Below are 230,686 nucleotides of genomic sequence, written 5' to 3'. Positions count from 1 at the left end.
GCGTGAGCTATTCTGCTGCCTCCCTGAGTTGGGATTACTAAGCTTTCACCGCTTCGACTGTCGATTAACGTCAATTCAATCTGCACCCGATTGTTCTGCATCGCGGTAGCGATAACATCAGCAATAGCATTAACGTTAAAGCCCCCCACTGAGTCAGTATAAAAAGGTGATTCAGCTGTAGGGATGCTGCCTATATTATTATCTGGTACAAGAGAAGATGAGGGGCTAAGGGAATAGGGATCTTCAGCACCGAATTCAGTTATGCGATTGTTGCTCCAGGTGTTCTGCGTTTGTGTTTGAGTTTCAACTTCAACCCCGGATCCCAGATTAAAAAGATCGGTTAATGGAGTGGACTCAATTTTAATTGGCCGACGTCCGGAAATATCACCCGCACTTTCAGTCTGATAATTTATTTTCTCTGCATCATTGGGCTTAATATGATCCTGATATTTCTTACGAAATCCATCAGTCATAAGACCGCTATTAAGCATGGTTATTTCATACCAATTAAGTTGTTTTTTAAAATCTGTATTATTATATGCCCATCGCATTTTCGCCGAATCATTACCACTGATTACCCCTAAAGTACGCATTATGGCAAAATTATCTGGACCATAAGTCAGCGTGTCAGTTAAACCACCAATGCCATCAGCCACTGAGCCATCAGAGACAAGAATTTCGTATCCGATGTTAGATAGCTTATCTTTCAGACCATCCCAAGCAGCACTTAACTCATCGGTGTTCTGGTCTAACTCTGTCAATTGTATATTAAGCTCAGGATCAATAGTTAGGCCAAATAGAGTAGATTTAGCCAGCAAATCTTTTAGTTGCGCCCCCTCTCGCAGCAACTCAATAGTATTACCGTCTATTTTCAGAGCATTCGTCAGTTTACTTTGTACTTGGGGTGCCATTTGTGGAAAATCCTCGGCAATTTTAGCTATTGTTGCTGTAGCATCCACCGTGCCATTTTCATTACTGATAATGTCAAACCCATACTCATGTAGCTGCGCCAGCCCCTGAACATTATGGCCCCATAGCATATTATTCAAATTGCTGTAGAGCTGCTCAGTTGATTTTATCGCAACCATTTGTTCAACACCTCGAATACGCATAGCGCCACTTATTTGACTAAATTGATCAATAGGTGCATTAACGTTCCTCGCCGCTGTATTTATTTTACGGGCCTCATCAGCACCATTATTAAGCCATTCCACTCCCGCAGTTCCAACAGCAATAATTGTGTTTCCACCACCAGCTAATTTATAGTTACTGAATATTTGAGGTGGTATTTTAGATAATGGAGAAACCGTATTCATATTGTATTTATTAGCCATTTTTGCCAGCCTTAATTTTATTAATCCGCCCGGCCTGCTGGCACCACCACATTAAGCTACTGTAGGTCAGGGACCAGGCATCGCCCGGCCCCCAGCTATAATAGTAAGTGACGTCAGCGATTATTTCGCGCCATCGCCCCCTGTTGGGGAGTAGGCTAAAAAACCCATCATATAAACCTCACAGGCTTTATAGTCGGTAAAAGCCATTTTCTTGATAGCCTCACGCGGCACCCCTGAGACCAAGGCTATCAGCAATCCCATACCGCTGAGCGAACCTGACTTGGTTTGCTCATCGTAGAATTGCTGTACTTGCAACAGTGTCGGTTCACTAAGCTCGACCACCTCGTAGGTGGTCTTGGTTGAGTCGTGTTGAATGGCTTTCACCAGTGAAATAGTTTTACTGCGCTCCAGTACAGTCATATCAATTCTCCGTCACCGAACCGCCTTCCCAGCTCACATCAACCGTGCCTTCAGTGCTGTCAACCACCAACGTGCTCACCGACCACATGCCGCTACCAATAATGGTTTTGCCGTTCGCCAATTCGCAGACAATATTGACATTGGTCTGGTCGTTAAAATCACTGATAGAGACCCCGCCGCTGTCACGGATAGTGCAGGAAATGGACGGTGCCACCACGGTTTCTTTATAGCCATGTACCCCATCCATGCCCATGACAGTTTCACGTTTTACCTTTGAAGGGCTGTATTTGAACTGACCGGCCACCATAATAGTAATGCCATCAACGGTGACATAAGCCGTACCTGCCAGGCGGTTTGAAGTATCGCTCATAATTTATTTCCTATTTTGTTAGTGCATTAAATGGCTAAGGGTTAAACAGCCGCTTGCAGACGGAATTGATTGAGAACCGCAAAGATACGCAACTGATTAATCAGCACGCCGGTCCACAACACATCAACACGATTTGGATTACTGGCATTTTTCTCAACTATCAGGCCACGGGCGAAACCTTTGGCATCCTGAACATAGCCATTAAATTCCAGGGTCTGATACTGAGCAATCAACTCGGCACGGATGGTATTTGGCGTGATGATGGCCGAGCCTGGTGCAAAACGGGTACCATCGGCAGCCAACTTCATGCGAGCAAACTTCGAGGTCACCTGAGTTCGTAGGTAGCGCGTGACAAACATCAATAAGAACAAGGTCTCAATTTGCAAATAACTATCATCCGCAGCACCGTATTTGTTGGTCTGATAAGTCGTAATGATATTTTCGATTTGAACTGTCCCGTCGTCCGCCACCGTCACGGTTGAAATACCGCTATGCAGCAAGTTATTCCGCTCAGTCAGGGTAAAACGGCTAGAAAGGGGCGCTGCCAATACACCACTTACTGCCAACGTTTGCAGTGGGCGGCCGGGATCATTACGCAAGCTTTGTGCAATAGCACCAACATACGCGGCTGACCAGAGGTAAGCCGGTGTCGGCGAGTTATGGATCCCGAGCAATGAGGCATGTTGGTCATTACGCAGTTCACCGGCCGCAGTCAGTTGACCATAGGTGCCGGAGTGAGCGGCAAAGCTGTGACCATACAGTTGCTGACTATAGCTCCAGCGCCCGGTGCTATCAGAAAGGAATGCCTTGATGGCATCCAATGACGCGGTATCCGTGTAAGGGTTGATAATGAAATCGAAGGTACGATCTTGTAAGTTTGCCAGGCCACTTGCCAGTTCAGGCGCGCCTGCACCGCCTGCCATCGGGGTGATCGACAACACCAGACTCTCCGGAGTGGTCTCTCCACCGGCACTCCCCAAATAATTCAAACGCAGATCGATATTGTTGCCATGTGCTCCTTTGTTTTTGGCTGTTAGCACCACAACAGCGCCTTCCGATACGCCATCACCAGTATGGGCAACCGTTACCGGTAATTCAGGTTTACTCTCGATTGCCGCTGCCAGCGCCAGAGCGATGGTATTGGCATCATCAGTCGGCACTACCGTGGTTTGTACACGAATACCGGCGATATACAGTGAGATAACACCGGTTGCTGATGCCGGGGTCGTCACGGTAATTTTACCGATGGCAGCAACCATAGCTTCAGAGTCGCGCAATGGTAGAAGATAGATTTCGCCAGCGCTGTCATTGGCCAGATATGCTGCCATTTGCCCATGTAGCATTGAACCTGCACCACACAAACCGGCAACGGTGGCGACAGATGAAACCAGCAGCGGCACATTGACGGGCAAAGTGCTTTCCGCCAGGGTTTGCCCGATAATCAAAGTCCGTTGAGGGGTGCTCGCTGTGTTAGCTTGGGAATTATCAAACTCGGCAAAGAACAGTGGCGTACGCAGATTACTCGGGATATTAGTGAAAGGAATTGTCATAATTTTTTACTCTCCGTTGTTAACACTTAAAATGCAGGTTTCGCTGTTTTTACCGTAACCTGCACCACATCACCGTCTTGAATACGACGGTGCCAAAATGGGTTATCAGGAACCTCTGCGCCAGATTCAGGCAAAAAGGTGCCCTTGACCGGGTCACGCACTGCGCGGCCAGTCATCGGTTTTACAAACATAGGGTTACTCCGAAAGGGTGATGGCGATCAGCGGGTCTGTGGTGCCATCAGGCATATCAATCGCAATGTCGATACCTGTCAGTGGCGTGGTTTCTACTGGGAAGAAGTCTTCCGGCCCTTGGTAATACTCAAGATCGAGTTCTATTTTCACTTCAGCAAAATGTTGCTCGCTGCTGGTATCGATACCCATCGTGGTACGCACTTTGGCAAATTGATGAATCTGGCGAGTCAGTTCATAACTGTTAATCACTGCCCGTTGAATCTGTTCACACAAACGCTCAAGTGCCGATGCCGCTTCCGTGACTCGATTTACTGCCTCACTTAGTTGGATATGTCCGCTAATGCGTAAGGTGGTCATGGTATTAAACTGCGGTACATTGCGGCCAATAGACTCTTTTACTTCAAGTGGTGTCTGTAACAAAATGGCTGGATAAGTGGTTACCGGCCATGCATCAGTTGAATAGATACGACCTTCCGCATCTGTTTTGCCCAATAATGCGGCAGCGGCCAGTTGCCTGATTAGTGCAGCATTCATAGGCTCACCTGATAAAAAATGAGATATCTGACATTACTACCGGTCATAGTTATTCTCCTGGTAAATGGTTGCCCCGTTCGGGGATAAGCTTGTCGTCTCACGGCGGTAGTGGATTATCGATTTGGTTATTACGCCAACGAATGACCTCATCAAGCCGTCCTTTACAGAGGCGTAACTCTCGCTTGAGTGCCAACGCATATAAACTACTGTCACCCCATGTGGAACCAACAAATTCCGGGATTTCACACTGGGTCATCGCCGACTCAGGTGGCAGTAATAAGGGGGATTTCACCACCTGAAGGGCCGGCTTATTCACGCAAGATACTAATGCCAGGCTCAGGCATACGGCTGACAGCGCAGTTGTCAGTTGCGGTTGCCGCCACAAAACGCTTGAGACGATCCTCAGTTTCATGTCGCAATACCCTTTCATTTTCCAACTGCCGTGCGACGGCAGCCCGATTAGCCGCATCGTTTAACTGATAGGCAGCGATGGTGTTATCCAATGTTTGATTAACAACTCGTTCAGCCTGTAACTCCGCATGCTCCTGCACCTGTTTGGCACTCAAGCGATAGGTATTGGCCATCAGCCCCATGAGTAATATCGCGAGCAACACCGTGGTGATGGCACGCCTATTCATTTGCCCTCCCTGGCTTTCGCTTTTATTGCCGTCAGGTTCGGTGTCAGACAAAGTTCATGTTCAATCTCACGCCGATTAACCAAACCCTGCCAGCGCTTGCCACCCGCCATAATCCAGCGCCGCAACTCCCCGCATGCGCCGGTTATATTTCCGCTATTGAGTTTCTTTAATAAGGTTGAGTGGATAAATGCGGTTTTACCGACGTTATAGGTAAATGAATAGAGCGCTGCGCGGGTGTAATCTCCCACAGGTACCTGTATCGCATCATCGACCGACTTTTTCACCACCAGTAAATCCTGCTGTAATAGCGCATCACACTGTTGATCGCTATACAGTTTTCCCTGGATAATGTCGTTACCAGTGTGACCATCACACAGCGTCATGACGCCCACTACGTCGTTGTAGGCGATGTATTTACGTCCTTCAAAACCATCGTGCCCACCCAGCAATGTTCCGGCAATGGCTACTGCTCCACCGGCTGCGGCACCCAAAACTTTCTTACGCAGTGAAGGCGTCATGTCAGCTCTCCATTTTGTGTAGCGCGTCATTACATACCGCAATTGCGGCTGGAATATCGGCCACTGTTTTATTACGCAAAAAATCCCGTAGAATTTCTGTTCGTCTCTGCTCTTCTTTAATTATTGCGTCCTTTTCCCGTAAATTAACGTAATAAGTTTTGATGGTAAATATTACGCTAATAATAGTACCCAGAATAAAGATGTAATCCTGTAAACTCAGCGCTGAAAATAGAGCAAGCGATCCTGCCCACCAATACGGCAGTGGATTTTGTTCACTCATTTAATACCTCCCAAGCCGATACACTTGCGCGTATGACTAACAGAAAGAGGAAAGCCCCAACCATGCGGGGCTTTCCTCTTTCTTAATCAGTATGTAACGAACCAGTGATATCAGACTAATATACTTTTTGCGGACCGCGTTAGTGTTTTTTTATAAAAAATAGATTTATTTTTAATTAAATACACATCAACTAAAAAACAAAAAACCTCACCAAAGCGAGATTTTAAATTATGATAATTGCGTAACAAACTAACCAGTAATGTCAGACTAATACACTTTTTGCGGACCGCGTGAGTGTTTCTTCATAAATATGTAAATTCTCTATTAAAGGGTCCATAGTTAATTTCACATTCAACATTGCCAGGCAGCCATCAACAAAGCCTTCCGCCATTTGCATATTAATTCGCACCAGTTTTTCATCTCTTTTCTGCTGACGAGCAATTGCTCGCTTGGATTGATTAAGCACATAGTGACGGATGATCAATTCATATTCATCTGGCCGGTATTGTTTTAATCGAGCAACGCAACCATCGACAACCAGACCGTCATCATCACAACAGGAGGCTTTACTCTTAGACGTATCAGGCAATAACCCCTTAAAGCCCGCAGCGATAGATGAATAATCCAGCCCGGAGCTATATCTTGCCCATACTCCCCAGCGCGCCAGGACTAATTGAATATCTCTCATGTTTTGGTTCTGCTTACTGTGGCTTCCGGTTTGTGTACCGTTTATTGAACTCATAAATAATTACTCCACAAAAGGCAGGGCACCGTGATGACACCTCAGCCTATCGATTGCTCAACAACGGAAACCACCGTAAGTCTGGCCGCCGTCTTCTTGTGATAAACAGGAACAACCCATGCTACATATCTGGATAGCAGTGATGCGTGCCAGAACGATCTCATACGTTTCCCTGATATATTTTGATTGATTATTACCGCAAGTGATTTTATAGTCAACACCGCAGATGATTGGATATTATTGCTAACGGTAATAAAATTGACTGATGAAAAAGAAGCCATTGACGCCAGAACAGTTAGACGACGCTAAGCGGCTGAAAGAGCTGTTTAATGCCAAGAAAAAAGTACTGGGTATATCCCAAGAGTCTGTCGCGCACGAATTAGGGGTTGGGCAAAGTGCCGTAAACCAATTCCTTAACGGCATAAATCCGCTCAATGTGACCAACGCCGCTGCTTTTGCCAAAATACTCAATGAACCAATCAGCAGCTTTAGCCCTTCTCTGGCGAAAGAATTGGCGAAAATGGCCGAAAGTTTATCGATCTCGGCGCGTAATGGGCTAAATGATAAACCGGCCGGATCAGTTGCTAACAGCTATCCGTTAATCAGTTGGATAAGTGCAGGTAACTGGTATGAGGCAATAGAGCCTTATACGCTGCGTGATATTGAAATCTGGCCTGAATCGACCAAAAATGCCCATGACAACGCTTTTTGGCTCAGCGTTAAAGGAGACTCCATGACATCGCCTTCAGGGATCAGTTTTCCTGAAGGAATGATTATTCTGGTTGACCCGGAAAAAGAGCCGCTACCCGGTAATTTTGTTATTGCCAAACTGACTGATGATAACGAAGCAACATTTAAGAAACTCATTGTTGATGCTGGTGTTAAGTATTTGAAACCATTGAATCCCTCCTATCGATTAATCGAACTCAATGGCAACTGTAAGATACTGGGTGTGGTGGTTGATGCTCGCTGGCTGGAAATAAACTAGCCCCCATCTAGATAAACACCGGTGCTCAGTTGTAGTTGGAAAAATAAATCACTTGTATAAACAATCAGATAAGCACCCACACATAAAATAACCGCCAGTGATTCCCACAATTAATCACCTGCGGTTATTTTATTGACGTTAAAAAATCAGTAATAGTCGTTTTCTCGCCTCAATCCGTGTAAAACAGCGTTGTCTGCCACTCGCCAGTGCTGTATATTAATACAGTATTTACTCATTCAGGAAAAAGCCATGCGTGTTGAATTGATTTATGACAAACGGAATGTCGCCGGCCTACCCAACGCCGCTGAAATGATTAAGGCAGAGTTAACCAAGCGGGTGCATCGGGTGTTTCCTGATGCTGAAGTTAAGGTTAAACCAATGCAAGCCAATGGCATCAATACTGATGCTAATAAACAAGAAAAATCAGTACTGAACCGGTTGGTTGAAGAAATGTTTGATGAAGCCGACGAATGGCTGGTTAATGAGTTTTGAAAACCATTTAGCCGGGTAATCAGGCCCGGCTCATATTAATGCATTATAGTGCGCCATTATTAAGTAATATTTTTAATACGTTTAATTTTCTTTTAATCTTTATTTTAAAAAATTAATCTCCCGTCAATGTTAACTTTTACCTTCTATTTTTAAAGGGATTAAAGGTTAATGATGGAAAAGAATAGATGGGTAAAGAGAAGTGTTGCTGTATTACCGCTGATTATCACCTGCCATACAGCAGTAGCCAGCTATCACTCAGATATAAACGATGGTCTGACGATTAGCTCCTCATTGGGGTTATTGAATGCAGAATCACAAGAGTTTGTTTATCAGCGCCAATATAATGGTCACAAACTAAGCCAGATAGATTGGAAAGCGGAAAACACGCCTATTGTAAAAATGGATATATCATGGGATCTGTTATCACGGTTAACATTAACCGCGCGCGGATGGTCCACATTATCATCCGGGAAGGGGGTCATGGATGATTATGATTGGAAGACGTTAGGGCAATCTAAGTGGACTGATTGGTCTCATCACGAAAAAACCAATTTAAATTATGCGAATGAAATCGATCTTAATGCAAAGTTTTGGCTTTTAAAGCAAGACAATTACCGTATTGGTATGATGGCCGGTTATCAGCGCAATAATAATAGCTGGACATCTTATGGTGGAAACTATAATTACAATAAAGGCAATAACCTATTTACAGGTTCCGATAGTGTTACCGGCATTGGTTATAAGCAAAAGTTTAAAATGCCCTATCTTGGCTTAGCCGGGAGCTATCATTATCAAAAATTTGAGTTTAATACCTTGCTGAAATACAGCAGTTGGGTAAATGCCTATGGTGATGATGAACACTATTTACGTCAACTTTCATTTAAAGACAGCAGCAAAGGCTCTCGCTATTACGCAGTAGTGGTTGATGCGGGCTACTACGTCACCGATAACACTAAATTATTTGTTGAAGCGTCCTGGAACAGGCATGCCGAAGGAAAAGGAGATACACAAATCATCGACACTGGTGCAGGTGTTTCTGCAAATGTAGCTAATAGCGCCGGCATTGCTCAACAACATCAAACTATCGCTATAGGTTTGCAGTATAAATTTTAATCTAACCACCCTCTTATTACTGCCATCCCTCAGCATCAATGCAGCCTGAAAACCGCTGCTTTAGCTGCATTGATGCTAATTTTAGCCTTTTGATGTCACTATTTTTTTCAACTTTATTTGAATTTTTACCTTCAAATGAAGCAGAAAGGAATAATCAAGCTTATGTTTTTATTGAATATAGATGTCAATAAAATCCACCTACTTTGTCACCGTTACATAAAGAAGTATTAACAATGGCGTATTAATTACAGTTTGTTACTGTGACACAGCTCAAGTTTATCTCTGCCAAGCCGTTACTTGAATCATGCCTTCCCTCTTATTTAGGACGCTCTATGCTTGATTCCATTCGTTCACGTATCTTGGCTGCCTGTATCATCATCGTGGCAGGCTCTCTGGCCATTAACACCTATTTTAACTACTCGGTTGCCAGTAAATATAACAATAGTGCCATAGATAATACCCTGACCGCCGTTACCGCCAGTCATGGTGTCGGGATCGCCGATTGGGTTGCCTCCAAAACACAAATGATTGTGTCACTAAAAGACAGCGCACTGACGGCAGACCCGACAGCGGCACTGCGACAAGTTGCAGCCGCAGGTAACTTCATCAACGTGTATATCGGCTACGCGAACAAAACCGCGATTTTTTCTAATCCCGATGGTATTCCAGCCGGCTACGACCCCACTGGGCGGCCATGGTATCTACAAGCGGTAAAAGCGGGCAAACCCGTGGTCACCCCACCCTATGTTGATGCTGGAACCAATCAGTTAGTGGTAACGTTCGCATTGCCGATTATTCAGGACGGCAGCGTTAAAGGGGTATTGGCTGCTGATGTCACCATGGACAGCGTGATTGCAAACGTGAAATCCATACACCCGACTGAAGATAGTTTTGGTATGTTAATCGATGCCGATGGCACCATTATCGCTCATCAAGATGCGAAACTAGCCCTTAAGCCACTGAGCGATATTGCGCCGACGCTGGACCTTAAAACACTGTTAACAGCAACTGAGCCTGTCGCTGCCAATATTGGCGATAACAGTAAATTGCTGCTGGCCCAAGCAGTACCAGGGACTCAATGGTTTACCGTTGTCGCCCTGGACAAAGCTCAAGCTACCACCGGCATGCGGTCGTTACTGACCACATCACTGGTGACGCTGGTGATTATTATTTTAATCGCTGTTGTCATTATTAGCCTCATTACCAAACGTGCTCTGGCACCGCTGACCCATGTGCATAAAGCCATGGATGCTATCAGCTCCGGCTCAGAAGACTTAACTCAGCGACTGCCGGTAGAAGGCCGTGATGAAGTGGCAAAAATAGCCCTTTCGTTCAACAATTTTGCCGACAAACTGAGTGTAGTAATGGCGCAAATCCGTGATACCAGCGAATCAGTACGGATTGCAGCCAATGAGATAGCGGCAGGTAATCAGGATCTGTCGGGCCGCACAGAGTCTGCCGCCGCCAGTTTGCAGCAAACCTCGGCGGCGTTGGAACAAATCTCGGCAACCGTGGCCCACTCCGCCAGCGCAGCGCGCCAGGCCAATACTGCGGTACTTTCGGCGGCTAACGATGCTTCACGTGGTGGCGACGTGATAGCTAAAGTCATCACCACAATCGAATCGATTGAAGCGGCATCTGGCAAGATCGGCGATATCACCAGTGTGATCGACGGTATCGCTTTCCAAACCAATATTCTGGCACTTAACGCGGCGGTAGAAGCGGCACGCGCGGGTGAGCAAGGACGCGGTTTTGCTGTGGTCGCAGGGGAAGTTCGTACATTGGCGCAGCGCAGTGCACAGGCAGCGAAAGAGATCAAAACGCTGATCGAATCGACAGTCAGCAGTGTGGCATCTGGCTCCGGCCAGGTACGTCAAGCCAGTAATACCATGACCGAAATCGTCAGCAGCGTGTCGGATGTCACCACCATTATGTCTGAAATAACCAACGCAGCCGATGAACAAATGCGCGGCATCCACGAAATAAATAGTGCGGTCGCGCAATTGGATACCATGGTGCAGCAAAATGCCGCATTGGTGCAGGAATCCACCGCAGCATCTGCGGCGTTACAAGCTCAGGCTGCTGATTTAACCAGTGCCGTGAATCAATTTAGGATCTAGTTCAGCATCGGTATAAATAGAGAAAATACCGATTGGTTTCAGTGGGTTGAAAACTACCCACTGAACCCCCTACCCCAGCAATATTCGTGCACCAATTTTAATCGGTGCAAAATTGTCGTGTTTCATACCCGCTTCAGTTAGTGCCTGCTTGAGTTGTTGTGGTGGTTCATCCAGTGGTTCGTCAGCCAGTTCAAACACCCCCCAATGAATCGGTACTGTCATCGGCTGCTGTAATTGTTTAAATAACTGCACCGACTGCTGTGGATCCATATGTTGGGCCTGCATAAACCACCGCGGGGCATAAGCACCAATGGGCAAGGCGGCATAATTGAATGGCCCTAACCTTTCGCCAATGGTTAATAGTTGCTGGCAATAACCTGTATCACCGGTAAAGTAAAAGTTAATATCATCACGCTTGACCACCCAACCAGACCACAAACTTTGGTTACGATCCCAGGGGGTACGCATGCTCCAATGCCGTGCCGGTACACAATGAAACTCAAATTCAGCTGCGAGGTGTTTATCCCACCAATCCAGTTCATGAACATGGCGAGCACCCTGCTGTAGTAACCAACTTTTTAACCCTAACGGTGCCAGAAAAATCAGCTTAGGAAAGCGGCGCAATAATTGGCTAATCGTTGTCACATCCAAATGGTCGTAATGGTTGTGAGAAATCACTACCACATCTATATGGGGTAACTCTTTTACGCTGGCAGGTACCGGTGTTCTCCGTGCTGGCCCGTAAAAATTGAGCGGCGAGGCACGGCCGGAGAGTACCGGATCAAACAAAACCGTTTTCCCACTGACCCGCAATAACAGTGACGCATGGCCTAGCCACCACAACGCATCCTGCTGCCCGCTAAAATCTGCCGCTTGCCACCAATCAGTGACAAACTGCGCATATCCTTGCTGCGGCGGTTTTGGTAGCGACTGGCGTTTTCGCTCTTCACGCCAACGCTTCAAATCTTGTGGATGATGAACAACCGGCTCCAGATTCTGAAATCCAAACTCAGTGTGGTGTGGCTTACTGGCATCATAATAGGGGTTTTTCTTTGCCATTCTACGTCCTTCACTGTCAGCCGCGATTGCAACCAACATTTATTCATGGGCTATGCCCGCAATAATTCGCCCTTTCACAAAAGTGATATTTTCACACTGTAAGCAATAGCGCTAATTCTAGTAATGGTCTTTCATTCTGCTGGTTAAAATCTTGCCACACGTGTCACGGTCATTATTGTCACAAAATGGCATTATCGATTATTCGCATTATCATGGATATTCTGTTTTTTGCTGAATATCCACCCTAGCTACTAATTTGATTCATATCAATTTTTACTGTAATAGGCGCCTTTTCTGGCCGAAAAACCCTTTTTCGTGATCGAACACTCATTTTTATAAACGCCATACCTTTATAAAGAAAACGATTATCCATTATTAATGAAACATTGTTTTAATTTTAGGTGGCAGTAAAAATGAGTAAACAGATTTCAACAAGGCATACGCTGGCGTACGGGAGTGCCAACTTACTGGGAAGTGGGGCACTGGCAATCAGCGGAGCCTGGCTGATGTATTTCTACACCACCTTTTGCGGGCTATCAGTCGTAGAGGCTGCGACTATTTTCTCAATCGCCAGTATTCTTGATGCGATTAGTAATCCAGTAATGGGTTATATCACCGATAACTTCTATAACACCAGACTGGGCCGCATCTTTGGTCGTCGTCGCTTCTTTATCTTACTGGGTATCCCGCTGGTACTTGTCTATCCAATGTTATGGATGAGCGGTTTTGGCTTTTGGTATTACCTACTGACCTACGCGCTGTTTGAACTGATTTATACCTCCATCATGGTGCCATATGAAACATTGGCGACCGAGATGACCACCGATTTTGCCAAACGCTCCAAATTAACTGGTTCTAAAGCCATTTTCGGTAAAGTAGCAAACTTTTTGGCCGCTTTTATTCCCGGTCAGTTTATTGCCATTTACGGTAAAGATTCTGCAACCCCCTTCCTTTATACCGGTATCGCTTACGGTCTGATTATGTGCTGCGCGATGATCTGGCTTTATAGCTCATCATGGGAACGCCCAGCGAGCGAAGTGGTCCGTGAAACCACCAGCAGTTTCGGCCAGGCGCTGAAAAAGCTGTGTGTTGATATGGCGTCTACTTTCCATCTGCGCATTTTCCGCAAGCATCTGGGTATGTATCTGTTCGGCTTTGGCGCGGAGTGGTTATTCGCATCGGCATTTACCTACTTTATTATTTTTGGTTTAGGTCAAGATGCCGCACTGGTTTCTCAGCTCAATAGTTTCAGTTCAATAATGCAGTTGATTTCCACCGCCGTCTTTATCGGTATCTGCGTCAAAATGGGCTTTGCTCGCCCGTTCCGCATCGCTCTGCAAGTGGTTATTGTCAGTGTGATTGCCTATGCTGCGCTCTATTTTACTGGCTGGTCGCAAACAACAACTGTCATTGTACTGTTCTGTATTACCGCAGTTTTCGGTTTAAGCACTGGGGGGATTTATTATATTCCGTGGACGGTTTATACCTTCCTGGCGGATGTGGACGAAGTATTGACCGGCCGTCGCCGTGAAGGGATCTACGCCGGAGCCATGACCTTTGCAGGTAAAATGGTACGTTCGATTATTGTTTTCGCCATGGGCTGGACATTAAGTCGCTTTGGTTTTGTCTCCGGGCAATCGAGCCAACCGGAAGTTGCCGTGCAAGCCATCGTAGGGGTATTTGCCATCGGCGTTATCGCTCTGGCACTGGTGGCTATCTATTACACCACGCAAATGAAACTGGACCGTAATAATCACAAAATCCTGCTAGAAGAGATTGAGCGGATTAAAGGTGGCGGTGCCATGGCAGATATTCCGGCCCATGCCAGAGCGGTTGCTGAAGAACTAACCGGTTGGAAATATGAACAGTGCTGGGGCAACAACCACCTTGGCATGAAAGAATCATCCAATGTGGCTCCAAAGCCTGTGACTGAAAGCTAATTGATTTTCGGTTTTAACCACAAAACGCATCGGCCAACACCGGTGCGTTTTTTATTACGTAGAATAACCTTATGATTCTGCTCAACTAACCGCAGGATTTCATTCGTTTAACGATATCCCGCTAGTGAGCAACTCGCGATCCTAAATCACGATCCTGAGTTTCGCCGTGGATCAGATGTGTCAATTCTTCAACACACTGAATCAGCCCATGTTCGATGCGGTAAAAAGCGATAACTTTCATCAAGACCCTTTGCCCGCTCTTTTTGACCACATCAACCAGATGCACACTGGCAATCTGATCACCATCCGCCATCACTTTTTCCAGCGTGATGGTTCCACTAGCAAGTGTGCTTTTCAACACCTGCACATGGCGAATAAACGCCTCATAATCTAATTGATTACCATCAGCTTGCTGTTGATAATCGGTCGAAAAAAATGCAGCAACATCCTGGGTGCTATAGCTCGAGTCAACCAAAGCAGTAAATACCTGTTGGAGAAATTGTTTTGCCTGTTGCGAATTCATCATGGTGACTCCCGTTATCCAGCGCCAATGCTGAGAATGCCAGACTAGCAATATCCTTGTGGCCTTGATAACGTATCTGAGTCATTCAATACGGTTTTTACGCCATGCAATCTCATTTAATTGATCCTTCACAACTGATGCTGACAACGATGCCAGTATTGACCGTGGTACAGCGTCACGACAAGCTAGCGCGAATGACGCAGCCGCATCGCCACAGTGCGGGCCAATTATTAGCGGCAATAAATGGCTTGCTAACTATCGTCATACCCGAGGGTCAATGGGTGGTACCGGCAACACATGTGGTCTGGCTTCCCCCTCATCAACAGCACGGTTTCCGCTCGCACGGCCCTTTTCACGGCTGGAGTGTATATTTGCGCGAAGATGTCTGTGCGTCTTTACCGCTACAGCCGCGAACGATGCAATTAAGTGGCTTATTACGAGAAACCGTAAATCGCGCAGCGCAATGGCCCCGAGGGGAATTACTTGAGAACCAGCAGCGGATTATGGCGGTGATGCTAGACGAAATTGCATCATTACCTGCCGAACCATTTGAATTACCAATGCCACAAGATCCACGGCTGATAAAGGTCGCGCATGAGTTACTGAGTGACCTAGCTAACAAACAGAGAATGGATCAATGGGCACACTGGGCTGGAATGTCACCCCGAACACTGAGCCGTCGTTTCATCGCAGAGACAGGCTATAGTTTTAGCCACTGGCGGCAACGCGCACGTTTCATGCGCGCGCTGGAAATGCTGGCAGAGAAAATACCCGTGACCCATGTCGCGTTGGATGTCGGCTACGAAAACCTCAGCGCTTTTATTGATCAATTTCAGTGCGTTTTTGGCGTGACCCCCGGCAAGTACTTCCCGGTAATGTAAATTTTTCGTCTGTCTGAAAATTTCAGCATGTTTTATGCCAATATCCGATTACTATAAGCACACGACCACTTACTTTGTTTTTGAACATGGATAAAAGATTGTTGAAACATTTCACTGCCCCGCTACTGGCCGCTGCTCTATTCACTATTCCATTGCACAGCGATGCCAAGACAGAGCTTTTGACCTCACAAGTTGTTGATCAATATGCCGAACATATTTTCTATAACAGTGGTGCCATGGGAATGGCTCTGGTGGTTATTGATAACAATCAAGTGGTAAACCGTAGTTTTGGGGAAACCAAACCCGGTAACAACCTGCGTCCACGGCCAGACTCACTGATTCGCATTGCATCAATTACCAAGCTAATGACCAGTGAAGTGATGGTAAAACTGGCCGATGACGGCACGGTAAAATTGACCGATCCCCTGCGAAAATACGCACCTAAGGGAGCACGAGTCCCTGCTTATAACGCAAAACAGCCGATTACCTTGCTGAATCTAGCCAGCCACACCAGTGGCCTGCCGCGCGAGCAACCCGGTGGCCCACAAAAAAGGCCGGTGTTTACCTGGCCGACTAAAGATAACCGCTGGCAATGGATGAAGCAGGCCACGGTCACCGTGCCGCCTGGGGTTAAAGCCGCCTACTCCAATTTGGCCTACGACTTGCTGGCCGATGCGCTGTCACGGGCATCAGGCAAGCCTTATAGCAGTTTGCTGCGTGACAAAATCACCGCTCCGTTGGGGATGAAAAACACCACCCTGACCCCAACGGCAGAACAATGTAACCGTCTGATGGTCGGAGTAGGCAGTAGTCGTTGTGAAAACACCCTTGCGGCGGCGGGAAGTGGTGGGATTTACTCAACACCGGAAGATATGCAGCGTTGGATGCAGCAATTCTTAGCTTCTGATAACAGCGCGCGCAAAAGCTCAGCCAAACGTGAACAGGCGCTCTATTTCCAACGTCGTGATTTGGTGTCATTAAAAGGTATGGATGTTGCCGGTCAGGCAGACGCACTGGGGTTAGGCTGGGTCTACATGGCGCCTAATGCCGAACTACCAGGAATTATGCAAAAAACCGGTGGTGGCGGTGGATTTATTACCTATATGGCGATGATTCCAGAAAAGAACATTGGGGTTTTCGTCGTAGTGACCCGTACCCAACTGACTAAATTTACTAATATGAGTGATGGCGTTAATCGATTAGTCGCTCAATTGGCGAAGAATAGTTAGCATCGGCTCAATTGCGGTGAACATAGGCCCGTTTTAGTTCCCAGCACTTTTTGATATACCGACCGAATAATAGCTCGGTGAGTATTGCTTCGGTATCAGATTGTTAGGCGACATATGCGGGCATTCGATGTCAGTTTGCCGCAAACCGCCCCAGCACAGCACAACCCGCGGTGCTGGTAGGTATCGGCAATGGGCAAACATACCTGCGCATAGATGTAGCCCGTAGCATCAATTATGCTGCCGCTCAATGATGCTAACTCTCGGGCCGTGAGGAAGATAAGGCGCACAGTTGCGCCATAAAGGACCTGCCGTTCTGTGGCGGGGCCGCGTTAAAGAAATCACAAACAGTGGCCCCTACATCAGACAGCGTTGTGCGGTAACCAATCTCCCCTCCGGCAATACCGGGTCGCCACACCAGTAAGGGCACATTCTCGCGAGTGTGATTACTATGCCCAATTGTCGGGTCATTACCGTGATCCGCCATCACCACCAGGCAATCATCCTGCTGCATTCGCCCCATCAAGATCGCCAGATTCTGATCCACTACCTGCAACCTTTCGGCGTAGCGCGCCACATCCTGTGCATGACCCGCCAGATCGGTTTCCTGAATGTTAGTGCAGATAAATCCATCTCCTGGTTTTTGCAATTCCGCCAAGGTGATATCCATGATGGTCTGGGTATCGACCAGATTTTGATAGTTGGTACCGTGCGGATTGAGTGCGATATCGGCCACTTTGCCCACCAGCACCGTTGGAATACCAATATCATAGAGCTGCTGTGGAACTTGAACGCTGGCATCTACGCCATAGCCCAGATGTACGACCTGAAATCCTTGTTGATAAACCCCTGAGCGTGGTGCATTAATCCCGATATAACGACCCTGTTTCTCCTCTGCGGCAGCGAGTAGCTGCTCATTGCTCGCTAGCAAGCCACCAAAAGCAATCACCCGCCCAACCTTCACACAGCTACGCACTGTCTCACCAATGGCACGGACATCAGCAAACGAAATCGCACTCAGGTTAGCGCTGATGTTAAACACCTGTCCGAGATCCGCTTCCAGGTTATCACCGACCGCCGCGGCCTGATTTACCAACAGATACTGCAACCGGCTTCCCTGACGTTCGACATGCCAACCCGCCGCGACCAGTTTTTGCTCGACCTTATCGATCACCTCGGAAAACGGCATACGCAGCGGTGACTGTGGGCGGGTACCCAGTATTTCCTGATGCCCCATAAAGGTGTCACCGCCTTCGTGTTGCAGCGCTGCCCTGCCGTACACCGCCGTTAGCGAAGGTTTCATCACGTTCGGCGCGAACCCCAGAGCGTTGATGAGCCCCAATTGTTCAAGTGTCGCTAGACTCAATTGCGGAAAACGCTCCAGAATATGCCCACAGGTATTCGCACCGAGGTCCTGCGGCCTGACCTGAGGCACATCGGCCATGCTTCCCACACCAAAGCTGTCTATGACTACCACCACGAATTTACTCACCTTGCCCCCTGAATAACATTGCCGAGTCTGTCATACAGCGCTTCGAGTACTGGGTGACCAGACACAATAGCGAAAACTAGTGCCACATCGCTACCCGTGACAAAAATCTGAGTACGGAAACTGACTTACCTACACCGAATGACTTAGGTGCAAGGCCGGGAGACATAGCTTGCCGCTAGACTCCATCAGATTAAAAGCCTAATAATCATTTTTTTGAATATTTAATATGAAGGCAAAACTCACTGGCATTAACCTTTATGCGCCATCCACAAGCTGAACAGATTAGCTAATAAATACCCCTCTTCATTCGGGTGCAGGGCCAAATTAAACCGTGACAGCAGCGCCAAATGGATCTGTAAAATTTGTGGAAACGCGTCAGAGGCTCTGATTTCAGCCAACAATTCATCATCAAGTGGTCCAACTTCCTCACCACGGCGACTGCGCATTAATGCATTTGCCATATGCGTGAGCGCCATTTCCCCCTGCTCCGTGCGCACCGGCAGTGCCCATACCGTTTCCAACTGTGCGACAACCTTTTTCATGCCATCGCAGATGTCCTTATCAATAACCCCTGCCTGATATAGCACGTTTAGCCGATTCTCCATACCGCCAACTCCCTGATAGCTTTTAGTCATTGGGTTGCTGCTCGGCGTTCAACGCCCATGCTGTGATCAGCCAACAATAATTGAATATAGATAACAAGCAGAGAACAGACAAAAAGAGAATGGGATCACAAAAAGAAATAACCCAGGAGGGGGGACAGCAGAAAATCAGCAGTGGCAGCAGTACAAAGGCAAAAACCCGCTATCTTATTCAGATAACGGGTTTTTAATTGGTGCCGGCACCAAGAGTCGAACTCGGGACCTACTGATTACAAGTCAGTTGCTCTACCAACTGAGCTATGCCGGCGAAATTTTTTGGAACGTTACTACGTTTCCTTGGCGCGCAATATAGTATAACTCAGAACAAACAATCAAGCGTTATCAACAAATTATTTGTATCCCGCTTCATAAAACAACAGATTGATGAATAAATAAGCGTAGCAGTTATCATAATCGGATTCCCATCACCAATCGATACCTTTCTGCGCCTTAATTCCATGATCAAATGCATGCTTCACTGGTCGTAACTCACTAACGGTATCTGCCAGTGCGATAATTTCCCGATGGCAGGCTCGCCCGGTGATGACCACACTTTGATGTACAGGCCGATTTTTTAACGCCGCCAACACCGCATCCAAGCTCAAATAACCGTAAGTGAGCATATAAGTGAGCTCATCTAAAACCACAAGCTGGTAACCAGGGTCAGATAACATCCGCGCGCCCTGCTGCCACACTAGTCTGGCCGCTTGGATATCCGCCGCTTTATCTTGGGTATCCCAAGTAAAACCGGTTGCCATGATATGAAATTCGACCCCGTTACGCTCCAGTAAGTTACGTTCACCACACTCCCAGTCCCCCTTGATAAATTGAAGCACACCTACCCGCATATCATGGCCAACGGCTCTGGCTGCAGTTCCAAATGCGGCGGTACTTTTCCCTTTGCCATTACCGGTAAATACAATAATGATCCCGCCGTTTTTTGTCGCGGCAGCAACCCGCTCCTCAACCTGTTGTTTAAGATGTTGCTGCCGCTGCTGATAACGCTCTTCGTACATCGTGGTTTCCTCAACACAACGTTATTTCTGACAACCGGCACAGGCCTTGATTTGAATTTGATCAAAGAATGAATTGCCTTTGTCATCAACGAGTATGAACGCCGGAAAGTTCCTGACTTCCATCTTCCACACAGCTTCCATTCCCAGCTCGGGATACTCAAGGCATTCCAGACTTTCGATATACTCCTGCGCCAGAATGGCCGCAGAACCGCCGATACTGCCCAAATAGAAACCACCGTGCTTATGGCATGATTCGGTGACTTGCTGGCTACGATTGCCTTTTGCCAACATGATTAAGCTGCCCCCCTGGGATTGGAACAGATCGACATAAGGATCCATGCGCCCTCCAGTCGTTGGCCCCATCGAGCCGGATACCAATTCATCCGGTTTTTTTGCAGGTCCAGCATAATAGACGGGATGATCTTTCATGTATTGAGGTAATGGCTGGTTCTGTTCCAAACGCTGTTGCAGCTTGGCATGCACAATATCGCGGGCAACAATTAACGGGCCATTGAGTGATACGCGGGTGGATACCGGGTAAAGTGAAAGCTGTTGACGAATTTCATCCATCGGGCGGTTAAGATCAATGTTAATTACCGTCCCTTCGTTATTAATCCGCAAATCTTCAGGAATATATCGCTCAGGGTGGCGCTCTAATTTCTCCAACCATATGCCCTCTTTATTAATTTTGGCTTTAATGTTCCGATCAGAAGAACATGAAATTGCCATCCCTATCGGGCAAGAGCCACCATGACGCGGCAAACGAATAACCCGAACATCATGTGCAAAATATTTGCCACCAAACTGAGCACCCAAGCCAAATTCACGTGAAGCTTGTAACAGATCCTCTTCCAGAGCCTTATCACGGAAAGCCTGACCGAACGCATTACCCTCGCCAGGTAAGTTATCGTAATATTTTGTCGAGGCGAGTTTAGCGGTCTTCAAGGTTAATTCTGCGGAGGTACCTCCTATAACAAAAGCAATATGATAAGGAGGACAAGCAGCCGTTCCCAGGCTCTTCATTTTCTCAATTAAAAAGGCTTTGAGTTTTGCCGGTTCCAACACCGCTTTTGTTTCCTGATAAAGCGCTGCTTTATTGGCGGAGCCGCCGCCCTTATTCACAAACAAGAACGAATATTGCATACCCGAGGTAGCAAAAATATCAATTTGCCCAGGAAGATTGGTACCGGTATTCACTTCGTTATACATATCTAACGCCGCATTTTGTGAGTAGCGCAGATTATCTTGGCGAAAGGTGTTATAGATGCCGCGTGATAATGCTTCGGCATCATCAGTATCAGTCCAAACCCGTTGGCCTTTTTTCGCTACAATGGTGGATGTGCCCGTATCCTGGCAGTTCGGCAAAATACCTTTGGCTGAAATCTCCGAATTTCTCAATAATTGCAATGCGACATATTTGTCATTTTCGCTCGCTTGCGGATCATGCAAAATGGCAGAAACTTGCTGCTGATGTGCTGGGCGCAGGAAGAATGAGGCATCATGGAACGCTTGCTGGGAGACTAATGTCAGCGCTTCAGGTTCAACTTTTAATACTTCGTTGCCATCAACCTCGATAGTGGAAACATACTTATCCGTTAACAAGTAATATTCTGTGCGGTCCTCAGACAGAGGGAAGAGATCTTGGTAAAAAAAATCATTTTTATACATTATTTTCACTCGATTAGCTGAATGGGAAATAGTAAGAAAATATCGCTGACCCTTTGTATTTAAAAAATCAAAGAATAAAAAAACCTCAGTAAGTCGCTGGTATCATCGTGCTATTATTAATAGAGTAAAATAAAAAGCAATTGTTCTATCTGCAACACATAATGCGTATTGGTGAATAACTCCAGAACAATTTCCACAGCCGAAAAAGAAAGAAAAACCAAGGTAATAACCCATTAAAAATAGGCACAAACCAGAAATGGCTGCGCTATGGTAATATGCCATAAAAATACGACAACTCAATTATCATCGTAAATTTAGAACACGACATTAATTTAATCCTACGTTCAAAACATATATTTTATTTTAAAAAATAAAATATAATTCTTTATCTGTCGCTTTGAAAAATTAATTAACCCATGCTCTTTTTAGCTCTTCCTCTTTAGATTTATCATGGAGCCAGCGACTTAATTTTTGCAAGCTTCTCAACCCTCTTTTACCTTCTTTGTAGGTCAGTACAAAGTGGTTTCCGGTGCTCATGGGTAAATCACATGGAATGACCATATCACCATTTTCCAAATCCTTGTGAATAGCAAATCGGGGCAATAACGCCATGCCAAGATTGGAGCGCACAGCAGAAATCAGCATCGATAAAAGATCAAAACGTGGCCCCATTCGTACTTTAGGGCTATTAACGCCTGATAATGTAAACCAGTCATGCCACGAATCTAAACGAGTTGTTTGATGAAGCAACGTAAGTTCATCCATCAACTGCTCTGCAAGCATCACTTTTTTCTCATCCTGCCACAACATCCGGCTGCAGACAGGCACTAGCTCTTCTTCAAACAAGTGCTCATTTTCAGCCCACGGGCTACAGAAATCCTCACGCATAATTGCCGCATCGTATTTCAAATTCAGAAAATCAGCAGGCGTAGTCAGCGCCACTAAATTAAGGACAATCTCAGGATGCTTCTCATGAAAGTCACTGAGATTTGGAATGAGCCAATGTGTGCTAAATGTTGGTGTAACCGCCAGCTGGCTTTGTTGAATAATTCGGATTTAGATAAAAGCGCCTCTCGTCACTGACTTCCTCAGGCAATCCGCACACTTTCTGGCATCCCTGCACGCGTCATTTTGTTTAAGGCACGGATCATGGCCATAGTTTCTCCAACCTGCGCATCGTAATCCCTCAACGTAAGATGCCCACCAAACAGCTGTTTTACGCGGTACATCGCCGTTTCGGCCACTGAACGCCGGTTATAAGCCGTGTGCCATTTCCAGTACGCATTGCTCCCAGTAAGCCGTTGCCTCGCCACCGCCTGATTTCTGTCGGCATACTCCACCGGCCAGTAGCCGGCGCGCGTTCGCGGCGGGATAAGCGCCTTAATTTTCTTGCGCCGCAACTCGTCGTGGCACCGCTTTGTGTCATAAGCCCCGTCGGCACAGGCAGCCCTGATTTTCCTGTGCGTCTGACGGATAAGCCCCGGGAATGCCTCTGCATCAGTCACGTTGTTTAGGGACAGGTCAGCGCAGATAATCTCATGCGTATCAGCATCCACCGCCAGGTGCAGTTTCCGCCAGACGCGGCGCTTTTCCTGGCCGTGTTTTTTCACCTTCCACTCACCCTCACCGAAGACTTTTAAGCCGGTGGAATCGATAACCAGATGGGCAATTTCACCGCGTGTTGGGTTTTTGAAAGGGATGCTGACGGATTTAGCCCGCCTGCTGACGCAGGAATAATCCGGGCAACGGAGCGGGAGCTTCATTAGGGTAAAGATGGAGTCAATGAATCCCTGCGCAGCGCGAAGTGTGAGGCGAAAAACGCGTTTGAGCATCAGAACGGTTGAAATGGCCAGCTCAGAATAACGTTGCGGACGACCGCGTAAAGACGTGTTGGGCTCGTCATACCAGGCCTGAATGGCCGACTCATCAAGCCAGAATGTCAGTGAGCCCCGATTGACAAGCGCCTTGTTGTAGGTGGCCCAGTTGGTGATTTTGAACTTTTGTTTTGCCACGTGATATCGCTGCAGGATCAGGAGTGTGGTGATCTGATCCTAACTACGGCCAAAAGTTCGATTTATTCAACAACGCCATGCACAACTTCAACGTCATCAATCTCGGAGTGATGGTGAGTCAGGATGAATATATTGATGCTGCCATTGAAACCGGTGCTCACGCCATTGTCATCTCCTCTATCTATGGGCACGGTGAAGTGGATTGTATTGGTATGCGTGAGAACTGCATTGAACGCGGAATTGGCGAAATCTTGCTGTATGTCGGCGGAAATTTGGTTATTGGTAAACATGCATTCTCAGAAATTGAGTCAAAATTCAAAGAGATGGGATTCAACCGCGTCTTCGCACCCGACACTGATTTGGAATTAGTCTGTTCTTTAATGAAAGGCGATATTGAACATGCCATGCAACCAGAAGCAGCGGCTGGGGGCGTGCAATGATCACCGTTTCTATCGATATCGGCTCCACCTGGACAAAAGGGGCAGTGTTCGAGGTGGGAGATGATGACCATATTGATGTGAAGAATTATGCATTATCTCCTACTACGCCACACCATTTGGCTGAAGGATTTTTTTCGGTATTGAATAAGATCCTGAATGTTGCCGATGCACGCCCTTTATTAGCGTCAGGGCAGGTCAATATTGATTACTCCTCATCGGCCAAAGGCGGATTAGCGGTTGCTGCTATTGGGCTGGTGCCCAATATTACCCTCGAATCCGCCAAGGTCACCGCGCATTCTGCGGGGGCTAAAGTGTCACAACACTTCGCCTATAACCTGAATAAATCAGATGTACGGGCTTTAGAAGCATCACCGCCGGATATCCTGTTATTTACCGGTGGTACTGACGGCGGTGACTACGCTCATGGCCTGTCTAACGCGAAACTATTGGCTCAATCTAAATTGAAGTGCTCCATTATTTATGCCGGAAATCGCGACTTGCAAGATGACGTATTGGAGATCCTCGGTGATAAAGATTTAACCATCGTTAATAACGTGCTGCCCAATCTCGACAGCCCTAATCCATTTGATGCGCGTAAGGCTATTTGCAACATTTTCCTCAAAAAGATTATTAGAGGGAAAGGTTTAGACGTCATCGTTGATCAAACGGGTGAAGACCCACTGCCTACGCCCTATTCAGTCTTCGAACTGGTACAACAAATTCGCCAATACGTGCCCGATTGGGAAACGTTCATGTTGATAGATATGGGGGGTGCTACTACCGATGTTTATTCCTCCTATAACAGTCATATGTTGCCCGATACCGTGATACACGGGATCCCAGAACCGCTGATTAAACGAACCGTAGAAGGTGACCTGGGGATGCGCGTTTCAGCGATGAATGCTGGCGAAACGGGTATGCCGATGATTGCTCATTACTTCTCACATCAACAAAACCAAATTGATGCTTTTTATCGATATTTAACCCATATCACTGCGCATCCGGGCTATTTACCCCGTAGCGATGAAGAGATTGTCTTCGACCAACTGTTGGCTGGGATTTGTGTCGGATATGCCACTGAACGTCATGCGGGCAAAAAAACACAGGTTTGTACCTGCGCAGGCAACATTGACCTACAGGTCGGTCGCGACTTAAGCCTGGTTAAAAAGGTGATTGGCACTGGCGGATGGCTCTCCCGGGCAGAATCATTCGATATTCATAACTGGCTGAAATATCGCAATTTAGATGATGAGGGCAAGCAAGTACTGCTCCCCAGCAAGTTTGAGTATTACAGAGATACACAAGGTTTACTTCCCCTGTTGGCTAATGTCGCCCGTCGCTTTCCTAAAGCTGCCGCCCAAACTGGCGTTCGAATTTTGAACAAGTAAAAACTGGAGTCATGATGGAACTTCGCAACAAAAAGATTTCTTTAGATCACTTTATGTCAGAACGTTTTCACGTCTTACAAACGTGGCACACCGGCAAAGACGTTGAGAAATTTGAAGATGGCGTTAAGTATCAGCAAACAATTCCTGAGTCGAAAAATTTTGCCCGGGCATTATTTGAAGCAGACTGCCAAGGCATTACGTTGAGCCAACCTCGTGCTGGGGTCGCATTAATCGAAGAACATATCGCACTGCTGACAGCGTTGCAAAAAGATTGCGACCTCCTACCCACCACGATTGATGCCTATACCCGCCTTAATCGTTACGAAGATGCAGCCATCGGCATCCAAAAATCTATCGAAGCAGGGACATCAAAACTCAATGGTTTACCGGTCGTCAACCACGGTGTAACAGCTTGTCGCAGCATTACTGAAAGTTTGTCTAAACCGTTGCAGATCCGTCACGGAACACCTGATGCACGGCTGCTGGCCGAGATAGCAATGGCCAGTGGGTTTACCAGCTACGAAGGCGGCGGGATCTCCTACAACATTCCTTATGCAAAACGCGTAACGCTGGAGAAATCCATTCGTGACTGGCAGTACTGCGATCGCTTGATTGGGGTATATGAAGAGCATGGTATTCGTATTAACCGCGAGCCATTTGGCCCATTGACCGGCACCTTAATCCCGCCGTTTGTGTCCCATGCGGTCGCGATTATTGAAGGTTTACTCGCGCTGGAACAAGGTGTCCGGTCTATCACCGTGGGCTACGGCCAGGTGGGTAATATTGTGCAAGATATCGCGGCTATCCAATCATTACGCGAGCTGGCTCATGAATATTTCCACGCTAATGGCTACGACAATTACGAGTTGAGTACCGTGTTCCATCAATGGATGGGGGGATTCCCAGAAGATGAGTCCCGTGCATTCGCGGTTATCTCTTGGGGGGCCGCAGTAGCGGGGATGGCCGGTGCTACCAAGGTGATTACCAAAAGCCCACATGAGGCCTACGGGATCCCAACTGCCGAGGCAAATGGTCAAGGATTAAGAGCCTCGAACCAAATGCTGAACATGGTTCGTGACCAAAAATTCCCACCTTGTCTGGAGGTCGATCGCGAGGTTGATCTGATTAAACGTGAAGTTCGCGCCGTTATGAACAAAGTGCTGGAACTGGGTCAGGGCGATATTGCGATAGGTACCGTACGTGCCTTTGAAGCGGGAGTCCTTGATGTGCCATTTGCCCCCGCCACCTGTAACTCCGGCAAAATGATGCCTATCCGCGATAACCACGGCGCCATCCGCGTCTTCGATCCGGGTTCAGTACCCCTGCCTGAAGATGTACTAGCACTCCACCATGATTTTGTTGCTGAACGCGCTAAAGAAGAAGGCCGTGTACCTTCATTCCAAATGATTATTGATGACATTAACGCTGTATCCCACAGTAAATTAATAGGAAGACCATAATGAAAATCAAACACGCTCTGTTCACCGCAGGTTACTCATCTTTCTACTTCGATGACCAACAAGCAATCAAAAATGGCGCGAAATTGGATGGGTTTATCTATCAAGGCAAGCCGGTGACTGAGGGATTCACGTCAATTCGGCAGGCAGGTGAATGCGTCAACATCCAATTAATTTTAGAAAATGGGGCCGTGGCAGTGGGTGACTGTGCCGCAGTGCAATACTCAGGCGCTGGTGGTCGTGATCCTTTGTTTATCGCAGCAAATTTTGTTCCTTTCTTAGAAAAACATATCAAACCCCTACTGGAAGGGCGCGATGTCAGTGAGTTTCGTCTGAATGCCCGTTTCTTTGACGACGTGACCATTGATGGCAAACAGCTACATACCGCCATTCGTTACGGCCTTTCTCAGGCATTGCTGGATGCCACTGCGTTAGCTACCGGGCGTTTAAAAGCCGAGGTAGTGTGTGACGAATGGCATCTGCCGCTGGTTGCCAAACCTATTCCGCTGTTTGGTCAAAGTGGCGATGACCGTTATATCGCTGTGGATAAAATGATCGTTAAAGGCGTCGATGTTCTGCCACATGGTCTTATCAACAACGTTGATGAAAAACTGGGCCGCAATGGCGAAAAACTGCGTGACTATGTGAGTTGGTTAGCCAAACGCGTGGCTGAACTGCGCGTTGATCCTAACTACAAACCGAATCTGCATATTGATGTTTACGGCACCATTGGCCTGATTTTTGATATGGACCCAATGCGGTGCGCTGAATATATCGCCAGTCTGCAAGAACAAGCCGGCGATCTGGATCTGTATATCGAAGGGCCGGTTGATGCGGGCAATAAACCAGACCAAATCCGCCTGTTAACTGAGATTACCCGCAATCTGGCAAAACTCGGTTCGAAAGTCAAAATTGTGGCCGATGAATGGTGTAACACCTATCAAGACATCATCGATTTTACTGATGCGGGTAGTTGTCACATGGTGCAGATCAAAACCCCTGATTTGGGCAGTATTCACAACATCGTGGACGCGGTTCTTTACTGCAATAAAAAAGGGATGGAAGCGTACCAGGGGGGGACTTGTAACGAAACCGATATCAGCGCTCGCACCTGTGTGCATGTCGCTATCGCCTCCCGTCCGATGCGGATGCTAATCAAACCGGGGATGGGTTTTGATGAAGGGATGAACATTGTGTTCAACGAGATGTCTCGCACCATCGCGCAACTTAATGCAAAGGCTAACTGATATGTCTAAGACCTTTAAAATTCTCTCACCAACGGCCATCTTGGGGTACGGATTCCCGGAAGAGAGCTTTATGAAAGCGATGGAGGAGTCACCTGATTTAATCGCCGTAGATGCTGGATCCTCTGACCCCAGCCCTCACTATTTGGGTGCCGGTAAACCTTTTACCGACCGCGCTGGAGTAAAACGCGATCTGCGCTATATGATAACCGCAGGGGTGAAAAATGGTATTCCTGTGGTTATCGGTACTGCGGGTGGTTCAGGTGCTGCACCGCACCTGGAGTGGTGTCGCCAGATAATTTTAGAGATTGCCAAAGAGGAATCGCTCAACTTTACGCTGGCTGTTATCCCTGCCGACGTCAGTAAAGAAGTGGTGCACGCCGCCCTTGATGCCGGCAAGATTCAGTCGCTGGATTTTGTCCCTGAACTGACTCATGAAGCCATTGATGCCACAACCTATATCGTTGCTCAAATGGGGATCGAGCCTTTTCAGGAAGCATTGCAAGCGGGCGCACAAGTGGTGTTAGGTGGCCGTGCTTATGATCCCGCCTGCTTTGCGGCGTTACCGATTATGAGGGGATTCGATGAAGGTCTGGCGTTGCATTGTGGCAAGATTTTGGAATGTGCTGCTATTGCAGCAACACCGGGATCAGGCTCCGACTGCGCAATGGGTATTCTGGACGAAACTGGCTTTACCTTAAAAACCTTCAACGAGAAACGTCAATTTACCGAAACCTCGGCCGCGGCACATACCTTGTATGAAAAATCTGACCCATATTTCTTACCCGGCCCCGGCGGCGTGTTGAACCTGAAAGCCTGTCGCTTTGAAAATGTCGGCAACGGCCAGGTTCGTGTCAGCGGGTCAGTACATGAAAACACGCCATACACCGTGAAGTTGGAAGGCGCACGTCCGGTGGGCTATCGTACCCTGAGTATTGCCGGCACCCGTGATTCCATTATGATTGCCGGTATTGATAATATTTTGGTCGAAGTACGCAACAGTGTCGAAAAAAACCTCAAAATCGATCCTGATGCGGTGAAGCTCAATTTTCATCTGTACGGCAAGAACGGTGTCATGGGCAAAATGGAGCCAGAGCCGGATACCACTTCTTATGAATTGGGTATTTTGCTGGATGTTGTCGCCCCGACTCAAGCCATGGCTGATAGCATATGTTCACTCGCCCGCTCTACTCTGCTTCATTATGGTTATGCCGGGCGAATAGCTACTGCGGGTAATTTGGCCTTCCCATTCTCTCCGTCAGATATTCGAGCGGGACTGGTTTATGAATTCTCCATTTATCATTTGATGGAATACACACCAGAAGTTGCATTTAAATTCCGCCTGGAAAATGTAACAACCGAAGGAGTGGTAGCATGAAAAAATCAATTTTAGATTTGGCACACGTTGTCAGATCGAAAAATGCCGGTCCTTATGAATTAGTGCTGGACATTTTATTTAAGGATAAAGAGATATATTCAAGCATTAAAGCATCAGGGCAATTTAAAAAAGAACTGATTGCGCAACTCTATAAAATTGACCCCAAATTTGTACACCGCATTGTTTGGTTCGATCCCGCCAATGCTGTCAAGGTAGTCATGCCGCGCAGCCTGGTATCGGGTGCAGTAGGCGATACTGACGTCTATGGTGCTCAGCAACATGCACCATTATTGAAACTCGAGTTTAGCATTTAGTATTTCATTAACTGTAGCAATAGAAAAAACACTCTAATAATCCGGTGCACTGCGCTGCGTCATTCGCTTCGTCCTGCACCGTGATTAATATAGAGGCAAATACAACATCAGCACTGTTATTAATTAAGTTTAGAGCAACGATACCACCCTACTTATAAATGGAATCCTTATGAAATCAAAAAATTTGACCACAATGATCATATTGGGTCTGATAATAGGTATTATTGTCGGATTTTTAATTAATTCCTTTAGCAGCCCTGAGTTCGCTAAATCATACTCATCTGAAATATCTATTTTCACCGATATTTTCCTGCGATTGATCAAAATGATCATTGCTCCATTAATCATCTCAACATTAGTGGTTGGGATTGCCAAAATGGGGGATGCCAAAACCTTAGGACGCGTTTTCTCAAAAACGCTGTTCTTGTTCATTTGCGCCGCATTCATTTCCATTCTGCTCGGGTTGGTGATTGTTAACCTGTTAAGACCCGGTGATGGGATTAACTTCGTGGCGGAAACTGCCAGCGCTGTTGACGGTATCGCACCAGTACCATTCTCGGCTAAGGTGTTTATCTCACACGCTATCCCAACCAGTATTGTGGATGCGATGGCACGCAATGAAATCCTGCAAATTGTTGTGTTCTCTATATTTATGGGAATTAGCCTGTCCGCCATCGGTGAAAAAGCTACCCCTATCGTTTCGGTATTAGATTCGTTGGCACACCTGATGCTAAAACTCACAGGTTACGTCATGTTGTTTGCCCCTCTGACCGTATTCGCTGCCATTTCAGCCATGATTTCTGAGCGTGGCTTAAGTGTATTAGTCAGTGCCGGTATCTTTATGGGCGAGTTCTATCTCACCCTCGGCCTGCTGTGGCTTATTTTGATTGGTTGTTCGATACTTCTGATTGGCCGCTGCACGCTGCGCTTAATTAAAGGCATCAGCGAACCCGCGCTGTTAGCTTTTACCACCTCAAGTTCTGAAGCGGCCTTCCCTGGTACGTTAGAGAAATTAGAAGAGTTTGGCGTATCCAACAAAATTGCCAGTTTTGTGTTGCCGATTGGTTATTCCTTTAACCTTGTAGGCTCCATGGCATATTGTTCGTTCGCGGTCATATTTATTGCTCAGGCATGTAATATCCATTTGAGCATGGGTGAGCAAGTCACCATGTTATTGATTCTAATGCTGACTTCTAAGGGCATGGCGGGGGTTCCACGTGCTTCATTAGTGGTTATTGCCGCAACGTTGAGCCAGTTCAATATCCCGGAAGCAGGGTTGATTCTACTGATGGGTGTTGATCCCTTCCTCGATATGGGCCGTTCTGCCACTAATGTGATGAGTAACGCAGTTGGTGCAGCATTGGTTGGGCGTTGGGAAGGTGAACACTATGGTGAAGGCTGCCGTGGCGTGGCAAAAGCGCGCACGGAAACTATCATGGTTAAAGAGATGGCGGTGATTCAAGAGACATTTACTCTCGAGGCGCAGGCCAAGTAATAGCCGTTCTCTGTTTGTTCCCGCTGAAAAAGCAAAAAACCCAAGCTTGCAATAAGCTTGGGCTTTAAATTTGGCGGAAGGATAGAGATTCGAACTCTAGGACCTGTTACAGTCGACGGTTTTCAAGACCGTTGCCTTAAACCACTCGGCCATCCTTCCAATGGGCAGCATTATCATCTATAGCGCGATGATATGTCTAGTGTTTCATTTAGAAAAAATTGAAATTCGATTCGTTTGGTTAAACTTCACACCAAAATTGGTCAAAAAAAGTCTGTGCGGCTAAAAATGGCGCGCCTTTTGATAAACCATCGGCTGTTTTCAATGCACGTAAGAGCTGCCTTCGGCGGATAAACATCCTGTCCTAACAATACCAGCCTGATGACCGACACAAAAAAACGCGGCCAGATTGACCGCGTTCTGCCTCAGAACTTATCCTGTAATCAGAATTAGAACTGGTAAACCACACCAACAGCTACGATATCATCAGTGTTGATACCGGCGTTTTTGGTAAAGGTATTTTCATCCAACAGGTTGATTTTGTAATCAACGTAGGTGGACATATTTTTGTTGAAGGCATAAGTTGCGCCGACATCAACGTATTTCAACAGATCCTGGTCACCATAACCGTTGCCAAGGTCTTTACCTTTGGATTGCAGGTAAGCCACGGATGGGCGCAGGCCGAAATCAAATTGATATTGAGCCACTAACTCAATGTTTTGCGCTTTGTTAGCATAACCTGCATCGGCATTGTTATTGCCGAAATCACCGAAGCGGGTCAGGTTATAAGTCTGAGTATAGTTAGCCGCCAGATAGACATTGTTGGCATCGTATTTCAAACCACCGGTGTATGCATCTGCACGGTCACCGTGACCAAATTTCAGGTTATTTTGATCAGTAGTACGCAGAGAACTGGCCATCGCCGCAGACGCACTCACACCCCAGCCCAAATCGTAAGATACGGACATACCGTAACCATCACCATTCTGCCCTTGTACATCACGGCCATTATTGGTTTCAGTACCGTTACCATTTTTGCCCTGATATTGCAGCGCAAAGTTCAGGCCGTCCACCAGACCAAAGAAGTTGGTGTTACGGTAAGTCGCCATGCCGTTACCACGTTGAGACAGGAAGTTATCCGCACCATATGTATCGCCACCAAACTCTGGCAGCACGTCAGTCCATGAAGTTACGTCGTACAGCACACCATAGTTACGGCCGTAATCCAGAGAACCGTAATCCGCAAATTTCAGACCCGCAAAGCCAACACGCGTGAAGTTGCCTTGATCCTGACTTTCAGCTTTATTCAGGTTTGCCTGATATTCCCACTCGCCATAACCGGTCAGTTGGTCATTAATTTGTGTTTCGCCTTTTAGGCCGAAACGCATGTAGGACTGATCGCCATCATTGCTTTTATTGTCAGAGAAATAATGCAGACCATCAATTTTACCGAACAAGTCCAGTTTGTTGCCGTCTTTGTTGTAAATTTCAGCTGCACCTGCACTACCTGCGACTAATAAAGCCGGAACCAGCAGAGAAAGAACTCGAAGTTTCATCGTTATTATCCTCTATTATTAGATTTGATTATGCCACTGCTCTTTCGAGCAATTACTCCCAATGGGGTTTCTCTATTGTGGGAATAAGATTAGGATTAATCTATACAGAAAATGCTACTAAGTGACGGATAATGTTTCATATACCCAGCAAAGTATTTCAAAATGTAAATACTGGCGAACTTTAACAAATATTAAAAACACTAAAAATATAGCACTTATAATCAAGAACAAATATAATTCACATATAAAACAACATGTTGAAAAAATACATCAGCAGCACAAATTGATAAGTAAAATACAATAATCGAGGGCTATAATACATCCGCTATCATCATTATTTTTACTTTTATTCACATTGTGGCTTATGTGGCCAGATAATTAGTTAGTGTTACGGCCGGTCTTTGACCGGCTTTTTTATTGCCAATAATATATAGTTAAGTATATTCATAGTGAGCACGTATTAACAAGATGAAATAGTAGCCGAATAATATAGTTTCATGGTTTTATTTAAGCACAAATAGCTTAAAAATATCTAATCAGTGATTATAATGCCCTATGGATGACCGTTCAATTATTCATCAACGATGAATAATTGAACGGTTCACTCTCTACTAGAAATAATCCTCGGCTAATCATTTTTGATTTTAAGCCACAATCTTATTGAGTGATACGGTTATCCTGCGGTGTATTTAGGATGATAAAAACCACATTTTAGCCTAATGAGTAGCTAAAGAGAGGCCAGCTATGCCATGCATATATAGGGCTTAGAGTCATGGGGTGCCCGCAAGCAACCGTATATAAAAAGCAACTATTCTACTAATCCAGACAAATCCCTTCGACCCGCATTTCTCTTTGTGATAGAAACATCTGTCAATATCACTTGTTCGTTTCAATCGCAGATCTGATACCTCATGACCACCAAAGTACTCCAACAAACATTGCAGCCAGGTGTTGCACAGCAAGTCTCGACCCGACTGGCATTCTTTATTGCAGGATTGGGTATGGCCGCTTGGGCCCCTCTGGTGCCTTTTGCCAAAGCGCGTATCGGTCTTAACGATGCGTCGTTGGGCTTACTGCTATTGTGTATTGGTATCGGTTCGATGCTGGCAATGCCCCTGACCGGGGTACTAACGGCAAAATGGGGTTGCCGCCCAGTGATTTTACTGGCAGGGGCAGTGCTGTGCCTCGATCTTCCCTTGTTAGTCCTGATGAATACCCCGGTGACGATGGCTCTCGCTCTGCTCGTATTCGGTGCTGCTATGGGCATAATAGATGTCGCCATGAATATTCAGGCGGTTATTGTTGAAAAAGCCAGTGGCCGGGCCATGATGTCCGGTTTCCACGGTCTGTTTAGTGTCGGAGGGATTGCCGGTGCTGGTGGCGTGAGTGCTTTATTATGGTTGGGGCTAAGCCCATTGGCGGCGATTATCGCTACCGTGGTGCTAATGATTGTTCTCCTGCTCACTGCCAATAAGAATTTGCTACGAGGTAGCGGAGAAGCCCATGACGGCCCACTGTTTGTTTTGCCGCGTGGTTGGGTGATGTTTATTGGCTTCCTGTGCTTTGTTATGTTTCTGGCCGAAGGCTCGATGCTTGACTGGAGTGCGGTTTTCCTGACTACACTGCGCGGTATGGACCCCTCACAAGCGGGAATGGGATATGCGGTATTTGCCATCGCCATGACACTCGGGCGTTTGAATGGCGATCGGATTGTCAACGGATTGGGCCGATACAAGGTATTATTAGGTGGCAGTCTGTGTGCTGCGCTTGGGATTATCATTGCGATAAGCGTTGATAGCTCAATTGCCGCTCTTTTGGGCTTTATGCTCGTAGGGCTTGGGGCATCCAATGTCGTGCCTATCTTATTTACCGCCGCCGGTAACCAAACCGTGATGCCAGCCAATTTGGCGGTAGCATCGATTACCACCATCGGATACGCCGGGATTTTAGCCGGGCCTGCGGCAATTGGGTTTGTCGCACAATTAAGCAATTTATCGGTGGCTTTTGGCTGTGTGGCGTTACTATTACTGACCGTCACTGCCAGCGCCAGAGCCGTCACGCGCTAATCAAGGAATATGCATTATCGTTATGCAAAATAACTCGTTATCTACCAGTTCTGCGAATATCACTCGCTGTTTCTGGCTGTTTATCGTCCTGCTGCTCGTCACGATGGGCCTGTATAGCTACAACTATACCAATGCCTATCTGGCAGAAAAAAAATACGCGCTAACGACTATCGCCGCAGGCCTGCAACAACGTATCGATGATTACCGCTATCATACCTATCAGATATACGATTTAGCCAATAACCCCAATATGTCTGAGAAAAGTATCCTCTCCGCACAAGAGGTCCGGCTACGCCCTGATATTTACTATATCGAAAAGCCGCGCAGAAAAACTGACTCGGTCATTTTTGGCAATCACGAGCCAGCAACACTGCCGATGATCTTGCAGATATCTGACTATCTTGATAGCCATTGGGGGTCACAAAATGATACTTACTCGATGTATTATCTTAACGGCCAAGATAATAGTCTGACACTCATCACCACCCAGGCATTAAAAGAAGTCACTTCGCGTTTTAAAGAAAGTTACCTGACCGTTGCTGCTGAATCTCGGCGCGCGGAAATGTTGCAACAGGCCAATACCTTAGATGAACGTGAGAGTTTCTCACCGTTACGTAAATTTCGCTTTCAGAACGCCTACTATTTTACGCTGAGAACCACATTTAACCATCCTGGGCATTTGGCTACCGTTATCGCTTTTGACTTACCAATTAATGACTTAATACCTTCCAACATGGCGCGTTCTAACTTTTTGCTGCAACAAGATAAGACTCCCATTAATGAAGGTATGGCGCCCGAGGACATTGTAGCAACCAGCGTGGCATTGAATGGTTCCTGGCTAGAATTTTCAGCCCCTCTGGCGAATGCCGCGCTGAAAATTGTCTATCGTGTCCCGGTCGGGGGGTTAGCCATTGATTTGCTGAGAAACAACTTTTGGCTCCTTTTGTCCAATATATTGTTGCTAGTACTGGCTGTTTTAGGCATCTATTTTGTGCGCCGCCAATATGTGCGCCCAAGTGCAGATATGGTCGAACAGTTAGAAACACAGAAATCACTGAGTCAGGAGATTATTACCAGCCTGCCACAAGGGTTATTGGTCTATAACTTCAGCAACAGCACTGTAGTCGCCAGTAACCAGATTGCCGATAACCTGATGCCCCATCTAAATCTGCAAAAAATTGCTCATATGGCAGAACAGCACCACGGGGTGATTCAGGGCACGGTAAATAATGAAGTTTATGAGATTCGGATGTTCCGCAGCCAGATTTCACCAGAAACCTATCTGTTCCTGCTTCATGATCAGGATAAAGAGGTACTGGTAAATAAAAAGCTGCAACAAGCAAGGCGTGAATACGACAAAAACCTGCAAGCCCGCAAATTGATGTTGCACAACTTGGGGATTGAGCTGAATCAACCTATCAACAACCTCAATCAGATAGCCCATGAGCTCCAGAACACCACCGACTTACAGCAACAACAGAATCTGAAAGCCAAATTGGTAGCGCAAACTGACACTATCGCCGAGTTGATAGATAACATTACCCTCCTGACGCGGCTGGAGACTCAGGACTGGCAGCCTGAACAGGGAGCCTTCTCTCTATCAGCATTAATCGATGCGCTACTGCTGGAGGTACTGCCTGCGATAAATCAGAAAGGTTTAACGCTGTTTAATCACTATCATGTCAATATCGATCAGGATTACATCGGCGATGAAAAAATCTTACGTAAAATACTGTCGCTGCTACTGCATTATTCTGTTATCACCACAGCTTATGGGAAAATCACGCTCAATGTTGGCCACGAACCCGGGCATCCAGAACAACTGATTATCCAGATAACCGATACTGGTGTCGGTATTTCTGATGAAGAGATCAGTAATCTTAATTATCCTTTTCTCAGTCAAACATTGGTTGACCGATACAACCATGGCTCGGGGTTAACATTCTTTTTATGTAACCAATTATGTAAGAAATTAAACGGCCAACTTGAGATTCGCAGTAAAGTAGATATAGGTACTCGCTATACTATCCGTGTAACCATGGCTATCCAAAATGAACAAGTAGAGGAGCAAGAAAAATTATTGGACGGAGTTACGGCGCTATTAGATATAACTTCAGAAGAAGTACGTTCAATTATCACCACGTTATTGAATTCATTCGGCGCCAATTGCATTGTCGCGGATGATCGTTTGCCAGGGCGGGATTACGATGTAACCTTAACGGATAACCCACAACAGTATGATAACTTTACCTTATTGCTAGTCTCAGACGAGGTGGGTTTACAGCAGTTGCAGGATAATTATATTCGGGTAAATTATAATTTGGGCAGCGCTGTCATTGATGCAATATTATTATTAATCGAGCAACGAATCTTATCAGATGAGTCTCCTGAAGAGTCTGAATCCATTGCTGCTGATGATATAAATACCTATGAGCAACAACTAAAGTCCAGTGACTATTATTCCTTATTTGTTGAGACAGTACCGGTAGATCTGAAGAAACTGTATACTGAAGTTCAGCAACGTGATTTCATATCGCTTTCGCAGACCGCACATCGATTGAAAGGCGTATTTGCTATGTTGAACCTGATACTTGGCAAACAGCTATGTGAAACATTAGAACAGCATATCGCAGATGGCGATCGGTTGAAGATCGAAAATAGCATCAGTCAAATTGATTCTTTCGTCACCAGACTGTTGCAGCAAGGTAACCCATAACCATGAACAACCTTAATGTAATTATTGCTGATGACCATCCAATTGTGTTGTTTGGCATCCGAAAGTCGCTTGAGCAAATTGAATGGGTAAACGTTGTCGGGGAGTTTGAAGACTCTACAGCGCTTATTAACAGTTTGTCTAAACTTGATGCCAATGTGCTAATTACCGACCTCTCCATGCCTGGGGATAAGTACGGTGATGGCATCACTCTGATAAAATATATAAAAAGGCATTACCCAGATTTAGCCATAATTGTTCTGACCATGAATAATAATCCCGCTATTCTTAGTTCAGTTTTGGACTTGGATATTGATGGGATAGTATTAAAGCAAGGCGCACCAGCCGACTTGCCTAAGGCATTGGCCGCACTACAAAAAGGGAAGAAATTCACCCCAGAGAGCGTGGCTAAACTGCTAGAGAAAATCAGTGCTAATGGTTACGGTGATAAACGTTTATCACCGAAAGAGAGTGAAGTTTTACGGTTATTTGCTGAAGGTTTCTTAGTGACTGAAATCGCCAGAAAACTCAATCGCAGCATTAAAACCATCAGTAGCCAGAAGAAATCGGCCATGATGAAGCTGGGCGTAGATAATGATATCGCGCTGTTAAACTATCTTTCATCTGTAACCATTAGTCAGGTTGATAAAGAACAATAATCTTTATCTACCGATATAATCTCAAGCCCGGTGTTGCTCAGCAAAATTTGCTCAGTGACCTCGGGCTTATTTTTATCCATTTTTCCATTCATGCTATTAATGCATTAACTCTCGTTATAACAACCAAACGACCTAAACAGCTAACCCCTGCGGCTTCAAGACCAAGGCATAAGCCAAAGTAATTGGAGTTGCAGGTAGGCAGCAAACGAATAAATCCCGAGGAGCTTACTCACGTAAGTGATTCGGGTGAATGAGTGCAGCTAACACCCCTGCGGCTTCAAGACCAAGATATAAGCCAAAGTAATTGGAGTTGCAGGTAGGCAGCAAACGAATAAATCCCGAGGAGCTTACTCACGTAAGTGATTCGGGTGAATGAGTGCAGCTAACACCCCTGCGGCTTCAAGTACGAAGGCTTTAACGTGAACGGCGGACTTTGTCACTATAGTAAACCAACATCTGGCGCAATGTATCCAGTGTCACTGGCTTGGACAAACAGTTATCCATCCCTGCTTCAATACAGCGTTGTTTGCCTTCAGCTAATGCATTGGCGGTTACACCAATGATCGGGAAATGATGGTTTAACTGCCGCAGGCGCTGAGTCAGACGATAACCATCCATATTTGGCATGTTCACGTCAGTCAGTACAATATCGACATTATTGGCACTCAATACTGCCAGAGCATCCAACCCATCATTCGCGGTAATCACTTGGTAGCCCAGAGTGGTGAGCTGATCGGCTAACAAGCGGCGATTAATGGGATGATCGTCCACAACCAGAATTTGCAAGTCTGCATTCTCATCCTGATTTGCTTTCGGTGCTGGCAACTGTAATGGCGCGCACTCAACCAATTGTTGTTCCAGCAATATCTGGTCCAATAGCGGGATAATCTCGAGTAGGGTCGATGTGCTCAGTAACCAATAGCCTGGACGTGTCTCTTGTGGCAGACCAATGTGCTCAATGGAGATTTGAATCCACGTCGATAGAGGTGCGTTTATTTGCGGTAAGTAATCACAAATCAGCACTTGATCCTGCAAGGTCTGTTCATTACTGTAACGCCGGATCGTGGCTCCAAAATGACGCAATAAATCAAGTAAATAGCTTTCCAACCGCGCATTGCGGATATCCAACCACAAGGTTTTCCCTTGCCAACGGTCGCTTTGCGGTAACACGGCATTTTTAGCCCGATTGCCATTTTCGGCAAAATATAATGGAATGCGGATAGCAAAAATACTGCCCATTCCTAGCTCTGAAACCACTTCAACATCGCCATCCATCAGGTTGACCAACTTCTCACAGATAGCCAGGCCTAGCCCCGTCCCTTGAAAATGGCGCTGCACTCCAGTTCCAACCTGGAAGAATGGATCAAATAACTGGTTAATCTCACGTGAATTAATCCCCACGCCGGTATCTCGCACTCGGAATTCCAGATAATCACCGCGCACCCGTACTTGCAAGATAATACAGCCAGTATCTGTAAATTTTATAGCATTATTCAACAGGTTAGAAATCACCTGTTGCAAACGGACAGGATCGCCGAGCATCTGTCGTGGCACATCAGGCTCAATAAAGCAGTAGAGACCTAAGCGTTTTTTGACCACCAGCGGTAAATAGTTAGCCGTAATATGGGTTATCACCTCCACGGTAGAGAACTCACTCGGCTCAATTTTCAGTTGTTCAGATTCTATTTTAGAAAAATCGAGGATGTCGCTGATAATTTTGAGTAATAAGCCTGACGAATTATTCATCGCCGTCACCAGTCGCTCAACACCGTGAGGTAACTCTTTGGTTTGCAACAAATCGAGGTTACCGATAATCCCATATAGCGGCGTGCGCAACTCATGGCTGACCGTGGCTAAAAACATCGATTTTGATTGGCTGGCCTGCTCCGCCGCCGCCGCCATCTCTTGCAGTGACTCTTCCATTTTGACCCGCGAGCTGACGTCAACCAGCACACAGATAGCCACATCTTCATTACGATAACGGGAGTGAACAAAGCTAATTTGTAGATTATTGTTATTGCTGGTCATGACATCGACAAAGTTCGCCTGCTGCTCACAAATAATGCGTGTAATACGTTCGCGATCCTCATTCGTCAGCAAATTAATATAATTATGTGCCAATTCATTGCTGAGGATATTGGTCCCGTCACTAATGCGCAGAATAGAAATGCCCACAGGAGCCGAAGCGACAATTTTGCGGTTGAACTGTTCATGTTCCTCCAGCCTCAAAGCGTTATCTTCTGCTGGATGGAACATTTTTCGCTCAAATAGCCACGCCAGAGTAAAGATCACAACACCAGAAAGCGCATTCAGAAGAAATGCATTAAAAATTAATAATTTGAATGTATCTATTATCGTTCTAACCGGCAAGGAATAAGCGATGCTGAGGGTTGATGGCAGTAAATTCTTTTTTAGAATAAGCGAGTTGTAGTCATCAACGTAGCCAAAATAAGACGGAGAATCAGGGTAATCGTCTAACATCGAAGCATACCGTTCCCCTGTTGCTAACCGTAATACCGGCTCATTATCCTGATCAAGTAATGTCACGCCGACAGGCAATGTCCCGGAAGAGATAAAATCCTCCAGGCGGATAGTTTGCTCAGTACCCACCATTGCCTCTAGCTTGTTGCCCACATAGAGGGGGGTCAGGACATATAAGGTACCAATTTCAGGCCGCACACCCGGTACTATCCAATACAACGTGCTGTCTTTATCCTGATTTTTTGCATCTCGATATTTTAAAATATTTTCATTCAATGACTTAAGCAGACTCTCCTGCTCCATCGGGGTATTGCGAATATCGAAATCCACCATGCACAGCGTGTCGCTGCCAATAAAGAATATCCGGTTAAGGTCATAAGCTGCGGCAAAGTTCTCTTTCCAGTACAGAATCAGGTTACTAAGAGAACTTAATGAAGAGTGGCGCGACGAATTAAGTGCAGCACAATCCGCACCGGTATTAAGCGGATGATATTGTGGTGTCGTTTTGTTTTTGATAAAAGCGCCAGCAGCGATATCACTGCTCGCCGAATCCTGATTTAATCTGTTTTCCGCCATATATTTGATATCGCGGATGATATCGGCAGAGTGCCTGATGTAGCTCTGAGCCTGCTCAAAGTTAGTATTATATTCCTGACGGATGTCAGATTTTTTCTCGTTGAGAATGTTCAGGATATAAAAAGTGGTCAACAGTGCACCAAGTGACCATAACATAATGGCCAATACCCGAAACAAGTAACGGGATATTTTCAGTGTCGTGCGAAATGAAGAGAGATATTTCAATCTGATTCCAGGGTGGAAAGTAGGGCCAGACAGGCTGCATGAGCAACAGAATACACTACCAATAGCCCATAAAAAAGCCAGCTCGTAAGCTGGCTCTTGTTTTCAACAACGCATTATACGTTGTCGTCCTCATCTTCAGCATCGCCTTCTTCTGCTTCATCAGCAGCATCTTCATCTTCTGGTGTATTCAGTGCAGCATCGTCTTCGCCGCCCTCTTCACCTTCTAATGATTCGCCATCAAGGATTTCATCATCCTCTTCTGGCTCAGCAACACGTTGCAGACCAACGACATGCTCATCTTCTGCGGTACGGATCAGCGTCACACCTTGGGTATTACGCCCCACGACACTCACCTCAGATACGCGAGTACGTACCAGAGTACCCGCATCGGTGATCATCATGATCTGGTCAGTCGGAGCCACCTGAACAGCCCCCACAACCTTACCATTACGCTCACTGACTTTAATGGAGATAACACCCTGAGTCGCACGGGACTTGGTTGGGTACTCTTCCACTGCGGTACGCTTACCATAACCGTTTTCAGTCACAGTCAAGATTTCGCCATCACCACGTGGGATAATCAGAGAAATAACCCGATCATCACCATTGAGGTTGATACCACGTACACCGGTCGCAGTACGGCCCATCGAACGGACCTGTGACTCAGGGAAGCGAACCACTTTACCCAATGCAGAGAACAGCATGACTTCATTGCTGCCATCGGTCAGATCCACACCAATCAGCTCATCGCCTTCATTCAGATTGACGGCAATAATACCGGCGCTGCGTGGACGACTGAACTCGGTCAAAGCGGTTTTCTTCACGGTGCCGCTGGCGGTCGCCATAAAGATGTGACGGCCTTCTTCATATTCCCGCACTGGCAGAATGGCGGTAATACGCTCATTTGGCTCAAGCGGCAATAAGTTGACGATCGGACGACCACGTGCACCACGGCTGGCTTCCGGCAACTGATAGACCTTCATCCAATAGAGACGGCCACGGCTGGAGAAGCACAAAATAGTATCATGGGTATTGGCAACCAACAGACGATCAATGAAGTCTTCTTCTTTGATACGGGCAGCCGACTTACCTTTACCACCACGGCGCTGAGCTTCGTAATCCGTCAGCGGTTGATATTTGACGTAGCCCTGATGGGACAGCGTCACAACCACATCTTCCTGATTAATCAGATCTTCGATGTTGATGTCGGAAGTATTAGCCGTTATCTCAGTACGACGTGCGTCGTTATATTGGTCTTTGATAGCAACCAATTCTTCACGGATAACCTCCATCAGGCGATCCGGGTTTTCCAGAATAAAGATCAACTCACCAATTAAGGTCAACAGCTCTTTATACTCATCCAGCAGTTTTTCATGCTCCAGACCCGTCAGTTTCTGCAAACGCAGATCCAAGATTGCCTGAGCTTGTTGCTCGGTGAGGAAATATCTGCCGTCACGGATACCGTATTCAGCTTCCAGCCACTCAGGGCGGGCAGCGTCATCACCGGCACGTTCCAACATTGACGCCACGTTGCCTAATTCCCATGAATTGGCAATCAAGCCCGCTTTGGCTTCAGCAGGAGTGGCGGCACGGCGGATCAATTCGATAATCGGATCGATGTTAGCCAGTGCAATTGCCAATGCTTCAAGGATGTGTGCGCGGTCACGTGCTTTACGCAGTTCAAAAATGGTACGACGGGTCACCACTTCACGACGGTGGCGCACAAATGCAACCAGAATGTCTTTCAGGTTAAGCAATTTAGGCTGCCCTTGAGACAGAGCCACCATATTGATACCGAAAGTCACCTGAAGTTGCGTCAGTGAATAGAGGTTATTTAGAACCACTTCCCCGACGGCGTCACGTTTAATCTCAATCACGATACGCATGCCGTCTTTATCAGACTCATCACGTAACGCGCTGATGCCTTCTACGCGTTTCTCTTTGACCAGCTCAGCGATTTTCTCAATCAACCGTGCTTTGTTCACCTGATACGGGATCTCGTGAACAATAATGGTTTCACGGCCGGTTTTCGCGTCAGCTTCAACTTCAGCACGGGCACGGATATAGACCTTGCCACGGCCAGTACGATAAGCCTCTTCAATACCACGGCGACCATTAATAATGGCGGCTGTTGGGAAATCTGGACCTGGAATGAACTCCATCAACCCTTCAATGGTGATGTTTTCATCTTCGATCAGAGCCAGACAGCCATCAATAACCTCAGACAGGTTATGTGGCGGAATATTGGTTGCCATCCCTACGGCAATACCTGACGAACCGTTAACCAACAGGTTAGGGATTCGGGTTGGCATCACTGCGGGGATCTGTTCCGTACCATCATAGTTAGGCACGAAGTCAACGGTATCTTTTTCTAAATCCGCTAACAATTCGTGAGCAATTTTAGACATACGGATTTCGGTATAACGCATCGCCGCAGCAGAATCGCCATCGACGGAACCGAAGTTGCCCTGCCCATCCACCAGCATATAGCGCAGTGAGAACGGCTGGGCCATACGCACAATTGTGTCGTAGACCGCGCTGTCACCATGCGGGTGATATTTACCGATAACGTCCCCGACTACACGGGCCGATTTTTTGTATGGTTTATTCCAGTCATTACCCAGTACATTCATCGCATACAGTACGCGACGGTGCACCGGTTTCAGTCCATCCCGGACATCTGGTAAAGCACGTCCGACAATAACGGACATCGCATAATCCAGATAGGAGCTTTTCAGCTCTTCCTCGATGTTGACCGGTGTTATTTCTCTGGCAAGGTCGCTCATTGAGCCGCTATCCCTCTACTAATTACCGGATTTAAAGGTACGAAACTATATCACAAAACCCAGATTTTGGCGAAACTACGTGATGTTTGTCGAAACGACTTTATGTCGGGCTTATCCGCCTAACTTAACGGTATTATTCTGCGTCAATTGGAAGGGAACATGTATAATCTGCGCAAAGAAACAGAACAGTGAGAACTCTCCATGCGTGTAGATAACACAGCTAGCCATCAGAATGTCGACGAGCAAGAAATCGCTAAATTTGAGGCAGTTGCCTCTCGCTGGTGGGATTTAGAAGGTGAATTCAAACCTCTTCATCGCATTAACCCGCTGCGTCTTGATTACATTTTACAGCGCTCTGGCGGTATTTTTGATAAGAAAGTGCTGGATGTCGGCTGCGGTGGTGGAATTTTGGCCGAAAGCATGGCTCGGGAAGGAGCACACGTCACAGGTCTGGACATGGGCTATGAGCCGTTGCAAGTGGCTCGTCTACATGCGCTGGAAACCGGTACCAAACTGGATTATGTACAAGAAACAGTTGAAAGCCACGCGCAAGCACACCCACAACACTACGATGTGGTGACCTGCATGGAGATGCTCGAACACGTGCCAGATCCCGCCTCGGTTATCCGCGCCTGCGCTCAATTGGTCAAACCCGGTGGCCACGTATTCTTTTCAACTATTAACCGCAATACCAAATCCTGGCTGATGGCCGTGGTCGGTGCAGAATATATATTGAAAATGGTTCCGAAAGGCACCCATGATTCGAAAAAATTTATTCGCCCATCAGAACTTATCGGTTGGGTTGATCAAACCCTGTTGCGTGAGCGCCACATTATCGGGCTACATTACAATCCGATAACAGATCGTTTTAAGCTTGGCGGTAATGTTGATGTGAATTATATGGTGCATACTCAACGAGATAGCGAATAAATTCATCGCGTGGGGAGTATAAAAATCAAACAATACCCAATAGATTTCGCGTTGTAGCAATGCGGAAACCGAACAAATTCCCAGGAGCTTATTCCACTAAGTGACTGGGGTGAGTGAGGATAGCCAACACCGCTACGGCGCGAAAGATGAAGGGAATTTTTCTAATGTTTAATAAACCGGCAAACGATCCACTTTTTAAGGTTTTCAGTAAAATCTTATCCCCCAAAGCGACAGTAGGTAAGATCCAGTGATGGCGCAGTCTGAGAGCGTTTCGTAACAATTCACCCCCAAGTTATCCACACAATTAAGCGATCTTGTTCACTTGCCAAAAGCCGCAATACTCACTATCTTGTTATCTATCCACTACCCACCCCCTACATATAGTGTTTACATACTGAACAATACACTACAGCCTCAATGATTTTCGTAATCATAGAGAGTGTAAATTTGTGCTGTTTGTGCATGAAGAACGGGGATAAAAGGTCAAGAACACATGAACCAAAGCCTACTTGTTACTAAACGCGATGGCAGCAAAGAACGCATCAATCTGGATAAAATCCACCGGGTCATCGACTGGGCCGCAGAAGGTTTACATAACGTCTCGGTCTCTCAAGTAGAATTGCGTTCACACATTCAGTTTTATGATGGCATTAAGACTGCCGATATCCATGAAACTATCATCAAAGCAGCGGCCGATCTTATCTCGCGCGATGCGCCTGACTATCAGTATCTGGCTGCGCGTCTGGCTATTTTCCATCTGCGCAAAAAAGCCTATGGCCAGTTTGAACCGCCAAAACTCGTCGATCATGTCGCGAAAATGGTGGAAATGGGTAAATACGACAAGCATCTGCTGGAAGATTATACCGCAGAAGAATTCGAACAGATGGACACTTTCATCGACCATTGGCGCGATATGAACTTCTCCTACGCTGCGGTTAAGCAGTTGGAGGGTAAATATCTGGTGCAGAACCGCGTCAGCGGTGAGATCTATGAAAGTGCCCAATTCCTGTACATTCTGGTTTCCGCCTGCCTGTTCTCTAACTACCCGCGCGAAACTCGTCTCGATTACGTGAAACGCTTCTATGATGCGGTTTCAACCTTTAAGATTTCGCTGCCGACACCGATTATGTCAGGGGTGCGTACCCCAACTCGTCAGTTCAGTTCTTGTGTGTTAATCGAGTGTGGTGACAGCCTGGATTCTATCAATGCCACCTCCAGTGCCATTGTTAAATATGTGTCACAGCGTGCCGGTATCGGTATCAATGCGGGTCGTATCCGTGCGTTAGGTAGCCCAATCCGTGGTGGTGAAGCTTTCCATACCGGTTGTATCCCGTTCTATAAACACTTCCAGACTGCGGTGAAATCCTGTTCACAGGGTGGCGTGCGTGGAGGTGCTGCCACGTTGTTCTACCCAATGTGGCATCTGGAAGTTGAAAGCCTACTGGTGTTGAAGAACAACCGTGGTGTTGAAGGCAACCGCGTGCGCCATATGGATTACGGCGTCCAAATCAACAAACTGATGTATCAACGCCTGCTAAAAGGTGAAGATATCACCCTGTTTAGCCCATCGGATGTACCGGGGCTATATGACGCGTTCTTCGCTGATCAGGATGAGTTTGAACGCCTTTATACCCAATACGAACAAGACAGCAGCATCCGTAAGCAACGGGTAAAAGCGGTTGAGTTATTCTCTCTGATGATGCAAGAGCGTGCTTCGACTGGCCGTATCTATATTCAGAACGTTGACCACTGCAACACCCACAGCCCGTTTGACCCGAAAATTGCCCCCGTGCGGCAGTCAAACCTGTGTCTGGAAATTGCATTACCAACCAAACCACTCAATGACATCAATGACGAGAATGGCGAAATTGCGCTCTGCACCCTGTCTGCCTTCAACTTAGGTGCCATTGATAGCCTTGACGATTTAGAAGAGTTGGCGGTACTGGCTGTACGTGCGCTGGATGCCTTGCTCGATTACCAAGATTACCCTATTGCCGCCGCGCAGCGTGGCGCGATGGGCCGTCGCACCTTAGGTATTGGGGTGATTAACTTTGCTTATTACTTGGCGAAGAATGGCGTGCGTTATTCCGATGGCAGCGCTAATAACCTGACTCACCGCACCTTCGAAGCGATTCAGTACTACTTGCTGAAAGCCTCTAACGCGTTGGCTCGTGAGCAAGGTGCCTGCCAGTGGTTCAATGAAACCACCTATTCGCAAGGTATTTTGCCGATCGATACCTATAAGAAAGATTTGGATGCCATCAGCAACGAGCCACTGCACTACGATTGGGAAACGCTGCGTAACGATATTAAGACTCACGGCCTGCGTAACTCCACACTGTCTGCGCTGATGCCATCTGAAACGTCTTCGCAGATCTCGAATGCCACTAATGGTATCGAGCCACCGCGTGGTTACGTCAGTATCAAAGCCTCGAAAGATGGCATTTTACGCCAGGTTGTGCCTGAATATGAGCGTTTGAAAGATGCTTACGAACTGCTGTGGGATATGCCAAATAATGATGGTTACCTGCAACTGGTCGGCTTAATGCAGAAATTCGTCGATCAGGCGATTTCAGCTAACACCAATTATGACCCAACCCGCTTCCCATCAGGCAAAGTGCCGATGAAGCAATTGCTGAAAGATTTGCTGACCACCTACAAATTTGGTGTGAAGACCCTTTACTATCAAAACACCCGCGACGGTGCTGATGATGTGCAGGAAGATATTCAAAGTCAGCCGGGTGATGATGACTGTGAAGGCGGCGCATGTAAGATCTGATTTATAGTTCTGGCCCTACGCGATAATCGCAAATACGGTTATCGCCGGGCCATTCTTCATTTGCCCTTGCATTGTTGTCCCCTGAGGAAATCATGGCCTATACCACTTTTTCGCAAAATAAAAATAACCAGTTGCTTGAACCGATGTTCTTTGGTCAATCCGTTAACGTGGCGCGTTTCGACCAGCAAAAACACGCTATTTTCGAAAAACTGATTGAGAAGCAATTGTCATTTTTCTGGCGTCCAGAAGAGATAGATGTCTCCCGTGATCGTATCGATTACAACGCACTGCCAGATCATGAAAAACACATTTTTATCAGCAACCTGAAATACCAGACCTTGCTGGACTCAATTCAGGGCCGCAGCCCTAACGTTGCCTTACTGCCGCTTATCTCAATTCCAGAACTGGAAACCTGGGTGGAAACCTGGTCATTCTCAGAAACCATCCACTCACGCTCGTACACCCATATCATCCGTAATATCGTGAATGATCCGTCGATAGTTTTCGATGATATCGTGACCAACGAAGAGATCCTCAAACGCGCAAAAGATATCTCAGCCTATTATGATGATTTGATCGAAATGACCAGCTACTACCACCTGCTGGGGGAAGGCACCCATCAAGTTAATGGTAAAACTGTCGTCGTCAATTTGCATGAGCTGAAAAAACAGCTTTATCTGTGTCTGATGAGCGTCAATGCGCTAGAAGCCATCCGTTTTTATGTCAGTTTCGCCTGCTCCTTTGCTTTTGCGGAGCGCGAATTGATGGAAGGCAATGCCAAAATCATCAAAATGATTGCCCGCGATGAAGCCCTGCATTTAACCGGTACCCAGCATATTCTTAATTTGATGCGTTCTGGCGAAGATGACCCGGAAATGGCCGAAATTGCCGTAGAGTGCCAACAGCAGTGTTATGACCTGTTCGTTCTGGCCGCCCAACAAGAGAAAGAGTGGGCTGAATACCTGTTCCGTGACGGTTCCATGATTGGTCTGAACAAAGAGATTCTGTGTCAGTACGTGGAATACATCACCAATATCCGCATGCAGGCGGTGGGGCTGGGTGTGCCGTTTGCTACTCGAACCAACCCTATTCCGTGGATCAACTCCTGGTTAGTGTCTGATAACGTGCAGGTGGCACCGCAGGAAGTTGAAGTCAGCTCTTATCTGGTCGGTCAAATTGATTCAGAAGTCAGTGCTGACGACCTGAGCGATTTCGAGCTGTAATCCATGAAATCCATGAAATCCATTATCAAGTTGAGCACCACCGGTGTTCAACTTAACCGGCCCGCGAACAGCCGTAACTTGCTAGAAACGCTTGAATATCATCAGGTACCCATCGAATACCAATGCCGCTCTGGCTATTGTGGCTCCTGCCGCCTGCGCTTGCTGAAAGGCGAAGTCTGCTATTCGCAGCAACCTTTAGCTTTTATTCAGGCCGGCGAGATCCTGCCCTGTTGTTGTCAGCCAAAGGGCGATATTGAAATCGAGCTTTAAGCAGATAGATAAATCAGCCAATCGGATTTCACCTATAATCAGCCTGTTGAATAGATGATATTTTTGCATCTGGAATTAAAATCATAGGGACAAAAGATGAAAAGACTGTCAATCGCCATAACCAGCCTGTTAATGGCCGCCTCTGCCAGCACTATTGCCGCTACTGAGCCACCACTTAATCAACAACAGCCGTTAGAGAAGATTGCGCCTTATCCTCAAGCTGAAAAAGGCATGAGCCGCCAGGTCATTTTCCTCGAGCCACAAGAAGACGAAAGCCGCTTCAAAGTTGAATTGCTGATCGGTAAAACCATTGAAGTTGACTGCAACCGCCATATGCTCGGTGGCAATCTGGAAACCAGAACCTTGTCTGGCTGGGGCTTTGACTATTTGGTGATGGATAAAATCTCCGAACCGGCCTCAACCATGATGGCTTGCCCGGATAACACCCGCCGCCCACAATTTATCGCCGCCAATCTGGGGGACGCCGCTATGCAGCGCTATAACAGTCGCCTACCGATCGTGGTTTATGTACCAAAAGGAGTTGATGTGAAATACCGCATTTGGGAAGCAGGCAAAGATGTAAGAAACGCGCAGGTAAAATAAACGGTTCTGTCGCATTAAGACATCGTCAGGTAACATGCTGTTTTTTTTAAGATGTTGCCTAACCATGTCTCTGATCCGAAACGCCTTTAAACGCCGGCATTATCCCGTTGATATCATCGTACAATGTGTTCGCTGGTATCTGGCTTATACCCTGAGCCTGCGCAATTTGGAAGAGATGATGGCTGAACGCGGTATTGCCGTTGACCATTCCACGTTACATCGTTGGGTTATCCGCTTGGTGCCCTTGCTGGATAAGGCGTTTCGTCGGCATAAACGTACCGTAGGTCGGCGGTGGCGAATGGACGAGACCTACATCAAAGTCAAAGGTCAGTGGAAATATCTGTACCGGGCGGTCGATACTGCAGGCCAGACCATCGACTTCCTGCTCACCGCCAAACGGGACGCTGGGGCGGCACTGCGTTTTTTCCGCAAGGCTATTCGCCAACACGGCGAACCTGAGGTGGTCACCATTGATAAAAGTGGTGCCAATACAGCGGCTCTGGCTACACTCAATGCCAGCAAACCGGCGGAAGAAAGCATTACCGTCAGGCAGAATAAGTACCTGAATAACCTTGTGGAGCAGGATCACCGAAATATCAAACGGCGGATACGATCGATGCTGGGCTTCAAATCATTTAGACGTGCGCAGACGATATTGGCGGGCATTGAGTTAGTGCACATGATACGCAAAGAACAGCTTCAACATCCAACTGGCGACAGATTGTCACCGGCGGAAAAATTTTATCTGTTGGCCACCTAAATAACCGACAACGCAACTTTTGCCAACTTCATATCACTAATGCGAGAGAGCCTTCTTGATAACGTATATCGGAGCAAGGCACTTTATTTTTTAAAGTATTTAGTATATGCAACTTTCAGGAAACACCATTAATGAGATAAAATATGTCTTCTTCATACAATATAGCAGGAAATAATTTATGATATTTTGGGTACGTATTTGTCTGGTAACATTAGTGTCAGCAGCATTTGGCTTCACATTTCATGTCTTATATGGAAGAGGATGGGTTTTAGACTACATGGATGCTGCAACTAAAGCAGGTAGGATGGATGGTCTTTTGCAGGAACCTTATCCTGTTTATATTGTAGTTATAGCTGCTTTAACTGCTTTAATCCCGACTCTGGGTAAAGTGTTTATTTGGTTATTTATTCGAGAGAAGCTACCTGGAAAAAATCTTCTAATCAAAGGAATGTGGTTTACTGTAATAATGATGATTGCTGACAGCGATTTGCTGCGTCAGTCTATAATGAATCTCCTTATAGGGATGCCTATAGATGTATGGTTTGTATACAGCGCTGAGCAGTGGATTATAGTACCAACTATGTGTTTTCTAATTGTTGCGCTATCTCCTAAGAATGAGGAAGGCTAACATGCTGTTTTTTATGATGTTACAACCCTATCAGTTAATAAATTCAATTCAAAAATGTTTCTGAATGGAGCAGGATTTTGGGGTAGGTCAAGCGTGAAGATCCGCCAGTTTGGGATAATTGGGGTAAAGCCAAGGGCAGCAGGAAGGGGAGATAATCCATGAGAAAATATTCCCTATCGTACGCTTCCGTACCATTGGACCTCAAACCCAGACTACTACAAAATATTCTTAACCATATCCAGCAGTAAAGAACTCCCCCCCATCTCAGTAAATCTATCTACACCGTGTGTACGCATATAGATAACCGATTGCCTCCACATGACAGGTTTATTAATATGCTCAGAGAGGTTTTTTATTACAGAGGATACGGTATACGGACAGGCCGTCCTATTGGAGATAACTGATATCGTGGGCGATGAAAATGAAAAGTCTTGTATATATTCCCCGAATTTTATAGCTGCGGAATTTAACATCGTACTATGAAAAGCACCACTCACTCTCAGTACAACATATTTAATTGCATAGTTATCGTAAAATATCTCTTCTGCCTGTTTAATACTCTCAATCGGCCCTGATATCACCATTTGTAAATCGGAGTTAATATTAGCTATCGAAATATCAAAAAGATTATTCTCCTCAAGGATTTGAGCCACTTCTTCAGCATTCAGACCAAGAACAGCAGCCATACCTCCCCCCTGACTTTCAGACATCAGCAAGGCTCTTTTTTTTACCAGACGCAATCCTGTTTCAAAGTCGAATACACCGGCGGCATGTAATGCATTAAATTCGCCAAGAGAATGACCCGCTAGAAATAATGGTAACGCCCCAGACTCATCAATATATCGACGATAATACAAAGCATTAACTGTATATAAAGCTGGCTGAACGTAAAGGGTGTTGCTAAACCGATCCGCAGGATAATCCAGAAAAAAATCACGAATACTAAACTCAGCAATTTCTTCAGCATCTGCCACTAATTTGGGGTAGATATCAAATATCGGAGCCCCCATGTCTGGACGCTGCGCCCCCTGCCCCGGAAATAAAATTGCATGATGTGATGCCATGTATCGCCCTCTTTACTGTGGTGGTGCTATAAAAATAGGTAATCTTTCCTATTTTAGTTCGGAAAATGGCCCCTCCGTAGGCCATAGTTCATAGATGTCTAAGCCTCTGAACTGCTCGTTACAAACATATCAATCAGGCCGTTTATAGATTTAATATTTTTTAACTCAGTACGTGGGATTTTTATTTTTAACTCTCTCATAGCACCTGAGACAACGGAAACTATGTCTAAGCTGCTTGCGCCATAGTCTGCCATTGATTTTTGCAAATCAATGTCATCTTCCTTGATACCATCGACAGAATTAATAATGTGTTTTTTCACAATATTAGCAATATATTCTCTATCCATAACATCCTCTCTTATTTATTAATAAAAATTTATTCTTCTCTGTTCCAAACAAGCTCAAACAACCATGACTCCCCATTGAGAAATATACCATCCGTGGATTTAAGAATTAACTTATCATACTCAAAAATAAAGTATCGGCGAAATTCAGTGCCAATTTGATTGGGAATTTTGCTATTTTCAATAAAATGCGTGACGATGTTTTTATCGTGATTCACATCGTAATGGCCACAATATGTTTCAAATTTAGGAAAATCTGCCACGATCTGTTCTGACGGGATAGCACGAATATCCTCCGTGCTAAATTGAGTTCTTTTACCTGATGCAATAAACACCATCATATATTGTTCGGTATAGGTCAACATACCAAACGGTTCACTACCTATAGGATAAATATGTATACCTCCACTGTTACCAACACAGGACTCAAGTTTCCATCGGCCAAGAAATGAGTTACCTTTGGAAATAGACATGATTAATACCTTTTAGGTTAAAGTAACGTGAATAATACCGAGCGATATATGAGTTAACTCGGAGTAATATTCGTGATAGAGGAGATTCTCCCTCATTATTTCTCGACAAAATGAGTTTCAATCATTTCGATCCACTTGGTAAAGTTGTCAGTAAACATCCTGCCATTATCAACGGTGATGACCTGACCACGCACGGCATCCATTAATCCGCTGCAAAGAGCTACACTTACATTGCCAACAGCCTCAGGTTTGACAATGAAATCTGGATCAAATTTTCGAATAAATGTTTGTGCTTTTTTACCAAAAACCAATTCAAAGGCTTCTGTATCTACCACACCAGGTGAAATGCAGTTAATAATGATATTTTCCCGTGCACCAATGTATTTAGTTAATGTTTCCAATACCGCTTTCGATGCCGCAACATAATCATAGCCTGTTATATGGCAACTACGATGTCCTTCGGAAGTAATTGCAACTACATAACCAGGATATTGAAAAAAATATTGCTTAATGCAATCTATATAAGTGACAAGTGGCCAGGCGTTGTGTTCAATACTATCAAGCAGCCCCCTAAATTTATAAGTATCTTTAAATTGGGGAGCAAACGCAGCATTGAGAATAAGAATATCGATTCTTTTGTTTTCTTGAGCAATGGTTTCAATTAGCCGTATGGTTGTGTCTTCATCACTGATATCCGCCTGAAGGAAGATTGGACGATTGATATATTGAGAAAAATAGTTTTCAACTTCATCTAAATTGTCTCCCCAAAAATAAGTGCCATATACTTTTGCTCCCGCCTTAACAAAGCTTTCAACAGTAGCCCGCCCGATACCTTTCGTACCGCCAGTTACCAATACGGTCATTTCACTAAAGTTATTCAGCATATCTAACCCGTGTAATTGTCTTGTATTTGCTGTTCAATATTGCTTTGATTAAATGCAATATGGTGCATAAACGCCTCTATGGTGCTTGTTTCCTCTAGTGTTTTTCGTCTGTCGATAGACATGTATTTTTTTAATAACTCCAAGCTATGGCGTGGTTTTTCAGCAATGGCTGTAGCCAATTCAATGGCTTTTTCCATGACCGTGGCGCGAGGCAAAATATAATTGAAACAACATTTTCCTTTCAGCTCACAGCCTCTAAGATAGTTACCGGTGACCATCATTTCAAAACCGGTATAGTAACCAAATGCCGCCTTACTCATGGCGGTTGATCCCATCCCTGGGGTGAAACCCATGTTCATAAATGACATGCCATAGCGGCTCTCTTCCGCCGCGACTAAAATATCCGCATATAAACCTAAGACTAATCCCCCACCTGTAGCACTGCCTTCCATCGCAGCAATAACTGGGATCGGTATATTCAGAAAGTTCTTGAGGTGATTGGCATACTCATGCTCAATATTAGTTTTGTAGTGTGTGATTAGGCTTTGTAAAAACGCCTCGGTTCCACCGGTACAAAATATATCAGGCAATCCGACTAAAATAAGTACTTTAATGGTTTTGTCTTTCTTTATCGTGTCGATAATACCATGCAACTGTAAACAGAATTCATCATCAATGGCATTATTGTTGACTGGATCGTTAATATGCATAAAAACGATGCCTTCATCAATTTTTCTTAAATAGAGTTTTTTCATATTTGTCATCCGCATATTCATCATTAAACAACTTGATATTTTCTAAATACTGACATATTTTTTCTATGGTCTGAGAGTCATTTAATTTTTTCACCAGAAGATGTCCACCTAAATCCAGCCTTTCGTCGAAAGAATGATGTTCCGTCAACAGTAACTTACTTTCTTTTATAGCGGATGTTGGAACGCGAGATAGCTTCTTACTCATAACTTGAATATCTTGGTCTAAGTTTTCCAGTATATTTACCTGATCGATTAAACCCCATTTTAGGGCTTGTTTTGCCGAAATAACACTTGAACTCCATACGAAGTATTTAAGATGATGAGGCCTAATACGTTCAAGTAAGCAAGACATGGCTATTGTTGGTGTAATTCCAAATGTGACTTCTGGCAAACTAAAAGAAGCAGTATCGCTCGATAGAATAAAATCGACGACTGACAGTAAGGCAATTCCCCCCGCGATAACATTTCCTTCAACCTTAGCTAATACTGGCTTATGGCTACTCCTTACCATTTTTAGGATAGTGCAGAACTGTGACACAAAGTTGGCGTCATAATCGGTAGAAATATACGTAAGATCCATACCCATACTAAAGTAGGTAGGCCCGCCCGTAAGCACAATAACGTTATAGCGCTCGTTATTTAGCGCAGAGATAAAGCGGCTTTCGAAGTCGGCTAATGAATTGGGATTAAATTTGATAGGTACAGTGACATATTCATGCATAGCGATAACTCCGTAAGTGGTTATCAATACGCTCAAGAATAAGGAGCCCACTCCCGCTGTAATGTTGTGTATACCAGTCCTGTAAGTTGTCCCTGTCTAAGCTATAGTCTTTACCTTGCATTTGTGCACTACGCGCATTTTCCAGTTGCTCGTATGCCGCTATATCCAATATTTTCCGCTGGGCAAGCAATATGTTCAATGCCGTACCTTGCTGTTGCGCAATCTCTAACGCTTGATCCCCGACCTGCATACTGAAATACTCAGCACAGGACCCTGAACCATAAGAGTAGACCCCAATTCGATCACCTGGTTGAAGCTCTGGTGCTTTTACAATCAGTGAAAATAGGGAAAGAAAAATACTGCCACAATAGGTTGCCCCTATTTCTTGCGAATAATATAGAGAAGGCATAACTTTTTGTTTAAATAAAGTAGCTAATGCCTCTTTTCCAAAGAGCCCTTGGAGTTCTAATAATATTTTATGTGCTTCTTTACTAATTCCAGGGAAAGGGACGTGGTATAAATTATAATTGAAGTAGGCACTCTCTCGAGCATCAGGTGTCTGTTTACAATATTCCTCGAAAGCATTTTCGAGTCCATCCATATAAGAGAAAAGACTGGCTTCTACATCGAAAGCGACCTCTTTCCAAGGAAGAGGACGAATAACATCCGTCACTTCATGAGTATGAATACCCGATTTCCCCGTTTCAATGACCGCAAAAAGAGGATTATTTGAGATAAGCAAGGCAATAGCCCCAGCGCCAAGGCTATACTCCATCTTTCCGTGGCAAATCATGTTATTACTGATATCCACATTGATCAATAGCACTTTCTTACCGTGATTAAGACCGGATGATATCCATGACTCAGCCATTTTTAATGCCGCCGCTCCGGCATGGCAGGCAGATTTCAGTTCAAAAACACGGCAAGTCGCAGGCAGTCTCAAATAGCGGTGCGCCCAAGTACTTATAGCCTTTTCCTGGTCTAAGCCTGACTCTGTTGCAATAATAAATAAACCAATATCCGAACGGTCCTGATCGTTGAGCATATCTTTGGCACTATTGACTGCAAGGGTGACCGCATCTTCCCACTGTGGTACTAAACTGCGCTTTATAACCATTAAAGATTCTTGAATGTATTTGTTGTCTCCACCACGTGCTTGTGCCAATTCAGATAACTTCAGCGCCAAGCTACTTGGGTAGATACGGATTTTTTCAATACCAATATTATTCATTAAGGTATCCCGAAGTTAATAAACCCAGTCAATGCCACCGGTCACACTGAAAACCGCGCCGTTTACATAACTACTTTCTTTAGCTACAAGAAATAAAATGACCTCAGCTACTTCACTGGGGGAACCTAGCCTTCCCACTGGCGCATGTTGAGCAAAAAAATTCTTAATACCCTTAATGTCATTTCCAATAATTTCGGTATCAATTAAGCCTGGGACAACAACATTGGCCGTAATACCGAAACGTCCATATTCCTTCGCCGTTGTTTTAGTTAACCCGACCAAACCGGCTTTTGATGCAGCATAAGCCGCTTGTCCTGATGACCCATCTTTAGCGAGGGAAGATAGAGTGACAATGCGCCCATATTTATTGGCAAGAAATAAAGGCAAGAAATAACGAATGAGATAGAACGAGCCACTTAAATTGGTATTAAGTACTAAAGCCCAATCTTCATCAGTCATCGAAACCAAATTGCCAGGTAAATCTATCCCGGCATTGCAAATAACCGCATCAAAATTGCTAAAATCGGCGAGAAGGCAGTCACCTACTGACTCTACTGCGCCGCTGTCGGTAACATCGAGTTCATAAGCGCGACATAATTGTTGTGGGAACTGTGCGGCGGCGATATCAAGAAGTTGTTGTGCGCCATCCCTATTATTATAGTAACTAAAACCAACATTCCAGCCTTTGCCTAAAGCCGCAATGACCACACTCCGTCCAATGCCACTGGCACCACCGCTGATAAAAAGGTTCATGCTAACCATGGTATCGACCAAATAAGCTAGCGCTGTTAATCCCACCCATACCAAAAGAATTGTTTAGAAAAATATTAACTTCTTTTTTTACATTCCCAAAGGCACAAACATTTAATTCGACCTCGGGATCAAGGGTTTCGATATTATGTGATTGGTGGAATTCACCCTGCCTCATTTGCCAAATGGCTATCGCGGCTTCCACGCCACCAGATGACCACATCGTGTGCCCCAGCAAGGATTTTGGGGCATTGATAATCAGTTTTTCCGCATGCGTACCAAACACTTTTTTAATTGATTTTAATTCTACAATATCCCCTAATTTAGTAGAGGTGGCATGCGCACTGACATAATCAACTTGCTCTGGGGAGATATTGCATTTCTTTAGGACATCTTGAATAACCCGAACTTGCCCTTCATGAGAGGGATCGCCTAAATGGTTGGCATCAGAGTTAACATTGGCACCAAGAAGCTCAGCATAAATTCTAGCTCCCCGATTTTTGGCATGGTCTATTTGCTCAAGTATTAAGACTGCACCGCCTTCAGACGGCAGGAAGCCACTGCGATTTATGTCATAGGGACGACTGGCTTTGGTGGGAGTATCTTGATACTGGCTATAACAGATAGCGTCTAAAATCGTCAGCGAATGTAACATCATCGGGTGGAAAGAGGCCATTGGGCAAACAACGGCCATTACCTGTTTTTTTTCTACTGTAATTGCATTGATTGCCGCCTGAATAGCAATGTTCCCCGTAGCACAGGTGCCACCAACCAGATAGGCTAATCCTTTGGTATTTAATACCTGGGCCACAGAAGATGAATGGTCCGTATCAAGCGAATTTAACCCGGAAAAAGCATCAATAAATTCGGGTTCATCAGAGAAAATCTTTTGCTGATCAAGTAAATATTTATCAGAAAGGTTATGGCCCCCACAAATGACTCCGCAATCAAAAGGGTCAATAATTTGTTCAAATAACCCAGCGTCTAACCAGGCATCCATTGCCATCAATACTGAAAGTTGGACACCTGTGTTAGTTTGTTTAAAGACCTTCTCCGCACGGGCAAGCACGCTTTCTGGGATATGGTTTCTAAACGAGTGCAACTTGCTTTTAATATCATACTCAGGTAGCTGGCCGCCAATCTTTGAATAGATGTTGCTGGTATCAAAATTGCGCCAGTAACCAATGGCTGATTTTCCAGATAATAAATTATTGCCCACGAGATCTAATGTGTCACCAATGGGAGTATTAATGGCAATGCCTGTAACAACGATACGATCAGTAGACATAAAATTCTCCTTTTCCAATGGTTACGATCTGATCGTTAACCGTGATTTGAACAATGGCAGTGGCTATAAATGAGTCGTACTCTGTAATGCAGCAGCGAATAGTCATTAATTCACCGGGGTGTACTGCAGACAAATGAAAGACATCATAGACTCGAGTTCCCACCGCGTTAATAATATTATCCTCTACTGGCGGTATAGCCGTTTCATTTAACAGAAAATACATCAAAATAAGCGCGGTTTGAAACATGCTCTCTTGTTGCAATACACCTGGATATATAGGGTCATTGGGGAAATGACCATCAAATACTGGGTCTTTTTCGTCTACTCTTCTTATTACTTGTATTAATCTGAGCTCCAGATTGATCAGTTCCACATTGTCTACCATAAGAAATGGCTCACGATGCGGTATCGTTTTTTTAATGATATCTTGTCCAAATGATGAATTCAATTCATTAGTAACATCGTTATTAAATAAAAATTTCGTTTTTAAATTATTTAATTCAGTATTTTTCATGTTTAAACATGGCCCATAAAAAGTGTTTGCCATCTGAACTTTACTTATATTTATCACGGAATTACTAGCCATTAATTTATGAGACATACTCCGCACGTCAGATTTTAAATTTCTATAATATACACACCATAAACTTCAACTTAAATTGAATGTATCTTTAATTAAAAAGATAAAATATATCATCTAAAATTAATTATTAAATATAGCTTTTTTTTACATTCCCGTGATTAATCTGATAGATGATTTTTAATTCTCCACCTCGGGTGTACCATTCTCATTAAGGTCGACTAAATGTATCACCTACATGCCTGCCATCAATGACCGTTTCGCCAAGTGAACTAAAATATGCTCTCCAAAATAAGACCGCTTCTTCAGCATCTTCTTCGGAGGAAACGTTCTCTATTTCAAACACTTCGGAAATCTGAGGGTTCTGACTAACTTGCCAATCATGTAATATCTGATCTGGGCAAAGTTCTATCTGCTGCAATAAATACATTTCATGTGTTGGGATCGACTCGCACACATAATCAATGAACAGGCTATAATCGCGTGTCCCACATACGCCATAAATGTGATAACAACCAGTACTTACCATCATATCGGCTCCTTTCTATTTAGTCACATCATAGTCATCTGTAATTCATATCCTACTTAAGAGATTATCGATAACTGATTTAATAGAAAGTATATACAGTGTATTCAAGAATGCTAGTTGCATCCATAGATGCTGTAAAAGAGTAATTTTCTATTTAAATAAAACACAATTAATTGAAATAATTAGTTTTTTAAGTTGTTTATTTGTTTTTTAAATAAGAATTATTGATGTTTTTTTTGGGAGAAAACTCAATTTCCCCACTAACTACAATTTATTATATCGATTAACACTACAATTATGGGATTTAACACTGAGATATATTTTTTATCATAAGAAATATTTCATATTAATATAACGGGCTGTGAAAATCATTTTCCCTAGTCTAGGGTATAGTAACAGTAAATTTCGGTGAGTATGTAGGGTGTGAATATTTTCAACTGCCATGCTTGTTTTAATTTTTGTTTTTAAATAAAAATTAACTGAAGTTGCCATAAGTCGTATTTTTAAGGCAATGGCATGTATCGAGTTACACTCTATAAAAATAGGTATTACATGAAAAAAACAATATTGATAACGGGGGCGCTTTCTGGGATTGGGAATGCGGCGACTAAGCTATTCTCTGAAATGGGCTATAATGTCGTGTTTTCAGGTCGCCGACCCGAAGAAGGAGAAGTGATATTAAATGCCCTCAAACTCATTAATAAAGACGTACTTTATGTTAATGCTGATATGAATAGTGAATCAGATATAAAGCACCTTATCGAGGTGACTCTGGAGCGATTCGACTCGTTGGATGTAGCTGTAAATTGTGCAGGCACGGTAGGTGAAACTGCAGAGATCCAAGCCGTAACCCAAGATAACTTTCATTTGGTATTCAATACCAACGTATTAGGTACTCTGCTGGCAATGAAATATCAAATTCCTGTGATGGTGGAAAGACGAAAAGGTAGCATCATCAATATATCTTCAATTGCTGGTATCGTTGGCCTCCCTAACACTGGGATTTATGTTGCAAGTAAACACGCAATTGAGGGATTGACCAAAACAGCAGCTCTGGAAGTTGCAACTACTGGAGTTAGGGTTAATTCGATTTCCCCAGGGCCCGTAGAAGGAAAAATGTTTGATCGTTTTTTAGGCCATAGTGAAAACAATAAAAAGACATTTATAGAAATGATGCCAAACAAGCGTTTTACCACTCAGGAAGAGGTTGCACATACTATTTTTTTTCTTGCAGAAGATAACGTGACAGCTATTACTGGACAAACGATTACGATAGATGGTGGATACACAGCACAATAAGAAGAAAAGGCTTTTGTTGCAATAAGTGAAAATCAGGAGTGCGGGGGCTTCTGTCGCATTAAGGTGCAGAAAGGTAACATGCTGTTTTTTTTAATGTTGCCTATTGCCATTCAGTCAAATTATCTGCCAATCCAATAAACCATGGAGGCTTTAATGACGACAACCCTTGATATTCTCAATAGTGCTAAAGACCTGGATCCTGCTGAGTATCGCGCGTTTTTTCTTCAAAGCAAGGCGCCCCTATTTTACGATCTGCGATTTCTTATCGCGGCTGAGCAATCACCGTTGTTAAACGTCAGTAAAATTTTCTATTTGCTTGCGCGAGACGAGGGGAGGCTGATTGCGCTGGTCCCGATTTATCTTCAAGAATTTCGGTCCGTTGATCCGTTAGGGTTATTGGTTTCCTCCACTAAGCTCTCGGTAGAATCTGAAGAGCGCGGACTGTTTAGTCATATTATACATTGTACGGATACCACGATACCGACGTTAAGTCACGACCCAAGTCTTTACGCACGAATATTCGATGCTATTACGGCTATCGCACAGGCTGAGCAGGCACGTTATTTCTGTTTTCTCAATGTACAGGATGGTGTGCTCTTGCGTGAGGCTCAACGTAATGGGCTAAATATAAACTACATGGCGGATAAATTTTCAATCGAACTGGATGCTTTTCCGGATTTTGACAGTTTTGTGCAGCCTTTGCCCAACTATGGGCATTACGAAATGATACGCCAGCTTCGTATCTTCAACCACAGCGATGCCAAAGTTCGAATACTTGCTCCTCCCTTTGATAATGAAATTGAGAAACTGGCCCGGTTGTATCATTTGACCACCAAACGGCTGGGGACACCCTATTATTGGCCAGAATCACAATTGGCTGTTTTTTGCCATTTTTGCGGCGATTTGGTTCGCCTTATCGTCGTAGAACAGAACGGGCAAATTGTCAGCGGCTTTATCTGCTTCGAGGAAGACGGCGCTCTCCATGTCTGGTCGGCCGGCATGGATTTTGAGAGTTCCGATTTCAGCCCTTACACCTTGGGTGTGTCTGCCGTGTATCGCTATGCATTCGAAAGAGGAATTAATCTTATCGAGTGCGGCCGCTTGAATTCCCACATCAAGACTCACTTGGAGTTCAAACCGAAACGACTCTATTCCATCGTCAGCCAGGATCTGGGAATATCCGCCGCTACGCAGACTTCTCGGTCTCTACTGAAGCTGGCATCGCAACTGGATGGCGAGGTTCGTCTTGCTTCGCATCCCGCCTTTGATGAGTGGTATCTCACCAGCGTCTGGAATGGTCGAGGCCCAACACGTAGACCTGCTGGAATAGTACGCGCTGCGACTGAGGCCGATGTGATTCGCGCGGTTGTATTTGCCAAGGAGCGAAGCATGGAAGTGAGCGTGCGTGGAAGTGGGCACAATTACTCCGGTTGTTTTCTTCGCGTTGATACGCTGATGTTGGACATTTCCGGCTTGAAGGGACTTGATATCGATAGCCGGCGCAAACGCGCCATCGTTGAACCTGGGGTCAGTAGTGGTCAATTGAGTCATGCACTGGCGGCTAAAGGTTTGGCTTTTCCGACAGGGCATGTAAAAGAAGTGGGTATCAGCGGATTCCTGTTGGGGGGAGGGCTCGGGATCAACTGTAGCCAATGGGGAGGAATGAGCGTATTCAACGTACAAGCCTTGGACATTGTCACCGCAGACGGTCGTTTACGACATGTTTCCGAAACCCAGGAGCCAGACTTGTTCTGGGCCGCTCGTGGCGCTGGACCCTGTTCGTTTTTTGTTGTGACCCGTTTTTATCTCAGTTGCTACTCATTGCCTCGGGTAATAACCAACAGCTCATATACGCTACCTTTCACGCATTTGCACGATTTATTGGCGAGACTTGAAGACGCATCTCCCCCTACAAATCTTCAGGTGATGATGTCTGTCAGCCCCCCGACATCGGGTGGCACACCAACAGTGCTGTTAAATATTTTGGCGTTTACCGATAGCCCGCAAGAGGCGCAAGCGCTACGCGAATCTTTTGAAACCAGCCTAGAGCTGCCACTTACAGCCTTGGCCATCAATCAGCCCTCAAACTTCGAGGCCATTTACGAGCAGTTCAACAGCATGGTGGTATCAAAAAGGTTTTATGCCGACAATATCCTTACAGATAACACGCAAGAATTGGTTTCCATCCTATCCCGGTATTTATCAGACGCGCCGTCCCGGAGTACCCTTACAACGATTCTCTGGCGGGGTGTGACCACCTATCCGCAAGCAGCATTTTCGGCACACGGCAAGTTCTTTGTATCGACCTACGCCCAGTGGGATGATGCAAAAGATGACAGTGTCAATCAATATTGGTTAAAACGGATGTATGACGAGCTTCAGGAGATTGCTCGTAGCAGTTATATCAACGAGTACGATCTTGAGACAAGGGCGGGCGAGACCAGCATGTGCTTCGCCGCAGAGAACTGGGAGAAACTGCAAAGACTCCGGCTTGAATACGATCCTGACGGCGTATTTGTTGAGGTGCAACAGTTGGAGGAGCATGGCGATCAGCCAGGAGCGAACAACTAAATGGAATGTCAGCGCCTTGGTCCACCGCTGGGTTATCCGCCTGGTGCCATTACTGGATAAGGCGTTTCGCCGACATAAACGCTAAGGAGGTCGTCTGTGGAGCATGGATGAAACCTATATCAAAATCAAATGGCAGTGGAAATATCTATACCGGGCGGTGGATACTTCAGGCCAGACCATCTACTTCCTGCTGACCACCAAACGTAATGCTGCAGCTGCATTACGTTTCTTTAGCAAGGCCATTAGACACCGCGATGAACCTGAAACAGTGACCATCGATAAAAGTGGCGCCAACACGGCAGCGCTGACAAACTAAAAGAAGAAACCATTACTGTTAGGCAGAACAAGTATCTGAATAACCTCGTTGAACAAGATCAACGGAATATCAAACGCCGTATACGACCCATGCAGGGATTCAAATCGTTTCGGCGGGCACAGACGATATTGGGAGGTATTGAGTTAGTTCACATGATACGTAAAGGGCAACTTCAGCATCCTACCGGAGAGGGATTATCACCGGCAGAACAATTTTATCTGTTGGCCGCCTAAATAACCGACAACGCAACTTTTGCCAACTTCATATCACTAATGCGACAGAGCCGTTTTGTTGGGTATTAAGATAGCCGTGCGCCATATCATAACGAATATGCTTAATATCCGTTTCAGTGACGGGCTTATTATGACGACCCCCCACACTTTCCATATTGTGAATAGCCATGGCACCAGCGATAGAATCCCCCCTGGCTACACCATTGGCTAATATGGCATAGCGATCGCCTTTGCTGGCTAAAAAATCATACATCGGGCCGGGGTCTTTACTCTCCTTATTTGCTTCTAATAATTGCCGGGCGCAGGCCAGATCGGCGGCATTAAGTTGTAACTTACCTGCATTGCTATTTTGCTGTAGCATAATTATCTTCCTTAACGTTTAATATGCGATAAAAGAAATTGTTGAGTACTGCTAACAATGGCTCTCCATTGCGGTAATTTCTCTACTGTAAAAATGACTTCAACCAGTGAGCCTATTTCTGGCATCACAAAACGGGCCTCACAGATATAATATCTTTTCTCTAACGGCAGCCACTGACAGTCAAATACCACCGGCACTTGCCCGTTAACTTCTGCCCAGTAATAACCATTAATCGTCTTATCAAACCAATAAGGGCTATTCCTATCCTGTGGTTCTGCCCGGAATAATTTTCTGGTGGCTTTAACAAAAAACAGCCCTAATTCATTAATATAAACAACCGGATCAAAGGTTTTATTCTCGTATTTTCTAAGTCTAAGATAGGCATCGCGCATAAAAGCAACATCAGTATCAGATCGTCTATACGGCTCGACGCTGATTGCTAATCCCTCAAACCTCAGCCCCTGTTTATACCATTTCGATTTATCCCCCGGTTGCATATCCGGCCAACTGGCGATCATGGGTAAAGAGGTAAAATTGGCATCGCAGCCTTTTTTATTTTTAGTAAAGCCAGGCGTCCAGGAACTTTTCCCTTCATATTCTGCCCAGTAGATAATATATTCTTTAGGCACTTCCATTACATGACCATTAAATTTACCACAAACAAAACCGGGGCGGTTTTCGGCAAAACTGAGTGGTGAAATTAGCAGAAAAGCCATTATCAATAATGTGACAAAATATCTCAATCGTGTTTTATCACATAACAAACTACTCATATTTATCTTAGGGAACATAATTATCTTCCTTAACGTTTAATATGCGATAAAAGAAATTGTTGAGTACTGCTAACAATGGCTCTCCATTGCGGTAATTTCTCTACTGTAAAAATGACTTCAACCAGTGAGCCTATTTCTGGCATCACAAAACGGGCCTCACAGATATAATATCTTTTCTCTAACGGCAGCCACTGACAGTCAAATACCACCGGCACTTGCCCGTTAACTTCTGCCCAGTAATAACCATTAACATCCTCATCAAACCAATAAGGGCTATTCCTATCCTGTGGTTCTGCCCGGAATAACTTTCTGGTGGCTTTAACGAAAAACAGCCCTAATTTATCGATATAAACAACCGAATCAAAGGTTCTATCATTCTGTTTTCTTAGAAAAAAGTCACGCTTATAGGTGATATCGGTATCGGATCGTTTAAATGGCTCGACGCTGATTACTAATCCCTCATACTCCAGCCCCTGTTTATACCATTTCGATTTATCCCCCGGCTGCATATCCGGCCAACTGGCGATCATGGGTAAAGAGGTAAAATTGGCATCACAGCCTTTTTTATTTTTAGTAAAGCCAGGCGTCCAGGAACTTTTCCCTTCATATTCCGCCCAGTAGATAATATATTCTTTAGGCACTTCCATTACATGAACATTAAATTTACCACAAACAAAACTGGGGCGATTTTCGGCAAAACTGAGTGGTGACATTAGCAGAAAAGCCATTATCAATAATATGATAAAATATCTCACCAGTGTTTTATCACATAACAAACTACTTATATTTATCTTAGGAAACATAATTACCTTCCTTAACGTTTAATATGCGATAAAAGAAATCCCCTAGTAGATGTGGATATTTCCTTACATTGCGGTAGTTTATTTTTATGAAAAGGAACATTAACCGACGATTGTATCTTTGGTAAAACAAACACAAGCCAGCAGTCAGGATAACATCTCATTTTTGGCATGTGATGGCATGTGATGGCATTTGATAATAATTGGCACTTAACATAACTAAAATATAAATAATTACGAATCATAATAAAACCGCCCGATTCAAGTAATTCAAAAAAATCGATATAAGTCAGCACCTACGCAGTTAAATAGATAAAGTGAAAATAACGCAAGTGTAAAAATAAAACAAGAGATAAAAATAAAACAACAGAGCAGCAATAAATATAAAACCAGGGTAATAAATAATATGAATATAATAAAAAAGGCGCAATTTAAATACGCGCCTTTATATTATAATCGAGAGTTATTGATTAACTACAAAATCTTAACCACATCCAGCCAGCCATGCTGACCGCACACCGGGCGACCATTCAACCAACGGCGCACCATATCCAGCGCCAGCATCGCACTGCTTTCCTGGCGAATACGCAGACCATGACGGCTGGCCTGATAACGTACTGTTTGAGCAAATGTTCCTTCAGGGGTATACAGAGCCACGCTCAGGTGATCATTTTGCATAGCGCCGACCGCCAGCACCACTTGCGCACCACACAACATAGATAACGATTGTGCACGGCAGGCAATCTCGTCTAATGTCTCCTGACAATGCGCCGGTAGCAATTCACCGCCCGCCAATGGCACACCAGCACTCTGCAACTGCCAGTTCATCAACCCGCCGGTAAATTGTTCGCTCACCGCCAGTAGCAAGCCGCGTTGGTTCAATTGCTCAGCTAACAATGCCGGCAACCCTCGCGTACCTTCAAATAGGGTGCTGTCTCCCGCCACTTCCCTCACCTGCTGCCATACCTGTTCCATCGCCTGATGTTGCGAGGCAAGACCGGTCAGCTTCAATTCAATAATCGGCGCAGATGAACGGTAGCCTAACACCGCCCCCTCAGGGAGTCGCAGTGGGTCCAGTTCCTGTGCCAAATCACTTTCCGAGCGGCCAAAAGTGGTCATACGTAAGCATAATGGGGGTTCGGCCACATCAAAATGTTGGCGTAAACGTGGCATGATTTGCTGTTCAACCATTACTTTAAACTCTGATGGCACGCCGGGTGTGAAGAACATCAGGCACTTATTTAGCCGTAACGCGAAACCGCACGCCGTACCTACTGGGTTATCCAGCATTTCAGCATTAGCCGGAATATGTGCCTGTTTACGGTTAGTCGCCGACATCACCCTGCCGCGCTCATGGAAGAAAGCCTCCATACGCGCGATCCATTCCGGGTGTTCAACCAGCTCCGTTCCGGCGGCGCGTGCGGCGGCCAGAGCGCTCAGATCATCACTGGTTGGCCCCAGCCCGCCGTTGACAATCAACACATCAGCAACCTGACTGCGTTCGGTCAGCACTTCTATCAGTGCCGAAAGTGAGTCACCGACCGTTTCCCTACTGCTGATTGGCAAGCCTTGATTAAATAAATAGTCAGCCAGCCATGCCGCGTTGGTATCGATAATCTGCCCATGCAGCACTTCATCTCCGGTACTCAACATCTCAACTCTGATCATTTTTTTCTCCGTCAGTGCTTATATATTCACTTTATGAATCTGATTACATAAACACAACGTTTATCTATTATCTGAATAATTAACCCCGATAAAAGTCGACTCTTCAATACACCAACAAACGTAACTATAAGTTTACACCTTGCGTAACGTCCATTTGACACAAACAGGGCAATCCACTACCCTGCTGCACTCAATAATTCCAATAAATTGTCATGTAGTAGAGGAAAGCGTGAAGAATCGCACTCTGGGCAGTATATTTATCGTTGCCGGCACCACTATTGGTGCAGGTATGTTGGCGATGCCATTGGCAGCCGCAGGCGTGGGCTTTGGTGTCACACTTGCATTGCTTATTTCTCTTTGGATATTAATGTGTTACACCGCTTTACTGCTAGTTGAAGTTTATCAGCATGAAGCGGCAGATACCGGGCTTGGTACTTTGGCCAAACGCTATCTTGGCAACCGGGGCCAATGGTTGACTGGTTTCAGTATGATGTTTCTGATGTATGCCCTGACTGCTGCCTATATCAGCGGCGCCGGTGAATTACTGGCAACCAGTATCAGCCAATGGACGCAACAATCGTTTCCGACCTCACTCGGCGTATTACTGTTTACACTGGTCGCGGGCGGTGTGGTCTGTATCGGCACCCACTCAGTCGACTTATTCAATCGCATCTTATTTAGCGCCAAAATCATTTTTCTGATTGTGATGCTGGCACTGATGATGCCACATATCGAAAAAACCAACCTACTGACACTGCCGCTGGAACAAGGGTTGGCACTGTCCGCTATTCCGGTTATATTCACCTCATTTGGCTTCCACGGCAGTGTGCCGAGTATCGTCAATTACATGGGCGGTAATATTCGCAAGTTGCGCTGGGTATTTATTATCGGCAGCGCCATTCCGCTGGTTGCCTATATCTTCTGGCAGTTGACCACGCTTGGGGCTATTTCCTCTCATACCTTTGTCGGTATTTTGGCGCAACAGGCGGGTTTGAACGGCTTATTACAAGCGGTACGTGATGTCGTGGCCTCACCTCACGTTGAGCTGGCAGTACACCTGTTTGCAGATCTGGCGCTGGCTACCTCATTCCTTGGTGTGGCCTTAGGGTTGTTCGATTATCTGGCCGACTTATTTAAACGTCGTAATTCAGTACGAGGCCGCCTGCAAACAGGGGTTATCACCTTCACCCCCCCGCTGCTGTTTGCGCTGTTTTACCCGCGTGGCTTTATTATGGCATTGGGCTTTGCTGCGGTGGCGCTGTCAGTTCTGGCATTACTGCTGCCTGCAATGCTGGCGTGGAAAGCCCGTAAGGTCCATCAAGGGCACTATCGGGTCTGGGGTGGGAAACCAGCACTGGCTGCGGTATTTGCCTGTGGTGTGATGGTCATTGCTATTCAAGTGGGGATAGTGACTGGCGCATTACCGGCTGTCGGCTAATACCCTCCCCAATTAAAAGGGCGCATATCCTGTCAGGAATGCGCCCTTTTTTAATCAAATATTACTCATGTATTATCCAAAGTAATTGGAGTCGCAGGTAGGCAGCAAGCGAACGCATCCCAATGAGCTTACACAAGTAAGTGATTCGGGTTCGCAAGCGAAGCTAACACCCCTGTGGCTTCAAGAACGAAGGATAATCAAAATGCTAAGCCAGCGCCGATATACACGCCATCCGCCACACGGTTATCCCGATGTCCGTCTTTACCTTTCATATTGATATAGCGGTAACCGACATCCACGGTTAACGGGCGGAATACACTCCAGCGCAAGCCACCGTTAGCTTCGCTATAGGATTTCATGCCACTGGTCAGCTCTTCCGGGGCGAAATAACCTTCACCGTACAGAGTGAACGATTTGTTGATCGGATAGGTTAACCCACCGCCAATCGCAATTGCACCACCGCTGCTACCGTCTTCCGGTGACATATAGATACCCTTGCCACCGACTGTTGCCATCATTGGGCCGAGGGGGAGGTTGAAGCCCAGCCCCAGTCCGTAGACATCACCATCGTGATCACTACGTGCCCAGTTACCATTGATAGCCAAACCGCCAGTGTTGGTGCCCATGCCAAAACCTAAATTAGTGTAATCACTGCCGACTTCACCATTAAAACTCACGGCACTGGCGGAACCCGCCACAAACAGCAGGCTGGCTGCACACGCGATTAAATGCTTTTTCATATTTTTCTCTCGTTATTCGTGATGTCACCCGTGAGCAAACTCTGGCCGACAGGTTTTTCCTGTCCGAGTTTAACCGAAAAAAACAGCATAAACATACCAAAAACCGATTAAATACCACAGTAATTCAAATGATTGTAAATATTTAAGCTATAGGTCCGTATTATGCTAACAATAACAACGATAAGGTATGCCTATTTGCTGAATACAACCAATAAGGCTACAACTAGTGTGGAGATCAAAGAATAACCCCTTGTTGTTGTTTAAATTATTATTTTGTCAATCAGGCTTTTGGCGCGATGTAATGCTGTAAAACACCTAAGAAAGCAATCAATTCAACAGCCATACTGGAGAAAATGATGAGCAAAAAGAAAGGATTAACTACTGCCGCGGGCGCACCCGTTGTTGATAATAATAATGTCGTTACTGCGGGCCGACGTGGACCAATGCTATTACAAGATGTGTGGTTTCTGGAAAAACTGGCCCATTTCGATCGTGAAGTGATCCCAGAACGCCGCATGCATGCTAAAGGCTCCGGTGCCTACGGTACCTTTACTGTTACCCACGATATTACCCGATATACCCGCGCAAAGATTTTCGCAGAAATAGGCAAACAAACCGAAATGTTTGTCCGCTTCTCAACGGTGGCTGGTGAACGTGGTGCTGCCGATGCCGAACGTGATATTCGTGGCTTCGCCATGAAATATTATACCGAGGAAGGGAACTGGGATTTAGTGGGTAACGATACGCCGGTGTTCTATCTACGTGACCCGCTGAAGTTCCCTGACCTGAACCACGTGGTTAAACGTGACCCTCGCACTAACCTGCGCAACCCTATTTATAAGTGGGATTTCTTCTCCCAACTCCCTGAGTCTCTGCATCAGTTAACGATCGATTTCAGTGACCGTGGTCTGCCAAAATCTTATCGTCATATGCATGGGTTCAGCAGCCATACCTTCAGTTTTATCAATACCAATAATGAGCGTTTCTGGGTTAAATTCCATTTCCGCTGCCAGCAAGGCATTGAAAACCTTATGGATGATGAGGCTGAAAAACTGGTTGGAACTGATCGGGAAAGCTCCCAACGTGACCTGTATGACGCTATTGAGCGTAAAGACTTCCCGCGCTGGAATCTACAAATTCAGGTGATGCCAGAACATGAAGCCTCACAAACACCTTACAACCCGTTTGATCTGACCAAAGTGTGGCCACACGGCGATTACCCACTGATTGATGTTGGTTTCTTCGAACTGAACCGTAACCCGGAAAACTACTTTGCCGAAGTTGAGCAAGCGGCATTTAATCCAGCTAACGTGGTGCCGGGGGTGAGTTTCTCCCCTGATCGGATGTTACAAGGCCGGCTGTTCTCCTACGGCGACGCTGCACGCTATCGCTTAGGTGTGAACCATCATCAGATCCCTGTCAACAGTGCTAAATGCCCGTTCCATAACTACCATCGCGATGGCGCAATGCGTGTTGATGGTAACAGTGGTAATGGTGCAACTTATGAGCCAAACAGTTTTGGCCTGTTCCAGGAACAACCTGATTTCAGCGAACCGCCATTAACACTGGAAGGCGCAGCAGATCACTGGAATCACCGTGAGGATGATGATTACTTCTCCCAGCCACGGGCGTTGTTTAACCTGCTGAGTGAAGAGGAGCATCAGCGGATGTTTACCCGCATTGCCGGTGAGTTGTCACAAGTACCGGAAGAGATTCAGCGCCGTCAGGTGGCGTTGTTTACTCAGGTTCACCCGGATTATGGTGATGGGGTTAAAAAGGCGCTGGGGCTAAATTAGCATTATTATTGTAACCGATTAGGTGATCAGCTCAATTGATGGTTGCCGGCGATCAGGTTCGGTTGTTAAAGCACCGAGTTAACAACCGAACCCTGTCACCTAATCGTCTATCAACCGAACCCGATCATCAAATCAACTTAGCCACAAAATCAATAACCGCCTGTCTGGATACCTTAATCCCCCCCTGCTTAAGCGCCGCCGGTAAGCGGTAAAACGCAATTGGTCGTTGGAATACCGCCAATTGTGGTATCAGCCAATCTGATAAACTCACGTCATCCACCTCATCGGCAGCATCTATCACCGCGACCGGTCGGTGGCCGAATTCAGCATCAACCATCGGCACGACGAAAGCTTGTTGTATCCCCGGATACTGTGACAAAACCCGCTCAATATCCTCCGGCTGAATGCCCTCGCCACCACTGAAAAACAGATTATCCAACCGCCCGAGAATATGCAGTTCACCTTGCCGCCACATCCCGCGATCACGGGTATGAAACCACCCTTCGCTGTCGGTTATGGGCTGCAACTTTCCCTGCTGCCAGTAACCCGCCGCAAGGCAATCTGCTTTTATCCATACTTCATCTGCTACCAGTTTTACCTCGCGCCCCGCCAGCGCAACCCCCACACCGGGCAAGCCATCGGCACGTTTGGCACAAACCGTTGAGGCCGACTCCGTCAGCCCATAACCGCACCAGCAGCGGATGCCACGGGTTTCGGCATGCTCCGTCAGCGCAGTTGGAATAGCCGCGCCCCCCAACAAAACCTCTTTCAGTGTTAGACGAGTGTCAGTGTTCGCTAACAAACGCCACAGTTGGGTTGGCACCAACGATGCATGGCTACATCCGGCCAGAGCATCATGCAATGCCATCCCCTCCTGCACCACCAAAGTGGCCCCGGCACTCAGCCAGCGCCAGACAATACCCTGCCCCGAAACATGAAACAGCGGTAACGACAGCAACCAGCTATCCGTCGAGGTGAAACTCATCAGCTTTAATATGCCATCGGCGCTAACCAGATGCGCCGCCAGCGAATGCACTGCGGCTTTGGGCAAACCGGAAGAGCCCGACGTTAATGTCATCGTCGCCAGCCGTAGACTATCCCAGACAACCGGTGTCATAACGGAGTTATCGGTATCAAGTACCAGTGGCGTGAAGCAGAGAGCCGCTGACAGCGGGGCTGCCAGGTTCAGCACAAAATCAATATCCAACTGGGGCAGAAGCTGTGCCAGCAACGCATCAGGTAACTGTGGATTGAGCGGTAAAACGCGCGCGCCACACTGCAATGCCGCCAGATAGGCCATCAACAATGTGTGACTATTCTTACCGCGCAGTACCACACCACTACCGGGGGCGACACCTTGCAGTTGAAAACCCGCCGCCAGGCTATCGATATCAGCCGCCAATTGTTGCCAACTGATCAGTTGTGACCCCGAGCGGATGGCGATCGCCTGAGGTCGCAGATTGGCCCAGTATTTCCAAGGAGAAGAGTAAGTCCAGGGAGAAGAATATTGCCAGGGCCAATCATTCAACTGTGCCATAGAACGGCCAACTGTTCGGTTGTCACCATAGGCAAGGGACTCTCCGGCCACGGACGGACTAACTGTGCCTGCATCAGGTTCAGTGTATCCAACCCCGGCACGGTATCCGGTGTCAGCCAATCAGCCAGCCGTGCCAGTTGGGTTAAGCCAAGACTGGATTCAATGCTGGAACTGATCACCGCCACTAATCCCGCCTGATGCGCTTGCTGCACCAGTTGCTGACAGCGGCTGATGCTGCCCACCAGCGTCGGTTTGATAACAATCGCTACCACGCCGGGTTCGGCTTCAACCTTAAAATCAGCCTCACGCACACTCTCATCCCAAGCGATAGCAATCCCCGTGTCACGGGCAAACTCTCGAGACTCGGCGCGGGTTTTACAAGGTTCTTCCAAAAATGCAATGCGTGCACGCAGTTCAGGATTGACATATTTCGCAAACCCATCAGCTTTCGCCCGCGTCCAACTACGATTGGCATCCAGCCGTAGTGTCAAATCCGGCAAAGCTTCCAGCAGCACATTAACAATCATGCCATCACGCACCGCTTCATACAGCCCGACTTTCACCTTGGCGACTTTTTCCCCAGGCAGTGCTTGTAACACTGCAAATAGCTCATCTGGATCACCGGTGCACAGTGGTGCTTTGCGGTAATTTGCCGCTAATGGCAGCGTTTGATTCAGCTCCGCCAGCGCACAACTAAGGCCAAAAGCAACTGATGGCAAAGCATCAAATTCAGGTTCTGCCCCATTCACCCAGTTTTGCAGCCAATGCTGTGTCACAACCTGTGCTTCAGGCAGGGTTTCCTGGCTGAACTCCGGTAAGGGGGCAATTTCTCCCCAGCCAATCTGGTCGCCCTGCTGTAATTTAACCAATAGCCCATCGCGGCTTTTCAGCCGCTGGTGGCGCAATATCACTCCCGCTTCCATCGGAAGGCTATAGTGGTAAAGCGTGGCCGCGCGCATTACGGATTACGCTTGAATTTGCTGAAGTCCGGCTGGCGTTTCTCATTGAATGCGTTACGCCCTTCCTGACCTTCGTCGGTCATATAGAACAGCATCGTGGCGTTACCGGCCAACTCTTGCAGACCCGCCTGACCATCACAGTCAGCATTCAATGCGGCTTTCAGGCAGCGCAGTGCCATGGGGCTGTTTTGCAGCATTTCACGACACCAACGCACGGTTTCACGTTCCAGTTCAGCGATAGGTACCACGGTATTCACCAGCCCCATATCCAAGGCTTGTTTAGCATCATATTGGCGGCACAGGAACCAGATTTCACGCGCTTTTTTCTGGCCGACAATACGCGCCATATAGGCCGCACCCCAGCCGCCATCGAATGAACCGACTTTTGGCCCGGTCTGGCCGAAAATAGCGTTATCGGCGGCGACGGTTAAGTCACACATCATGTGTAATACATGACCGCCACCAATGGAATAACCCGCGACCATTGCCACGACTGGTTTCGGGCAGGTGCGGATCTGGCGCTGGAAATCCAACACATTCAGATGATGGACGCCACTGGTGTCTTTATAACCGCCGTAGTCGCCACGGACTTTCTGATCACCGCCGGAACAGAACGCTTTATCACCTTCGCCGGTCAAAATGATCACCCCGATATTGTCGTCATAGCGGGCATCAGCCAGCGCCTGAATCATCTCTTTAACCGTTAACGGGCGGAATGCGTTACGCACATGGGGGCGGTTGATGGTTATCTTGGCAATACCATCGCTGGATTTGTGATAACGAATATCTTCAAATCCAGTAGAGCAATCCTGCCAGTCGATAGCGGCGTACAACTGTTCTTCGCTCGGATAAAGCATAGTAAGCATTCCTTTAACGGGGGAGTGACAAAAATGAAGACTGTGATAAAAATGAAAGTACCTGCGCGGCAAAAGCACCGGGATTCGCCCGATGTGCATTGTGTCCGGCACGTGCCAGTGTGCGTAATGGCAACTGGTATTGAACAGCCAATTGCTGGAATTTATGGTCGCGATCGCCACACAGATAAGTGTAAGGGACCGTGAGCCGTTGTAACGCCGGTAGCAGCCAAGGTTGATGGCCGAGTGACGTTGCTTCGAGCATATCAGCGACTGATGGGCCATGATTGTCCGCCCGCAGTAACACCAATTTCTCGCGCTGTTGTGGGTCTAAATCAGCAAATACATCCTGTTGATACCAGTCAGCCAGCACCTGCGGCAACGGCTCTTGGAGAAAACGCTGGCCCCACAGGCGGTCTTGCTGCAAGCGTTTTTCACGCAATTCAGTGCTTTCCAGCCCGAGGTTACCCCCTTCGACCAATAAGCCCTGCAAACCATGATGGCTACCATAGCAGGCGTGATACATCGCAATTCGCCCCCCTAAAGAGTAGCCTGCCAGCCAATATTCGCGAATACCGTTAGCCTGTAACGTTTGTACTAACTGACGGCTGATATCCGCAAAACCACAGGTAGTCTCGGCGGCCGATTTACCGTGGCCGGGCAGGTCTATCAGCAGCGAGGGATAATCGCCACATAACTCAGCAACCGGCAACCAATCCAGACCACTGCCTAACAAACCATGTAACCACACCAACCATGGCCCACTATGATGCCGGGCGGGAGACTGCGGGTGGGGATCGAGTTTACGGCAAGCCAGCGTCATAATTGGGCCACCTGTTGCACCAGTTGTTGCAGTGTTTCTGCCCCCTGACTGGGCGGCACCACGATTTCAATCAATGTAACACCACCTTGCAACCAGCATTGCGCCACCTGTTGTTGGAGCTGGGGCCAGCTATCCGGTCGAGCATAATGCAGACTGAACATAGCTGCGGCGTGCTCAAAACTCACATCTTGCGGCATACAATAAAAGCGCTGGCGGTCTGCTTCTGGGGTAGGCAACAACGAGAAAATCTGCCCGCCATTATTGTTCACCACCAGCAGCACCGTAGGGGCCGAGCTTTGGCGCAATAAGGCGAGAGCATTAAGGTCATATAAGGCCGATAAATCACCCACGATAACCAACGTCGGCTTAGCGGTTGCACGCTGAACACCGGCTGCCGTTGACAATAAACCGTCGATGCCACTGGCACCACGGTTACTGTAAACCGGATAGCCAGCAGGCAGTTGGCCCAACGCATCAATCAAACGCACAATTAAACTGTTACCGACAAACAACTGACCATTATCCGGCAATAATTCTGCCAGTTGATGCGCGACCGCGGCTTCGCTAAATTGCTCATTCAAGGCTTCAGCCACATGGGCTTGAGCATTCTCCGAGCAGACGGTCAGCTCACCGGCCCACGGCGTGCGACGCTGTGCTGGATGTTCCTCCAGCCATGTATTCACCGGTGAAATAATTCTGCGGCCACGATGATTCGCCGGATCGAGGCGACCGGGCAGGTTATCGACCAACCAGTACTCTTGCGGCTGACACCCAGCCTGCCATTGCAACAGCCGTTTACCGGTCAGGCTGCTACCCAATTGCAGCACAATCTGCGCCTGCGAGAGAATAGTTTTAGCGGTGGGATGCCCAAGCCATAAGTCAGCACAAGGTAGCGGCTGACCGGTTTGTGACAACACATCACCGATCAGCGGCCAACCGAGCAGAGCAGCCCATTCAGCCAGTAGCTGCCCCTCTTGTGCCGTCATGCGCCCGGCAATCACCACTCCGCGCTTTTGTCGCCAGAAAAACCAGTCCGCTTGCTGGCCTTGTGACACAGATAAGGATTGACGCAGCCACGGATGGCACTCCTGCCACCAGTCGCCTAAGGTGGCAGACCATTCGGCATAGGCGTGCTCATCACCACCATACAAGGGTTCGGCAAACGGGCAGTTAATGTGCAAGCCACCGTGCTGTAATTGTGCCATCGCATTATCGAGTGTGGAAACCAGCCAACTGGCAGAAATATCGGGGGTCGGACGCGGCAGATTGAGGCTTAGTGTAGGGTGGCTGGCAAACAGCCCTTGTTGACGAATAGCCTGATTGGCACCGCAATCAATCAATTCTGGCGGACGATCTGCGGTCAATAACACCAGCCGCTCACCGGTTAGCCCGGCTTCAATCAGAGCAGGATAAAGATTGGCGGCGGCAGTACCGGAAGTGACAATAACGGCCACAGGCTCGGTGGAAGCTTTTGCCAGACCTAAGGCCAAATGGCCCAAACCGCGCTCATCAAAATGGGTATGACAAACCAGCGCAGGATTGGCCGCTGCCGCCAGTGTTAACGGCGTCGAGCGGGAGCCGGGAGCAATACAGATATGACGCACACCGTGGCGGGTCAAGGCTTCCAGTAGCAACGCCGCCCAACGACGGTTAAAAACACTTGTCGACATTGTTCGCTCAACAGTCAGTTAACAGACACTGCGACCCCGATAATCAACATGAGGATAGTGCTTCATCCTGTTAAAAAAGCCCGGAGTGACTGATTAATGGTTATAAGTAAGGAAAGTGCTCACAGTTTACACCTGCCGCTTAGGTGTCACAATCCGCCCACATAATGAGTGCGGTTAATTACGGCATTTTATTATCCTACAGCTGACTTTCCAGCAAGGTGCGTAGCCCGGCTGATTTATTGTTAATTTCTTGCCATTCCTGTTCCGGGTCAGAGCCGGCCACAATACCGGCTCCGGCATACAGATGGACCTGCTGTTCTTCTACCCTGGCAGAACGCAGGGCGACACTAAATTCAGTCTGTTTTGCCGAAAGATAGCCGGCCGAACCGGCATACCAGCCGCGGGAAAAAGGTTCATATTGCGCAATAAACTGTCGCGCGACATTGCGAGGCAAACCGGCGACGGCCGCCGTCGGTTGTAGACGTTGCAGGCAATCGGTATCGCTGGCGCGGGTGAGTTGAGCATGAATGCAGCGGCGCAAGTGCTGCACTTTACGCAAGCGGATGATTTCCGGTGGCATTACATCAACTGCTGCCACCCCGCCCTGCAATCGCTGGCAGATATCATCCACCACCAACAAGTTCTCGCGTTGATTCTTTTCATCATGCATCAGCCAATCGGCCAGTTCTGCCGCTTGCTCGGGGGTTTCTGCGCTGGATACCGTGCCCGCCAGAGCCTCAGTCTCCAGATGCAACTGCTGGCGTAGATAGAGACGCTCAGGGCTGGAGCCGAGAAATGCGCGCCGCGCATCAAAACGCAGCATAAAGTGGAAACAGTGGTGATTGACCTGCCGGCTGGCGGCCATAAATGCCCCACTGGAGAGAGGCTTATCCAGCGTCAGTTGGGTGGCACGCGCCAGAACCACTTTCTCCATCTTCTGCTGCTCAATCTCAGCCAACCCGTGCTGAATAAGATGGCGCCACTGCGGATATTCCGGCATATGGCGGGCATGTTGCACCTGAGTATCAAGTGCAGGCAACGGCCTGGCAGCCACCAGTTGGTCGATAAAGCTAATTGCGTGCAGAGCATCTTGCTGTAGGGAGAAGTCGCTGGCCAAATTGAGCGTTAAATAGGTCTGCTCACCCCGACGTAATATTTCAATGCGGGGTAGAAACAGGAAACTGGCCTGCGCCAGTGGCGCGCCATCAGCGGGTTGGTTAACGATCACCGGTTCAAAGGCATTCAAGCCCCAAATACGTAATCCGCTCGCATCCCGATGCTGCTGAATAAAATGATCAGCCGCTTGCATATCATTGAAGAGCCGAGTTTGACCGCAGACCGCAGCCTCTTCATGACCTTCGCGATGGAGCCAGTAAAATTGTGGGAAATGGCATTGGGCGGCCAGCCACTCTAATAGTTGGCTACCGATTCGACCCGGTGCGGGCACGATAATTTGCCGGATACCTGCCTGGTCAGGGAAACCGGCACGTAATTTCTGCCGTAATTCACCCAGCAAACCAGAAAGTTGTTTCACGACCACCTCGGCAAATCAACAGAAAGAGTGGGATTATACGGGGCGTGAATAATAAGAAAAGTCAGATTCAAAAGTTATTGTTAGTTATCACACTAATATTTGATATTGATGGTTTTGTATACTCAATAAGTGTTATCTGGCACTCAGCACAGGTGTCTACTGGCTAGACTCCAATTATGTCGAGTTGCAGCAAAGCGGCAATTGAAAAATAAAGGGGCCGCAGCCCCTTGTAATGGATCCAGTGATCAGCCGTCAATCCTTCAGCGACGGGCGATCAATAGCCCCACGATCAAGCCAGCAGTCGCCCCTATCCCTACGCTGCACCAAGGTTTTTCACGCACATAATCATCGGTGCAACACGCCAGTGCTTTCGCCCGCTTGATATAGCATTCACTGCGGCCATTCAAACGGTTCTGAACCTCCTTTAATGCTTTTTCCGCCCGGGCTTTAATCTCTTGATAGCTTTCATCAGCCGCATCACCCGAGGCGCGCAGCACTTCTTCCAGCGTATCGGTCAGCATAGTCAGATCGTCATCCAGCGAGGTTTGCTGTTCTTTATCTCGGTTCATATGCGTTCTCCATGAGTGAAAAAAGGACATCTCATAAGGATAGTCGAAAATAGCCGGCGTAATATTGATTCAAGGTGGAAATGGAGTTTTCAGGATTAATCTGTATGGCAAGTAATATGAGGGGAAAAAGGGTTACTGATGCCCCTTCCCCCTGTTTTATGACTAAAAACGGATACAACAAGCCCCTTGCTCAGCACCGGAAAGTTGTTCGCGCAATGCACCAAACAATTCACGGCCACATCCTACGTGGAAGGCAGCAATATCTGGCAAGTCGGTATGGCGGGCAGCCAGTTCAGCTTGATCCACTAACAGTGAAAGCTCACCAGTGACACCATCAACACGCACCCGATCGCCATTACGGATTTTCGCCAGCAAACCACCGCAATACGCTTCGGGTGTCACATGGATGGCTGAGGGCACTTTACCTGACGCACCAGACAAGCGGCCATCGGTGACCAGTGCCACCTTAAAGCCACGGTCCAGTAATACACCTAATGGTGGCATCAGTTTATGCAACTCCGGCATACCAATAGCACGCGGCCCCTGATAACGCACCACCACCACGCAATCGCGATCCAGTGCGCCTGCGTCAAATGCCGGACCAACGTCGTGCTGGCTTTCAAACACCACGGCCGGGCCTTCAATGATCTGATGATCACGCGGTACTGCCGAGGTTTTCATCACTGCCCGCCCTAGGTTGCCACTTAAGACTTTGGTGCCGCCATGTGGTGAGAAAGGCATCGCGATACTGGCGATAACAGTTTCATCCAGCGATTGCTGTGCCCCGTCACGCCAACATAATTGCCCCTGATCCAGATAAGGCTCTTGGGTATAGCGCTGCAAGCCAAATCCGGCCACGGTATGGACATCTTCATGGAGTAAACCGCCCTGCAACAGCTCTTTTACCAGCAGCGCTACACCACCGGCCGCCTGAAAGTAGTTGATATCTGCTGGGCCATTGGGATAAATGCGGCATAACTGTGGTATCACTTCCGATAACTCAGAAAAATCATCCCAATCGATGATGATCCCCGCCGCGCGCGCCATCGCCACTAAATGCATGGTGTGGTTAGTCGAACCGCCGGTCGCCAGTAGTGCCACAATGCCATTGACCACCACCTTTTCATCCACCAACTGACCAATGGGTAAATAGCTACCGCTGGTTTCTGTCAGGCGCGTGACCTGACGGGCGGCAGCGGCGGTGAGCGCATCACGTAGCGGCGTATTGGGCTGGATAAAGGAAGAGCCGGGTAAGTGTAACCCCATCACCTCCATCACCATCTGGTTGGAGTTGGCGGTGCCGTAAAAAGTACAGGTACCGGCACTGTGGTAGGAGGCAGCTTCCGCGTCCAATAAAGCCTGTCTATCGACTTTGCCCTCCGCAAACAACTGGCGCACCCGCACTTTTTCTTTATTAGACAGGCCGCTGGCCATCGGCCCGGCGGGGACAAAAACCGCCGGTAAATGACCGAATGACAACGCCGCCATCAACAAACCGGGGACAATTTTGTCACACACCCCAAGATAGAGTGCACCATCAAACATATTATGTGACAGGCCAATCGCCGCAGACATCGCAATTACATCGCGGCTCATCAGCGACAGTTCCATGCCATCCTGCCCTTGCGTCACCCCGTCACACATCGCCGGAACACCGCCCGCCACCTGGCCGACCGCCCCCACAGCATGCAAGGCATCTTTTAGTTGTTGCGGATAATGTTCATACGGCTGATGTGCCGATAGCATGTCGTTATAGGAGGTAATAATCGCGATATCGCTGCGTACCATGTTCTTCAGCGCTATTTTGTCGTCCGGCTGGCAGGCCGCAAAACCGTGCGCCAAATTGCCACAGGCCAGTTGCGAACGGCGAACTGTATTTTCCTTAGCCGCGCTGATACGTTGCAAATAGGCAGTACGGGTGGCTACGGATCGCGCAGTAATACGTTGCGTGACTCGGGTGAGGGTCGCGTTCATCGCCATTCCTTATTCACTCAAGGGCGTTAAAAGTTCAATGCTGCTCAGAGGCAGGCCGATAAAATCTGCCAATACCTGTAACAACAGATTGTGATCATCCAGATGGGGGGCGCCGGATACATTCACACTACCAATCACACCAGCCTGTTGAACCTGTAACGGAAAGCCACCGCCCAAGGCGGCATAATCCCGCAAGCTGACACCATAGCGTGCTTCCAGTGAGGTTTGACGCTGCTGTAACATCAAGCCAGCGGCATAAGAGCTGGTATTAAGTAGCTCTACCACATTGCGCTTACGTCGCAGCCAGTCATGGTTTTCAGCGCTAGTCCCCAACATAGCATAACTAAACAGTGTCTGACGATTTACCGTGATATCGATGGCCAGAGCCACGCCTTGCCGCTCAGCCTGACACTTTATTTTCTCACCCAACCGCCAGGCCGTTTCATGATTGAAATGAGGCAATTGCAGTAGTTGTTGATGCTGCTGACAGCGAGCTAATTGCTGTTGTAGATTCATGAAATTCTCCGGTGATAAATGGCGGGGCATAGTGGTTATCCACCAAAACCCCACCACGGCTTAAGCGCGTTTAGCTTTAGCCAAACCTTTGTCAGCGATGCCCTTCCCCGCCGTGCTAACTTCAACATCACACTCTTTCGGCAGGGTTAAGGTTATCAATCCCGCAATAATCAGGGAGCCTGCCAGCATGCAAACTGCCGCGCTCTGTCCATAGAAGAAAATCATCACGCCTACCAGATACGGGCCACAGAAACCGCCCAGATTGCCTAAGCCATTGATCACCCCGCGTGCGCCACCCGCCACTTCTGGCACCGCGATACGGCCCGGAATTGACCAAAATGGACTGGTTGCGGCTTTGAGGAAGAACCCGCACACCACCAGTGCCAAGTAAGAGACCAGTACGTTGTGGCGGAAAATCACCGACGTCACCAGACCGGCGGCGAAGCAGAACAGGGAAACCATAATCAGCAGCCGGCGCTTACCGGTTCTGTCCGACAAGGCAGAAATGAGGTAGATACCGGCAGTGGTGGCAATAAAGGGTAAAATCGCCAGAATACCGACGGAAGCCATATTACCGCCGGTTAGGTTTTTCAAGATGGTCGGCAGCCATAAGGTATAACCATAATCGCCGGTCTGATAAAAGAAGTTCAGTGCGACCAGTTTCATCAAGCCTTTATTCAGGAATACCGCCTTTAATGGCGCATTGGTCACCGGAGCATCGAGCATCCGTTCAGCCCGTTCCCGCGCCAACTCAGTCACCAGATAATCGCGCTCCCTTGCCGACAACCATTTAGCTTCCTCTGGTCGGTCACTGATAACAAACCACCACATCACCAGCACCACGGCTGACAGTGAACCTTCGAGGAAAAACAGCCAACGCCAGTCCAGAGCATTAATAATGAAACCCGATAGCGGTGCGGTGAACATGCCGCCAATTGGGGCAAACATCATGACAAAAGCATTGGCCCGGCCGATTTCGCGTTCCGGGAACCAGTTACTGACCATAGTCAGCACCACTGGCAGCATGCCGCCTTCTGACACCCCGAGCACAAAGCGCAGGAATAGCAGTTGATAATGATTAGTGACAAAACCGGTCAGAATCGAGACGACGGCCCAAACACAAAGAGAGTAAGCAATAAATTTTCTGCCGCTGCCATGAACCGCAATACGGCCACCCGGTACTTGTAGAAATAAATAACCAATAAAGAAAATACCGCCCGCTAAACCAGCCATTTGACTGGTAATTGCTAGATAACTTTCCATACCACCAGGTAATGCAAAACTAATATTTACCCGGTCCATAAAAGAAATAATACAAGCAATCATTATTGGAACAATAACGCGAAACCAACGGGCATTAGGGATCTTACTGTCCATATAAACACGCCTCATGATAATAGCAGAGTATTACCCGCACCATAAATAATGGTGTAGGGAATGCCGCAAGCAAATAAACAGAAGTTTATTTTCTGGTGTTAATTAAAATTCACTGGCCATTTTTAATATTTAATTAAAAGTAATTATCTATTATTTATAGGTGATCGCCGTAGGGGCTTTTTCACCAGAAAAATGGGCTAATATATTTGAGAAGACAATATCGCTCATTTGAATTCGAGTTTCCGTCGTTGCACTAGCAATGTGTGGCAGCAAGACCACATTATCCATCTCGATCAATGCTGGTGGCACATTAGGCTCATCGGCAAAAACATCTAAGCCCGCACCACCAATATTTTGCTGCTGCAACGCAAGGATTAAATCATCCTGATTCACCATACTGCCCCGGGCAATATTGATCAAAATGGCGTGATTAGGCATCGCAGCAAAAACGGTTTTATTCACCAAACCGGCACTGTCTTTCCCTCCCGAGATTGCGACCACCAGAATATCGCTTTGGCTGGCAAGACTCATAAGATCAGGCATATATTGGTAGGGCAGCGTTTCGTTGTGTGCTTTGTCGGTATAGGCAATTTGCATATCAAACCCCGCCGCTCGGCGAGCAATGGCTTGGCCAATCTGCCCCATACCAAAGACCCCCAGACGCTTGCCGGTAACCTTAGATGATAATGGCAAAGTACTGTGCGGCCACTGTCCGGCACGCAGGAATTTATCAGCCAGACACAGGCGACGAGAAGTCGCAATGATTAGCCCCAGCGCGGTATCAGCAACATCGTCAGTCAGTACACCGGGAGTGGTAGTAACAATAATATTGCGCCCGTGGGTGGTTGCTAAATCCACCGCATCGGTACCGACGCCAAAGATTGAGATTATCTGCACTTCAGGCAACAGTGCCAACACCTCATTGCTGACACCAATATCACCACGGGTCACGATGCCTTTAATATTCTGCCCCTGTTCTGCAAAAAACTCAGCATGATCGGTAACCTGGAAGAGTTTATGAACAGTAAAGGTTTGCTCCAATTTTTCAGTTAAATAGTCCATTACCGGAGCGATGATTAATACGGCTTGTTTGCTGTTTTTCATTACGGGTACCTGATCATGTCAATAAATCATAAAAAACCAGAATGGCGACAGGTAATCATCGGATGATTTAGCCATTCAGCGAATGTCGTTATAAGACCCGTTTTCAATGTTTTATTTTGTGATATAGGTCACTGTAAATCATGTTAAGAAAACATGTTACCGGTAACGTGATCGACCTATCATTGCCAGTGCTGAATTGTTTCAGCCAGGCAAATGCCGGTTAAGAACTTATAGAATTAACTAAGTAAAATGTTATCGGTTGCCGTTATTTGTTATTGATTGACGGAGGGATAATTTAGCGGCCATTGACCAAAGTGATTCGCAGCCATCATCCAGAGCCATGGCTGCTAGCGGTGATAAGAAGATCAGATAGTCCCACCGAGTGAAATGCGGTAATGCAGGTCAACCTGTTCAATTGTAGGGATTTTATTTATTTTCTTAATCAGAATTTCCGCTGCAACTTTACCCATTTCAAACCGTGGGGTGGTAACACTGGCCAGCACCGGGGTGGTTGCCTGGCCGATATCTAAGCCATGGAAACCCGAAATTGCCATTTCAGCCGGTATCGCCATGCCTATTTTCAGACATTCTTGTAACACGCCGACGGCCATATCATCATTAGTACAGAAAATAGCATCAACCTGCGGATACATTTGTCGTGCCAGAGCTAGCATCCCAGCCCCGATCGAGACAGAAGAGACCTTATTAGGAGTGATATGCAATGGCGTAAATCCTGTATCTATCATCGCCTGGCTATATCCCTGATAACGTTTGCGATCTCGTACATCTGACATCGAGCCAAAATAGACAATATTCTGCTTACCACTGGCCAATAGTGTCGCTGTCATATCGTAAGCAGCCTGATAATTATTAAAACCAACGGTAATACGGTTGAACTGTGGCTCTAAATCCATCACTTGTGCAACCGGAATTTCGGCTGCATTCAAATACTTATCAGCACGTAAGGTATGTTCTGAATCAGTGAGTATCAGACCTGAGATCTGACAGGACAACAGATTAACGATCTGCTGCTCCTCACGTTCTTTATCATAGTTATAGTTAACCACCAGCGTTTGATAGCCGCTGGCAGCGGTTACCGATTCAATACCCGCCAGCAAGTCAGAGAAAATCTGGTTATTAAAGGAAGGTATCAAGATACCAATACGCGGGATCTTTTGATTGAAACCATTTTCCCCTTCAGAATCAGGAGCATAATTAACCTCCGCCATCACTTGAGCAATACGCTCAGCCGTCTCTGGAGCCACTTTTTCCGGCGTGTGTAAGTAGCGGCTGACAGTCATTTTGGTCACGCCTGCAAGTAACGCGATATCCTGCAACGTAACACGCTGGTTTTTCATGGCAAATACCTGGAACAAGAGTGCGCAATGGGTAATATGATTATGCACTGTTAGCTTGTGTAATGAAAAGCATGTTACTGCTTTAAAATACAATAACAGCCAGGTGACATATTATTAATCTAGTATATTATCAATAAGTTAACCTGAAACCTTGCAATAAAACAGCAAAAAAACCGGCTAACAGCAGTATTTCCCCTTCATCAAGGGGATATCGCTCACGTATGTGGTAACAGCTTGTTGTAACATGATTTAAAGTGATCTACATCACAGTTTACCCAAGCGGAAAACGGTTTGATATGCACATGTTTTCACCCAGTCATTATTCAATAATATTTATTTTATAATGTCGCTTAATAAGCGCCATTTCCATCAGGAATTTATTATGAAGAATTTATTTTCGTTAGAAAACCGCAAAGTATTAATTACGGGATCTGCTCAAGGCATTGGTTTTTTATTAGCGAAAGGCCTGGCCGAATTTGGTGCAGAGATAATTATTAATGATATTACCGCAGAACGAGCGGAAAAAGCCGTGGCGGAATTACGTGCTAGCGGTTTTATTGCTCATGCTGCCGCCTTTAATGTGACTAATCACGATGCGGTTAATGAAGCCATTGAACAAATAGAAAGTAGCATCGGTGCTATCGATATTTTAATTAATAATGCCGGCATTCAGCGCCGCCATGCCTTTACTGAATTCCCAGAAAAAGATTGGGATGACGTGATTGCGGTCAACCAGAAGTCCGTATTCTTGGTTTCACAGGCCGTATCCCGCTATATGGTTAAACGTCAACGCGGCAAAATTATCAATATTTGCTCGATGCAAAGCGAATTAGGCCGCGACACTATTACCCCCTATGCCGCCTCTAAAGGTGCGGTAAAAATGCTAACTCGTGGTATGTGTGTTGAGCTGGCTCGCTATAATATTCAGGTCAATGGTATCGCACCTGGCTATTTCAAAACGGATATGACAAAAGCGTTGGTAGATGATAAAGCCTTTACTGATTGGTTATGTAAACGGACACCGGCTGCTCGCTGGGGAGACCCGGAAGAGTTGATTGGTGCTGCGGTTTATCTCTCCTCCAAAGCCTCTGATTTCGTGAATGGTCATCTGTTGTTTGTTGATGGCGGGATGTTAGTTGCAGTTTAACCTTCGCTTGAAGTGATTGGGAGATTAGCGACCTTCGTTATTCGTCCCATCAATAACGTTGGTTAATGCTTCAATTGACTGGGAACAGAGGAACATTATGTCTGGGAAATGCATTATTGTTATGGGCGTATCCGGCACGGGGAAATCCTGCGTCGGTCAAGCGCTGGCACAAGCGCTTAACGCCAAGTTTATTGATGGTGATGACCTACACCCGCGCGCCAACATCCAAAAAATGGCCTCAGGTCAGCCGCTAAATGATGTTGATCGTGCCCCTTGGTTAGAACGGTTAAGTGATGTGGCCTATAGCCTGCAACAGAAAAATGAAGTCGGTTTTTTAGTCTGTTCGGCGCTGAAAAAGCAGTATCGCGATCGTTTGCGTGCCGGCAATCAAGGGATACGTTTTCTGTGGCTGAGCGGTGATTACGATTTGGTGCTACACAGAATGCAGCAGCGCGCTGGGCATTTTATGCCTGAAAGCCTGTTGCAAAGCCAATTCGCAACCCTGGAAGTACCGGGTATCAGTGAACCGGATGTTATCCAGATAGATATTTCGCCCGACGTCGCCGGTGTGGTTAAGCACTGTATTGCCGCGCTGGAGCATGAAAATAGCGTGAGTCATTGCGCCTAAACGCGCGGGCCACATAAGCATATAGGAAGAGTTATGATACTTGATGAACTGAAAAGCGCGGCGAATAATCCAATCTATCCAGATGTTATCCGCCGCACCCTAGCGGCTATCTGCAAAATGGATTTGGTTAACCTGCCAGCGGGCGAGCAAGAAATCGAAGGGCGTGAGATTTACTTAAATCATATTATCGCCGCGACCAAGCCACTATATGAACAAGCCCCTGAATTACACCGTTACTATATTGATATTCATATTTTGCTGGAAGGTAGTGAAGTGATTGGTGCGTCGCCATCCACACAGGGCCAGCGCCCGACGATGGATTTTGATAGCGAGCGGGATTATGGGTTGTTTGAAGGTATTACTACCGAAACCTTGTTAACACTGGCGCCGGGTGATATTGCCCTGCTGTTCCCCGGCGAGTTACATCGCCCGATGGGAACATTAGGTGACATCGCACCGATTCGTAAGATCGTGGTTAAAGTGGCGAATCATCTTATCTGATTCGGTATTATTTCGGTTGATAGATACCGGAGCAGGTTTCGGGGGATATTCGTTCAGATTATCGGTTCGATTGATAGATACCGGATCAGGTTTCGGTTGATAGTCGTCCAGATTTTCGGTTCGGTTGACATGAGATCGGTGTTCACTTGACCTCCTGCGCCTCAACCGCCAAAGGGGTTACAAGCGCGTAACCCCCTTGGAACCCCTGCGCTAGCGCACGTATCGCTTGCCCACTTCGCGGGTCCCCTCACTCATCATTTCGCTGGCGGGACGGCTTTACGCGGGTCCCTCCGCGTGACGCCTAAATCCGCCGTCCATGGCGGATTTCCCTTGCTACACTCTTCACTCGGCAGCTCAAATGTGCTTTAAACGTCAAAACCTAAAAGCAAGGTTTTGATTTTGACCTTGAGCGCAATCAGGAATATTACCGACAAAGACGATGGCCCGAGTGAGCCGCCATGGACGGCGGCGAAAAGCGCGCTTGAGCAGGAGCGAATCGCGCTGGCTCGATAAGGCCAACGACTGCCGGAGGGCACTGCGAATAGCAGTAATATTTCGCGCAAGCCGCAGGTGCAGGAGGGCCGGCTAGCCCTCCTGCTCGGTTGAGGCGATAGAGGTAAGGTGATAACTGAACGACTATCAACCGAAACCTGATCCGGTATCTATCAACCGAACCGATAACCTGAACGACTATCAACCGAACCGGATCATCTAATCAATATCAACCGGCGCTCCCAAGGAGCGCCTCCCTTGACCCCGCCGCGCCGCCAACCACAACCCGCTGTTCTTCATAGCGTAGCCAAATACCACCCCGACTAACAATGAAGCAACCACCAGCTTCCAATTACCATTACCGGCAAAAGTAGCGCAAGCGCCGATAAAAGTACCTGGAACAAATGATAACCACTGCTGGCAGGCCTGGATGCACATCAAAAACGCCACAAGCCCTGTTAAAACATACCCAAGGATGGTCCATTCCGGTTGCAAGGCACTGCCCTGGATAATCATCATCGCCCAGAACACCCCGCTCAGGCAGGTTAACAGCGTAATCAGTAATCCTTTTAAACCACCTTGTGGGCAAGCGAAATAGGCGGTACAGCCAAGGAAACCAGCCCAACTGATTAGCCCTAAACTGACCGCTACCCAGCCCCAGACACCCGAGAGAATGCCGGTGGTAATGGCAATCATCAGAATAATGTTCATCAGTGTTACCTGCGCGAAAGTATCAAAGCAATATCGATTGAGTGAAAGTCGAGCAGTTTACCTGAATTGATGAGCAATATTCCGTATTTTTGTCACAAAAATATAAATATTGTTGTTATCATTACATTTGTAATGAGATAAAAGTCACATAATAAACACTATGCATAATTTGGAAGCGCGATACACGCGCGTTTATTAAAAATTTGCTTATCACCATTTGCTGTCCATTCGCTAAAATAACCCTTTTCATTAGCATATGGTGTTATTTGTGTTTGGAAATTAAAAATATTGAAAAGCAGTCTATTAGTAAGTACCTCAGGGTCGCAATCTAAAAAAGACACTCCGTTTTTTATAGATTGATAGTACTGAATGACTCTCTCTGAGATAACCGCATTAATATCAGCCTGCCCATGATTATCTTTAATACAAAACTTCAGCGCTTTAGTTAGCGGGTTTCTATTTACCCAATTATCAATATTGATATCATCTATTTTTAAGTCAGATGCTGTGCCAATGAAATGATTAATGATGACTTTATTGAGCAATTCGCCAGCTTTAATATAAATATCACTGCCTTCATCTATTTTTTTCTGCAAAATATTCAAAGAGTTAATCGCAGAAATGTTAACCTTGTCGATTAAGTCAACATAAGGGTTTCTCATATATGTATCATTTTTATTTGTAATTAAATATGCATTTTCTATCATCGCCATATTGAATTTTTCATCTCCCTTCGCCCTATCAAGCAAGAAGTTGATTGTTTCTTTATCTTTAAAAAAACCGGCCGTTGGAACTATTTCATCTGATAGCGATAAAAAATCATCCACAGAATCATATTTTGTATAAGAGTTATTATCATTAATTGATGGAGGTGAAGGTATACAGCACAACATAAATATCCTTAAGAATAGAGTGAAATAATCACTGATAAAGATATCTCAAAATGTGTTCACCGCTCCATGTTTTACCCCACCCCCACCTTAAATAACATTAATTTCAGCACCGGGTAAAAAACAAAACCCCCTGCGCGTTTCGGCTAACAGGGGGTTTGGGAACAGGCTTAACAATCAATTACATCAGTGGCTGAGCCATCTGAACCAGCGAGATCAACGGCTGCGGGTAAATACCCAGGAACAGCACCAAAATCGCAGAAATCAGCACCACCACACCGCCAGCAGTCAATGCCCAGTTGCTTGGTGTGTCACGCACCAGTGTTTCCGGCGCGCTGAGGAACAGGCTCACCGTCACACGCAGATAGTAGTACAGGCCGATGGCACTGCCTAAGACCACCGCACCGGTCAACCACCACAGGTTGGCGCTGACACCCATTGCGACCACAAAGAACTTACCGATAAAGCCCAACGTCATTGGGATACCGGCCAGTGATAGCATCATTACGGTCATCACCGCCGACAGAATCGGTTTATGCCAGAACAGACCACGATAAGAGAACAGCGATTCTGCATCCGGGCCTTTATACGGGCTAGACATCAAGCTAACCACACCGAACGCACCCAAGCTGCTGAACAGGTAACCGGCCAGATAAACACCGACGGTTTCCAGTGCCAACTGATGGGTCTGCACCGCCACCAGCGCAATCAGCAAGTAGCCAAGGTGCGCGATAGAAGAGTAACCCAGCAGACGCTTGATGTTGGTCTGGCTGATAGCCATTAAGTTACCGAACAGTATTGATGCCACCGCAATCAAGGAGAGCACCAAACGCACCGCTTCACTGTCGGCGGCCGGCGCGTACAGGAACAAGCGCATGACTACCGCAAAGATGGCAATCTTACTGGCGGTCGCCAGGAAGGTAGATACCGGAGCGGGAGCACCCTGATACACATCCGGCGTCCACAGTTGGAACGGCACCAGCGACAACTTAAAGCCAAGACCAACAATCATCATCCCGAGGCCCGCCAGAATCAACGGCTGGTGGATAGCGGAGTCACTTAGGCTCTTGCCCAGACCGGCGAAAGACAAACTGCCAGACTCAGCATACAGCAGCGCCATCCCGAACAGCAGGAATGACGATGCCGCCGCAGACAGCAGCATGTATTTGATACTAGCTTCCAGTGAACGCTTCTGGCGATAGGCATAACCAATCAGGCCAAACAGCGGCAGGGAGATAAGCTCAATACCCAGGAACAGCGACGCCAGATGGTTGGCACTGGCTAACAGAATGCCGCCCATGGTGGCAATCAGCACCAACAGGTAGAACTCTTCGCGGTTATCTGGATAGCCATTCAACCAAGGATAAGCAAAGGTGCTGGTTGCCAGGCTGGCAACAATCACCAGCCCGGTATAGAACATCGCATAGCCGTCAATCCGCATCAGCGGCGTGACATCCATCGGCCCGACCTGGCCGACAAAATAGAGTGACAGCAGCGCCAGGTTAAGCCCGATGACCGTCAGGGTGGCGTTAATAAAGTGATCGCGTCGCCACGCAATGGAGAGCATCACAACCACCACCGTCAATCCGACGATCAACAGCGGTAGCATTGCGATCAGTTGTTGAGGAGTTATTGTCATGGCGAATTACGGCCTTGTAGTTGTAATAGATGAAGCATTGAACCACTGCTGTACATTACTCATCGCAGCATGGGAGGTATCAAGAATCGGCTGCGGGTAAACCCCCAGCAACACTAATAACACCACTAACAGCAGGATGATGGACAGTTCCCTTGCGCTCATGCCCGGTAACGCTTCTTGTGATTTTGGCGCACCATAATAAGCACGCTGCATCATGATAAGCGAATAAACCGAAGCAAAGACCAGACCAAAGGTAGAGATCACGGTAATCACCGGAACCACCTGGAAGCTGCCAAACAGGATCATAAACTCGCCGACGAAGTTACCGGTGCCCGGCATCCCCAGTGTCGCTACCGCGAAGAACAGCGATAGTGCAGGCAAGTATTTGATTCGGCCCCACAGGCCGCCCATCTGACGCATGTCACGGGTATGCAGGCGCTCATACAACTGACCACAGATGATGAACATACCGGCGGCAGACAAGCCGTGGGCAATCATCTGGATAACCGCACCTTGATAAGCCAGTTGGCTGCCGGTATAGATGGCAATCAATACAAAGCCCATGTGCGACACGCTGGTATAAGCAATCAGGCGTTTGATATCAGTCTGGCAGAAGGCCATCCACGCACCGTAGAAGATACCGATGACACCTAACCACATGGCGATAGGTGCAAACTCATGAGAGGCGTTCGGGAACAGCGGCAGACTAAAGCGCAGCAAACCGTAAGCTGCGGTTTTCAGCAAAATCCCCGCCAGGTCGACAGAACCTGCAGTTGGCGCCTGACTGTGTGCATCTGGCAACCAACCGTGCAGTGGCACAACCGGCATTTTTACCGCAAAGGCGATAAAGAAGCCCAGCATCAGCAGATATTCCACATTGTGGGACATCGGCGTCTTCAACAGATCTTCGTAGTTGAAGGTCCAGATACCGGTGGCGTTGTAGTGCACAAACACCAGCCCCAAAATGGCAATCAGCATGATAAGGCCGCTGGCCTGGGTATAGATGAAGAACTTGGTTGCCGCCGCGATACGGGTTTTACCGTCTGATGCTTTGTGACCCCACAAGGCAATCAAGAAGTACATCGGCACCAACATCATTTCCCAGAAGAAGAAGAACAGGAACATGTCGATAGCGAGGAACACGCCGATAACCCCACCCAGAATCCACAACAGATTCAGGTAGAAGAAGCCCTGATTGCGCTGAATTTCACGCCACGAACAGAGGATAGCCAGCACACCTAGCAGGCCGGTTAGCACCACCATCAGCAGTGATAACCCATCCAGCGCCAGATGGAATTCAATACCAAACCGTGGGATCCACGGCAAGATGAACTCTGATTGCCACTGCGGGATACCCGCTGGGTTAACCAGTGAATAGTTGCCCTGCCCCCACAACAGCAAGGAGAGCACTAATGTCAGCCCCATCGCGAATAGCGCTATCCAACGCGGTACCTTAGTACCGAAGCGCTCACACTGCCAAGACAGCAGGCCGCCGATAAAGGGGAGAAGAATTAGCCAAGGTAATAGCATGGCGTTTTGTGTCCCTAATTAAACGAAAAGCAACAGAGCCAGTACGACGACTGCACCCAAACCCATAGACGCGACATACCAACGCACCTGTCCATTTTCACTGAGCGTCAAACCGCGATTACTCCAGCGCGAAAGTATCGCCGGGGTATTCATCAGTGAGTTCAGCGGATCACGCTGCAATAGCCTTGCAATCCACAAATACGGGCGGACAAACACATTGTGGTACAGCCAGTCGAAGCCCCACGCATGGAACCACCAGACCGTAAAGAAGCGGCCCGGCGCACTTTGCGCGATGCTGTTGACCAACTGACGCTTGCCCAGATAGAGTGCCGCAGCCAGTGCAATCCCGATAACCACTAACACGCCGGAGAAGATTTCCAGTGGCATTTTACCCTCTTCACCGAAGTGAAGCTCTGGCAACACACCCGCCAGCGGTGGTGTTATCAGCGCGCCGACGAAAGTCGACAGCACCAGCAACACAATCAGCGGCAGGCTGTGAGCTACCCCTTTAACCGGATGCGCTTTGGTTTTTGGCTCGCCGTGGAACACAATGAAAATCATACGGAAGGTATACAGCGCGGTGAGGAATGCCCCAGCCAGCCCGGCGACCATCAGATTGATATGGCCACTGGCCAATGCACCCCACAGAATTTCGTCTTTACTGTAGAAGCCTGCGGTAACCACTGGCAGTGCAGCCAATGCCGCGCCACCTACCAGGAAGCAGATATAAACCAATGGGATCGTCTTGCGCAGACCACCCATTTTGAAAATATTCTGCTCGTGGTGACAGGCCAGAATCACTGAACCCGAAGAGAGGAACAGTAACGCTTTAAAGAAGGCATGGGTCATCAGGTGGAAGATAGCCGCATCCCACGCCTGAACGCCCAGCGCCAGGAACATGTAGCCAATCTGGCTCATGGTGGAATAAGCCAGCACCCGCTTGATGTCGGTTTGTACCAGCGCGGCAAAGCCTGCCAGCACTAGGGTTACCGCGCCGATAATACCCACTAAATGCAGCACTTCAGGCGCCATCAGGAACAAGCCGTGGGTACGCGCAATCAGGTAGACACCTGCAGTCACCATGGTTGCCGCATGGATAAGCGCGGAGACCGGGGTTGGGCCTGCCATTGCATCGGCCAACCAGGTTTGTAACGGCAACTGTGCCGATTTACCCACCGCACCACCGAGCAACATCAGCGTCGCCCAGGTAATGGCAGTAGAGCCCATTTCCAGTTTCTGCGGTGCCAATACCATCAGCTCGCGAATATTCAGCGTACCCAGTTCTTGATAAAGGATGAACAGGGCAATGGCGAGGAATACGTCACCAACGCGGGTCACGATAAAGGCTTTCATCGCCGCCGCGCCGTTGGCAGGATTGGTGTAGTAGAAACCGATCAGCAGGTAACTGCACAGACCCACCCCTTCCCAACCCAGATACATCAGCATCAGGTTATCTGCCAACACCAAAATCACCATGCTGGCGATAAACAAGTTGGTGTAGGCGAAGAAACGAGAATAACCCTCCTCCCCACGCATATACCAAGAGGCATACATATGAATCAGGAAACCCACGCCGGTGACCACAGACAACATGGTCAGCGACAGGCCATCCAGTGTCAGGGTCAACGGAATGTTGAAGGTGCCAACCGACATCCAGTTCCACAACGTCTGGTTAAAGACTTGGACACCGGTGGCCTTTTGGCTAAGAAAATCCACTGCAACATACAGTGTGACCAACGCCGTCAGGCCAATCGATCCCACCCCGACCGTGGCTGAGGTATTTTCAGACCAGCGCCCACGGGAGAATGCCAACAGCAAGAAGCCCAGCAGTGGCAGCAGAATTGTTAAATATAATAGGTTCATCCGCGCATCTCACTGACTGTATCGATATTCAGAGTATGACGGCGACGATATAGCTGTAACAGCAATGCCAAGCCAATACTGGCCTCCGCTGCTGCCAGCGTGATCGCCAGGATATACATCACCTGACCGTCAGCCTGACCCCAATAACTGCCCGCCACAACAAAGGCGAGCGCCGCTGCGTTGATCATCACTTCAAGGCTTATCAGCATAAACAACAGATTGCGACGAATCAGCAACCCCGTCAGCCCTAGCACAAACAGTATGGCCGCCAGAATCAGGCCATGTTGTAGAGGGATCATGCTTGTTCCTCCGTTTTTCTTTTCGCGCTGTCGCTCGCGCCCATCACGTCACCCGGCTTATGTTCGCGCCCGATATGGAAGGCAACCACCAGACCGGCCAGCAACAACATTGACGCCAGTTCAACTGCCAGCACATAAGGACCAAACAGGCTGATACCCACAGCTTTGGCATCGACCATTTCACCGCTAATACCGGAATCAGTCACTGAACTGATGGCATAAATCAGTACCGACAGCAGCACCAGTGCTAGCAAGCCGGGGCCAATCCACAAACTCGGTTTCAGCCAGTCGCGCTCTTGTTGTTCGACGTTGCCCAAGTTCAGCATCATCACCACGAACACGAACAGCACCATAATGGCCCCGGCGTAGACGATGATTTCCAGCGCACCGGCGAAATAAGCACCCAGCGAGAAAAACACCGCCGAGATAGCCAGTAAAGAGATAATTAGGTACAGCAGCGCATGTACCGGGTTGGTGTGAGTGATGACGCGAATAGTCGCCACCACTGCCACCAATGCTGCAATATAAAATGCAAATTCCATGGAAAGCGGCTCCTAAGGCATCAGACCTTTAACGTCAATCGGTTTGGCTTCGTTTTCGGCTTCGCCTTTCTGCTTGCCGTCTACTGCCATACCGGACATCCGGTAGAAGTTATATTCAGGATATTTACCCGGGCCGGAGATCAACAAGTCTTCTTTCTCATACACCAGATCCTGACGCTTAAATTCACCCATTTCGAAATCCGGCGTTAGCTGGATAGCAGTTGTTGGGCAAGCCTCTTCACACAAACCACAGAAAATGCAGCGGGAGAAGTTGATACGGAAGAACTCAGGATACCAGCGGCCATCTTTGTGCTCAGCTTTCTGTAATGAGATACAGCCAACCGGACAAGCAACAGCACACAGATTACAAGCAACGCAGCGCTCTTCACCGTCAGGGTCACGCGTTAACACGATACGACCACGGTAGCGCGGCGGCAGGTAAACCGGCTCTTCAGGATACATTTGGGTTTCACGCTTGTGGAAGGCATGAAGGCCAATCATCCACAGGCTGCGCACTTGGGTGCCGAAACCAACCACTAACTCTTTCAACGTCATGGTTCATTCACCCCTTATTGAGCGTTGTACAAAATGACCGCGGCAGTCGCCAGCAGATTCAGCAGGGTCAACGGCAGGCAAACTTTCCAGCCGAATGACATCACTTGGTCATAACGTGGGCGCGGCAAGGATGCACGGATCAGAATGAACATCACCATGAAGAAAGCCGTTTTCAGCGCAAACCAGATAAATGGCGGCAGGAACGGACCTTGCCAACCACCGAAGAACAGAGTGACTATCAGAGCAGAGACGGTCACGATACCGATATATTCACCGACGAAGAACAGACCGAATTTCATACCGGAATATTCAATGTGGTAACCATCGGCCAGCTCTTGTTCAGCTTCTGGCTGGTCAAAGGGATGACGGTGACATACTGCAACACCCGCAATGGCAAAGGTCAGAAAACCAAAGAATTGCGGAATCACATTCCAGACGTGTTCCTGAGAGTTAACAATATCCTGCATATTGAACGAACCCGCCTGTGCGACTACGCCCATCAATGATAAGCCGAGGAACACTTCGTAGCTCAGGGTTTGCGCAGATGCACGCATCGCCCCTAACAGAGAATATTTGTTATTACTGGACCAACCGGCAAACAGCACGGCATATACCGTCAGCCCGGCCATCATCAGAAAGAACAGAATACCGATATTAAGATCCGCAACCGCCCAGGTCGGGCTGACCGGGACGATGGCGAAAGAGAGCAGTAGTGAGGTAAAGGCAATCACCGGGGCCAATGTAAAGATAGCCTTGTCGGAGAAGTGCGGAACCCAGTCCTCTTTGAAGAACATTTTGATCATGTCAGCAACCAACTGCAATGACCCGCCCCAACCGACACGGTTTGGCCCGTAACGGTTCTGGAACAAGCCCAGCAGGCGGCGCTCGCCGAAGCTCATAAATGCGCCGCAGGTCACCACCACCAACAGAATCACTACCGCTTTCAGGACAGAGATTAAAATCTCAATCAATTCAGGGGTAAACCAGCTCATAATACTGCCTCCCGCAGATTCTCAACACGCGCACCCACCATAATCGGCGGAATGCCCGGTAAGCCAAGCGGCAAGCCGACCTGACCCCGAGCCAAGGTTTCACTCAGGCGCACTGGCAGACGCAATGTCTGACCGGCACAGTTGAATTCCACCAGCGTACCGAGGTTAACCCCGAGCGTTGCAGCATCGGCTGGATTGACCATCACATAAGGTGCTGGCATGCGCTGCTGGATAACATCTGAGCGCTGCGACATCTCTTCACTACCAAACAAATGGTAGTAAGGGGCAATCTGCCAGCCATCAGTCTGAGCGGTAAAGGCTGTCGGTACTGAATCAAAGTAACCGAGCGTCCCCTCACCTGCTTCAATCAGGCGCACACCCGGATCACCAAAGCGCAAGCTCCCCCCCACTTCAGCCTGGAATTTGTTCCATGCCTGCGGTGAGTTCCAGCCCGGTGCCCAAGCAAATGGGATCTGCTGACGATCGGCCAATGGGCTGTTGTTCCCTTCCATTGAGAAAGCGAACGGCGTGTCGATATCCTGTGGCTGACGCGGTTCATGCACACTGATATCCGCGCGCATAGCCGTGCGGCCACTGTAACGGATAGGTGAACGCGCCAGTTTCTGACCACGAATACGGAAGGTCGCATCCGGTGCCGCTTCAACAATACCTTCCAACTGTGGTAATGCGCGAACACAAGCCGCAATCACGTGATCCAGTTGCGTCCAGTCTACATGGCGACTGGTATAAGTTGAATGCAAGGAGTGCAACCAGCGCCAGCTTTCCAGCATGATGCTGTTGTTTTCCGGTTTTTTCGGGTCGTCGTAATAGGTTGGATCGTAAACCTGGAAGAAACGCTGAGCGCGGCCTTCCTGATTGACCAGCGTACCGTCGCTTTCAGCAAAGCTGGCGGCAGACAGAATCAGGTCTGCTTTTGCCATGATCGCGGTGCGTTGATGATCAACCACGATCACGTTGGCTGCTTGCTCCAGCGCGGCGTCAACTTTGTCTTGCGCCGCATGGCGATAGAGGTCGTTCTCCATCACGATAACGCTGTCAGCATCACCACAGGTCAGCAATTCCAGCGCGCTATCCAGTGAGCCGCCGCCAATCATGGTCAAGCCGATGCTGTTCGCTGCACTGGCAACAAAGGTGATACCCACATCAGAGCCACGGCTTTTCAGCGCGGTTGCCACGTTAGCTGCCGCAGCAATGATGGCTTCGCTGCCTGCATTGCTGCCGGTCACGATCAGTGGTTTCTTCGCGCCCGCCAGAGCCTGCACGATGATATCCACTTTGCCTTTCAGCGCAGGGTCCAGATCCGTGACCGCCGGTGACGACGCATCCAGCGCGTTAGCGATAGCAAAGCCTAAACGTGCCTGATCATCCACCGGTGCGCGGTAGTTCCACGCCGCGATATCATCCATACGGGTGTTATCAACGTTAGTGATAAACAGCGGATGTTTAGCGTGCTGACCGATATTCATAATCGCCGCGATTTGCCAGTCAGCCACTTTCTGTGCGGCGGCCATTTCACGGGCTTTACCTTTCACCGCCTGACGGACAGACAGTGCGATACGTGCGCCAGTCTGGGTCAAATCTTCACCCAGAATCAGCACCGCATCATAGCTTTCAATCTCGCGCAGCGATGGTGTGTAAACCCCACCTTCTTGCAGCACTTTCAGCATCAATTGCAGGCGTTGTTGTTCACTCGCGGCAATGCCGGTATAGAAGTTTTCCGCACCGACCAGCTCGCGTAACGCAAAGTTACTTTCCAGGCTGGCACGCGGTGAACCGATACCGATGGTTTTCTTCGCCTGACGTAGAATATCCGCCGCCCCCTGCATTGCCTGTTCGGCATTCAGGTGGATCCAGTCATTACCACGCAATTGTTGTGGCTGACGTGGGCGGTCTTTCAGGTTGACATAGCCATAGCCAAAGCGGCCACGGTCACACAAAAAGTAGTGGTTGACGCTGCCGTTGTAGCGGTTCTCGATGCGGCGCAATTCACCATAGCGTTCGCCAGGGCTGGTGTTACACCCCACACTGCACTGCTGGCAGATACTTGGCGCAAACTGCATATCCCATTTACGGTTATAACGTTCGGAATGGGTTTTATCGGTGAATACCCCGGTCGGGCACACTTCTACCAGGTTGCCAGAGAACTCGCTTTCCAGCGTGCCACTCTCAGTACGACCAAAGTAGACGTTGTCGTGCGCGCCATAAACACCCAGATCGGTGCCATCAGCGTAATCTTTGTAGTAACGCACACAACGATAACAGGCGATACAGCGGTTCATTTCATGTGAGATGAACGGACCGAGATCCTGATTCTGATGAGTACGTTTACTGAAGCGATAGCGGCGGAAACTGTGTCCGGTCATCACTGTCATATCTTGCAGATGACAGTTACCCCCTTCTTCACAGACCGGGCAATCGTGTGGGTGGTTAGTCATCAACCATTCAACCACACTCTCACGGAACGCTTTGGCTTCGCCGTCATCAATGGAAATAAAGGTTCCATCGGTGGCCGGGGTCATACAGGACATGACCAAACGCCCACGGGTATCATCGGCGTTTTGGTATTGCTTTACCGCACATTGGCGGCAAGCACCGACGCTTCCCAGCGCCGGATGCCAGCAAAAGTAAGGAATATCGAGTCCCAGGGAGAGACAAGCTTGTAACAGGTTGTCGGCCCCGTTTACGTCGTATTCTTTGCCGTCTACATGTATCGTAGCCATATGCATGCTTCCAAGTGGCCTGAAATAACCGTCATTCTTTACGCTGCTGCTGTGTTGGCTGCCGTCGTTCACACCGGTCATTTAGTTCACTAAACTCCCGGCGTTTCTCTTCGTTGCCGCCTTGCCGCCACGCAAATTATTTGGTTATTTTCAAGCGTTAATTATAAAAACTTTCTTATTGGGTACACTGAGAGCCTACATTCAACGTATCTCATATATTACCCAAAGTATCACCAGCGCGCTTTTAATAGGTTCGGTTGAATACCGGCTATGGCTCGGGTATTGCCATAGTCTTTACTTGCGATCCCGGCTTCGAATTCTTCGCGGAAATATTTGATAGCACTTTGTAGTGGTTCAACCGCGCCCGGCGCGTGAGCACAGAAGGTTTTACCCGGCCCCAAGAAGCGGCAAAGTTGTTCCAGCGTCTCAATGTCGCCCGGCTGACCTTCGCCGCGCTCCAATGCACGCAAGATCTTCACGCTCCACGGCAACCCATCGCGGCAAGGGGTACACCAGCCGCAGGATTCACGGGAAAAGAACTCTTCCAGATTGCGCACCAGCGGCACCATACCGATTTCATGGTCTACCGCCATCGCCAGTGCAGTGCCTAACCGGCTACCTGCTTTGGCAATATTCTCGAAGTCCATCGGTAAATCCAGATGATCAGCGGTCAGGAAGTCGGTCCCTGCCCCACCCGGCTGCCAGGCTTTGAACTTCAAGCCATCGCGCATACCACCCGCGTAATCTTCCAGAATTTCACGCGCCGAAATACCAAATGGCAGTTCCCACAGACCTGGGTTTTTCACCCGGCCAGAGAAGCCCATCAGTTTGGTACCGGCATCGTTACTCTTACCCGCCGTGATCCCCTGATACCAGTCAACGCCGTGCTCAAGAATGGCCGGAACGTTACACAGGGTTTCAACGTTATTGACGCAAGTCGGTTTGCCCCATACCCCGGACGATGCGGGGAAAGGCGGCTTGGAACGTGGATTGGCGCGGCGGCCTTCCAGCGAGTTAATCAGGGCGGTTTCTTCACCACAGATATAACGGCCAGCACCGGTATGAACAATCAGTTCAAAATCAAAACCGCTGCCCATGATGTTTTTGCCCAGCAAGCCGGCTTCGGTTGCTTCGCTAATCGCACGGCGCAAATGCACGGCAGCTTCGATATATTCGCCACGCAGGAAGATGTAGCCGCGGTAAGCTTTCAGCGCAAATGCACTGATCAACATCCCTTCCACCAGCAGATGAGGCAATTGCTCCATTAGCAGACGGTCTTTATAGGTACCCGGCTCCATTTCATCGGCGTTACACAGCAGATAGCGGATGTTCATGCTTTCGTCTTTTGGCATCAGGCTCCACTTTAAACCGGTGGAAAAGCCTGCGCCGCCGCGCCCTTTCAGGCCAGCGTCTTTTACCAAATTGACAACATCAGGGGCTGCCATGCCTTTTAACGCTTTTTCAGCACCCAAGTAGCCGTTTTTGCTGCGATATTCATCCAGCCATACCGGCTGTTTGTCATCGCGCAAACGCCAGGTCAGCGGATGCATTTCTGGCGTGCGAATAACCTCTTTGGTAAAACCCGAATTAGTTGTCATGGATATTGCTCCAGTAACTTCTCAATATCTTCAGGTTTCAGATAGCTGTGGGTATCGTCGTCGATCATCATGGTCGGACCGCGATCACAGTTGCCCAAGCAGCAGGTTGGCAGCAGCGTAAAGCGGCCATCAAACGTGGTCTGGCCCGGCTCAATACTGAGTTTCTTCGAAATCGCGGCCTGAATCCCTTGATAACCGGTGATGTGGCACACCACGCTGTCACAATAACGGATCACATGGCGCCCAACCGGCTGACGGAAGATCTGACTGTAGAATGTGGCCACACCTTCGACATCGCTGGCCGGGATACCCAGCACTTCAGCAATGGCGTGAATCGCCCCATCCGGCACCCAACCACGTTGTTTCTGCACAATTTTCAGTGCTTCGATCGACGCGGCGCGGGCATCTTCGTAATGGTGTTTTTCATGCTCGATAGCATCACGTTCTTCAGCACTCAACTCAAAAACTTCAGTTGTGGTCGCCGGTTCAGCCGCATTGACTGCCAGATCCACCACATTTTGGCTTTCGTTATGATTCTGAGTCTCTTTTTGGTAGCTCATAATTAGCGGTCCACATCAGACATTACAAAATCGATACTGCCCAGATAGACGATCAGGTCAGATACCAGGCTGCCACGGATAACCGAGGGGATCTGCTGCAAATGGGCATAGCTTGGCGTACGTATCCGGGTGCGATAGCTCATAGTGCTGCCGTCACTGGTCAGATAGTAGCTGTTGATCCCTTTGGTCGCTTCAACCATTTGGAATGATTCGTTAGCTGGCATTACCGGACCCCATGAAACTTGCAGGAAGTGGGTAATCAGCGTTTCGATATGTTGCAGCGTACGTTCTTTCGGCGGCGGCGTCGTCAGTGGATGGTCAGCCTTAAATGGCCCTTCTGGCATGTTTTTATAACATTGCTCCAGAATGCGCAGGCTTTGACGTAACTCTTCCACTTTCAGCATCACGCGGTCATAACAGTCGCCGTTATTCCCGACCGGAACTTCAAAATCAAAGTTTTCATAGCCGGAATACGGACGCCATTTACGCACGTCAAACTCAACCCCGGTGGCACGCAGGCCAGCCCCGGTCACACCCCATTCCAGTGCTTCTTTGGAATTGTAAGCAGCAACACCGATAGAACGCCCTTTCAGGATACTGTTCTGCAACGCCGCTTTGACGTAGGAATCGAGCCGTTTTGGCATCCAGTCAAGGAAGTCACGCAGCAAACGTTCCCAGCCGCGAGGTAAATCATGCGCCACACCACCAATACGGAACCAGGCCGGATGCATACGGAAACCGGTAATCGCTTCAACCAAGTCATACACTTTCTGACGATCGGTAAAGGCGAAGAACACTGGCGTCATTGCGCCTACGTCCTGAATAAAGGTACTGATATACAGTAAGTGACTGTTGATACGGAATAATTCAGACAACATTACCCGGATGGTTTTAACGCGATCAGGAACCTCAATACCCGCCAGCTTTTCAACTGCCAGCACATAAGGCATTTCGTTAACACAACCACCCAGATATTCGATACGGTCGGTATAGGGGATGTAGCTGTGCCAGGACTGGCGCTCGCCCATCTTCTCCGCACCACGGTGGTGGTAACCCACATCCGGTACGCAGTCGACAATCTCTTCACCATCAAGCTGCAACACGATACGGAACGCACCATGTGAAGAAGGATGGTTCGGACCGAGGTTAAGGAACATAAAGTCCTCGTTTTCGGTGCCGCGCTTCATCCCCCAATCTTCGGGTTTGAAGGTCAGAGATTCCATCTCCAGATCCTCTTTCTGCTTGGTCAGCACAAAGGGATCGAATTCGGTAGCACGCGCCGGGTAATCTTTACGCAGCGGGTGCCCTTCCCAAGTCTGTGGCATCATGATGCGCGTCAGATGTGGGTGACCATCGAAGGTAATACCGAACATTTCCCAAGTTTCCCGCTCATACCAGTTAGCATTGGGGAAAATCTTAGTCGCTGTGGACACGTGCAAGTCTTTTTCAGACAGTGCCACTTTCAGCATAATGTCGCGGTTACGCTCGATGGAAAGCAGATGATAGAAAACAGAAAAATCCGCTTCAGGGAGGCCCTGGCGGTGAGTGCGAAGACGCTCATCGACACCATGCAAGTCGAACAGCATGACATACGGCTTCGGTTGTTTTCTCAGGAACGTCATTACTTCCAGCAATTGCTCACGCTTTACCCATACCACGGGCATACCGGTACGGGTCGCTTGAACAACAAAGGCCTCAGGCCCAAAACGGTTCGACAGCTCGCTAATCACCGGATCATCGAGATGGTCACGGGTCTGCCATGCAGGCTGAGTGCTATCGGACGTCGTTAAATCGGTCATTATTTATTCACCACACTGTTTTTTCACCACACTGAATGTGTCATTTTGTGGTCATTTGCCGCACACATGTTCTGGAAGAAAATCATTCATTCCCAAAACAAATCACTTACGCACCGCGATCCTGAGCCGTTATTTTTGCCAAAATAACAAGCTTAGATCTCGTCAGGTGTACGCAGGTTAGTTACTGCAATTCGTTCAGCATGCTTACGTTCTCTTTCTGGTTGCATATTGGCGCGGTAAACGCCTTGGTCACCTACAACCCAAGAGAGAGGACGGCGCTCTTTACCGATAGATTCCTGTAGCAGTAATAGTGCTTGCATATAAGCTTCAGGGCGCGGTGGGCAGCCAGGAATATACACATCGACCGGTAGGAATTTATCCACGCCTTGTACTACGGAATAGATATCGTACATGCCGCCGGAGTTAGCACAGGCACCCATGGAGATAACCCACTTGGGTTCCAGCATTTGTTCATACAAGCGCTGAATAACCGGGGCCATTTTGGTAAAACAAGTGCCCGCCACGACCATGAAGTCAGCCTGACGCGGAGAAGCACGCAGCACTTCCGCACCGAAACGTGCCACATCATGTACGGCAGTGAACGAGGTCACCATCTCCACATAACAGCAGGAAAGACCGAAGTTATACGGCCAAAGAGAGTTCTTACGCCCCCAGTTCACCATGTCGTGCATGGCGTTCTCAAGTTTACCCATGTAAACACTACGGTGGACATGTTGCTCGAGAGGATCGCCGCTGACGGTTTCCTGAGTTTGCAGGGGGTAACGGTCATTCTCACCGTTAGGGTCTATGCGGGTGAGCGTATAGTCCATGTTAATGCCTCGCTGTATTTATTGACCACTATACCCTTTGTACTTAGAGCTGCAGGGTTGTTAGCTACTTTCACTCACCCGAATCACTGACTTGAGTCAGCTCATCGGGATTAATGAGCCTCATGGTTGAGACTCACCCTACGGGCTAGCATACATGCGGTTCAAATCGTGACCGATTTATCGCCCGCTTGCTGCCGACCTGCAACACCAAGACTGTTAGGTATATCTTGTGGAGGACTGCTGGCGTATTTGACTATGCTCGGTTTGCTCACTCGGCGATTAGAACGCGTAGGAGTCCAATCCAGCGCGCCGATACGCACCAGATAAACCAAACCAGCCAAGAGCACCAAAATGAAAATGGTTGCTTCGATAAAGCCTACCCAGCCACTCTCACGAATAGAGATTGACCACGCATACAAGTACAGGGCTTCAACATCGAAAATAACGAAGAACATGGCGACCAGATAAAACTTGGCGGACAAACGCATACGCGCCGAGCCGACCGAGTCAATACCGGACTCATAGGGGACATTTTTGGCGCGGGCCCGAGCTCTCCCACCCAGAAAGAACGCACCCAATAGCATCAAGCCGCATAACCCGATAGCGCCGATCAGAAATACAGCGAACGCCCAATGATGAGCGATAACTTCAGTGGTTGTTGACATACTCATTGCTTACTCATCAAAAGTGGCGTCGGACATCCTGCTCTTATGTTGGCAGTTAGTGCACCACATCGATTCAAAGGGAAGGATAAAAACCACACGAAACACACTGTCTTTACAACTGTTTAGCCAGTGTTTTACTGTGGGCTTTTTACTCCTTTCAGTAACCTTTTGTCAACTTTGACAAAAGTAACTACAGATTAATTTACAAACGCACGATCTTACTTAACATTTGGTGCGAAGTATAAAGCTAAATCGAGTCAGTAATTTGTTAAGTCAGAACATACACCTATAACCCAACGTGGAAACTTCGCTTTAACTATACCATTGTCTCAGGAATAACCGATTCTTCCACTCACTAGCTAGGGGTATTTTTTTGATCCAGAACACGTTTTGAGTGTTATTTCATAAATATTCGGCATGAAAAGTTGTTTTTTAAAAAAAATAAATAATGGAACGCTGTTTTAATAAAAAACAAATAGCAGAAAATGAGAAGAAATATTAACCACTATTTTTATCTGGTTTATTCCCCCTGATCCAGTACGCAGATATACCGCTAAATGAAATAAAACGACGTTTTAAGCATGAAATTAAACTGGAGCAGTAGAAAACTGTTTTTTTTAAAAGTTATAAATAAAAAAAAGCCCCTAAAATAAGGGGCTTACGATTTTTTAGTCACGTTAGACGATCAACTGTTCTCGTCTATTAAATAATCAGAATCCAGCACTAAATCCGATCCAGACTGCAAGCCATGTTGGTGGCCCGTCTGCATGGCATCGAAAATGGCTAAAGCCAATTCGTTGCCACACTGATTGTCTTTACATAATGCATAATGTGTTTCAGGCAACCGAGGTAGCCCTTCTGTTTCACCCAGTACGCGTAAATCAGGACTCATCATCTCTATTGGCCTGGCGGTCACACCCAGCCCTGCCCTGACTGCCGCACGAATGGCAGAAAGTGAAGAGGCTACATAGGCGATTCGCCATGCAATACCGGCTCTGGTCAGGTTTTCTATTGCCATATCGCGGAATGGGCTTGGCTCATCCATCACCACTAACGGTACCGATTCACCGGACTGGAACTGATAGTCGGCGGAACAGTACCAAAGCGTAGGTGATGTCCTTAAGATCACATGAGGATGAGTGTCGACCTTGGCTGTAGTAATAGCCAGGTCCACTTCGCCATTACTCAGCATATCAGCGATAAATGGACTGCGTTTTACCCGCACATCTATCGCTAGCCGAGGATATAGCGTCGCCACTCGGTTCAGCAAGAAAGGCAACAACGTATCGGCAGTATCATCAGATGCGCCGATAATGAGTGACCCTTCTATATTGCTGTACATAAGTGACGTACAAGCTTCATCGTTGAAACGCAAAATTTTTCTGGCATAGCCAAGTAACTGGAGACCATGTTCAGTCAATAATTTGTTACGCCCATGGCGGGCAAATAACTCCTTACCGACTAACTGTTCTAACCGTTGCATTTGTTGGCTAACTGCTGACTGAGTGCGACAAACCGCTGCGGCAGCAGAGGCAAAAGTATTCAAGTCAGCAACAGCTACAAAGGTTCTAAGCAGATCGAGGTCGAGATTAATTATCGGACGATTTGCATTTGTCATAGTGTATTCTTCACTTTTTTGAATTCTAATTACAAACTACCCTGGTGTATAAGTATCGCGCCATCAATAAGGGACAACGCTAAGTATGACAGTACCCCACTCACTAGAGTAGGGCAAAAAATTTACTTATATTTCGTTACCGTTATCTCTTTTTATAAAAATCTATTGAGTAAGTTATGTATTTATTTGTGAATACGGTCATAAAAAGCCACTAAATCTTCGATTAATGAAGATTTTTTCCCTTTAGGATCTTGCTTTTCCTCAGGCATTTTTAAGTGCTGCAATGCTATTTTAATTAAACAAATCTGCACTAACCCTTTTCGAAATATCAAAAAATATCAATATATCTCTATGTGTGTTTTTTATCTAATTGAGTAAATTCAACTATTAACATAGATATTCTCTAAGATTCAGCCTATTTAACATTAATTATTCTTAATAGTTTTCCTATCTACAATTTTGTTTCTTTTCACATCTTAATAATATGTATGATGATATAAATTGTTGGATTGAGATCCCAGCTAATAGGATGCAGCATAATCGCGTCTCATTATCATCGGTATCAACCCGCGATTTTGGCACCGAAAGTGAACCTCATCTTATAGATATATTTTGTTGGTAACTGCTGTATGTCACGCAATCAGCCGAAATAAAACTTCAAATAAACTAATAAATAAGGCATAAACCAGTGGATTTAAAGACAAAAACATCGGTTATATTCCATACCAATGAAGCTGGCAGTCATTTAAAATAAGAGCAGCTATTCGCACTAAAGATGTGCATAGAACTTCAAAAAGCAGCAGCGTCGGAGTACATTGGATACCTTGCAGTGTTCCACGCTGAGGACACGCTTTTACCAGCAAAAGGCTCAATTTTTTATGTCCCCCATTGAGAAATCCAGCAAACTGGACAACGTCTGTTACGACATTCGTGGACCAGTGCTAAAAGAAGCTAAGCGTCTTGAAGAAGAAGGTAATAAAGTTCTGAAACTGAACATCGGCAACCCTGCTCCGTTTGGTTTCGATGCACCCGATGAAATTCTGGTGGATGTGATCCGTAATTTGCCAACTGCGCAGGGCTATTGCGATTCCAAAGGCCTGTTTTCGGCGCGCAAAGCTATTATGCAGCACTATCAGGCACGGGATATGCGTGACCTGACAGTCGAGGATATCTACATTGGGAACGGGGTCTCTGAGCTGATCGTGCAATCCATGCAAGCATTGCTGAATCTGGGCGATGAAATGCTGGTACCTGCACCAGATTATCCGTTATGGACGGCGGCAGTTTCGCTTTCAAGTGGTACCGCCGTACATTATATGTGTGATGAAGAGTCGGGCTGGTTCCCTGATTTAGATGATATCCGTAGTAAAATCACGCCGCGTACCCGTGGGATTGTGATTATCAACCCGAATAACCCGACCGGCGCGGTATACAGCAAAGAGCTGTTACTGGAGATTGTTGAAATCGCCCGTCAAAATGACCTGATTATTTTCGCCGATGAGATCTACGATAAGATTTTATATGACGAGGCTCAGCATCATTCTATTGCGGCTCTGGCGCCTGATTTGTTAACTGTGACCTTCAATGGTTTATCCAAGACTTACCGTGTTGCCGGTTTCCGTCAGGGCTGGATGGTGCTGAATGGTCCTAAAAAACACGCTAAAGGTTATATTGAAGGTTTAGAGATGCTGGCATCAATGCGTCTGTGCGCCAACGTCCCTATGCAGCATGCCATTCAGACGGCATTAGGTGGTTATCAGAGCATTAGCGAGTTTATTCAGCCAGGCGGGCGCTTGTACGAACAGCGTGACCGTGCCTGGGAACTGATCAACCAAATACCGGGGGTTTCCTGCGTGAAACCTCAAGGCGCGTTGTATATGTTCCCACGTATTGATCAGAAGCGTTTTAACCTGAAAGATGATCAGAAACTGGTATTGGATCTGCTATTGCAGGAAAAAGTGCTGTTGGTTCAAGGCAGCGCCTTTAACTGGCCATACCCTGATCATGTGCGGATTGTCACGTTACCGCGCGTGGATGAGCTGGAGATGGCAGTGAGGAAACTGGGGCGGTTTTTGGAGACCTACCACCAGTAATTAATCAGGGCTTGTATAGCAAGCCCTGTTTTATTTATGCAGTGATTATCTTAAACACCCTAGTTCTTCCCTTTGTTGACGGTCAATTAAAACCCTCACCGAATCATTAATGCTCCAAGATATTGCAGAACCTTGTTGTTTAATCAGCTTATTGCAACGTTCTATTCTTCGTTGCTCTTGCTGCTTATCCCTCGCGGCGTTATGCGTAGCGCAAAACTCCTCACTGAACGGCCCCAAATTTCCCCCGACACAGAATTCCTCCTGAGCTTGTGTTGTCGCACTGAATAATAAAATTGACATAGGAATAAATAATAATTTCATATAACTATCCTTAGCTTTATAATTTAAATAAAATTTATATGCTGAAATTTAATAATCCATAAAATGGACAAAAAAAGAATAATGAGTTCACATCACTAATTCAATAGAGCTAATGTTAAATAATTTCTTTTATAATTAATGAGATAGAATGGATGGCAAGAATGAAACACAAAGATAAAGTGAGGGTTTAATAAACAAAATTGAGACATTGTGAGAATATTTAATTAACTCATTATCTCATTGATAAAATCGATTTGATGTTATCCTCGTATGCAGATTGTTTCCATCATCTTATGGTTAATATATTGAATAGAGAGAAAACTATGAGTCACTTCTTCGCCCATCTATCTCGTCTGAAACTGATCAACCGCTGGCCGCTGATGCGCAATGTTCGCACTGAGAATGTCTCTGAACACAGTTTGCAGGTGGCATTTGTCGCTCATGCGTTAGCTATCATTAAGAACCGTAAGTTTAACGGCAATCTCAATGCCGACCGTATTGCGCTGCTGGCGATGTACCACGATGCCAGTGAAGTGATAACCGGTGATTTACCCACCCCTATCAAGTATTACAATCCTCAGATTGCCCATGAATACAAGAAGATAGAAAAAGTTGCTCAACAAAAACTGATTGAAATGCTGCCAAAAGAATTACAGCAAGATTTCCGCTGTCTGCTGGATGAGCATTATTATAGCGAAGAGGAAAAAGCACTGGTTAAACAGGCAGATGCTCTATGTGCTTATCTCAAATGTTTGGAAGAATTATCCGCCGGTAATAATGAGTTTATTCAAGCTAAAGCGCGGTTGGAGAAAACCCTCGCCATGCGCCAAAGCCCGGAAATGGATTACTTTATGGAAGTCTTCGTGCCCAGCTTTAGCCTGTCACTGGATGAAATCAGCCTCGATTCGCTGGATTAAAGTTGAAGTTGAAATTGAAATTGAAATTGAAGTTGATTTTCAAAAGCACATTTGAGCTGTCGAGCGAAGAGTATAGGCAAGGAAAACGGGCATGACGCCCGTTTTAGGGGTCACGCGCTTGTGACCCCTTTGGCGGTTGAGGCACCAAGGGGCAAGGTGAGCACCAATCTCATATCAACCGAACTAAACACAACTCTTACCCTGTAGCATCCCAATCAGAATGGAAACAGCACCGGCACCACCATCACACTAACAATCATGACTAATATCGTAAATGGCACCCCCATGCGGACAAAATCACCGAATTTATAACCACCTGGCCCCAATACTAAGGTATTCACCGGTGACGAAACTGGCGTCATAAAGGCCGCTGAAGCTGCAATACCAATAATCATCGCAAAGGGATACGGCGAGACCGACATCTCCCGCGCAGCAGCAATCGCAATCGGTGCCATTAGAACTGCCGTGGCAGTATTAGAGATAAACAGCCCAATAGTGGCACACAACACAAACAAACATAGCAGCATGACGCGCGGCCCCATCCCACCGGCCACATCCATCAAGCCACGGACAATCAAATCTACCCCACCGGTTTTTTGCAATGCTTGTGCAAAGGGCATCATCCCGATGATCAAAATCAAACTCGGCCAATGGATTGAACGATAAGCACTTTCCATATCAATACATCGGAACTGACCCATCAGTAAACAGGCTACCAATGCCGCAATCACATTTGGCACCTCGTCGGTCATCATCATGGCAACCATCAACGCCAGACAGAATAATGCATGTGGGGCTTGCGAAATGGCCGGTGCCACTTCATCCACTTCCGCCGGCAGGTTCAGTACGATGAAATCACGGGTCTTTAACTGTAACTGACGAATCAGTTTCCAATCACCGATCACCAGTAAGATATCGCCAAACTGCAATTTGTCATCAACCAGTTTGCCTTCCAAAGTCTTACCATTACGACGAATACCTACCACATTCAAACCATAGCGGGTACGGAAAGTGACCTCACGTAGACTCTTTCCCAAGAGGGCGGAATCAGGAATGAGCGAAACCTCGGCCATCCCGACGTTGCGCGCCTGCTCTGAGAAGTATTCACCGCGCAGCACCATCGGTTCCAGCATCTGTTCAGTGCAAAATTCACGTAAATCTATGTCGCAATCTGACATATCGATCAGTAAGACATCGTTCTCGTGTAATTCAGATGAACCGGTGGCACTCACCATCACACGCCGGAAACGCTTCCAGCGTTCAATCCCCACCACATTCGCCCCATAGCGGGCGCGCAGATGCAGTTCGTCAAGAGAACGGCCAATCAAAGGAGAATCATGGCGGATAGCCAAACGGCGCGCACGGCCAGTCAATTTATAATCGCGGATAAGGTCGCGGAAAGTGCGGCGTTTCCATTGCTGTTCTTTCTCTGAGTTTTCCTGCTTCCCGCCCAGCCAGCGCCGAGCCACTAACATATAAGCGACACCCATCAGCAAAATGATAATGCCGATAGGGGTAACGCCAAAGAAGCCAAAGCCTTTGATACCTTCGCGCAGTAATTCACTGTTAACCACCATATTTGGCGGCGTTGCCACCAGCGTCATCATGCCACTTATCAAGCCGGCAAAACTCAGCGGCATCATTAACCGCCCCGGCGAAATCTTCATCCGGCTGGCAACACTCAGTACCACTGGGATAAAGATTGCCACCACTCCGGTAGAGCTCATAAAAGCGCCCAATCCGGCAACCGTTACCATTAATAACGCCAGCATTTTGGTTTCACTGTGACCGGCGACCTTGACCAGCCAATCACCCACCTGATAAGCAACACCGGTTCTGACCAACCCTTCACCAATAACAAACAGCGCCGCAATCAATATCACGTTAGGATCACTGAATCCGCTGGTCGCCTCACCTAATGACAACGTACCACTCATCACAAAGGCAATAATGACCAACAGTGCTACCACGTCCATGCGCAGTTTATTGGTAGTAAACAGCACAATAGCTATTAGAAGTAGCGTCAACACCCACAATAGTTCGCGGTTCAAAATGGCCTCGTTGGCAAAAAGTGAAAGGAAATATCCGGCTCTGGCAGTAAAACATTAAAATCAGCAGCGGCCGCTGTCTGAGATCAATAATGACTGCAAATTTATGTGCTTACCATCCCACAAAGGGTTTTATTGTGTTTTTTTCCTGAAAAAAGTTTATCAACTTGTGATGTGCCAGACAGTAAAAGAGCGCCATCAGGCGCTCTCAGTGGTGATATTAAGGTATCTGGCGAAGAATTAACCTACTCGCACAACCCGCGCGCCGTTAGCGGTAACCTCAACGCTAATCTGCTCCAGCGAACTGAGCACTAAATCAACCTGCTCAAGTTTGGGAGTATCAGCCGGAGCATTGACCGCAATCACCTGACAGCCCGCAGCCAAGCCTGACAAAATCCCCGCAGGGGCATCTTCCACTACGATACAATCAGCCGGTGCCAGCCCTAAGCGCTCGGCCCCCAGCAGATAAGCATCTGGTTGCGGTTTGCCGTGCTTAACTTGTTCGCTGGTGATAAACACTTCAGGTACCGGCAGATGGCCGGCGGCACGGCGCGCAGAAGCGACCGGTACTGAGCCTGAAGTGACAATAGCCCACGGAATAGACAGGCTGTTTAGTCGCTCCAACAGTGCCACCGCCCCCGGCAATGCGCTCACACCATCGGTATCATTAGCTTCAACCTGCTCTAATGCCAGAAACTCAGCCTGAATTTCAGCCTCACTTGCACCCGACATAAAATGACGTAAAGAGGTAATTGCTTGTTTGCCATGGATAAAATCAAGAACTTCTGCTGGATTGATGCCTCGACCTTGCGCCCAGCCAATCCAGGCTCGTTCGACAACAGGTAAAGAATCAACCAAAGTCCCGTCCAAATCAAAAAGAAAACCTTTACACTCCACAAGCACATCCTCATCAGTAAAACTATTTTTCAACTTACTGATAGCAAATAAGTTATGCGCTATCAGGCATTGATAATTTGCGAAATTTCAACAGCACTCAAATGGTATTGGCGTGGACATGATTGCCAGATAGCCAGCATACGTTGGTATTTATCCCACATTGGGGTTTGAGAGTTGAAACCATGAGTCCCTGAGTCAAAATGGGTGTAGCGCCCTTCAGTATTGACCATAAAGCGCACATAACTCAGGTAACGGGATTCGGTAGCAGCATCAAAACCGAGGAACGCGATACGGCGTTCATCCAAGTCTTGCTTGTCTTTCAGGTTACCACAGGAGACTTGCAGGGCATGGTGCATCTCCATGATATTAATAATAGTACGGCAAGTATCTTCGCTCATCTCACCAAAATCACGGTCCAATTCACGCATCTGCAAACCAAAGCCGCGCTCGACAATGGTTTGCTGGCGACGATAACGCTCAGCATTTTCCGGATCCAGCATGGTCATCATTTTGTACTGATTCGACAGAATCAGTCGTTGGGCGTTGGTCATATCCATCACTAACTCCTAAGACATAAATAATGAGGAAATCATCGCACACAGGCTTGGGCCATACTTTGATTTGACAGGGGATTTTGCACCACTAATCCTTTGAGGCATAAAAGCCCGCTGGCATGAAACCGCCACTAGAGGTCATCAAGAAACGTTTTATCCAACTGTTTGAAGGCTCGTTTCAGCACATCGGCCAGGGATTGATAAGTCGGCGTCTGCTCGATAGGCGCAACAGCCTGCCCCGCTTCTGTTAGCTTGTTACGTACCTCATGGAACCACTGGAGTAAGGTTGGCGGTAACGGGGTTATCGCGCGCTTGCCTAACCACCATAACCCTTGCAAGGGTAAACCACAGGCGAACAGCGCCGTAGCGATGGCGGGTCCCAACTGGCCACCGAGGGCTATCTGCCAGGTCAGGGTAAAAATGGCCAGTGGTGGCATAAAGCGGATACCGAAGCGTGTCGCCGTAACCACGCGATTTTCGGGAAACATCGGCGCCAAGCGCTTATCGGCAGGCCAGGTCTTCATATAAAGCTGGCCGCGCTGGAGTACCTGAAACCAACTTACAGAATCAGAGGGTTTTGTTGTCATGGCTCACCTCAACTTCACAAGCAAAAATTAAAATTTTTTTGTAATCCACAAACTAAAAATTAGTCTTTTAAATATATTTTGTTTTTAGGCTCCGCTATCGGTATCCTAACTCGGCCTTTTGGCCGCTAGAAGATGACGCTAAATATGTCAACTTTTTGCAGCTTTTAAATCATTTTTGTTAAATCGCACCGATTTTTACCACCAGGTTTTAACGTTTGCACTTAACGTTTAATCCGCGATTTTTCCATCATCATGCCTTTTTCTCTATCGCATGATGTTAATCATTAATGTCGACGCCAATATGCGCTACGCTTTTGGAATGATTGACGTTTTATTAACCATATGTTTTTCGCTGTTTTTGCATCATCAATGTCGCATGCGCGCTGTTTTTGCAAAACAAATGTTGAACACGACTATAAAATAGGTACTTCCATGTCGAGTAAGCTAGTACTGGTTCTTAACTGCGGTAGCTCTTCCCTAAAATTTGCTATCATCGACGCGACCAACGGTGAAGAACACCTCTCTGGTTTAGCCGAATGCTTCCATCTGCCTGAAGCCCGCATCAAATGGAAACTTGATGGTGGCAAACAGGAAGCAGCATTGGGTGCTGGTGCAGCACACAGCGAAGCACTGAATTTCATTGTTAATACTATTCTGGCACAAAAACCAGAGCTTTCCGCTCAGTTGACAGCTATCGGTCACCGCATTGTTCATGGTGGCGAGAAATTTACAGCATCAGCTATCGTTACCGAAGAAGTTATTCAGGGTATCAAAGATTCCATCCCATTTGCACCACTGCATAACCCAGCTCACTTGATTGGTATCGCTGAAGCGTTGAAATCATTCCCAAATCTGGCTGATAAAAATGTCGCTGTTTTTGACACCGCTTTCCATCAGACCATGCCGGAAGAATCTTATCTCTACGCCCTGCCGTACCGTTTATACAAAGAAAACGGTATCCGTCGCTATGGCGCACACGGCACCAGCCACTTCTACGTCAGCCAGGAAGCCGCTAAAACCCTGAACAAACCGCTGGAAGAACTGAACGTCATCACTTGCCATTTGGGCAACGGTGGTTCTGTCACTGCTGTTCGTAACGGTAAATGTGTTGATACCTCTATGGGCCTGACACCACTGGAAGGTTTGGTCATGGGCACCCGTAGTGGTGATATCGACCCGGCGATCATTTTCCATTTGTATGATGCCATGGGCATGAGCATGGAACAGATCAGCAAGCTGTTGACCAAAGAATCTGGCCTGCTGGGCCTGACTGAAGTCACCAGTGACTGCCGTTATGTTGAAGACAACTATGCAACTAAAGCAGATGCACGCCGCGCAATGGATGTGTTCTGTCATCGCCTGGCGAAATACATCGGTGCATATACTGCGCTGATGGATGGTCGTCTGGATGCCGTGGTCTTCACCGGCGGTATTGGTGAGAACGCCGCAATGGTACGTGAACTGACTTTGGACAAATTGGGCCTGTTGGGCTTTGAAATTGACCACGAACGCAACCTGGCAGCACGCTTTGGTAAATCAGGCACCATCACCAAAGAGGGCAGCCGCCTGGCTCTGGTTATCCCAACCAATGAAGAGCTGGTCATCGCACAAGACGCAGCCCGTCTGACTGCGTAAGAGTTTTTGACATATACCCAAAGTCATTGAAGTTGCAGGTAGGCGGCAAATGAATAAATCCCGATGAGCTGACTCAGGTCAGTAATTCGGGTGCATGAGCGTAGCCAACAACCCTGCGGCTTCAAGGACGAAGGATGTCCCCAAAGTCATTGGAGTTGCAGGTAGGCGGCAAGCGAATAAATCCCGATGAGCTGACTCAGGTCAGTGATTCGGGTGCATGAGCGTAGCCAACAACCCTGCGGCTTCAAGGACGAAGGGCATAACCGTAAAGAGGTTTAGCCGTGTCCCGTACAATAATGTTGATTCCTACCGGCACCAGCGTTGGTTTAACCAGCGTAAGCTTGGGTGTCATCCGTTCCATGGAACAAAAAGGTGTACGCCTGAGCGTATTCAAGCCAATCGCCCAGCCTCGTGCCGGTGATGATGCACCTGACCAAACCACCACCATCATTCGTGCGAACTCCAGCATCACTGCTGCTGAGCCGCTGAATATGGGTTATGTGGAAACCTTGCTGAGTTCTAACCAGCAAGACGTGTTAATGGAAGAGATTGTTGCCCGTTATCACGAAAATACCAAAGACGCAGAAGTGGTTCTGGTCGAAGGCTTGGTGCCAACACGCAAACATCAGTTTGCCAATGCATTGAACTATGAAATTGCTAAAACCCTGAATGCTGAAATCGTCTTTGTTATTGCTCTGGGTAATGACTCACCAGATCAGTTGAAAGAGCGTATCGAACTGGCTCGTTCCAGTTTCGGTGGCAGTAAAAACAAAAACATCACTGGCGTTATCATTAACAAATTGAATGCGCCGGTTGATGAACAAGGTCGTACCCGCCCTGACCTGTCTGAAATCTTTGATGACTCCACTAAGGCCAGCGTCGCGAACATCGATCCAAGCCAACTGTTTGCCAACAGCCCACTGCCAGTTCTCGGCTGTGTGCCGTGGAGCTTCGAGTTGATTGCAACTCGCGCCATTGATATGGCCAAGCACCTGAAAGCCACCATCATTAACAAAGGTGATATCAACACTCGCCGCGTTAAATCTGTGACTTTCTGTGCTCGTAGCATTCCGCATATGCTGGAACACTTCCGCCCGGGTTCTCTGCTGGTTACCTCAGCCGATCGTCCTGATGTGTTGGTTTCTGCTTGTTTGGCAGCCATGAATGGCGTTGAAATTGGTGCCATCCTGTTGACTGGCGGTTACGCTATTGATGAGCGTATCAACAGCCTGTGTGAACGTGCCTTCCAAACTGGCTTGCCAGTATTTATGGTTGATACCAATACTTGGCAGACCTCTTTGAGCCTGCAAAGCTTCAATCTGGAAGTCCCTGCAGATGACCATGAGCGTGTTGAAAAGCTGCAAAACTATGTTGCCAGCCATATCAGCAGTGATTGGATTGACTCTCTGAGCGCAACGTCTGAGCGTTCACGTCGCTTGTCACCACCAGCATTCCGCTACGAACTGACCGAATTGGCCCGTAAAGCGGGTAAACGCATCGTGCTGCCAGAAGGCGATGAGCCACGTACCGTTAAAGCCGCTTCTATCTGTGCTGAACGCGGTATCGCAACTTGTGTGCTGCTGGGTAACCCAGAAGAGATCCAACGCGTTGCTGCCGCGCAAGGTGTTGAGCTGGGCAAAGGCGTTGAAATCATCGATCCTGTTGCTGTACGTGAGCAATATGTTCCGCGTCTGGTTGAGCTGCGTAAGAGCAAAGGCATGACCGAAGTGGTCGCGCGTGAACAGTTGGAAGACAACGTCGTTCTCGGCACCCTGATGCTGGAAAAAGGTGAAGTTGATGGTCTGGTTTCCGGTGCAGTACATACCACCGCAAACACCATCCGCCCACCATTGCAGTTGATCAAAACCGCACCGGGCAGTTCACTGGTTTCTTCGGTGTTCTTTATGCTGCTGCCTGACCAGGTTCTGGTTTATGGTGACTGTGCAATCAACCCAGATCCTACGGCTGAACAACTGTCTGAGATTGCTATCCAATCTGCGGATTCTGCTGCGGCATTCGGCATTGAACCACGTGTGGCGATGATCTCTTACTCTACCGGTAATTCCGGTGCGGGTAGCGATGTCGAAAAAGTACGTGAAGCGACCCGTCTGGCACAGGAAAAACGCCCAGATTTGATCATCGATGGTCCGTTGCAATATGACGCGGCAATCATGGCGGATGTGGCTAAATCCAAAGCGCCTAACTCACCGGTTGCAGGTAAAGCCACCGTGTTCATCTTCCCAGACTTGAACACCGGCAACACTACCTATAAAGCGGTGCAACGCTCTGCTGACCTGATCTCTATCGGGCCGATGCTGCAAGGTATGCGTAAGCCAGTTAACGATTTGTCCCGTGGTGCATTGGTTGACGATATCGTCTATACCGTAGCACTGACGGCGATTCAATCCGCTCAGGCTGACGCCAGCGCATCTTAATTCTAAGATTACGTTGTCTAAGAAACGCCAGCCTTGTGCTGGTGTTTTTGTTTGTTGGCAAAGCGATGTATAAATTGGGGTTAGAACGTTTTCACCTCGCAACCACACTCGCCAAAAGACCGTATCCCTAAAATACGCCAACAAAAAAACCGCCATATAGGCGGTTTCTCTGTGCTGGTCCGGTAAGCGGCCATTCCAGCGGGGTTGTTAGTATCAAAATAACTGTTACCAACATATCGCAAGTGCAACCCTGTTCTGATATTTTGGGCCAGTTGCTATTCACTGTCAAGTATCGGCTGGGGTGCATTCGTGTACAATCGCGGCGGACCTTTTCGCCGCCTTAAGCAAGCGGGCATCGGTTTAAGGGAAGGATATCCATTGGCCGTAACGCAAGTGCAACCCTGTACTTGTATTCACGCTAGTATCACCGGTGGTGCTGGCGTGAAGCGGTCTAAGCATGGACCGCACAATGAAACGGTACTTTTGTATTGTGCTCGTTGTATTTGGCGCATTGTTAACATCCGGGAATGGGGGTTGGCGTATTTTCAACAACTCAATCACGGTGATAATCAACACGTCAGGCAAGTAAGCCCGGTAAGCCGCCCTGCGGGGCGGTTTTCCTTTATTGTTTGGCGCTAGCCTCAGGTACTCTGCCGTGGTTCAAATTTATAGCTGAAACTCTGGCTAACCGGTTCACTCAACTCGCCATCGTCCTCACTCTCGAGCAGTTCGATCAACATCTTGCCAGCATCTTTACCCATCTTCCGGTAATCGATACGCATCGACGTCAGCGTCGGGTGAGTCTGATCGCAGTTATCAGAACCATCCAGGCAGGCAACCGCGATCCCGCCGGGAATTTTCAGCAAGCGACGTTGGCATTCAAACAGTACCCCCAAAGCGATATCTTCGTGGCTGCAAATAACCGCATCCAGCTCAGGCTGGCGTTGCAGAATTTCCGTCAAGGCATAGCGACCAAACTGTAAGCTGGCTGTTTCTGGTGTGGTGACGGTTTGATCAGCATTTTTATAATGTTCCAGCATCGCTTTATGCCAGCCATTCAGTTGCTGACGTTGTAAGCGGTTATCCATATGAGCGCCAATAAAACCAATATTGTGATAACCGCGCTCCAGTAAATGACGGCTTAATGCATAAGCGGATTCAAAAAATGCCGCCTCAAGGGTAATTTTCGCCCCTTTAAAATAGGACCCCACCACATTAACGGTAGGAATATTGGCCCGTTCAAGCAGTTGATAGGTTTTATCTGCCAGTTGTGAGCCAAATATCACCACGGCTGCCGGATTGCTTTGCAGTAACGTCATCAGTATTTCAGCTTCTTTCCGCTGACTATATTCATGGCAACCCAGCAATAACTGAAATTCATTTTTGTTCAGAATCTGTTGCAGCGCCTGCATAAATCGGGAGCTGGCTTTATCGGTCAGCGACGGAATCAAAACCGCCACGGTATCACTATGCCCCGAAGCCAAAGCCCCTGCCGTGCGATTAGGAATATATCCCAATGTTTCAACCGCTTGCTCTATCTTCTCACGTAACTTATCTGAAACCTGCTCCGGCGTTCGCAGCGCTCGGGAAACAGTCATCGACCCTACCCCAGCGTAATTCGCCACATCCGATAGAGTGACCCGCCCGGTATTACGGCGCTTGCGCGTTTTTTCCATGCTGAGTTCCTGCCTAATTAAAATTTCTTGTCGGATTAAAATTTTCTGTCTGGATAAAACAAGCCAGTCTGCGGGGTCTCGACAATACATTGCATTGTATATGGCTTATTCCGAGATAGCCAAAGGCCCTGACGCGACAAATGATAGCGCTATCACAAAATTTGATAGCGCTATCAGGTAGCGCTACCAATTGAGATATTCGTCACATTAATAGCAACGATAACTATCTACTCTCAGGTTAACAGTCATCGGGAGTCATCAATATCATGTTAAAAACACTGTTAACGTCAGACGTCATTCAGGTGGTTAGCCAGGCAAAAGACTGGCGTGATGCCATCGCCATTTCATGTAAGCCACTGATTGATAATGGATCTATTGATGCGCGTTATGTCGAGGCTATTTATCTCTCCCATGAGGCGATTGGCCCTTATTACGTAGTCGGCCCCGGCATTGCGATGCCACATGCCCGCCCGGAAGAAGGTGTGAATAAACTCGCCTTGGCATTAACCGTCATTACCGAGGGTGTCACTTTCAATGCTGAAGGTAATGACCCGGTCAAACTGCTCATAGTGTTAGCCGCGACAGACAGCAACAGCCACATAGAGGCTATTTCTCAACTCGCTCAGTTGTTCGATAACGATAACGATGTACAAACCCTACTTAATGCGCAAACGCCGCAAGAGATCCAATCTGTCATTGCGCGTTATTAATCACAGCATTCTGTACGGATAATAATTTTAAGGGGAAAAAAAATGAAAATTACAGTGGTTTGCGGTAACGGCTTAGGTACCAGCCTGATGATGGAAATCAGCATCAAAAGTATTCTGAAAGAACTGGCAGTCACAGCCGAAGTGGATCATGTGGATCTTGGCTCTGCCAAAGGGACACCAAGCGACATCTTCATCGGTACCAAAGATATTGCCGAACAGCTGATTGCTCAGGCCGTTGGTGGAAAAATCGTTGCTCTTGATAACATGATTGATAAAAAAGCCATGAAAGAACGTTTGTCTGTGGCATTAACTGAATTAGGCGCGCTGTAAGCGGAGGCTGGCATGGATTTCTTTCGTTTCTTAATGAGTGATGTGCTTTCTGAGCCGGCTGTTCTGGTCGGTTTGATTGCGTTAATTGGCCTGATTGCCCAGAAAAAACCGGTGACAGAGTGTATTAAAGGCACCGTAAAGACCATCATGGGCTTTGTGATTTTAGGTGCGGGTGCTGGCCTGGTGGTTTCATCTTTGGGTGATTTTGCCAATATCTTCCAACACGCTTTCGGTATTCAGGGCGTGGTGCCGAATAACGAAGCGATCGTTTCTGTGGCACAAAAGAGTTTTGGTAAAGAGATGGCGATGATTATGTTCTTCGCTATGGTGATCAATATTCTGATTGCCCGCTTTACGCCATGGAAATTTATCTTCCTGACCGGTCATCACACCCTGTTTATGTCGATGATGGTGGCAGTAATTCTAGCCACCGCAGGTATCAGTGGCGTAACACTGATTGTGATCGGTTCGTTGGTGGTTGGGGTTGCGATGGTGTTCTTCCCAGCCATTGCCCACCCTTACATGAAAAAAGTGACCGGTTCTGATGATGTGGCAATTGGCCACTTCTCTACCTTGTCTTATGTGCTGGCTGGCTTTATTGGTAGCAAATTCGGTAATAAAGAACATTCGACTGAAGATATGAATGTGCCGAAAAGCTTGCTGTTCCTGCGTGATACGCCAGTGGCTATCTCATTCACCATGTGTATCATTTTCATCGTGACTTGCCTGTTCGCCGGGCCGGAAGTAGTGAAAAGCCTGAGTGGTGGTAAGAACTGGTTCATGTTCTCGCTGATGCAATCCATCACTTTCGCCGCGGGTGTGTACATCATCTTGCAAGGTGTACGTATGGTTATTGCTGAGATAGTGCCAGCATTTAAAGGGATTTCAGATAAGTTAGTTCCTAATGCAAAACCTGCATTGGATTGCCCGGTGGTGTTCCCTTATGCACCTAATGCGGTTCTGGTTGGCTTCCTGAGCAGCTTTGCCGCAGGTCTTATCGGTATGTTCGCGCTCTATTTGATGAACATGACCGTGATTATCCCAGGCGTCGTTCCTCACTTCTTCGTTGGTGCGGCAGCGGGCGTATTTGGTAATGCAACCGGTGGCCGCCGTGGCGCTATTTTAGGTGCCTTCGCACAGGGATTGTTGATTACCTTCCTGCCAGTCTTCCTACTGCCAGTGCTGGGTGATATCGGCTTTGCCAATACCACATTCAGTGATGCCGACTTTGGTGCGCTGGGTATCTTGCTGGGTATTATTGTAAGATAATCAGTGAGATGAAGGTGAGATACACAAAAGCCCCTGCAAAGGGGCTTTTTTTATGGCTAAGCGGGAATCAATCTTCGCGTGGGGTAATTTTACCGTAATCCTGCTCATTGTTGCGCGTCAGCCAAAGTGACAGCGCTTTCAGAGAGTCTGGGGTAAATTCGTCACAACGGGCAGTGATATCTTCCGGTACCATCCAGCATACTTCTTCAATTTCCTCAGCCTGTAGTGCAAACGGCCCATGGGACACGCAACTGAATAATCCGCCCCATACCCGACAGCACTCTTCTTCAAAATAAAACAGGCCATGTTCGGCAAACGGGACACCGGCTATCCCTAACTCTTCCTCTGCCTCACGCCGCGCAGATTCCAGGTAGTTTTCACCACTCTGCACCACCCCCCCCGCAGTGGCATCCAGTTTACCGGGATAGAAATCTTTACTCTCGGTACGACGTTGTACCAGAATTTTCCCCATTCCATCGTGCACCACAATATAGGTAGCACGGTGGCGTAGTCGTTGAGCTCTCATTTGTTGACGGCTGGATTGAGCAATAACGTCATTTTGCTCATCAACAATATCAACCCACTCGATGACTGCTGCTGGATTTTGCTCCACCATCCTCTGAAACCTTCTATCTGGGCGCGGTGAGACTCGCGCAATTGTTAATTATATGTTTACCCTCTGACATAACGTCAATAACTTTGGGTAACTAACTATTTATAATAGTTTTTTTAAAATTCAATTGGGTGACAGATTCATCATTATGTAGGGTCAAAACCTGTAAAATCCCCTCGTCTAACATGCCATAACTTGCCGGGTACCCACCTTTGGGGATACTGACCGAACCTGGATTAAAGCAAATAACCTCTCCCTGCCACCGAGCTTCAGGCAGATGAGTATGACCATAGACTAAGACATCACCATTACGCAACGGAGGAAGTGCGCCAGGGTGATAAAGGTGACCATGCGTCAAAAATAGACGGGTTTCTGGCATAATAATCTGCTGCCAACCCGCCATCATCGGGAACTGCAATAGCATCTGATCCACTTCACTGTCGCAGTTGCCACGAACCGCAATGATCCTTTCTTTATAGGCATTAAGGCGCTGTGCCACCTCTGCTGGCTGATAACCCGCGGGCAACGCATTGCGTGGCCCGTGGTTAAGAAAATCACCCAATAGCACCAGCCATTGCGCACCACTGCGCTCGAAGGTAGCCAGCACCTTTTCCGTTGCGGGCAACGAACCATGCAGGTCAGAAGCAAACATTAACTTCATGATATCGTCTTCTCTTAGGTCTACTCTCAGCAAATCAGGCGACGTAAACGCCATGGCACTCAATGAGAGATAAAAGAAGCCTATTCTATCATCCAATTGATCGGATTAATCCGATAAAAATCGATATCTGTTATGCAAAAATTTTATCGCAAAAAGCAGCGCCGACATGAAAAAATAATATCAGCGCAAGGTGAACGACAATACGAGGAAACCGTTATAATGAGGGCTGAGATACCAATTCATCCAATGTCACAGGATTGAATAAATATCCCTGCATTGCATCAATATTGCTACCCTTAAGTTGCGCCGACTCGTCTTCATTTTCCACGCCCACCACAATGACACCGAGGCAATATTTCTTAATGTTATTGATTAAGATCGGGAAGGTATGCTTATTGTGCTGCCAGAAAAAATGCTTATCGATTTTTACATATTCAAAAATATTGGCTGTGACCGCATTCAAGGTGGAGCCGCCGCTGCCCAAATCATCCAGCCATAACGGATACCGCTGCGCCAATTCCCGTAACAATGGGTTATTCATACCATCGGATAAATTAGAAAAAGTCTCCATGATCTCCAACCGTAGGAAGGGCATCTCATCCAACAACTGGCGCGTTGCGGCATCAGTCACAATCACTCCCGCCAAATCAAAATCAATATTGATTGAGAGCAAAACATGGTGAGTGATAAACCAAGCGCTATAGGCTTTTACTGCACGCAATTGATCCTGGAATAAATTAGTCTTTCCGTCGACATCTAATTCTTTAATAAACTTTTCAACATCGATGGGCAAATCAACCGATTTAGCTGAAAATCGGCTTAATAGCTCTACTGCCAGTAAGCTACCATCTTGTCTATGTATGGGTTCGCATACATAAGAACAATTAACTTCGATATTTAGCTTCATGCGCACCTGAAAAAGTGTATGGACAACAATGAGATCACAACCAGATCTCAGCCGGAGGATTTATAAGCCACCGTGAGTTTTTATAAAACACCCAATATTTATTTATAAAACATCCAAACTTCACAAGGGAGAAGGCCAACTGCCCTCTCGTCCATTCAGGTTAGTCTGTTCACTCTAGCAGAAATTCGCAAAATCAGTGTTTTAAAAATAATCGCGTATGGCTTATAGTCGTTCTTGTTGCTCAGAAAAAATAACCATTTCGGCCGTTTTCTACTGTCGAAGTGGTATTACTTAAGCACTCAATACCGTATTAATCGGACAGATTGGTGCATTTATTTAGTTAAAATTTTTTATTTTTCCAAATGATGTGACTCACCAGACGCTCTGATGAGATAAAAATTTTAATCTCAAGATATGCTCAGTATCGTAGGAGAAGAGCGTAGGTTAGCCTATGCTGAAAGAGACACCAGACTGCCACTATTCAGGCATCAAGTAAGTTATTTGGGTAAGTGAACGCAGATAACACCTCTGCGGCTTCAAATTAAGAAGGGAATAAATGGAGGTTGGCTATGCGTATATTAATAACCGGAGCTACAGGCCTAATAGGGCGCAGTCTGACTGCCTTCCTTTTATCGCAAGCCCATCAAGTAACCGCACTGACCCGTGACACTCAGCGGGCAAATCAGGTACTCGGCGCACAAGTCACCTGCTGGTCAACGCTGGATGATAAACATGATCTCAATGGTTTTGATGCAGTAATCAACCTGGCCGGTGAGCCTATTGCGGAAAAACGCTGGACCCCGCAGCAAAAAGAGATTCTATGCCAAAGCCGCTGGCAGATAACCGAGCGCCTGACCACGCTAATACAGGCCAGCACGACACCGCCAGCAGTATTTATTTCAGGGTCCGCCGTTGGCTTTTATGGTGATCAGGGGCAAGCTCTGGTTACCGAAGAAGAGACGCCACATGATGAATTTACCCATCAGTTGTGCGAACGCTGGGAAAATCTGGCTCGGGCGGCTGAAAGTAGTCATACCCGTGTTTGCCTGTTACGCACCGGTGTTGTATTAGCGCCACACGGCGGTGCACTAGCCAAAATGGTCCCGCTATTACGTCTTGGATTGGGTGGCCCGATAGGGGATGGTCGCCAATATCTACCCTGGATCCATATCGATGATATGGTACATGGTATCCATTATTTGCTGACCACCGATGGCCTCAAGGGTCCATTTAATATGGTTTCGCCTTATCCGGTACATAACGAGCAATTTATTGCCACTCTGGCCGATGTGTTAGACAGACCAGCGGTTATCCGCACACCTGCCGCCGCGATTCGTTTATTACTGGGTGAATCCGCAGCGTTAGTGCTGGGCGGGCAACGGGCAGTGCCGAAACGATTGGAAGAAGCCGGTTTTGGTTTTCGTTATTTTGAATTGGAAGAAGCACTGCGCAATGTGCTGCACAAACCCTCAGCTTAATCAAACTGCTGCGGGATAGATAAAATCGCTATCCCGCAGAGATGTTACTTCAGTGCACCAGAAAGGAACTGCTGCAAGCGGGTACTCTTTGGGTTACCAAAAAGTTCAGCCGGCGGGCCTTCCTCTTCAATTACGCCTTTGTGTAAAAAGATAACATGGCTGGAGACATGACGGGCAAACTCCATTTCATGGGTTACCACCACCATAGTTTTCCCCTCCTCTGCCAGCTTTTGCATAATACGCAATACTTCGCCGACTAATTCAGGATCCAGTGCGGAGGTGGGTTCATCAAACAGTAATACATCCGGTTCCATCGCCAATGCCCGGGCAATGGAGACGCGTTGCTGTTGCCCACCAGATAGGTGCACCGGATATTTGGCGCGTGCGCGCTCATCAATTCCGACTTTATCCAGATAACGGATAGCTCGCTCTTTGGCTACTGACTTACTCAGCCCCAAGACTTGAACCGGCGCCTCCATCACATTTTCCAACACCGTCATATGGCTCCACAAATTAAAATGTTGGAATACCATCGTCAGGCGAGTGCGTAACAGTTGCAGCTCTTTTTTATCAAAAACTTTCAACTGCCCATCTTTATCTCGTACCAAACGGATATCACGATTATTTACACTAATCGAGCCTTCACTGGGTTTTTCCAAAAAGTTGATACAGCGTAAAAAAGTGCTTTTCCCTGAACCGGAAGAACCAATAATGGAGATAACATCCCCTGCTTTAGCTGAAAGTGAAACGCCCTTGAGTACTTCGTGTTCACCGTAATGCTTATGCAATTCCGTCACAGACAGTTTGGTTTCAGCTATTTTAGTTTCTAATGTGTCAGTCATAAGGTCTCCGTACTTAATGCGATGCCTGAGGTTTTATATGAGCCAGCCAACGTTTCTCTGCCTGGCGGAACAGGCTAATTAGCGTAAAGGAGATAATCAGATAAAGTACGGCAGCAATACCAAAAGCATAAAACGGCTGATAAGTTGCGGCGTTAATATCTCGCGCTATTTTCAGAATATCTGGCACTGTGGCAGTAAATGCCAGAGCGGTAGAGTGCAGCATTAAGATTACCTCATTACTGTAGGCCGGTAAGGCAATACGCAGTGCAGAAGGTAAAATAATACAGCGATACAATTTAAAACGTGAAAAACCATAGGCTCTGGCGGCTTCGATTTCACCGTGTGGCACCGAACGAATGGCACCGGCGAAAATCTCAGTGGTATAAGCACAGGTATTCAGTGTCAGCGCCAAAATAGTGCAATTCAAGCCACTGCGGAAAAAGGCATTTAACAGGTCATTGCCTCGGACAATCTCTAAACTGTACATACCGGAATAGAATACCAATAATTGTACATATAAAGGCGTGCCACGAAAGATATAAGTAAAAACCCAGACCGGTAAACGAATCCAACGCCGTTCGGCTACCCTTGCGACTGCCAAAGGAATTGCCAGTAACCCGCCCATCACTACCGAGGAAATAAGTAACCATAAGGTGACAGCCATCCCGGTAAAGCGGTAGCCATCGCTCCAGAGCAACGCTTGCCAATATTGTTGCAGGATTTCTATCATAGCTCAGCCCTCTTCACCCCATGGGAATAGCGCCGTTCTAGCCACAGTAATACGCCATTCGATACCGTGGTGAAGATGAGATAGACCACACCGGCCACTAAAGCGAAGAAAAACGGCTGGTAAGTCCCTTTGCCTGCCAACTGTGTGGCCTTAACCACATCATTTAATCCCAGAATAGAGACCAGTGCCGTTGCCTTTAGAATGACTTGCCAGTTATTGCCAATACCCGGCAGTGCGTAGCGCATCATGGCAGGAAACATGATTCTGCGGAAAATCTGGCTAGGGGTGAAACCAAATGCCGTCGCTGCCTCAATTTGGCCGCTGGGTACGGCCATATATGCGCCACGGAAGGTTTCAGTGAAATAAGCACCATAGATAAAGCCAAGGGTAATAATCCCAGCGGAGAGAGGATCAATATTGATTTGTTCAAAACCAATTGATTCAGTAATGCTATTTAGGGTTATCTGCAAACCATAGAAGATAAGCAGCATTAAGACTAAATCGGGTACACCACGGATAAGTGTGGTGTAACACTCAAACAAGCCAGATAACAGCCGGTTTGATGATAACTTTCCACCGGCACCAATCAAGCCGATAATCACTGACAGCAGCACTGAACACAGTGCCAACTCCAGCGTCACCAGCGCACCTTCAAATATCAGTTTCGAATATCCATCCAGCATCTGGGTTATCCTGTTTTACTGAGTAAGGAGTCTGGTTAATTGCTATGTTTAATTGCATGTAGAGGCCCCTGCCACTCTCGGCAGAGGCTCTAACGGCAAAGGTGCTTAACCGCCGTAAACATCAAAATCGAAATACTTTTTCGCGAGCTTGTCGTAGGTGCCATCTTTGCGCATTTCTGCAAAGGCTTTATCCAGCGCCGCTTTCAGTTCCGCATCATCTTTACGCAAGCCCATACCGGTACCTACGCCAAAGAACTGATCATTTTTTACTGATGGGCCAGCGAAAGCATAGCCTTTACCCGCTTCTTGTTTCAGGAAACCTTCACTGCCTGCAACTTCATCCTGGAAAGCCGCATCAATGCGCCCTGAAGCCAAGTCAGCGTAGATCAAGTCCTGATTTTGATAGGCAACCACATCGATACCTTTTGGCTGCCACTCAGCATTGGCGAATGCTTCCTGCGTAGAGCCTTGCAACACCCCAACACGTTTGCCTTTCAAGGCGACTAATGTTGGCTCTATTTTACTGTCTTTGGTCGCGATTAAACGGGCATTGGCAGCGTAGAGTTTGTCGGTGAAAGCAATCTCTTTCTGGCGTTTTTCCGTGATGGAGAGTGAGGAGATAATGGCATCGATTTTTTTGGCTTTGAGTGATGGGATTAATGCATCGAAGTCACTTTCAACAAAAGTACATTTAGTATCGATACGTTTGCATAACTCTTTTGCTATATCGATATCAAAACCTACCAATTCACCACTGGCATTTTTGGATTCAAAAGGAGCATAAGTTGGATCAGTACCAATTTTGACATCTTTCGGAATGGCAGCAAAAGCACTGCTGGCAGCAGCTAATGCTAAGACTAGCGGAAGAACCAACATCTTCTTATTCATACATAACCCTCAAATTGATTTTCGATGCCAGAAAGCGCGTTAATGTTCTGTACAACCCAGAGCGTTCATAAATCAATTTGCAGTAATCGTGCCAGTAATCATCTGGTAGGAAAGCTAATTCCACCACCGCTTAACTAGCACGATCACCACGAAATACAGGCATCAAGTCGTATACAAAAATCGAATACCACACTCATGCCATGATACGCGTTCTAAAACAGGATCATTGTGGTGCATAATCCGCCCCATTTCAGTGCGATGTTGCACAAATGTATCAATTAAGGGAAAAGTGTTAATTATTGCCTTGCCATCGTGTAAACAGGTCTTCAGGCAGTTCGATGTCAAATTGATCGATAACCCGATTAACGGTCTGATCAACAATATCTTGAATGGTTTGTGGTCGATGATAAAACGCAGGCATTGGCGGCATAATGGTAGCGCCCAGCTCAGCGGCTTGTACCAGCAGGCGTAAATGCCCTAAATGCAACGGGGTTTCACGCACACATAACACTAGCGGGCGGCGCTCTTTTAAGATCACATCCGCGGCGCGGGTCAGCAAACCCTCGGTATAGCTATGGACAATTCCAGATAACGTTTTGATTGAACAGGGTAAAATAACCATACCTTGCGTTTTGAATGATCCGGATGAGATACAAGCAGCAATGTCACGTGAGTCATGTACAACATCGGCCAGTGCCTGCACATCCTTCACGCTAAATTCCGTTTCCAGCGCCAGCGTCTGGCGAGCCGCATTACTGAGAATAAGATGAGTTTCCACACCCTCGACATGTTGCAGCACCTGTAACAGCCGTACGCCATAAATGGCACCGCTGGCACCGCTAATGCCGATAATAAGTCGTTTCATGGGGTATAGCCTCGCACTGACGTTATGCCTTATAGAGTGAGCATAACATAAAGAAATATCGCCCGACTTTGCCGTATCAAGTACGGATTAGCAAGTTATTGGCCCCGTTTTGCCACAATACCCATGGCCCTCGGCTAGATAACAAAAAAGGTGCACCGCGCCGGAACGCTGGTTGCACCTTTTTGATTCACACTCTGCCGATAACTGAAGATACCCAATAAATTTCAAGTTGCAGCAAGGCACTAAACAGCGACCGCATCGCAAGATCCGTGGATTGGTCGAGGCCAACACATCTGCAACCTGAAAGATAACGGGTATTACCCTTCGTTATGCATCTCCAGATTCTCGGCTTCGTTATGATTACGTAATGCCTGCGCATCATCGTTACGTAACGATTCAAGATATTCCAGATAGCTCTGATCGACATCTTTAGTCACGTAAACGCCGTTAAAGACCGAGCACTCAAACTGGGTGATGTCTGGGTTATCTTCGCGTACTGCCTCGATAAGATCGCTAAGGTCCTGGAAAATCAGTGCATCGGCACCAATCAACTGGCGGATTTCATCCACTTCACGACCATGGGCAATCAATTCGTTCGCACTTGGCATATCAATGCCATACACATTCGGGAAACGAATTTCCGGTGCCGCAGAGGCGAAATAGACCTTCTTCGCCCCAGCCTCACGCGCCATCTCGACAATCTGTTCTGATGTGGTGCCACGCACGATAGAGTCATCCACTAATAAGACGTTCTTATCACGGAACTCTGCGCGGTTGGCATTCAGTTTACGGCGCACAGATTTACGACGTTCCTGCTGACCCGGCATGATAAAGGTACGGCCAACATAACGGTTTTTCACAAACCCCTGGCGGTACGGTTTATCTAGAATACGGGCGATTTCCAGCGCGATATCGCAAGATGTTTCCGGGATAGGAATGACAACATCAATATCCAGATCTTCCCACTGCTTGGCAATTTTGGCACCCAACTTCTGGCCCATGCGCACGCGCGCACTGTAAACAGAAATTTTATCCATAAAGGAGTCTGGGCGAGCAAAATACACATACTCAAACAAGCACGGATTGTATTTCGGATTTTCAGCACACTGGCGGGTAAACAACTGGCCTTTTTCCGTGATATACACAGCTTCGCCCGGCGCAACATCCCGCAGGAATTCAAAGCCAAGGGTATCCAATGCCACACTTTCAGAAGCGACCATATATTCATTGCGGCCATCAGCTAACGTGCGTTTACCAATAACCAGCGGGCGAATACCGTTAGGGTCACGGAACGCGACCATCCCGTGGCCGATAATCATCGCAACACAAGCGTATGCCCCACGGATCAACTGATGTGTTGCGGCAACAGCAGCAAAAATATTGTCTGATTCCAATGGATAATGTTGGAAACGGTCCAATTCACTGGCAAAAATATTCAGCAAAATTTCCGAGTCAGAAGTGGTGTTCACATGACGGCGAGAAACTTCGAATAATTTCTTTCTCAGTTGGTGAGCGTTAGTCAGATTACCGTTATGAGCGAGAGTGATGCCAAACGGTGAGTTAACGTAGAAAGGCTGAGCCTCGGAAGCACTGGAACTGCCAGCCGTCGGGTAACGAACATGGCCAATACCCATATTCCCCTGTAAGCGCAGCATATGCCGGGTTTCAAATACATCCTTCACCAAGCCGTTTGCTTTACGCAGCCGGAACCCATTATGGGCATCAATGGTAACGATGCCCGCAGCATCCTGGCCTCGGTGCTGAAGCACCGTCAGCGCATCATAAATCGACTGGTTTACCGGTGCAAAACCGGCGATACCGACAATACCGCACATGTTGTCTTTTCCTCATAAGCCGCTCCGAATCGGTAATTGATTCGGTAAGAAACTCGACGTGCTCTGCAGGTAGTCAAAGAACCACCTGATTATATAACTGAACTGCGGGATTAATTGTGACTGTTTCCAGTCAACACTCTGTGAGAAGCCGGTAAACGTATCCAGAAAGAACAGCATGGCAGAGACTATCAGAACACCTCGCAGCGCGCCAAAACAGACACCCAGCACCCTGTCAGTTCCTGATAAACCAGTACGTTCAACCAACGAACCAATCACATAGTTAACAATAGCCCCGACGATCAATGTCGCGATGAACAAAATGCCGATGGCAATTCCGTTGCGAACTACTTCATCTTCAAAACGCGTGAAATAGACAGCAAGGTAAGTGTAAAAATGGCTGGCAACAAAAAACGCACATCCCCATGTTACAAGTGACAATGCTTCACGGACAAAACCCCGGATTAAGCTGACCAATGCAGAAAATCCGATAATCCCTATAATGACGTAATCAATCCAGACCATGACTATTCCAATGACGAAATCGCCGCTGCATCCTGTTCGCGGCGAATTCTAACAGAAAAAGAAAACGTTTGCGTAGGGGAATTCTTACCCGCGACAAATTAAAGTGCGGCGATTTTAAAAACAACAATCGCCGCACAAACTTAGCTCAAAAACCCCGTACACCCTGATATCTTAACTCTCGGCATAAACCTTAACGCGCCGTGCCATAGGGCTTAACTTGCCCATTCAGACCGCTTAATGAATTAAGCTCTGGCAGCGCAGATTGCAATTTTTGTTTTGACGCATCTGGCCCGACATACACACGGGTTATTTGGCCTTGAACCGGCGTTGTAGGCACCGTAAACGCCCGATGACCTGACAAGCGCAGCGTCGCCACGATTTCATTCACTTTAGCTGCGTTTTTCAACGCGCCCAGTTGGACGACATAAGCCTGCCCTACCGGTGCTTTTTCTTCTGTGACCGGTTTAGTTTCCGGCTGAACGTCCGGTTTAACCTCAGGTTTAGGTTTTACTTCCTGCGGTTTTTTCTCTACCGGTAGCGGTTTGACCTCAACCGGTTTCTTCTCAACAGGTTTCACCTCAACCGGCTTACTCTGTATCACTGGCGGTGCCACGATAGTCGGTTCAGACGGAGGGTTACCAGCATCATTAGCAGCCTGAGAGGCGGAATCATCTTTGGGGACATCCACGGCTTGCGCCGCACCTTCCGGTGGAGCAATAGGCAGAGGTTGACTGACCGGACCAACCGCATCGATCTCCTGACTATCACCTGGTTTTGGCACTAATGGGATAGCGGCGAACTCATCCTCATAATGCTTCTTTTTACCATCCAGTAGCCCCGGCAGCACAATCACGCCTAACGCCACCAGAATTATGGTCCCGACTAAACGGTTCTGGAACTTACTTGCCACTCGCACTCCCAATTCAATGCCTTGATAAACTCAAGTTGTCACAAATTCAGGCTGTCATAAATCCAATACAGCCATCACATGAGCGACAGTATGGAAAGAACCACAGACAATAACCACATCCTGTGGTTTTGCATCCAACATAGCCTGACGCCAGGCCGTTTCTACATCGCTAAACTGGCGTGATAACTCCAAATGCTCGGCTAATTGCTCCGCCGTCGCCCCACGCGGCCCTTCAAGCGGTGCGCAGTACCATTCATCGACTTGTTCAGATAAACAGGCCAGCGTCCCGCCGATATCTTTATCTGATAGCATACCTACCACAGCCCGTACTTTACCGTGTTTTGGCAATCGAGCCAGCCTGTCGGTGAGATAACGTGCTGCATGCGGGTTATGGGCTACATCCAAAATCAGCAGTGGTTGCTCACTGACAACCTGAAAACGCCCTGGCAAACTGGCAGCCAACAAGCCCTGGCGAATAACCTTATCGCTTAAAGGCAGGCCAGAATAGTGCAATACGGCCAAAGCTGTCGCCGCATTTGCCAAAGGTACGTTTGGTAAGGGTAGATTGGTCCAATGATGGTTGCCACACTGCCAATCCCAGGCATTTTCTTGTTGTTCACCTGGCTGTTGTTGGCTAAACCGCCATGCGTCATCACGGCGATACAGTTGTGCCCCCAATTGCGCCGCAACATCGGCAATCGACTGCGGCATATCCGGTTCGCCAACCACGGCAGGTTTCCCCGCACGGAAAACACCAGCCTTCTCGCGGCCAATGCTTTCTCGATCGAAGCCTAACCAGTCAGTATGGTCTATGGCAATACTGGTAATAGCCGCAACATCAGAATCGACTATATTGGTCGCATCCAAACGTCCACCCAGCCCCACTTCCAGAATCACTACATCAAGTTTAGCCTGCTTAAATAATTGCAGCGCAGATAAGGTGCCAAATTCGAAGTAAGTCAGTGATATACCCGCGCGCCCGGCTTCAATTTGAGCAAAAGAGTGGCTGTGTTCAGCCTCAGACAGTTCTTGCCCCTGAATACGGACTCGCTCGGTGTAACGCAAAAGGTGAGGTGAGCTGTAAACCCCGACCCGCAGACCCGCTGCAAGTAAAATTGATTCCAGGGTACAACAGGTGGTGCCTTTGCCATTAGTACCGGCAACGGTGAAGACTTTTGGGGCAGGGTTAAGCAGATCCAAACGCTCAGCAACCTGTTTAACACGTTCCAGACCCAACTCGATTGGTTGAGAGTGCAAACGTTCAAGATAGTAAAGCCACGCGGCCAAAGGCGACGTGGCTTGGGGAATTTGATGGTTTTTCATGAGTCCCGTCACTGGCCTTTATACCCATCATACTTCAAGCTGCATGTGCGTTGACTGCTTTCGTTGCTCGGCCCCTGTCCATGGACCTCGCCTCTGCGAGGCCGCTGCAAGCAGCGTTCAAATCGGTTCCTGACCGATTTGTCACCCGAATCAATGACTAGCGTCAACTCATCAGGATTATGAGCCTCTAATGAGACTCACCCTGCGGGCCAGCGCAAGCGATGTTCAACATGGTTTACAACCAAGTTGTTCACTCAATTGCCGCCTTCCTGCAACTCAAATTATTTTGGGTAAATATTTTCTTTTTTAAAGCTATAAAGCTTAAGTTGCGACAATGCACAACAACCGGGCATCACCTTATCAGGGTGATGCCCGCGTGGATAATCAGGCTTCGGCCTGATTATCCGCCTGAGCAGTATCGGCTTTACTCTCAATCACACTGGGTTGTGGCTGATGCGTTAATTTAGACAAGATGCTGGCAATTGTCTGACGCATCACCGGGCGGCGAACGATCATGTCGATAGCGCCTTTTTCAATCAAGAACTCACTGCGCTGGAAGCCCGGCGGCAGTTTTTCCCGAACGGTTTGCTCAATAACCCGTGGACCAGCAAAACCGATTAAGGCTTTTGGTTCTGCGATATTGATATCACCCAACATTGCCAGACTGGCGGAGACACCACCCATGGTAGGATCCGTCAGCACAGAAATGTACGGCAAGCCACGCTCTTGCATTTTAGCCAGAGCAGCACTGGTTTTTGCCATCTGCATCAGTGACATCAATGCTTCCTGCATACGAGCACCACCACTGGAGGAGAAGCACACCAACGGGCAATTATCTTCCAGCGCCTGCTCAACTGCACGCACAAAACGGGCACCCACCACTGACGCCATTGACCCACCCATAAAGGCAAATTCAAATGAAGCGGCAACGATCGGCATCCCTTGTAAGGTCCCTTTCATGGCAACCAAAGCGTCTTTTTCGCCGGTATCTTTTTGTGCGGCAGAAATGCGATCTTTATACTTTTTGGAATCCTTGAATTTCAGGATATCCTTCGGCTCCAGTTCGCTACCCAATTCAACTTCACTGCCTGCATCCAGTAGCATATGTAACCGTGCACGGGCTGTCATACGCATATGGTGATCACACTTAGGACAAACTTCTAGATTACGCTCTAACTCGGCACGGTAAAGCACCTGACCGCAACTGTCACATTTCGTCCACACCCCTTCAGGAATACTCGCTTTACGGGTTTGTGTAATATTGCTTTTGTTAAGAATTCGTTCAATCCAGCTCATCGATGACCTTTCTGTTTGAACCTGGCTGTTGCCAGTCCGCTGTTCATGCTTTAACCATCTCCCTGAAAACATCCCAACAAAAAATGCCTGAGATACACGCCATTACAACGTGGCTAAGGCACTGGAACTCGGGTTGTCCGCAGGAACAGACCATAAATGTCACTCATTAAACCATATTGGCTCGACAGTGTAGATAAAAAACTGGTCGAACCCACGGCTTAGGTAACGTTTTTACTGATTTTTTTGCCGTGATTGCGCGCGCCGATGCCGCCATACCTCAAATACACCCGGCAAAATTGACACCACAATAATGGCAACAATTAGCAATTTCAGATTGTTCTGCACGATAGGTACGTTACCAAACAGATAACCAGCATAGGTGAATAGCAGTACCCATACCAACGCCCCAATCACGTTATAAGCCGCAAAGTGGCGATAAGACATTTTACCCATTCCGGCGACAAACGGCGCAAAAGTGCGGATAATCGGGACAAAACGTGCCAAAACAATCGCTTTACCGCCATGTTTTTCGTAGAACTGATGGGTTTTTTCCAGATAGCTGCGGCGGAAAATTTTGGAGTCCGGGTTACTGAATAGTTTCTCTCCGAACACCCGCCCAATGGTGTAGTTAATAGCATCGCCCAAAATAGCGGCGGTCACCATCAGTGCCACCATAATGTGCACATTGATATCATTGGACGGTAATGCTGCCAACGCACCGGCCACAAACAGCAAAGAATCTCCTGGCAGGAACGGCGTCACCACCAGACCGGTTTCACAGAATAAGATCAGGAATAAAATGGCGTAAACCCAAACCCCATACTGCGCCACCAGCTCCGCCAGATGGACATCAATATGCAAAATAAAATCAATAACGAAACGTATAAATTCCATAAATACTCTCAAATGGTAAACATACTTGTGCTTTGAGTGAGTGAGATTAGCTGAACTTCCTTAGGTATTCCTTAGCCCAAGGCGACCTCACTCATCAATGTAGAGAAATCAGTCGTCTGCCAAAAAAAGGGGTCCCATTGGCGCTGTTGGTAGCGCAAAGCGTTCGGGGTAATCAACCGCGACTAAATACAACCCTTCGGCTTTCGCTGTTGCCGCAGCACGTGATCGGTCTTTCAGTGCCAGCAACTGGGCCATCCAGTTGACATCCTGATTACCACAGCCAATCTCAATCAAGCTACCAACAATATTACGCACCATATGATGAACAAAAGCGTTGGCCTTGATATCTACCACGATATACGCGCCATGTCGGGTAACTTTGACATGTTTTACATTTCGCCATGGGGTACGCGACTGGCACTGTATCGCACGAAACGAGGTAAAATCATTCTCGCCGAGTAAACATTGCGCCGCTCGTTCCATTTTTTCAGCATCCAGCGGCAGGTAGCAATGGGTTACCCCTTGCGCCAACACCGCTGGACGATAGCGATGGTTAAAGATGATATAGCGATAACGGCGGGCAGTAGCGCTGAAACGGGCGTGAAAATCGTCATCCACTGTTTTTATCCAGCGTACGGCGATATCTGGGGGTAAATGGCTATTGACCCCCATCGTCCAGGCGGCATCTTTACGCACCGCCGAGGTGACAAAATGCACCACCTGCCCGGTGGCATGTACACCAGCATCAGTGCGCCCAGCACAAAATACGCCAATGGATTCATCGGCAACTTTTGACAAGGCAGCCTCCAAACAAGCCTGCACACTGGCAACCTCCAACTGCCGTTGCCAGCCGAAATAGCGGCTGCCGTTATATTCAATACCCAGCGCAATTTTTATACCGGCCGTTTCAGCCACTATGTCTTGTGGCTGAGCCAACTCGAGTTCGGACATCAGTACAGTTGCTCCTGCAACAGGTGCTCCGCCGTTTCAATCGCCATCAATGCGCCACCAAAACGAATGTTGTCGGCCACTGACCAGAACTGCAACACTTCGGGAATGCCATAGTCATTACGCACACAACCAATACTCAGCACCTCACTGCCCGAGGCATCACTGACCTGTGTTGGATAATCATCCTCTTCAGATAATTGGATATCTTCGCAATTTTCCAGTTCGCTGCGCGCTTCATCTGCGGAGATTGGGCGCAAGGCTTCCAGATGAACCACTTGTGCCTGACCGTAAAATACCGGTGATTGAATGCAACTCACCGAGATAGGCAGACCTTCGTCTTGCAATACTTTGCGCACCTGATCAACCAGACGGCGCTCTTCACGCACACTGCCCTCTTCATCAGCCAGCAACGGCAACACGTTAAATGCCAGTTGTTTGGCGAAGATACTTGGCTCCGCAGGAATGCCATTTAACAACTTGGCACTTTGACCGGCCAGATCGTCCACAGCGGCCTTGCCATGGGCGGAGGCTGAAATCAATGCAGTGACATGCACGCGGGACAAGCCAGCCTGTTCCGTCAGTGGTTTAATCGCCGTCAGCAACTGGCTGGTCAGGCTATCGGCTACCGCCACAATATTGCGATTGCGATATTCTGCCAGCACCTGAGGATTCACACTTGGCACCACCAGCGGTACATCTGGTTCCATCGCGAACAGGCCACTGCTGTCGATAACCAAGCAACCGGCATTCGCCGCTTCTTCCGCATAGAGTTGTGAGGCTTCGCGCCCGGCAACAAAGAAAGCTAACTGCGCCTGAGACCAGTCAAATTCAGCAACATTTTCAACCAGTAAACTTTTACCATTAAAGCGCACAGAAGCACCGGCGCTGCGTTCGCTGGCCAGCGGATACAATTCACCAACCGGGAACTGGCGCTCATTTAACAGCTCCAGCAAAGCTTCACCTACTGCGCCCGTTGCTCCTAACAGAGCAATATTCCAGCCGTCAGACATGTTGGTTTTCTCCACTAACGTTCATTAAATTACAAGGGTTCATTCAGATACTAAGATCGATTGAAAGAGAAAGGCGGTAAAAAAACCGCCTGACAATCAATAAATTAACGTTTATACCGCGCTTATAATAACTGTGTACTAAAGCCTAATTTCTGCAACAGTTCAGCACTGGCAGCATCATCGCACTGCACGCAGAGTGATGACCACTCACGGCGTTCCTGATAGTGCTTACGCAGCCGATCAAACTCACCGGGGATACCGGCCACATGGCGCAGTGGCGCATCATCGCGGCGCACATCATACACCAAGTGCATCAATCGTTTTAATTTGCCTTCATCCAACGCACCGTTCAGTCTCAAGTGGCTAAACTCCGGTTGAGGCAATAAAGAAGCTAGCTCTACCGACTGCGGCTGCCCCAGATGTTGACTAAAAGCTTCAAACACTTGTGTGGTACCACGTGCTTTACCTTCCAGCGTATAGCCGGCGATATGTGGTGTCCCGATATCAATCCGCCCTAACAGCGGCAAAGATAATTCCGGTTCCGGTTCCCATACATCCAGAACCACGCTGAGTTTTTTACCTTTTTCCAACGCACCCAGCAGCGCGGCATTATCCACCACGGCTCCGCGGCAGGCATTAATCAGAATACGGCCATCCGGCAAGGCTGCCAGTAATTCATCGTCCGCCATGTGCAGGCTTTGATAAGGGCCGGTTTTATTCAACGGCGTATGGAAAGTGAGAACATCTGCCTCTCGCACCAGTTTTTCCAGCGGCCAGAAAGTGTCGTTATCACCTCTGTCTGCTCGTGGTGGATCGCACAGTAAAGTCCGCACACCAAGGGCTTGTAGCCTGGTATTCAATCTGGCCCCGACATTCCCCACCCCAATAATACCGACGGTTTTGTCACGCAATTGGAAACCATCACGTTCGGCCATCATCATCAGTGCGGAAAAAACATATTCCACAACCGCAATGGCATTACAACCGGGAGCTGCGGAGAAACCGATTCCCTGTTGCTGTAGCCAGTTATCGTCGACATGGTCGGTACCGGCGGTTGCCGTGCCCACAAAGCCAATTGACGTACCTTGCAGCAACGCCTCATTCACTTTGGTAACCGAGCGCACCATCAGTGCGTCAGCATTAGCCAGTGCTTCACGGGGGATTGGCCGCCCCGGCACTGCCTGTACCTCACCTAAACGCCGAAATAGCACATCTGCGTACGGCATATTCTCATCAACCAGGATTTTCACTTTATTCTCCGGCAGCTTACTGCCCTATAGATGAAAAGCAGGGACTTAGTATATACCCAAAGAAGTTGGAGTTGCAGCCAACCCCCTACAGCTTCAGGATGAAGACGATCCCCAAAATCATTAGCGTTGCAGGTAGGCGGCAATTGAGTGACAACTTGGTTGTAAACCATGTTGAACATCGCTTGCGCTGGCCCGCAGGGTGAGTCTCATTAGAGGCTCATAATCCCGATGAGCTGACTCAAGTCAGTGATTCGGGTGCGTGAGCATAGCCAACCCCCCTGCGGCGTCAAGGATGAAGGGGATTGTTGCGACGAAAACGCTCCGGCGTAGTCCCTGCAATTTGCTGGAACATGGCGATAAAAGCCGATGAGGAGCTATACCCAACATCCAGTGCGACACTTTGCACGGTTTTGCCCTTTTCTAACAATGAGATCGCATGTAAAAAACGCAGCCGCTGCCGCCATTCGCTAAAAGCCATACCCAGTTCTTGTTGGCAGCGGCGCGATAACGTCCGCTCGGTGGTATAGACCCGCTTAGCCCACTGCGCCAGCGAGGTATTGTCCGCCGGGCAGCGCTCTAGCGCCGCCAGAATAGGTGACAGTAATTTATCCTGTGAGGTGGGCAGATAGGTGCGTTGTACCGGTGACAACCTGAGTTGATCAATTAATACGTGGGCTAAGCGCATATCTTGCTCGCTTTCCGGCATCAATAAACCACGGGAGAAGCAATCTTCCACAATGGTATTAAAGATTGGACTGACATTAATCAGGCAAGCTGATAGCGGTAACTCATCACACAGCGTAGGTGCAATATCAATGGCACGAAATTGCATCGGCTTACGGTTATGGCTGGAGTGCTCCATGCCGGCCGGTATCCAGACACTGAATTCAGGGGGGGCCAGAAAACGCTGCCCGCCGATACTCATCGCTACCACACCTGACTTTACGCAGATCAACTGCCCGTAAGGATGGGTATGCGGCAAAAACTCAGTATTGGCATTAAAGGCCTCACAGCGAAAGGAAAGGCTCAGTGGCACGGTTGTGGCAACCACCGGGAAAGAGGGTTCTGCCATCGTGAACTGTCTCCTGTAAAAAATGATTCCTGCCGAGATTGTCCTAATCGCAGCAGTTATTGTCTGATTTTCAGTATATAGAATAAATCAGACAACTGTAGACTACGTCACATGTTATTTAGATGAGAATTATTATCATGAATATGTTATTCCCCCTGTTCGCGGTGATCATCTGGTCCATCAATGCCGTAGTCAGTAAGGTCTCTGCCACCGCAATTGATCCCGCCGCCATCTCGTTTTATCGCTGGGTGCTGGCGTTGCTAACGTTAACCCCATTCTTGCTGCTGGGTGTTATCCGCAATTGGCAGGCAATCCGCGTTTATTGGTGGAAATTGATGATATTGGGGATGCTGGGGATGGTGCTGTACCAAAGCCTGGCGTACTACGCGGCTCACAGTGTTAGCGCCCTGTTTATGGGGATTCTCAGTTCGTTAATTCCCTTACTGACTGTGCTTATTAGCATTGTGGTGTTACGAGTCGCCCCCACGGTAGGCATTGCATTAGGTAGCGTGCTGTCATTAGGGGGACTAGTGTGGTTGGTTAGTGCAGGTAACCCGGCACAACTGTTGCAACATGGTATCGGCAAAGGCGAATTGATGATGTTCGGCGCATCGGCATCCTATGCGCTGTATGGCGTATTAACCAAACGCTGGGCGATTCAATTACCCAACTGGCAGTCCCTTTATATGCAGATCGTTTTCGGCGTGGTGCTATTATTGCCTAATTTCCTGATGGCTTCAGATGTGCAATTGACGGCGCAGAATATTCCATTGGTGCTATTTGCTGGGATCCCAGCCTCAATTATTGCGCCTTATTTGTGGATCCACGGTGTGATGCGGTTAGGGGCAAATACTGCGTCGATATTTATGAATCTGACACCGGTATTTACCGCCATTATTGCCGTGGCCTTCCTTCATGAGCAATTACACAGCTATCACCTGATTGGCGGGGGTATCACGCTGGCTGGGGTGATATTAGCTCAGCGCCTGCGCACCCCATTGCGAAGAGCGGCGGCGCAGTAAAAATAAGGTAGCGGCGTATATTCTGCGCAGCTACCCCGGCCCTGTTTTTATTCCGCGCTAACCGCCACCATTGCTGCTTGAGCCTTATCTTTACGATGCAACATCAACACCCCCAGTAATACCAGCGCGCTGCCCAACAATTGGGAGGGAGAGAGTGTTTCGCCCAACAAGAAATATGCAATCACCGCAGTGAAGACCAGTTCCAGCGTTAATAGTAGGCTAGCCACCGCCAAAGAGAGTGTTTTCAAACTGAGATTAAACAGGCCAAACCCCAGTAACGTTGGACCGGCGGCTAAAATTAACAATAGCCCCCAACCAGACCATTGAATGCCATTAGCTCCATGGGATAAGAAAAATAGATCACCCACCATTGGCTGTAACCCAGACAATGGAAACCACAGCAATAACTGATTAAATATCAGTTGGTAGATGGCGGAGAAACCAAAGACGTAAAGAATAGTGTTCCAGACCGGATAACAGCGTTCAGTCGCAATGCGACCAGCCAGAGTATAAAAGCTGTAACCAATACCGGAGGCCAATCCGATAAATAAGCCAACAAAATTAAAGTCTGATGCAGTAATATTCAGGCCATCGCTGACTAAGAAACAACCCAACAGGCTGATAATAATAACCAGTAATTCACGCCAGCCCATATATTCGTTATAGAAAACCCAGCCGAGAAACACGGTAAAACCGATTGAGCAATAGACCAGAATGGTGGAGATCGACGCACCGTTTAAAGCGACAGATTCAGTCCATAGCCCATTAAAGACCGCCAGCAATAAGCCATATGCCGTATAGAATTTTAGCTGGCACCCGCGTAATTTGGCCCATTCCGGTTTGGTCAGAAGTAAAATAGGTAATAACACCATGGCGACCAGTGCTGCCCGCCAGAAAGCCAATACCGAAGTGGGTAGATGATAATGCGCCGTGAGGATGCGAATTATGATGCCGGTAAAACCCAACAACATGGCACTAATAATCGCCAGCAGATAGCCTTGTCGTTTGCCACTAAACCCGCCGTTGCCCGCCCCGATAGAGCCAAATGCTGATGGGAATAAATCTGCCGGAATCGCCATAACAACCTCATAACTACTTTCAGGATATTAATCAGATAGCGATTGTACCCCCCATGTTCTCTGCCACCAGAGCCACTTTCCCACTGATTGATACAGGCCACTTTTTTCCTCTTGAAGCCTTGTTAACCTTGAGTATAGTGACAATATATTATCCACAGTGAGCCACTTTTGGTCGGTGAGACATGCATATTCCGTTAGATCGCCAGCAAGACATTCCACTGTATCTACAAATCGAAGAGGCATTGCGCCGTGCTATCCTCAGTGGGGTGTTTGCTGATGGCGACAAACTGCCCTCAACCCGCACCTTGGCAGCAGAATTATCAGTGAGCCGCCTCACAGTGGATAATGCTTATGCCGAGCTGGCGGCAAAGGGGTTATTACAACAACGTCGCGGCAGCGGTGCCTATGTCTGTCACCTCTCGCCGCCGCCAAGCCATCCGCATCCACGGCTACATGGTGAGTTTCCACTGGATCGTTTTACCACTGTCACCTCAAGGCTGGACGGGTATGCCGATATCCCCTTACCGCCAAATACCATTAATTTTGCTGCTGGCATCGGTAGCCCCAAAATTTTCCCATTGGATGAATTCCGCCAGATCTTGCATTCAATTCTGCGCCGCCATGCTGAAGAAGCATTCAGTTACGGCGATTACTGTGGCTATTATCCATTGCGCGATACACTCAGCCGCATTCTATCCGCACAAGGTATCCCAACACGGCCAGAGCAACTGTTGATAACCAACGGTTCACAACACGCCATCAGTCTGATCAGCCAATCACTGCTGGCCCCAGGTGATAGTGTGCTGGTAGAAGAACCCACTTATGCCGAAGCATTAGCCCTGTTCCGCCTGCATAAAGTGAATATTATTGCTCTGCCCAGCGACCAACAAGGCATGAATCTGGCGACCCTGCCTGCGCTGTTAGCCAGGCATCAACCGAAACTTATCTATTGCATTCCCAACTTTAATAACCCCACCGGACGCTGTATGAGTGAAGAACGCCGCCATCAGTTAGTGCAAATAGCCAGAACTGCTGGGGTGCCGATACTTGAAGATGATTATGTGGGTGACTTGCGTTACAGCGGCAAAAAGCTGCCTTCGCTGCGTTCACTGGCAGCCGCGGGTGAAGTTATCTATGTCAGTACTTTTTCCAAAATGTTACTGCCCAGCATGCGCATTGGTTATCTGGTGGCAGACGCGCCCCATTACATCCAACTGGCGCGCTTAAAGCATGTTGACAGTTTTACCAGCTCGAACCTGATCCAACGGGCGTTGGATGCATTTGTCACTGTCGGGCGCTATGACAAACAACTTCGTCGGGCTTGCCGTTTGTACCGCCAGCACCGTGATGCCATGGTCGATGCCCTCCAGCAGACACTGCCACTCGGCTGCCAGTTTGAAGTTCCTGATGGGGGATTATTTATCTGGCTACAATTGCCAGCAAACGTGCCAATGACTCAATTAATGCCGCTGGCGTGGCAGGCGGGGGTCACTTTCGCTAAAGGTGGCGGGTTTTACCGCGAAGAGTCAGATGGAGAGTTCACCCTCCGTTTGAATTTTGCCGCTAATTCGCCCGAGCTGATTAGCCAAGGAATAGCCAGATTAAGTGCGGCGATTGGTCAGTGCCAAGCATAATATTAATCAAAAAAACGCACCACCAAAAGTCAGACTGAGTCCAACTTTTGGCGTGCGTTTCACTGTGGCGTTGGCTAAACAGCGTTACCTCAGAACGAGGCCAGCCATAAACGCAGTTTCATGCCCCAATAGCTGCTCCATCCGCTGGTATTTTGTACCATTTTGCCTTGATAAAGGATCACTAACGTCGGTGTAACACTGACTTGCCACTGCGCTGACAACTCGCCGCGTGGGTCATTTATCACCGGTAACCGGTAGCCTTTTTTGGTCAGCCAGCGCTCAAGCTGTGGTGCTTCACCAGAGCGTAGTGCCACTGTCATCACATTCTCCCCCTCCTGCACCAATTGATTGACACTGGGGCTGGTGAATTTACACACGCCGCACCATGTTGCCCAAAAATAGATGAGCAACGGTTTGTCCTGGCTCATCGCCTTTAGCGAGACAGTCTGGCCCTCCAGGGTTTGTAATGACACATCGCCCCAATCAGCAGGTACCTGCGGGCTACGCAACCAATCCATCGCCAAAGAGACCACCGTGACCAGTACCAGCAGAATAACCAGCTCTTTACCCCACCGCTTCAAGCGACTCATTTACCCGCCTTAGCCAGTTGCTGCTTCACTATCTCCTCCAGTTGCTCATAGGAAATAGCACCTGGGATCATCTGATTACCAATCAAAGTGGCAGGTGTGCCTTGGATACCCAGTTGATCCGCTAATTTCAGGTTGGTACGCAACACATTCAAGCTCTGCTCGCTTGGTGCTACCGGCGTAACACCGGTTTTTTTCTGCGCCGCGGCAATACTGTCAGCATCGTGGAAACCTTTTTTCGCCATCAAGCGCTGATGAAATGGCAGAAATTGATTCGGATGTTGTTGCCACAGTGTCAACGCCAACCGTGCACTGGTCACCGAGCTTTCCCCTTTAAACGGTAGCGGTTTTATCACCACCGCCACTTGCGGGTACTCCTTCACTACCTTTTCCAGCAACGGATCAAAAGTTTTACAAAATGGGCAGTTGTAATCGGTAAATGAAACCAATGTCAGGGCTGGAGTTGCAGCCCCGAAACGTGGGCTACCAGGGTCTTGGAACAGCGCCTGCTTATTGGCTGCGATAAATTGATCCATTTGCTGCCCTTGCGCTTCATTAGCTTGCTGTTGCAAGGCATTGATGGATTGTTCAAGAATGTCTGGATTGGCGACCAGCGTTTCACGGATTAACGCTTTAATCCGCACTTCCTGCTCCGGCGTAAAAGGTGCCGCCGCCCACAGTGAGGTCGAGATCAGCGCTAACAACACAACCATGATAATTTTCATTCTTTATTTCCTTTAGCATCGGCCAAAATTTTTAATAACACGTCACGGTCCAACAGTGGCGAGAGCACCACACCCTGTGGTTGCTGTGGCCCATAAATTTGATTAAATGGGATTGCGACACTGCCGCGCTGGCGCAAAAACTCAGTAATATCAGCAGAAGGTCGCGTCCAGTCACCGCGTAACGCCACCACATCAGGTGCTTGCAACGCCTGCTGCACATCGTCACGCATCAGGACGTGTATTTTGTTAACTTTACAGGTCACACACCAATCGGCAGTGACATCGACAAACACCCGCTTATGCTCCATCAAGGCTTTCTTAATGGCTGATTCAGTTAATGGCTGCCACGGGATGGTGTCATGTAGCGGTTTGCGCCATAGATTAGCCGTCAGCGAACCCGCCAACAGTAATCCGCCGATAATCAACACCCCGATTAAGCTGACGATTGCGGCAACACGCACGCCATAGCGCCAGCCAATTGCCAGTAATAGCGCTAACAGCAACACTCCGCTAATCACCATCACCAGTTGTGAGCCAATATGGCTCACCATCAGGCTCAGTAACCACAGACTTGATGCCAGCATCAGCCCCCCCATCCCGATACGCAGACGGTTCATCCAACGACCTGGACGGGGCAAAAACAGCACCAATCTAGGCCATAGCGCCACCGCCAACCACGGCAGGCTCATACCAACCCCCAGGGCGGTAAATATGCCCCACAGCGCCGGTAAAGGGGCGGCCAGTGCAAAGGCTACCGCCGTCCCCAAAAATGGCGCGGAACACGGGGTTGCCAGTAGCGTCGCCAATGCGCCCTGTCCAAAGTGGCCGGCCAAACCGCGAGCCCCCGATTGCTCCACACGAGGCGCGGCAATACGGCTATTGAGCGATGAGGAGAGGTTAATTTCGAACAAGCCGAACAGGTTGGCCGTAAAGAGTGCGGTAACCAACACCATAAAGCCGATAAACCAAGGGCTTTGGAACTGAATTCCCCAGCCAAGGGCATGATTACCTAAGCGCAAGGCGGTCATCAGTAATGCCAACAACCAAAACGAAGTCACAATCCCAGCAGACGATGCCAGAAACTGCCAACGAATCTGACGGCGGGTTTGCTGCCCAGTCTGCAAAATAGACCCCAGTTTCATTGCAAGGACCGGAAGCACACAAGGCATCAGATTAAGAATAAATCCGCCCGCCAGCGCCATCACTATCCAAGACCAAAAACGAGTGGAGGATTGCGGTAAAGTGAGCGCTTGCCCAATGGTCACCGTGGTCTCTTGCGCCAGACCCGCATCAGTAATCACCATCGTCAGGGGTTTACCACGTAGATCCCCCACGCCCTCCCCCCAACCATCAGTCGCAGGAACCCGTACCGATAACTGATTACCCTGCACACTGACCAGCGGTTTACCGAGATCCACGTCCGCCAAGGTATCGAAGAACAACTCGGGCTGTTGCCAACCTTCGTCACGCACCGCCAGAATTTGCACCTCGCCATGATCAAAACCAGCTTGGATCTGTTGGGTCAGGGCATTGGCAATGGGTACCTGCCCCATCGCCTGGGCAAAATCATGTTGGAATTGCTGTTGGTTTTCGCCACTTAACGGCGAGGAAAGATCGATGCTAAACGGGTAGTCAGTCAAAATGCAGACATTGCTACAGGTCGATAGGGTCAAGATGCCACTTAGCGTTTTGGGTGCCTTAGCGGAAATGACGATCGGCAGCATGGCCTGCTCGTGATAGCCCTGAGTAGAGATACCAGAAACATCAAACCGTTGTGGTACAGGCCAGTACCATTTTACCGCATCAAGAGCGGTGCTCCAGACAATGGTCGGTGCAATGCCCCCTTCACCCGGTGAGCGCCAATAGGTTTTCCAGCCTTTCTCCAGTTGAACGGAAAGTAACAGGCGGGTTTCACCGCTCGTTGAAGGTTCGGCACGAATCCGCACCTTAGCATGTGAGTTTTGTGGGCTGACCAACCAGCCGCTGTCTGCCGCCCAAAGGGTGGGCATCCATAGCAGTAACAGACAGAACAACGCTGTCTTGCTTAAATTGAACATGATTCTTCTCCAGAAATAGATTAATCACAGCAACCCCAAGGGATGCCGTAGTTATGCCAAAAGCATCTCTATTCCCGGAAAATGCACAATCGCAGATGCACCCTCAAACGGCTGGGTGATATCACTCGGGGTGGTGGAAACCTCATGCGGGTCGGGATCACCGGCCCCAATAGCAAGAGTAATAAACCCAGAGAAAAAATCGCTAATTCGAACAGAACAGGCGGGGATGCCAACAGGGATTTGGCACTTAGCTCACAAGGGGTGGGTGCCTCATCAGCATCGGCAGCAACCTGTGATGATGATGTCTGAAGGAGGTTTTTTTCCAACGCGTGCAGGCTGGCGATGCGTTGTGTCATACAAACTAATATGACTAGGCAAGCCAGGCAGAGGAACCACTTTGCCGCGCGCTGTTGTTTAACCATTATTCGTGTTTAACCATTATCCGTATTTAATTCTAATCCATATAATTCATCAGTAAAATTGATAAATTAGTCTCATTCAAGACCGAGCGCCCATCTTAGCGGCATAATCAAGATTATCAATGTCTGAACTTAAACAATCACTCAAAGTGACATTTAATTACAAACGTAGTTAACAAAAAAAACATAATCTGACGGTATGGGTCGCCCACATTTGCGCGTATCATATTGGTAGCCTGCATCTATTGCCGGGTACTTTATGAATTTCCACAGTATCGCCTCCACAGCGAAGGACCGGTTATATGCAACCTTTGAACGGCCCAAGTGTGCCGATTGCCAATGATCGCAATGTCGCACCGACCAAAATACCTCATCAGGGCCAAGTGGAAGATCAGGCACTTACCCCTGCGCAACGCACTACGCTGGAGAAGCTAATTGTGCGGATCATGGCCCTTAGCCCAATCAAATCTGCTGAGATCTGGGCCGGTCTGCGTCATGATTTATCCTTGGGTAGCACTAGCGACTTACTGGCACGCCACTTCCAGCCCGCTGAGCAATTGCTGCAAACCCGTCTGGCGCAGGCACAGGAAAATCATGCCAATCACCAGTTGCGCCAACAACTGACCGAACTGCTGCCTCAAGGCAACAACCGGCAAGCTGTCAGTGATTTTATCCGCCAGCACTTTGGTCATACTGTATTAAGTCAGTTAAGCCATTCAGAGTTACAACAAGTTCTGGTGCTGCTGCAATCCGGGACACTGAATATTCCACAGCCACAACTGGCAACAATAACTGATCGGCCGTTACTGCCGGCGGAGCATCAGAATATTCAATCGCTAGTAGCAAAACTTAGTGCCGCAACCGGCGAGCAACCGGCCAAAATATGGCAGGCATTATTTGATATGGTGGGGGTGAAAAGTAATGATCCGTTACCTGCACGCCATTTCCAGATACTCAGCCAGTTTTTACAGACCAAAGTGGCACTCAGCCAGCAAACAGCACCTACATTGGTTAACTTGCAAACCGCGTTGAAACAGCCCGCTGATGCGCAGGAACAACAATTATTAATTGATTACAGCCAGAGTCGCTTCCAGGCCAGTCCCACGCCGCTGACGCAAGCGCAGTTGAACGACATTATCAATGTCCTGTTTACCGCCAGATTGGATCGGGCCAATGCAGCCCAACGTTTAGCAGAAGATCAAAAAATTCTGCAACCAGTGATTAACCCGCTAATTGCCGCCTTACCTCAATCATTACAGCCATTGTTGCAAAAACCGTCACTGGCATTTGTGGCGCTGATTATAGTGATGGTCTTTTTGTTGGCTATCTTCTTCTAATGACAGATGTCGGCTCAGGTTATTTCCCGCTGAGCCGCGCCTGTGACTATCATAATAACCACCAGCCAACCAGAGCACTCCACAACAAAAATGGTAGTGAGTAAGCATGGAATTTTAACCAAATGGCCGGCTCTGCCGCCATTCTCAGCGCAATTAAATTAGCCATAGAACCCAACACAAAACCAAAACCACCAATATTGACCGCATAAGCCACCAGCGCGCTGGAAGGCAGATAATTAAGCAGCAATATTGTGGCGGGGACATTACTGATCAGTTGCGATAGGCCAATAGCCAAAATATAGGCGGCAGCCGTAGACAATGTTTTGATTTCACCGAACAGCGATTGTAAAGCAGGTAATTCCGTCAGTAGGCGCACGTCAATAAACATCGCCATAAAGACCACAATCAAGCTCCAGTCAATGGCCAGTAACACCCGCCGCGCCAATAGCAATAAACCGGCAAAAACGATAAGTAGCCCATAACCTGCCCAGCCCAAATCCACGCAGATAATAAAAATCACATACAGCGCCAAACAACTCAGCAACAGGCGGAACTGGTAAGGATAAATCGGGCTTGAGGCCTGTTTCTTTATCTTACGCGCCGGGAAACGCCACCATGTTACCGCGAATAATGTCAGCAGAATAATGGCTGCTAAAGGTGCCATTTGGCGAGTAAAACCGATAAAAGAGAGTTCGGAACGGCTCCATAACAGAATATTTTGTGGGTTGCCGATCGGTGTTAATAGCGACCCAGCATTGACTGCCAGCGCCGAGAAAATGATCAGACGAGAAACCGGCAGAGACGATATTTTTTTCAACGTCAAAATCAGTGGAATGATGATAAATAGCGCCACATCATTGGTTAGAAAGGATGACAACAGCGCCGCGGCTAAGACTAAAAACAGCGCCAAATGCCGCTCAGTGTGGAGTGTATTAATAATCTTCCGACCAATAAAATCGAAGTAACCGCTGACCTCAACCCCTTTAGTCAGTAGCATTAATCCCAATAAAGTAACAATGGTGGTCCAGTCAATAAACTGTGGAAAGGAGACAATTTGGGCCGGCATTAAGACGGTTAACCCTATCCCAAAGATCAATAGAATATGTAATAGACGATCTTCCAGAAAAGGTCTGAATAGTGTTTTTACTGCTCGCTGAGTCGTGGCAAATAATGTCATTAGAAAATCTACAAACGGCCTGGGGCTGACAAAGAGAGATTACGTTAGCGTAGCCTATCATTTTATGCCAGCCCCTATTATCTACTGGCTGCCGCAACCTGCGGCGAGGTAGTGTGAACTTAACTTTGCGTATTGTGTTTTATCGCTTTTCTGAAATCATCCATTGAACAGAACCCGTTAGCATCAATCGGACAGCCCTTAATTTCCAGCGTGACACGTTTTGGTGGTGCCTGAAGGGTCAGCGGCATCTTATTACGAATTTGCTCAGTCGACAGATAGATATATTCGATCTTCATCATATCTTTATTTTGTTTCGTATCTTTCCAGCGCTCAAATACCACTTTGCCGCTGATTGGCGTTTTCTCATATTGGTCTGGCAATTGGTACTCTTTAGTCTTAAGGGCTGCCAACAATGATGCAATATTAGAGTCATGCCCAACCAATACCGCCAATTTAGCTTTCTGCGCTGCTAATTCATTAGGCGTTTTCTCACCGACGGGATCAAGAGCAGCACTGATAAAACCGACTAACTTCTCAGCCGCATTATCCGCAATGGCAGGAGAACCAAATAACGTCTCATGGTAGAGATTTTTGATATCGATTAATTTACGCCACTCTTCCGCTGACTGAATCCGTCCCCAAGCCACATCTTTAATCGGAAAACCCTCGTAATATTGCAGCATAAACGCATCTGATGCACCGGTACCTAATTTTAACGGGCCGGTAATGCCTGGCTCTTTATTTTGTACCAATACAATATTGGTTGGCTGGGTACTCCAGTCACATTTCTTATCCGTTAAACAGGCGGGTGATTTTTTATAATCCAATACGCGGGAAAGTAAGTCGTAATTAGGCTGTAAACGTTTATTCAGCCCTTCGACCCCACCCGGCCCGGCGTGTTGATTAATCGATGCCAAGGCTTTTTCTTTAAATTCTGGTGTGACATCTAGCGTGATGATCGGATTAAAAACCGGATCCATTTTGCCGATATCTTTTTGGTGCGCCACTGGCACATTACAACCAGGGAAAGCGCCGAATAAGAAATGCTGCGCGGTACCAATGGTCCTTGGCAAGCTGTTAGCATAAGTAAATACCGTGGTATCTGCCGGGCATCCTGCCGCTTTCAGCAATTTGGCATTAACCAGCCACTCGCGGAAATACCCCCCCATCATCGCCTCAAGCTCTGCCCCTTTCGGTGTCAGATACCCTCCTGGGGTGGTCCATTGTGGCCATTTATCTGGTGTCGCACTGGAAAGCATATCGCCATAATTAACTAAAGGTGCGCGTATACCATGCCGGCTCATCACCAGCACTTGTTCAAGTTTATAGTTGTCACTTTTATCCTGTGCTACAACATGGGTTGACGCTGGCAAGAGTAGCGCTAATAGTGTCAGGGTGTATGCCGTCTTTATTTTTATCATCCTAATCTCCGTCATCCTGTTGATGGTAATAGTGTAAAAATAGATAGAAGAATAAATAGATTTTTCTATTGCTACAGATTTGTTACAACAAACATGATAGACAGAGATAACAGCTATAGTCGGAGTCTTGTCACAGTTCCGCTAATTGCTTCGTTACAACGTATCCGGGTGTTTCCGCATCGTTAAACTCTTATCCATACTCAGTGCTGATGTTTGCATAGGAATAAACTAATGAAAATTTTGGGTCTTATTGGCGGAATGAGTTGGGAGTCAACCATCCCTTATTACCGGATGATTAACCAGCAGGTTAAAGAACAACTTGGCGGTTTACACAGTGCCAAAATCATTCTCTACAGTGTCGACTTCCATGAGATTGAACAACTTCAGGCCAAGGGTGACTGGGAAACCGCAGCACAGTTGCTGTCTGATGCCGCCGTTTCATTAAAAAATGCCGGGGCTGACGTCATCGTGGTATGCACCAATACTATGCACAAAGTGGCTGATGACATTGAAGCGGCCAGCGGATTACCGTTATTGCATATCGCCGATGCCACTGCCGCACAAATTAAGCAGCAAGGGATCAATAAAATTGGCTTATTGGGTACCCGCTACACCATGGAACAAGATTTTTATCGGGGACGATTGACGCAAAAACACGGTATTGAGGTGATTACCCCCGATAGTATCGATCGCGAGATTGTTAACCGTATTATTTATGAAGAGCTGTGTCTGGGCGTTATCAGTGAAACTTCCCGTCAGGAATATCGCCGCATTATGGGCAAATTAGAACAGCAAGGCGTGCAAGGTATTATCTTTGGTTGCACTGAAATAACATTGTTGGTTAACGCACAAGACGCGAGCGTGCCGGTATTTGATACCACCGCAATACATGCCTGTGCGGCCGCAGAATATGCACTGAAATGCTAATGGTGATTATGCCCCATTTCCCAATGGCAGCAGAGCTTAACACCGCTTACTCCGGCCTCCCTTGCAAGGCTCAGCAATAGGCCGGGTAATAAAGGCTGCTACATCAATGCGCCATTACGTTCGAAAAATATCAACCGCTAATAATATTCCGTCCCGCCGCTTTTGAGTTATAGAGCATTTTATCTGCGCGAATTAATAGTTGTTCCTGTGCTTCATTTTGCCCCAGCTCCACCACACCTAAACTCATTGTCACATTGATATTCCCTTCCACGGGCATGGTTTCGATACGTTGCCTGATTTTCTCGGCGATACATTTAGCCTCATTTAATTGCGTGTTAGGTAACACAATCATAAACTCATCGCCGCCCCAACGGCCTAAAACATCAATTTCCCTAATATTATTCCTAATCACATCAACAATATGCGTCAAGGTTAAGTCCCCAACAGAATGGCCATACTTATCATTAATAGATTTAAAATTGTCTAAATCCAACGAAAGCAATGACAACGGCTGGCAAAATCGTTTTGCGCGGTTATATTCGTGCTTGAGTACTTTTTCCAGCAAATAACGGTTAGCCGCAGAGGTTAATACATCTGTTTCAGATAGACTTTTTTTGATATCGAGTTGCTGTTGTAAGCGGAAATTGGTTTCGCGTAATTCAACGGTTCGCTCTTCGACTAACGCTTCCAGAGATTTATTCTTTAACTCTAACTTTTCCAGACGATGCTTTTTGTCATGGATATTACGGTGAGCGCCGATCATCCTCGATACTGAACCATCACTATTACGCTCAATCACCTTGCCGCGATCTTCAATCCACACATAATCGCCATCATGAGTCCGGCAACGGTATTCAATCTGGTATCTCTCGGCCTGATTATTAATATAGGCATCAAACTGAAACATCACTCGGTCAAAATCATCTGGATGGATGATTTTCTCCCAAGTATGGACTGTATTTTCAAATGCATCGGCGGGATAGCCCAGCATTTCATACCAGCCAGTATTACGATAAACAAATCCATTGTTGGCATTCCAATCCCAGATACCATCACTTATCACTTCCAGAATTTCATGAACAACGCGCTCGTTTAAATCGGCAATCTTAACCTTCTGATCACTTGGATTATGGCTCATTGAACTACCCTGCTGTGTTGGTAAATTAAAAGACAAAAATAAAATTGTTTAATTATTGTTCTAATATTGTAATTGACGTTTTTGAGCAGGCAAGGATTTTTTAACTTCAAATTTGGCTTTAAAGGAATAAAAAACATTAAAAATAGCTGAAATTAGAGCTAACGCATTAATATTCAATCACCTACATTTTATAATGTTATTTACCTTGGTTATTGAGTATAAGATATTTTTATGAATAGTCAGTGATCAACTAGTCTTCTTTGATACAAAAAGATGAAATTACTAAAAAAGGTTAATCACCTGATGATTATAGTATTTTTCTGTAGAAGTGTTTATTTATAGCGAATAAAAAGGCCCGCGATTGCTCGCGGGCCTTAATGACTCAGTATCAATGAGCAGAAATATCTGCGATTGACCTTATTTCTGGTATTTACGCATGACCAGAGTGGCGTTAGTACCACCAAAACCGAAGCTGTTAGACATAACAGTAGTCAGTTCGCGCTGAGTTGGCTCAGTGATGATATTCATCCCTGCCGCTTTCTCATCCAGATTTTCAATATTGATGCTTGGTGCGATAAAGCCGTGCTCTACCATCAACAGGCTGAAGATAGCTTCATGCACACCCGCCGCACCCAGAGAGTGACCGGTCATGGCTTTTGTTGAGGAAATAGCTGGCGTGTTATCACCAAACACCTCACGAATCGCGCCCAGCTCTTTCACATCACCAACCGGTGTAGAAGTGCCATGTACGTTCATGTAGTCAATTGGTGTATCAACACCTGCCATTGCCATCTGCATGCAACGAACAGCACCTTCACCTGATGGTGCAACCATATCAGCACCATCAGAGGTTGCGCCGTAGCCAACAATCTCAGCGTAGATGTGAGCACCACGCGCCAGAGCATGCTCAAGTTCTTCAACCACCACCATACCGCCACCACCGGCGATTACGAAGCCATCACGGTCTTGATCATAAGTACGGGAAGCTTTAGCCGGAGTTTCATTGTATTTGGTCGACAACGCGCCCATGGCATCGAACTCGCAGGCCATTTCCCAGCACAGTTCTTCACCACCACCCGCAAACACTACATCCTGCTTGCCCAGTTGGATTAACTCCAAAGCATGGCCAATACAGTGCGCAGACGTCGCACAGGCAGAGCTGATTGAATAGTTAACACCTTTGATTTTAAAGGGGGTTGCCAGGCACGCGGACACACCAGATGCCATGGCTTTGGTCACCATATAAGGACCAACACCTTTCAAACCGCGCGGGGTACGCATTGCATCAGAACCGGCAACCTGATTACGGGGTGAACCACCACCGGAACCCACCACCAGCCCACTGCGGAAATTAGATACCTGATCGTCTGACAGGCCAGAGTCTGCTATCGCTTCTTCCATCGCAAGAAAAGCATAAATTGAGGCGTCGCTCATAAAACGCAGCACTTTGCGATCAATGAGGTCTTTAGGCTCAGATGCCAGCTTTACATCGCCCCATACGTGGCTACGCATACCTGCGTCTTTAAATTCCTGAGCGAAAGTAATGCCAGAGCGGCCTTCCTGCAAAGATGCCAGAACTTCCTGCTGGTTATTACCAATGCTGGAGACAATACCCAAGCCAGTAATTACTGCACGCTTCATTCAATACCTCTTCCACTTATTTTACATTCGGGATTTTGCAACGCACTTTAGCGTACAGTTGTACGCCGAACAAGTCCGATCAGCGTAATATACCCAGATAATTTTACGATTTGCACGCGGCCGGTCACATAGTTAGAATCGCCCTACCCCTTGAGATACGAGTCTTTCAACGTGAGCCATCCCCCAATCCAAACCGCGACATTAAGCTGGAATGAACAGGGTACACCTGTATCGGAACAGTTTGGTGACATCTATTTTTCCAATGAAGATGGGCTGGAAGAGACTCACTACGTTTTTCTTAAGGGGAATGGCTTCCCTGAGCGTTTCATTCAACACCCGTGGGATAACTGCATTTTTGCCGAAACGGGCTTCGGGACTGGCTTAAATTTTCTGACATTATGGCGCGATTTCGCTCAGTTCAAACAGCAACACGCCAGTGCAAAACTCCAGCGATTACACTATATCAGCTTCGAAAAATACCCCCTACAGGTGGCAGATTTAGCTGCCGCCCATGACCGCTGGCCAGAACTGGCATTTTTTGCCGAACAATTGCGCGCGCAATGGCCGTTACCTCTTGCTGGCTGCCATCGTATTCTGCTAGCGCAGGGGAGTATCACTCTGGATCTGTGGTTTGGTGATGTCAATACCTTACTGCCCCAGTTGGATGCCAGCCTGAATAATCAAGTAGATGCCTGGTTTCTTGATGGCTTTGCCCCGGCGAAAAACCCCGATATGTGGAATGATATGCTGTTCAATGCCATGGCGCGGATGGCAAGGCCGGGGGGCACTTTTGCCACATTTACTGCCGCCGGATTTGTTCGCCGTGGTTTGCAACAAGCAGGTTTTGACGTAGCTAAAGTGAAAGGTTTTGGGCAAAAACGTGAAATGCTCACGGGCAGATTGCCGCAAAGCATCGGGTCAGCCTCAGCGCCTTGGTACCATCGGCCAGCCGCGGTCCGTTGTGATGATATCGCGATCATTGGCGGCGGTATCGTCAGTGCATTGACAGCATTAGCCTTATTGCGCCGTGGGGCCAAGGTCACGCTCTATTGCGCCGATGCACAACCGGCGCAAGGTGCATCAGGTAACCGGCAAGGTGCGCTCTATCCCCTGCTAAACGGCAAAGATGATGCACTGGAAAACTTTTTCACCAGCGCATTTACCTTTGCCCGCCGCCAATATGATCAATTGTTAGCACAAGGCATTCATTTTGATCATCAATGGTGCGGTGTCAGCCAATTGGCATTTGATGAAAAAAGCCGTGGCAAGATTGATAAAATGCTGCAAATAAGCTGGCCGGTGTCATTCGCCGAAGCCATGAGCCGTGAACAGCTCAGTGCGCTCGCGGGGCTGGATTGCGCCCACGATGGTATACATTATCCCGCCGGAGGCTGGTTATGCCCATCAGACCTCACCACAGCGCTGCTGCTGCTGGCCCAACAAAAAGGCATGGCATGCCACTATCAGCATGAACTGAGTCAGTTAGAGCATGTTGACGGGCAATGGCAGCTCAGCTTCCAGCAACTCAGTGCCCAACCCATCGATAGCCAACAACCACTGACGGCGAAACAACATGCTACAGTGGTGCTGGCCACCGGCCACCGCTTAGCTGAGTGGCAACAAACCCAGCATCTGCCACTGTCAGCCGTGCGCGGGCAGGTCTCGCACATTCCCACGACCTCAGTACTCAGTCAGTTGCAGCAAGTGCTGTGCTATGACGGCTATCTGACGCCAGTGAACCCGGCTAACCAGCATCACTGTATTGGTGCCAGTTATCAGCGCGGCGATATTGCCACTGATTTTCGTGCCGATGAGCAGCAAGAGAACCGGGACCGCCTGTTACGCTGTCTGCCACAAGTAAATTGGCCGCATCAGGTTGATATCAGTGATAATCAAGCGCGCTGCGGGGTGCGTTGCGCTATTCGTGATCACTTACCGATGGTGGGCGCGGTACCGGATTATGCTGCAACACTGGCACAATATCAGGATCTGCCACGCAAAATTCAGCGTGGTGATGAGATAGCGCCAGCGCCGGTATGGCCGGAATTATTCATGGTGGGAGCTTTGGGGTCACGGGGGTTGTGCAGTGCGCCATTGGTGGCAGAAATTTTGGCCGCACAAATGTTTGGGGAACCGCAGCCATTAGATGCGCCGACGCTGGCGGCACTCAATCCCAATCGATTTTGGATTCGAAAATTGCTAAAAGGCAGGCCGGTACAACAGCGCGTTGCGAGGTTATCTTAGCGGGCAGCTCGCGGGGTGGCTTGCAGCGACGTCAAAGTCATTGGAGTCGCAGAGGCGAGGCCAAATAACGAACATCGCTACCCCCCCCCGCGACTCCAGCAATGAACGCTATTTTATAGCTTGCTCAAGTAAACGATCCCATAAACCCAATACCAAAACCTGATCCGGTGGGGAAAGCTCCCCGGCTTTGATCGCTTTTTCCAGGCTGGTCTGCACGCGGGCATGTAACTGCTCAGCCGTATGTTCACCAAACTCTTCAGATTCTGCCACGGCTAGGGTCAGATGGCCGCGCAGATAGCCGCCGGCAAATAAATCATCATCACTGGCGTGCTCTACCATGTCATCAATCTGCGCTAATATGTGCGTTTCGAACTCTGCGATCATCAACTTTCCTCAATAACCCGTCATATTTCAAAGCGCAGGTGTGTTGGCAGCATTCATTAACCCGAATCACTTACCGTCGTGGGCTCATCGGGATTATGAGCCTCATCAGAGGCTCACCCTGCGGGCCAGCGCAAGCGCTATTCAAAATGATTTACACCCAATTTGTATCTTGCTTGCCGCCTTCCTACACCTTGAAATCTATTGGGTTATATTCTATATCCAAAAATAATGGCGTTACAGCCAGGCTGCAAGCTACACGAGATCTTCCGGGTAAGGGAAAAGCGCGGCTACCAACGGCGGCGTATTGTAAAACGATTGTAGTGCCTGAATAAAGCCCGCAGATCGTGGGGATATACCGTTTTCTAAATTCCACAACACTTGTTCGCGTACTTTGCGCTGGAATGTTATGCGATCCGGCTCACAATCCCCCTCCAGGTTGTCGCAACTGACGTTGAAAGGGAAACCCGCCGCTACACAGAACATCCATTCCAGTGCCTGTGGCTTGATCTCAACCACTTCAAACTGGCTCTGGGTTAATGCATCACGCCCATCCGGGCAGTACCAATAACCAAAATCGACCAACTTGCGCCGCTCTTCACCGGCAATACACCAATGGGAGATCTCATGCATTCCGCTGGCATAATAACCATGGGCAAAAATCACCCGATGATAGGGAAATTCGTCATCGGCAGGCAGATAAATAGGCTCATCGTCACCTTTTACCAGCCGGGTATTATATTGGTCGCTAAAACAGGCATTAAAAACATCGATTAATTGCTGATAATCATGGGTCATACTTGGGTCCGTAAGAGCGGTATCGTCAGCGACAGTCAGGCTCACTGCTATTTTGATACCTTAAGTTATGCGAAAACGTGTAACCCTAACCAGGAGGAGATCTCAGAACCGTGGCTGTCATACAGCAGCTTGCAGCTCATTACGAATGACACCACGACAATCATTGGGCGGATTAATTTTTGGCCTTTGGTCAACACCATATGTGCACCAAGGCGTGCGCCCAACACCTGCCCTACTAGCATCACCAACCCGATACTCCACACTACTTTGCCGCCGACGATGAAGAAGGTCAGGCCACCCAAGTTGGAGGTAAAATTAAGCACTTTGGCATGAGCGGTGGATTTTGCCAGATTAAATCCGCACAGCGTCACAAAGGCCAGCGCATAGAAAGAACCGGCTCCGGGGCCAAAGAAACCATCATAAAAACCGATACCACCGCCAGCAATCAAGGCAAAGGGTAGTGCGGATAGACGGCGCTGCTGATCAACTTCACCCAGCTTGGGAGTGAGCAGAAAATAAACACCAATCCCTATCACCAGCAATGGCAGAATTTGCCGCAAAATATCGGCCCGCATATGCTGAACCAAAATAGCACCCAGCATTGAGCCGACCAGTGTTAGAGCAATGGTCAGCTTTTGCTCTTTTAAATTCACCGCCCCACGGCGGATAAAATAGAGGCTGGCGGATAATGACCCGCCGACCGATTGCAATTTATTGGTCGCCAACGCCTGTGCCGGTGGTAATCCAACCGCCAGTAATGCCGGCACGGTGAGCAAGCCTCCGCCACCCGCAATGGAATCAATAAAACCCGCCAATAAGGCGACGACAAACAGTATCCCTAAAACCTCAGGGCCCAGCGTAAACCAATCCATGATTTATTCCGCAGCAAAATGCGCATTAAATAGTGCAAGTGATTGATTTTAATATTCTTATCACTTACAGCCCCTTTATTTTATCCGGTTTATTATCCGGTTTATTGTTCACTGCTAAAAGCGGAGTATACCTGTCAGTGTGGGCATTATAAAAGGATGAGTGGCGAAGTGAAGAAGTAAATATTTAGTATCTTATCGATCGGTTTCCGTAAAAACAGATTGAACTACCCATTCAATATACTGTATAAAAAACCAGTTACTTAATGAGGTATGAAATCATGAAAGTTGAACTGGTTTACGATAAGCGAAACGTGAAAGAGATACCAGGTGCCAATGAACTGATCCTGGCTGAACTAACCAAGCGCGTGCACCGTGTCTTCCCTAAAGCTGAGGTCAAGGTTAAGCCAATGCAAGCGAACGGTATCAATACCGACGCCAGCAAAGGTGATAAGGCTATTCTCAATCGACTGGTTGAGGAAATGTTTGATGAAGCAGATCAGTGGCTGGTTATCGATATTTAATTGAGGGGGGATTTATGCTGCGTGTCGAAGTGACTATAGATAAGCTGAACGCGAAGAGTTTTCCGGCTGGCTACACCAACGCACTTACCGAAGAATTAACGAATCGCCTTACCCGTAAATTTAGCGATTTTGACGTAAAAGTGAGGTTTGCAGGGGCTGATGGGTTAACGGTTCTTGGCGGATCCAGTGAGGATAAGGATACAGTCGAAGAGATTTTGAAGGATACGTGGGAAAGTGCTGATGATTGGCTCCAGCCTTAAGCCACCAGCCAATAATGCGAATGTATAGGCCGGGCAATTAAGCCCGGTGTAGCGCGCCTAAAAAAATGAGAAAACGATTCAGATAGTTTGATAATTCAAAAGCTAGATTGGTTTTCTCATTTTACATGACTTTTATATTAACCTGTGACGCTCTTCTGCTGGGATGTATTTGTAGATAGTTTTAGGTGATACATCGAGCACCAAAGCCACTTGATGCATGCTTGCGCCATTTGCAAACATTCGTCTAGCTCGCGCAACAACTTCAGTTGTCATTATCCTGCGCCGCCCTCCTACTCGGCCCTCAGCCCTAGCAACAGCAAGGCCAGCAAGCGTGCGCTCCACTATTAGCTCGCGTTCCATTTCTGCCAGTGCTGACATGACATGAAAGAAAAACCGGCCCATCGCAGTGCTGGTATCAATGCTATCGGTCAAACTACGGAAGTGCATACCACGGTCTTTAAGCTCTTCAATCAAACCAATTAGGTGGCGAACGCTACGCCCCAGCCTATCAAGTTTCCACACAACCAATGTATCCCCTTGCGACATGGTGCGCATTGCGCGCTTCAAACCTGGTCGGTCTGATGATTTACCGCTAATTTTATCTTCAAATATTTGTTCGCAATTTGCACTAATAAGAGCGGCTCTCTGCAACTCGGTATTTTGGTCATTTGTTGACACTCGGATATAGCCAATAAGCATGTTTTATTCCCCATTAAAAATGATTGGAGTGTGTCACTTTTATGGGAATGGCTAAAGTATCAATAGTCTCGCAAACCTTGGTTTGGGCGACGTCGTACATCTGCCGCAGTTAACTGGGGTTGTCGGCACGTCACGCAATGCAAAAATGAGTGTTACAGCAGCATCGGCAACAGCCACTTTCACGGCAGATGAAATCGTTGTCCAAACGGAGTTGGGTGGGCTGCAATATAAGCTCGCTAATTTCAACAAGACAATTAACCTGGCTACAACGGGCGCGGGAGGAATGAATACAGGCACTGCACCTGTCAGTGGGTTCGTTGCTTTATATGCGATTTACAACCCGACAACTCAAGTGTCAGCCTTGTTTGCTGTTAACGCGACATCGGCAGCTGTACCAGAAACTTGCGCTGTAACCATGCCAACTGGGTATACAGCTTCAGCATTACTAACTGTTGTACCCACTGATGCATCATCGCGCTTTAATGTTGTGATAGTGCAGGGGCGGCATGTCTCAATTCAATACACAGCCATGTACGGTACTACATCAAATGTTGCCAGCTCTCCGATAAGCGTGGGTGGGGTAATCCCAAGAAATGCAATCAGCGTGTCTGGCTCGATTACAATGTCATCAACTACTGCGGGGCCAATTTCAGCAGACATAAGCGGGGCTGGCGCGATAGGTAATCAACGCATTGCTAATTATATGAATGCAACAGAAAGCCACACATCAAACTTCAGTGAAGTCCCTATTATCACACCAACCACTATTACACTTGCGGTTAGCAGTAGCACCAGCACTTTCAGTTGTTATTTTTATGCTGCGGGGTATTCAATATGAAACATGTAAATATAGTTGATGGGATTGTTGTGGCTGAGTTTTCATGCCCGCAAGATAAAAAAGAATGGCCCAATATTGTAGCAGTTGAAGATGATGATCCGCGCTACATTGAGTTCATCGAATTGCCTTATAGCGCGAGATTAGATGAGTAATCATCACTGTTATCAAGCCGGGCCTAATAGCTCGGCTTCTTCTTTCACAATTAATTAACCGAAGGCCAAGTAATATCAGGTGCTTTTGATGTATCAGTCCGCATCAATAACACTCGGTATTTCTTCCATATTGCAAGTTCAGCTACTTCATTATCTTCAGCATAGCCCCCATCAACCGAGTCTTGTCGCCAGCTAATTTCTGAGTCAGCAACCGCTTTTAACTGGCTCTTTTTAGCATTAGCATTAGCGACTAACTCATCATGAGTGAGAGGGGGTAAATCTACCCACTCAGGACGTCCATCAATGACGCCTAGCATTTCCCCATTTGGCGGCGTCTGTTTCCAGAACATCGCGACTTCCTCGTCTGTTGCCAAAACTGCATCAACGGGCCACGAATCCTCAGTGTAAGTTCCATCCTCTTTCCATGCTGTAGGAATGAATGATTTCAATGATGGTGAAAAATAAGCAGTTGTCATTTTAGTTTCCTATTGCGAATACAAATGCTGAAAAGGCACCCGCTACACCATTAGCGCGTAAGTGAAAGTTGGTCAGAGTTTTCGGCGTGGGGTCTGAAATGTTGTTGAACGAGATAGTCGGAAAATCCGTACCTGCGACGCCAAAGCGGTGAAATATCCCCCACACGCCCAAGCGCGAATTTGGAAATGGCGTCGGGTAAATCCATGGGGCATCGCCGCTGGCCCCTGACGTTACCAGACCCCATTGCACAATCAGCCCGCCAGGAACATCAGGGATTCGAATATAGTCATTCGCTGTGAAAGTCCGTTTGTTAAATAGACTCATGACCGCTGCGACAGTTGGCAGCAAATTTGTTGCGGTACCGGCTGCCATTTGTGCGTTAGTCGCAACCCCTTGTTTTGCTGCGTCGCCCAAACCAAGGTTTGCGAGAGTTGCAGCAACAGCAGCGGGGCCAGCGGTGTTAATTTCAGATAAATTATTGGCAATTTTTAACGACGCAACATCAACCGCTCTAACAGCTTTAGGGGTCGCGGCGAGTGTTTCGCTAGTGCTGTTGGTTGCATTACTTAATTGGACAATCCCTTTTTGGGTTAATGAGGCGTCTTTAAGATCAGGAATTCCCTCGTCAATCAGCTTCTGTATCGATAAAAGCACTTGATTAAACGTATCACTATCAGCCTCTATTTCAGCGGCTGTTAGAATACTCATTAATTCACGCTGAATGGTATTAAACCACTCTGCTGGCAATATCGTAGGTGGAACACCACCAGCAACATTGCCGTCGGTAAATTCGCCATTACTGTCAGCACGCGTATTCGGTATATCGCCAATTTTTTGCATAGATAATCCTCGCCAGGAAAGGCGCTTTAAATTAATAGATATTGATTAGTTAGCTAACGTAGCCAAATTTAAGGATGGTATGAGAAGGGTTTAATACGGTTAATCGACATTCAAGCTGTTTGTTTCCCCACGAACGCAGGGGATCACTGCAATAAGTTAAACCGCACTGGGCATAATTGATGGTGGTTTCTGGTGCGGTAATCAGCCAGGTGAAGGGCCACTCGTCACCGTTTAAAGCATCACCACAAACGGACATCCCGGCACAGGCTTGCCGGTATTGGGTGATAGCAATGGAGTAACCCAATGCCTCCGCAACACGAATAAAATAAGTAACAGACTGCCCACCAATACCAAACAGTTTGGATACTACGGCCCGCTGCCGCTGGATAATGCTGTCAATCTCACCTATCGCGCATAAATCAGGTAATCCGAGCGTCGCTTCCCACTCAGGAAGCATTGCCGTTGCTGTTGATGGAAAAGCCGCATCAAGCAAATCACGGGCATCTTCATCGCTACGTTGAAAGGATTGGGCTAGTGCGCGTAAAGTATTGGTTTGAATACCGTTAAGTTGTCGGGGCCAAACCAGACCACCAGGCATTAGTGCTTGAAGAGCGGCGGTATATTCATTAACAGAATATCGACTCATGGATAGGTCACCGTTCCCCGGACAGGTAACTTACCGGTTTCAAGCTGAATATTAGTCGTCGGTGAATCAAGAATAAAACCACCGGTTCCTGCAACATCACCGATGGCCAGCAGCAGTGACGACAATAAAATTTTTCCACCCGGCTCACCCTCAGTAAAAAACACCTCATCAATAGCCGTATTTATTGCCGAGGTAGTTTCACTGGATGCCGTAGAAATGCCACTAATCACAAAATTTACGGGTGCTGCTACCGGTGCGCAAACATAAATGATGGCGATAATGGGCTGTAAGGGATAGACATGATCTGCAACACGCCCCTGATCACCCGTTGCTTTTACTGCGCCCCACTCTTCAAGCTGAGAGACGCCATCAGTCCCGACCGGAAAACCACCTGAATCATTGCCATCGCACATGATATAAATGCCAACCGTACCTACCCCCTGTAAGCGACGCTTCACCCAACAACGTGTCACACCAGGCACGGCCAACGCCCAATTTCGATAATCGGTATCGTTGCCACCTTGCGGGGTATTTTGATAGGCCAGTAACATACGAGAACGAAAAGCATCTTCTGATTCAATATCAGCGCCGCCAGATATCTTAACTATCGCTGTGGCCACTGACAGGACACCATCAATTGCAACGTCGAGTGTAAGAGACGTTCCGGCATCCGCATTCCCCGCGATACCGCCGCCAGTAGTGTCATCCAATACGCTGGGGAGTACAGCAGTGATTGAACCGGTGGCGGTACCAACAGCCCCCAGTGTTAACTCATGGTCGAGACTGTATTGATAACCATCGGCCCTGTTTAAAAGGCTACCGGCGCTAATGATACGGCCTACGGTCCCACTAAACTCGACTGTAGGAGAAGTTGCAGGGTTGGCGGGTTTGCGGAAAACATCTTTCAACGCAGCCCACGCGGCAAGATATTCGTCAGTGGCATTATAAGGCGTGGATTGCAGCGCGATATAATCCAGATAACCATAATGTAAATGCGCCATTCCGGCATCAGCATCACTGATCACACCGATATTGGAGAAGCGCAATAAATTACCGCCTGTCTTGAGTTCTGATTGAATATAAGACAGGTTGCGCTGGCGCAGTTCACTTAATGTGGGGCGATTAAATGGCATGTATTAGGTCTCCCATACCCATGAGAATTTAACTGAAGCCTGTGCTTTAGCCGGTTGTTGATAGTTGATAATGAGATTTAATCGGTTGGGAAACACTATCTGAGCATTGGTACTTATTGCGGTCACCACGCCATCATCAACCAGCCAGGCCAAAGCTTCATTAGCATAGTCCTCAGCCTTTAACGCGACTTTAGTCGTGAGTTTTTCGCGGCGAAGCAACCACAAACGGGAACCTATCGGATACGCTGATCCGGTATCACCCCACCACCCTCGGCGGTCATCGCCATCGATAGCATCATCACTACGGGCCAACCGGTCCGTGAACAGGCTAATTAAAATGGCAGTCTCTAAATCATCACCCTCCAGCAAGCCACCGCCGCCGGTTTGCCAGTCGCCCAGCAATTTGTCCGGTTCCCAGACTGTTTTGATATCTGTTGTCATTCAACCACCTTGCCCGTCACTTCACTGGTTAATGTCGAACTACCACCCTGAACATTTTTAAGTTGGTGATTGTGGGTGTTATAGGCTTCGCGCAGGGTTTTCAGTGTGGTGCCATTGCTGTCTGCGTTATCGACAATATCGCCGCTAACCTCTAATAACGGCGTATTTAGCCGTACTTTTCCCGAGGCATTAATCGTCACCTCAGTCGCATTATTAACCGTGACCGGCTGGCCATTGGCTTCAATAATAATGCCTGTTTCAGTTAACTTGACGTATTGCCCCCATTGCGAATAAATCACCGTTTCACCCGTATTGAGTCCGGTGTGGCGAAAAGACTGATGATTTGAGCCAATAATAACTGCGCTTGATCGGTCACCTCCCAGAAAACCAATAACAACATCAGTATTAGCGGGAAGCCCCGATGAAAAACCAAATTCAGCCAATCTCGGCGTATCATCACGCACTTCAAGCGGTGTTTGATATTGGACTGTTTGAACGGTGCCACCATCATTGCTGCCCGTGACGCGCCCTACCCCGATCATCATTTTTATTTGGCGGTATAATTTGGCGAATTGCCCTGATTCACTCATCGTTGGTTTAACTCCATAAGATTTGAATAAAACTGATAAGGTTGGACGGTAAAGGCTTCCGGGGGCATCAGGACCATTTGCGCAGCAGTGCCGTGATCGTCTTTGAGGTAGGTCACCTCCGATTGCAGCCAGAGTTCATCCTTTAAACCAAAAATAGGTAAATCAATGGGGATCAGCGTGTTAGGTTCCCACAATTTTCCGTCTTTATCCCGCCAACTATCAACAGTCACCAGCAGCTCTTTAGAGCGTCCATAACGGCGGTTCATTTCCCAATCAATACATTGCTGAGCCAGTTTTAGGGCTTTCATGGTACTTTCAACAATGATAATGCGGTTGCGATAACGCATTTTGGCCGCTTCTGGATCGCGGCTCCGGGCTAACGTAACTGAACCGTATCCCGCATCCTGAACCTGCTCCTGAAGTTGGCTCACCGACATCGATACACCGATGTAATCAGAAAATCGTTGGTCCATTCCTGAGTTATACGCAGCGTCTTCTATATTGATGCCCTGCGCGACACCGCTGGCCGCTTTTCGCGTCCCCACCCGAGTCAGATAGAGGTTCCCATCTGGCAGGTCGTAATACAGCAATGCCGCCCAGCGGGTGATGCGGTCAATGATTTCCTGAGAGGATTCACCCCAGTTCAATGTAAATTGGGGGACAATATCCAAGTCGGTCACATCAGTCGTCACCGTAATGCCGTAGGGCTGCGCCAATCGTTGGGCTATTTGTAGCGCTGTTGATTGGCTGATCACATTGTTTGACCACTCTGCGGAGCAATCAACCAAGTCCTGGCACTTGCTCCGCCCTGTCGCCCTCACTTCGCGGCGGTTACGGCTGATCATCGGTGCCCAACGGTCTATGTAGCCTGTCAGAACAACATCATCACCTAAATTAACCACGCAAGGAGCACCTGGATTAACCCACTGCTGGTTATCACTCCCCGGATAAAGATCCATCAATGACAGACTGAAGTCACTGGGTAACCGCTCTATACTGCGAGTGACCCGAACATTGTCCCAACCGGTGATTAATTTATTACCAATGCGCAATGTCAGATCATCACTCATGAGTTCAGCGCCTTAAATCGGACTGGCATAAATGCCGGGTGAATGGGATTAGCCATTTTCACCAGCGCGTCACCTCGCCGCGCATCCTGATATAGCCGATTGGCAAGATTAAGCGCGGGTAGTGATCGGTTAAAATTGACGGTATCAACGCGAGACAGGTTCGCTCCGGTCTGCTGCAACAGCGTGACGATTGAACCGCGCAAATCGTTTAGTGCCTGGTATACCTCGTCATTACCCCTGTCAGCCGCAGAAAGCGCCGCACCGTCTACGACATCACAGACTCGCGTCAATATATCGACCGCATCGTCATAGCTTTCAGGTTGATATTGCGAAGCAGCAAACACCATCGCACCGGCGCACAACACAATAATGAGTTGGTAGCTGGCGGCTGCGGTATTGCTGTCACTGGGGTTAGGTCGAAAAGTGTTGTCATCAACTTCCGTTAATTCTTGCATCATGCGGATTAAATCAAGGGTGCTGGCTCCGCTGGCCAAGATGGCATTCACGACAGCAAGAACAGCGTTGGCATGTTCCTCTACTGTCGCAGCCTCTTTCAATGCATCGCTAGCAGCAACAAGTGAGGCCCGCCCCTCGACTGAAACAGCCATTTTTTGAGCTACCAGCGCGGACAGGTTCGTTGTGTCACTCTGCGTACTAACGGATGCCGTAGCCCCCGATACGCTGCCGCCTACGGTACCGTGGTTGTAACGGCCATAACGATCACGCCCAAGGGTTGAACGGAGGACATTGCCGAGATTTGTCGCCTCACTGGTGGTTGAATTCACCATGTTTACCCAGAATGCTGCTGTACTTTTTAGTGTTCTGATAGTTTGAGTGACGGAACGGATCTCACCTTTGACCGTAGCAATAAAGGTCGCGACGGACTTGGTGGCCAGACCGAACCATGACGACTGAATAGACGAAACGGCATCTGCTGAACTGGTAACAGAAAATACCCGTAAGCCCGACTCAATAATGGTTAGCGTAAATTCAAAAACGCGCCCTGACTCAGCCCCTTCACTCAGACGAAGACCACTTTCAGGAATACTGACCGTCATTTCACCCAGCGTTGGGTGTACTAATGTTCCCGCATCCGGCATTTCACAGGCAGCAATCAGTGAATCACGCTGGGTCATGACGTCAGGCGCGTTATAAAGGCCACTACTCTGAATAAGAAAACCACGGATAGTCAGGCGGCGAGTCGCTCGCCCCAAGTCTTCAATCCACGCAGTATCGCGATAAGGATATTCATGAATGGCCTGGCGACGGCCAAAAACACCCTCAGCAGTCAATACAGCAAAAGGAACACCACGAAAAGAGGCAGGGTGCAGGTGTTCAGACCATTGCCAACTATCACCACCAGTACCTAATAAATCAGAAAGTGCATTGCTGATCAGTGACATTTGACTCCCTCCATAAATGGAAAAACCCGCACAATGGCGGGTTCACAATAAGGTGACTACATTTTTGAATTACTAGGCTGAGATTCAATACTTTAGTAGCCAGCTTACCATTAGGTCAGGTTGACCACTCTGATGATTTATTATAATTTATTGATATTTATAATAATTCCAGTCAGATAGTTCGTTTTTAGCTTCAGCATCACCCAATAGCGATCTAAGAATTTTTATCTCAACCACTCTCGATGAAGCTTCACAATTAATTGGGGCGTCGTGAACTTTCGATTTAAATCCGTCGATAGAGTACTTACTGGATAACCCTAAAATAAATGCCTTTCCGTCTTTATCAACAGAGTTTCCTTTTTCATAAAATGAGATGGTTGTTTTTATTTTCTCATCCAGCTTATGAAGCTCTGAAGCCATTGCTTCATCTCTATCTTCTCCATTAATAAGTCTTTTTAAATAAGAATTACCATAGTTGCAACCAAGCCCCCAGATGCCCGCAGCACTTCTAGCCGCCACTATTTCAACAGGTTCTGCTAACAAAGGAAAAGACATGAACATAGCCAACAGTAAAATATGTTTCAATCGAATCTCCAACCAGTTTAACTAAGCTATTAATAGTACATTTAGAAGATGTCAGGTATACAATTAAATTAACCCGAGTAATTCATTGATGTTGATATTTTAGCCCCTTTTTGGGTAGCTATTTTGTGACGTTCACCTGTCTTATCATTAATCAGCGTAATTTCAATTTCTGACTTATCTCCACCAATACCTTGGGTGATATCATTAATGTCTCTCCCACTTTGCTGGGATGCATTTATGGATGTTGGCGGTAGCGCGTTGATATCAGAGGTGCCGGTATTTAACTCGCCTGGTTGGGGATGAATAGCGGGTAACCCCGGCATAATCTTCTGGAGATAGTTACGCGTTTCAGCAGGGGCTTTTCCCAACCCATGCTTTTTGACATTCCCCTGCCCCCAGTTATAGGACGCAACGGCTTGATTAACATCACCATCAAAATCTTTTAGTAGGCCGGCCAAATACTTAGCCGCCGCCTCACTGGACTTATTAAAGTCCATGCGATCTTCACGCGTATTTAATCCGTAGTCTCTGCCTGTCGCTGGCATAAATTGGAATGGCCCCTCAGCACCTTTGGGTGATATTAGATTTTTACCTCGGTTAGATTCATTCAGGTAGACCCGATCAAGCAAGGTTGAAGGGAGGTTATACTGTGACTCTAACTGTTTTAGTCTCACTTGCTGCTGATCTTCGCCGGGGAGTATGTAGGGTGATTTAACGGGAGCGACGTTTTTTTGCTTCTCTATCTCAAGCCGTTTCTTTTCCTGCGCTTCCCAATCCGCACCGTACTGATCATTTAATTTTTGGGTAAAATCCTTATCTGGATATCCAAACGTTAAGTAGGCTTTCTCTTTAAACGATAATGTCTCTTTGAATTTATCGTCTACTCGCGCCCGATGAAGAATATCTTTCTGTTTATCACCATGTGCAAACGAGTTTCCGCTATCATTCTCGCGCATCCTCATATCATGAAGTTGGGTCGCAGCACTTCCCTTGACCATATATTCATCCGGCAACAGTTTTTTGGCGGCCCATATCTTTCCCTTGACCATCAAACCATCAATTGCCGCGCTGGCCTCCTTGAGCTGAGCATTCAATTCAACCAGTTGCGCATTAACTTTTGGATCAACCGTTAAGCCCAAACTATCCGATTTGGCCAGTAACTCTTTGTACCTGGCGCCCTCTCGCATTAATGCTAAAAGGGGCGCGTTCAACCCTATGGCATCCGCCAGCGTTTTTTGCGTCTGAGGCGATAGTTTAGGGAATATCTTGGCAACGTTATCCAGCGTTTTATAGACATCTGCCGTGCCATCTTTGAGGCGTTCAATGACGATCCCATTTTGAGCAAGCAACGCCTGTGTCGTTTCATTCCGCGCCCACAAGGGGTCATTAAACGTCTTGTACAACCCTTCTACAGATTGGCGGGCAGTATCACTATCCACCCCCAATATCTGCATCGCACCGCTAATACGGCTAAAATTGTCAACTGACATACCGGCGTTTTTGGCGGCAACATCAAGCGAATAGGCCGAATCAGCAGCCGCACTTAATCCCTGAGCGGCTTTGACGCCAAGATAGCCAACCGCGCCAAGCGCACCAAAGCTGAGCGCCTTACCGCCTATCTCACCGACCATTTTCAACGGAGGCACCAAATCACCAACAAACTGCACACCTTCACGCGCAAACTGCCCCATTCCCTTTAGACGAGCATTGAGGTCGTCAATACCTTCAACTGATCCCTGCCCCCCTAATTTAAGTCCATCACGGGTTTTATCCAGATCAGGAATGAGATTTTTAACGGCCTCTTCGATACGCTGAATGGAGGCCGACGCCTGATCTGTCGCGGTCAGTTCAAAATCAAATGCATTACCCATTTTTCCCCGCCTTCATCTTGTTAATTCTGACCGCCTGCTGATACCACCACTGTAATCGGCTATAGGTCAGGGACCAGGCATCTGCTGGCCCCCACCCATAGTAATAGGTCACATCTGCTAGTTCGTTACCCCATTCTCCACCTGGGGGGAGTAGGCTAAAAAACCCATCATGTAGACCTCACAGGCTTTATAGTCGGTAAAAGCCATCTTTTTGATGGCTTCACGCGGTACATTCGACACCAGCGAAATAAGCAGTCCCATCGCACTGAGTGCACCAGATTTAGCCTGTTCGTCATAAAACTGCTGAACCTGAATCAATATCGGCTCACTGAGTTCGATAGCCTCATAGGTGGTTTTAGTGGCTTCATGAGAAATAGGCTTAACGAGGGGGATTGTTTTAGTGCGTTCTAATTCAGACATCTTAGTTCTCCGTCACCGATACCGAACCACCTTCCCAGCGAATATCAGCAGTCGCCTCGGTACTATCCACTTCTTGGGTATTTACCGACCACAGACCACTGCCGATAATCGTTTTGCCATTGGCCAGTTCACAGACAATATTGACATTGGTCTGGTCGTTAAAATCGCTGATCGACGTGCCGCCACTGTCGCGGATTTGGCAGGAAATAAACGGGGCGCTAAAGGTTTCTTTATAACCATGCACCCCATCCATACCCGTCAGGGTTTCACGCTTGAATTTTGAGGGGCTGTATTTAAATTGCCCCGCAACCATGATGGTCAGGCCGTCAACGGTGACATAAGCTGTTCCCGCGAGGCGATTGGATGTATCACCCATGATAATGAATCCTTATGCTGATGCCTGGAGGCGGAATTGGTTGAGAACAGCGAAGATACGCAACTGATTGATCAGGACACCGGTCCACAGCACATCAACTCTATTCGGGTTACTGGCGCTTTTTTCGACCTTCAATCCCTTGGCAAACCCTTTGGCATCCTGCACATAGCCGTTAAATTCCAACGTCTGGTACTGGGCAATCAATTCAGCGCGGATCACGTTCGGGGTGATAATCGCCGAGCCGGGTGCAAAACGAGTGCCATCGGCCGCCAGCTTCATACGGGCGAATTTCGACGTTACCTGGGTACGCAGGAATCGAGTGACAAACATCAGCAGGAATAAGGTCTCAATCTGCAAATAGCTGTCATCTTCCGCGCCATATTTGTTCTTTTGGTAGGTGGTGATGATGTTTTCTACCTGTACCGTGCCATCGTCGGCGGCAGTGACCGTGGATATCCCGCTGTGCAGCAGGTTATTACGCTCGGTCAGGGTAAAGCGGCTGGCCAGTGGGGGAGCCAGTACACCACTGATTGCCAACGTTTGTAGCGGGCGTCCGGGGTCGTTACGCAGACTTTGCGCAATAGCACCAACATAAGCCGCTGACCAGATATAACTCGGTGTTGGCGAACCATTTACCCCCAACAGAGAAGCATGCTGATCATTACGCAATTCACCTGCGGCTGCCAGTTGGCCATAAGTCCCCGATTGAGCAGCGAAGCTGTGACCGTACAACTGCTCTGCGTAGCTCCAGCGACCGGTACTGTCTGACAGAAACTCTTTGATTTTATTCAACGAAGCCGTATCCGTGTACGGATTGATAATGAAATCAAAGGTTCGATCCTGCAAATTAGCCAGGGCATCATCCAGTTCAGGTGCGCCCGCGCCACCCGCCATGGGTGTAAATGTCAGTACCAGGCTATCTGGCGTTGTTTCGCCACCGGCGCTACCCAAATAGTTCAGCCGTAAATCAAGGGTGTTACCGTGTGTGCCTTTGTTTTTGGCGGTGAGTGTGATCACCGCATCTACAGCCGCTGCCGTGACCGGTAGAGATGCAGTCGTATTGATTGCGGCCGTTAAAGCAGTGGCAACCGCAGCAACTTCATCCGTTGCCACGACTGCAACCTGTACGCGAATACCGGCGATATACAAAGAGATAACACCGGTCGCGGATGCCTGAGTGGTAACTGTGATTTTACCTGTTGCAGCAACCATTGCGGTAGCATCACTCAACGGCAAAATGTAGATCTCACCGGCAGTGTCATTAGCCAGATAAGCCGCCATCTGACCATGCAACATTGAACCTGCGCCGCATTGTCCCGCGACGGTGGCCACTGAGGAAACCAGTACGGGCATATCTGCCGGTAAAGTCCCCTCGTCCAGCATCTGCCCCATAATTAGCGTACGCTGCGTCGTTGTTGCCGTATTCGCCTGTGAGTTATCAAACTCAGCGAAGAAAAGCGGTGTCCGAAGATTGCTCGGAATATTAGTAAAAGGAATAGTCATTATTTGGTTTTCTCCGCTTTGGTTGCTTCTGGCGCAGGTTTAGCCTCTTTAGGCTGTTCGCGCACCACATCACCGTCGTTTAAGCGACGACGCCAAAATGAATTATCGGGAACCTCAGCGCCAGATTCAGGCAAAAAGGTGCCCTTAACCGGGTCGCGTACAGTGCGACCGGCTACGGGTTTAACATGCATGGGATTTACTCCGAAAGGTCTATTGAAACCACAGGTTCGGTGGTGCCGTCTGGCATGGCCATAGTGATATCGATACCCAGCAGCGGGTCACCCACGATGGGGTAGAAATCTTCCGGCCCTTGGTAATACTCGATATCCAGATCCATCAATAATTGAGCCAGATGACCTTCGCCCCCCGAGTCCAGATCAATGGTTGAACGCACTTTGGCAAATTGCTGTATCTGGCGAGTGAGGTCATAACTGTTTATCACCGCCCGCTCAATTTGTTCTCGCAACCGTTCGAGCGCCAGTTCTGCCTTATTCGCCCCATCATTCTCATTTTCGCCGTCAAGTTCCTGCAGCCGGCCAGTGATACGCACGGTGGTAATGGTGTTGAACTGCGGGGCGTTGCGGCCTAATGACTGTTTTTCCTCGATAAGGGTTTGCACCAAGATAACCGGATACATCTCCTCAGTGGTTGGCCAGTCACGCGGGGAGTAGACGCGGTTTCCCGCGTCAGTATTTCCGATGATGGCATCAACAACCAATTTCCTGACTTGCGCTGTATTCATGGTTTCACCCGATTAAGAATGAGTTTACTGCCGCCGTGACTGTCTGGCTGAACATCTGCTACAGCAAACAAGGTATTGACCGGTTCATTAGCAACGATGCCAATAAATACCCGGTCCCCCTGTTTAGGTGGTGAACGAAACTCACTGTCCCTAACCCCTAAAACGGGATTGGTGGTATTAATGGTGCTGCCATCATCCAGCGGGTCAATGGTGGTATAGGCCCGATCAAAGATGCCGCTGATGGTATAAGTTGGCTTACCACCAGCAGGCCGGTAATCAACCGGGTCACCAAATACCGCTTGTAGGGGTGCAAGAAGATGCTGATCCCAGTTGATACCCATCAGCCACCTCGATTTATCTTCACACCATCATCGACAGTGATTGAGGGGCCAATAGTGCTAGCCGCCTGCTGCCGTAACACTTTCACATCAGCAACCACGCCCAGGCTAATCAGTCGTTCAGCATCATCATGCGGCAAGAATAAACGGCTATTCTCCACATGAGTTTCCCCGCTATGGCGCAGAGTCTGGCCTTTTACGACAACAACCTCCAACTCGTCAGCGTCGTCAGTCGAATCATCACCCGCGAACTCGGGCGGCTTTCCGCCCAGTTCATTGATAGTCGGTTGTTGCTTTGCTGGTTTTGCCATATCACACCACCGTCGCACAGAGTGAGGCATTAACCCGGCTTGGGATCACCAACGGGGAAGATTGCATCATCAAATAACGCTGGGCGGGGTTAGGCATAACCCATGATTTAGGCGCGAACGCCAAAGGCCCATAATTAAACGCTGGGTCAAGAATGACACCAAAGGCGCGAGTACCCATTAGATCAGCACCTGACATCAATACGGCACCATCGGGGATCATCGGCTTTTCAATGCCATCAACTGGGTCAACGAACCAGTCGTTATACAACCACAAATCAAAGTTGCCCCAGCGACCTTTATAGACTGCGCCTTTATTGATTCGCGGACCGGCATCGACCTGATTACCAAACGGACTCAATGCTGGGAATGAAATAGCATTGTCCTTAATGGTGGTATCGAGACGGAACGCTTTCCATGAAGAGGTCGTAAATACCAAGTCAGTGGCCACCGCCCCAGACTCTTTCAACATCAATGTTTGCCAGTCTTCAATATCATCTGATGGCTGGGTATTTGTCGTGCCTGCGGGAACAGATAAAGGCCATTTATCTGACCCACTCAGCGTAATCGTCAAAGAACTTGAGCGGCCAAAGTCAATCTCAGCCGTTTCAAACCCTTCACCCACGACCATGATTTTTGCTTTAGTCAGTGCGCTAGCCGCCATCCATTCCAAACGACGGTTGATCATGTCAATTTGGAATGTCAAATGGTGAGGTAACCATCTGTTATTACATGAAATTAAATGATTGGTGTTGGGTTCGTATATCAAGTGGTATAGCAATATCACAGCATATATGAGATTTAACCACCCACTTGACACAGATTTTAGATAGCTAACAGAGAATTAACGCTCATTGACCGATTGTTACTTTTGACTTTTTTAAGGCAGCATTTTATTTTGCTATCAGGTGAAACAAGAGATGTAGCACCAACAACTTACCTACTTTATTTACCTATGTTTTAACCATACGATAGTTTAATTACTGATACGGATAACTAACCATATGAATTATAAGTGTCTTGTGTTTACTCTGCTCATGAGCCTACCAGCGATAGCATCAGAACCATCGCTTATCGTGTGTGAACCGCAAAATAAAAATGATCAAACTGCTACTGGTATATGGCCCGCCCCTTACTTGTCACAAAATAAACTATGTTTTGATATGCGAGTTGATTCGCGTAACGCGTGTGTTAGCAACGGGCAGACCACAACTTGGTTTGTAGAGTCTGTTATTGTTAATATCGACGGGGAGCCGCAAGGCCGACGTGATACTTGGTTCCGAGTAGCACACCCGACCATCACGGACAAAAAAATTGAGTACACGATAGAAGGATCAAGGGATAAGAAAACGTGGGGGGTAGTGTCAAATGTGTCAATTAATCGACTTTCAGGTCAAGCCGTAGATTGGCTTATTGGCGAACATGGTGGAACTACTTACAACTGCCACTTGGAAGGGCGAAAAATCTGATATCGATTGAAACCACATGAACCATTGTTTGGATGGCGGGAAGTGATGCTGTCTTTGGTGGCTATCTGCGCGACGCTGGCTTCTTCCATTGATAAGCCGGTGAGTTCATGCGCTGCCGGTGACGTTCTTCCGCTGCCAGTGTTGCCGCTACCTTGGTGCGTATATCCAGCAAATCCTTGTTGTCCAGTTCCATTCCTTGCCGTTGTGCTACCGCGATCAGCATATTCTCGATCAGTTCGTGCTTTAACATACTGATACCCTCAGTGGTCGAGATGGGCGGTTAAGCTGGATTAGTGAATTGCGTACCGCCACTCCAGTAAAAAAGCCAGCACAAGGCTGGCAACGGTTGGAGATTGTGGGTCTATGGCCCACTAGGTACGTAATTTATTCATCACTTCCGAGGACATAGAGCAACGAAGGAATAACATCGCGCATCGCTGTTTCCTCTGTTTCGTCGCTCATCAGTGTCAGTGTGTAATCCAAGCACTCATACACCACATCAGTCGCAGACAGTCCAAAGGCCCCACCCGCGATAATTTGCCCAGTTTCCCATTCTGGCGTTTCGACGATAGATAGGCGGTAACCACCAAACGTCACAGGCGGGTTGTCAGGGCCTTCGCTCAGATAGAGGCCCACCGCTTTAGCGGCTAAGGTGGCGCGTTCGTCATCGTCCATCTCAACAGCCTGACCAATACAACCGTCCAGATGTTGCCTAATTTCAGCCACACTCATTTCTACCAGCCTATTACCCGTCTTAACCTTACCCTTGGCTGCCACTGGTTTACTCTTGGCGTTCTGTGCTCGCGGGTCATGGCTATCACGATATCGCGACAGGTAGGCGTCACAGGCAATGGCATCAATTTTACTGCCGATTCGCGCGGGGAAACCTGATTTACTTTCCCATGAGTAGAGTGCCTGACGGCTCATACCGGCGTGTTTTGCATACTGGCTTACTGACATTAAATTCATTTCGCTGCTCCCGCTGCCAACCGTCAAGGTAGTGCCAACTGTCAACCCATCAGCGGCAAAGTGTCAATCAAAGTGTAAAGTGTCAACCGCTTGACACTTTTTCTGTCAACTTGACACTTTCAACCCGAAAAGTGTCAATCAAACTGTCAATCAAAAATCGCGCTAATTTCCCGCCAGACCAAGCCGTCAGAGGCATGCAACAAGTCGATAACAAGAAAGTGTCAAGTGTAAAGTGTCAATCAAATTCAAAAATTTATAGCTAGGGAAACCACACGGCGCGCAATGTCCCGTGTAATAAATGTTGCTAGGAGGGACCCATTTTTTTCTGAGGCCCATCCACTCGCCATCAACCTGCTATTCCCTGCTCACTCTGTGTTGCCACTCCATACCGTTCAGACAATGACCTGATATCTTCCTCAGTCCACGGCTCCACATGTTTCTCAAGAACCCGCTGAGCAGCAAAGAAACCAGCGTGATAGCCGTTATCGTCACTGTGGGTCATGCTGTAGGTGAATGCCTCCATATTCCGGTCCTCAGTATCTAGGCATTCCCAGCCAGCACAGACCGCAATCATCTTGCGCTTGGTGAAATTACTCAGGTGTCGTGCACTAACTTGCAACGTACCGATAGCATCTTCATGCGGTATCCGGCGCTTAATCAGACTAAGTGCCAGTATCGGATTGTTTTGAGCCTCACGACTGGAGGCTATCCAATGGGCGTTGGTATGACGGGTAACCACTACACTTGCGCTTTCCTGCTCATCTTGAGCCTGTGCAGACTGTGATAGCCGCTGTAGTCGTAACAAGCTACCACTGAGACGATTTCCGGTAGGGGCTGCTGCTTGTGGGGCTAAGTGCTGGTAACTCATGCTAATGGCTCCCGACTCGACTTAGGGGCGAGTTAACGCTGTTGGACTCATTCCGGCATCAAGACTCGCCTTAATGCTGGCAGCCTCACCGTGTGGCGCAACGATTTCACCACTGACGCGTTTTGCATCACCACGCAGCATGACACCCGTAGCCCGTAGCCGGTCATTACGGCGGGCTGTGGCATGGGCCATCTCCTGATTAAATTCTTCCTCAGCCTGTTTACGTGCCTCGACGTTGTCAGGGGTATTAGGGTCAGCCGCGTTCATGAGCTGCGTATTACGCTCAATCATGGCTTGGGTTTCATCTTCGGTCATCGGCTCTACCATCTTGGCCAGTGCCTTTATTGCACGATGTTTTGCAGCAAAATAACCATTGCTATCACCGTTCTGGGTGGAGTAAGTCAGCGCAGTCATGGCCTTTTCTTCATCGTCCTGAAACTCCCACGTCGGATCACCTTGTTCCATGAAGTTCTGAGTGAATACGGATAATGCTTCGGGTTCTTCTGCCAGCCGCTTTTTAATCTTCGATGAACTCATGTCAGTATCTTTGAGTAATCGGATTGCCAGTATCGGGCTGGCTTTCGCCTCGTCAGAAATAGCCACATTGTGTGACCGGCTGTGCTGGCTGGGTTTTGCTATGGAAACCGCCTTGGATTGCTGCTTACCAGTATCAACAATATCCGCTGAGGCATCAGCGCGACTGCCCCATAAATGACTGAAACTTTTCATCAATGAGCCTGCCTTTTTTGTCGTAGGTTGTTTTGTTGCTGTGGTTTTTCGTGAGATGCCAAGAAGGTGAGCGATGTTAGGATTTATCATTACAGGCCACCTTCTGGCTTTTCCGGCCAAACAATATCAAGGGGGCTTTCGGGATCGACACGATTCATCAGTACCAGGTAGGTTTGCCACAACACCAATGCGGCTGTTTCTTCAGGAGTCGCTAACTGGGTGCTGACAGCGGCTTGCAATGCGACAACCTGAATATAAGCCTCCGTCAATGCCTTGGCTTTGATATCCCGTGCATCTGAGGTAGTCATTGGGGCGGCTTGCCATTCCTGCGGACGGCCTGCGACCTGCACACGCATGTAGGAACGCCCGAAGCGGTCTTTTGGGGCCGCACCTGCGCCCATGTTAATGACTTGTCCGGGTTGATAAATCTGATTCATGTCTTACCCCTTCCTTAAGGTTTTAAGGGCACTATCGACCAGCCCACGGGCAACCTCATGGATGGAGGGCGTGATACCAAACTCTGAGCGTCCGCGCTCACGTTCTTGCAAATGGCGTAAGGCCTCAACCTGATCGCGGGTCAAGAGCACGGCTTGCGTGTTACTTTTACGATTCATTTTTAACCTCAACTGAGTATTTATACAGCTAAATATATTGCAATAAATGAAATGATTCAAGTAACTGTTGCAATAATAGGAATATAAAATGATTCATAAAAATATGCTGTATACACGTTTACACTAGTCAAAATAGGGCTTTCTCACTTTTGCATACACGTATACACTATTTTCTGTATACGCGTTTACACACGGCAACGTGAGTGAATTGGCACACAACCTACTTACGGTGTTTACACATGATGGATAAAAAACAAAGCAAGCTGTTTTCTTTCAGAGTGCCGGCTGAAATGGCCGGTGAGATTGATGAGGCAGTGAAGCATTCAGGAAAGGATAAATCTGCGTGGCTACTGGGAGCTGTTCTGGATAAGTTAGGCAAGCCAGATACCTCACGTTCGCCAGAGTCCCGTATGGAGGCTCTTATCAGTCAAATGGAAGGGTTGCTCAGTGGCTCCGCTGCTATACCTGCCTCACAGGTTGAACCTGAAACAGTTAAGGCCACCAGCGCAACGGTATTGACCGCAAAAGATATTATTTGCCAGATGGTCAATGAAACAGAGAGGCTTGGCATTCAGTCCAGCAATAAAGCCATTATCAATAGATTAAACGAATTGGGGATCAGGCCAGCGCGGGGAGGTATTTGGACCACCAGCACTGTTGATGGCATTAAGCGTAGGATGAAAAAGCTGACGGGTGAATAATTGAAGCAAAGACGCAAAAAGCCACTGTTGCTGATAGTGTCCTTGATTGGGTAGCGGCCAATACAGATAAAGGGGGCTTCAAGACCCCCTACCGGTTATATAACCTTTCACCATTGCTTGTTTGCATCTTTGGTTTCGTTGAGACTCATTTTATTTGCTCCAGGCGTCTTTGACCCCATCTATAATTTCGTAAACACCAGAATGTTTGCCACAAGAGACCGAATTCCCATACCAAGACATGGTAGAATCACTCGTCAAGGTCTTGACACCGCACGTTATTTTATCACCAACGCGAAGAAAATAATTTAGCGCCATATCATTCCCTATTCACCTATTTGCCAAAATCAGTTTAGTGAAATGTTCAAAAATGGTGAGTTCGGCAATTAAAAACTAAAGATGTGTTCTGTTATAGAGTAAGGGCTGCAAAGGTATGAACGCCATATTTTCCAAATATATAAAGTCAAACGTCATAAGCACCAATAGGCATGAGGACGAATGATTTACAATATTATCTAAATATTTTTTAGAACTAGCCAAAATCGCCAACCTATATCACCGAGCATGAGAACAGATGATAAAAATATACCTAAACATAGAAAAGCACTGCAATATAGAAATTGCGGTGGGGATATCACAGACCAGCAACCAATTATTAGTGACAGTGCATACCAAACAGCCACAACAAATATTTTGTTGAGTAACACACGATAATGCCCACTTTCTTGCATGCTTTTAAGTAACTGACTGCCAGTGACAGATGCAAGGATAGCGAGGCCTGCAATCAAAAAACCTAATAATGTGGCTGATACTTGAGCTGCAACACTTGCAGCAGCACGAATGGCACTATCATCAAGCTCTCTGAACCACCCTTTATACCAGGTGACTGTAGTTAGCATGCATGAAAGAACAATACAAATTTTAATAAAGTACTTCATGCAACCTCCTGAAAGTTAGTTATCTTGAAAGTTGGCATTGAGGTGTTGCTGTTTTTGATCTTTAACGTTACGAATTTCATTATAGATATCAATGGAATTTATGACTCCACCGTCACTAACTGGCACCTCTATTCTATCATGTATACGCTCAGCGAATAAATCTATTGGTTCGTCAATCCCTGAAACTTTTACCTTTAATCTTTTGGTATATTCGGATTTCATTAGTTGCCGAATTTTTGTTTGTGCTTTTTTTAATAACCCGCCGTTTCTAGACTTCACCCCTATTTTTGCTGTAAAGGTCGAGGCTCCAACCTCTTTAAGCATTTCGAAGGACTCTTGAGTCCATGTATCTTCTGGCTTAAGTTTATATTCCTTATTAGTAGGTTTAGCGACCGAGAACTCTACATTCCTAATTAAACCCTTTTTAAATACGGCATCCAAAGACTCTTTGGTCAAAATATCGTCAAAGGTTATAGTTTCTTTTAGATCTATTATAAATGTGAGGTAATGCGCTAAAGCTGAGATGACACCGCCCTCTCTTGAACACTGATAGCCTAAAATTTCTACATCACTTTGTTCTTTAAAAATAATGAAGTGATTTTTTTCAATAAACTCCTTCCCTTTTGCAAGTTCAAGATATTCTTCAGCAAGAGTTAGTTTGCTGCCGACTGCTGGCTTATCTATGCGAAATCTTACCAAATACGCAGAAAATGACTTGCCATCAACTGACTTGGTTATCCCTCTCATCTGATAAGCCGTATCGCCAGCTTGCATAACATTTAACGGTTTTCTTTTTTTGGATAATGTTGTGAACAAATCGAATAAATTACCTGCTTTACCATCAGCGCCGTAACGTGCCTTATAAAACCTTACAGTGTATTTTTTAGTTCTGGCGGTCATTTCGTTTTCTACCATTGTTTGAGGTTGCGGTGTTTTCGAATGTTTTCGTAACAAAAAGTAAATCAGTTAAAAATTTTAATCAATAAATATGGTAGGGAAGATAGCAATAGCCTAGGTTAGTAAATAACCTAATCTATGTGGGAATCCTTGTGTGGCGAGGGTTTCAGTAATTTAACAGTTGATTATGGATTTGAGTGGGTAGTTTTTTTGTATATATAAACAAAAGTGGGTCGGGTAAGTCGGGTAGTCGGGTAAATTCGCGTAACCTTTTAATTAACATGATAATTAATTTTAAAATCTACCCGACTTTGGCCGTTTTCAAGGTCGGGTAGATTGCCAGCCAGAGAAACATTTTACTGAACTCTGTGCAGCATTTTTACTATTTGAACAATCGAATAGACCAACAGCAACTCTGCCGATACCAGCGCGTAAATGACATAACTCCACTTGGCCCATATGGATTTAAAGAAAATAGTTGCATGAGATTGGATGCGGCTAATAACAAAAACAATCACAGCGAGCATAGAGGGAGCGACAAGCAGTGTAAGCCCCCACAATCCAGTCGCCAGACCGCTTTTAACGATATAAGCCAGTGGAATGGCAAAGAGAAACGTTAAAGTGGCATTACCCAACAGTATGTCTTTAATCGTATTTTCAATGAGCTTTTGTGTATCTTCTTTCATTACGTTATGTTCCTTGAGCCATGAGTTTTTGTATATATAATCAAAAGGGTGTTGTCTCTGTTGTCTTTGTTGTCTCACTGCCCTGCAAGCCGTGCCACGTCTGAGTTTTACTGAGACAACATTGACGAGTTTGTGTTGTCTCACAGACCCTTTGTGTTGTCTCACGGCCAGCCAGATAAAAAATAGCCATGTAGTGGTGTTGTCTCAAAACAGCCAATTGTTGTCTCAGCGTTGTCTCGTTTTCTAAAAAATAATCCTTATAAAACAATTAACCTTACAAATTGAGACAACAAAGACAACAAAGACAACAAAGACAACACCTAAACTACGCATGTGAGAAAAATATTATTCTTCTGGCTGGCTGCCTTCCTCCGTCATGAAGTTGAGCACATAAACGCGTATCTGCCTGCCATCTTCTCGGACACGCCCTTGGTAACCTCTGCCGCTTGTGGGCGGCGTAAGCATTCCGGCAGCCTTCAAGACTTCTGCAAATTGCTTCGCGTTAAATCCTTTTGCTATCTCCTGCTCAAAAGTTGCCGGGAAAGTGTAGAAAACAATTGGGTCGCTTTCATGTCCACCTTTCTTTCTGTATCCGGCGAGGTCACGAATCGGTAAATCTCGCGGATCATAACCTATCGGCGCGTAGCGGCTCAGGCCATATGCATTCAAAAATGCCTCGGTTTGCTCGATTATCTGCAAGTGCTCTTTGTTGCCCGTACCGAATTCACGCACCCAGGCGTTATAGCTATGCTGAACGGCATCCCGGCACGCCTGCGCATCCCAACCGGTGATAACTGAGCCTAAAACTAATGCGGCCTCGAGTATGGCAAACCGACCGGCCACGCGGTGAACCTGTTCGCCGTAATCTGCGGGGATGAGCGACCGCCAGCGGCTTTCTGCTTCTCTCACTGCTTCAATGGCGTGCTGCTGATGACCTGCCAACCACTTCACCCACTCCCTGCCTGCTACGCCGTGATGCTGCTGATAGGCGTCTTTTAGCGCGTCAGCGTGCTGCTTCCCGTTCTGGTAGTCGTGGAACCTCACGGCTTTGCTCAGCGGAATATTAAGCAGGCGTACTAATTGCCCGGCCTTGGCTTTCCGCCCGGCGCTGGCGATGAAGGTTTCCATATCCATCTCGCCGGTACTGATCGCTATCGTGCGCCAGCGCTTTAAGTCACGGTTGCCGCCTTCTTTCGCGCCTTGCAGTTTCCCGACGCCGTTAAACAACGCATAGGCCGATTTATAGACCTCTACGGGATCAGCCCCTTGCCCAATCTCATCCAGTGGCATCAGTGCGTCATTGTGTGCAGCGGCTTCATTAGCCAGACCTAGCGCGGTGCCATACCATGTCAGGCGCAATAAATCGGGATTTCCGTACAGACTGCTAGCCACATTCGCAGTGGTAGTCTTGCCTGCACTAGACTGTTCGTAAAAGTGAAGGCCGAACCCGTCAGCACCAACCAGCCCAATAAGTGGTGCCGCCAGTGCTGCGCCGATCCCGGTCATCATTGAATAGTTACCACCGGCTAATCTTGCCACGCTGCCGCGCCAGCTCTCAGCCGTGCCTTTATTGACATAGCCCGTCGCTGCTGAACTTCGCCCATCAAACAGTACTGGCATGTCTGGCATCCCGATGATTTCCCCGTCAGGCATGATGTATGCCCCACATTGCCAGCCTGTAGCGTGCGCAACGCGCCACAACTCACACGAGCCGGTACGTTGTATCCAGTCTGCTAGCGTAGCTCTCAGTGCCGTTCTGGTCGTGATATTCATACCACCCGCTTTAAGCATCCGCCAGCCTTCACGCTCTCCGATATCTGCCAGCGGGATAGCCTGTGTGGTTTCGCATTTCGCCCCTGGAGCGAGCCAGCGCAAAATTAGAAATTGGTCTTTGTCGTCACGCCCGATCCCGACAACATCCATTGGCGAACATAGCCATGATTCGTTATTGATGATTTCACCGCTGTCCTTATCAACCTTGGGTGTTATCCAGAAAACGCCGTCTTTGCGACTTACAACGTGAGGTTTAAGCGGATCAGCACCTTGATGGTCTTTTTTACCGCCTTCGATCGCCGTGAGTTGAACGGACATACCCGCCCCCTTTGGTTGATACAGTGATTCGGTAAAAGCGCATGTAGCGGCTTCTGTGCCGTTCTGTTGGCGGTAGTCGTCCCAGTCGGCTTTATGGTTGATGGGCGGCAACGCAACCCAGCCAGAAACGGAAATAGCGGCTTTTTCAGCGGAGATGGCGCCAACATTCTGCTTAGGTTTGCCTTTTTCGTCACATTCTCCCGGTTCGTGCCAGTCGTTATCTGCTGCTATGATGATTTTTGCTTGTGGCCACTTTGCCCGGCAGACCTTGGCGACGTGGATCAGGTTGCCTTCGTCCAGTGCGGCCAGCACTACCCCATCATCCAGTAACGAAACGGTAACGCCGGTTGCATAACCCTCGGCGATCAACACCGTTACAGGCTGCTTATCCTCTGTTGGCGATTGGAGCCTTACCGGAATAAAAGAACCTTTTTTTGTGGTACCCGCTAATAACCGTTTTGAACCGTCAGCCTTGATCACCTGTGCGCCGGTTGTAGTGCCGTCCATCGTTTGCAGTACCAGCAACAGAGAGCCGTCACTGAGCAAGGCATTGGAGGGGCTTGGAAGGCCCTTATTGAGAAGGTATTGAGATTTACCCGATACCGTTTTAGCCACCAGCGCTGCCACCTTGTCAGCGATTGCGATATTGGATTGAGGCTTCTCTCTGGCTGGCTTCGGTTCTGGTAAGGGTAGCACCATCACACCCGCGACCATTTCCGCCGCTGAACGGGCGTCACACTGGTTAACCTTCATCACTAAATCCAGCCCGGTACCCGCGCCACAGTGTGAGCAATGGTAGGTTCCTCGACCCTCCCGATCATCAAATCGATAACGGGTTTTACCGCCACAGCTTGGACACTCACCCTCGCTACGATTGGTTGGAATATCCAGACGTTGGAAAATAGCTTCCCAGTGGCCTTTGGCTTTGCTGCGAACGTCATTAACGAATGTCATTTTTGTACAGCCTCCCGTTCGAGCAAATGAACCGCCACAGGCCCGGCGAGATCCAGTGCTAACCCGATTAACTCTTTTTCGTCAGTAATATCTAAATCAACATTGGATTCGAACATCAGCAGCAAGAGAGCGTTTAATTGACCAGCTTTATGAGTAGCAACATCCAGAGGTACGGACTCGTTGGTTTTCATAGCTACGCTCTCCCGGTAAAAGTGAATTCAGCAACGAAACGCGCCAGAGGCATGATGCAAGGTGCCGGATATCCATCACGGCTAAAGGTGACCCGGTTAAACGCCACGGACCGTACAGTGACAAGTAAGCCGTGATTGTCTTTGTAGCGGTCATTAGGCAGCGGTTCGCGCATAGTTCACCTCCGTAGCTTTTTGAAGGTGTGTGTAACGGTCAACTAAAACCGGACACGGATTTAGGCACATTGCTGTAGTCGGCGTTCATATTCATCCGGCGATATATTTCCCAGCCGATAATGCCGCCTTTTCAGATTATAAAAACTGTCAATATAATCGATAACATCAGCGATACCCTGACTTCGGGTTTCATAACGACGATAGTTAACCCTCTCAGCTTTCAGGCTGCGGAAAAACCTTTCCGTAACAGCATTATCCAGGCAGTTACCTTTTCGGCTCATGCTACCTGTAACATCCAGCTCCTGCTGGCAGCATTGGAACTGCGCGCTGGTATATTGCGACCCTTGATCGCTATGGAACACCACAGACCCTGTGGGTCGTCGTTTATTGACCGCCAGCCTTAAGGCCCGGACAGTCAAGTCGCTGTCCGGTTTATCTGAGAAGGCCCAACTCACTATTTTTCTTGAACATAAGTCCATCACGATAGCCAGATATAACCAGCCCTGAGCGGTACGCAGATAGGTAATATCACCTGACCACCAGGTATTCAATGTCTCTGGATTAAACTGCCGGTTCAACAGATTAGCGGCCACGACAGCGGGTTTTCCACCGCGTGGATAGCGATGACGCCCGGGCCGTTTAGCTACCAGTAATAAGTTTTTCATTATCTGCCGAACGCGGTATCTGCCCACGTTAAAACCTTGTTCCCGTAACTCGATGCACATGCGCCGGCTGCCATATGTGGCATCCATTTCAGCGTGAACATGCTTAGCCGCCGCGTGCAACATCAGAACATCGGGCTTGATCATTAGCCGACGACTACGGGCATAAAATACGCTGCGCGTGAGCGATAAGCAGCGGCATACCTGTTGGATATTTGCACCGACCTTCTTCAGTTTCACCGCGACTTTTTGTCGTTGTTCATTTCCATGGCGAAGAAGGCCGAAGCCTTTTTTAACAGGTCATTGTCGCTCTGCAACTGCCGTACCTGCTTTTCAAGTTCTTGTATTCGCCGTTGTTCCGGTGTTATAGCACTGGCTATCGGTGTATTTCCGCGGATCTCTCCGCGATACTGCCTTAGCCAGCGTTGTAAGGTTGAAAGGCCAATATTCATTGTTTCAGCGGCCTGAGTCACCGGGTACTTATGTTGAAGAACCAGATTGATGCACTCTTGTTTAAACTCATGAGTAAATGATTTTTTTCGCATTCTCACCTCGTTAGTGTTGCTCATTATATCTCTAACAAAGTGTCCGGAATGATTAGACCACTACACCCCCCCTTAATTATGAAAGGTTCATCAATGGCCTTATCTATCTCACTGAGCCAAGACATCGCGCTATTGAGATATTCCTCGGCTCTTCTTACGGCGGTATGAGTCCGGCCAATTTGATCTGACGGGACGGGTCTGGTGTCAGCAAAATCACTGCCTAATGAGGTACGAGTAATGCGATCAGACAATGCAGTAACCGTCAGAAGCAGCTTCAATGATAATTCTTCAGTTCGAATTGCCCGAGACTGTAAATCAGACAATTGGCCCGGTAAGCAATCAAGCGCCGTAAAAGCACTCCCAACAGCTTCAGCTAATTCAATGGCGCGCTGTTCTATATCGCCTTGCTTATACAGAATGGGATAGGGTCGCTTTCCTGTTAACTCACTGGCCAATAACTGCTGTAGCGTTTCCTGAGCAACGTTTAAGCATGTAGCCTGAAGCACCGTGCCACCTGTTTCACATGTTATTTGTGCATTCTTAATTGTGCCGTTATTCACTGTGATACCTCATCTATTTAGCCGTATTCAACGCCTGCTCGATTGCCAGGCTTAACGCGCCAGGCATCAAAGCCTGTGCCATCGCATTCGCCCGGTCGAAGTATCCAAGCGTTGGTTTAACTGCCAATGCGTCACCAAACTGAATCAGCAGCTTAGGTGCTCTTTGTTTCTCTCTGGCGCGATGCACCCCGTTAGGAGAGCGCTTCTGACGCTTCTTAACCTTTTTGCTTTTCTTCCCTTTCTTACGCTGGAAGAAACCACTAACGCCATTCACCTCACCTACAAACACATTTTCTTTAGCTTTAAGCTGCTGCGTTTTGTTACGGGCTAAGTTGCCGAACTTATTCAACTTAATGTTCTTAGGGTTAAGTAGCGCCTGACCATTAAGCTTGTGCTGTCCGCCGAACTCGAACGGTTCGAGATAGCTCGCAGCAATATCCCGCACAAACACTTTGGCCTGTAATCGGTCTTTGCGGGCACCAAACGAGCCGACAGAATTAACGGTGAAAGGTGTCGGATTATCCAGATTGCGCTGCATACCCACCTTCTGAGCGGCTGCAATCTGGCGAGCAACACTTGTTAGTGCCTGAGCAGCAGCAAAAGGGAGCTGTTTTTTAATCTGCTGGAGCTGATTAGATAAATCCTTAAGAGTTGCCATGGTCTATCCCTAAATAGAAAAACCACCGACTTATAAGGCCAGTGGCTTAGGTTGTGCATTATATCAATCAAATCACCAACGTTTTGTTATCAATTGGTTTACTAAACAATTGATATATTAAAATTGTATGTAACCAAAAGCCCAGCTTATCTTTACCTATACACGGAGTTTTTATGAGTTTGTCTACTTTATTAAAATGCCTCTGTCATTCTTCAAAGTCATTGCTTTTGTATCCCACCGCGCTAATAAGAATCACTCTTGGTCTATTCTTCTTTTCTTCTGGTTTCAACAAAATCACAGTCTTAGAAAATAGACAGTTAATGATAGAGACAATGATTCATGCTGGATTACCTTACCCTGAAATAATGGCTACATTTGTTGCATCAACTGAATTAATCGTTGGTCTTTTTCTTGCTCTAGGCCTTCTTTCTCGGCTATCTGGCTTATTATTATTAGTAATCAGTATGGTGGCATTGATTACTGTCGGTTTGTCCCAGATACCTACAGGTATAAATCTTATAACTTGGTATAGTTGGCTACTGTATTTGCCTGAAAGTTCTTATATTTTGTTCCTTATCCTTTTAATTACCCAAGGTGGCGGGCCTTTCTCAGTCGATAAACTCATATATAACAAATTAACCAACAAAATTTATTAGCGCTATAGCGTAACGATGTTTCTATTTTTTAACTAAGTAAAATGCCACCAACCTGTTAATGCTCAGGGTGATCGGTGGGCAACAGGTGGTAGCATTGCTTATGTGTATTGTCGCAACCACTCATTGAATGGCTACTGCAATACAGGCCGTATCTCCGGCTGTCACATCGCTTCTTCCACCACGGCTGATGTTGCCGCCAATGCCCTGACTATCACGGAGGGGGTTGGTTATTATTGATTCCGCCTGTACGCTCAATGGACAAGGAGCTACGTCAGTGCTAGTACAGGCAGGCAGCGATAACCGGCGCGGGAAATAAAAAACCACCAGCTTATAAGGCCAGTGGCTTAGGTTGTGCATTATCGATGGCACTCAATGAATGCCACCTGTAATGCTACTTTACTGAGGTAATGTCCAATTCTGAGCTGGCAGGCCAGCACATGTAGCCATCGTCACCGGCTTGTCCAGCCCTGCGGTCGTCAGGCACTTATTTGATGCCATATTACGGACATCCGTACCAATACCTTGAAGAGCTGTCCACTGTTGCTTCTTATCCTGAAAATCACAGACGGCCATGACCGGTGTTTTGCCACCTTCATCTGACAAGCACTGTCCACTTTTCAACACGATGTAATGGAAGCTGCTTTTTTCAGGGCTGACTTTCTCTGCGCTCTCACAGGCTAATAGTGCTGGCTTTCCCTGTGCATTCTCAGACAAGCAGTTACGACCATTAGCAATATTAAGGTGACCCGACACGACATCAGTAGTGACAGTGATAACTTTTGCATCCTGAATGTCACTCTCTGAAGCGGCTACAGCAGAAAATGATGATGCAACGGCAATAAGTAATACGGCTAAACGAACGTTCATATTTCAATCCTTATGATTTAATTAACCCACTAATTATTAATGAATTATTATTAATTATTAGTGGGTGACCTGTTTTTTTATACAGTTAAATAGTGACCTTATCAAGACTTTATTTATAAATCATCAACGCCGTTTAGATACTGTTAAGCTGTGTGCACTGCTAGAAATTTGTGCATCAATGCCACCTACTCGAATTTACTACCATTGATTATTCGGCGGTCGTCAGTGACAACCTTTTGCAGCGCGGTGACCTTCTCGACTAACTTATCGGCTCGCTCAGCGATTGAAATAAGAAACCCGACATCTGCGTCTGAAAATCCGCAGTCTCTGGCTGCATCAGTGAGCTGTCCACTGGCGGGAGTAACGGGCATATCCCCAACTGAAGTGGCGAGACACTCGAAACGCTTTTGCAGCTTGATATTGCCAGCACGGTAAGCAGCAATAGTGCCTTTTGCTTTTTTCTCAGCATCTACTACCCCTTGTTGATATGCCTTTAATCCAACTAACTGGGCTGCCTGAAGTTGGGCCTCTTTTTCGGTGGCACTCTTTCTGGCGGCTATTTCTGCGTCTCTGTCTGACTTATCACGCTCAGCCCATTTGAGTGACCATTCCGAATCTTTACTATCACTGCCCCACCAATACCCGCCACCGACTAAAACTGAAATCGTCAGTGCGACGGCTATCAATCTCAATAGGGTTTCTTTCATGCGGGTATCTCAATGTGAGGGGCATCCAAGAACTTCGCTGGCTTGTCATTCGGGTTATCTGTCCAACTGATACCGAAACGCAGCTTAACGCCTAACTCTTTACCGGCGCGGTACATGGCATCCAATATCGGCAACCAGCATTTATAATCATTCCAGTCGGCACCCACTGGCAGCAGGTCAACCGCATTGCCGGAGATATGTCGGCTGTTCATGGTCTGGCTCTTGCCAGTGGCCACCAGCTCCTTTTGCCGCTCTACCGTGCGCACCCCTTCAATCACCGTAAAATCAACAGTGGTAATCTCAATAGCCCGGCGAACCACTTTCACCAGGTTAGCGTTAACGCCCTTGAGGTTATTCTCACTGCGCTGGCTAAATCTAAAATTAGTCGTCATTTAATGATCCTCTCAGATGCCAGCAGTATTCGCTGACGAACGTAATCTTCATTCTCTGGCTTCTCAGTGAAGCCAACAGCAATAAGCCCTATCATTGAACCGTGTTGCGGGGGGACAGCAGCAGAGCAAACGTATGTGGCACCCGCCGCCGATGCCGCCCGGCCAATCGCCGTAGACTGCACAAGGTCGTAGCACACCGTCTTTTTATCCAGGAGGTCGATAACTGCCATTGATAGTTTTGAGTGAGGCCGGAAAATTAAATCTCCCACCCCTTCAAGATTCGATAATCGTTGTTCTCTAATGCGAACGTATAAAGCGATGCGCTGGTTACGCTGTAGGTTCAAGCTCCAGACGGAAACTGTTACCCCACCGGTATCGCTCATCATGCTACGAACCTCATCATCGATTTTTGTCTGATCGATGCGTGGGGTGCCGTAATGCGCTAGTGCCCAATAGGTAATCTCTCGCCGGTAGTCATAGGCCAAATAACTCGCAATGCTAAACAATGTCAGCACAATCAAAATCGCCAGTTTCTTCCAACTATCTACCCATCGAATTAACCACGCGGCACTCTCAAGTTTTCCCTGTGGGTTATTTTGGTTTTCCATATTGCTATCCAGTTGTGCGCATACCGGCGCGACCGGATGGCTGAAATGAAAAAGGCCACGCAATAGCGCAGCCTTAAAAGTTGGTATGTGATGCCCGCCTTGGCGAATTTTGGATTTAACCGCTTCACCACATTCGGCTGGATACTGTTTCACAACGATTGGATTAACCAATCCAGTACCCATGCGAATGTAGAATGCAAAAAGCCCCGGCAATTAACCGAAGCTTAAAATTTAGTGCGGCAGTATTACTGACTCGCTAATTCTACATACGGGATAATCACACATGTAAAAAAGCCCCGCGATATGCGAGGCCTTAATTATTCAAAGTGAGGCTTATATACAAGTACCCCACTATTTAAAGAAATTACGCCAAGTTTATGCAAATTGCAAGCGATATGTTTAAAACATGTCGCCATTAGCACCAATCATGCGCCTATCGTGTAATTCGCTGAAACTCATCCTCTGCATAACTCTCTTCAATGTCGCATTTAGCCACCAGCGACGCATAGAACGGCTTCCAATTGCGCGACCAGGATGATTGGGTGAGTTCTGGAAGCAACGCTGTAATCGCTCTGTAAGCTGTTGTTGATGGTGTCCGTTTGTATCCAATTCCTGAGCAGCGTTCACACTCTTTCTCGACTGGTGCGCCAAGACGCTTGGATTTCTCAAGGTCACGCACTTTACCGGTACCATTACAGCGGCAGCGAATAGAAATAGCACCCTTACCGTTACAGGATTGGCACAACTCCCGCACTTGTTCAGTTTTGATGGTCGGGGATATCTTTTCTTCGCCATCTGCACCTATGTAACCAGGGTAAGTGACAACATCCCGAGTGACAGTGATAAATCGACGCCCACCGCAACATTTGCATGTGGTAGTGGCCGCTGCTGAACTGCTGTATTCCTCGTAGGCAAATTTAGCCAGGATAACCATACATTGAGCCATTCGGCGGCCCGATGCTTTGCCGACGTGTTTCGGGGCATTCTTCATTGCAAACTGGGTAAGCTGTTCGACGGTTCTGATCCGGTCCTCTTTGCTAATGCCAACCTTGCCAAGATATGCAGCCATTCCGAAACTGGCCCGAGCCTCAACCATTCCCATTGCAGCGGCTAGATCCGGTCCCTTGAGCGAGTCGGAAGAGGTAGCGCGGGGAGAATCCGTAATCATCTGGCTCTTGGCGCTGAACTGTTTCATTGCTGATTCTAATTTCACTATGCTGCCCTCTTTGTGTAGACCTGCTCACGAACCTGATCCCCGTTCATGACAAAATCTATCTTTTGCTTAATCGCTATATCTTTGGCTTTTTTATATGCCTCAACGGCCTCATCGATATTTTTGTATCTGCCAATATGATAATGCTTCCCATTAAATTGTATTTTCACTCTCCATTTTTCTGTGCCTTTACACCATGTAACCCCTGTATAACCCGACGCTGATGAAGATATTTCGCTGAGGTTGCTGGAATTTATTGTTCTGGTTACGTCCCTCAGATTGCATATCCTGTTATCCGCTCTGATGGTATTGATATGGTCGATAACATTTCGGGGCCATTTGCCGTGCACATATAGCCATGCAAGCCTGTGTGCTTTGTGAAGGTGACGATTTAACCGAATATGGATATATCCGTTATCACTTACTGAGCCAGCGACATCGCCAACCTTGACCCTGTTGCTGTTTTTCTTCAGCCAAGTAAATAGCCCTGTTTCAGGTTCATAGTGAAGGAAGTGTTTTAATTCTGGCTGTGTAATCATTTTCCCCTCCCTAGGTACTTTTGCTCATAAACAACAGCGCCGTCAGTTATTAGATCATTGAAATCACAATTGCCATTCGCGTCATTTTCCGGCCAGCGTACGCTGACAGATATCAAATCGTTTTTTGCTCTGAGATTGGCGGTGGCACAATTAAACGCTGCTGCCTGTCCAGTGGCTGAATGTTTATCCATATCAGCAAAAATAATGAGGTGTTTGACACCTGCCGGCACCCTGAATTTCTCCATGAATCCGGCGTTGATTACTGACCAGGTATTTATCCCGTACACCTGATAGCAGGACAGTGATGTTTCAATTCCTTCAGCAACTCCCAGTGTGGAGGCAACCGGAAACATGCGGATCGCCACTGAGCGAGCATGATCGAGATAGTTCTGTTCCTGTAGTGATTTAAGCCGTTTAGCGCTATCACCGATATTCGCTTTTTTATCCCCATCAAGCAGGGTCTGATGCAGGTAACAGAGTTCCCCCTTATCATCTGTCGCCAGAGAATAAAGCGCCTGATATACCCGCCCTGCATGTCGCTGTTTATCGCAAAACCGGACCGCTTCAACAGGAAGCCGATTAATACCTCGCTGGCGCAGATAATCTGCGGCTGTGGTGCCGCGCAAATCCACCAGCTTTGAAAACTTACTGATAACGCGCTGCCGCTGTTTCGCTGCTGAACTGGTGACAGGAATACTGATGTGTCGGTAGTTATTGCCAATAAGCTGATCTACCTCGGCGCACAGTGCTGAAAATGATTTACCTTGCGTCAGGTTAAGCAGCTTCATGCCATCGCCGCTATCACAGGTACAAATCCACGTTCCAGCACCTTCACGATCATCAATACGGAACTTGCCGCGAGCACCGCATACCGGACATTCCCCCTTGAAGTGATTTTTGCCAGTGATTGGCGGTAAACCGAAGTATTCAAAAATCTCAGCCCATCGGCCCTTTGCTGCTTCTGCTGTCTTCATGCTGGTTTCCTTAAACTTTTCCGTATTTCTTCAAGGTGATTTCTGGCATCAATAATTGCTGCGGTTGCGTCAATATTTCCGGTATTGCATTGCTGATCCGGTGACTTTAATTTCTCCCTGCCCTTAGCAAAGGAAATGCGTTTATGTTTTATGTAGCTGCTGACTTCCGGTGTTATCTCCATCGGGAAATCACTTAAGCCATTAGGCCATTCGCTGAATTTGTCGTGGAAGGTATGTGAGCACCACCCATCGCTTACGGGCTTACCCATCGATGAGCGCTGACGTTGATAGAACTTGATCTGACTCCACCAGGCTTGCTTGTCGGATTGGGTGAATACATGCTTTCCCTTGCCCAATTTTTTCAGTCCGCGCTGGGTGTCGGTATCCACGTCCTGTCCTGCCAGTGGCTTAAATCCACATTTAGGGCAGACGTATACCCCTGCGGGTTTCATGAAATGACACTCAGTGCATTCTTTAGGGAGTTTTTCAGTGCGTTCCTCTGCCTCACGACTGGCGCTATCTTTCATTCCGTCGTTTTTGGATGGCAGTTCGTTGTATTCGATAGAGTCAGGGAAGCCCAAACGATGCACTGTGCCGCTGTGATCGAAAATCAGACACGACTCTTTCCCTTGCGCGGTTCGAAGCCCACGGCCTAAGCTCTGTAGCCAGCGGATTTCGCTTTTTGTGGGTCGGGCATAGATAACGCAGCGGACATCACTGTCAAAGCCAGCCACCAGCACACCCACACTGACGATGATTTTCGTAGCGCCCATTTCGAAGCGATGAATGATGAGTTGACGCTCTTCATGAGGTGTTTCAGCTACCATCACCTCGGCGTTAATCCCAACCTTATTAAACTGAATAGTGACGTAATTGGCGTGATCTACATTTACGCAAAATGCCACAGTAGGCAGATCCCGCCCGTTCTGTAGCCAGTTATCAACGATGTCGCCTACGAGGTCAGCACCACACATGATTTCTGCCAATTGGTTTTCGTTGTAGTCTCGCCCGCAATCAATGGTATTGGTTGTTTTCACGCCTTTCAGGTCTGGCTTGCTCGGCGCATAGAACTCGTAACCGCTCAGGTCGCCGCGCTGGATTAACTCCCCGATGGTGGTCGGCTTAACCAGTTGCTGGTAGTAATTACCCAGGAATGGCGAAAAAGGCGTACCGGATAAACCAATAACTTTCACCTGTGTTTCGCGTGTCAGGCGCTCAATCTCAATCAGAATTTGTTTCTGCCGGAGGTGAGCCTCGTCAACGATCAGTAAGTCAATATTGTCCGGGAACTGACGGCGGATCAGCGTGGCGGCACTGGCAATCTGAATTTTTAACGTTGGGTCATAGCTCGGATGTTTCTGCCAGATGAAACTAATCTCGTCCTCAGGGAGTCCATACTCGATAAAACGCTGCGCAGTCTGGTTAATTAAAATTGTGTATGGGGCAATGAAGAGCACACGCATACCACGACTAACAAACCCATCTGCGATAAATGCCGCCAAACCGGTTTTACCGCTGCCTGTCGGTGCATAGACCATGAAAGAGCCGAATGACTTCCAGTCACTGCGCAGCATGTTCAGAGCGCGTTCCTGTGCGAAGTTCGGTGTAATGTTCAGCATTGCGTAACCTCTCGCCAATTAACTATTCCAGAGAAAACCTTTCTTCTGGTCTATGCCTGTGTTGCGTATCATCTTGCTAGTACGGTGCATTTGGGAGGGCTAACCCCTAGATCGAGATCTACCTAACCTATGGAGTGGTCTGTTGGAAAAGGCCTATTCCAATCCCACATCCACCTCCCCCCTTACCCCCCTCCTCCTTCTCCCTTATTCATGTACTAGCTAACGAGTACATTGATACGAAAAAAGACGGACAAAGAATCTCGACCTGCTAACACCTGACACCTTCAAGTCAGCGTGTAATTTACTGCTTCAAGCCGCCACACCTTCGGGGCTGCTATTACTTCACTACCAACGGCGGACTGACCGTGTAACCCTGTAGTGCTTTTCCGTGGCTTTTCACAAACAATCTCAATCGCGTATTAGCTTCATGCCTTGCTTTGTTCTCTTGACGGTATGAAACAGACTCCGTGTAAAACGCGACCTGATAAGCCTCTGCATACTTAACGACAACCTTTCTGCGCAACGAGGGTGCCAATTGCTGTAACTGCTCCTGAATCCACTTCCCATCCTCGGGACAAAACACCGTTGGCATGATTACCTGGACGAACTGCTCATAAGCCATCAATGCCCCTCGTCGTTAAACTAATCCGAGCTGAATCTGAGACTTTGGTTGCCGCTTCCGGCCCGGCTTGCGTTCGGCTTTCGAACAATTGAACTGAACCCACAGACGCGCTTCCCGCAAACAATCGTCGAAAGCGGCACCCTTGCGACTTGCCTGAGCGAGTTTGTGATAGTGCTTGACGCCTTCGTCTGCCCCCCCCTAGCAATCACGTCAGGGACGCCATCAGCCACCAGCGCAACTAAAATGTGTTTGTGGATAAACTCCGATGGACTCATTAGTTAATCTCCGTAAAGATCAGAAATCTTTCTTGATGCCATTCAACAACCAATGAGGCGAACACCCTAACGCCTCGGAAATTTCAAGGAGATGCCTGGGTCGGTGAGATGTACCCGACTCAATTCGCTGAATAGTTTGCTGCTTAACCCCTGAAAGAACAGCGAGTTGATGCTGTGTTAAGCCTCGCTCTAGCCGCAGTTCCTTCAATCGAAGTGAAATAGACATATAACCTCAGTCAAATACAACGTTTGCAGTATTTAAATACACAATTTGTTGTTTGTCAATTACAACGCTTGTTGTATGATGCTTAGCATAAATATGGAGGGGGTTAAAAATGTCATTGGCGGAAAGGATTAAACAAAGAAGGCTAGAGCTGGGGCTTACACAATCAGAACTTGCTGAATTAGCTGGAACGACACAACAAGGCATTGTCTCTGTAGAAACAGGACGAACTAAGCGCCCTCGATATTTGCACGAACTAGCTAAAGCTCTTCAGTGCGATCCTGATTACCTACTCACTGGGAGCGAAGGTAGCAATGTTTCTTTTGTAGGCACCCATACCCCAGGATATCGATACCCAGTAATTAGCAGCGTTCAAGCTGGCGCATGGGGGGAGGCTATTGAAGCTTACAGCCTTAAGGATATTGATCTTTGGCTTGAGTCTGATGCGCATATACAAGGCGATGCATTCTGGTTGGAAGTAAGTGGTGACTCAATGACTGCTCCTATTGGACTAAGCGTACCTGAAGGGACTTTTGTCCTTTTTGATACCGGACGTGAGGCATCTAATGGGAATTTAGTGATCGCTAAAATGGAAGATTCTAATGAAGCGACATTCAAAAAATTAGTCATTGATGGGGGGCAACGTTACCTTAAAGGACTGAACCCAGCATGGCCCTTAGTTCCAATTAATGGCAATTGCAAAATTATAGGTGTAGCTATAGAAACCAAATTGCGTCTGCTATAAATCTGCTTCACACTAGATCAAGGTCGCATGCGCGGCCTCTTTTTTGCTCTTCATATCCTCAATCAGCATTCAAATAGCGACCTCTTAAGCAAAAGTGGTCAGCTTCAATAAAACACGCACAAACTACGTTAAAAATAATTCTCAATAAAATACAACGAATTAATGTTAACTTTAAAATAAAACTCATTTTGTTGTTTACATAATACAACGAAATGAGTAATCTTCATTTCATCAGTTAACAACAGGTGAAAAAAAATGAGCAACCCAAAAAGCAGCATTGCAATACGTGGGTCTATTATCGAATGCGAATCCATCACTCTTCGTGTTTCGCCAGGCGAATATCACAACTTTCCAATTGTAGATAATAAAGATTTGTTTGCTCATTACCGTCGAACAAAGGAAGAATGCAAGTTCCAACTAGTCACCAACTTACTGGATGAACCAGCTATTTTTGCTATTTACAAAAGAGTTGGTGAGTTCTTAATTTTAGTATGTGCATTTTCTTCCTTTGAAGAAATTAATACCGAAGCATTGGAGATTATTAAATCTAATGAACAATTAAGAAAATCAATTTCATGTTCCATAGGTGAGTTAAATGATAAAAATTAATAAAATAGCTGAGAAAGCTAAACCAATAGCAAACCAGCATCCAATTATTAAAAACACACTAGTTAGTATTAATAAACTTGAAATTAATTCAATACTAACGGTATTTATTTTTGCAGCTATTAAACGCTCTGATGTTAAAGCCAAGCCCGTAATGAAGCGTGTAACTGCCAGTAGCTATAAAGAAGCGCGGCGGAAATTGATAAGTAATTATGTTATTTCATTCGCGGGTCGTATTCCCTCACAGGGGGTATGCAATGCTTAAAAAATACCGTGTTGAATTTAGCGCATTAGCCGTCGATGGTAATTTGCTCAAGCTGTCATGGTGTGGTGAAGCTGAGAGCCTTGATAAAGCATCGGCCATTGTTCTCTTGGGGGCAACTGAGCGCCGGTTAAGCAACATTCAGCTCACCAGCATCATGCAGCTCCTTGATGAGGATGATATCTACCCACCTTCATACAAAGAGACTCAGGCCCTGATTGCTGAACTGATGGGCAGCCGTGGTAAGCCAATCCCTGACACCAGCGAGAATGTATCTCGCACTCGCTTATTACGCGTCAAAGCAGGTCTGCTTCATTTGCTGACAGTTGTTATTCCTTTGATTGAGAACGAGCAGCAACGGTTGCAGGTGTATTGGTGGGCTGAGGCGGTACATAACATCGTGCAGTTCGAAGAGCATGACGCGAAAAATGAACAAGGAGTTGAATCATGAGTAATTTAACGCCAGTAATTCATAATCAAATTATGCCGATCCAGAGAACTCGCGGCACTTATGACATGAACCTGTTTACTCCAATCGAGCAAAACAGATTCATGGTGGTAATGCCCGACGACACAATGACAGGTGAAATTGAGTGTCGCGATAAGGTCATTATCGATACAACACCAATGCGTTATTTTGAAGATGGAATTTTTGCTTTCTTTCTTGATGGTATTTTCATGATTAAGCGGCTCCAATTCATCCGTAATAATGTTTGGGTTCTACCGTCCAATCAGTTCTATCAAAGTTTCGAAATTGCAAGTGATAGTCTCATCGAACTTATGATTATAGGGCGCGTTATTTACAGTCAAGAAATAAGGAGTCACTAACAAATGAAAATTGATAAAGTTGACCCAGCCAGATTCGAAGAGTGGGAATTCGATTTAATTGATGATGGTGGTGTCGAGGTTGCATTTCAATTAAGACCGGAACCTGTTTATTTCGTTATGCGTCATGGTCGCCGTAAGAAATGCCTTAGCCGTGAAACTGCGATTAATCGTCTCGCTCACTTCATGACTGAAAAAGTATTTAAACGCGCAGGTGTTAAATCTCGGGTTGGCGAAAAATACACACAAGTGGATGGCTGCATTCACTGGGAAAGAGGTGAGCCATCACCAAGATATATAGCCTCACATAATCGCTGTATGCGCCGCATTCGTCGCCTGTTAGCCAAGCAACGCGAAATGCTTAAATGGCAAAAGAAATATGAGAAGTGGTCAAGCCAGCACATTGAGCTGATGAAAACCAAACCTTATTAATTAAGTAATAGCTAAAAAAATATTAACTATGGCCTTCGGGTTAGGACTCCCCACACCTAAAGGCCGAAAAATAAGGTAATTCGAATATGAGTAATCTTGAATTAATTGGCAGATATCGCAACCGACTGGTAGCCGCAAAGCTGGATTCATTGCAGCGGAAAACAGGCAGCACCTGCGTAATTAAAAAATCATCCAAGGGGAAAATCATCTCAGTTCAATTGACCGCTGAGGTATTAACCCGCGCGCTGGAGCAATTCGAGTTGGTGGCGATCGAGGGGCAAGGGAAAGTCACAGCTAATACAAGCGTTCTGGCCCTCTATCAATCCTGCTTAAAGAAAATGGGCGGCATGTCCTCCATGGGGCATGCATTCATGGATGACCTGATAGAAGAGTCGATCGGCGTATCTGACAAGCCAGCCACCAGCGCGGTGAAATCATGACGCTATCAGGTAACCGCATCCCGCTTCGGATCTACATCGGGGCCACTCAGATTTTAAACCGGTACCGCCGTGGAGCCGTTCGCCCTCGCCGCACGTATCAGCATGGCTATCTGTCTCTACGCATTACACACCGCTGGCGGTTGTTATCGAAAGACGGCGGGCAGCACTGGGAGGCTATGAGCCACCAGAGATACAACAAAGAATTGGGGGTGTAAGTGATGGGGATAAGCAAAGCAAACAACCAGGAGCGCATTGATGTTGGGTCGCTACTGACGATTACAGACCACCTTGAGGCATTGAATGTTGCTAACGCCACTCTGGAAAGAATTGAGTCACAACTAACTAAAGCCAGTGATAAGGCCAGTGATTGGTATATCCGAGCCACTACCGCACATAAAACGTGGCATTGGATCAGGACTCAGATTTGCGGGCAGCTATCTGTTTTAAGGCAGAAGGAAAAAGAAAGGAATATCAATCTGCATATTTCGAAAGACCACTTTTTGATTCAAGCATTACGGCAACGGGTAACAGCGGAAGAATTTGAACAGTGCGTTCTGATTGCTAATGAAAAGGCCACTTCGGTGCATAGCGGGTTTATTCAGGATAATGAGGACTAACAAAATGAGTCAGTTAATTAGCACCAATAGCAATAATCCAATGATGGGAAGCCGTGAAATAGCGGTGGTAGTCCTTAAAGAACACAAAGAAGTCTGTCGTGATATTCGCGTCATGCTTGTGCAGCTTTACGGGGGCGAAGAGAAGGACTACATCCGTAGCGCAAATCTGCTCAACCTTACGAATCAAGGGGTTAGTTGCGTTCATTACGATATGACTAATCCTAATGCCTGGGAATACTTTCTTGACTTTGAACACTCGCAATGCCTTTCGACTGGCTATGACGCCCTCCGTCGTATGTCGATGGTTAAACAATGGCGAGCTATGAAGGAAGAACTGGAGCAACCACGCATCGCAGTACAGCCAGCACCCCAGGAAAACAGCATGAACAATGACATTCTTTCCCTGGCTCGCGTTGTGGCTGAGGCAACCGCATCGGCAACCATGAAAGCGGTGATCGATATTGTTGGTATTCAAAAGTATCAGCCAGTAGCCGAACCGATTGCAGCTATCGCACCACCAGCACCAGAAACCTTGCAGATAAATCACCAAGCACCAGTTGGTGAACAGTCTGAATATGCCCTTGTGTCTGATCTGTCGTGGGCTTGTGGGTTATCAGATGATGCCTGCCGCCGATTGACTACGTTCTCGAAGTTACCGACACGACTTACCAATGGTGATCGAGGCCATTTACTGATTCACCGTGATTCGTTTATGTCGGCAGCTCAAGCCTTGCTTGATGAGTCCACACCACCCACCGGCAAACTTAAACGATGGCAGCATCCAGTGTTTGGCGGCTTCACCTTGCGCCTGAAATCTGGAAATAACGATGGGGAGAAAGCGCAATGAATATCAGCTATATCGATCATGGCGTAACTGCATCACTGACACTTACTAGCTGGTTGCCTTATGTTCGCCAGCATAACCGCTGCGTGGATGCTGTTTTGCTGCGTATCGGCAGTGTTCAGACAAAAAATAAAGGCTTCATTCGTCGCACAACCGTTATTACCGGACGTACGCCGCTGATCATGCATGCCTATAAGGTGGTTCTGGCTGAGGTGAAACGGTAATGACAAAAATCCAACAAAAACGACTTTGTGATTATGAACAATTTGTTTTGAACTTAATTTGCGAAGCCTATATGTATCACCAGATTGCAAAACATCGCCGACCCGTATATCGCCATAAGTACGGGGACTTTGCCATAGACCGCACCTCGTTACGCGGTTTTATTGGTACATACCTTGAAGGTAATGAGACGTCAGCGGAGCGGCGAATAAAGCGCTACCACTCCATTTTAGACTGGAAGGAAATGGAAAAAACACCAAGAGGCTATTTCGTTAATTGGGGAACAATTGCCACCCTAAAGCCTCGCGGTATTCAGTGGATTAATGCTTGCCTTAATCGGTTCGGTGAAATGATTCAGGATATGGGGCCGGAAGCGGTGGCCAGTGAACTGGGGGAGGATATGCAATGGTAGAAAGCAACGTATTCGAACTGGCTAGCATCATCAAATCAGCCGGCAGTGATCCAGGTGATATCACAACCGCTATTTGGGTAGCTCACTACCGTAAACCAGAACGCGGTGCGGATGAAATTACTGATTTGACGATGAACATTATCGGTAACCACTGCATGGATTTTCTACCTCCAGATGTCTGGCCGGAAACGTTGGATGGAGTGCTTAAATTTGAACTTGGTGTGTTGGTTGACGAATTCTATTCGGTAAACCCACTTCCGGGCAAAATCGCTAAAGCATTATTGGCAGCCGGTTACCGTCTGAATGAAAGCATTGCAGCACAGGAAGCCACCGAAAGAGATATAGCGGTCGATGAAATGCACGTCATGTATGTCAATGCGCCTGATACCACCAGCGTTCGACAGTACCTTGAGATGCTTTATGACGCAGGATATCGCAAGGGGGCTACCAATGGGTAAGCAAGCCGATATCCATGACACCGAAGTGCGGGCCACTGTGATTGTTGACGATGGGTGCGACTGGACTAAATACCTTAACTGGTCAGCCAAAGCAAAGTACCGCATCCGAAACGGGATAAATGAAGCGCCACCAGCCAGGCCAAAGGTAGCACCGGTAAGTTTCAAGTCGATTAATCAGCCCCGTAAAAAGGGCTTTCGAGTGGTTCAGAAAGCGATAGGGGCGGTGTGAAAATGGAAATGATTAAAACCAATAATCCAACGATGCTACAGCTCAAAAGTTTAATGACTGTCACATACGGATTTTCTCGGTGGCATGTTGCCTGCGCTGTTGAAGCGTACCGCGATGAGCCATCGATTAACCCCACATCAGCCTCGTATATCTATGCTGGACGGGCCATGAAGCAAGGCATCAAAGATGGTGAGATTGATAAATTGCATAACGGTGGCCGCTATTATTGCTTCGTGGAGGTGAAGCCGTGAAATTTAAATGTACAGGCAAGTGGAACGGTGAACCATTCGAGCGGGTTACTGAGGCAGAAGACGAAGCTGATTGCTACGGGCATTGGCACTGGTGGGCGGCAATGGGTGAAGCCACTATCACTGATTTTGTTATGGAGGTATGCGCAGATGAGCAACCGTCAGCAGTTTGAAAAACGTTGTCACTACGTAGGCGGTCTTGATTTAACCCGCCTCGGCAACGGTTACGCCAGTTATAGAACAGACTTAGGCTGGACGTGGTGGCAAGCGGCAATAAAAACGCCGGTTAAGCTCCCTCCCATGATAGATATCGAAGGGCTTGAGGGTGAGGATCTGAACGCCGCGAACCATTTCAACGCCGCCATTGCTATGTGCTCTATAGCGATCCGGCAGGCGGGCTATACGTCAGAGTGTTCACCAGTGTTTTACCCTGCAGATAAGCAAGGCGGCTAATTATGATTACATGTGAATTATTAACAATTGAACGGGTAGAAAAGGCTGTAGGGTATGACCGCACAACCATCTACCTGCGCATCAAAGAAGGGACATTCCCAAAACCAGTTAAAGACGGGCGCAACTCTCGTTGGCCGTCAACGGTGATTCAGGAATGGATTGATAACCTTATTGTGGAGAATCAGAAGCAAGCAGGCCAGTAACCCACTGGCCCCACTCTTCCATTAACTGCCGTCTCTCTGGCATGTACTCGGCGTGATTGTATGCGGCTGACACACGGTTTTTTTCAACGTGTGCTAGCTGCCGCTCGATAACTTCATGCCGATATCCCATTTCATGCAACCTGGTTGAAGCTGTAGCGCGGAAATCGTGAGTTGTTATCACCGTACGAGCGTATCCCAACTGCACAATAGCCCTATTTAAAGTGGATGCTCCCATGTAAGTGTTGTTTAGCCTGGTATTGGGGAACAACCAACGCCTATTACCCGTAATTTTCTTCAATTCATTTAGCAGGGATATTACTGGGGCCGACAATGGCACCCTATGCATTCGCCCCATTTTCATTAGTTCCGGGGGAATAACCCATTCCGCATTATCAAAATCAATATGTGACCATTCAGCCGAACGTAATTCAGCTTGTCTAACAAATACTAGCGGTAAGATTCTTAGCGCTATAATAGTCGCTTGGTTACCGGTGGAGCTATCAAGACGCAAATAATAATCACGTAACTCATCACCAGTGAGCGGTCTAGAATGTTCGGTTTTAGGGACTATAATAGCCCCCCTTAATGCCGCGGCCGGATCGGAGTCTGCGCGTAATGTCGCTACGCCATAGCAAAAAACAGCAGAGCACCACTGCCGTACTTTAACCGCTACGGATTTAGCGCCCCGACTCTCAAGGTCTCTAATTATTTTTAATATATGAGAGGCGTTAATTTCCCGCATAGGCATAGCGCCAATAGCGGGGAAAATATCGTTATACATAAAACCAGTGATCTGATTTTTTGAATTTTTGGCCCAATGCTCCCCTTTTTTATCCAACCATTCTTTTGCCACTATTTCGAATGTATTGGCGTTCTCAGCTTTTGCGATATCCCGCTCAACTGCCTTGGCTTCCTTGGGGGCGATGCCGTTTTTTACCTGCTCCCTAGCCCACTCACGCAATCGACGAGCTTCGGCCAACGATACGGCAGGGTAACTCCCGATAGTGTAGCGTCCGTCCTTTGTAGGCGTGATCCAGTAGCGATAACGCCATGTCTTTACACCCGAGGGGCGCACATCCAAGTACAGGCCGTTACCATCCTGCAATTGATAGGCTTTTTCTTGAGGTTTAGCGTTGCGGGCTTTGGTATCAGTTAACTTCATGAGGCCACCGGATAACCGTTTATTTATCCGGTAGCTTGTCCGGTTTATTATTCGCTGTCAATCAATGTTGTTAGATGCCAATAAACACAAAGCCCCGCAATAGCGAGGCCTTGACAGATTTATTCGATGTTAACGGATTCTATTAAACATCAAAGTTTATTCCGCAGCAAAATGGTTATCCAACAAAGCCTGACATGAAGGCGGCAATGGTGGGGGTAAGGTTTTACCCGGTTTAGCACTCGGTTGATGGGGCTGGAACCAGCTTTCCAGTTCTGCACCACAACCATCCCCCGCAGGAGGCGTGTCTTGATCCAAACACTCCAGGCTATCTGCCGGGCAGCGCAATCTTACATGCATATGTGCACGATGGCCGAACCACGGGCGCACTTTATGCAACCAATTACGATCCGTTCCGGCATCCAGACACAGTTGCTTTTTAATCGCCGGATTGACGAAAATACGCGTCACTTCGTTATCGTTAGCCGCTAACTTGATAAGGCTCTCGACCTGAGGTTGCCACAGTGCGGGGACGACCCGTTTGCCGTCGGCTGCCACCAAATCAACAGGTTGCGGTTTCAGCAATTGCTGTTGGCTCCAGCGCTGTACTGGCAGTTGTAACCAGATATCCACATCCAGACCAGATTGATGGCTGGCATGCCCACTACTAAAGCGCCCACCGGCGGGCATTGCCATATCGCCAATCAATACCGTTCCCAGGCGATGTTGCTCAGCCTGCGCACTCAGACGGTGGATAAAGTTCAGTAAATCAGGATGACCGAAATAACGGCGCTGATCCGGGCGCATCACCTGATAATCTGCCGATTGGAGCGGCAAAGGCATTGCACCAATAACGCAGCCGTTGGCAAAACCACCAATCGACTGTGGAGAACCTGCAACCGGGTTGGCTATCTGTTGCCATGGCGTCGCCGCCATGACCGGGGCTATAGCGGTGAGTGCTACGGTAGCGGCAAGTGCCACTGCACCCACAATCCATTTGTTCATTGTGCCTACCAGCGCGGAACGTCGGAAACCACATCACCGCACTGTGCACGCTGGCGCAGCAAGTGATCCATTAACACAATAGCCATCATGGCCTCAGCAATAGGGACGGCGCGAATACCGACACAAGGGTCATGGCGACCACGGGTAACCATCTCAACCGCCTCACCCTGCCGGTTAATGGTTTGCCCTGGTACCATAATGCTGGATGTCGGTTTCAAGGCGATATGGGCCACAACCGGTTGCCCGCTGCTGATGCCGCCTAAAATGCCCCCGGCATGATTGCTCTGGAAACCTTGTGGGGTAATCTCATCACGGTTTTCACTACCACGCTTAGTAACAACAGCAAAACCATCACCGATTTCCACCCCTTTCACCGCATTGATACTCATCAGCGCATGGGCCAAATCTGCATCTAAACGGTCAAATACTGGTTCACCCAAACCAACCGGCACGTGTTCAGCGACCACGGTAATTTTGGCTCCAATAGAGTCACCGGCTTTTTTCAGTTCACGCATCAGCGCATCCAGCGGCTCCAACTTACTGGCATCTGGACAGAAGAACGGATTTTGTTCAACCAAATCCCAATCAATCAAATCACAACTAATATCGCCAATTTGTGCCAGATAGCCACGCACCTGCACCCCGAATTTCTGCGCCAGATACTTTTTAGCAATGGCACCGGCGGCAACACGCATCGCGGTTTCACGGGCTGAAGAACGGCCCCCTCCCCGATAGTCACGCACGCCGTATTTTTGTTCGTAGGTATAGTCAGCATGGCCTGGGCGGAAGACATCTTTAATCGTGCTGTAATCCTGTGACCGCTGGTCAGTATTCTCAATCATCAACCCGATGCTGGTACCGGTGGTTACTCCCTCAAACACGCCAGATAAAATACGCACCTGATCCGGCTCGCGGCGTTGAGTGGTATAGCGTGAGGTACCCGGGCGACGCCGGTCGAGATCCAACTGAATGTCAGCTTCAGTGATTGGAATGCCCGGCGGGACGCCATCAATAATACACCCCAAGGCGATGCCGTGAGATTCACCAAAAGTGGTGACGCGGAAAAACTGCCCAATACTGTTGCCAGCCATCACGGCTCCTTACCATTTAGTCATAAACAATCTGCCAGCATGATATTTATCACACTGACAGACTTTATAAGCAGAGATCGATTAATCGCGGTACATACTAAAATGCGGAGCGCAGTCAATCAGTTGCTGTTTGGTCAGCATAAATACGCCATCACCGCCGTTGTCGAACTCCAGCCAGGTGAAAGGCACATCAGGATATATGTCCATCAAATGCACCATGCTGTTGCCCACTTCGCAAATCAACACGCCATCATCTTGCAAGAAGTCCGGGGCGCAAGCCAGAATACGGCGAGCCAGTTTCAAGCCATCGCTGCCAGCAGCCAACCCAAGTTCAGGCTCGAAGCGGAACTCCTGCGGTAAGTCGGCCATATCTTCGGCATCAACATACGGTGGATTAGTGACAATCAAGTCATATTTGATTGGCGGTAAATCACGGAACAGGTCAGAGCGAATCGGTGTGACCTGATGTTCCATCTCATGCTGTTGAATATTATGTTCAGTTACTGCCAGAACATCATTAGAGATATCAACAGCATCCACTTCAGCGTCTGGGAAGGCATAGGCACAAGCAATAGCAATACAACCACTACCGGTACACATATCCAGAATATGCTTAGGCTGGTGTCTGATCAGACCATCAAAGCTGTTATTAATCAATTCAGCTATCGGTGAACGTGGCACCAATACACGCTCATCAACATAATATTCCATACCGCAGAACCAAGCTTTATTGGTCAGATAAGCAACCGGAATTCGCTCGTTAACCCGGCGGATCACCCGTTCGACAATACGGTGCCGCTCGCTCGACGTCAGGCGCGCACTGCGCATATCCTCAGGGATATCTATCGGTAAAAATAGGCTTGGGAAAACCAGTTGTACTGCTTCGTCCCACGGATTATCAGTACCGTGACCATAAAAAATATTGGCCGCATTAAACCGGCTAACTGCCCAGCGCAGCATATCCTGAATGGTGTGCAGTTCATTTACTGCTTCATCGACGAAAATCTTGTCCAAGGTATTCTCCAACAACGGTGCGAAAAATCATTATCTATCCCCTAGTTTGCCATGAAGCCCGCGACAAATCAGCAGCAATACATCAGTTGAATGATAACCGAATAATGAAAAGCACATTAACATTGAAAATTGCATGGATAACCGCTTGATTGCGAGAACAACCAATACACCTACACCTTGAAATATGACGACATGCCTATACCCAATAGATTTCGAGGCGTAGGAAGGCGGCAACCGAGATAATCCCGATGAGCTTACACAAGTAAGTGATTCGGGTAAGCGAGGGCAGCCAACACACCTACACCTTGGAATATGACGACATGCCTATACCCAATAGATTTCGAGGCGTAGGAAGGCGGCAACCGAGATAATCCCGATGAGCTTACACAAGTAAGTGATTCGGGTAAGCGAGGGCAGCCAACACACCTACACCTTGGAATATGACGACATGCCTATACCCAATAGATTTCGAGGCGTAGGAAGGCGGCAACCGAGATAATCCCGATGAGCTTACACAAGTAAGTGATTCGGGTAAGCGAGGGCAGCCAACACACCTACACCTTGAAATATGACGGGTATAGACATTTATTTAGACAGATGACGTTCAACAGGTAAACTGGAGGTAATCAAATAAGTACAACGAACTGATGATGAAAAATAAATATCACCTCACGACTGATGATTTACAGCTATTTAAGGAGTCAATAGTTGGGGCGAAGAAGCTGAAACAAGATACGATTGTTCTGCATACACCGCCCAAGTTGGGCAAAAGAATCGCACCGGAAAAATTACTGCAAGAGCAGGTTGATGCCAGTTATTATTTTTCCGATGAATTCCAACCGCAGTTGGATTACGACGGTCCCACCCGCTATGTGCGGCCTGGCGTTGATCATTTTGAAGTTAAAAAGCTGCGGCGCGGTGATTACTCGCCCGATATGTTTTTGGATTTACACGGATTAACCCAGAAACAGGCCAAACAGGAGTTGGGCGCACTGATTGCTGCCTGTAAGCGGGAGCATGTGCATTGTGCCTGCGTGATGCATGGCCACGGCAAACATGTTCTGAAGCAGCAAACCCCTTTGTGGCTGGCGCAGCACCCTGATGTGCTGGCATTCCATCAAGCCCCTAAAGATTGGGGTGGGACTGCGGCATTACTGGTCTTAATTGAGTTAGAAGAATAGACGCGAAATGCGGTTTGACAGAAAAACAAAGGCGCGACAGAGATGCCGCGCCGATTGAATATTCACTAACACTGTTTTAACCGTGGCAAGCCTTTGCCAACAGTTGTGACGGGCTGACCTGCCAATCAAATGTCCCCTTCCCGGTATCACCATTAAGATCAACACAGGCGATTGCCGAGGTGGCAAACATTGGTGGGCATTGCCCTGGACAAAGCTCAGAAACCAGATACCCGACCAGCGGCAAGTGCGAAATGACCAGCACTGCGGCACAATCTTCTTTTGCCAATGCCTGCAAATAGCAGCAGACAAAAGCGGCATCCCCACCCGGCGTTAATTCTGGCATCACTTCCTGCTCTGCCGGTAGCGTAATCACCTCACGCGCGACGTCTAATGTTTGCGCTGCGCGTAGATAAGGGCTAACCAAAATCTGATCGATATCAACAGACTGCTCGCTTAGCCAGCTTGCTATCTGACGTGACTCATCCTGACCACACAGAGTAAGAGGCCGTTGTGCATCACTTGCTGCATCAAGGGCCGCGTCACCGTGACGCATAATGAAAACTTGCATATTGCACCGTTTTTGTTAACAAAATAACGCTATACAGAAACGCTTTGCGTGCTGTACCGCCGAAACCTTTGCCATGGGCAAAGAAACTTCATAACGATAACGCGCCGTCTCTCTATGGCGGCCGGGCATTTTGCCTGAAACTTAAGGTAAAGAAAATGGCTGCTTTTTACACCGAGCATACCGGCAGCCAACCTTGAATGGTTACATAATAACCATATCAACAGCTTAATCTAAACTTTATCACCTGCGCAATAAGTGCCTATTAATACATTTTGGCACGAATAGTCACTTAACGTGATTCTGGTTAAGGTAGCGCGGGTTGCCCCCGGTGTACAGCCACCTAATCCCTTAGAATTGCAGGTGGTGATCCTGCTCACACTCTTAAGAATAGGTGTTAGTCGGCCGCCTGTTTAGTGGAAAAATGCGACCAAGCCCCGTGAGCAATACCCTTTTGCAAACTCAGCGCTCTTCGCCAGGCACCTCATCTGGATTACGTTCCTGCGGGTAAAACGTCTGTTGCTGTTCGGCCATGCTCACCAGCAGTTGGCAAGGTTCAAAACGTTCGCCGTATTGTTGTGCCAACAATCTGAGTGTTTTCACGACCTTCTCCACCCCCAGACTATCCAGATAGCGGAAAGGCCCCCCGAGGAATGGCGGGAAGCCGATGCCAAACACAGCACCAATATCACCATCGCGTGGGTTACGAATTATCGATTCATCCAGACAGCGTGCTGCTTCATTCAACATCATCATGGTACAACGCTGTGCTATCACCGAGGACTCGATATGGGCTTTCGGCGTCACACCCAGCAAGACATAAACACTGGTATCGACTTGTTTATCCTGTTTTTTCTTCCAGTTAATACCTTTGGTTGCTGCCGGATAGAGATAAAAGCCACGGCCATTTTTACGCCCTTTCCGTCCATCCTTCAAGATGACATCAAATGATGGAGGTGCAGCAAAACGCGGCCCTAGTTGCTCAACCAGAATCGGCATGATTTTGGTACCTACATCAATACCAACTTCATCCAACAGTGTGATCGGCCCAACCGGGAAGCCAAAATTCACCAACGCTTTGTCAACAGAATCGATAGGTTCACCGTCCAGTACACAGCGAGCAGCTTCGTTGATATATGGAGCCAGAATTCGGTTTACATAAAACCCAGCGCAATCAGCCACGACAATAGCTGTTTTACCTTGTTTACGCGCCAAAGCTACTGTGGTTGCGATAGTTTCTTCGCTGGTTTTTGCATGAGGAATCACTTCAACCAGCGGCATTTTATCTACCGGGCTAAAGTAGTGCAGGCCGATCACCTGTTCTGGTCGCTGTGCCTGCGCAGCAATTTGGCTTATCGGCAATGAGGAGGTATTGGAGGCAAAAATGGTATGTGCTGCGCCGAAACGTTCGATATCAGCAACCATTTGCTGCTTCAATGATAAATCTTCAAATACAGCTTCAACTACGATATCAACCGAGTCAAAACCGCAATAATCTGTGCTGCCGGAAATCAGCATCATCTGGCGCTGCCGTTCAGCCGGGCGCATACGCTTACTGCGAACCCGCTTGCCTAAGGCATCCCAAGTGTATTTTAGCGCCTGATTAATCCCTTGCGGATTAATATCTTTGATACGTACCGGCAAGCCTGCGCGAGTGGCCGTTACATTGGCAATTCCGCCCCCCATCAAACCGCCACCCAAGACCCCAACACGATGAATAGCACGAGGCTGCGCTGTACCACCGGTCTCCTTTTTCAGTGATGTTGTGGCAAAGAACAAGCTACGCAAAGCAGATGACTGGGGAGACATGGCCAGATCACCAAAGGCTCTGGCTTCCGCTTCATAACCACTGGGGCCACCGTAGTCCAATCCTTTACGCACCACATCAATAATGCGCTCCGCCGCCGGATAATGGCCCTTGGTCTGCGCCAGCGTTTTTTTACGCACAATCTTAAACAGTAATGCTTTACCCAATGGGCCGCTAAGTAGACGTTCCTGCCAAGGTAAAACTGGCCTATCGAGCCAACCCGCTTTGGCCCGTTTGACCGCCACATCTAACAAGATATCGAGGAGCACCGCATCGTCCACCAGCCCCATCTTAAGCGCCTGGCGCGCACGGACTTGTCTGCCGGTAAGAATCATATCCAGTGCTTTGCTGACACCAATCAACCGCGGCAAGCGTTGTGTACCACCCGATCCGGGCAACAGACCCAGTTGAACCTCTGGCAAACCGAGTACCGTTTTGTCATCTAGCGAACAGATGCGACTATGGCACGCTAGCGCCAGCTCCAAACCACCGCCCAGGCAAGCACCATGGATAGCAGCCACCACCGGTATGGGGAATGCAGCGATCTGCGCTAGAACAGATTGCCCTTTCTGTGCCAATACACGCGCATCGTGCGCGGTACGGCAAGCGGCAATCATGGTGATATCAGCACCTGCAATAAAAGAGTCTGGCTTGCCAGAAATAATAACCAGCCCCTGCAATTGTGATAAAGCCTGCGCTTGTTGCAGTATCTCGGCAATTTGCTCTGCAAATTCAGCCTTTAAGGTATTCACTTTGTCACCAATAACATCAATGGTGATCACACCGATATTGTCTGGCCGCACATTGAGGGTAAAGACCGAATCGGTTGGGGTACGGCTATCCCCTGAGGCTGTTTCACTACCGCTGTTAAGTAAATTTTCCTGACCCATTACTCCACCTCCAAAATCATCGCGGCACCCAACCCACCGGCAGCACATGCCGTCGTTAGCCCTAATCCTCCGCCACGGCGACGCAATTCATTTAATGTTTGGGTAATCATCCGGGCGCCTGTGGCCGCAAAGGGGTGACCGTAGGCAATCGAACCACCCAATACGTTGAATTTGCTCATATCAACTTCACCAATAGCCTGGCTACGACCCAATTTTTCACGCGCGAAAGTATCACTGGCAAACATTTTCAGGTTAGCCAGTGTTTGTGCCGCAAATGCTTCATGCATATCGATAAGGGTCAAATCAGCCAGCGTGATGCCGGCACGGTCTAGTGCCAGTGGCGTGGCATAAGATGGGCCTAGCAGCATATCTTGCCAGACATCGATGGCGGAAAAGGCGAAACTGCGCAGATAGCCCAACGGTTGCAAACCTAACTCTTTTGCTTTCGCTTCACTCATCATCATCACGGCTGCGGCACCGTCCGTCAAAGGGGTGCTGTTGGCCGCCGTGACACTGCCATGTTGGCGATCGAATGCGGGGCGTAACTTGGCATATTGCGCCATAGTGGAATCTTTGCGGATATTGTTATCTTCGGTAATAGCATCACGGTAAGGCGGGATATAAGCCGTCATCACCTCATCGTGTAATAACCCTTGCTGCCAGGCAATCGCTGCCATTTGGTGCGATCGTAGCGCCAGAGCATCCTGATCTTCACGGCTGATACCATAGGTTTTTGCCATCTGCTCTGCGGTATCCCCCATGCGCAAGCCGGTAGAGTATTCAGCCACTGCCGGGGCAACAGGAAGCAAATCGCGTAACTTTAAGCGGCTGAACAACTTCAGCCGCTGGGAGAGGGTTCGCGCTTTATTAACATCAACCAAGGTTCGTGCCAGTGCTTTACTGACACCAATTGGCAGCACGGAAGAGGAATCGGCACCACCGGCTATCGCCACCGTGACTGAGCCTGCAATAATACTTTCTGCCACATTGGCTACCGCCTGAAAACTGGTGGCGCACGCGCGTGAGACACTGTAAGCATCGGTATGCACACTCATGCCGGTACCCAACACGATTTCACGGGCAATATTTGGCGCTTCAGGCATCTGCACCACTTGACCGAATACGAGTTGATCAATTAACTCAGGAGCAACGCCACTTCTGGCCAGCAACTCACTGACCACAATTTTGCCTAAGTCGACGGCCGGTACGCCATGATAAGCAGTTGCTTGCTTGGCAAAAGGGGTCCGCAGGCCGCTGACGATTGCAATGCGATCGCCCTGGCGCGTCACTAGCGGTAATGGCTTACTCATAAACGCTCCTGATAAATAGAGTGGCTTTTAGTTAAGCATAACAAATAACAGGTCTGACCTGATCTAATTATTTTTAACCAAAAATTTACATTTGGTAAACCTACAGAACAGGAAAGTGAGAGCAGGAGCAACTTTTAGCGACAAAATCGTGGGAAAGATGAATTGGGGATGGGGAAGAATGATGAATCTAACGCGATAAATTTACAGAGGAAATTAGACAAAAATAAACGCGAAGCAAAAGGCTTCGCGTTAGAGATCGGTTCAACTTACCTGAGTTGCGGTGACTACCGGCATGAATTAACGCAGACCCAGCTGGAAAATCATGGTTTCTGCCTGGCAGGCAAAAGTAAAGTCGATGGTTAAACAAACACCGCCGTCCTTCTCTTCCAATTTATGCTCAATCAAGCAAGGTTCTGACTCAACAGCACGCGCTTTTTCGGTCAGCGATTTCAGCATCGCTTCAGCTTCAGTACGGTTGTCAAACACACAACTGTAAGAGGCCGTGCAATCAGTATTATCCATTATAGTACCAACATCTATACAGCAGCAGGCAGCAGTTTCTTCCGCACTACAGCGATTAATTGCATCTGACATCTTCAATTCTCCTCAACGGACATTTCAAAATAGGTGCAAATTGCCAATTCGTTAGTGCAAATAGCACAAAAAGGCATGGCGCAAAAAAAATATTTTCTCTGTCATTATTTTACTATCGTCGGTCACTTGGCACTAGGACTTACTGTTTATAGGCTTATTAAGTGATAAAGGTCACAGTCAAATTGTATGCTCATTCATTGATAATGTAATAATTGATACTAAATTGTGAGTTTTTTGTTAACTGCGTCTATTTTTTGCAATCAAAACTGAACAAATCCCAAAACATACTTGCAACACTGACACAGGTCGGACCTATACTTCAGCCACTGGTCTGCTTTGTCTGACCGATAACGGACCCTACAATCCCGCATTCTCTTGTTACGGTGTGTAACATTAATTAAAACAATGAGGTTTTGGTCATGAACCAGAAAAACCTGTTTACCCGATCAGCTCTGGCAGCTGCAGTGGCAATCATATCGTCGAACGTTTCTGCGGCTGGCTTCCAGTTGAATGAATATTCAGCCGCTGCATTGGGGCGTTCTTTCTCTGGTGAAGGCGCCGTTGCCGACAACGCATCAGTTGGTAGCCGTAACCCCGCAGCAATGACTTTGTTCGACCGCCCTTCTTTCTCTGGCGGCTTTGTTTATGTTGATCCTGACGTCAATATTAGTGGGACATCCCCCATTTCAGGCAGAAGTACCGATGCCAATAACATCGCGCCTTCAGAGTGGATCCCAAATATCCACTTTATTATGCCACTGAATGAGCAATGGGCAATTGGTGCCTCTGGTACCTCAAACTACGGTTTGGCTACTGAATTCAATGACGACTATCCTGCGGGTTCCCTTGGCGGTCAGACTGATCTGAAAACCGCCAACCTGAACCTGAGTACCGCGTATCGCCTGAATGAAAACTTCAGTTTCGGCCTGGGCTTTAATGCAGTGTACGCCGATGCGAAGATTGTACGCCATCTCGGTGAAGTTGGTCCGTTATCGGGTCGCCCTGCTAATACCGAAGTTACCCGTATGGAAGGTAAAGAGTGGGGGTATGGTTGGAATGCGGGCGTGCTGTATGAAGTTGATAAGGAAAACCGTTATAGCTTCACTTACCGCTCAAAAGTGAAAATCGACTTTGATGGCGATTTCAGCAACCAACTGCCACCACCAAGAGGCACTGGCGGTAATACGATCCCGGGTGCTTTAACTCTGAACCTACCAGAAGTCTGGGAAGTGTCCGGCTATAACAAAGTGGCACCACAGTGGGCCATTCACTACAGCATGGCCTACACCAGTTGGAGTCAGTTCCAAGAACTGAAAGCAACCGGCACTAATGGCCAGACACTGTTTGAAAAACATGAAGGCTTCCATGATGCTTACCGTATCGCGCTGGGTACCACTTATTATCACGATGATAATTGGACCTTCCGTACCGGTATTGCCTTCGATGACAGCCCGGTTCCGGCAGATAACCGCACTATCTCAATTCCAGACCAAGACCGTTTCTGGATCAGTGCCGGTACTACCTACGCCTTCAACAAAGATGCCTCAGTGGATGTTGGTATTTCCTATATGCATGGCCAAAGCGTGCATATTACTGAAAAAACACCAGCGGCAGTGGGCGGCACTACTTATCAGTTCGACTCTAAAGGTACGGCACTGCTGTACGGCGTGAACTTTAACTACGCGTTCTAATCAGCGGATACTGGCAATTCCTTTGCCCATAAAAAAGCGCCTTTCGGCGCTTTTTTATTATTCGAATCAGGTATCAGAATCAGTTGGCTGAATCGATACTGTCCAAATCACTCTGAATAGCTTGTGCATTCGAATTGACTTCCGGTTTCAACTGCCCGCCGTTCGCCAGGAAATCATGACGTTGGAAGTAGGCATCGCGCACCATCAGATAAGGATCTGACGAGTTACGCAGCAACCCATCGGAATCCAATAGCTGAGCACGGGTTTCAATCCCTTCTACCATCCATTTACCTGCCGACATCCAGAACGTGAGATAGCTCAACACCGGATAAACGTAATCAGCCGCATTCCCCCCATCCTCACGAATGGTGAAGCTGCCATAGCCCGGTAACACTACATACGGGCCGTAACCAACATTATAATGGCCCAGTGTACTGCCAAAGCGGTGAGGGACTTGTTTAGCCAGCTTAGGGTTAGCCATACTCGCCACATCTATCAAGCCACCCATGCCCAAAATAGTATTCAGGAAGAAGCGGTTAAAGTGCTTCATGCCATTATACGGGTCACCCACCAAGAAGCTGTTGACCATACTAGCTGGCTCTTCAAGGTTACTCAGGAAGTTACTTGTGCCGTTACGTGCAGGTTGTGGCACGTAATCACGCCAAACTACGGCTACCGGGCGCACCACGTAAGGATCAAGAACCTCATAGTTAAAATTGAACATTGCCCGGTTAAAACCTTCCAGCGGATCTGAGCGGCCCTGCTCCATATGATCCGGCGAGCTACTGGCACACCCTACTAATAGCACGGTGGCAAAAGCCAGCACAGTCAGGCGGTAGTTCATAATCTTCTCCATGAAATTCTGTCCAGCCCCTTACGCTTAAGGGATCTGTTTGTTTATCTGTACATTAATTGTTTGTGGCTTTGCTGTCCCACCGAAACTCTGCACGCTGCTCTCACCAAACCAGTCACCCGATTGCGGATTGGCCGTACCATCTTGCGAGAGACGTGCCCGCACTTTCACCTGAGACAACGAAGAGAGCAAACGCTCTGGCATCATTGCATTACTGTCATCCAACGTTACTAATAACGGGAATCGGCTCACAGGCAGTTGTTTGACGGCAACCGGTACCGGGTTTGCTCCATCGGTTACCGATATAATCAGGGTTCCCTGCTGAGGTAATTTCTGAGCGGCATCAGAGGAGAGTGAAACCTCTATTCCCAGTGTAGCTGTTTCCTGCCCAGCCTGTGATTTGGCTTGCTGGATACTGCGTTTTATCACTTCTATGCGGGAATCGCCAGCAGGCAGCAATTTTAGCATAACTTCCCATGCACCAATGGCTTGTTTAAAGTCACCCTGCTCAAAAGCATTAAAAGCTAATAAACTCATGGCGCGCAGATTGGTATGATCCTGTCCAACCATCGTTCGCAACATCTGAGTTGCCAGCTGATTATCTTGTGGATCGTTGGAACGTGTCAGCACCTCAGCATAACCGAGTCTGACATCTTCATTATCGGGCGCAAGCTGATAAGCTTTAGCAAAAGCTTGGGTTGCGGTAGTGGCATTATTCAGTGCCATCCCCACCCGGCCAAGCATCATCCAATCATTGACGTTAGCAATATCTTGCTGCAAAGAAGTACGCAAGCCCAGCCCTAAACGTGCGACCTCTTCCATACTCAAAGGCTCCGCCCGCTCATTGGCAACTCTGGCACGTAATTCAGGCATTTGTGCAACAACCTGATGCCATGCCTGCACCTGAGCCAAACCACCGGTTTTTAGGTATAACCCCACGGCGACCACCACCAGTATCACCACCCCGGGCAGTAACACCCAGCGGTTAATCGGGCTTATCTCCTCATCCGGTTGTTGGGGGATATCTGTCAGTAGGTTTTGTTGCAGTTCCTGAATTAGTTCAGGTCGCTGTTCTACCACGCCTTGCGCTTCATCTTCTGCCAGTTCAGATAACCGATCCTGATAAATAGCCTTGTTCAATTCATCCCGGGTGGTCGTCGGTGAATCCGTGTCTTGCCGCATGGCAGGTATAACCAACAAGGCACCCGCGACCGCCAGCAAAATGATCACTATCAGCCAAAAAGCCATTATGGTTGTTTCCTGTTTGTCTTCGCGTGTTTAGTCGGGATGCTGTGTTGCACCACCGTCGATTTTTCCACACCGCGAGCATGTTCGGCGAGCAGATGGTGTAACCGTTGCTGTTCCTGCGCCGACAGTGGGGTCTCTTTCTCCACTCGTCGCCGTGCACGTAATATCACCACTACGGCCCCAAATAGCACAAACAGAGCCGGCCCCACCCACAGAATCAACGTTGCAGCCGTCACCGGCGGCTCGTAAGTGACGAAGTTGCCGTAGCGGGCCACCATATAGTCAATGACTTGCTGTTTGGAATTACCCTGCTGCATCAGTTCATACACTTTGGCGCGCATATCAGCAGCAATAATCGCATTGGAGTCGGCAATGCTGTTGTTCTGACATTTAGGGCAGCGCAGTTGTTCGGTCAGTTCACGATACTGCTGCTCTTGTGCCTCAGATTTAAAGGTGTAGGTATCGATGGCGGCAAACAGACTCCAACTCAGCATAAGGCCGAAGATCAGGCTTAGTAATCTCATGCGCCCCCCTGATACTTCTTATACAACGGCAGAATTTCTTGCAGCCAGACGCGATCGTTCAGATCACCGGCATGGCGATAACGGATAATTCCCTGCCCGTCGATCAGAAAAGTTTCCGGCGCACCATAAACCCCCAGATCCAGCCCTAACATGCCATCACCATCATACAAACTCAGCGCGTAAGGATTACCCAGCGCATTGAGCCACTGCACCGCTTTGACACGATCATCTTTATAGTTCAAACCCACCACACGGATGCCTTGTGCCGCCAGCTTATTCAGATATTGATGCTCAGCGCGGCAGGTCGGACACCAGGTTGCCCAGACATTAAGTAACATCGGCTTACCATCATGTAATACTGCCTGATCGAAGGTTTTCCCCGGTTGCTCAAGCGATTCAAGCTTGAACGTTGGCACCGGTTTACCAATCAGCGCTGACTCCAACATCGTCGGATCCTCGCCATTAGCATTGCGAGTCAATTGCACTAAAAAGGCCACAACTAGCAGTAAAAACAGTACCAGCGGAATAAACATCAGCTTATTGAATGAAAAGTGAGATTTCATTATTCAGCCTCCGATGCAGCACTGCGCTTTAACTTTTTGCTCATCCGATAGCGCGGATCAAGCATGCAGAAGATGCCGCCGATAGCCATAAATACCCCACCGAACCAGATCCAGCGGACAAAGGGTTTGTAATACAAGCGCACCGCCCATGACCCGTCATCCAGTTCTTCACCCAGTGCGGCGTAGAGATCACGGCTGAAGCCACCATCAATAGCGGCTTCAGTCATCATAGAACGGGCCACACTGTAATAACGTTTCTCCGCATGTAAGGTGGCTTCAGGTTTACCATGACGGGTGACATCAATAATGCCAACACCGCCGGTATAGTTCGATCCTTTGATATCGTGAACATCGCGGAACACGAAGTGATAATCGTGAATATCGATGCTATCACCAGCCTTCATGCGCACATCACGCTCAACACTGTAATTTTGGCTAAAGGCAATACCGATCACCGTCACCGCCACACCCAAGTGCCCCAACACCATGCCCCAATGACTGCGAGATAAGTGCGTTAAACCACGCCAAAAACCATAGCGGTGAGTTGCTCGCTCATGCAACTCCATCAATGTCAGGATAATGACCCAGATAGACATCATCAAACCGACCACGGTCATACCGGCAATAGTGTCTTGCAGCAGCCAGGGTACCAATATCGACAGCAGCAAGGTGATGACCAGAGCCACACTGAGGCGTTTCCAGAGTTTACTCGGCTCATCACGACGCCAACGCACTAATGGCCCGATCCCCATCAGCAGTGCCATTGGGGCCATCAACCAGGTAAACATGGTATTAAAGAACGGTTCGCCGATTGAAATACTGCCCAGTCCCAGTTGCTTGTGTACCAATGGCAACAAAGTACCCAGAAGCACCACCAACATTGCGGCAATCAGCAGCACATTATTACCGAGCAAGAAAGTCTCGCGTGAGAACACCTCATGCTGAGTACGGCTGCGCACTTGTGCGCCTTTAACTGCATACAGTAGCAATGAGCCACCGATAACAATCACCAGATAAGCCAGAATAAACATGCCACGAGCCGGATCAGAGGCAAAAGAGTGTACCGAAACCAATACGCCGGAACGCACCAGGAAGGTGCCCATTAGGCATAGAGAGAATGCCGTAATCGCCAGCAATACCGTCCACGCTTTGAATGTGCCACGTTTTTCGGTCACCGCCAGTGAGTGAATTAACGCCGTACCTGCCAGCCAAGGCATAAACGAGGCATTCTCAACCGGATCCCAGAACCACCAGCCGCCCCAGCCTAATTCATAATAGGCCCACGCCGAACCGAGCACGATCCCCATGGTCAGGAACACCCATGCCGCTTGAGTCCACGGCCGTGACCAGCGCGCCCAAGCACTATCAAGTCGGCCAGCCATTAAGGAAGCTATCGCGAAAGCAAAAGCTACCGAGAACCCCACATAACCCATATAAAGCAGTGGCGGATGGAAAATCAACCCGACATCCTGCAACAACGGATTTAAATCATTACCGTCAATTGGGAAGTCCGGCAAGGTGCGGGTAAACGGATTTGACGTCAGAATAATAAACAGCAGGAAACCGCCGGTAATCATCCCCAGCACCGACAGCACTCGGGCTACCGCATCATCCGGCATTGAACGGCTAAAGAGCGCAACGGCCAGCGACCAGCAACTTAGCAGCAACACCCACAGCAGCAGCGATCCCTCATGTGCGCCCCAGGTCGCCGCAATACGATAATAAACTGGCAGGTGTGAATTTGAGTTCGCCGCCACATAGGAGACAGTGAAATCATTCACCACAAACGCATACACCAGACATATAAATGACAGCGCGATGGTAGCGAACATACCGTACGTCAAGGGTCTGCCAACCGCCATCATACGGGCATCTTGACGCGCAGCGCCCCATTGCGGATACAAACTCAGCAATAGCGAGATAGCCAGTGCCAGGCATAACAGAAAACTCCCCATTTCAGGCATCATGAGGCATTACCCTCACGCTTAGTGCTACTGTAAGCCTCCGCTGGGCGGGTGTGGTTTTCCTTCATCGCCTCTTTCACTTCTGGTGGTGTGTATTTTTCATCATGCTTTGCCAGCACTTCTTTCGCATTTACCTTATTGCCCTCAGCGAATACACCTTGCGCTACCACCCCCTGCCCCTCGCGGAACAGGTCCGGTAAAATGCCGGTATAAGTGACGGTGATTGCGCCGCGCGCATCATAAACCTTGAAACTCATTTCCAGCGTCTTATCATCACGTTTCACCGACCCCGGCATCACCATGCCGCCGATACGTAAACGCTGACCTATTTCCGGCTTCTCGTGGCGCTCCCCTTTACCCTGCAAGATTTCGCCAGGGGTATAGAACAGATCGATATTGGCACGCAGTGCGTACAACACCAGAGTGGTGGTCAGACCGATACCGATCAAAACCACCATCGCCAGATAGAGCCGACTTTTTCTACGTGGGTTCACTGCTGTTTCTCCTGCGAACGGGCGGAATGCTGAGTCTGATTTGCCTGCCGAATGCGCAGCTCCCGCGCCTGACGACGCTGAATATCCGCTAATAATTGTTTGTGCTGCCACAGCGTATGTCCCCACAAACTAAGCAGAGACAGCAAAGTAACCGCCGCCGCCAGCCAGACATAAAAGGCATAGCCGCCCATGGCGAAAAATGCCGCCCAAGAGTTAAAGGCCGGACTCATAGACGTGGCTCCTTACGCAATAGGGCGCTTACCCAAGGGCGATGGCGCTCTTGCTGCAAAATCAAGTTGCGCAGGCGCATTAATGTCAGAGTAATAAAGCACAACAAATAGCCAAAAATCGCCCAACGCAACGGTGAACGCATACTTGGATCAATGCTTTGCTGCATGTTGGTGGAACCTTGATGCAAGGTGTTCCACCACACCACGGAGAAATGAATGATTGGAATATTGACCACACCGACCAGCACCAAAATACCCGCAGCCCGCCCAGCCAACTTGCGGTCGTCAAATGCGTTATACAGCGCAATCACGCCAAGATAGAGGAATAGCAACACTAACTCAGAGGTCAATCGCGCATCCCAAATCCACCAGGTTCCCCACATCGGTTTACCCCAAGTAGAACCGGTGACCAAGGCAATAAAGGTAAACACCGCGCCGACCGGCGCCATGGCGGCGACGACGTTATCAGACATTTTCATTTGCCAGACCAGGCCGACAAGTGCCGCAATCGCCATCGACATATAGATCCCCATCGACCAGATCGCCGCCGGGACATGCAAGTAAATGATACGGAAACTGTTGCCTTGCTGATAATCAGAGGGGGCGAAACCAAATCCCCACACCCAGCCCACCATCAAACAGACCACAGCGGCAATACCCAGCCACGGGACAAACCGACCACACAGCGTATAGAGCCGCTCGGGTTTAGCGAATTGATGAAACCATTTCCACATTTTTCATTGCTCACAGTAAAATTGGACAGGCATCACTCAGTGGCAATGCCGGCGCAGGGTACGGCGCACAATCTGCTCTGACTGCGTTGGCTACCGTGCTTAAGCTTCTGAAAATTATTATATTTTAACTACAGATTTCTTTTAAGAAATTGTTACCTTCTGAGTGGCATTCAACTGCTAGTGCACACTCACTCTCAATGCAGCGGCGGTGGCAAAAGGCGCAAGTGTTACACTCCCCGCGAGCATTGCCCCCAAAATCGCCAGATACCCATCAATCGGCAGTGACATAGAAGCCGCATCAATGGCCGCAGTAGCAAATATCAGCACCGGGATATACAGCGGCAACACCAATAAACTCAGCAGCACCCCTCCCTTGCGTAACCCCACCGTCAGTGCCACACCAATAGCCCCGATAAAACTTAAGGTTGGCGTCCCCAACAGCAGCGTGAGCGCCATGGCAATCGCGGTATTACTATCAAGAGACAGCAAGAGAGCGACCAGCGGAGATAAAATAAGCAAGGGTAATCCGGTAACGACCCAGTGAGCACACACTTTGCCTAACACCGTGAGTGCCAGTGGCGCGGGTAACAACAACAACTGTTCAAGGGAACCATCGTAGAAATCATCGCGAAATAGCCGCTCCAAAGAGAGTAACGATGCAAGCAATGCCGCCACCCAGACAATCCCCGGAGCAATACGCGCCAATAATTGCGGTTCTGGGCCTATCCCTAACGGAAACAGCGTGATGACAATCAGAAAAAACCAGAGCGGGTTAACTATCTCTGCCCCTTTTCTAAAGGCTATTTTTAATTCACGACGCAACACGCTGATAAACATTAATTCTCCTGCGTGTTGGTTAAACGGATTTTACGCACACTCTGACCAACACCGTTCAGATCCTGATGTGTGGTAAGCAGTACCATGCCACCGTTAGCTGCATGTTCAACAAACAGATCTAACAGGGTAGCAACCCCCTGCTTATCAATCGCGGTCAACGGTTCATCCAGAATCCATAGTGGAGCCTTGCTCAACCACAAACGGGCCAAGGCCACGCGCCGTTGCTGCCCAGCCGATAATTGAGATACCGGTAAATCCTCATAACCCACCAACCCGACCTGAGACAAAGCCTGCCAGATTGCGGCGCTATCGACCTTTTGTAACACCGACTGATAAAACGCCAGATTTTCAAAAGGCGTCAGTACCGACTTAACCCCCGGTTGATGGCCTAAAAACAATAAATCCTGATGATACTTAGCGCGATCTCGGCGAATATTCGCCCCCAACCAGCTCACCTGCCCTTCATCTGCATCGGCCAGTCCGGCTAAAATCCGCAACAGACTGGTTTTACCTGCACCATTTTGCCCCTCGACCTGCACTATCTCCCCAGCAGCCACACAAAAGCTTAACTGTTGGAACAAGCTTCGCTCATCTCGGATGCAGGTCAGGTTTTTAGCTTCCAACATGAAGGATTGGTTTCCACCGTAGGATTGTTGTTTCAGGAAAACTGAATGATAACATAAGGCTTAATCCTTACGTAGCGTGGGCCTAACCCTGACCCTACCCTTATAGAGGTATTATTCGGTATAAGATCAAATTTCTGTAGAAAAAACCAACAACATTAACGTTGGGTTACTTTTCTCCCTCTTCTGATGGCTATTTTACTCCGCCCAACAAAGACACACTAACAACTCACCATTAGCCCGCGAATAATAAATAGCGACTACGCTTATTATGTCGACCTTCCCTTATTTTTTGTGTTCCAACCACCACAATTATTTATCTACCAACTGGGAAATCCCTATGAATGATGAAAAACTGTCGCAGAATAAGGGTGAATTGAAAGTGGAAAGTGAGGAACAAAAGCAGGGAAAAGAGATAGAAATAAATGAGAAGGAACTTCCCTCAAAAGCAGCCGCAATCCATGAATTGATCCGCCTCGAGGGGCAAAAAGAGTTAGAGCGCGACAGCTTTGCACTGCTGTGGTCCGCCATTGCTGCCGGCCTTTCAATGGGGGCATCGCTTATTGCCAAAGGCATTTTTCACGCAAAACTACCTGACTCACCGGCAAGTTTTCTGCTGGAGAATGTCGGTTATACCTTTGGTTTTATTATTGTCATTATGGCCCGCCAACAGCTATTTACCGAAAATACCGTGACCGCGGTACTGCCCATCATGCAAAAACCGAGTGGGCAAAACTTTCTTCTGTTATTTCGCCTATGGGGGTTGGTACTACTGGGCAACCTTATCGGTACAGGAATTGCGGCCTATTCCTTTATCCATATGCCGGTGTTTGATGAGTCGACCCGCGCATCATTTGTCACTCTGGCACAAGGGGTGATGGAGAATTCGCCATCTGAGATGTTTGCTAACGGCATATTTTCCGGTTGGATCATTGCCACTATGGTATGGATGATGCCATCAGCAGGAGGCGCTAAGATCTGGGTCATTTTCCTGATGACCTATTTAGTGGCGCTATGCGACCTTACCCATATTGTGGTTGGTTCGGTCGAAATCTTCTATCTGGTATTTAATGGCTCATTACCCTGGCAGCAATTTATTTATCCATTCGCGATTCCAACATTGGCAGGCAACATTATCGGCGGTACTTTTATTTTTGCCCTGATAAGCCATGCGCAGATCCGCAGTGATATGACCCATCAACCGAAAAATGGTGATAAGGCAGCCAAAGACACTCCGCCCCCCTCTGAATAGCACCAACTTAACCACTGTGTTAACGTGATAATTTCGTACTAGCAAAGAGGTACAACTAATGCATTTCTCTTCGATCGAGGATATCAGAGCGGCTATTGATGGCATAGATTCGCAAATTGTCGCGTTAATCGCGCAACGGAGCCAATGTGTAAAAGCGGCCGCCGCATTTAAGCAGGATCAGAACGCAGTACGGGCGCCAGATCGGGTGCAGATGGTAATAGATCGTGTCACAGCAGAAGCCAGCAAAGCGGGATTAGCAGAAGAGATCATAGAGAAAGTTTACCGGACGATGATCAATGCTTTTATCGACTATGAACTTGAACAACATCGGCGCTTAGGGCAAAAGTAAGCGGGATTCAGTTATCACTGTTCCACTAACAGGTGGTAACAGGGTATACCGACAATTTTTAATAAAATCCCCTTAGTTCAGCCAATCATCCTTATATCATCTAAACCATAAAAAATACCATGACGTGGCAGGATTCAAAGATAGCTACACCGATACACCCGTAATTATTTACCTGAGTTACTGGCCACTTGGCTATTCTTTAATGCGGTAAAAAGTGTAAAATATGTGAACATCAATATAGCAGACTGTTATTTGTCACTTTTTTATATTTATTCAATTTAATTTCAAGAGGTTAACGTGCAGGATTTACCAAACTGTCCAAAATGTAGTTCTGAATTTACATGGCAAGAAGGTGAACAACTGAATTGCCCGGAATGTGGTCATGAGTGGTCGGAAAATAGCCCTTCAGCCACCGGCCAAGACGACCTGGTGGTGCGCGATGCCAACGGTAATTTGTTGGCTGACGGTGACTCAGTAACTGTTGTTAAAGACCTAAAAGTAAAAGGCAGTTCTTCAACGCTGAAAATTGGCACCAAAGTGAAAGGCATCCGCCTGGTTGAAGGGGATCACAATATCGATTGTAAAATTGATGGGTTTGGTCCAATGAAGTTGAAATCAGAGTTCGTTAAGAAGAGTTGATATTTTAATCAATGAGTTACCCCCAAATAGAAATGTAGCCTCTGGGGGGATTGCCGTTGGTTGCTGAGTTTACTGGACACGAGTGGCGACAGCCTCGTGTCCTTAATTAACCTATTCAAATTAACTTATTCACTTCTCACGTCAGCCTGATACTCGATGTTGTTAATGGCTTACGGCAAAAAAACAGTTATAAGGCTAGATAGCTACAACTGTGCCGATAAACATCGTTTTTCGGTTATTACTATCACTTAATCACTCTAAGTTGGTGACAGAGTAACCAAACAGCCAGCTAACCGCTTATTATCTGGATAAAAATGCGTATAATGCTCGGCAGTACACTTCAGCGGCAGTCACTCTGCCAATGTCCGGGTCCCCGTAGTTAAACGGATATAACAAGCCCCTCCTAAGGGCTAGTTACTGGTTCGATTCCAGTCGGGGACACCACTACAGCATTACCTCGCATAACCACGTCACACCAAAAACCCTTTCATAGTAAAGCTCTCAGACAATCGACGTTACCACGCATAACCACAAATAACTGTGAATAAAGTATAAAGTGGGGGTAGTATCAGGGGTATCGAAACAGCCTCTACATAGGATACCCCCGAAATGCCATTATCAGCCAGGCAGGTAGAAACAGCTAAACCACAAGAGAAAGCCTATAAGCTGTCTGACGGTGGAGGTTTATTTTTGTATGTCTCTATCACTGGCGCTAAGTCATGGCGGCTCAAGTACCGCATTAACGGGAAAGAGAAGCTTCTTACTATTGGGTTATTCCCAGCCACAACACTGGCTGATGCACGTCAAAAAAGAGATGAAGCAAAATCGCTACTTGCTGATGGTGTGGATCCATCTCAAGACAAGAAAGCGAAAAAAGTTTCGCAACGCATATCAGCTGAAAATACTTTCGAAGCAATTGCAAAAGAATGGCATTCCTCAAAAAGGAAAATATGGACGCCAGACTATAGCGATTTGGTTATGTCTATGTTCCTTCGCGATGTGTTTCCTTTCATCGGCCATATGCCAATAAAAGACGTGAAGCCTTTAATGCTCTTAGATGTACTTAGGAAAATTGAAGCGCGCGGAGCTATGGAGATGGCGAGAAAAACAAGAAGACGTTGCGGGGAAGTATTCAAATATGCAATTGTCACTGGTCGGGCTGAATATAACCCTGCCCCAGATTTAACCGTGGCAATGACGCCGCCTAGCGGCACCCATTATCCATTTCTTACTGAAGCTGAAGTTCCAGACTTCATTGTTGCACTAAACTCATATTTTGGCAGCGTTATAGCGAAGGCTGCCACTCAGATATTAATGCTCACTGGCTTGCGAACAAAAGAACTGCGACATGCCAAATGGATTGATGTTGATTTAGATGCAGGGATCTGGACTATACCGATTGAAGTGATGAAGAAGCGTCGCTTGCATATAGTACCCCTATCTAGACAGGTCATTAACTTGTTCAAGCAGCTACAGCCAGTAACCGGACATTTTGAATTGGTCTTTCCAGGGCGCAATGATCGAACCAAACCAATCAGTGAAAATACCGTACTTGGGGTGATCCGAAGAGTTGGCTATGAAGGCAGAACGTGCGG

At 47.6% G+C, this 230,686-nt stretch carries 235 protein-coding genes, 3 tRNA genes and 5 pseudogenes (2 of these 243 only partly in view); 76 read left to right on the top strand and 167 right to left on the bottom strand.

Features of this window, described 5'->3' with window-relative positions; translation table 11 throughout:
- The 11 genes from V1955_RS07385 to V1955_RS07335 all read right to left on the bottom strand — a co-directional run.
- Positions 1-1,334, bottom strand: partial view of a chemotaxis protein gene (locus V1955_RS07385; RefSeq protein WP_442820720.1) — the 5' portion only. The gene continues 13 nt to the left of window position 1, outside the view; the window shows 1,334 of its 1,347 coding nt (coding positions 1-1,334); the start codon lies at positions 1,332-1,334; the stop codon falls past the left edge of the window.
- Between the two features lie 120 nt (positions 1,335-1,454).
- Positions 1,455-1,754, bottom strand: a complete 300-nt coding sequence (locus V1955_RS07380; RefSeq protein WP_442820719.1) for a phage tail assembly protein — start codon at positions 1,752-1,754, stop codon at positions 1,455-1,457.
- Between the two features lies 1 nt (position 1,755).
- The gene (locus tag V1955_RS07375; protein ID WP_042568284.1) at positions 1,756-2,124 is read right to left on the bottom strand and encodes a phage tail tube protein; all 369 of its coding nucleotides are present in this window, start codon (positions 2,122-2,124) and stop codon (positions 1,756-1,758) included.
- Positions 2,125-2,165: 41 nt separating this feature from the next.
- Entirely contained in the window at positions 2,166-3,674 is a 1,509-nt protein-coding gene (locus V1955_RS07370) for a phage tail sheath subtilisin-like domain-containing protein (RefSeq protein WP_372569357.1), read from the bottom strand.
- 26 nt (positions 3,675-3,700) lie between these two features.
- Positions 3,701-3,865: a DUF2635 domain-containing protein gene (locus V1955_RS07365; protein WP_071843434.1), complete on the bottom strand. Its 165-nt coding sequence runs from the start codon at positions 3,863-3,865 to the stop codon at positions 3,701-3,703.
- Between the two features lie 4 nt (positions 3,866-3,869).
- On the bottom strand, positions 3,870-4,400 hold the full coding sequence (locus tag V1955_RS07360; RefSeq protein ID WP_442820718.1) for an ATP-binding protein: 531 nt from the start codon (positions 4,398-4,400) through the stop codon (positions 3,870-3,872).
- A 97-nt stretch (positions 4,401-4,497) separates the two neighbouring features.
- Entirely contained in the window at positions 4,498-4,716 is a 219-nt protein-coding gene (lysC, locus tag V1955_RS07355; protein ID WP_083158330.1) for an Rz1-like lysis system protein LysC, read from the bottom strand.
- Complete coding sequence (locus V1955_RS07350; RefSeq protein ID WP_083158329.1) at positions 4,709-5,038, bottom strand: DUF2570 domain-containing protein; 330 nt, start codon at positions 5,036-5,038, stop codon at positions 4,709-4,711. Before V1955_RS07350 ends, lysC begins: the two co-directional genes overlap by 8 nt.
- The gene (locus V1955_RS07345) at positions 5,035-5,556 is read right to left on the bottom strand and encodes a lysozyme (RefSeq protein ID WP_083158328.1); all 522 of its coding nucleotides are present in this window, start codon (positions 5,554-5,556) and stop codon (positions 5,035-5,037) included. The genes V1955_RS07350 and V1955_RS07345 overlap by 4 nt, the downstream gene beginning before the upstream one ends.
- Before the next feature lies 1 nt (position 5,557).
- Positions 5,558-5,836: a hypothetical protein gene (locus V1955_RS07340; protein ID WP_083158327.1), complete on the bottom strand. Its 279-nt coding sequence runs from the start codon at positions 5,834-5,836 to the stop codon at positions 5,558-5,560.
- A 262-nt stretch (positions 5,837-6,098) separates the two neighbouring features.
- Positions 6,099-6,524 (bottom strand): antiterminator Q family protein, encoded by a 426-nt coding sequence (locus V1955_RS07335; protein ID WP_372569899.1) that lies wholly within the window; start codon positions 6,522-6,524, stop codon positions 6,099-6,101.
- Positions 6,525-6,843: 319 nt separating this feature from the next.
- On the opposite strand from V1955_RS07335, the gene V1955_RS07330 reads away from it, so the two are divergent.
- The 4 genes from V1955_RS07330 (at position 6,844) to V1955_RS07315 (ending at position 11,291) form a co-directional block, all read left to right on the top strand.
- Positions 6,844-7,566, top strand: coding sequence for a LexA family protein (locus V1955_RS07330; protein WP_083158325.1), 723 nt, complete (start codon positions 6,844-6,846; stop codon positions 7,564-7,566).
- A gap of 249 nt (positions 7,567-7,815) precedes the next feature.
- A complete protein-coding gene (locus V1955_RS07325) occupies positions 7,816-8,058 on the top strand; it encodes a DinI family protein (protein WP_005190119.1) in 243 nt (80 codons plus the stop codon).
- A 168-nt stretch (positions 8,059-8,226) separates the two neighbouring features.
- Complete coding sequence (locus tag V1955_RS07320) at positions 8,227-9,171, top strand: omptin family outer membrane protease (RefSeq protein ID WP_420073585.1); 945 nt, start codon at positions 8,227-8,229, stop codon at positions 9,169-9,171.
- Positions 9,172-9,503: 332 nt separating this feature from the next.
- Positions 9,504-11,291, top strand: a complete 1,788-nt coding sequence (locus V1955_RS07315) for a methyl-accepting chemotaxis protein (RefSeq protein WP_442820717.1) — start codon at positions 9,504-9,506, stop codon at positions 11,289-11,291.
- A 69-nt stretch (positions 11,292-11,360) separates the two neighbouring features.
- Here the strand turns inward: V1955_RS07315 and V1955_RS07310 are convergent, their stop codons facing one another.
- Complete coding sequence (locus V1955_RS07310) at positions 11,361-12,389, bottom strand: MBL fold metallo-hydrolase (protein WP_083158322.1); 1,029 nt, start codon at positions 12,387-12,389, stop codon at positions 11,361-11,363.
- A gap of 374 nt (positions 12,390-12,763) precedes the next feature.
- On the opposite strand from V1955_RS07310, the gene V1955_RS07305 reads away from it, so the two are divergent.
- Positions 12,764-14,290, top strand: a complete 1,527-nt coding sequence (locus V1955_RS07305; RefSeq protein WP_083158321.1) for an MFS transporter — start codon at positions 12,764-12,766, stop codon at positions 14,288-14,290.
- A gap of 121 nt (positions 14,291-14,411) precedes the next feature.
- On the opposite strand, the gene V1955_RS07300 is transcribed toward V1955_RS07305, so the two are convergent.
- Positions 14,412-14,816, bottom strand: a complete 405-nt coding sequence (locus tag V1955_RS07300; RefSeq protein WP_083158320.1) for a nuclear transport factor 2 family protein — start codon at positions 14,814-14,816, stop codon at positions 14,412-14,414.
- A 101-nt stretch (positions 14,817-14,917) separates the two neighbouring features.
- On the opposite strand from V1955_RS07300, the gene V1955_RS07295 reads away from it, so the two are divergent.
- Positions 14,918-15,694, top strand: coding sequence for an AraC family transcriptional regulator (locus V1955_RS07295; protein WP_442820716.1), 777 nt, complete (start codon positions 14,918-14,920; stop codon positions 15,692-15,694).
- Positions 15,695-15,780: 86 nt separating this feature from the next.
- A complete protein-coding gene (gene ampH / locus V1955_RS07290; protein ID WP_372559427.1) occupies positions 15,781-16,923 on the top strand; it encodes a D-alanyl-D-alanine-carboxypeptidase/endopeptidase AmpH in 1,143 nt (380 codons plus the stop codon).
- 253 nt (positions 16,924-17,176) lie between these two features.
- Here ampH and V1955_RS07285 read toward each other — a convergent pair whose 3' ends face one another.
- The 7 genes and pseudogenes from V1955_RS07285 to V1955_RS07255 all read right to left on the bottom strand — a co-directional run bounded on the left by V1955_RS07285 (position 17,177) and on the right by V1955_RS07255 (position 23,749).
- Positions 17,177-18,412 (bottom strand): phosphopentomutase, encoded by a 1,236-nt coding sequence (locus V1955_RS07285; RefSeq protein WP_083158318.1) that lies wholly within the window; start codon positions 18,410-18,412, stop codon positions 17,177-17,179.
- Between the two features lie 248 nt (positions 18,413-18,660).
- On the bottom strand, positions 18,661-19,017 hold the full coding sequence (locus V1955_RS07280) for a PRD domain-containing protein (protein ID WP_442821429.1): 357 nt from the start codon (positions 19,015-19,017) through the stop codon (positions 18,661-18,663).
- 228 nt (positions 19,018-19,245) lie between these two features.
- Positions 19,246-19,321 (bottom strand) — tRNA-Thr (locus tag V1955_RS07275).
- A 157-nt stretch (positions 19,322-19,478) separates the two neighbouring features.
- Complete coding sequence (gene cobO, locus V1955_RS07270) at positions 19,479-20,069, bottom strand: cob(I)yrinic acid a,c-diamide adenosyltransferase (RefSeq protein WP_083158316.1); 591 nt, start codon at positions 20,067-20,069, stop codon at positions 19,479-19,481.
- A gap of 21 nt (positions 20,070-20,090) precedes the next feature.
- Complete coding sequence (locus tag V1955_RS07265; RefSeq protein WP_442820715.1) at positions 20,091-21,737, bottom strand: fumarate hydratase; 1,647 nt, start codon at positions 21,735-21,737, stop codon at positions 20,091-20,093.
- A 405-nt stretch (positions 21,738-22,142) separates the two neighbouring features.
- Positions 22,143-22,781: pseudogene (locus tag V1955_RS07260) on the bottom strand (LysR substrate-binding domain-containing protein); the annotation flags it as partial.
- Between the two features lie 44 nt (positions 22,782-22,825).
- Positions 22,826-23,749, bottom strand: coding sequence for an IS5 family transposase (locus V1955_RS07255; protein WP_226717630.1), 924 nt, complete (start codon positions 23,747-23,749; stop codon positions 22,826-22,828).
- Between the two features lie 62 nt (positions 23,750-23,811).
- Between V1955_RS07255 and glmS the strand changes: the two are divergent.
- The 7 genes and pseudogenes from glmS to V1955_RS07220 all read left to right on the top strand — a co-directional run.
- A pseudogene (gene glmS, locus V1955_RS07250) lies at positions 23,812-24,189 on the top strand (methylaspartate mutase subunit S); the annotation flags it as partial.
- Positions 24,186-25,577, top strand: coding sequence for a methylaspartate mutase accessory protein GlmL (gene glmL / locus V1955_RS07245; RefSeq protein WP_442820714.1), 1,392 nt, complete (start codon positions 24,186-24,188; stop codon positions 25,575-25,577). The pseudogene glmS and the gene glmL, both read left to right, overlap by 4 nt.
- A gap of 14 nt (positions 25,578-25,591) precedes the next feature.
- Entirely contained in the window at positions 25,592-27,037 is a 1,446-nt protein-coding gene (locus tag V1955_RS07240; protein ID WP_442821428.1) for a methylaspartate mutase subunit E, read from the top strand.
- Positions 27,037-28,281 carry a methylaspartate ammonia-lyase gene (locus tag V1955_RS07235; protein WP_102970385.1) on the top strand — a complete coding sequence of 415 codons (1,245 nt, stop codon included), beginning with the start codon at positions 27,037-27,039 and terminating at the stop codon, positions 28,279-28,281. Before V1955_RS07240 ends, V1955_RS07235 begins: the two co-directional genes overlap by 1 nt.
- Before the next feature lies 1 nt (position 28,282).
- The gene (locus tag V1955_RS07230) at positions 28,283-29,656 is read left to right on the top strand and encodes an acyclic terpene utilization AtuA family protein (RefSeq protein ID WP_442820713.1); all 1,374 of its coding nucleotides are present in this window, start codon (positions 28,283-28,285) and stop codon (positions 29,654-29,656) included.
- Complete coding sequence (locus V1955_RS07225; protein WP_083158307.1) at positions 29,653-29,970, top strand: DUF4387 domain-containing protein; 318 nt, start codon at positions 29,653-29,655, stop codon at positions 29,968-29,970. The genes V1955_RS07230 and V1955_RS07225 overlap by 4 nt, the downstream gene beginning before the upstream one ends.
- A 169-nt stretch (positions 29,971-30,139) precedes the next feature.
- Entirely contained in the window at positions 30,140-31,465 is a 1,326-nt protein-coding gene (locus V1955_RS07220) for a dicarboxylate/amino acid:cation symporter (RefSeq protein ID WP_083158306.1), read from the top strand.
- A gap of 71 nt (positions 31,466-31,536) precedes the next feature.
- Here the strand turns inward: V1955_RS07220 and V1955_RS07215 are convergent.
- Together V1955_RS07215 and ompC are read right to left on the bottom strand one after the other, a co-directional pair.
- Positions 31,537-31,624, bottom strand: a tRNA-Ser gene (locus V1955_RS07215).
- 287 nt (positions 31,625-31,911) lie between these two features.
- Positions 31,912-33,018 carry a porin OmpC gene (ompC, locus tag V1955_RS07210; RefSeq protein WP_083158305.1) on the bottom strand — a complete coding sequence of 369 codons (1,107 nt, stop codon included), beginning with the start codon at positions 33,016-33,018 and terminating at the stop codon, positions 31,912-31,914.
- Positions 33,019-33,929: 911 nt separating this feature from the next.
- Between ompC and V1955_RS07205 the strand changes: the two genes are divergently transcribed.
- From V1955_RS07205 to rcsB, 3 genes are read left to right on the top strand one after another with little or no spacing between them, the layout of a single operon-like run.
- Complete coding sequence (locus V1955_RS07205; protein ID WP_083158304.1) at positions 33,930-35,084, top strand: MFS transporter; 1,155 nt, start codon at positions 33,930-33,932, stop codon at positions 35,082-35,084.
- A 22-nt stretch (positions 35,085-35,106) separates the two neighbouring features.
- Positions 35,107-37,800: a phosphotransferase RcsD gene (gene rcsD, locus V1955_RS07200; RefSeq protein ID WP_083158303.1), complete on the top strand. Its 2,694-nt coding sequence runs from the start codon at positions 35,107-35,109 to the stop codon at positions 37,798-37,800.
- 2 nt (positions 37,801-37,802) lie between these two features.
- The gene (gene rcsB / locus V1955_RS07195; RefSeq protein ID WP_005192390.1) at positions 37,803-38,456 is read left to right on the top strand and encodes a response regulator transcription factor RcsB; all 654 of its coding nucleotides are present in this window, start codon (positions 37,803-37,805) and stop codon (positions 38,454-38,456) included.
- Positions 38,457-38,870: 414 nt separating this feature from the next.
- Here the strand turns inward: rcsB and rcsC are convergent, their stop codons facing one another.
- Together rcsC and gyrA are read right to left on the bottom strand one after the other, a co-directional pair.
- Positions 38,871-41,738, bottom strand: coding sequence for a two-component system sensor histidine kinase RcsC (gene rcsC, locus V1955_RS07190; protein ID WP_372569366.1), 2,868 nt, complete (start codon positions 41,736-41,738; stop codon positions 38,871-38,873).
- Between the two features lie 113 nt (positions 41,739-41,851).
- On the bottom strand, positions 41,852-44,524 hold the full coding sequence (gene gyrA / locus V1955_RS07185; protein WP_442820712.1) for a DNA topoisomerase (ATP-hydrolyzing) subunit A: 2,673 nt from the start codon (positions 44,522-44,524) through the stop codon (positions 41,852-41,854).
- A 201-nt stretch (positions 44,525-44,725) separates the two neighbouring features.
- Between gyrA and ubiG the strand changes: the two genes are divergently transcribed.
- The 7 genes from ubiG (at position 44,726) to V1955_RS07150 (ending at position 51,717) form a co-directional block, all read left to right on the top strand.
- Positions 44,726-45,454: a bifunctional 2-polyprenyl-6-hydroxyphenol methylase/3-demethylubiquinol 3-O-methyltransferase UbiG gene (ubiG, locus tag V1955_RS07180; protein ID WP_372559445.1), complete on the top strand. Its 729-nt coding sequence runs from the start codon at positions 44,726-44,728 to the stop codon at positions 45,452-45,454.
- Between the two features lie 493 nt (positions 45,455-45,947).
- Positions 45,948-48,233 carry a class 1a ribonucleoside-diphosphate reductase subunit alpha gene (gene nrdA, locus V1955_RS07175; protein ID WP_083158299.1) on the top strand — a complete coding sequence of 762 codons (2,286 nt, stop codon included), beginning with the start codon at positions 45,948-45,950 and terminating at the stop codon, positions 48,231-48,233.
- Between the two features lie 92 nt (positions 48,234-48,325).
- Positions 48,326-49,456 (top strand): class Ia ribonucleoside-diphosphate reductase subunit beta, encoded by a 1,131-nt coding sequence (gene nrdB / locus V1955_RS07170; RefSeq protein WP_083158298.1) that lies wholly within the window; start codon positions 48,326-48,328, stop codon positions 49,454-49,456.
- A 12-nt stretch (positions 49,457-49,468) separates the two neighbouring features.
- Positions 49,469-49,726: a class I ribonucleotide reductase maintenance protein YfaE gene (yfaE, locus tag V1955_RS07165; RefSeq protein WP_102970384.1), complete on the top strand. Its 258-nt coding sequence runs from the start codon at positions 49,469-49,471 to the stop codon at positions 49,724-49,726.
- 96 nt (positions 49,727-49,822) lie between these two features.
- Positions 49,823-50,329, top strand: coding sequence for a serine protease inhibitor ecotin (gene eco, locus V1955_RS07160; protein WP_083158297.1), 507 nt, complete (start codon positions 49,823-49,825; stop codon positions 50,327-50,329).
- A 64-nt stretch (positions 50,330-50,393) separates the two neighbouring features.
- Complete coding sequence (locus tag V1955_RS07155; RefSeq protein WP_442820711.1) at positions 50,394-51,089, top strand: IS6 family transposase; 696 nt, start codon at positions 50,394-50,396, stop codon at positions 51,087-51,089.
- 178 nt (positions 51,090-51,267) lie between these two features.
- Positions 51,268-51,717, top strand: coding sequence for a hypothetical protein (locus V1955_RS07150; protein WP_083158295.1), 450 nt, complete (start codon positions 51,268-51,270; stop codon positions 51,715-51,717).
- A gap of 215 nt (positions 51,718-51,932) precedes the next feature.
- Here V1955_RS07150 and fabD read toward each other — a convergent pair whose 3' ends face one another.
- The 11 genes from fabD to V1955_RS07095 form a co-directional block, all read right to left on the bottom strand.
- Positions 51,933-52,781 carry an ACP S-malonyltransferase gene (gene fabD / locus V1955_RS07145; protein ID WP_083158294.1) on the bottom strand — a complete coding sequence of 283 codons (849 nt, stop codon included), beginning with the start codon at positions 52,779-52,781 and terminating at the stop codon, positions 51,933-51,935.
- A gap of 98 nt (positions 52,782-52,879) precedes the next feature.
- Positions 52,880-53,128: an acyl carrier protein gene (locus V1955_RS07140; RefSeq protein WP_083158293.1), complete on the bottom strand. Its 249-nt coding sequence runs from the start codon at positions 53,126-53,128 to the stop codon at positions 52,880-52,882.
- Between the two features lie 29 nt (positions 53,129-53,157).
- Positions 53,158-53,598, bottom strand: coding sequence for a lipocalin-like domain-containing protein (locus V1955_RS07135; RefSeq protein ID WP_083158292.1), 441 nt, complete (start codon positions 53,596-53,598; stop codon positions 53,158-53,160).
- 95 nt (positions 53,599-53,693) lie between these two features.
- Positions 53,694-54,482 (bottom strand): SDR family oxidoreductase, encoded by a 789-nt coding sequence (locus V1955_RS07130; RefSeq protein WP_372569369.1) that lies wholly within the window; start codon positions 54,480-54,482, stop codon positions 53,694-53,696.
- Positions 54,483-54,484: 2 nt separating this feature from the next.
- Positions 54,485-55,237: a polyketide synthase gene (locus V1955_RS07125; RefSeq protein WP_083158290.1), complete on the bottom strand. Its 753-nt coding sequence runs from the start codon at positions 55,235-55,237 to the stop codon at positions 54,485-54,487.
- Positions 55,209-55,958 carry an enoyl-CoA hydratase/isomerase family protein gene (locus tag V1955_RS07120; protein WP_083158289.1) on the bottom strand — a complete coding sequence of 250 codons (750 nt, stop codon included), beginning with the start codon at positions 55,956-55,958 and terminating at the stop codon, positions 55,209-55,211. Before V1955_RS07120 ends, V1955_RS07125 begins: the two co-directional genes overlap by 29 nt.
- Positions 55,951-57,189 (bottom strand): hydroxymethylglutaryl-CoA synthase family protein, encoded by a 1,239-nt coding sequence (locus tag V1955_RS07115; RefSeq protein ID WP_442820710.1) that lies wholly within the window; start codon positions 57,187-57,189, stop codon positions 55,951-55,953. The genes V1955_RS07120 and V1955_RS07115 overlap by 8 nt, the downstream gene beginning before the upstream one ends.
- A gap of 15 nt (positions 57,190-57,204) precedes the next feature.
- On the bottom strand, positions 57,205-57,942 hold the full coding sequence (locus V1955_RS07110; RefSeq protein ID WP_083158287.1) for an SDR family NAD(P)-dependent oxidoreductase: 738 nt from the start codon (positions 57,940-57,942) through the stop codon (positions 57,205-57,207).
- A gap of 1 nt (position 57,943) precedes the next feature.
- Entirely contained in the window at positions 57,944-59,227 is a 1,284-nt protein-coding gene (locus V1955_RS07105) for a beta-ketoacyl-[acyl-carrier-protein] synthase family protein (protein WP_442820709.1), read from the bottom strand.
- Positions 59,217-59,741 carry a 3-hydroxyacyl-ACP dehydratase FabZ family protein gene (locus tag V1955_RS07100; protein ID WP_442820708.1) on the bottom strand — a complete coding sequence of 175 codons (525 nt, stop codon included), beginning with the start codon at positions 59,739-59,741 and terminating at the stop codon, positions 59,217-59,219. Before V1955_RS07100 ends, V1955_RS07105 begins: the two co-directional genes overlap by 11 nt.
- A gap of 277 nt (positions 59,742-60,018) precedes the next feature.
- Positions 60,019-60,237: a hypothetical protein gene (locus V1955_RS07095; RefSeq protein WP_050691900.1), complete on the bottom strand. Its 219-nt coding sequence runs from the start codon at positions 60,235-60,237 to the stop codon at positions 60,019-60,021.
- A gap of 651 nt (positions 60,238-60,888) precedes the next feature.
- Here V1955_RS07095 and V1955_RS07090 point away from each other — a divergent pair.
- The 3 genes and pseudogenes from V1955_RS07090 to V1955_RS07080 all read left to right on the top strand — a co-directional run.
- Positions 60,889-61,635, top strand: a complete 747-nt coding sequence (locus V1955_RS07090) for an SDR family NAD(P)-dependent oxidoreductase (protein WP_442820707.1) — start codon at positions 60,889-60,891, stop codon at positions 61,633-61,635.
- 153 nt (positions 61,636-61,788) lie between these two features.
- Positions 61,789-64,206: a GNAT family N-acetyltransferase gene (locus tag V1955_RS07085; RefSeq protein ID WP_442820706.1), complete on the top strand. Its 2,418-nt coding sequence runs from the start codon at positions 61,789-61,791 to the stop codon at positions 64,204-64,206.
- A gap of 19 nt (positions 64,207-64,225) precedes the next feature.
- Positions 64,226-64,755, top strand: a pseudogene (locus tag V1955_RS07080) (IS6 family transposase); the annotation flags it as partial.
- A 52-nt stretch (positions 64,756-64,807) separates the two neighbouring features.
- On the opposite strand, the pseudogene V1955_RS07075 reads toward V1955_RS07080, so the two are convergent.
- The 4 genes and pseudogenes from V1955_RS07075 to V1955_RS07060 all read right to left on the bottom strand — a co-directional run.
- Positions 64,808-65,116 (bottom strand): annotated as a pseudogene (locus tag V1955_RS07075) (hypothetical protein); the annotation flags it as partial.
- An 11-nt stretch (positions 65,117-65,127) separates the two neighbouring features.
- Complete coding sequence (locus V1955_RS07070; protein WP_442821427.1) at positions 65,128-65,889, bottom strand: hypothetical protein; 762 nt, start codon at positions 65,887-65,889, stop codon at positions 65,128-65,130.
- A 29-nt stretch (positions 65,890-65,918) separates the two neighbouring features.
- Positions 65,919-66,692 carry a hypothetical protein gene (locus V1955_RS07065; protein WP_442820705.1) on the bottom strand — a complete coding sequence of 258 codons (774 nt, stop codon included), beginning with the start codon at positions 66,690-66,692 and terminating at the stop codon, positions 65,919-65,921.
- Positions 66,693-67,163: 471 nt separating this feature from the next.
- Complete coding sequence (locus tag V1955_RS07060; RefSeq protein WP_442820704.1) at positions 67,164-68,357, bottom strand: nicotinamide mononucleotide deamidase-related protein YfaY; 1,194 nt, start codon at positions 68,355-68,357, stop codon at positions 67,164-67,166.
- A 229-nt stretch (positions 68,358-68,586) separates the two neighbouring features.
- On the opposite strand from V1955_RS07060, the gene tyrP reads away from it, so the two are divergent.
- Positions 68,587-69,795: a tyrosine transporter TyrP gene (gene tyrP, locus V1955_RS07055; protein ID WP_083158282.1), complete on the top strand. Its 1,209-nt coding sequence runs from the start codon at positions 68,587-68,589 to the stop codon at positions 69,793-69,795.
- A 197-nt stretch (positions 69,796-69,992) separates the two neighbouring features.
- Here tyrP and V1955_RS07050 read toward each other — a convergent pair whose 3' ends face one another.
- Complete coding sequence (locus V1955_RS07050) at positions 69,993-70,535, bottom strand: YfaZ family outer membrane protein (protein ID WP_083158281.1); 543 nt, start codon at positions 70,533-70,535, stop codon at positions 69,993-69,995.
- Positions 70,536-70,891: 356 nt separating this feature from the next.
- On the opposite strand from V1955_RS07050, the gene V1955_RS07045 reads away from it, so the two are divergent.
- A complete protein-coding gene (locus tag V1955_RS07045; RefSeq protein ID WP_420073452.1) occupies positions 70,892-72,331 on the top strand; it encodes a catalase in 1,440 nt (479 codons plus the stop codon).
- A 127-nt stretch (positions 72,332-72,458) separates the two neighbouring features.
- Here the strand turns inward: V1955_RS07045 and menE are convergent, their stop codons facing one another.
- The 12 genes from menE to V1955_RS06985 form a co-directional block, all read right to left on the bottom strand.
- Positions 72,459-73,868 (bottom strand): o-succinylbenzoate--CoA ligase, encoded by a 1,410-nt coding sequence (gene menE, locus V1955_RS07040; protein WP_442820703.1) that lies wholly within the window; start codon positions 73,866-73,868, stop codon positions 72,459-72,461.
- Positions 73,856-74,827: an o-succinylbenzoate synthase gene (gene menC / locus V1955_RS07035; protein ID WP_083158278.1), complete on the bottom strand. Its 972-nt coding sequence runs from the start codon at positions 74,825-74,827 to the stop codon at positions 73,856-73,858. The genes menE and menC overlap by 13 nt, the downstream gene beginning before the upstream one ends.
- Positions 74,827-75,684, bottom strand: coding sequence for a 1,4-dihydroxy-2-naphthoyl-CoA synthase (gene menB / locus V1955_RS07030; RefSeq protein ID WP_005191245.1), 858 nt, complete (start codon positions 75,682-75,684; stop codon positions 74,827-74,829). Before menB ends, menC begins: the two co-directional genes overlap by 1 nt.
- A gap of 13 nt (positions 75,685-75,697) precedes the next feature.
- The gene (gene menH / locus V1955_RS07025) at positions 75,698-76,507 is read right to left on the bottom strand and encodes a 2-succinyl-6-hydroxy-2,4-cyclohexadiene-1-carboxylate synthase (RefSeq protein WP_442821426.1); all 810 of its coding nucleotides are present in this window, start codon (positions 76,505-76,507) and stop codon (positions 75,698-75,700) included.
- The gene (gene menD / locus V1955_RS07020; protein WP_442820702.1) at positions 76,501-78,174 is read right to left on the bottom strand and encodes a 2-succinyl-5-enolpyruvyl-6-hydroxy-3-cyclohexene-1-carboxylic-acid synthase; all 1,674 of its coding nucleotides are present in this window, start codon (positions 78,172-78,174) and stop codon (positions 76,501-76,503) included. The genes menH and menD overlap by 7 nt, the downstream gene beginning before the upstream one ends.
- 196 nt (positions 78,175-78,370) lie before the next feature.
- Positions 78,371-79,708, bottom strand: a complete 1,338-nt coding sequence (menF, locus tag V1955_RS07015) for an isochorismate synthase MenF (RefSeq protein ID WP_442820701.1) — start codon at positions 79,706-79,708, stop codon at positions 78,371-78,373.
- A gap of 260 nt (positions 79,709-79,968) precedes the next feature.
- Positions 79,969-80,277: a DUF883 domain-containing protein gene (locus V1955_RS07010; RefSeq protein WP_083158274.1), complete on the bottom strand. Its 309-nt coding sequence runs from the start codon at positions 80,275-80,277 to the stop codon at positions 79,969-79,971.
- 162 nt (positions 80,278-80,439) lie between these two features.
- Positions 80,440-82,251: a phosphogluconate dehydratase gene (gene edd, locus V1955_RS07005; RefSeq protein ID WP_372569374.1), complete on the bottom strand. Its 1,812-nt coding sequence runs from the start codon at positions 82,249-82,251 to the stop codon at positions 80,440-80,442.
- Positions 82,252-82,260: 9 nt separating this feature from the next.
- Positions 82,261-82,767, bottom strand: a complete 507-nt coding sequence (locus V1955_RS07000) for a heme-degrading domain-containing protein (protein WP_083158272.1) — start codon at positions 82,765-82,767, stop codon at positions 82,261-82,263.
- Positions 82,768-82,827: 60 nt separating this feature from the next.
- Positions 82,828-84,144, bottom strand: coding sequence for an MFS transporter (locus V1955_RS06995; RefSeq protein ID WP_442820700.1), 1,317 nt, complete (start codon positions 84,142-84,144; stop codon positions 82,828-82,830).
- Between the two features lie 150 nt (positions 84,145-84,294).
- Complete coding sequence (locus V1955_RS06990; protein ID WP_442820699.1) at positions 84,295-85,248, bottom strand: 2-hydroxyacid dehydrogenase; 954 nt, start codon at positions 85,246-85,248, stop codon at positions 84,295-84,297.
- A 365-nt stretch (positions 85,249-85,613) separates the two neighbouring features.
- The gene (locus V1955_RS06985; RefSeq protein ID WP_442820698.1) at positions 85,614-86,606 is read right to left on the bottom strand and encodes a substrate-binding domain-containing protein; all 993 of its coding nucleotides are present in this window, start codon (positions 86,604-86,606) and stop codon (positions 85,614-85,616) included.
- A 382-nt stretch (positions 86,607-86,988) separates the two neighbouring features.
- On the opposite strand from V1955_RS06985, the gene idnO reads away from it, so the two are divergent.
- From idnO to V1955_RS06970, 3 genes are all read left to right on the top strand, one after another.
- Positions 86,989-87,753 (top strand): gluconate 5-dehydrogenase, encoded by a 765-nt coding sequence (gene idnO, locus V1955_RS06980; RefSeq protein WP_083158268.1) that lies wholly within the window; start codon positions 86,989-86,991, stop codon positions 87,751-87,753.
- Between the two features lie 97 nt (positions 87,754-87,850).
- Entirely contained in the window at positions 87,851-88,381 is a 531-nt protein-coding gene (locus tag V1955_RS06975; RefSeq protein ID WP_372569375.1) for a gluconokinase, read from the top strand.
- Between the two features lie 33 nt (positions 88,382-88,414).
- Positions 88,415-88,882: a YhcH/YjgK/YiaL family protein gene (locus tag V1955_RS06970; RefSeq protein WP_083158266.1), complete on the top strand. Its 468-nt coding sequence runs from the start codon at positions 88,415-88,417 to the stop codon at positions 88,880-88,882.
- 711 nt (positions 88,883-89,593) lie between these two features.
- Here V1955_RS06970 and V1955_RS06965 read toward each other — a convergent pair.
- The 16 genes from V1955_RS06965 to rovM all read right to left on the bottom strand — a co-directional run bounded on the left by V1955_RS06965 (position 89,594) and on the right by rovM (position 108,206).
- On the bottom strand, positions 89,594-90,085 hold the full coding sequence (locus V1955_RS06965) for a DUF1097 domain-containing protein (RefSeq protein WP_083158265.1): 492 nt from the start codon (positions 90,083-90,085) through the stop codon (positions 89,594-89,596).
- A gap of 158 nt (positions 90,086-90,243) precedes the next feature.
- Complete coding sequence (locus V1955_RS06960) at positions 90,244-90,912, bottom strand: hypothetical protein (RefSeq protein WP_102970379.1); 669 nt, start codon at positions 90,910-90,912, stop codon at positions 90,244-90,246.
- Between the two features lie 244 nt (positions 90,913-91,156).
- Complete coding sequence (gene nuoN, locus V1955_RS06955) at positions 91,157-92,614, bottom strand: NADH-quinone oxidoreductase subunit NuoN (protein WP_083158263.1); 1,458 nt, start codon at positions 92,612-92,614, stop codon at positions 91,157-91,159.
- 6 nt (positions 92,615-92,620) lie between these two features.
- A complete protein-coding gene (gene nuoM, locus V1955_RS06950; RefSeq protein ID WP_083158262.1) occupies positions 92,621-94,144 on the bottom strand; it encodes an NADH-quinone oxidoreductase subunit M in 1,524 nt (507 codons plus the stop codon).
- A gap of 18 nt (positions 94,145-94,162) precedes the next feature.
- Complete coding sequence (gene nuoL, locus V1955_RS06945; protein ID WP_442820697.1) at positions 94,163-96,007, bottom strand: NADH-quinone oxidoreductase subunit L; 1,845 nt, start codon at positions 96,005-96,007, stop codon at positions 94,163-94,165.
- Complete coding sequence (gene nuoK, locus V1955_RS06940) at positions 96,004-96,306, bottom strand: NADH-quinone oxidoreductase subunit NuoK (RefSeq protein ID WP_032815102.1); 303 nt, start codon at positions 96,304-96,306, stop codon at positions 96,004-96,006. Before nuoK ends, nuoL begins: the two co-directional genes overlap by 4 nt.
- The gene (nuoJ, locus tag V1955_RS06935; RefSeq protein ID WP_083158260.1) at positions 96,303-96,848 is read right to left on the bottom strand and encodes an NADH-quinone oxidoreductase subunit J; all 546 of its coding nucleotides are present in this window, start codon (positions 96,846-96,848) and stop codon (positions 96,303-96,305) included. Before nuoJ ends, nuoK begins: the two co-directional genes overlap by 4 nt.
- Before the next feature lie 12 nt (positions 96,849-96,860).
- Positions 96,861-97,403, bottom strand: a complete 543-nt coding sequence (gene nuoI, locus V1955_RS06930; protein ID WP_005191305.1) for an NADH-quinone oxidoreductase subunit NuoI — start codon at positions 97,401-97,403, stop codon at positions 96,861-96,863.
- Between the two features lie 14 nt (positions 97,404-97,417).
- Positions 97,418-98,395, bottom strand: a complete 978-nt coding sequence (gene nuoH / locus V1955_RS06925; protein ID WP_420073485.1) for an NADH-quinone oxidoreductase subunit NuoH — start codon at positions 98,393-98,395, stop codon at positions 97,418-97,420.
- Positions 98,392-101,136 (bottom strand): NADH-quinone oxidoreductase subunit NuoG, encoded by a 2,745-nt coding sequence (nuoG, locus tag V1955_RS06920; protein ID WP_420073484.1) that lies wholly within the window; start codon positions 101,134-101,136, stop codon positions 98,392-98,394. Before nuoG ends, nuoH begins: the two co-directional genes overlap by 4 nt.
- 230 nt (positions 101,137-101,366) lie before the next feature.
- Positions 101,367-102,734 carry an NADH-quinone oxidoreductase subunit NuoF gene (gene nuoF, locus V1955_RS06915; RefSeq protein WP_050132658.1) on the bottom strand — a complete coding sequence of 456 codons (1,368 nt, stop codon included), beginning with the start codon at positions 102,732-102,734 and terminating at the stop codon, positions 101,367-101,369.
- Complete coding sequence (gene nuoE / locus V1955_RS06910) at positions 102,731-103,294, bottom strand: NADH-quinone oxidoreductase subunit NuoE (RefSeq protein WP_227746524.1); 564 nt, start codon at positions 103,292-103,294, stop codon at positions 102,731-102,733. The genes nuoF and nuoE overlap by 4 nt, the downstream gene beginning before the upstream one ends.
- Before the next feature lie 2 nt (positions 103,295-103,296).
- On the bottom strand, positions 103,297-105,093 hold the full coding sequence (gene nuoC, locus V1955_RS06905; RefSeq protein ID WP_083158259.1) for an NADH-quinone oxidoreductase subunit C/D: 1,797 nt from the start codon (positions 105,091-105,093) through the stop codon (positions 103,297-103,299).
- Positions 105,094-105,245: 152 nt separating this feature from the next.
- On the bottom strand, positions 105,246-105,923 hold the full coding sequence (locus V1955_RS06900; protein ID WP_002210278.1) for a NuoB/complex I 20 kDa subunit family protein: 678 nt from the start codon (positions 105,921-105,923) through the stop codon (positions 105,246-105,248).
- 161 nt (positions 105,924-106,084) lie between these two features.
- A complete protein-coding gene (nuoA, locus tag V1955_RS06895; protein ID WP_420073483.1) occupies positions 106,085-106,594 on the bottom strand; it encodes an NADH-quinone oxidoreductase subunit NuoA in 510 nt (169 codons plus the stop codon).
- A gap of 679 nt (positions 106,595-107,273) precedes the next feature.
- Entirely contained in the window at positions 107,274-108,206 is a 933-nt protein-coding gene (rovM, locus tag V1955_RS06890; protein ID WP_083158258.1) for a virulence transcriptional regulator RovM, read from the bottom strand.
- A gap of 878 nt (positions 108,207-109,084) precedes the next feature.
- Between rovM and V1955_RS06885 the strand changes: the two genes are divergently transcribed.
- Positions 109,085-110,299 (top strand): pyridoxal phosphate-dependent aminotransferase, encoded by a 1,215-nt coding sequence (locus tag V1955_RS06885; RefSeq protein WP_083158257.1) that lies wholly within the window; start codon positions 109,085-109,087, stop codon positions 110,297-110,299.
- A gap of 45 nt (positions 110,300-110,344) precedes the next feature.
- Here the strand turns inward: V1955_RS06885 and V1955_RS06880 are convergent, their stop codons facing one another.
- On the bottom strand, positions 110,345-110,620 hold the full coding sequence (locus V1955_RS06880; protein WP_032907645.1) for a hypothetical protein: 276 nt from the start codon (positions 110,618-110,620) through the stop codon (positions 110,345-110,347).
- A gap of 323 nt (positions 110,621-110,943) precedes the next feature.
- On the opposite strand from V1955_RS06880, the gene yfbR reads away from it, so the two are divergent.
- Entirely contained in the window at positions 110,944-111,537 is a 594-nt protein-coding gene (gene yfbR, locus V1955_RS06875; RefSeq protein ID WP_372569381.1) for a 5'-deoxynucleotidase, read from the top strand.
- Between the two features lie 215 nt (positions 111,538-111,752).
- Here yfbR and V1955_RS06870 read toward each other — a convergent pair whose 3' ends face one another.
- From V1955_RS06870 to yfbV, 4 genes are all read right to left on the bottom strand, one after another.
- Positions 111,753-113,588 carry an SLC13 family permease gene (locus tag V1955_RS06870; RefSeq protein WP_083158255.1) on the bottom strand — a complete coding sequence of 612 codons (1,836 nt, stop codon included), beginning with the start codon at positions 113,586-113,588 and terminating at the stop codon, positions 111,753-111,755.
- A 237-nt stretch (positions 113,589-113,825) separates the two neighbouring features.
- A complete protein-coding gene (locus tag V1955_RS06865) occupies positions 113,826-114,482 on the bottom strand; it encodes a sugar phosphatase (protein ID WP_193784624.1) in 657 nt (218 codons plus the stop codon).
- A 62-nt stretch (positions 114,483-114,544) separates the two neighbouring features.
- On the bottom strand, positions 114,545-115,039 hold the full coding sequence (locus V1955_RS06860; protein ID WP_083158253.1) for a YfbU family protein: 495 nt from the start codon (positions 115,037-115,039) through the stop codon (positions 114,545-114,547).
- A 128-nt stretch (positions 115,040-115,167) separates the two neighbouring features.
- Positions 115,168-115,623 (bottom strand): terminus macrodomain insulation protein YfbV, encoded by a 456-nt coding sequence (gene yfbV / locus V1955_RS06855; RefSeq protein WP_083158252.1) that lies wholly within the window; start codon positions 115,621-115,623, stop codon positions 115,168-115,170.
- 432 nt (positions 115,624-116,055) lie between these two features.
- Between yfbV and ackA the strand changes: the two genes are divergently transcribed.
- Together ackA and pta are read left to right on the top strand one after the other, a co-directional pair.
- Positions 116,056-117,258, top strand: coding sequence for an acetate kinase (gene ackA, locus V1955_RS06850; RefSeq protein ID WP_083158251.1), 1,203 nt, complete (start codon positions 116,056-116,058; stop codon positions 117,256-117,258).
- Between the two features lie 296 nt (positions 117,259-117,554).
- Entirely contained in the window at positions 117,555-119,693 is a 2,139-nt protein-coding gene (gene pta / locus V1955_RS06845) for a phosphate acetyltransferase (RefSeq protein ID WP_193784805.1), read from the top strand.
- Between the two features lie 641 nt (positions 119,694-120,334).
- On the opposite strand, the gene V1955_RS06840 is transcribed toward pta, so the two are convergent.
- Positions 120,335-121,369, bottom strand: coding sequence for a LacI family DNA-binding transcriptional regulator (locus V1955_RS06840; protein ID WP_083158249.1), 1,035 nt, complete (start codon positions 121,367-121,369; stop codon positions 120,335-120,337).
- Positions 121,370-121,635: 266 nt separating this feature from the next.
- On the opposite strand from V1955_RS06840, the gene V1955_RS06835 reads away from it, so the two are divergent.
- Genes V1955_RS06835 through V1955_RS06825 form a run of 3 tightly spaced genes read left to right on the top strand, consistent with a single transcriptional unit; the run spans position 121,636 to position 123,678 of the window.
- The gene (locus V1955_RS06835) at positions 121,636-122,079 is read left to right on the top strand and encodes a PTS sugar transporter subunit IIA (protein ID WP_442820696.1); all 444 of its coding nucleotides are present in this window, start codon (positions 121,636-121,638) and stop codon (positions 122,077-122,079) included.
- A 42-nt stretch (positions 122,080-122,121) separates the two neighbouring features.
- Positions 122,122-122,409, top strand: a complete 288-nt coding sequence (locus V1955_RS06830; protein ID WP_083158247.1) for a PTS sugar transporter subunit IIB — start codon at positions 122,122-122,124, stop codon at positions 122,407-122,409.
- Positions 122,410-122,421: 12 nt separating this feature from the next.
- Complete coding sequence (locus V1955_RS06825) at positions 122,422-123,678, top strand: PTS ascorbate transporter subunit IIC (protein ID WP_005277900.1); 1,257 nt, start codon at positions 122,422-122,424, stop codon at positions 123,676-123,678.
- Positions 123,679-123,745: 67 nt separating this feature from the next.
- On the opposite strand, the gene yfcD is transcribed toward V1955_RS06825, so the two are convergent.
- From yfcD to V1955_RS06810, 3 genes are all read right to left on the bottom strand, one after another.
- Positions 123,746-124,294 (bottom strand): NUDIX hydrolase YfcD, encoded by a 549-nt coding sequence (gene yfcD, locus V1955_RS06820; RefSeq protein ID WP_083158246.1) that lies wholly within the window; start codon positions 124,292-124,294, stop codon positions 123,746-123,748.
- Positions 124,295-124,385: 91 nt separating this feature from the next.
- Positions 124,386-124,952 carry a phosphodiesterase gene (gene yfcE / locus V1955_RS06815; protein ID WP_372569384.1) on the bottom strand — a complete coding sequence of 189 codons (567 nt, stop codon included), beginning with the start codon at positions 124,950-124,952 and terminating at the stop codon, positions 124,386-124,388.
- A 214-nt stretch (positions 124,953-125,166) separates the two neighbouring features.
- On the bottom strand, positions 125,167-125,859 hold the full coding sequence (locus V1955_RS06810; RefSeq protein ID WP_193784623.1) for an EAL domain-containing protein: 693 nt from the start codon (positions 125,857-125,859) through the stop codon (positions 125,167-125,169).
- 569 nt (positions 125,860-126,428) lie between these two features.
- Here V1955_RS06810 and V1955_RS06805 point away from each other — a divergent pair.
- Complete coding sequence (locus V1955_RS06805) at positions 126,429-127,337, top strand: TIGR01777 family oxidoreductase (protein ID WP_442820695.1); 909 nt, start codon at positions 126,429-126,431, stop codon at positions 127,335-127,337.
- Between the two features lie 44 nt (positions 127,338-127,381).
- Here the strand turns inward: V1955_RS06805 and hisP are convergent, their stop codons facing one another.
- The 15 genes from hisP to V1955_RS06730 all read right to left on the bottom strand — a co-directional run bounded on the left by hisP (position 127,382) and on the right by V1955_RS06730 (position 142,408).
- Complete coding sequence (hisP, locus tag V1955_RS06800; RefSeq protein WP_005192680.1) at positions 127,382-128,179, bottom strand: histidine ABC transporter ATP-binding protein HisP; 798 nt, start codon at positions 128,177-128,179, stop codon at positions 127,382-127,384.
- Between the two features lie 13 nt (positions 128,180-128,192).
- The gene (locus tag V1955_RS06795; RefSeq protein ID WP_083158242.1) at positions 128,193-128,909 is read right to left on the bottom strand and encodes an ABC transporter permease; all 717 of its coding nucleotides are present in this window, start codon (positions 128,907-128,909) and stop codon (positions 128,193-128,195) included.
- A complete protein-coding gene (locus V1955_RS06790; protein ID WP_083158241.1) occupies positions 128,906-129,592 on the bottom strand; it encodes a histidine ABC transporter permease HisQ in 687 nt (228 codons plus the stop codon). The genes V1955_RS06795 and V1955_RS06790 overlap by 4 nt, the downstream gene beginning before the upstream one ends.
- Positions 129,593-129,697: 105 nt before the next feature.
- Complete coding sequence (hisJ, locus tag V1955_RS06785; protein WP_083158240.1) at positions 129,698-130,480, bottom strand: histidine ABC transporter substrate-binding protein HisJ; 783 nt, start codon at positions 130,478-130,480, stop codon at positions 129,698-129,700.
- A gap of 292 nt (positions 130,481-130,772) precedes the next feature.
- The gene (locus V1955_RS06780; protein ID WP_083158239.1) at positions 130,773-131,345 is read right to left on the bottom strand and encodes a UbiX family flavin prenyltransferase; all 573 of its coding nucleotides are present in this window, start codon (positions 131,343-131,345) and stop codon (positions 130,773-130,775) included.
- Positions 131,346-131,662: 317 nt separating this feature from the next.
- Positions 131,663-133,180 carry an amidophosphoribosyltransferase gene (gene purF / locus V1955_RS06775; RefSeq protein WP_442820694.1) on the bottom strand — a complete coding sequence of 506 codons (1,518 nt, stop codon included), beginning with the start codon at positions 133,178-133,180 and terminating at the stop codon, positions 131,663-131,665.
- A 12-nt stretch (positions 133,181-133,192) separates the two neighbouring features.
- Positions 133,193-133,702 (bottom strand): colicin V production protein, encoded by a 510-nt coding sequence (gene cvpA, locus V1955_RS06770; RefSeq protein WP_050112971.1) that lies wholly within the window; start codon positions 133,700-133,702, stop codon positions 133,193-133,195.
- Between the two features lie 190 nt (positions 133,703-133,892).
- Complete coding sequence (dedD, locus tag V1955_RS06765; RefSeq protein ID WP_083158237.1) at positions 133,893-134,612, bottom strand: cell division protein DedD; 720 nt, start codon at positions 134,610-134,612, stop codon at positions 133,893-133,895.
- A gap of 54 nt (positions 134,613-134,666) precedes the next feature.
- A complete protein-coding gene (gene folC, locus V1955_RS06760) occupies positions 134,667-135,935 on the bottom strand; it encodes a bifunctional tetrahydrofolate synthase/dihydrofolate synthase (protein ID WP_420072974.1) in 1,269 nt (422 codons plus the stop codon).
- A gap of 384 nt (positions 135,936-136,319) precedes the next feature.
- Positions 136,320-137,231: an acetyl-CoA carboxylase, carboxyltransferase subunit beta gene (gene accD, locus V1955_RS06755; protein ID WP_083158235.1), complete on the bottom strand. Its 912-nt coding sequence runs from the start codon at positions 137,229-137,231 to the stop codon at positions 136,320-136,322.
- A gap of 231 nt (positions 137,232-137,462) precedes the next feature.
- On the bottom strand, positions 137,463-138,125 hold the full coding sequence (locus V1955_RS06750) for a DedA family protein (protein ID WP_083158234.1): 663 nt from the start codon (positions 138,123-138,125) through the stop codon (positions 137,463-137,465).
- Between the two features lie 108 nt (positions 138,126-138,233).
- Positions 138,234-139,076: a tRNA pseudouridine(38-40) synthase TruA gene (gene truA, locus V1955_RS06745; protein ID WP_083158233.1), complete on the bottom strand. Its 843-nt coding sequence runs from the start codon at positions 139,074-139,076 to the stop codon at positions 138,234-138,236.
- Positions 139,076-140,086 (bottom strand): aspartate-semialdehyde dehydrogenase, encoded by a 1,011-nt coding sequence (locus V1955_RS06740; RefSeq protein WP_083158232.1) that lies wholly within the window; start codon positions 140,084-140,086, stop codon positions 139,076-139,078. Before V1955_RS06740 ends, truA begins: the two co-directional genes overlap by 1 nt.
- A 122-nt stretch (positions 140,087-140,208) precedes the next feature.
- Positions 140,209-141,336, bottom strand: coding sequence for a 4-phosphoerythronate dehydrogenase PdxB (pdxB, locus tag V1955_RS06735; protein ID WP_083158231.1), 1,128 nt, complete (start codon positions 141,334-141,336; stop codon positions 140,209-140,211).
- A gap of 286 nt (positions 141,337-141,622) precedes the next feature.
- Complete coding sequence (locus V1955_RS06730) at positions 141,623-142,408, bottom strand: AraC family transcriptional regulator (protein ID WP_372569390.1); 786 nt, start codon at positions 142,406-142,408, stop codon at positions 141,623-141,625.
- Positions 142,409-142,545: 137 nt separating this feature from the next.
- On the opposite strand from V1955_RS06730, the gene V1955_RS06725 reads away from it, so the two are divergent.
- Positions 142,546-143,430, top strand: a complete 885-nt coding sequence (locus V1955_RS06725; protein WP_083158229.1) for a DMT family transporter — start codon at positions 142,546-142,548, stop codon at positions 143,428-143,430.
- 47 nt (positions 143,431-143,477) lie between these two features.
- Here the strand turns inward: V1955_RS06725 and V1955_RS06720 are convergent, their stop codons facing one another.
- A complete protein-coding gene (locus tag V1955_RS06720) occupies positions 143,478-144,509 on the bottom strand; it encodes a DMT family transporter (RefSeq protein WP_420072976.1) in 1,032 nt (343 codons plus the stop codon).
- 182 nt (positions 144,510-144,691) lie between these two features.
- Here V1955_RS06720 and pdxR point away from each other — a divergent pair, with 182 nt between their 5' ends.
- Positions 144,692-146,143: a MocR-like pyridoxine biosynthesis transcription factor PdxR gene (gene pdxR, locus V1955_RS06715; protein WP_372569393.1), complete on the top strand. Its 1,452-nt coding sequence runs from the start codon at positions 144,692-144,694 to the stop codon at positions 146,141-146,143.
- A gap of 89 nt (positions 146,144-146,232) precedes the next feature.
- On the opposite strand, the gene V1955_RS06710 is transcribed toward pdxR, so the two are convergent.
- From V1955_RS06710 to V1955_RS06695, 4 genes are all read right to left on the bottom strand, one after another.
- On the bottom strand, positions 146,233-146,733 hold the full coding sequence (locus V1955_RS06710) for a protein disulfide oxidoreductase (protein WP_083158226.1): 501 nt from the start codon (positions 146,731-146,733) through the stop codon (positions 146,233-146,235).
- Positions 146,730-147,455 (bottom strand): DsbA family protein, encoded by a 726-nt coding sequence (locus tag V1955_RS06705; RefSeq protein ID WP_083158225.1) that lies wholly within the window; start codon positions 147,453-147,455, stop codon positions 146,730-146,732. Before V1955_RS06705 ends, V1955_RS06710 begins: the two co-directional genes overlap by 4 nt.
- Positions 147,452-149,512, bottom strand: coding sequence for a protein-disulfide reductase DsbD family protein (locus V1955_RS06700; protein WP_083158224.1), 2,061 nt, complete (start codon positions 149,510-149,512; stop codon positions 147,452-147,454). Before V1955_RS06700 ends, V1955_RS06705 begins: the two co-directional genes overlap by 4 nt.
- A 68-nt stretch (positions 149,513-149,580) precedes the next feature.
- Positions 149,581-149,934, bottom strand: a complete 354-nt coding sequence (locus V1955_RS06695; protein ID WP_372559498.1) for a copper resistance protein — start codon at positions 149,932-149,934, stop codon at positions 149,581-149,583.
- A 299-nt stretch (positions 149,935-150,233) separates the two neighbouring features.
- Here V1955_RS06695 and flk point away from each other — a divergent pair, with 299 nt between their 5' ends.
- Positions 150,234-151,268, top strand: a complete 1,035-nt coding sequence (gene flk / locus V1955_RS06690; protein WP_442820693.1) for a flagella biosynthesis regulator Flk — start codon at positions 150,234-150,236, stop codon at positions 151,266-151,268.
- Between the two features lie 49 nt (positions 151,269-151,317).
- Here the strand turns inward: flk and V1955_RS06685 are convergent, their stop codons facing one another.
- On the bottom strand, positions 151,318-152,445 hold the full coding sequence (locus V1955_RS06685; protein ID WP_420072978.1) for an SLC13 family permease: 1,128 nt from the start codon (positions 152,443-152,445) through the stop codon (positions 151,318-151,320).
- 119 nt (positions 152,446-152,564) lie between these two features.
- Complete coding sequence (gene agp, locus V1955_RS06680; protein WP_442820692.1) at positions 152,565-153,866, bottom strand: bifunctional glucose-1-phosphatase/inositol phosphatase; 1,302 nt, start codon at positions 153,864-153,866, stop codon at positions 152,565-152,567.
- A 231-nt stretch (positions 153,867-154,097) separates the two neighbouring features.
- Between agp and V1955_RS06675 the strand changes: the two genes are divergently transcribed.
- Complete coding sequence (locus tag V1955_RS06675; RefSeq protein ID WP_083158219.1) at positions 154,098-154,793, top strand: aspartate/glutamate racemase family protein; 696 nt, start codon at positions 154,098-154,100, stop codon at positions 154,791-154,793.
- Between the two features lie 130 nt (positions 154,794-154,923).
- Here the strand turns inward: V1955_RS06675 and V1955_RS06670 are convergent, their stop codons facing one another.
- Positions 154,924-155,931: a sensor domain-containing diguanylate cyclase gene (locus tag V1955_RS06670; RefSeq protein ID WP_083158218.1), complete on the bottom strand. Its 1,008-nt coding sequence runs from the start codon at positions 155,929-155,931 to the stop codon at positions 154,924-154,926.
- A gap of 417 nt (positions 155,932-156,348) precedes the next feature.
- Positions 156,349-157,572: a beta-ketoacyl-ACP synthase I gene (fabB, locus tag V1955_RS06665; protein WP_083158217.1), complete on the bottom strand. Its 1,224-nt coding sequence runs from the start codon at positions 157,570-157,572 to the stop codon at positions 156,349-156,351.
- Between the two features lie 171 nt (positions 157,573-157,743).
- Here fabB and mnmC point away from each other — a divergent pair, with 171 nt between their 5' ends.
- The gene (gene mnmC, locus V1955_RS06660) at positions 157,744-159,816 is read left to right on the top strand and encodes a bifunctional tRNA (5-methylaminomethyl-2-thiouridine)(34)-methyltransferase MnmD/FAD-dependent 5-carboxymethylaminomethyl-2-thiouridine(34) oxidoreductase MnmC (RefSeq protein WP_442820691.1); all 2,073 of its coding nucleotides are present in this window, start codon (positions 157,744-157,746) and stop codon (positions 159,814-159,816) included.
- A 108-nt stretch (positions 159,817-159,924) separates the two neighbouring features.
- On the opposite strand, the gene V1955_RS06655 is transcribed toward mnmC, so the two are convergent.
- From V1955_RS06655 to V1955_RS06645, 3 genes are all read right to left on the bottom strand, one after another.
- Positions 159,925-160,200 (bottom strand): YfcL family protein, encoded by a 276-nt coding sequence (locus V1955_RS06655; RefSeq protein WP_005183422.1) that lies wholly within the window; start codon positions 160,198-160,200, stop codon positions 159,925-159,927.
- Between the two features lie 252 nt (positions 160,201-160,452).
- Positions 160,453-160,995, bottom strand: coding sequence for an elongation factor P hydroxylase (locus V1955_RS06650; protein WP_083158215.1), 543 nt, complete (start codon positions 160,993-160,995; stop codon positions 160,453-160,455).
- 65 nt (positions 160,996-161,060) lie between these two features.
- Entirely contained in the window at positions 161,061-161,867 is an 807-nt protein-coding gene (locus V1955_RS06645) for a sulfite exporter TauE/SafE family protein (RefSeq protein ID WP_442820690.1), read from the bottom strand.
- 278 nt (positions 161,868-162,145) lie between these two features.
- Between V1955_RS06645 and V1955_RS06640 the strand changes: the two genes are divergently transcribed.
- Positions 162,146-162,388, top strand: a complete 243-nt coding sequence (locus V1955_RS06640) for a DinI family protein (protein WP_049607882.1) — start codon at positions 162,146-162,148, stop codon at positions 162,386-162,388.
- A 17-nt stretch (positions 162,389-162,405) separates the two neighbouring features.
- Entirely contained in the window at positions 162,406-162,648 is a 243-nt protein-coding gene (locus V1955_RS06635; protein WP_442821425.1) for a DinI-like family protein, read from the top strand.
- Between the two features lie 132 nt (positions 162,649-162,780).
- On the opposite strand, the gene V1955_RS06630 is transcribed toward V1955_RS06635, so the two are convergent.
- Positions 162,781-163,347 (bottom strand): recombinase family protein, encoded by a 567-nt coding sequence (locus V1955_RS06630; RefSeq protein ID WP_442820689.1) that lies wholly within the window; start codon positions 163,345-163,347, stop codon positions 162,781-162,783.
- A 145-nt stretch (positions 163,348-163,492) separates the two neighbouring features.
- Here V1955_RS06630 and V1955_RS06625 point away from each other — a divergent pair, with 145 nt between their 5' ends.
- On the top strand, positions 163,493-164,185 hold the full coding sequence (locus V1955_RS06625) for a hypothetical protein (RefSeq protein WP_420071772.1): 693 nt from the start codon (positions 163,493-163,495) through the stop codon (positions 164,183-164,185).
- The gene (locus tag V1955_RS06620; protein ID WP_193784628.1) at positions 164,182-164,337 is read left to right on the top strand and encodes a hypothetical protein; all 156 of its coding nucleotides are present in this window, start codon (positions 164,182-164,184) and stop codon (positions 164,335-164,337) included. Before V1955_RS06625 ends, V1955_RS06620 begins: the two co-directional genes overlap by 4 nt.
- 50 nt (positions 164,338-164,387) lie before the next feature.
- Here V1955_RS06620 and V1955_RS06615 read toward each other — a convergent pair whose 3' ends face one another.
- From V1955_RS06615 to V1955_RS06500, 24 genes and pseudogenes are all read right to left on the bottom strand, one after another.
- Positions 164,388-164,813, bottom strand: a complete 426-nt coding sequence (locus tag V1955_RS06615; RefSeq protein WP_442820688.1) for a tail fiber assembly protein — start codon at positions 164,811-164,813, stop codon at positions 164,388-164,390.
- Between the two features lies 1 nt (position 164,814).
- Positions 164,815-165,654 (bottom strand): phage tail protein, encoded by an 840-nt coding sequence (locus V1955_RS06610; RefSeq protein ID WP_442820687.1) that lies wholly within the window; start codon positions 165,652-165,654, stop codon positions 164,815-164,817.
- Between the two features lie 49 nt (positions 165,655-165,703).
- Entirely contained in the window at positions 165,704-166,300 is a 597-nt protein-coding gene (locus tag V1955_RS06605; protein ID WP_420072307.1) for a YmfQ family protein, read from the bottom strand.
- Complete coding sequence (locus tag V1955_RS06600; RefSeq protein WP_420072308.1) at positions 166,297-167,433, bottom strand: baseplate J/gp47 family protein; 1,137 nt, start codon at positions 167,431-167,433, stop codon at positions 166,297-166,299. Before V1955_RS06600 ends, V1955_RS06605 begins: the two co-directional genes overlap by 4 nt.
- A gap of 3 nt (positions 167,434-167,436) precedes the next feature.
- Positions 167,437-167,874, bottom strand: a complete 438-nt coding sequence (locus V1955_RS06595; protein ID WP_442820686.1) for a phage GP46 family protein — start codon at positions 167,872-167,874, stop codon at positions 167,437-167,439.
- Positions 167,871-168,464 carry a phage baseplate assembly protein domain-containing protein gene (locus V1955_RS06590; protein ID WP_420072310.1) on the bottom strand — a complete coding sequence of 198 codons (594 nt, stop codon included), beginning with the start codon at positions 168,462-168,464 and terminating at the stop codon, positions 167,871-167,873. The genes V1955_RS06595 and V1955_RS06590 overlap by 4 nt, the downstream gene beginning before the upstream one ends.
- Positions 168,461-169,534, bottom strand: coding sequence for a phage baseplate assembly protein (locus tag V1955_RS06585; protein WP_442820685.1), 1,074 nt, complete (start codon positions 169,532-169,534; stop codon positions 168,461-168,463). Before V1955_RS06585 ends, V1955_RS06590 begins: the two co-directional genes overlap by 4 nt.
- Entirely contained in the window at positions 169,531-170,937 is a 1,407-nt protein-coding gene (locus tag V1955_RS06580) for a DNA circularization protein (protein WP_420072312.1), read from the bottom strand. Before V1955_RS06580 ends, V1955_RS06585 begins: the two co-directional genes overlap by 4 nt.
- A 147-nt stretch (positions 170,938-171,084) precedes the next feature.
- Positions 171,085-171,522: a hypothetical protein gene (locus V1955_RS06575; protein ID WP_442820684.1), complete on the bottom strand. Its 438-nt coding sequence runs from the start codon at positions 171,520-171,522 to the stop codon at positions 171,085-171,087.
- A gap of 68 nt (positions 171,523-171,590) precedes the next feature.
- The gene (locus V1955_RS06570; RefSeq protein WP_442820683.1) at positions 171,591-173,393 is read right to left on the bottom strand and encodes a lytic transglycosylase domain-containing protein; all 1,803 of its coding nucleotides are present in this window, start codon (positions 173,391-173,393) and stop codon (positions 171,591-171,593) included.
- A gap of 117 nt (positions 173,394-173,510) precedes the next feature.
- The gene (locus V1955_RS06565; RefSeq protein WP_080608340.1) at positions 173,511-173,813 is read right to left on the bottom strand and encodes a phage tail assembly protein; all 303 of its coding nucleotides are present in this window, start codon (positions 173,811-173,813) and stop codon (positions 173,511-173,513) included.
- 1 nt (position 173,814) lies between these two features.
- A complete protein-coding gene (locus V1955_RS06560) occupies positions 173,815-174,189 on the bottom strand; it encodes a phage tail tube protein (RefSeq protein WP_442820682.1) in 375 nt (124 codons plus the stop codon).
- 12 nt (positions 174,190-174,201) lie between these two features.
- The gene (locus tag V1955_RS06555) at positions 174,202-175,692 is read right to left on the bottom strand and encodes a phage tail sheath subtilisin-like domain-containing protein (protein WP_442820681.1); all 1,491 of its coding nucleotides are present in this window, start codon (positions 175,690-175,692) and stop codon (positions 174,202-174,204) included.
- A complete protein-coding gene (locus V1955_RS06550) occupies positions 175,692-175,883 on the bottom strand; it encodes a DUF2635 domain-containing protein (protein ID WP_145931972.1) in 192 nt (63 codons plus the stop codon). Before V1955_RS06550 ends, V1955_RS06555 begins: the two co-directional genes overlap by 1 nt.
- 5 nt (positions 175,884-175,888) lie before the next feature.
- Positions 175,889-176,434, bottom strand: a complete 546-nt coding sequence (locus V1955_RS06545; RefSeq protein WP_442820680.1) for an ATP-binding protein — start codon at positions 176,432-176,434, stop codon at positions 175,889-175,891.
- Entirely contained in the window at positions 176,431-176,775 is a 345-nt protein-coding gene (locus V1955_RS06540; protein ID WP_050134623.1) for a head-tail joining protein, read from the bottom strand. The genes V1955_RS06545 and V1955_RS06540 overlap by 4 nt, the downstream gene beginning before the upstream one ends.
- Positions 176,775-177,083, bottom strand: a complete 309-nt coding sequence (locus tag V1955_RS06535; protein ID WP_442820679.1) for a hypothetical protein — start codon at positions 177,081-177,083, stop codon at positions 176,775-176,777. Before V1955_RS06535 ends, V1955_RS06540 begins: the two co-directional genes overlap by 1 nt.
- A gap of 1 nt (position 177,084) precedes the next feature.
- Positions 177,085-177,798 (bottom strand): annotated as a pseudogene (locus tag V1955_RS06530) (major capsid protein); the annotation flags it as partial.
- An 812-nt stretch (positions 177,799-178,610) separates the two neighbouring features.
- The gene (locus V1955_RS06525) at positions 178,611-178,799 is read right to left on the bottom strand and encodes a hypothetical protein (protein ID WP_427191612.1); all 189 of its coding nucleotides are present in this window, start codon (positions 178,797-178,799) and stop codon (positions 178,611-178,613) included.
- A gap of 134 nt (positions 178,800-178,933) precedes the next feature.
- Positions 178,934-179,518 carry a hypothetical protein gene (locus V1955_RS06520; protein ID WP_427191611.1) on the bottom strand — a complete coding sequence of 195 codons (585 nt, stop codon included), beginning with the start codon at positions 179,516-179,518 and terminating at the stop codon, positions 178,934-178,936.
- Positions 179,519-179,864: 346 nt separating this feature from the next.
- Positions 179,865-180,386 (bottom strand): hypothetical protein, encoded by a 522-nt coding sequence (locus V1955_RS06515; protein ID WP_442820678.1) that lies wholly within the window; start codon positions 180,384-180,386, stop codon positions 179,865-179,867.
- A 21-nt stretch (positions 180,387-180,407) separates the two neighbouring features.
- Complete coding sequence (locus V1955_RS06510; protein ID WP_442820677.1) at positions 180,408-181,115, bottom strand: hypothetical protein; 708 nt, start codon at positions 181,113-181,115, stop codon at positions 180,408-180,410.
- An 89-nt stretch (positions 181,116-181,204) separates the two neighbouring features.
- Positions 181,205-181,552, bottom strand: coding sequence for a tail fiber assembly protein (locus tag V1955_RS06505; protein WP_442820676.1), 348 nt, complete (start codon positions 181,550-181,552; stop codon positions 181,205-181,207).
- Positions 181,553-181,555: 3 nt separating this feature from the next.
- Positions 181,556-181,729, bottom strand: coding sequence for a hypothetical protein (locus V1955_RS06500; protein WP_049615254.1), 174 nt, complete (start codon positions 181,727-181,729; stop codon positions 181,556-181,558).
- A gap of 239 nt (positions 181,730-181,968) precedes the next feature.
- Here V1955_RS06500 and V1955_RS06495 point away from each other — a divergent pair, with 239 nt between their 5' ends.
- Complete coding sequence (locus V1955_RS06495; protein ID WP_442820675.1) at positions 181,969-182,430, top strand: hypothetical protein; 462 nt, start codon at positions 181,969-181,971, stop codon at positions 182,428-182,430.
- 512 nt (positions 182,431-182,942) lie between these two features.
- On the opposite strand, the gene V1955_RS06490 is transcribed toward V1955_RS06495, so the two are convergent.
- The 10 genes from V1955_RS06490 to V1955_RS06445 form a co-directional block, all read right to left on the bottom strand.
- Positions 182,943-183,365, bottom strand: a complete 423-nt coding sequence (locus V1955_RS06490; protein WP_427259501.1) for a hypothetical protein — start codon at positions 183,363-183,365, stop codon at positions 182,943-182,945.
- Positions 183,366-183,380: 15 nt separating this feature from the next.
- Positions 183,381-184,265 carry a DUF6731 family protein gene (locus V1955_RS06485; protein WP_442820674.1) on the bottom strand — a complete coding sequence of 295 codons (885 nt, stop codon included), beginning with the start codon at positions 184,263-184,265 and terminating at the stop codon, positions 183,381-183,383.
- Between the two features lie 353 nt (positions 184,266-184,618).
- A complete protein-coding gene (locus V1955_RS06480; protein WP_427259499.1) occupies positions 184,619-184,948 on the bottom strand; it encodes a hypothetical protein in 330 nt (109 codons plus the stop codon).
- A 345-nt stretch (positions 184,949-185,293) separates the two neighbouring features.
- Positions 185,294-187,993, bottom strand: a complete 2,700-nt coding sequence (locus tag V1955_RS06475; protein ID WP_442820673.1) for a DUF927 domain-containing protein — start codon at positions 187,991-187,993, stop codon at positions 185,294-185,296.
- The gene (locus V1955_RS06470; RefSeq protein ID WP_120011528.1) at positions 187,990-188,184 is read right to left on the bottom strand and encodes a hypothetical protein; all 195 of its coding nucleotides are present in this window, start codon (positions 188,182-188,184) and stop codon (positions 187,990-187,992) included. Before V1955_RS06470 ends, V1955_RS06475 begins: the two co-directional genes overlap by 4 nt.
- 2 nt (positions 188,185-188,186) lie before the next feature.
- Positions 188,187-188,357: a DUF4222 domain-containing protein gene (locus V1955_RS06465; protein ID WP_442820672.1), complete on the bottom strand. Its 171-nt coding sequence runs from the start codon at positions 188,355-188,357 to the stop codon at positions 188,187-188,189.
- A gap of 60 nt (positions 188,358-188,417) precedes the next feature.
- Complete coding sequence (locus V1955_RS06460; RefSeq protein ID WP_342222724.1) at positions 188,418-189,260, bottom strand: IS3 family transposase; 843 nt, start codon at positions 189,258-189,260, stop codon at positions 188,418-188,420.
- Positions 189,257-189,565, bottom strand: a complete 309-nt coding sequence (locus V1955_RS06455) for a transposase (protein ID WP_050136220.1) — start codon at positions 189,563-189,565, stop codon at positions 189,257-189,259. The genes V1955_RS06460 and V1955_RS06455 overlap by 4 nt, the downstream gene beginning before the upstream one ends.
- A 23-nt stretch (positions 189,566-189,588) precedes the next feature.
- Complete coding sequence (locus V1955_RS06450; RefSeq protein ID WP_442820671.1) at positions 189,589-190,125, bottom strand: hypothetical protein; 537 nt, start codon at positions 190,123-190,125, stop codon at positions 189,589-189,591.
- A 13-nt stretch (positions 190,126-190,138) separates the two neighbouring features.
- A complete protein-coding gene (locus V1955_RS06445) occupies positions 190,139-190,783 on the bottom strand; it encodes a hypothetical protein (RefSeq protein ID WP_442820670.1) in 645 nt (214 codons plus the stop codon).
- 173 nt (positions 190,784-190,956) lie between these two features.
- Between V1955_RS06445 and V1955_RS06440 the strand changes: the two genes are divergently transcribed.
- The gene (locus V1955_RS06440) at positions 190,957-191,439 is read left to right on the top strand and encodes a DoxX family protein (RefSeq protein WP_420072079.1); all 483 of its coding nucleotides are present in this window, start codon (positions 190,957-190,959) and stop codon (positions 191,437-191,439) included.
- A 396-nt stretch (positions 191,440-191,835) separates the two neighbouring features.
- Here V1955_RS06440 and V1955_RS06435 read toward each other — a convergent pair whose 3' ends face one another.
- The 10 genes from V1955_RS06435 to V1955_RS06390 all read right to left on the bottom strand — a co-directional run bounded on the left by V1955_RS06435 (position 191,836) and on the right by V1955_RS06390 (position 199,481).
- Complete coding sequence (locus tag V1955_RS06435) at positions 191,836-192,306, bottom strand: ricin-type beta-trefoil lectin domain protein (RefSeq protein WP_442820669.1); 471 nt, start codon at positions 192,304-192,306, stop codon at positions 191,836-191,838.
- A 185-nt stretch (positions 192,307-192,491) separates the two neighbouring features.
- Positions 192,492-193,013, bottom strand: a complete 522-nt coding sequence (locus V1955_RS06430; RefSeq protein WP_442820668.1) for a DUF2514 family protein — start codon at positions 193,011-193,013, stop codon at positions 192,492-192,494.
- Positions 193,010-193,405, bottom strand: coding sequence for a M15 family metallopeptidase (locus V1955_RS06425; RefSeq protein WP_442820667.1), 396 nt, complete (start codon positions 193,403-193,405; stop codon positions 193,010-193,012). The genes V1955_RS06430 and V1955_RS06425 overlap by 4 nt, the downstream gene beginning before the upstream one ends.
- Positions 193,402-194,166, bottom strand: a complete 765-nt coding sequence (locus tag V1955_RS06420; RefSeq protein WP_442820666.1) for a hypothetical protein — start codon at positions 194,164-194,166, stop codon at positions 193,402-193,404. The genes V1955_RS06425 and V1955_RS06420 overlap by 4 nt, the downstream gene beginning before the upstream one ends.
- A 280-nt stretch (positions 194,167-194,446) precedes the next feature.
- Complete coding sequence (locus tag V1955_RS06415; protein ID WP_442820665.1) at positions 194,447-195,226, bottom strand: antitermination protein Q; 780 nt, start codon at positions 195,224-195,226, stop codon at positions 194,447-194,449.
- Positions 195,226-195,765, bottom strand: coding sequence for an HNH endonuclease signature motif containing protein (locus V1955_RS06410; protein ID WP_408550126.1), 540 nt, complete (start codon positions 195,763-195,765; stop codon positions 195,226-195,228). The genes V1955_RS06415 and V1955_RS06410 overlap by 1 nt, the downstream gene beginning before the upstream one ends.
- Positions 195,762-196,739: a DUF7146 domain-containing protein gene (locus V1955_RS06405; protein WP_442820664.1), complete on the bottom strand. Its 978-nt coding sequence runs from the start codon at positions 196,737-196,739 to the stop codon at positions 195,762-195,764. The genes V1955_RS06410 and V1955_RS06405 overlap by 4 nt, the downstream gene beginning before the upstream one ends.
- Positions 196,736-198,358, bottom strand: coding sequence for a DEAD/DEAH box helicase (locus V1955_RS06400; protein ID WP_442820663.1), 1,623 nt, complete (start codon positions 198,356-198,358; stop codon positions 196,736-196,738). Before V1955_RS06400 ends, V1955_RS06405 begins: the two co-directional genes overlap by 4 nt.
- Before the next feature lie 337 nt (positions 198,359-198,695).
- Positions 198,696-198,980: a hypothetical protein gene (locus V1955_RS06395; protein WP_050127345.1), complete on the bottom strand. Its 285-nt coding sequence runs from the start codon at positions 198,978-198,980 to the stop codon at positions 198,696-198,698.
- Between the two features lie 294 nt (positions 198,981-199,274).
- A complete protein-coding gene (locus tag V1955_RS06390) occupies positions 199,275-199,481 on the bottom strand; it encodes a helix-turn-helix domain-containing protein (RefSeq protein ID WP_072079314.1) in 207 nt (68 codons plus the stop codon).
- Between the two features lie 109 nt (positions 199,482-199,590).
- On the opposite strand from V1955_RS06390, the gene V1955_RS06385 reads away from it, so the two are divergent.
- The 18 genes from V1955_RS06385 to V1955_RS06300 all read left to right on the top strand — a co-directional run bounded on the left by V1955_RS06385 (position 199,591) and on the right by V1955_RS06300 (position 206,474).
- Positions 199,591-200,223, top strand: a complete 633-nt coding sequence (locus V1955_RS06385; protein WP_050127340.1) for a LexA family protein — start codon at positions 199,591-199,593, stop codon at positions 200,221-200,223.
- A gap of 255 nt (positions 200,224-200,478) precedes the next feature.
- Positions 200,479-200,832, top strand: coding sequence for a hypothetical protein (locus V1955_RS06380; protein WP_050156666.1), 354 nt, complete (start codon positions 200,479-200,481; stop codon positions 200,830-200,832).
- Positions 200,819-201,094, top strand: coding sequence for a host cell division inhibitor Icd-like protein (locus tag V1955_RS06375; protein ID WP_442820662.1), 276 nt, complete (start codon positions 200,819-200,821; stop codon positions 201,092-201,094). Before V1955_RS06380 ends, V1955_RS06375 begins: the two co-directional genes overlap by 14 nt.
- The gene (locus V1955_RS06370) at positions 201,087-201,542 is read left to right on the top strand and encodes a hypothetical protein (protein ID WP_229765289.1); all 456 of its coding nucleotides are present in this window, start codon (positions 201,087-201,089) and stop codon (positions 201,540-201,542) included. Before V1955_RS06375 ends, V1955_RS06370 begins: the two co-directional genes overlap by 8 nt.
- Positions 201,539-201,919, top strand: coding sequence for a S24 family peptidase (locus V1955_RS06365; protein WP_442820661.1), 381 nt, complete (start codon positions 201,539-201,541; stop codon positions 201,917-201,919). Before V1955_RS06370 ends, V1955_RS06365 begins: the two co-directional genes overlap by 4 nt.
- Positions 201,920-201,922: 3 nt before the next feature.
- The gene (locus V1955_RS06360; protein ID WP_442820660.1) at positions 201,923-202,348 is read left to right on the top strand and encodes a hypothetical protein; all 426 of its coding nucleotides are present in this window, start codon (positions 201,923-201,925) and stop codon (positions 202,346-202,348) included.
- A gap of 86 nt (positions 202,349-202,434) precedes the next feature.
- On the top strand, positions 202,435-202,788 hold the full coding sequence (locus tag V1955_RS06355) for a hypothetical protein (RefSeq protein WP_442820659.1): 354 nt from the start codon (positions 202,435-202,437) through the stop codon (positions 202,786-202,788).
- Positions 202,785-203,003, top strand: coding sequence for a ParE family toxin-like protein (locus V1955_RS06350; protein WP_049611557.1), 219 nt, complete (start codon positions 202,785-202,787; stop codon positions 203,001-203,003). Before V1955_RS06355 ends, V1955_RS06350 begins: the two co-directional genes overlap by 4 nt.
- Before the next feature lie 3 nt (positions 203,004-203,006).
- Positions 203,007-203,405 carry a hypothetical protein gene (locus tag V1955_RS06345; RefSeq protein ID WP_226715673.1) on the top strand — a complete coding sequence of 133 codons (399 nt, stop codon included), beginning with the start codon at positions 203,007-203,009 and terminating at the stop codon, positions 203,403-203,405.
- A gap of 4 nt (positions 203,406-203,409) precedes the next feature.
- On the top strand, positions 203,410-204,252 hold the full coding sequence (locus V1955_RS06340) for a Rha family transcriptional regulator (protein WP_442820658.1): 843 nt from the start codon (positions 203,410-203,412) through the stop codon (positions 204,250-204,252).
- Positions 204,249-204,473, top strand: coding sequence for a hypothetical protein (locus V1955_RS06335; protein ID WP_083159322.1), 225 nt, complete (start codon positions 204,249-204,251; stop codon positions 204,471-204,473). The genes V1955_RS06340 and V1955_RS06335 overlap by 4 nt, the downstream gene beginning before the upstream one ends.
- Positions 204,473-204,883: a hypothetical protein gene (locus tag V1955_RS06330; protein ID WP_442820657.1), complete on the top strand. Its 411-nt coding sequence runs from the start codon at positions 204,473-204,475 to the stop codon at positions 204,881-204,883. The genes V1955_RS06335 and V1955_RS06330 overlap by 1 nt, the downstream gene beginning before the upstream one ends.
- Positions 204,877-205,341 (top strand): hypothetical protein, encoded by a 465-nt coding sequence (locus tag V1955_RS06325; protein WP_442820656.1) that lies wholly within the window; start codon positions 204,877-204,879, stop codon positions 205,339-205,341. Before V1955_RS06330 ends, V1955_RS06325 begins: the two co-directional genes overlap by 7 nt.
- On the top strand, positions 205,334-205,570 hold the full coding sequence (locus V1955_RS06320) for a hypothetical protein (RefSeq protein WP_420072861.1): 237 nt from the start codon (positions 205,334-205,336) through the stop codon (positions 205,568-205,570). Before V1955_RS06325 ends, V1955_RS06320 begins: the two co-directional genes overlap by 8 nt.
- A gap of 2 nt (positions 205,571-205,572) precedes the next feature.
- The gene (locus tag V1955_RS06315) at positions 205,573-205,821 is read left to right on the top strand and encodes a hypothetical protein (RefSeq protein WP_174634856.1); all 249 of its coding nucleotides are present in this window, start codon (positions 205,573-205,575) and stop codon (positions 205,819-205,821) included.
- Positions 205,818-205,991, top strand: a complete 174-nt coding sequence (locus tag V1955_RS06310) for a hypothetical protein (RefSeq protein ID WP_442820655.1) — start codon at positions 205,818-205,820, stop codon at positions 205,989-205,991. The genes V1955_RS06315 and V1955_RS06310 overlap by 4 nt, the downstream gene beginning before the upstream one ends.
- Entirely contained in the window at positions 205,969-206,271 is a 303-nt protein-coding gene (locus tag V1955_RS06305; protein ID WP_442820654.1) for a hypothetical protein, read from the top strand. Before V1955_RS06310 ends, V1955_RS06305 begins: the two co-directional genes overlap by 23 nt.
- A 2-nt stretch (positions 206,272-206,273) precedes the next feature.
- Positions 206,274-206,474, top strand: coding sequence for a helix-turn-helix transcriptional regulator (locus V1955_RS06300; protein WP_025377636.1), 201 nt, complete (start codon positions 206,274-206,276; stop codon positions 206,472-206,474).
- On the opposite strand, the gene V1955_RS06295 is transcribed toward V1955_RS06300, so the two are convergent.
- From V1955_RS06295 to prmB, 4 genes are all read right to left on the bottom strand, one after another.
- A complete protein-coding gene (locus tag V1955_RS06295) occupies positions 206,440-207,636 on the bottom strand; it encodes a tyrosine-type recombinase/integrase (RefSeq protein ID WP_442820653.1) in 1,197 nt (398 codons plus the stop codon). The two genes, V1955_RS06300 and V1955_RS06295, sit on opposite strands and share 35 nt — an antisense overlap.
- A gap of 156 nt (positions 207,637-207,792) precedes the next feature.
- Entirely contained in the window at positions 207,793-208,638 is an 846-nt protein-coding gene (gene mepA, locus V1955_RS06290) for a penicillin-insensitive murein endopeptidase (RefSeq protein ID WP_420072863.1), read from the bottom strand.
- Positions 208,639-208,643: 5 nt separating this feature from the next.
- Positions 208,644-209,729, bottom strand: a complete 1,086-nt coding sequence (gene aroC / locus V1955_RS06285) for a chorismate synthase (protein WP_005183428.1) — start codon at positions 209,727-209,729, stop codon at positions 208,644-208,646.
- A gap of 81 nt (positions 209,730-209,810) precedes the next feature.
- Positions 209,811-210,743: a 50S ribosomal protein L3 N(5)-glutamine methyltransferase gene (prmB, locus tag V1955_RS06280; protein ID WP_050084895.1), complete on the bottom strand. Its 933-nt coding sequence runs from the start codon at positions 210,741-210,743 to the stop codon at positions 209,811-209,813.
- A gap of 650 nt (positions 210,744-211,393) precedes the next feature.
- On the opposite strand from prmB, the gene smrB reads away from it, so the two are divergent.
- Entirely contained in the window at positions 211,394-211,924 is a 531-nt protein-coding gene (gene smrB, locus V1955_RS06275; protein WP_083163530.1) for an endonuclease SmrB, read from the top strand.
- Between the two features lie 76 nt (positions 211,925-212,000).
- Here the strand turns inward: smrB and sixA are convergent, their stop codons facing one another.
- The 4 genes from sixA to V1955_RS06255 form a co-directional block, all read right to left on the bottom strand.
- Positions 212,001-212,492 carry a phosphohistidine phosphatase SixA gene (gene sixA / locus V1955_RS06270; protein ID WP_372569399.1) on the bottom strand — a complete coding sequence of 164 codons (492 nt, stop codon included), beginning with the start codon at positions 212,490-212,492 and terminating at the stop codon, positions 212,001-212,003.
- A 459-nt stretch (positions 212,493-212,951) separates the two neighbouring features.
- On the bottom strand, positions 212,952-215,186 hold the full coding sequence (gene fadJ / locus V1955_RS06265) for a fatty acid oxidation complex subunit alpha FadJ (protein WP_442820652.1): 2,235 nt from the start codon (positions 215,184-215,186) through the stop codon (positions 212,952-212,954).
- Complete coding sequence (gene fadI / locus V1955_RS06260) at positions 215,186-216,496, bottom strand: acetyl-CoA C-acyltransferase FadI (protein ID WP_083158210.1); 1,311 nt, start codon at positions 216,494-216,496, stop codon at positions 215,186-215,188. Before fadI ends, fadJ begins: the two co-directional genes overlap by 1 nt.
- Positions 216,497-216,793: 297 nt before the next feature.
- Positions 216,794-217,090: a YfcZ/YiiS family protein gene (locus tag V1955_RS06255; protein ID WP_083158209.1), complete on the bottom strand. Its 297-nt coding sequence runs from the start codon at positions 217,088-217,090 to the stop codon at positions 216,794-216,796.
- Positions 217,091-217,509: 419 nt separating this feature from the next.
- Between V1955_RS06255 and fadL the strand changes: the two genes are divergently transcribed.
- Entirely contained in the window at positions 217,510-218,781 is a 1,272-nt protein-coding gene (gene fadL, locus V1955_RS06250; protein ID WP_193784622.1) for a long-chain fatty acid transporter FadL, read from the top strand.
- Positions 218,782-218,860: 79 nt separating this feature from the next.
- On the opposite strand, the gene mlaA is transcribed toward fadL, so the two are convergent.
- The 10 genes from mlaA to ccmA all read right to left on the bottom strand — a co-directional run bounded on the left by mlaA (position 218,861) and on the right by ccmA (position 226,854).
- Positions 218,861-219,625: a phospholipid-binding lipoprotein MlaA gene (mlaA, locus tag V1955_RS06245; RefSeq protein ID WP_442820651.1), complete on the bottom strand. Its 765-nt coding sequence runs from the start codon at positions 219,623-219,625 to the stop codon at positions 218,861-218,863.
- 36 nt (positions 219,626-219,661) lie between these two features.
- Entirely contained in the window at positions 219,662-220,882 is a 1,221-nt protein-coding gene (gene ccmI, locus V1955_RS06240; protein WP_372569403.1) for a c-type cytochrome biogenesis protein CcmI, read from the bottom strand.
- On the bottom strand, positions 220,882-221,406 hold the full coding sequence (locus V1955_RS06235) for a cytochrome c-type biogenesis protein (protein WP_372569404.1): 525 nt from the start codon (positions 221,404-221,406) through the stop codon (positions 220,882-220,884). Before V1955_RS06235 ends, ccmI begins: the two co-directional genes overlap by 1 nt.
- Positions 221,403-221,969 (bottom strand): DsbE family thiol:disulfide interchange protein, encoded by a 567-nt coding sequence (locus tag V1955_RS06230; protein ID WP_083158204.1) that lies wholly within the window; start codon positions 221,967-221,969, stop codon positions 221,403-221,405. Before V1955_RS06230 ends, V1955_RS06235 begins: the two co-directional genes overlap by 4 nt.
- A complete protein-coding gene (locus V1955_RS06225) occupies positions 221,969-223,936 on the bottom strand; it encodes a heme lyase CcmF/NrfE family subunit (RefSeq protein WP_442820650.1) in 1,968 nt (655 codons plus the stop codon). Before V1955_RS06225 ends, V1955_RS06230 begins: the two co-directional genes overlap by 1 nt.
- Positions 223,933-224,427, bottom strand: coding sequence for a cytochrome c maturation protein CcmE (gene ccmE / locus V1955_RS06220; RefSeq protein ID WP_083158202.1), 495 nt, complete (start codon positions 224,425-224,427; stop codon positions 223,933-223,935). Before ccmE ends, V1955_RS06225 begins: the two co-directional genes overlap by 4 nt.
- Positions 224,424-224,657 carry a heme exporter protein CcmD gene (ccmD, locus tag V1955_RS06215; protein WP_442820649.1) on the bottom strand — a complete coding sequence of 78 codons (234 nt, stop codon included), beginning with the start codon at positions 224,655-224,657 and terminating at the stop codon, positions 224,424-224,426. The genes ccmE and ccmD overlap by 4 nt, the downstream gene beginning before the upstream one ends.
- Positions 224,654-225,391 (bottom strand): heme ABC transporter permease, encoded by a 738-nt coding sequence (locus V1955_RS06210; RefSeq protein WP_083158200.1) that lies wholly within the window; start codon positions 225,389-225,391, stop codon positions 224,654-224,656. Before V1955_RS06210 ends, ccmD begins: the two co-directional genes overlap by 4 nt.
- A gap of 177 nt (positions 225,392-225,568) precedes the next feature.
- Positions 225,569-226,228, bottom strand: a complete 660-nt coding sequence (ccmB, locus tag V1955_RS06205; protein ID WP_083158199.1) for a heme exporter protein CcmB — start codon at positions 226,226-226,228, stop codon at positions 225,569-225,571.
- Positions 226,228-226,854 carry a cytochrome c biogenesis heme-transporting ATPase CcmA gene (gene ccmA / locus V1955_RS06200; RefSeq protein WP_083158198.1) on the bottom strand — a complete coding sequence of 209 codons (627 nt, stop codon included), beginning with the start codon at positions 226,852-226,854 and terminating at the stop codon, positions 226,228-226,230. Before ccmA ends, ccmB begins: the two co-directional genes overlap by 1 nt.
- A 337-nt stretch (positions 226,855-227,191) precedes the next feature.
- Here ccmA and V1955_RS06195 point away from each other — a divergent pair, with 337 nt between their 5' ends.
- The 5 genes from V1955_RS06195 to V1955_RS06175 all read left to right on the top strand — a co-directional run.
- Positions 227,192-228,103: a formate/nitrite transporter family protein gene (locus V1955_RS06195; RefSeq protein ID WP_083158197.1), complete on the top strand. Its 912-nt coding sequence runs from the start codon at positions 227,192-227,194 to the stop codon at positions 228,101-228,103.
- Between the two features lie 58 nt (positions 228,104-228,161).
- Positions 228,162-228,452 carry a chorismate mutase gene (locus V1955_RS06190; protein ID WP_083158196.1) on the top strand — a complete coding sequence of 97 codons (291 nt, stop codon included), beginning with the start codon at positions 228,162-228,164 and terminating at the stop codon, positions 228,450-228,452.
- A gap of 297 nt (positions 228,453-228,749) precedes the next feature.
- On the top strand, positions 228,750-229,091 hold the full coding sequence (locus tag V1955_RS06185) for a zinc ribbon domain-containing protein YjdM (protein WP_083158195.1): 342 nt from the start codon (positions 228,750-228,752) through the stop codon (positions 229,089-229,091).
- A 369-nt stretch (positions 229,092-229,460) separates the two neighbouring features.
- Positions 229,461-229,535: transfer RNA gene (locus V1955_RS06180), tRNA-Arg, on the top strand.
- 165 nt (positions 229,536-229,700) lie between these two features.
- Positions 229,701-230,686, top strand: partial view of a tyrosine-type recombinase/integrase gene (locus tag V1955_RS06175; RefSeq protein WP_442820648.1) — the 5' portion only. Its footprint extends 193 nt past the window's final position; the window shows 986 of its 1,179 coding nt (coding positions 1-986); it begins with the start codon at positions 229,701-229,703; its stop codon lies beyond the right edge, outside the window.

This window comes from Yersinia sp. 2545 StPb PI (assembly GCF_052217125.1).
In the GTDB taxonomy this organism is placed as follows: domain Bacteria; phylum Pseudomonadota; class Gammaproteobacteria; order Enterobacterales; family Enterobacteriaceae; genus Yersinia; species Yersinia enterocolitica_E.
The sequence above is the reverse complement of the archived record's forward strand: the minus strand, read 5'-3'. Positions and strand labels throughout refer to the sequence as shown.

What these genes read in the sequence shown, in the direction of transcription:
- V1955_RS06640 (WP_049607882.1), top strand. Translation starts at nt 162,146, where the DNA reads ATGAAAGTTGAACTGGTTTACGATAAGCGAAACGTGAAAGAGATACCA.
- V1955_RS06345 (WP_226715673.1), top strand. Translation starts at nt 203,007, where the DNA reads ATGGGGATAAGCAAAGCAAACAACCAGGAGCGCATTGATGTTGGGTCG.
- idnO (WP_083158268.1), top strand. Translation starts at nt 86,989, where the DNA reads ATGAAGAATTTATTTTCGTTAGAAAACCGCAAAGTATTAATTACGGGA.
- V1955_RS06590 (WP_420072310.1), bottom strand. Translation starts at nt 168,464, where the DNA reads ATGAGTGAATCAGGGCAATTCGCCAAATTATACCGCCAAATAAAAATG.
- V1955_RS07050 (WP_083158281.1), bottom strand. Translation starts at nt 70,535, where the DNA reads ATGAAAAAGCATTTAATCGCGTGTGCAGCCAGCCTGCTGTTTGTGGCG.
- V1955_RS06615 (WP_442820688.1), bottom strand. Translation starts at nt 164,813, where the DNA reads ATGACAACTGCTTATTTTTCACCATCATTGAAATCATTCATTCCTACA.
- V1955_RS07330 (WP_083158325.1), top strand. Translation starts at nt 6,844, where the DNA reads ATGAAAAAGAAGCCATTGACGCCAGAACAGTTAGACGACGCTAAGCGG.
- V1955_RS06440 (WP_420072079.1), top strand. Translation starts at nt 190,957, where the DNA reads ATGAGTTTGTCTACTTTATTAAAATGCCTCTGTCATTCTTCAAAGTCA.
- hisP (WP_005192680.1), bottom strand. Translation starts at nt 128,179, where the DNA reads ATGACTGACACATTAGAAACTAAAATAGCTGAAACCAAACTGTCTGTG.
- V1955_RS07340 (WP_083158327.1), bottom strand. Translation starts at nt 5,836, where the DNA reads ATGAGTGAACAAAATCCACTGCCGTATTGGTGGGCAGGATCGCTTGCT.
- eco (WP_083158297.1), top strand. Translation starts at nt 49,823, where the DNA reads ATGAAAAGACTGTCAATCGCCATAACCAGCCTGTTAATGGCCGCCTCT.
- ubiG (WP_372559445.1), top strand. Translation starts at nt 44,726, where the DNA reads ATGCGTGTAGATAACACAGCTAGCCATCAGAATGTCGACGAGCAAGAA.
- V1955_RS06990 (WP_442820699.1), bottom strand. Translation starts at nt 85,248, where the DNA reads ATGAAAAACAGCAAACAAGCCGTATTAATCATCGCTCCGGTAATGGAC.
- aroC (WP_005183428.1), bottom strand. Translation starts at nt 209,729, where the DNA reads ATGGCTGGCAACAGTATTGGGCAGTTTTTCCGCGTCACCACTTTTGGT.
- V1955_RS07265 (WP_442820715.1), bottom strand. Translation starts at nt 21,737, where the DNA reads ATGTATAAAAATGATTTTTTTTACCAAGATCTCTTCCCTCTGTCTGAG.
- nuoN (WP_083158263.1), bottom strand. Translation starts at nt 92,614, where the DNA reads ATGACAATAACTCCTCAACAACTGATCGCAATGCTACCGCTGTTGATC.
- edd (WP_372569374.1), bottom strand. Translation starts at nt 82,251, where the DNA reads ATGAACGCGACCCTCACCCGAGTCACGCAACGTATTACTGCGCGATCC.
- nuoA (WP_420073483.1), bottom strand. Translation starts at nt 106,594, where the DNA reads ATGAGTATGTCAACAACCACTGAAGTTATCGCTCATCATTGGGCGTTC.
- V1955_RS06545 (WP_442820680.1), bottom strand. Translation starts at nt 176,434, where the DNA reads ATGAATACAGCGCAAGTCAGGAAATTGGTTGTTGATGCCATCATCGGA.
- V1955_RS06470 (WP_120011528.1), bottom strand. Translation starts at nt 188,184, where the DNA reads ATGAAAACCAACGAGTCCGTACCTCTGGATGTTGCTACTCATAAAGCT.
- V1955_RS07240 (WP_442821428.1), top strand. Translation starts at nt 25,592, where the DNA reads ATGGAACTTCGCAACAAAAAGATTTCTTTAGATCACTTTATGTCAGAA.
- V1955_RS07325 (WP_005190119.1), top strand. Translation starts at nt 7,816, where the DNA reads ATGCGTGTTGAATTGATTTATGACAAACGGAATGTCGCCGGCCTACCC.
- cvpA (WP_050112971.1), bottom strand. Translation starts at nt 133,702, where the DNA reads ATGGTCTGGATTGATTACGTCATTATAGGGATTATCGGATTTTCTGCA.
- V1955_RS07280 (WP_442821429.1), bottom strand. Translation starts at nt 19,017, where the DNA reads ATGGAGAATCGGCTAAACGTGCTATATCAGGCAGGGGTTATTGATAAG.
- nrdB (WP_083158298.1), top strand. Translation starts at nt 48,326, where the DNA reads ATGGCCTATACCACTTTTTCGCAAAATAAAAATAACCAGTTGCTTGAA.
- V1955_RS06515 (WP_442820678.1), bottom strand. Translation starts at nt 180,386, where the DNA reads ATGAGTTACCAGCACTTAGCCCCACAAGCAGCAGCCCCTACCGGAAAT.
- V1955_RS06670 (WP_083158218.1), bottom strand. Translation starts at nt 155,931, where the DNA reads ATGAGCCATAATCCAAGTGATCAGAAGGTTAAGATTGCCGATTTAAAC.
- V1955_RS06565 (WP_080608340.1), bottom strand. Translation starts at nt 173,813, where the DNA reads ATGTCTGAATTAGAACGCACTAAAACAATCCCCCTCGTTAAGCCTATT.
- yfcE (WP_372569384.1), bottom strand. Translation starts at nt 124,952, where the DNA reads ATGAAGTTAATGTTTGCTTCTGACCTGCATGGTTCGTTGCCCGCAACG.
- cobO (WP_083158316.1), bottom strand. Translation starts at nt 20,069, where the DNA reads ATGTACGAAGAGCGTTATCAGCAGCGGCAGCAACATCTTAAACAACAG.
- V1955_RS07235 (WP_102970385.1), top strand. Translation starts at nt 27,037, where the DNA reads ATGAAAATCAAACACGCTCTGTTCACCGCAGGTTACTCATCTTTCTAC.
- V1955_RS06620 (WP_193784628.1), top strand. Translation starts at nt 164,182, where the DNA reads ATGAAACATGTAAATATAGTTGATGGGATTGTTGTGGCTGAGTTTTCA.
- V1955_RS06465 (WP_442820672.1), bottom strand. Translation starts at nt 188,357, where the DNA reads ATGCGCGAACCGCTGCCTAATGACCGCTACAAAGACAATCACGGCTTA.
- menC (WP_083158278.1), bottom strand. Translation starts at nt 74,827, where the DNA reads ATGCGCGCGGCCACGCTTTACCACTATAGCCTTCCGATGGAAGCGGGA.
- V1955_RS06900 (WP_002210278.1), bottom strand. Translation starts at nt 105,923, where the DNA reads ATGGACTATACGCTCACCCGCATAGACCCTAACGGTGAGAATGACCGT.
- truA (WP_083158233.1), bottom strand. Translation starts at nt 139,076, where the DNA reads ATGTCCGAACTCGAGTTGGCTCAGCCACAAGACATAGTGGCTGAAACG.
- nuoF (WP_050132658.1), bottom strand. Translation starts at nt 102,734, where the DNA reads ATGACAACTAATTCGGGTTTTACCAAAGAGGTTATTCGCACGCCAGAA.
- mlaA (WP_442820651.1), bottom strand. Translation starts at nt 219,625, where the DNA reads ATGAACTACCGCCTGACTGTGCTGGCTTTTGCCACCGTGCTATTAGTA.
- V1955_RS06370 (WP_229765289.1), top strand. Translation starts at nt 201,087, where the DNA reads ATGCTTAAAAAATACCGTGTTGAATTTAGCGCATTAGCCGTCGATGGT.
- ompC (WP_083158305.1), bottom strand. Translation starts at nt 33,018, where the DNA reads ATGAAACTTCGAGTTCTTTCTCTGCTGGTTCCGGCTTTATTAGTCGCA.
- V1955_RS06405 (WP_442820664.1), bottom strand. Translation starts at nt 196,739, where the DNA reads ATGAAGACAGCAGAAGCAGCAAAGGGCCGATGGGCTGAGATTTTTGAA.
- V1955_RS06295 (WP_442820653.1), bottom strand. Translation starts at nt 207,636, where the DNA reads ATGAAGTTAACTGATACCAAAGCCCGCAACGCTAAACCTCAAGAAAAA.
- V1955_RS06550 (WP_145931972.1), bottom strand. Translation starts at nt 175,883, where the DNA reads ATGCATGTTAAACCCGTAGCCGGTCGCACTGTACGCGACCCGGTTAAG.
- V1955_RS06685 (WP_420072978.1), bottom strand. Translation starts at nt 152,445, where the DNA reads ATGACATTATTTGCCACGACTCAGCGAGCAGTAAAAACACTATTCAGA.
- mepA (WP_420072863.1), bottom strand. Translation starts at nt 208,638, where the DNA reads ATGAACAAATGGATTGTGGGTGCAGTGGCACTTGCCGCTACCGTAGCA.
- V1955_RS06385 (WP_050127340.1), top strand. Translation starts at nt 199,591, where the DNA reads ATGTCATTGGCGGAAAGGATTAAACAAAGAAGGCTAGAGCTGGGGCTT.
- V1955_RS06365 (WP_442820661.1), top strand. Translation starts at nt 201,539, where the DNA reads ATGAGTAATTTAACGCCAGTAATTCATAATCAAATTATGCCGATCCAG.
- V1955_RS06810 (WP_193784623.1), bottom strand. Translation starts at nt 125,859, where the DNA reads ATGAAGCTAAATATCGAAGTTAATTGTTCTTATGTATGCGAACCCATA.
- V1955_RS07000 (WP_083158272.1), bottom strand. Translation starts at nt 82,767, where the DNA reads ATGAATCTACAACAGCAATTAGCTCGCTGTCAGCAGCATCAACAACTA.
- accD (WP_083158235.1), bottom strand. Translation starts at nt 137,231, where the DNA reads ATGAGCTGGATTGAACGAATTCTTAACAAAAGCAATATTACACAAACC.
- smrB (WP_083163530.1), top strand. Translation starts at nt 211,394, where the DNA reads ATGAAAAATAAATATCACCTCACGACTGATGATTTACAGCTATTTAAG.
- V1955_RS06445 (WP_442820670.1), bottom strand. Translation starts at nt 190,783, where the DNA reads ATGGCAACTCTTAAGGATTTATCTAATCAGCTCCAGCAGATTAAAAAA.
- nuoG (WP_420073484.1), bottom strand. Translation starts at nt 101,136, where the DNA reads ATGGCTACGATACATGTAGACGGCAAAGAATACGACGTAAACGGGGCC.
- V1955_RS06995 (WP_442820700.1), bottom strand. Translation starts at nt 84,144, where the DNA reads ATGGACAGTAAGATCCCTAATGCCCGTTGGTTTCGCGTTATTGTTCCA.
- V1955_RS06790 (WP_083158241.1), bottom strand. Translation starts at nt 129,592, where the DNA reads ATGCTGGATGGATATTCGAAACTGATATTTGAAGGTGCGCTGGTGACG.
- V1955_RS06780 (WP_083158239.1), bottom strand. Translation starts at nt 131,345, where the DNA reads ATGAAACGACTTATTATCGGCATTAGCGGTGCCAGCGGTGCCATTTAT.
- V1955_RS06625 (WP_420071772.1), top strand. Translation starts at nt 163,493, where the DNA reads ATGAGTGTTACAGCAGCATCGGCAACAGCCACTTTCACGGCAGATGAA.
- V1955_RS07345 (WP_083158328.1), bottom strand. Translation starts at nt 5,556, where the DNA reads ATGACGCCTTCACTGCGTAAGAAAGTTTTGGGTGCCGCAGCCGGTGGA.
- V1955_RS07150 (WP_083158295.1), top strand. Translation starts at nt 51,268, where the DNA reads ATGATATTTTGGGTACGTATTTGTCTGGTAACATTAGTGTCAGCAGCA.
- gyrA (WP_442820712.1), bottom strand. Translation starts at nt 44,524, where the DNA reads ATGAGCGACCTTGCCAGAGAAATAACACCGGTCAACATCGAGGAAGAG.
- V1955_RS06880 (WP_032907645.1), bottom strand. Translation starts at nt 110,620, where the DNA reads ATGAAATTATTATTTATTCCTATGTCAATTTTATTATTCAGTGCGACA.
- V1955_RS06500 (WP_049615254.1), bottom strand. Translation starts at nt 181,729, where the DNA reads ATGAATCGTAAAAGTAACACGCAAGCCGTGCTCTTGACCCGCGATCAG.
- menE (WP_442820703.1), bottom strand. Translation starts at nt 73,868, where the DNA reads ATGGCACAGTTGAATGATTGGCCCTGGCAATATTCTTCTCCCTGGACT.
- agp (WP_442820692.1), bottom strand. Translation starts at nt 153,866, where the DNA reads ATGATAAAAATAAAGACGGCATACACCCTGACACTATTAGCGCTACTC.
- V1955_RS06490 (WP_427259501.1), bottom strand. Translation starts at nt 183,365, where the DNA reads ATGAAGTACTTTATTAAAATTTGTATTGTTCTTTCATGCATGCTAACT.
- yfcD (WP_083158246.1), bottom strand. Translation starts at nt 124,294, where the DNA reads ATGGTGGAGCAAAATCCAGCAGCAGTCATCGAGTGGGTTGATATTGTT.
- yfbR (WP_372569381.1), top strand. Translation starts at nt 110,944, where the DNA reads ATGAGTCACTTCTTCGCCCATCTATCTCGTCTGAAACTGATCAACCGC.
- fabB (WP_083158217.1), bottom strand. Translation starts at nt 157,572, where the DNA reads ATGAAGCGTGCAGTAATTACTGGCTTGGGTATTGTCTCCAGCATTGGT.
- pdxR (WP_372569393.1), top strand. Translation starts at nt 144,692, where the DNA reads ATGCATATTCCGTTAGATCGCCAGCAAGACATTCCACTGTATCTACAA.
- V1955_RS07135 (WP_083158292.1), bottom strand. Translation starts at nt 53,598, where the DNA reads ATGTCTATTTCCAAAGGTAACTCATTTCTTGGCCGATGGAAACTTGAG.
- folC (WP_420072974.1), bottom strand. Translation starts at nt 135,935, where the DNA reads ATGAAAAACCATCAAATTCCCCAAGCCACGTCGCCTTTGGCCGCGTGG.
- V1955_RS06355 (WP_442820659.1), top strand. Translation starts at nt 202,435, where the DNA reads ATGAGTAATCTTGAATTAATTGGCAGATATCGCAACCGACTGGTAGCC.
- V1955_RS06525 (WP_427191612.1), bottom strand. Translation starts at nt 178,799, where the DNA reads ATGTTAAAGCACGAACTGATCGAGAATATGCTGATCGCGGTAGCACAA.
- V1955_RS06725 (WP_083158229.1), top strand. Translation starts at nt 142,546, where the DNA reads ATGAATATGTTATTCCCCCTGTTCGCGGTGATCATCTGGTCCATCAAT.
- V1955_RS07120 (WP_083158289.1), bottom strand. Translation starts at nt 55,958, where the DNA reads ATGCATGAATATGTCACTGTACCTATCAAATTTAATCCCAATTCATTA.
- V1955_RS06630 (WP_442820689.1), bottom strand. Translation starts at nt 163,347, where the DNA reads ATGCTTATTGGCTATATCCGAGTGTCAACAAATGACCAAAATACCGAG.
- V1955_RS06475 (WP_442820673.1), bottom strand. Translation starts at nt 187,993, where the DNA reads ATGACATTCGTTAATGACGTTCGCAGCAAAGCCAAAGGCCACTGGGAA.
- V1955_RS07130 (WP_372569369.1), bottom strand. Translation starts at nt 54,482, where the DNA reads ATGCTGAATAACTTTAGTGAAATGACCGTATTGGTAACTGGCGGTACG.
- V1955_RS06975 (WP_372569375.1), top strand. Translation starts at nt 87,851, where the DNA reads ATGTCTGGGAAATGCATTATTGTTATGGGCGTATCCGGCACGGGGAAA.
- V1955_RS06340 (WP_442820658.1), top strand. Translation starts at nt 203,410, where the DNA reads ATGAGTCAGTTAATTAGCACCAATAGCAATAATCCAATGATGGGAAGC.
- rovM (WP_083158258.1), bottom strand. Translation starts at nt 108,206, where the DNA reads ATGACAAATGCAAATCGTCCGATAATTAATCTCGACCTCGATCTGCTT.
- ccmB (WP_083158199.1), bottom strand. Translation starts at nt 226,228, where the DNA reads ATGTTTATCAGCGTGTTGCGTCGTGAATTAAAAATAGCCTTTAGAAAA.
- V1955_RS06650 (WP_083158215.1), bottom strand. Translation starts at nt 160,995, where the DNA reads ATGACCCATGATTATCAGCAATTAATCGATGTTTTTAATGCCTGTTTT.
- V1955_RS06830 (WP_083158247.1), top strand. Translation starts at nt 122,122, where the DNA reads ATGAAAATTACAGTGGTTTGCGGTAACGGCTTAGGTACCAGCCTGATG.
- ackA (WP_083158251.1), top strand. Translation starts at nt 116,056, where the DNA reads ATGTCGAGTAAGCTAGTACTGGTTCTTAACTGCGGTAGCTCTTCCCTA.
- V1955_RS06985 (WP_442820698.1), bottom strand. Translation starts at nt 86,606, where the DNA reads ATGAAAAACCAGCGTGTTACGTTGCAGGATATCGCGTTACTTGCAGGC.
- V1955_RS07065 (WP_442820705.1), bottom strand. Translation starts at nt 66,692, where the DNA reads ATGTTTCCTAAGATAAATATAAGTAGTTTGTTATGTGATAAAACACTG.
- V1955_RS07310 (WP_083158322.1), bottom strand. Translation starts at nt 12,389, where the DNA reads ATGTTGGTTGCAATCGCGGCTGACAGTGAAGGACGTAGAATGGCAAAG.
- V1955_RS07010 (WP_083158274.1), bottom strand. Translation starts at nt 80,277, where the DNA reads ATGAACCGAGATAAAGAACAGCAAACCTCGCTGGATGACGATCTGACT.
- V1955_RS06585 (WP_442820685.1), bottom strand. Translation starts at nt 169,534, where the DNA reads ATGAGTGATGATCTGACATTGCGCATTGGTAATAAATTAATCACCGGT.
- nuoH (WP_420073485.1), bottom strand. Translation starts at nt 98,395, where the DNA reads ATGAGCTGGTTTACCCCTGAATTGATTGAGATTTTAATCTCTGTCCTG.
- V1955_RS07115 (WP_442820710.1), bottom strand. Translation starts at nt 57,189, where the DNA reads ATGAATAATATTGGTATTGAAAAAATCCGTATCTACCCAAGTAGCTTG.
- V1955_RS06335 (WP_083159322.1), top strand. Translation starts at nt 204,249, where the DNA reads ATGAATATCAGCTATATCGATCATGGCGTAACTGCATCACTGACACTT.
- ccmI (WP_372569403.1), bottom strand. Translation starts at nt 220,882, where the DNA reads ATGGCTTTTTGGCTGATAGTGATCATTTTGCTGGCGGTCGCGGGTGCC.
- V1955_RS06435 (WP_442820669.1), bottom strand. Translation starts at nt 192,306, where the DNA reads ATGAACGTTCGTTTAGCCGTATTACTTATTGCCGTTGCATCATCATTT.
- V1955_RS06320 (WP_420072861.1), top strand. Translation starts at nt 205,334, where the DNA reads ATGGGTAAGCAAGCCGATATCCATGACACCGAAGTGCGGGCCACTGTG.
- V1955_RS06400 (WP_442820663.1), bottom strand. Translation starts at nt 198,358, where the DNA reads ATGCTGAACATTACACCGAACTTCGCACAGGAACGCGCTCTGAACATG.
- V1955_RS07060 (WP_442820704.1), bottom strand. Translation starts at nt 68,357, where the DNA reads ATGATCAGAGTTGAGATGTTGAGTACCGGAGATGAAGTGCTGCATGGG.
- V1955_RS06860 (WP_083158253.1), bottom strand. Translation starts at nt 115,039, where the DNA reads ATGGATATGACCAACGCCCAACGACTGATTCTGTCGAATCAGTACAAA.
- V1955_RS07140 (WP_083158293.1), bottom strand. Translation starts at nt 53,128, where the DNA reads ATGGATAGAGAATATATTGCTAATATTGTGAAAAAACACATTATTAAT.
- V1955_RS06675 (WP_083158219.1), top strand. Translation starts at nt 154,098, where the DNA reads ATGAAAATTTTGGGTCTTATTGGCGGAATGAGTTGGGAGTCAACCATC.
- V1955_RS06825 (WP_005277900.1), top strand. Translation starts at nt 122,422, where the DNA reads ATGGATTTCTTTCGTTTCTTAATGAGTGATGTGCTTTCTGAGCCGGCT.
- V1955_RS07380 (WP_442820719.1), bottom strand. Translation starts at nt 1,754, where the DNA reads ATGACTGTACTGGAGCGCAGTAAAACTATTTCACTGGTGAAAGCCATT.
- menB (WP_005191245.1), bottom strand. Translation starts at nt 75,684, where the DNA reads ATGCTTTATCCGAGCGAAGAACAGTTGTACGCCGCTATCGACTGGCAG.
- V1955_RS06730 (WP_372569390.1), bottom strand. Translation starts at nt 142,408, where the DNA reads ATGGCAGAACCCTCTTTCCCGGTGGTTGCCACAACCGTGCCACTGAGC.
- V1955_RS06510 (WP_442820677.1), bottom strand. Translation starts at nt 181,115, where the DNA reads ATGAAAAGTTTCAGTCATTTATGGGGCAGTCGCGCTGATGCCTCAGCG.
- fadJ (WP_442820652.1), bottom strand. Translation starts at nt 215,186, where the DNA reads ATGGGTCAGGAAAATTTACTTAACAGCGGTAGTGAAACAGCCTCAGGG.
- menD (WP_442820702.1), bottom strand. Translation starts at nt 78,174, where the DNA reads ATGTCGACAAGTGTTTTTAACCGTCGTTGGGCGGCGTTGCTACTGGAA.
- V1955_RS06210 (WP_083158200.1), bottom strand. Translation starts at nt 225,391, where the DNA reads ATGTGGAAATGGTTTCATCAATTCGCTAAACCCGAGCGGCTCTATACG.
- flk (WP_442820693.1), top strand. Translation starts at nt 150,234, where the DNA reads ATGCAACCTTTGAACGGCCCAAGTGTGCCGATTGCCAATGATCGCAAT.
- V1955_RS06480 (WP_427259499.1), bottom strand. Translation starts at nt 184,948, where the DNA reads ATGAAAGAAGATACACAAAAGCTCATTGAAAATACGATTAAAGACATA.
- V1955_RS06325 (WP_442820656.1), top strand. Translation starts at nt 204,877, where the DNA reads ATGGTAGAAAGCAACGTATTCGAACTGGCTAGCATCATCAAATCAGCC.
- V1955_RS07110 (WP_083158287.1), bottom strand. Translation starts at nt 57,942, where the DNA reads ATGAACCTTTTTATCAGCGGTGGTGCCAGTGGCATTGGACGGAGTGTG.
- V1955_RS07095 (WP_050691900.1), bottom strand. Translation starts at nt 60,237, where the DNA reads ATGTATTTATTGCAGCAGATAGAACTTTGCCCAGATCAGATATTACAT.
- V1955_RS06225 (WP_442820650.1), bottom strand. Translation starts at nt 223,936, where the DNA reads ATGATGCCTGAAATGGGGAGTTTTCTGTTATGCCTGGCACTGGCTATC.
- V1955_RS07100 (WP_442820708.1), bottom strand. Translation starts at nt 59,741, where the DNA reads ATGAAAAATACTGAATTAAATAATTTAAAAACGAAATTTTTATTTAAT.
- V1955_RS06695 (WP_372559498.1), bottom strand. Translation starts at nt 149,934, where the DNA reads ATGGTTAAACAACAGCGCGCGGCAAAGTGGTTCCTCTGCCTGGCTTGC.
- ccmD (WP_442820649.1), bottom strand. Translation starts at nt 224,657, where the DNA reads ATGAGTCCGGCCTTTAACTCTTGGGCGGCATTTTTCGCCATGGGCGGC.
- nuoL (WP_442820697.1), bottom strand. Translation starts at nt 96,007, where the DNA reads ATGAACCTATTATATTTAACAATTCTGCTGCCACTGCTGGGCTTCTTG.
- V1955_RS06300 (WP_025377636.1), top strand. Translation starts at nt 206,274, where the DNA reads ATGATTACATGTGAATTATTAACAATTGAACGGGTAGAAAAGGCTGTA.
- V1955_RS06740 (WP_083158232.1), bottom strand. Translation starts at nt 140,086, where the DNA reads ATGTCTGACGGCTGGAATATTGCTCTGTTAGGAGCAACGGGCGCAGTA.
- V1955_RS07305 (WP_083158321.1), top strand. Translation starts at nt 12,764, where the DNA reads ATGAGTAAACAGATTTCAACAAGGCATACGCTGGCGTACGGGAGTGCC.
- V1955_RS06520 (WP_427191611.1), bottom strand. Translation starts at nt 179,518, where the DNA reads ATGAATTTAATGTCAGTAAGCCAGTATGCAAAACACGCCGGTATGAGC.
- V1955_RS07070 (WP_442821427.1), bottom strand. Translation starts at nt 65,889, where the DNA reads ATGAGTAGTTTGTTATGTGATAAAACACGATTGAGATATTTTGTCACA.
- V1955_RS07230 (WP_442820713.1), top strand. Translation starts at nt 28,283, where the DNA reads ATGTCTAAGACCTTTAAAATTCTCTCACCAACGGCCATCTTGGGGTAC.
- ampH (WP_372559427.1), top strand. Translation starts at nt 15,781, where the DNA reads ATGGATAAAAGATTGTTGAAACATTTCACTGCCCCGCTACTGGCCGCT.
- nuoK (WP_032815102.1), bottom strand. Translation starts at nt 96,306, where the DNA reads ATGATCCCTCTACAACATGGCCTGATTCTGGCGGCCATACTGTTTGTG.
- V1955_RS06410 (WP_408550126.1), bottom strand. Translation starts at nt 195,765, where the DNA reads ATGATTACACAGCCAGAATTAAAACACTTCCTTCACTATGAACCTGAA.
- V1955_RS06535 (WP_442820679.1), bottom strand. Translation starts at nt 177,083, where the DNA reads ATGGCAAAACCAGCAAAGCAACAACCGACTATCAATGAACTGGGCGGA.
- fadL (WP_193784622.1), top strand. Translation starts at nt 217,510, where the DNA reads ATGAACCAGAAAAACCTGTTTACCCGATCAGCTCTGGCAGCTGCAGTG.
- V1955_RS06495 (WP_442820675.1), top strand. Translation starts at nt 181,969, where the DNA reads ATGATGGATAAAAAACAAAGCAAGCTGTTTTCTTTCAGAGTGCCGGCT.
- V1955_RS07350 (WP_083158329.1), bottom strand. Translation starts at nt 5,038, where the DNA reads ATGAATAGGCGTGCCATCACCACGGTGTTGCTCGCGATATTACTCATG.
- nuoE (WP_227746524.1), bottom strand. Translation starts at nt 103,294, where the DNA reads ATGAGCTACCAAAAAGAGACTCAGAATCATAACGAAAGCCAAAATGTG.
- V1955_RS06505 (WP_442820676.1), bottom strand. Translation starts at nt 181,552, where the DNA reads ATGAATCAGATTTATCAACCCGGACAAGTCATTAACATGGGCGCAGGT.
- V1955_RS06570 (WP_442820683.1), bottom strand. Translation starts at nt 173,393, where the DNA reads ATGGGTAATGCATTTGATTTTGAACTGACCGCGACAGATCAGGCGTCG.
- nrdA (WP_083158299.1), top strand. Translation starts at nt 45,948, where the DNA reads ATGAACCAAAGCCTACTTGTTACTAAACGCGATGGCAGCAAAGAACGC.
- V1955_RS06835 (WP_442820696.1), top strand. Translation starts at nt 121,636, where the DNA reads ATGTTAAAAACACTGTTAACGTCAGACGTCATTCAGGTGGTTAGCCAG.
- V1955_RS06795 (WP_083158242.1), bottom strand. Translation starts at nt 128,909, where the DNA reads ATGATAGAAATCCTGCAACAATATTGGCAAGCGTTGCTCTGGAGCGAT.
- V1955_RS06555 (WP_442820681.1), bottom strand. Translation starts at nt 175,692, where the DNA reads ATGACTATTCCTTTTACTAATATTCCGAGCAATCTTCGGACACCGCTT.
- pta (WP_193784805.1), top strand. Translation starts at nt 117,555, where the DNA reads ATGTTGATTCCTACCGGCACCAGCGTTGGTTTAACCAGCGTAAGCTTG.
- V1955_RS06700 (WP_083158224.1), bottom strand. Translation starts at nt 149,512, where the DNA reads ATGTTCAATTTAAGCAAGACAGCGTTGTTCTGTCTGTTACTGCTATGG.
- V1955_RS07205 (WP_083158304.1), top strand. Translation starts at nt 33,930, where the DNA reads ATGACCACCAAAGTACTCCAACAAACATTGCAGCCAGGTGTTGCACAG.
- rcsB (WP_005192390.1), top strand. Translation starts at nt 37,803, where the DNA reads ATGAACAACCTTAATGTAATTATTGCTGATGACCATCCAATTGTGTTG.
- V1955_RS06235 (WP_372569404.1), bottom strand. Translation starts at nt 221,406, where the DNA reads ATGAGATTACTAAGCCTGATCTTCGGCCTTATGCTGAGTTGGAGTCTG.
- V1955_RS06720 (WP_420072976.1), bottom strand. Translation starts at nt 144,509, where the DNA reads ATGGCGATTCCGGCAGATTTATTCCCATCAGCATTTGGCTCTATCGGG.
- V1955_RS06840 (WP_083158249.1), bottom strand. Translation starts at nt 121,369, where the DNA reads ATGGAAAAAACGCGCAAGCGCCGTAATACCGGGCGGGTCACTCTATCG.
- hisJ (WP_083158240.1), bottom strand. Translation starts at nt 130,480, where the DNA reads ATGAATAAGAAGATGTTGGTTCTTCCGCTAGTCTTAGCATTAGCTGCT.
- V1955_RS06750 (WP_083158234.1), bottom strand. Translation starts at nt 138,125, where the DNA reads ATGGAATTTATACGTTTCGTTATTGATTTTATTTTGCATATTGATGTC.
- V1955_RS06885 (WP_083158257.1), top strand. Translation starts at nt 109,085, where the DNA reads ATGTCCCCCATTGAGAAATCCAGCAAACTGGACAACGTCTGTTACGAC.
- V1955_RS06605 (WP_420072307.1), bottom strand. Translation starts at nt 166,300, where the DNA reads ATGAGTCGATATTCTGTTAATGAATATACCGCCGCTCTTCAAGCACTA.
- nuoI (WP_005191305.1), bottom strand. Translation starts at nt 97,403, where the DNA reads ATGACGTTGAAAGAGTTAGTGGTTGGTTTCGGCACCCAAGTGCGCAGC.
- V1955_RS06425 (WP_442820667.1), bottom strand. Translation starts at nt 193,405, where the DNA reads ATGACGACTAATTTTAGATTTAGCCAGCGCAGTGAGAATAACCTCAAG.
- V1955_RS06540 (WP_050134623.1), bottom strand. Translation starts at nt 176,775, where the DNA reads ATGGGTATCAACTGGGATCAGCATCTTCTTGCACCCCTACAAGCGGTA.
- V1955_RS06350 (WP_049611557.1), top strand. Translation starts at nt 202,785, where the DNA reads ATGACGCTATCAGGTAACCGCATCCCGCTTCGGATCTACATCGGGGCC.
- V1955_RS06305 (WP_442820654.1), top strand. Translation starts at nt 205,969, where the DNA reads ATGAGCAACCGTCAGCAGTTTGAAAAACGTTGTCACTACGTAGGCGGT.
- V1955_RS07360 (WP_442820718.1), bottom strand. Translation starts at nt 4,400, where the DNA reads ATGAATGCTGCACTAATCAGGCAACTGGCCGCTGCCGCATTATTGGGC.
- nuoM (WP_083158262.1), bottom strand. Translation starts at nt 94,144, where the DNA reads ATGCTATTACCTTGGCTAATTCTTCTCCCCTTTATCGGCGGCCTGCTG.
- sixA (WP_372569399.1), bottom strand. Translation starts at nt 212,492, where the DNA reads ATGCAAGTTTTCATTATGCGTCACGGTGACGCGGCCCTTGATGCAGCA.
- V1955_RS06360 (WP_442820660.1), top strand. Translation starts at nt 201,923, where the DNA reads ATGAAAATTGATAAAGTTGACCCAGCCAGATTCGAAGAGTGGGAATTC.
- fabD (WP_083158294.1), bottom strand. Translation starts at nt 52,781, where the DNA reads ATGGCATCACATCATGCAATTTTATTTCCGGGGCAGGGGGCGCAGCGT.
- V1955_RS06230 (WP_083158204.1), bottom strand. Translation starts at nt 221,969, where the DNA reads ATGAAATCTCACTTTTCATTCAATAAGCTGATGTTTATTCCGCTGGTA.
- V1955_RS06375 (WP_442820662.1), top strand. Translation starts at nt 200,819, where the DNA reads ATGATAAAAATTAATAAAATAGCTGAGAAAGCTAAACCAATAGCAAAC.
- V1955_RS07335 (WP_372569899.1), bottom strand. Translation starts at nt 6,524, where the DNA reads ATGAGAGATATTCAATTAGTCCTGGCGCGCTGGGGAGTATGGGCAAGA.
- ccmA (WP_083158198.1), bottom strand. Translation starts at nt 226,854, where the DNA reads ATGTTGGAAGCTAAAAACCTGACCTGCATCCGAGATGAGCGAAGCTTG.
- V1955_RS06190 (WP_083158196.1), top strand. Translation starts at nt 228,162, where the DNA reads ATGCATTTCTCTTCGATCGAGGATATCAGAGCGGCTATTGATGGCATA.
- V1955_RS06560 (WP_442820682.1), bottom strand. Translation starts at nt 174,189, where the DNA reads ATGGGTGATACATCCAATCGCCTCGCGGGAACAGCTTATGTCACCGTT.
- V1955_RS06395 (WP_050127345.1), bottom strand. Translation starts at nt 198,980, where the DNA reads ATGGCTTATGAGCAGTTCGTCCAGGTAATCATGCCAACGGTGTTTTGT.
- V1955_RS06965 (WP_083158265.1), bottom strand. Translation starts at nt 90,085, where the DNA reads ATGAACATTATTCTGATGATTGCCATTACCACCGGCATTCTCTCGGGT.
- purF (WP_442820694.1), bottom strand. Translation starts at nt 133,180, where the DNA reads ATGTGCGGTATTGTCGGTATCGCCGGTTTTGCACCGGTAAACCAGTCG.
- V1955_RS06970 (WP_083158266.1), top strand. Translation starts at nt 88,415, where the DNA reads ATGATACTTGATGAACTGAAAAGCGCGGCGAATAATCCAATCTATCCA.
- V1955_RS06805 (WP_442820695.1), top strand. Translation starts at nt 126,429, where the DNA reads ATGCGTATATTAATAACCGGAGCTACAGGCCTAATAGGGCGCAGTCTG.
- V1955_RS07155 (WP_442820711.1), top strand. Translation starts at nt 50,394, where the DNA reads ATGTCTCTGATCCGAAACGCCTTTAAACGCCGGCATTATCCCGTTGAT.
- V1955_RS06595 (WP_442820686.1), bottom strand. Translation starts at nt 167,874, where the DNA reads ATGACAACAGATATCAAAACAGTCTGGGAACCGGACAAATTGCTGGGC.
- V1955_RS06655 (WP_005183422.1), bottom strand. Translation starts at nt 160,200, where the DNA reads ATGATCGCAGAGTTCGAAACGCACATATTAGCGCAGATTGATGACATG.
- V1955_RS06455 (WP_050136220.1), bottom strand. Translation starts at nt 189,565, where the DNA reads ATGCGAAAAAAATCATTTACTCATGAGTTTAAACAAGAGTGCATCAAT.
- V1955_RS07315 (WP_442820717.1), top strand. Translation starts at nt 9,504, where the DNA reads ATGCTTGATTCCATTCGTTCACGTATCTTGGCTGCCTGTATCATCATC.
- V1955_RS06390 (WP_072079314.1), bottom strand. Translation starts at nt 199,481, where the DNA reads ATGTCTATTTCACTTCGATTGAAGGAACTGCGGCTAGAGCGAGGCTTA.
- fadI (WP_083158210.1), bottom strand. Translation starts at nt 216,496, where the DNA reads ATGAGTAAGCCATTACCGCTAGTGACGCGCCAGGGCGATCGCATTGCA.
- V1955_RS06380 (WP_050156666.1), top strand. Translation starts at nt 200,479, where the DNA reads ATGAGCAACCCAAAAAGCAGCATTGCAATACGTGGGTCTATTATCGAA.
- V1955_RS06195 (WP_083158197.1), top strand. Translation starts at nt 227,192, where the DNA reads ATGAATGATGAAAAACTGTCGCAGAATAAGGGTGAATTGAAAGTGGAA.
- V1955_RS06580 (WP_420072312.1), bottom strand. Translation starts at nt 170,937, where the DNA reads ATGTCACTGATCAGCAATGCACTTTCTGATTTATTAGGTACTGGTGGT.
- V1955_RS07220 (WP_083158306.1), top strand. Translation starts at nt 30,140, where the DNA reads ATGAAATCAAAAAATTTGACCACAATGATCATATTGGGTCTGATAATA.
- V1955_RS06485 (WP_442820674.1), bottom strand. Translation starts at nt 184,265, where the DNA reads ATGACCGCCAGAACTAAAAAATACACTGTAAGGTTTTATAAGGCACGT.
- V1955_RS06600 (WP_420072308.1), bottom strand. Translation starts at nt 167,433, where the DNA reads ATGCCATTTAATCGCCCCACATTAAGTGAACTGCGCCAGCGCAACCTG.
- yfaE (WP_102970384.1), top strand. Translation starts at nt 49,469, where the DNA reads ATGAAATCCATTATCAAGTTGAGCACCACCGGTGTTCAACTTAACCGG.
- V1955_RS07090 (WP_442820707.1), top strand. Translation starts at nt 60,889, where the DNA reads ATGAAAAAAACAATATTGATAACGGGGGCGCTTTCTGGGATTGGGAAT.
- V1955_RS06330 (WP_442820657.1), top strand. Translation starts at nt 204,473, where the DNA reads ATGACAAAAATCCAACAAAAACGACTTTGTGATTATGAACAATTTGTT.
- V1955_RS07045 (WP_420073452.1), top strand. Translation starts at nt 70,892, where the DNA reads ATGAGCAAAAAGAAAGGATTAACTACTGCCGCGGGCGCACCCGTTGTT.
- nuoJ (WP_083158260.1), bottom strand. Translation starts at nt 96,848, where the DNA reads ATGGAATTTGCATTTTATATTGCAGCATTGGTGGCAGTGGTGGCGACT.
- V1955_RS06430 (WP_442820668.1), bottom strand. Translation starts at nt 193,013, where the DNA reads ATGAAAGAAACCCTATTGAGATTGATAGCCGTCGCACTGACGATTTCA.
- V1955_RS06705 (WP_083158225.1), bottom strand. Translation starts at nt 147,455, where the DNA reads ATGAAAATTATCATGGTTGTGTTGTTAGCGCTGATCTCGACCTCACTG.
- V1955_RS06710 (WP_083158226.1), bottom strand. Translation starts at nt 146,733, where the DNA reads ATGAGTCGCTTGAAGCGGTGGGGTAAAGAGCTGGTTATTCTGCTGGTA.
- V1955_RS07085 (WP_442820706.1), top strand. Translation starts at nt 61,789, where the DNA reads ATGACGACAACCCTTGATATTCTCAATAGTGCTAAAGACCTGGATCCT.
- V1955_RS07225 (WP_083158307.1), top strand. Translation starts at nt 29,653, where the DNA reads ATGAAAAAATCAATTTTAGATTTGGCACACGTTGTCAGATCGAAAAAT.
- V1955_RS07375 (WP_042568284.1), bottom strand. Translation starts at nt 2,124, where the DNA reads ATGAGCGATACTTCAAACCGCCTGGCAGGTACGGCTTATGTCACCGTT.
- V1955_RS06315 (WP_174634856.1), top strand. Translation starts at nt 205,573, where the DNA reads ATGGAAATGATTAAAACCAATAATCCAACGATGCTACAGCTCAAAAGT.
- nuoC (WP_083158259.1), bottom strand. Translation starts at nt 105,093, where the DNA reads ATGACCGATTTAACGACGTCCGATAGCACTCAGCCTGCATGGCAGACC.
- rcsD (WP_083158303.1), top strand. Translation starts at nt 35,107, where the DNA reads ATGCAAAATAACTCGTTATCTACCAGTTCTGCGAATATCACTCGCTGT.
- V1955_RS07105 (WP_442820709.1), bottom strand. Translation starts at nt 59,227, where the DNA reads ATGTCTACTGATCGTATCGTTGTTACAGGCATTGCCATTAATACTCCC.
- V1955_RS07365 (WP_071843434.1), bottom strand. Translation starts at nt 3,865, where the DNA reads ATGTTTGTAAAACCGATGACTGGCCGCGCAGTGCGTGACCCGGTCAAG.
- V1955_RS06255 (WP_083158209.1), bottom strand. Translation starts at nt 217,090, where the DNA reads ATGTCAGATGCAATTAATCGCTGTAGTGCGGAAGAAACTGCTGCCTGC.
- V1955_RS07295 (WP_442820716.1), top strand. Translation starts at nt 14,918, where the DNA reads ATGCAATCTCATTTAATTGATCCTTCACAACTGATGCTGACAACGATG.
- V1955_RS07300 (WP_083158320.1), bottom strand. Translation starts at nt 14,816, where the DNA reads ATGATGAATTCGCAACAGGCAAAACAATTTCTCCAACAGGTATTTACT.
- V1955_RS07320 (WP_420073585.1), top strand. Translation starts at nt 8,227, where the DNA reads ATGATGGAAAAGAATAGATGGGTAAAGAGAAGTGTTGCTGTATTACCG.
- yfbV (WP_083158252.1), bottom strand. Translation starts at nt 115,623, where the DNA reads ATGACAACAAAACCCTCTGATTCTGTAAGTTGGTTTCAGGTACTCCAG.
- V1955_RS06610 (WP_442820687.1), bottom strand. Translation starts at nt 165,654, where the DNA reads ATGCAAAAAATTGGCGATATACCGAATACGCGTGCTGACAGTAATGGC.
- V1955_RS06645 (WP_442820690.1), bottom strand. Translation starts at nt 161,867, where the DNA reads ATGGATTGGTTTACGCTGGGCCCTGAGGTTTTAGGGATACTGTTTGTC.
- V1955_RS07125 (WP_083158290.1), bottom strand. Translation starts at nt 55,237, where the DNA reads ATGAAAAAACTCTATTTAAGAAAAATTGATGAAGGCATCGTTTTTATG.
- glmL (WP_442820714.1), top strand. Translation starts at nt 24,186, where the DNA reads ATGATCACCGTTTCTATCGATATCGGCTCCACCTGGACAAAAGGGGCA.
- V1955_RS07370 (WP_372569357.1), bottom strand. Translation starts at nt 3,674, where the DNA reads ATGACAATTCCTTTCACTAATATCCCGAGTAATCTGCGTACGCCACTG.